This window comes from Nocardia sienata NBRC 100364 (assembly GCF_001613205.1).
Classification (GTDB): domain Bacteria; phylum Actinomycetota; class Actinomycetes; order Mycobacteriales; family Mycobacteriaceae; genus Nocardia; species Nocardia sienata.
In genome coordinates, this window is sequence record NZ_BDBX01000008.1 from 1 (window position 1) to 197,660 (window position 197,660).

Sequence of the window (197,660 nt, forward strand, 5' to 3'; positions counted from 1 at the left end):
CTTTCAAGGTAGGGGACCCATTCGTGGGTCCCCTACCTGCATTTCTGCCCACGGTGATATGGCCCGTAAGCTTGGTGTGAGCACATTTCCACCAGTGTCGGCGGTTCGACCGTATCGACCGTCGTACTCCATTGATAACCGAGAGAGGGACCCGCCGTGCCGGAACAGAGCGATGGCCGGAAGCCGTTCCGGCGCAATTCTTCCGGACCCGAAGCCGGCTTCCGCCGCGGTGAGGGCGCCGGTGGCGGTCGGCGCTCGGGTGGCGATTCCGGCGAGGCGGGAGACGCCGGTCGTTCGGGTGGCCGGGGCGGTTTCCGCAGAGACAACAATCGCGACGATGCGCGTCGCAGCAGCGAAACTGACTCCACGGGCGCGGGACGCGAGCGTCCGAGGTCCGGCGACAGCGGCTTCGGTGTTGACCGGCCCCGCGGCCCGCAGCGAGCCGATCGCACCGGCCGGGATGACCGAACCGGATCGCCGGGGCAGCGCGACCGCGGTGCCGACCGGGCAGGAGGCCGCTCGGGCTTCCGGACCGAAGGCGCACGCTCGAACTGGGAGGACAATCGTTCCCGGGGTCCACGGCCCCAGTCGCGTCCGGACGGTGACAAGCGCGAGTACGGAGTGCGTGAACGCGGGGACTTCCGGTCGCAGGGTCGCTCCTCCTCCGGTGACTCCGATCGAGGCCGGGACAATCGAGGCGCCGGGCGCGCAGACAACCGGGGCGGTGCGGATGACCGCCGGTTCGGTGGACGTGCCTCCGAGCGGTCCGCGCGCGGTGCCGGCGAGCGCCGCTTCGGCGGTGGTGCGGCCGACCGGGGTGTCGATGAGCGTCGTTTCGGTGGCCGGGGCGGGTCCGAACGGCCCGACCGTGGTGATGATGGGCGTAGTTTCGGCGGGCGCGGTGGATCCGACCGGCCGGATCGCGGGATCGACCGGCCGCGCCGGGATCGGGTGGGGCCGGTGGATAGCAGCGGCGGTTCGGGATTTCCCCGCGGTGGCGATGCCGGAGGACCGCGGCGTCGCGGCGGTGAGGGCGGGGGCCGTGGGGCCGATCGTCGCCCACCGCGGCCCGACGAGCCCGATCTGCCCGACGAGGTCCAGGCCGGTGATCTCGATTCTTCGATCCGCCGTGACCTGCTGAGCCTGGACAAGGGCAATGCGGAAACCGTTGCCCGCCATCTGGCGATGGCCGTGCAGGTTCTCGATGACGATCCGCAGCTCGCATTGGCCCACGCGCGAGCCGCACGGCAGCGGGCGGGACGGATCGCCGTCGTGCGGGAGACCGCCGGGGTCGTTGCCTATCACGCCGGAGAATGGGCCGAAGCTTTGTCCGAGTTGCGTGCGGCGCGGCGGATGGCGGGCGGGTCCGGCCTGCTCGCGGTCATGGCGGACTGTGAGCGCGGTCTGGGCCGGCCCGAACGCGCGATCGAAATCGGCCGCAGCGACGAGGGCCGGGCGCTGACCGGCGACGAGGCGATCGAACTTCGTATCGTGGTCGCGGGCGCGCGAATGGATCTCGGCCAATACGACCAGGCAGTGGTGACCCTCCAGACCTCCGACCTCGACCCGTCCCGCACCGGTTCGGGCCCCGCACGGCTGTTCTACGCCTACGCCGACGCACTGGTCGCGGCCGGTCGTACCGACGAGGGACAGACCTGGTTCTTCAACGCGGCCGCCGCCGACCTCGACGGTGAAACCGATGCCGAGGAGCGCGCGGCCGAACTGACCGGCGAGGCCTGACCCGCGGCTGTCAGAGCTGTGTGACCGGCCAGTTGAGCTCGGTGCGCAGATCGGCCGGGTCCATCCGGGGATTCGGTTCGGTGAGGTAGACCTCCCAGCGGTCGCCGTCCGGAACCAAACCGTGCTCGGTGATCCAGCTGTGCAGGCGCTCCCAGGTGGCACCCAGCGCGTCGAACGCGCCGTGGTGCACCACGCGGGCGATCCGGCCCGCCGGAAGCACACCGGGGACGACCTCACCGTCGGGGCTGATCCGCCGGTCGACGGGGAAGCCCACCTCCAGCTCCGTGGCTTCCGCGGAAGCGGTTCCCCAACGGGAGAGAGCCGGTCCGGTGATTTCGGCTCCCTGCGCGGCGATGGCGGGTGGGAGGATGCCGAACGAGGTGTCGAAGAACGAGATCATCCGGTCCGGTGCCACTCGGCCGCGCACAACGGCGGTATCTGTTTCGGCGATTTCGAGCAGTTCTGGTTCGGCTGTGCGGTCGGCTGGGTCGGCAGTCACGTTTCTCCTCGATGAAATCGTCGGTCGGCCGCTGGGATGTCGGCCGCTATCCGGTTCCGACGTGTCACGGCTCGGGAATTCATCGGCGTCCGCACACCAGGTCCGGCTCGGCCGGATGTGACGGCCGGGGCAGCTGCCGGGCGGTCTTGTGGGTGCAGAGCGGGCACCGCCGGTATCGGGCCTCGACCACAGCAGCTCCTCCCTCGGCCGCCGGCGTCGGAGCCGCCGGTGTCCGGCAGCCGGTGGGCGCCGGCGGCCGAGAACGCGCTGGGTGGGCCGGGGACGTCGGTGGGGCAGCGGCATGGAAATGTGGGGGCAGGACGTAGGGTCCGGGTGTGCGGGAAGCGAGTGAGACGCGGTTGCGGGACAGGTACGAGGCGCTGCTGCTGGATCTGGACGGGACTCTGTACCGGGGTGCCGATGTGATCGACGGTGCGCCGGAAGCGCTGGCCGGCGGGGCTCAGCGGTTGGTGTATGTCACCAACAACGCGAGCCGTGCGGCCGGAAGTGTGGCGGCCCATCTGGCCGAGCTGGGCTATCCGGCGACGGAGGCGGATGTGGTGACCAGTGCGCAGGCGGCGAGCCGGTTGCTTGCCGAGCGGCTGGCGCCCGGCGCGGAGGTGCTGGTCGTCGGTTCCGACGATCTGGCCGCGGAGGTCAAGACGGTCGGTCTGCAACCGGTGCGCCGGGCGACCGAAACCGTGGCAGCGGTCGTCCAGGGACATTCGCCGCAGACGGCCTGGCCGGATCTGGCGGAGGCCGCCTACGCGTTGCGGGCGGGGGCGGTGTGGGTGGCTGCCAATACCGACCGGACACTGCCGAACGAGCGCGGACTCGCCCCCGGTAACGGCGCGATGGTCGCGGCGCTGCGGGCCGCCACCGATCTGGAACCCGTGGTGGCCGGCAAGCCGTATCCGCCGCTGCTCGACGATGCGCTGATCCGCGCGGGTACCCGCGCGGCGCTGGTGGTGGGCGACCGGCTCGACACCGATATCTCCGGTGCGCAAGCCGTGGATCTGGATTCGCTGCTCGTACTGACCGGCGTCAGCACTGTCGATGAACTCGCCGGTCTGCCGGAGGAGCAATTGCCCACCTTTGTCGCCGAAGGGCTCGACGCTCTGCGGCAGCCGCCCGTGCCGGGCCTCGTCGCCCCGGAGGATGTGCGCGCGCAACTGCTGGCGCACCCGGGCCGGGCGCTGACGGTCCGCGCGCCCCGTTCGGAAATCCGATAGCGTTGAGCCCACGATGACTACCCCGAATCCCCGCCCGAACATTCCCGGCACCGCCCGCTCGGCGGTGCCGCTGCCCGGTCGGCATCTGCCCGGATCCACCGGGCACAGTGAACCCGCCGACCCGGATCGGATCCGCGCCGAAGTCCGCGACCTGCTCGCCGAACTCGGGCCCGTGCCGGATACCGGAGGGGCGACCGGGGACGATTCCGTCGGCGCCGATCTGGCCCGCCGTGCGCACATCCTGGACCAGGCACACGAAGTGCTGGTGCGGGCGCTGGCCACGGTGGACAAGATCTGAGGTGGCCAGGCGGGCGCGGGTGGACGCGGAACTGGTCCGCCGTGGTCTGGCGCGGTCACGGGAGCACGCGGTGGAGTTGATCGGCTCCGGGCGGGTGCTGATCAATGGCACCGTTGCGGTGAAACCGGCGACCGCGGTGGAGACCGGTACCCCACTGGTGGTCAAGGAACAGGTCGACGAGGTCGCCTGGGCGTCGCGTGGGGCGCATAAGCTGCTGGGCGCGCTGGCGGCGTTCGAACCGCGGGGGTTGCGGGTCGCGGGCCGGCGGTGCCTCGACGCCGGAGCGTCGACCGGCGGTTTCACCGATGTGCTGCTGAGCCGGGACGCACGCGTTGTGGTCGCGGTCGATGTGGGCTACGGCCAGCTGGTGTGGCGGTTGCGTACCGACGACCGGGTGCGGGTGCACGACCGGACCAATGTGCGCAGCCTGACCGCGGCCGATATCGGTGGGCCGGTGGAGCTGGTGGTGGCCGATCTCTCGTTCATCGCGCTGTCGCTGGTATTACCCGCTCTCGCGGCGTGCGTCGTGCCGGGCGCCGATCTGCTGCCGATGGTGAAACCGCAGTTCGAGGTCGGCAAGGACCGGGTGGGATCCGGCGGAGTGGTGCGGGATCCGTTACTGCGGGCCGACGCGGTGTGCTCGGTCGCCGCCGTCGCCGCGGACCTCGGACTGCACACCCGGGGCGTGGTGGCCAGCCCGTTGCCCGGCCCGTCCGGCAATGTCGAATATTTTCTGTGGCTGCGCCGGGAGGAGTCGGCGAGCTACACCGCCGACGAGGTGGGGGAACTGGTACGGCGGGCAGTCGAGGAGGGGCCACAGTGAACACGCAGGTGTCCCGGCCGCGGGAGATCCTGCTGGTCTCCCACCCCGGACGGGCCGAGATCAGCGAGACGGCGCATCGGGTCGCCAAGATCTGCGCGGAAGCCGGAATCGGGTTGCGGGTGCTGGCCGACGAGGCCTACAGCACCAGATTCGACGCCGATACCGAGCCGATCGCCGACCCCGGCGGCTATCCGGTGCAGGTGGTCGCCCATGAGCCGGACGCGGCACTGGGCTGTGAAATGGTGCTGGCGCTCGGCGGCGACGGCACCCTGCTGCGCGCCGCGGAACTGGCCCGGCAGGTGACGGTTCCGGTCCTGGGTATCAACCTGGGGCGGATCGGATTTCTCACCGAGGCCGAGGCGGAGAACTTGGACGAGGCGCTCGCACAGGTCGTCCGGCGCGACTATCGGGTCGAAGAGCGGATGACTCTGGACGTCAATGTCCGGCTCGACGACGAGATCATCGAACAGGGTTGGGCGCTGAACGAGGCCAGTATCGAGAACGCGGCCCGGATGGGTGTGCTCGAAGTGGTGCTCGAAGTCGACGGGCGACCGGTCTCGTCCTACGGTTGTGACGGAATCCTTGTCGCGACCCCTACCGGTTCCACGGCGTATGCTTTCTCCGCGGGCGGGCCGGTGGTGTGGCCGGAACTGGAAGCGCTGCTGGTGATTCCGAGCAATGCGCACGCACTGTTCGCCCGGCCCCTGGTCACCAGCCCGGATTCACGGATCGCGGTCGAATCCGTTGCCACCGGCCACGATGCGATAGTTTTCCTGGATGGCAGGCGCACCCTCGCACTGCCGCGGGGCGGCCGGGTCGAAGCGGTCCGGGGTGCCGAGCCGGTGCGGTGGGTGCGGCTGGATTCCGCGCCGTTCGCGGATCGGATGGTGCGCAAGTTCGAGCTGCCGGTCACGGGTTGGCGGGGCCGGCGGCGAACGGAGGGCACACGTGCTGACAGAGATAAGAATTGACGGACTGGGCGTCATCTCGACGGCCACCGCGCAATTCCACGAAGGGCTGACTGTGCTCACCGGGGAAACCGGAGCGGGCAAGACGATGGTGGTCACCAGTCTGCACCTGCTGAGCGGTGCGCGCGCCGACGCCGGGCGGGTCCGGCTCGGCGCGAATCGCGCGGTAGTGGAGGGCCGGTTCACTCTCGACGAGCTGAACGAGTCCGCGCGCGCCGAAGCCGAAGGGGTGTTGGAGTCGGCCGCGGCCGTGGCCGACGACGACGGCACGGTGATCGCGATCCGCACGGTCGGCAGCGACGGGCGGTCGCGGGCGCACCTGGGCGGTCGTGGGGTACCGGCCTCGGTGCTGGCCGATTTCACCGCGCCGATGCTCACCGTGCACGGCCAGAACGATCAGTTGCGATTACAGCGTCCCGAACAGCAGTTGCACGCGCTGGACCAGTTCGCCGACGCGACGGTGGGGCCGCTGCTGCGGGAATACATCGAATATCGCCGTGCCTGGCTGGATGCCCGGACGACGCTGCTGGAACGCACCGCGCGCGGCCGGGAGATGGCGGCCGAGGCCGAACGGCTCACCCAGTCGCTGGCCGAAATCGACGCCGTCGCACCGGAGCCGGGGGAGGACGAGCGCCTGGTCGCGGAGATCCGGCGGCTCAGCGATCTGGATTCGTTGCGGGAGGCAGCGGCGACCGCGCACGAGGCACTCGCCGGTCCGGCCGACAACCCCGGCGAAGGGGGCGGGGCGCTGGACGCGCTCGGTGTGGCCCGATCCCGGGTGGAGGGCGCCGAGGATCCGGCACTGGCGGCGCTGTCGCCGCGGCTGGCCGAGGCGATCGCGGTGGTGGTGGATCTGACCACCGAGCTGAGCGGTTATCTGTCGGATCTGCCGTCGGACCCCGGTGCGCTGGAATCCATGCTGTCGCGGCAGGCCGAGCTGAAATCGCTGACCCGTAAATACGCACCCGATATCGACGGGGTGATCGCGTGGGCGGACGAGGCACGGACCCGGCTGGATTCGCTGGATGTTTCGGAGGAGACGCTCGCGGCGCTGACCGCCGAGGTCGAGGCGGGTGCGCAACGGGTACGTGCCGCGGCGGTGAAACTGTCGCAGGCCCGTACCGCCGCCGCGGGTGATCTGGCGGCGGCGGTGACCGAGGAACTGAGTGGACTCGCCATGGGTAAGGCGCGGTTGGAGGTCGAGGTGCGGCCGCTGCCGGCCGGTGCTCAGGATTCCGCGCCGCTGCTGATCGACGGCATCGAACTGCACGCGGGCCCGGTCGGCGTGGACGAGGTGGAGTTCCGGCTGGCCGCGCATTCCGGTGCGCAGTCGCTGCCGTTGAGCAAGAGCGCGTCCGGTGGTGAGCTGTCGCGGGTGATGCTGGCCCTGGAGGTGGTGCTGGCCGGTGCCGAGCACGGGGCGACCATGGTTTTCGACGAGGTGGACGCGGGTGTCGGTGGCCGGGCGGCGGTGGAGATCGGGCGGCGGCTGGCCCGGTTGGCGCGCACCCATCAGGTCATCGTGGTGACGCATCTGGCGCAGGTGGCGGCATTCGCCGATACGCATCTGGTGGTCGACAAATCCGATGACGGCGAGGGCGCCGTGAATTCGGGGGTCCGGGCGCTTACCCAGGACGAGCGGATCGTGGAACTGGCCCGCATGCTGGCCGGGCTCGACGATACCGAGACCGGTCGCGCGCACGCCTGGGAGTTGCTGAACACCGCGCGCGCCGAACGGATGGCGGCGTACTGACCGGTGGTCCGCGTCTGTGTTCCGGTGCGCGGTGTCGAGCTGTGCGCACAACGCTCGGGTAGGACCCTTGGTTGCTGCCCGGCTCGCTCGTCCGGAAGCGGGCGTGTTCGAACAGCGGACCGAGTCACGGCGAGCCGCGAGGGTGGTCCGCTTCCCGGTTGCCGATCAGGTCCTGGTAGGGGGATGTTCATCTACCGTGTCCGTCGGTAGCCGGTGACGAAACCGCCCCCGCTGGGACGCTGGTCGGCACCGGCTGCCGTTCGGACGAGGCCGCCGAGTACCTCATCCGGTAGAGCGACTACGGCCGTGTGACTCGTCGCCGATCCCGTCCCACGACCGGCGCCACTCTCGACACCGCCGGCTCACCGGCCGGGGCCCGTCTGCTGTCACTGCGTTCGGTCCGGGATGCCGGCCGGGTCAGCCGACGGCTTTGCGGGCGGCGGAGATGAACTGGTTGATCAGGCCCCTGAGGCCGATCTCGAGCACCTTGGCCGGAACGGGAAGCGAGGGGTCCGAGGTCATCGTGTAGGTGACCCGGGTGCCGTTGTCGGCGTCGGCGAAGGTGATGACGCCGGTATGGCTCTTCACCGGGGCGCCTTTCACGATCTTGTACTCCATCCGCTCGTTCGGCACCAGCGCGGTGATCTCCTCGACCACCCCGACCGGTCCGATACCGATCTTGTGCCGGGCGCCGACACCTTCTCGTTCGGTGGTGCCCGGTGTGACGAGCGTGACGTTCACCGCAAGGAACGGGTCGATGCTCTCGCGGTCGGCGAACAGCCGGTACACGGTCGCGCGCGGGGCGGCGATCACGGTATCGACGGTGGTGCTGGCCATGGAGACTCCTCTTCGTATAGCTGTCCCGGGCAGCTTACGGCGCACAGCAGCGGATTTCCGTGCTGCGGTGACACCGCTCGGACGCACGGTAACCGAGTGATAGCAGTCGCGTATCGACTCGCGGCGTGTCTCCACCAATGGTTGAGGGTTTGCGACCATCATCGCTGCATGAGGATGCTGGCGCTGCTGTCGAAGAATTCCGAGACGCTGCCCGGCCGGACCGGCACCGCCCGGGTCGACCGCGATACCCGGCGGCTGCTCGACCGGGTGGAACCCGGTGATATCGCCGTCCTCGACGAACTGGACCTGGACCAGGTCACCGCCGACCGGCTGCTGGCGTCCGGGGTGGCAGCGGTGGTGAACACCTCGCCGTCGATCTCCGGGCGCTATCCCAATCCGGGGCCCGAGCTGCTGGTGGCCGGCGGCGTGCTACTGCTGGATGCGGTCACCTCCGACGCCTTCGACCGGATCAAGGACGGCGCGAAGGTGCGCATCGAAAACGGTGTCGTCTACGCCGATCGCCTCACCCGCCGCGAACCCGAGGTGCTGGCCGAATGCCTCGAACTCGACGAAACCGCGGTGGCCGACCGGCTGTCGGAGGCGCGCAACGGACTCACCGGCCATCTCGAATCCTTCGCCACCGGCACTCTCGATTTCATCCGGATCGAATCGTCGCTGCTGATGGATGGTATCGGGGTGCCCGACCCGGATCTGGACCTGAACGGCCGGCAGGTGGTGGTGGTCGGTGACGGACCCGGTCATGCCGAGGATCTGAAAAAGCTCAAGCCCTTCATAAAGGAGTACGCCCCGATCATGATCGGAGTGGGTTGTGGGGCGGAGGCGATCCGGCGCGCGGGCTACCGGCTGGATCTGATCGTCGCCAATCCCGAGCGACTCCCCGCCAAAATTCTCACCGGCGGTGCCGAGTTGATCGTGCCGGCGGAACTGGACGGTTACGCCGAGGGACTGGACCGGGTCAAGGAGCTGGGGATCGGTGCGATCACCTTCCCGTGCTCCGGGACGCCTGCGGACCTGGCGCTGCTGCTCGCGCATCACCGTGGCGCCGCGCTCATCGTCACCGCGGGCGCGCCCGCCTCCCTGGAGGAATTCTTCGACCGGTGCCGCCGGGACAGCAACCCCGCGACCTTCCTGACGCGCCTGAAGGTCGGGGGCGCGATCATGGACGCCACCGCGGTGGCGACGCTCTACCGGAGCCGGGTGTCCGGGACGCTCATGGCGCTGCTGGTCCTGGCGGCTCTCGTCGTGCTGATCGTGGCGGTGCTGGTCGCCGGTCACGGGAGCGAGGTGCTCGCGCCGGTGCAGGACCTGCTGCACCGCGCCGATCTCTGGGTCCGGGAGACGATGAGCCGGCCCGGGTAGAGCTGCCGCGTGTGGTGTCGGCTTCCGGGAGCGTGGCGGCGGTCGGCGCGGTCGGCGAGCGGCTCGCGCAATCCCGCAGCATTGCGCGCAACGGGTGGCGCTGCGCGACCGGCGCGCCGCACTGTGAACGAAGTGGCCGGTGGTGCGCCCGGGGCGGGGGTGGCCGGTTTCGGCGTCGTATTCCGATCGCGGTGCCGGGCGGGGACGGCGATCGGGTGGTTAACCGGGGGTGGCGGTCGTCCTCGCCCGGGTTTTCGTGTTACCGTGAAGACCCGTGGGTCATACACGGATTCAGGCGCGGGCAGCCACCAAGCATATTTTCGTCAGCGGTGGCGTCGCCTCCTCACTCGGTAAGGGTCTCACCGCCTCCAGCCTCGGTCAGTTGCTGACCGCGCGGGGTCTGCGGGTCACCATGCAGAAACTCGACCCCTACCTGAACGTCGATCCCGGCACGATGAATCCGTTTCAGCACGGTGAAGTGTTCGTGACCGAGGACGGGGCCGAAACCGATCTCGATGTGGGGCACTACGAACGTTTCCTCGACCGGGACCTCTCCCGGGATGCCAACGTCACCACCGGCCAGGTGTACTCGTCGGTGATCGCCAAAGAGCGGCGCGGCGAATACCTGGGCGATACCGTGCAGGTCATCCCGCATATCACCGACGAGATCAAGGCGCGCATCCTGGCCATGCGCGGGCCGGACCTGCAGGGGCAGGAACCGGATGTGGTGATCACCGAGATCGGCGGCACGGTGGGCGATATCGAATCGCAGCCGTTCCTCGAGGCGGCCCGGCAGATCCGCCACGATGTCGGCCGCGACAATGTCTTCTTCCTGCACGTTTCGCTGGTTCCGTACCTGGCGCCCTCGGGCGAACTCAAGACCAAACCCACCCAGCACTCGGTGGCCGCGCTGCGCAGTATCGGTATTCAGCCCGACGCGCTGATCCTGCGCTGTGACCGCGAGGTGCCGGCCGGCCTGAAGAACAAGATCGCGCTGATGTGCGACGTGGACGTCGATGCCTGTATCTCCACCCCCGACGCGCCGTCGATCTACGACATCCCCAAGGTGCTGCACCGGGAGGCCCTCGATGCCTACGTCGTGCGCAAACTCGGACTGCCGTTCCGCGACGTGGACTGGACCGTCTGGGGTGACCTCCTCGACCGTGTCCACGCGCCGCGGGAGACGGTGGAGATCGCGCTGGTCGGCAAGTACGTGGACCTGCCCGACGCCTACCTGTCGGTCACCGAGGCGCTGCGGGCCGGTGGTTTCGCGCACCGGGCCAAAGTGAAACTTCGCTGGGTACAGTCCGACGATTGCGAGACCCCGGCCGGCGCGCAGGCCGCCCTGCGCGATGTGGACGCGGTCCTCATCCCCGGCGGATTCGGCATCCGGGGAATCGAAGGCAAGGTCGGCGCCATCCACTACGCCCGCACCCGGGGGCTGCCGCTGCTCGGGCTGTGCCTGGGCCTGCAGTGCATGGTCATCGAGGCCGCGCGGTCGGTGGGCCTGACCGACGCCAACTCCGCCGAGTTCGAACCCGAGACCGAGCACCCGGTGATCTCCACCATGGCCGACCAGGAACAGGCCGTGGCCGGGGAAGCGGATCTGGGCGGCACCATGCGGCTCGGCGCCTATCCGGCGGTACTGGAGAAGGGTTCGGTGGTGGCCCGGGCCTACCACGCCACCGAGGTCTCCGAGCGGCACCGGCACCGTTACGAGGTGAACAACGCCTACCGCGACAAGATCGCCGCCAGCGGGTTGCGGTTCAGTGGCACCTCCCCGGACGGGCATCTGGTCGAGTTCGTCGAACTGCCCGCCGATATCCATCCATTCTTCGTCGGCACCCAGGCCCATCCGGAGCTGAAGAGCCGGCCGACCCGGCCGCATCCGCTGTTCGCCGAACTGATCGCCGCCGCGCTGCGGTACAAACTGGCCGAGCGGCTGCCGGTCGATATCCCCGGGGAAGAGGAACTGGCCGGTACCTCCGAGCGGGTGTCGTGACCCCCGCGAACCCGGCACCCGGCAGTCACGCCTTCGCCACGGTCGACAGCCGGGTCGAGTACTCGGGGGCGATCCTGGCGCTGCGGGTGGACCGGGTGGAGATGCCGGACGGGCGGGTCGTGGACCGCGAGGTGGTCGAACACCACGGTGCCGTCGCCGTGGTCGCGGTCGACGACGACGGCCGGGTTGTGCTGATCCGCCAGTACCGTCATCCTCTCGGCGAGCGGTTGCTCGAACTCCCGGCCGGCCTGATCGATATCCAGGGCGAGGATCCGCTGGATGCCGCGCGCCGCGAACTCGCCGAGGAAACCGGGCTGGCGGCCCGGGAGTGGTCGGTGCTGGTGGATGTTGCGCTGTCGCCGGGCTTCACCGACGAGGCGCTGCGGGTGTATCTGGCGCGTGGGCTCAGCGATACCGAGCGACCGGCGCCCGAACACGAGGAAGCCGACCTGGAACTGGTGCGTATGCCGGTCGCCGAGGCGGTCCGCGCGGCACTGGCCGGGACGATCGTGAACGCGACCGCCGTCGCCGGTTTGCTGGCGTTGAGCGCTGCCGACGCCGCAGGCCTGCCGCTGCGGCCGGCCGACGCGCCGTGGCCGGGCCAACCGGATGCATTGCTGCGCCGCCAGGCCGCGCAGCGGGACTCGGACTGATCCGGGGCCGGCGGTGCGGGAGATCGATATCTTCCTGGACCATCTGGCCGTGGAGCGGGGTGCCGCGCGCAGTACCCTCTCCGCCTACCGCCGGGATCTGTCTCGCTACCGGGAGTTCCTGAGCGAACGGGGGCGTACCGACCTGGCGTCGGTCGCGGAACGCGATATCACCGAGTTCGTGGTCGCACTGCGGGCCGGTGGCGGGCAGCATTCCCCGCTGGCACCGGGCTCGGTGGCGCGGGCACTGATCGCGGTGCGTGGGCTGCACCGGTTCGCGGCCGCCGAAGGACTGACCGGCTCCGATGTCGCGCACGCCGTCAAACCGCCGATGGTGGGGCAGCGATTGCCCAAAGCGCTACCGGTGGATCAGGTACTGCGACTGCTGGACGCGGCGGACGCCGGTGCCGGGACGGGAGGCGAAGCCGCGGCCCGCGGGCTGCGTGACCGGGCGCTGCTGGAATTGCTGTACTCGACCGGCGCGCGGATCTCCGAGACAGTCGGACTCGATATCGACGACCTCGACCTCGACGACCGGGCGGTCGTCCTGCGCGGTAAGGGCGGTAAACAGCGGATCGTCCCCGTCGGCCGCCCCGCGCTGGCCGCGGTGGACGCCTACCTGGTGCGTGGCCGGCCCGCCCTCGCGGCCCGCGCCCGCAGACATACACCCGGTGCGGCGGCCGCGCTGTTCCTCAACGTGCGCGGCGGCCGGTTGTCCCGGCAGAGCGCCTGGCAGGTGCTCCAGCGGGCCGCCGGACACGCCGGAATCACCGCCACGGTGTCGCCGCACACGCTGCGGCATTCGTTCGCCACCCACCTACTCGACGGCGGCGCCGATGTGCGGGTGGTGCAGGAACTACTGGGCCACGCGTCGGTGACCACCACTCAGATCTACACGTTGGTCACGGTAGGGACACTGCGCGAGGTCTGGGCGACGGCCCACCCGCGGGCGCGGTGAGTGGGTGTGTCGGCGGTGCGGCCCCGCGCGGACCGCACCGTGAACACCAACACGCCGCGGATACACGCGGCGCTCGAGTGGGGGCAACCGGTAGCGTCTAGGACTAGCCGGACCGTGGCGAAAGCGAGACCGTGCCTTGATCGGCCTCGTTACGCTCTACGAGGTGACGGACGGGTAGGAACGTATAAGGAGCAGCGGATCGTGACGACAGCCGGATCGGCGGACTCGCCCAAGGGCGCCGAGAGCGACGATCGCGCCGCGTCTGTGTGGGGCGCGGGCCCCGAACCCGTTCCTGCCGACGCTGCGCTCGGGCCGACGGGGCGGCCGTTGCGTGCGGTCCCGGATCCGCCCGAACCGTCACACGAGGGCAACGCGCTCATCGTGGCGATGTGCAATCAGAAAGGCGGGGTGGGTAAGACCACCTCGACCATCAATCTGGGTGCGGCGCTGGCCGAGTACGGCCGCCGGGTACTGCTGGTGGATCTCGATCCGCAGGGCGCGCTGTCGGCTGGGCTGGGTGTGGCACACCACGATCTGGATCTGACCGTGCACAATCTGCTCATCGGGGCGCCGGTGAGCGCCGACGACGTGCTCATGCAGACCAAGGTCGAGAATCTGGACCTGCTGCCCAGCAATATCGATCTGTCGGCGGCCGAGATCCAGCTGGTGAACGAGGTCGGTCGCGAGCAGTCGCTGGGGCGGGCGCTGGAGCCGATCCGGGACCGCTACGACTACATCCTCATCGATTGCCAGCCGTCGCTGGGCCTGCTCACCGTGAACGCGCTCGCCTGCTCGGACGGGGTGATCATCCCGATGGAGTGCGAGTACTTCTCGCTGCGTGGGCTGGCTCTGCTCAACGACACCGTGGAAAAGGTCCGGGACCGGCTGAATCCGCGACTGAGCCTGTACGGCATCGTGGTGACCATGTTCGACGCCCGGTTGTTGCACTCACGCCAGGTGATGGCGCGGGTGGTGGAGGTGTTCGGGGAGTTGGTCTACGACACCGCGATCGCGCGGACCGTCCGGTTCCCGGATGCCAGCGTCGCCGGTGAACCGATCACCACGTGGGCGCCGAAATCCAGTGGTGCCGAGGCGTATCGGGCGATGGCACGGGAAGTCATCCACCGGTCCGGGCGGTGAGCGGGCCGTCCCGCCCGGTATCGTCGACGAGCAGCGCACCCGCGGATCCGGCGGGCGCGGCAGCGGAGAAGTCCGGTTTCCATCTGCGGTTGAGCAATTTCGAAGGCCCGTTCGATCTGCTGCTCCAGCTGATCTCGCAACGCCGTCTCGATGTGACCGAGGTGGCGCTGCACAAAGTCACCGACGAGTTCATCGCCTACACCAAGGCGTTGACCGCCGCGTTGAACCAGCCGGGCAATTCGCTGCGCACGGACAAGATCCTGGATCAGACCACCGAGTTCCTGGTGGTGGCGGCGACCCTGTTGGATTTGAAGGCGGCGCGGCTGTTGCCGTCGGGTGAGGTGACCGACCCCGACGATCTGGAGTTGCTCGAGGCCCGGGATCTGCTGTTCGCCCGGCTGCTGCAGTATCGCGCGTTCAAGCAGGTCGCCGAGCTGCTCAGGGAACTGGAGGCGGCCGCGCTGCGCCGGTATCCGCGCAGTGTCGGGTTGGAGGAGCGGTTCGCGAGTCTGCTGCCGGAAGTCACTCTCGGGGTGGACGCGGCCGGTTTCGCCGAGATCGCGGCGGCGGCGTTCCGGCCGCGACCGGTGCCGACCGTGGGCCTGGACCACCTGCACGCGCATGCGATATCGGTGGCGGAGCAGGCGACGCTCGTGCTGGAACGGCTGCGCGCCCGGGGCGTGGGGGTGTGGACCACGTTCGCCGACCTGGTGGCCGATTGCGCGGCGCCGATCCAGATCGTGGCGCGGTTCCTGGCATTGCTCGAGCTGTATCGGGGTAAGACGATCGAGTTCGACCAGCCCGATCCGCTGGGCCCACTGGCGGTGCGCTGGATAGGTGACGACGTGGACGGCGGTGCCGCACCGGTGACCATAGAAGAGGACTACGGATGAGCGAGCCGGGCCCGGAGGCGGACGTGCAGCACGGCCGCGCGGAAGCCCGCACGCATCCGCGAAGGACACAGGAGCGGGCCGGAAGGTGGAGGCGGAGCGTGACCGTATCGGGCTCGCGCGTGTACGCGGAGGACAGAGCATGACCGAGGCTGTGACCGATATCGCGCCCGAGCCGTTGGACGACGACGAATTCCGGGCGGCACTCGAGGCGCTGCTGCTCGTGGTGGACACTCCGGCGCCGGTGGAGCAGCTGGCCACCGCGCTGGATGAGGCCCCGCAACGGGTGGAGCGCACCCTGCGGGAGATGTCGGCCGAACTGGCCGCCCGGCGCAGCGGAATCGATCTGCGTTTCGCCGGGGACGGGTGGCGCTTCTATACTCGCAGCGAGTACGCACCGTATGTGGAGCGTATGTTGCTCGATGGCGCCCGGTCGAAGTTGACCCGGGCGGCTCTGGAGACGCTGGCGGTGGTGGCATACCGTCAGCCGGTGACCCGGGCCCGCGTCAGCGCGGTGCGCGGTGTCAACGTCGACGGTGTGATGCGTACCCTGCTGGCCAGGGGACTGATCACCGAGGCGGGCACCGACCCGGAAACCAACGGCACGCTCTACGGCACCACCGAACTGTTCCTGGAACGGATCGGGTTGGCGTCACTGAGCGATCTGCCGCCACTGGCGCCCCTGTTGCCGGGGGTGGACCTGATCGATGAGATCAACGACAGTCTGGAGACGGACCCCCGCTACACCAGGCTGCGAAAACCCGCCGAGGAGGATCTGAACCTCGGCGCCGAGGATTGACAGGAAAACGTGAAGACACCCGCTCGCCGAGATGGCATACCGGATCGTAGGAAACATGGTGACCAGCCCACTCGGGCCGGTCGTGGGCGCGGCGCCCCTCGCGCGGGCGACCCGCGCCGGGGAAGTGACGACGGCCCCCGCGGCGGCCGGACCGGTGGACCGCGCAGTACCGAGCGCGGGGCCCGCAGCGATCAGGTGCCGCGTTCCGCGCGGACCGCTGGGGCGGAGAGCTCGGCAGGAGGCCGCGGCGCGCGCGCCGGCGGAGGTCGCGGTGGTTTCGCGACCCCGGGCCGGTCGGGTTCGGCCGGGGCCGGCCGCGGAGGTTCGGCGGGAGCGGGCCGGAGCGGTTCGGCCGGCGCGGGTCGCGGTGGCCCCGCGGGGACGGGCCGTGGCGGCTCGCCCGCGGCGGGCCGCAGTGGCGCCACCGGATCGCGGACCGGTGGCCGCCCAGGAGGCGGCGCAGCCCGCAAGAGCCAGAGTGCCCGTCCCGGAAGCGTGACCCCGCAGCTGAACAACGCGAAGCCGGCCCGGCATCAGCATGTGGAACCGGGTGAACCCGGTCACGAGAAACTGCCCTGGGGTGAGGGCGAGCGTCTGCAGAAGGTGCTGGCCAAGGCCGGAGTGGCCTCGCGCCGCGCCGCCGAGGAGATGATCGAGCAGGGCCGCGTCGAGGTCGACGGCATCATCGTGCGCGAACAGGGCCTGCGCATCGACCCGGAGAACGCCGTGGTGCGGGTGGACGGGACCCGGGTGGTGGTGCGCGAGGAACTTGTGCACCTGGCCCTGAACAAGCCCAAGGGCTGGCAGTCCACCATGTCCGACGATCTGGGCCGGCCCTGTGTCGGCGATATCGTCGCCGAGCGGGTCGCGGCCGGGCAGCGGCTCTTCCATGTCGGGCGGCTGGACGCCGATACCGAGGGGCTGCTGCTACTCACCAACGACGGTGATCTCGCGCACCGGCTGATGCACCCCTCCTACGAGGTCTCCAAAACCTACCTGGCGACCGTGCAGGGCGAAGTACACCGATCGATCGGCAAGATCCTGCGCGAGGGCGTGGAGCTCGACGACGGACCGGCCAAGGTGGACCGCTTCCAGGTACTCGAGGTGGATGCGGGACGTTCCCTGGTGAAAGTGGTGTTGCACGAGGGGCGCAAACATATCGTGCGGCGGCTGCTGGACGCGGTCGGCCATCCGGTGACCAGGCTCGTCCGCACCCATATCGGCCCGGTCGTCCTGAACGACCAACGTCCGGGCACGCTGCGTGTGCTGGGGCGCGATGAAATCGGCAAACTCTACGAGGCGGTGTCTTTGTGAACGGAGTGGAAGCTGCGGTGGGGGTCGTCATGGATCCGGCCCGCGACCGGTCCCTGGTCGTCGCGATGGACGGTCCTTCGGGGACCGGCAAGTCCAGTGTGTCGCGGCGGCTGGCGGTACGGCTTTCGGCCCGCTACCTCGATACCGGCGCCATGTACCGGGTCGCCACGCTGCAGGTACTGCGCGCGGGAGTCGACCCGGCGGATACCGCCGCGGTGGCCGCGACGGTCACCGATATGCCGTTGCGGATCGGTACCGATCCCGAACGGGAACTGATCGAACTCGACGGCGACGATGTGCGTACCGAAATCCGCGGCCCCGAGGTGACCGCGGCGGTCTCGGCGGTCTCGGCGGTGCCTCAGGTGCGGGAACAACTGGTGGCGCTGCAGCGTGAGATCGCGGTGAGCGCGGGCCGGATCGTGGTCGAGGGCCGCGATATCGGCACCACCGTCCTGCCCGACGCCGACGCCAAGATCTATCTGACCGCGTCCGCGCAGGCACGAGCGCATCGGCGCAATCAGCAGAACATCGCCGAGGGTCGCGGGGACGACTACGCCGGGGTACTCGCCGATGTGGAGCGCCGTGACCGCCTCGATTCCACGCGCGCGGTATCGCCGCTGCGGCGGGCCGAGGACGCGGTGCAGGTGGACACCAGCGAACTGACCATGGACGAGACCATCGAGGAGTTGTATCGCGAGGTCGGCCGGCAGTTGGACCGGCCGCGCGATCATGCCGCGGCGCGCAGCCGGGGGGTTGCCGGATGAGCGGGGACACCGTGAGCGACGTACTCGCCGGCGACGGCGTCTGGAGCGACGAATCGGACTGGGAGCTCACCGATCTCGCCGGTGACGCCGAGGCCGCCGATCATGTGCCGATGCCCACCCTGGCCGTGGTCGGCCGCCCGAACGTCGGTAAATCGACGCTGGTGAACCGCATCCTGGGCCGCCGCGAAGCCGTGGTCGAGGATGTGCCCGGCGTGACCCGGGACCGGGTCTCCTATGAGGCGAACTGGGCGGGCCGCCGTTTCTGGGTGCAGGACACCGGCGGCTGGGAACCCGACGCCAAGGGACTGCAGCAGTCGGTGGCGCGGCAGGCCGAACTCGCCATGAAGACCGCCGATGCCATTGTGCTGGTGGTCGACGCGGTGGTCGGCGCGACCGCCACCGACGAGGCCGCGGTGAAGGTGCTGCGGCGGGCGAAGACACCGGTCATCCTGGTCGCCAACAAGGTCGACGACCAGCGCCTGGAGGCCGACGCGGCCGCGCTGTGGTCGCTGGGGCTCGGGGAGCCGCGTATGGTCTCCGCCGCGCACGGCCGGGGGACCGGCGACCTGCTTGACGATGTGCTCGAAGTGCTGCCGGAGACACCGCGGGAGCTCGGCGGGCCCGGTGGCGGCCCGCGCCGGGTGGCGCTGGTCGGGAAACCGAATGTGGGTAAGTCGAGCCTGTTGAACAAGCTGAGCGGTGACGAGCGGTCGGTGGTGCACGATATCGCCGGTACCACCGTCGACCCGGTGGATTCGCTGGTCGAACTGGGCGGCAAGGTCTGGCGTTTCGTCGATACCGCCGGGCTGCGGCGTAAGGTCGCCAATGCCAGCGGTACCGAGTACTACGCCTCGTTGCGCACCAAATCGGCGCTGGAGGCCTCCGAGGTGGCGATCATGCTGATCGACGCCGCGCAGCCCATCACCGAGCAGGACCTGCGGGTGATCAGCCTGGTCGCCGACTCCGGGCGGGCCCTGGTGCTGGCGTTCAACAAATGGGATCTGGTGGACGAGGACCGTCGCCTGCAACTCGAGCGCGAGGTCGATCGCGATCTGGTGCGGGTGCCGTGGGCGCAGCGGGTCAATATCTCCGCGCAGACGGGCCGGGCGGTACAGAAGCTCGTCCCGGCCATGGAGACCGCGCTCGAATCCTGGGACAAGCGGATTTCGACCGGCCGTTTGAACACTTGGTTGAAAGAGGTGGTCGCCGCGACACCGCCGCCCATGCGCGGCGGGCGGCTGCCCCGGGTGCTGTTCGCCACCCAGGCCACCACCAGGCCACCGACTTTCGTCCTGTTCACCACCGGGTTCCTGGAGGCGGGCTATCGCCGGTTCCTGGAGCGGCGGCTGCGTGAGGAGTTCGGATTCGACGGGTCGCCGGTGCGGATCTCGGTCCGGATCCGGGAGAAGCGCGTCAAGAAGTGAACGCCGGTGCTCACCCGCTACGGCGGGTGGGCACCGAGGTTTCGCCTGCTGCCGTGGACCCTGCCAGGGTGTGCGCATCATAAGGTGATGTCGGGGCAGTTCTTCGGCGAGCGATAGCGCGTGCCGCTCGGCGGTCCCGGAGCCCGGCGCGGGTGTGCGGGCCGATCCTCGGCTTCCGGCCGCATCCGAACCTGTCGTATCGAAGACCTGCGCTCAGGGCCGCGGCGACCACCGGCCGGGCCGCGCGGTCGTTTCATCCGGGCGCGGCGAAGTCCGGTCCGGCGCAGTGTATTTCGATTCCACAACGGGGCAACCGTACCGGACCGCCGAATGCGGACCCGCTCCGGGCCGTCGACTCCCGCGCTTCTGCGATATCCGGCACGCCGGGCAGGCGTAGTGCGCCCGGTAACGGTATGACCTGTCGTCGCACATGCGGTGAAGGTAACGCGCCCGCGTCGGTGCACGTATCGGCATATGCTCCACGGAGCCGGGCCGGCCCGGCTCCGTCCACCGATGCGGATACGGAAGGAGAAGACGTTCGTGGTCAGCCGCCGCGCCCGGGCGCTGTCGGTGTTCCTGCGGGTCACCCGCAAACGCGGTATGGCGACTGCCGAGAAGGCCCGCGCCGCCATGGCCGAACCCGCCGGCGCCCACACCCCGCCGCGTCGGCTGCGGCGCCGGCACCGGGTCGAGGACCGCCTCGTCGACGGATTCCCGTGTTACCGCTTGATACCCCGGACGGCGCCCGAATCCGGGAAAGTCGTGATCTACCTGCACGGCGGTAGTTTCTTCCGGGAGATCAGCCGGTGGCACTGGCGCTTCATCGATCGGCTCGCCGCGGCCGGGCACCGGGTCGAGGTGCCGATCTATCCGCTGGCGCCGCGCTACACCTACCGGTCGGCCCGGCCGTATCTCCTGGCGCTGTACCGGGAGGTCATCGCTGCGGTGGATCCCGGACGGGTGGTGCTCGCCGGTGATTCGGCGGGCGGCACTCTGGCGCTGTTGCTCGCCCAGGCGCTGCCGGACGCCGGGTTGCCCGCCCCGGCGCGGCTGATCCTGTTCGCGCCGTGTCTCGACATGCGCCTGTGCGCGCCGGAGATCGACCGGGTGCAGGCGGACGATCCGTGGCTGGCGCGCCCCGGCCTGCTCGAGGCGGGACGCGTCTGGGCCGGCGGGGACGATCTCGGGCTGCCGGAGCTCAGCCCGATCAACGGCCCGGTGGACGGGCTACCGCAGACCGACATCTTCGTCGGCACGCACGACATCCTGTACCCCGACGCCCACGCCTTCGCCGCACGCGTCGGCGGGCGTATACGTCTCATCGCCGAACCCGGCCTGTTCCATGTATATCCACTTGTTCCGGTCCCCGAGGCGCGTCCCGTGGTGAAAGCGGTCCTGACCACCTTGGACAACCTGTGAGCGCCCGCGCCGCCCTTCGTCTCCGGGGCGTGCCGCGCCTGCGTGGACGCGGAAACGCCGGGCCGCAGGGGAACTCGTGAACAGCGTGTGAACGCCCACGGAATTCGGTTGATTCGACCGTGACGATGCATCGCGAAGCAAAGGCCGGTACCGTACCCGGGCGTGACTACTTGTCTGCCATCGAATCACCCGAGGCGGGAGCCGTAATGACTGTCGAACCGCCACTCGAGGACGATGTCACGCAACTGGCTCAGCGCGTCGAACACGCTCGGGGCCGGCTGGCCTACCAATTCGACCCCGCCCTCACCGAAGCACTGTCGGAATCGGAGCTACGCGCCGAACGTGAACTCGCCGAGCGCATCCGCGAACAGGAGCGCGGGCAGCGCTGGAAGGAGATCCAAGCGGTCGCCTCGGCCAACGACCGGGCCAGGCAGACCACCGAGCAGATCGAGAAGGCGGATATGCGCGACCTCTTGCTCGCCCGCAAAGCCATCGCCGCCCAGCGCCGGGAGTCCAGTCCGCACGCCAAACTCGCCTCGCTCTACCGGCACCGGTCCTGGTCATTGCGCGCACTGGCCGGTGTGGTCGGTGCGGGGATGCTCTGGTCGGCTGTCAACGTGCAGCAGAACATCGCCCCCACCGGTGCGTCCGATCCGCTGTTCTGGTTCAGCTACCTGCTGGAAGCGATGATCAGTGTCTGCCTGATCATCATCATGATCGGCACCAACAAGGTCGCGGAATGGGGGGTGATCAACAACCGGAAGCAGGTGGCGGCCGCCGAGATCGCGCTGCTCACCCTGACCGTCGGGCTGAACACCTATCCCTATCTGAGACTCGGTGAATGGTACGACGCGGCCGTGCACGCGGTCGCGCCGGTGATGATCGGCGTCGCGCTGCTCATCCACGACGCGGCGAGCAGCCGCTACGGTATGGCGATCCTGCGGGCCACCGAACAGGTCCGGGTGCTGCCCGACCCCGCCGATCAGATCCGTAACAACCTGCCCCGGGTGAGCCTGCGGCTCGATCACGCGAAGACGGCGGCGGCCCAACTCCCGGTCGGTGAGGCCGAGGCCGCGGTGAAACCGGCGGCATTGGAGCCGGGCGGTACGAAGTCGCCGGGTTCCGCGTCGAGTGGTTCGGCCTTCCGGTCGGACAGCTCGGGTGGTGATACGGGAAAACGCCGGTCGGGGGATCTGGCGGAGGTCACTTCCGGGCTGATCGGACGGACCAGCTCGCTGCTCGATGAGATGGCGACCAATTCGCCGCTGTTCGACGGGGAGTCGACCACGAGCAGGACCGCCGATACCACCGACAAACTCCCGGTGACCAAACCCAAGAAGCTCTCGGGGCTGGGCAAGAGTTCCTCCGACGGCGCCAAGAACGGTTCCGCGGAGAGCAAGGGCAAGATGTCCGGGGACAAGGAGACCGACGAGTTCCTCGACGTCGTACGCTCCTCCGACGGCTACGACACCGGCCAGTTCCGGGTCGCCGACATCCTCGAACAGGAGCTCGCCGAACTCCAGGCGGAGCGCCGCCGGGCCCGTTCCGGGCGCGCTCGCAGCACCTCCACCAACGGAGCCTGAGCCCGGTGGTGACCCGGTGAGTACACGGGTCACCACCGCTGCCGCTGCCGGGGAGCAGCGCTACCGTGGTGGGAGACGGTGAGGAGCCACGATGACCGAGCGCAAACCCGTGGGTGTCGACTTCGAGTCCTGGGTCGATCGCAAGATCCGAGAGGCCACCGAACGCGGCGACTTCGACAATCTCGTCGGCGCGGGTGAACCGCTACCGGGCGCCGGGAACCCCTACCACGACGAGAACGCCTGGTTGCGTGACTATCTGCGCCGCGAAGGAGTGAGCGGCGATGCCATGCTGCCGCCGTCGCTGCTGCTGCGCCGTGATGTGGAGCGGCTACCCGAGACGCTCCGCGACGCGGTGTCCGAACAGGAAGTACGCGAGACGGTCGCCGAACTGAACCGGCGCATCGTCGACTGGTTGCGGATCCCCACCGGGCCGCAGGTGCCGATCGCGCCGGTCGATGCGGACGCGGTCGTCCGGCAATGGCAGGAGCGGACTGCCCGGGAGGACGCCCCGGCCGCCGCGGCCCGGCGCCCGGAGATCGCCCCGCCCCGCTCCGCACCCGCGGCGCGCCGGTGGCGCCGGATCTTTCGCGGTCGCTGAGGCCGAACCCGCCCGGGATACCGCGGCGGTGGGGTTGTATGGAGGGATGGATTCAGCGACCCTCGCCGATCGGCTCGAGATCACCGATCTGCTCACCCGCTACGCCACCGCCGTCGACAGTAAGGACTGGGCGCTGTACCGGACGGTTTTCACCGCCGACGCGCAGATCGACTACAGCACGGCCGGCGGTCCGGTCGGCGATCTGGAGACCGTGGTGGCCCGGCTGACCGAACAGCTGGACCTGTTCGCCTGCACCCAGCATTTCATCTCCAATATCGCGGTCGATCTCGACGGCGACACGGCGAAGGTGCGGGCGATGTTCTTCAACCCGATGATCGTGTCCCCGGGCAAACAGTTCACCTGCGGCGGCTGGTACAACCACGACCTGATCCGCACTCCCGACGGCTGGCGCAGCACCCGGCTGCTCGAGGAAGCGGCCTGGTTCGACGGTATCGAGGCCGCTTTCGCGCAGTAGACGCCACGGTCATCCGGTCAACGCGGTGGCGCGGTGCTCGAGCACGCGCGTCTGACGCGGGTGCAGTTCGTACACGGCGAAGGCCGACCGGATGACCGGCTGGGCGACATTGCGGACACGGATACCGCCGGGTGTGGTGCCACGTTCGCATCCGGCGTGCGCGTGGCCGTGCAGCGCCAGATCCGCCCGGTGGGTGTCGATGGGTTCACCGAGCAGATAGGAACCCAGGAACGGGTAGATCTCCCGTGGTTCACCGTGCAGGGTGTCGCTGACGGGGGAGTAGTGGGTGAGCACCACCGTGACATCGGTATCCAGTTCGGCCAGCGCGGTATCGAGCCGGGTGGCCAACTCCACCGTGTGCCCGGCGAACTCGCGCATCAGGGGCTCGCCGAACACACTGGCGCATTTTCCGGCGAAACCGCCGCCGAATCCCTTCGTCCCCGCGACGCCCAGCGTGCGATCGCCGATCGTGACCGTGGTGGCGCTGCCCTCGAGGACCGTGATCCCGGCCGCGCCCAGCATCTCGGTGATCTCGTCGGCGTGATCGCTGTGATAGTCGTGGTTGCCGAGAACCGCGATGACCGGGACCCCGAGATCGGCGAATTCCGTGGCCACCACCTCCGCTTCGGCCGGCGTCCCGTGATTGGTCAGATCACCGGCCAGCAGTAGCACGTCGGCGTGGTCCGGTAGCCCACGCAGCGCGGGACGCAACCTTCCCCGTGAGTCGGTCCCCAGATGGATGTCCCCCACAGCGGCGATCCGCATCGGTGCACTCCCTTCCGCCCGGTGTCAGTCACCGAGGTCCTCGCATTCGCCCGGGCCGGGCGTCGCGGTCACGTGTACGTCGTTGTGGATCTGTGCGTCCGGCGCGATCTCGTGCACCACGTCTTCGAGCCGGCGCCGGCGCTCGGCGGTACCCACTTCGCCGTCGAGTACCACCACATCTCCCCGGATCCGCACCCGTACGCCCTGTTCGGCGCAGCGCGGGTCCTCGGTCAATGCCCGGTGCAGTTCGGCGGCCAGATACTCCGGCGGCCGGCCGGGCGGACGGTTCTGGGTTTCCGACATCTATCCGGCCTTTCCTTCAGGTTCGATCATCGGTCCGGGTGTCGGCGATACCGAGATCGTCGATCAGCCCGAGAAACGCCCGCGCGTAGGGCGAATGTTCGGTCTGGGCGCGCACCGACGGCCAATCCACCTGTTCGCGCAGATCGCGCGAGATACGCAACAGCGGGCTCAGGTCCAACCGGTGCGCGTCGAAGACCAGCAGTTTGTCGACCAGCAGATCGGTGCCGTGCACCACCGGCGCCATCGTGGGCCCGACCCGCATGACCTCGGCCCGGGCCAGCAGGGCGTCGTCGACCTCACGATTGTTGGGCCGGTGGATGATGTCGATGAGAGTGTCACCGTCGTAGGCCTTGGTCAGCCAGTCCTCGGCAGCGTCGGCGATACGCAGTCCCGCCCGGGCCAGTTCGCTGCGCGCCCGGCCGCTGTCGGCGGGTTTGACGAAGAGATCGACGTCGTGATCGGAGGGCGGTCCACCTCGGGCGTAGACCGCGCAGCCGCCCGCCACGGCGAAGGGGACGTCGTGGTGCGTCAGCGCGTTCGCGGCTCGCGTCAGCGCATGGAGCAATTGCTGATGGGTCGGAGCCATACCGGGCGGCTACCCGCAAACGGCCCCACCAATCAGCTGACGACCGCGATCACCAAGGCCACCGCGACCACCGCGAACGCCGCTACCAGGACGATCGTCAGCACCACCGCCAGGACGCCGGTCGCCGGGAAGTGGTGCCGCGTGGCCGGCTCGTCGGCCGACAGCCCGGAGGTCTGCGGAGTGTCGGGTGGTGTGGAACCCGGCGGCACGCCGCCGCCCGGTTCCAGATCAGGGGTTTCGGCGGGGTCGGGATCCATGGATGACATACCCTCTACCTCCCGTCTCGGTCATTTCCGGAGCGCCTGGCCCGGCGGCGATGGCTGGTATCGCACAGCGGGTAGCTCCCGGAACGTTTGCAGGTACACAGCGCGACCAGAAAGCGGTCGGCGAGTACGTGGTCACCGTCTGGGGTGACCACCTCCAGCGGGCCCTCGACAAGAGCGGGGCCCTCGGCGGTGAAGGTGATCCGGCGCACCGGGCCCGCCGCATCCGGCGGGACGGGGGCCGAGTCGGGCCGGGGACCGGAAGCGTCGTCCGGCACCGCTGTGCTGTCCGCGACAGCCGGGTCGGTATGGCGGATCGCGGCGAGTAACTCGTCGGGACCGGCCGGAAGTTCAGCGGGTTCGGTCGGCACGGATCACCACCAGTTCCTCGTGCTCTTGTTCGGGCTGTATCAGGCCGCGTTCGCGCAACCACTCCACGCGGCTACGCATCACCGGCCCGAACGGGATGACCGTGCGGGCCACCACGGTCGCCTTCAGCCCGCCGGTACGCAACCGGGTGAGGGTGGCGGCGATACCCGAGACCGCGGAGTGCACGATCAAGGCGGTACCGCCGACGCTGAGCAGTTGCGGCATCATCTCGCACAGGGGGTCCAGCAGATGGCGGCCGTGCCAACCGGCGTCCCAGGCGCGCGCGGGGCCGTCCTGGGGTGGATGCGTTTCGCTCGGTACGTAGGGCGGGTTGGCGACCACCACATCGAACGTGCGGCCTGCGACCACCCGGGTGACGTCTCCGTACAGCAGTTCCAGCCGCACCCCGTACAGCCGGCTGTTGAACCAGGCGGAGGCCAGCGCGGCGCGCGACAGATCCACCGCGGTGACCGCCGCCGCCCCTGATCGGGCGGCGTGGATCGCCAGCGCACCGGTGCCGGTGCACGCGTCGAGTACCTGCGCGTCGCGCGGCAGTGCCGCGTCGGTCATCGCCCGGGCCAGCAGCCGGGTATCCGGTTGCGGGCGGTAGACGCCGGGAACACGAACGAACACCGGACTCACCGCTCCGTCGTCCGCAGCGAGCTCTCGCCCGCCCGCCAGCGGTCGAGCAGCTGGGCCGAGCACCGGTCCTCGAGGAGATCGGTCGCCTGGATTCCGAAGACCACCGATTCGGCCAGTTCGGGTTCGTGGGCCAGCAGGTCGTCGAGCACCTCCCGGCGCACGACCTGTTCGTGGACGGCGTCGGCGGTCACGTGCTCGCTGTAGAACCGTACGCAGTCCGCGTGGGCGGAGAACCGGTGCAGCGCCTCGACCATCAGTTTCGAGGCCGGCGAAGAGGTGATCTCCACCGCCGCGAAATGCCCCACGATCGCTCCCCGCATCGAACGGTGCAGACCGAACAGCGACATCATGTCGACCAGGGCGAGCATGGGGGCCGGGACGATGTCCAGATAGTGCAGATAGCCGTCGGACAGGCCCGCGCCACGCAACAGGTCGGCGTAGAGCCGGGCATGGATCCGATCACCGTGACCGCCACCGAACTCGTCGAACTCGATCGCTACCAGCCCGGCCTTCGCCCGGCCTCGTAGCCGGGGTATCACCCAGGCCACCGGATCGGCCTCCTTGTGGTGGTAGATCGAGCGCTGTACGAAATACTCGCGCATCTGCCACCAGCAGCCCTCGTCGCGCAGCCGACGGGGGACACCGCCGGCCACGGGCACGGTGAGCAACCTATCCAGTTCCGCGGTGACATCGGCGCCGCCGGGCACCTCGGCTCGCAGGGCGGCGAGGAAGCGGCGCTCGAGCTCCGCGCGTATCCGCAGCAGGCCCGGATCCCACTCCCAGTCGGCGTCGACGCCGTCGAAACCGTGATAGTGCAGCTCGTAGCAGGTGTGCAGGGTCAGCTGGAGATCGTCACCGTAGGGATCGAGGTCGTCGGGGACGTCGGGTACCGGGCGTCCGGGTGTGTCCCGCAGTAGCGTCAGCACGGCCGCCGAAAGCGGTCCGCGGGCCATCGGGAGCGCGGGCGCACCGACGGCGGTCGCGCGCGGGGTGAGTGTTTCGACCATGGTTCGCCTTTCGCAGGCATCGAACGGATCCCTGGGAGGGCAGCGGGACGCGCTGCGCGTTATTCGGCCGGGTAAGGGGCGCCGCGGAGCGCTCGGGCGAGATGGGCGGCATTGCGGGCGGCGGTTGCGTTGGTGGAGGCGACAGCGCTGGGGACCTCGTCCAGTTGCAGATAGTCGACGCCGCTCATGGCCTCACCGTTCCAGTAGGTGCCGCCCTGCGCGGGCACGGTGAAACCGATGTCGTTCAGGCCCTGGAACAGGTCGGCGGTGATCTTGTGGGCGCCGTCCTCGTTCCCGACCACGGCCGTCAGGGCGACCTTGCCGAACATGGCGGGCCGTCCCGCGTCGTCGGTCTCCGACAGCTCGGCGTCCAGTCTTTCCAGCACGCGCTGCGCCACCGACGACATATGGCCCACCCAGGTCGGAGTCGCGAACAGCAGGATATCCGCCCCGGCGATGCGGGCCCGTACGGCGGGCCATTCGTCGCCGTCGCCCTCGTCGGCGCTGGTACCCGGGCGTATATCGTGATCGACGACCCGGATCACCTCGCCCGCCACATCGTGGCGTGCGAGTTCGCCGAGCACCTGCCGGGCCAGCAGATCGCTACTGGATTCGGCCGGTGAGCTCTTCAGCGAGCACACCAGTGCCACCGCGGTCAGTGAAGCCATCCGGAAACCTCCGCCCCTGTTGGTCGGCCGGTCCGACCCGGCCCTGTGCCTGTGCCTGTGCCTGTGCGCAATAGCCGGTCGCACGGGGGATAAACATCATTATCCGGCCGCGCGGCGGCGACCGCGACCGGATATGCCCGGGTCGGCGGCGGTGTACACCGTCGGCCGACCGTGCCAGAATGGTCGTCAGGTTGAAAACATGCAGCCGATCCCGGTGCCGCGTATCTCGGTGCCCGGGTTCGATGAGCGGGACCGGCTCCCGTTCCGAGATCCGCCCGTAACGCGTACGCCAACCGGAAATCCCCACCAGCAAGGGATGGGATTGATATGTCGGTTACCGCCGCCCGGTACCAGGTCGATCAGCAACGCAAGCGCGAACCGCGGCCGGTCATCACCGGCCGTATGTGGTCGCGACGCAGTACCGAACACCCCGAATGCGTGATCGCCCGCGTGGAAGGCGAGTTGGATGCCGTACTGCACGAGGAACTGCGCAGCCTACTCGAGCGGTGCCGCGCCGGTCTGTGCCGCGCCGTAGTGCTCGATCTGCGCGCGACAACGTTCATGAGTATCCGTGCCGCCGTACTCCTCGCAGAAGCCAAGGCCGCCGCGTGGCGGGCCGGGGTCGAGCTGCGTGTGGTCAGCGGCCGCAAGGAAGTGGAGCGGGCACTCGAGGTCGCCGGTGTGCGGCCACAGTTCCAGTACTTCCCGAGTATGAGCTGCGCGCTCACGAGCTGACCCACCACTGCCCGGATACCCTGCCCCGGCCGCGCGAGCGGCCGGGGCAGTGTCGCTTTCCGTACAGGAACAGTCGATACTCGAGCGGTGTCGCGAGAAGACGGCGTTGTCGCCGAGCAACTGTTGGACTCGATCGGAAGCGTCTCGCAATGTGCGGGCGCCTTCCGGTTCTGGTTCGCCGACCAACGCTGGGAGTGGTCGGAGGCCGTCGCCGAGATGCACGGTTACCCGCCCGCGCCGATGACCCCCAGCACCGAGCTGCTGCTCGGTCACAAGCACCCCGACGACCGCGCCCAGGTGGCGGGCGCCCTGGCGAAATCGGTGGCCGAGGGGACCCCGTTCTGCAGCAGGCACCGTATCGTCGACCTCGCCGGGCACACCAAGCACGTGATCGTGGTGGCCGATGTGATGGCCGACGAGCAGGGTGTCGTGATCGGTTCCACGGGCTACTACATCGACCTCACCGAGACGCTGGCCGAGGAGCGGGAGGAAGCGCTGCAGGACACGCTGCCGGGACTCTATGCGGCGCGAGCGGTGATCGAGCAGGCCAAGGGCGCGTTGATGGTCGTGTACGGCATCAGTGCCGACCAGGCGTTCCGGGTGCTGATCTGGCGTTCCCAGGAGACCAACACCAAACTCCGCGCGCTGGCCGCGCGGCTGGTCGCCGAGCTGCCCACGATCGAATATGCCGCGCCCGCCCTGCGCACCGAATTCGATCATCTGCTGCTGACAGTTCACGAGCGGATCGACTGCGCGTGAACAGCGCGGTGTTTCGGCGATTCCGGCCGGGGTATGTGCGCATGTGACAATCAGGCGACATCCGAAGGAAAGACGAACCGCGGCGTCATCGACGGTCACGGGCACCGACGGGGCCCGGCGGGCGCCCCCCGCCCGCCGGGGTGCGGGCGGTAGGAACGAGGTGGTGGTGCGCATGGGGGAGAGTGTCTCCGATTCCGTGTATACGACATCGGCGGATACGACAGTGGGCGTGCGGATCCCGGCCCGGCAGGAGCAGCTGGTGATGCTGCGTGCGCTGGCCGAGACCGTATCGCTGATCGCCGACTTCGGTCTGGACGAGGTGACCGATATCCGGCTCGCCCTCGATGAGGTGGCTACATCGTTGATTGCCGCAGCTGTTCCCGATTCGAGTCTGACCTGCGATTTCGATTACGACGAGCACCGCATGACAGTGCGCGTAACCTCGATCTCGGAGGTCGACTCGCTCCAGGACCAGGAGGGATTCGGCTGGCATATCGTCCGGACGCTGACCCGCTCGGTCAGCGTGGAACAGCACCCCTACGACGTGGCGAGTGGTGGTTACCCGACCGATGTCGAGTTCAGCTGGTTCCGAGGAGGCGCCGATGGCGCGTGAAGGATCGCGGGCCGATCCCGGACCTTCGCGCCGCCATCGCGGCCACGACAGTTACGACAATATCGAGCCGTTGTTCGGCAAATCGGCCGCCCTCCCCGAGGGCGATCCAGGTCGTGCCGAACTGCGTGGGGAGATCATGCGGCGGTGTCTGCCGCTGGCCGAGCACATCGCCAGGAAGTTCTCCGGACGCGGTGAGAACTACGACGATCTGCTCCAGGTGGCACGGCTGGGCCTGGTGAACGCGGTGGACCGCTTCGACGTCTCGCGTGGTTCGTCGTTCCTGTCCTTCGCTGTCCCCACCATCATGGGCGAGGTTCGCCGGCATTTCCGTGACAACACCTGGTCGGTGCGGGTGCCGCGCCGGGTCAAGGAGCTGCAGCTGAACCTGGGCCCCACGATCGAGATCCTGTCGCAGCGGCTGGGGCGGGTGCCGCGGGCCAAGGAGATCGCCGCCGAACTCGGTATCGATGTGGTGGAGGTGACCCAGGCCCTCATCGCCGGCAACGCCTACCAGGCGTCCTCCCTGGACGCGCCCGCCGCCGGGGAGGACGGCGACAGTTCGGCGTTGCCGCTGGTGGAATCGCTGGGCGCCGAGGAGCCGTCCTACGGGTGGTTGGAGGACTATCTGGCGATCGAACCGCTGCTCGACGAGCTGTCCGAGCGGGAGCGTCAGGTGCTGCGGATGCGGTTCTTCGAATCCCGCACCCAGTCGCAGATCGCCGATGAGTTGGGAGTTTCGCAGATGCACATCTCGCGCATACTCTCGCGCACACTCGGCTGGCTCCGCGAACAAGCGTTGCGCGACTGACCGGCCCGTCCGGCCGCGGCCGCCGGCCCGGCGGCCGCGGCGGGGATCAGCGGGTGGCCGCCGGATCCCTCCGGCCGGCGGGGGCGCGGGAGAGGATACCGCGGACGAAGGCGGCCTGGCCCGCGTGCTGGAGGTCGTCGGCGATCACACTGACCAGGCGCACACCCATGGTGACCGGCGGATCCCAGCTCGTGTCCACGACGGCGTCGAGGTCCCGGTCGTCCAGCGCGCCCACGAAGCGGACCGTCCGCGCGTGCACGGCGTCGTGATATCCCATGAGCAGTTCCGGTGGAGCGCTGATCAGGGCCACCTCGGCGGGGGTGTCGCCGTAACCGGTGGCGTCCCGGTCGATCGGCAGATCGAAACGCTCGAACCAGCCGCGGCCGGTCCACAGCGATTCGGCGGTCTGTAATTCCGCCAGATGTTCGTCCTGCACCCGCGTGAGGTGCCAGACCAGCCACGCGATGGAGTTGGACGCCGGATCGAGACGGTGGGTCAGGGCCTGTTCGTCGAGTCCGTCCACCGCTTCGTGGACCACCCCGCGGATTCGATCGAAGGCGTCGGTGAGTAGATCGGCACTGTTCATTGCTTTCTCCGTCGCTGCTGGATAGCGCGGCGACGCCGGCGCGACGGACCGGGTGCCGCGAGCTGTCGTCCGGTACCGGTGCAGTACCACGATCCGGACCGCGCAAACCGAGGCCGCCGTAGCGAGAAAATAGAACATGTTCTTGCCGCGCTCGTGGCACCGTGCCAAGGTGGCTCCATGGATCTGCAGGCACTCGAACTTCTCCGCGGCCTCAAGTACCGCTACTTCCGCACTCTGGATCTGAAACAGTGGGACGATTTCGCCGCCACGCTCGATCCGGAGATCGAAGCCCGCTACGGCACCCACGCCATGGGCAAGGAACTCACCCTCGACGGACGCGACGCGGTCGTCGGGTTCATGCGCGAGAACATGGGCCCCGGCATCGTCACCACCCACGTGGCCAATCATCCGGAGATCAGCGTCGACGGTGATTCCGCGACCGGTAGCTGGCTGTTCGAGGACACGGTCCTGGCCACCGAGTTCGGCGTCCTGATCCGCGGCGCCGGGTACTACACCGACCGCTACCGGCGCGGCGCCGACGGGATCTGGCGCATCCACGCCACCTCCTATGTGCGGATCTACGAGTCCTCGCAGTCGCTGGCCGATACTCCCAGCCATACCCTGCTCAGCAATATGTGGGCGACCGACTCGAAGTGAGTCCGCTCAGGGCACGAGGACCGCGCGGCCGCGGATCCTGCCCTGCTCGAGCAATTCGTAGGCGTGCGCGCCGTCCTCGAGGGGGAACTGCTGGGTACGCGCGGTGATCCGGCCCTCCCGGGCCAGCGCGATACTGTCGATGAGATCGCGTTTGGTGCCGCCGTAGGATTTGCGCACGGTGGCGCCCCACGGCAGTCCGGGGCCGCCCGCCGGTCCCGCGGTGATACCGGGATCTCCCTCACCCAAACCGATCATCCGATAGGCCCCGTTGGGTCCGACCGATTCGACCGACAGTTTCGCGGTCGTGTCCACGCCGACGAAGTCGAATACCGCTTCCGCGCCGCGGCCGCCGGTCATGGCGAGGATCCGGGCCGCGGTGTCCGCATCGGCCGAGAGCCCCTCGTGCGCGCCGCATTCCGCCGCCAGTTCGAGTTTGCCGGAATCGGTGTCCACCGCGATCACCCGTACCGGGGTGATCGCGCGCAGGATCTGGATTCCGACATGGCCGAGTCCGCCGGCGCCGATCACCACCGCCGTGGCCCCGGGGTAGAGCTGATCGCGGGCGCCGCGGATGGCGTGGTAACTGGTGAGCGCCGCGTCGGCCAGCGGTGCGGCGGCGACGAAATCCATATCGCCGATGGGGACGAAGGAAGTGGCCGGTACGGCCACGTACTCGGCCATACCGCCGTCCGGCCCGAGCCCGGGGCAGGGCGGCATGGCGACCCGGCCGGCCGCCCGGCACACATTCTCATTGCCGCTCGCGCATTCGGGGCACTGCCCGCACGACCAGCACAGATACACCACGCCGCGTTCCCCGGTCGCCCGCCCGGTGACCTGCTCGCCGACCGCGGCGATGGTGCCGGCGATCTCGTGGCCGAGGGTCAGCGGATCGTCGCGGACCTTGAAGGGGAGATGGAGAACATGCAGGTCCGAGTGGCAGATACCGGAGGCGCCGACCCGGATGAGCAGCTCGCCCGGGCCCGGTTCGGGGATCGGGACCTCACGTATTTCCAGGGTGCCGGGTTCGGTGAGTTGCAGTGCTCTCATGGGTGTCCTCCCGCTCCGGCCGACTATGGCGTGCCTCACAAACTAGGCCGGTTCGCGACGGGCTGACAAGAGTCGAATTTTATTGACACCTGTCAAATCCCTCCCTAGGGTCCCTTGTGACCGGTATCACCCGGCGCGTCGGCCGCTGCACCGGCGTAATGCTCGAGGAGGTCGCATGTCCGAACCCACCGTCGCTGTCATCGGGGCGGGTATCAGCGGTCTGACCACCGGAAAGATGCTGGGCGATTACGGTATTCGGTATACCTGCTTCGAGGCCTCCGACCGGATCGGCGGTAACTGGGCGTTCGGTAATCCGAACGGACACTCCAGCGCCTACCGCTCACTGCATATCGACACTTCGAAGTACCAGCTCTCCTTCCGGGACTATCCGATGCCGGAGTCCTATCCCGACTTCCCGCACCACACCCTCATCAAGGAGTATCTGGAGGGCTATGCGGCGGCCTTCGACCTGAAACGCGCCATCGAATTCGGCAATCCCGTAGAGCATGCCCGCCCGGCCGCGGGCGGCGGCTGGGATATCGAGACCGGGGTCGGCGACACCCGCCGATTCGATCTGCTCGTGGTCGCCAACGGGCATCACTGGGATCCACGTTTCCCGGACTTCCCCGGCGAGTTCACCGGAGAATCCATCCATTCCCATTCCTATATCGATCCGCGTACACCGCTGGATCTGTACGGTAAGCGCATCCTGATCGTCGGCATCGGGAACAGCGCCGCCGATATCACCGTCGAGTTGTCCGCACGCAGTATGGACAACGAGGTGTGGCTGTCGACCCGGTCGAGCGCCTGGGTGGTGCCCAAGTATTTCGCGGGCACCCCGGCCGACCGCTATTTCCGGACCGTGCCCTATGTGCCGCTGTCCTGGCAGCGCAAGATCACGCAGATCTTCACGCCCTTGGTCTCCGGTGATCCGGTGAAATACGGTCTGCCCGCGCCGAACCACAAGTTCTTCGAGGCCCATCCCACCCAATCGGTGGAACTGCCGCTGCGGCTCGGCTCCGGTGATGTGGTCGCCAAACCGAATGTGAGCCGGCTGGACGGCGCCACCGTGCATTTCGAGGACGGGACGGCGAAGGATTTCGACGTCATCATCTACTGCACCGGTTACAACATCACCTTCCCGTTCTTCGATCCGGAATTTCTCAGCGCTCCGGGCAATCGGATATCCCTGTACAAACGCATATTCAAACCCGGTATCGACGATCTCGCCTTCGTGGGGTTCGCGCAATCGTTTCCGACGCTGTTCCCCTTCGTCGAATGCCAGGCGCGCCTGGTGGCCGCGTATGCGGCCGGGCACTACCGGCCGCCGCCGGCGGAGACGATGCACCGGATCATCGAAGCCGATCAGCAGCGGTTCACCGGCCATGTGGTGGACCGTCCCCGGCACACCCAGCAGCTGGACTACTGGGTGTACGAACGGGACCTGCGGCTCGCCGAACTACCCGCCGGGCTGCGCCGGGCCCGGACACAGGGGCCGGTTCGGCTGGGGCGGGCCGGATGACCACGCGGGCGCGTACCGACCGCCGGGCCCCGCAGCGCGGCGATCAGCGGCGTAGCGCGCTGCTGGCGGCGCTGGACGAACTGTTACGCGACAACGGCGGCCGGCTCGAACCCATCAATATCGCCGAGATCTCCCGGCGCGCCGGGCTCACCAGATCCGCCTTCTATTTCTATTTCGAGAACAAGGCCGCGGCCGTGGCGGCCGCGCTGGAGGAAACCTACGAGGAAGTTTTCGCGCTCAACGATATTCTCGTCGGCGCGGGAGCACCTGCCGAGCGTATCGAGCGGGCCATCCGCGGACTCGTCGAGTTCTGGGATCGTAACCGCCACGTCTACGGTGCGGTGCTGACCGCGCGCGGCGCCCCGGGTGTGCGCGAGCTGTGGGAGTCCGACCGTCAGGCCTTCATCCCGTCCATCGCGGCGATGATCGAAGCCGAACGCGCCGCCGGTCGCGCCCCGGCCGGCGGTGACGCCGTCGCTGTCGCCGATGTCCTGCTCCTGCTCAACGAACGCCTGCTGGAACGGTTGACCTTCGACGTCGAACTGGACCGGGAGCGGTATATCGAATCGGTGGTCACCATCTGGCTGCGGTCGATCTACGGCACCGGCCCCGATCTCGCCGCACCCATCACCACGAGGAACGATCCATGACTCTGTGCCAGACCCCGGGCCCGGCCGATCCCGCCGCTGCAATCACCGTGACCTTCCCCTCCGGCGGCGAGGACTGTCACGCCTGGCACTTTCCCGCCGCGTCGGCCGAGTTCGATGGTCCGGCAGGTCGCCCGGTCGCGGTCATGGCACACGGCTTCGGTGGGACCAAGGATTCCGGACTCGAACCGTTCGCGCGGGCCTACGCCGCCGCCGGGATCGATGTCCTCGCCTTCGACTTCCGGTATTTCGGCGCGAGCGGGGGCAGGCCGCGGCAGCGGGTGCGGATGTCGGAGCAGCTGGCCGACTACCGGGCCGCTGTACTGGCCGCCGCCCGGCTACCGGGCGTGGACCCGCGCCGGGTGGTGCTGTGGGGCGTATCGCTGTCCGGCGGCCATGTATTCGCCGCCGGTGCCGCCGCGAGCGCCACGCCGGCCGACTCGACCGCCGCCCGGGCCGCTATCGCGGCGATCGTCTCGGTCACTCCGCTGGTCGACGGCCGGGCGGCGGGAGTCCTGGCGGTGCGGGAAAGCGGTGTCGCGGGGGTGCTGCGGGGCGCGATCGGTGGCGCCCGGGCCCGGCTGGCCGCGGCGTTCGGCGGTTCCGGGCTCATCCCACTCGTCGGCCGGCCCGGGGAGGTCGCCGCGCTGACATCGGAGGGCTACTACGACTCCTACACCGCACTCGCCGGACCCACCTGGCGCAACGAGATCGACGCGGGCGTGCTGCTGCAGCTTCCCGGTTACCGGCCCGCGCGGGCGGCCGCCGGGCTGAATCTTCCGGTCCTCGTGCAGATCGCCGATTTCGATCGCGGCGCGCCGCCGTACGCCGCGGCACGGGCGGCGTTCGCGGCGCGGGCCGAGGTGCGCCACTACCCCTGCGACCACTTCGGTATCTGGCCGGGTAATCCGTTCTTCGACTCCGCCGTGGCCCACCAGCTGCTGTTCCTGCGCCGACATCTGGCGGCGTAGAACGGAACGCGATCCCCGGCCGTGAATCCCTGATAGCGGCCTACCGGTGGTGGGTGAGTGCTCTCACCCCGGGTGCCACCGGCGACCCGGAATCGGCAGGGCCCGAACGCCGGGCGTCGACGTGGACCTATCGCCGGGCCGGGTACGGTCCGGGTCGTATCCGGTCATCGGCCCGCCGGGCCGGGTACCGGCCTGCGGTAGCGTCGGCGGCACCCCGGCGGTGTACGACAGCACAAATTGCAGGCAGATAACACCAGTTGCGAATGCCCCTACGTTCGCGGCGATTCGGCATATCGTCGGGCGGGTAATACCTGGGGTCGGCGGTGGTTGTCGCGGCTGCCGGCCACCGATCGATACACAGGAGCAGAATGAGTGCCAGAGCTGAACTGGTCCGCGAACTGAACGGACCCACTGCCGCGTCGGAAATGCTGTCCGACTCCGAGATCGAGGATCTGCTCGGATTGTTCCGCAGTGCCCAGCAACGGGAAAAGGACCTGCTCATCGAAGCAGTCAACGGAATGATCCGGTTCTTCCCCCCGCCGTTCCGGACGATCACCCGCCGGATCATGTTCGGGGACAAACTCGAAGGATGAGCGATCTGGTCACCCGTGCGCAGATGATCCTGCTCGCGCGCACGCTACATGTGCCTGTCGAACGTATCGCCTACCTCGAACGACTCGGCGCCGAGCATCTGCACGAACTCGAGCAGCGGATGTCGGGCCGAGTCAACGAGTTCCACGGCGAGATGTTCAAACGGATCGGGCGTCTGATCCCGATCATTCCCCTCACGGTGTCACTGCCCCTGGTCCAGCGGATCGTGCCGCCCATGATGACCGGCCGCGCGGCCGGAGCGGTCGGCGTCGAATACCCCGATGCGGCCGCCGAGACGCTCACCATGCTCAAAACGGAGTACGCCGCGGACTGCACGCCGTATGTGGATCCCAAGGCACTCGGCGAACTGGGCGACATCATGGCCTCCGAGCCGTTGATCGCCATCGTGAACGAGGTTCTGCGCCGCAAGGACCACATCACCGTCGGGCCGTTTCTCGAGTATGCCAAACCGAACTTCGTCGAGGCGGTCGAGCGAGGGACGCACGACGACGAGGGCATCATCTTCTCCGCCGCCTACGCGTACTCCGCGCCCGCGATCAGCAACATACTGCGCCAGTTGCTGGACGGCCGGTCGAAGCGGATCCCGCGGATGATGGAGACGGTGCTGGCCGGTTCGCCGGAATTGAAGGAAGCGGCGATCTCGGTGATGTCGCGGGCTTCCCGGGATGTGGTGTCCGAGATCGGGGATATTCTGCTCGCGATCGCCAGTCCGGAAGCGCTGGGCAAACTGGCCGCCCACGTCATCCAGAAGGGCGCGGCGCCGGAACTGATGACCTTCGTATCGAAGCTCGGCCACCCGTCGCTGCAGCGGATGGCGATGAACCCGATCTTCGCCAATACCGCCGCCCTCACCGCGATCGTCGAATCCCTGGTCATCTCGTTCTCCCCCGGGCCGTGGCGTGGTCTGCTGCTGCTGGCCGAGCGCAGCCACCCCGATGTGCAGCGCTATATCGTCGGCCTGATGGTGCGGATGCCGGTGGAGCGAATCGCCGAGCTGCCCGAGATCGCCAACGCCGACGACCTCTGGCCGGAACTTCTGAGGCTGATGGCCCTCGCCGACCACCCGTCGCAACGCCGGATCGGTGCGATCTGGGCGGAGTTGCCGGCGGAGCGGAGGGCCGGGCTGCGCCGGCGGATCACCGAGCTACGGCTGGACGCGAAACTGGCCGGGATCGTCGAGGAGGTGCCCAATATCTCGGTGGAGGAGGTTTTCTACCAACGACGGCGGCGCGGGCGGCGACGGGGCCCGACACCCGATAGCTGGAGTGTCGCCTGAGAAGCCGAGGTTGCTGAACAACTGCCGGACCGGGCCCCATTTCGGCGCGTCTACGGTGGTTGTATTCCCATAGCCAGGCATATTCGGTTACCTTCGTATAGGTCTCTGCTTTCGCTCGGAATTTGCTATCCCCTCGCCTGATGCGGCGGCAAATCGACGAAAAGAGGTCGGCACGAGATGAGCAACGGACAGTTCCTCCATCGGATATGCCGTACGGCTGTACTCGCCGGTATCGCGGCGGCCGCGCTGGCGCCCACAGCGCCCGCGTCGGCCGAACCGCTCTGGCCGAACGGGCCGGACGTGCCCGGTGCTCCGGCCGTTATTCCGACCCAGGCGCCCTGCTCGACGGCCGCCCGGGCCTGCCTGCGATTGTCCAGTAACGAGGTCTGGTTGATGGACAACGGCGAGGTCGTCTACGGGCCGACGCCGATGTCGCACGGTATGCAGGGCTACGAGACCCCACCCGGTGTCTTCCACGTCGCGTTCAAAAAGCTGTACCACTGGAGCACCATGCACAACGCCCCGATGCACTACGCGGTCTTCTTCAACGGCGACATCGCGTTCCACATCGGGCCGGTGGAACACAAATCACACGGGTGCATCCGGCTGACCGAACCCGGCGCCATCGCGGTCTACCACTACCTGAACCCGGGTGATGTGGTCGAGGTCGTGCCCTGACCTCCGGGTGAGCCGGTCCGGGCCGCGGAGCCCGGACCGGCGACCCGGTACCCGGGGCGCGCGTCCGGTTTCGTACGCTTGCCCCATGTGGATCATCGTGGCTGTCGCCGTCATCAGTTGTGTGCTCATCGCGATCGGCTTCGCGCTGGGTCTGCCGGACTGAGCTGCCGCCGGACCGCTCGATAGCCCGCCCGCGCCGCAGCGGACGGGCTCGCTGTATCGCCCGGCTTCCGGCGGATCAGTCGGCGTCGGCCGCGGTGCTGTCCCGCGCCGATTCCCGATCGGGCCGGTCGAGTGCCACCGGACGCAGTAGCGCCCAGGTCACGAAGGCCGCGGCGACCACCACCAGGGCCAGGCCCGCCCACAGGTTCACATTGATACCGCCGGTTTTCGCCTCCTCGTCGACGGTGTCGTGAACGAGTCCGGTGATCACCAGGATGATGCCGTAGAGGCCGAGCAGGCCGCCCACAATGGTGCGGATATCGAAGAGCACGATGGTTGTCCTATCCGGTGGCGATATTGAGGACGATCACGAGCACCAGCGCGATACCCGCCAGCAGGACCGGGCGCTGATACCAGGGCAGGGTGGCGGCCTCGGGATCCGTGCGCAGTTCGCGCGGCGTCTCCGAGTAGACGAGCCCGACCAGCTCGGCGGCCGGTTTCGGCGCGGTCACCATGGTCACGGCCACGCTGACCAGAATATCCACCACGAAGGCCGCGCCGGCGGCAACAAAGCTGACGCCCTGCCCCGAGAGCGAGAACACCTCCGTCTCGTTCAGGACGAAGATGGTCACCGCCACCGCGGTACCGGCCACCAGCCCGGTCCAACCGGCCGTGGGCGTCATGCGTTTCCAGAACATGCCCAGGATGAAGGTGGCGAACAGGGGCGCGTTGAAGAAACTGAACAGCGTCTGCAGGTAGTCCATGATGTTGCTGAACCCGCCGGCGATGAACGCGGTGAAGATGGCGGCGACGGTGGCGCCCACCGTGGCCAGCCGCCCGACCCGCAGGTAGTAGCCGTCGGATCTGTCCTTGACCACGTACTGCTGCCACAAGTCGATACTGAACACCGTGTTGAACGCCGAGACGTTGGCCGCCATACCGGCCATGAACGCGGCCAGCAGGCCGGCCAGGCCGACCCCGAGCAGACCGTTGGGCAGGACTTCCTTCATGAGATAGAGCAGCGCCTGGTTGTAGGTGACGTCGCTTTCCACGTCCGGATTCGCGGTGACCGCCGCTTTGTACTGGGCCATCTGCGGGACGAGTACCGCGCTGATCATGCCGGGAATGATGACGATCAGCGGAATGAGGATCTTCGGATACGCGCCGATGATCGGGGTGCGGCGCGCGGCGGCGATGGAATGGGTGGCCAGCGCACGCTGCACTTCGACGAAGTTGGTGGTCCAGTAACCGAACGAGAGCACGAATCCGAGACCGAAGACGATGCCGAGGATGGACAGGAAATCATTGGCGAAGCCCGACAGCGCGTTACCCGGCCAGGAGTCCAGCTGTTCGGGGCCGCCGGGGGAGGCGGCCACTTTGTCCTGTAATCCGTCCCAGCCGCCGACCCGGTGCAGGCCGATCAGGGTGAGCGGGAGCAGTGCGGCCACGATGACGAAGAACTGCAGGACCTCGTTGTAGATCGCCGCCGACAACCCGCCCAGGGTGATGTAGGAGAGCACGATGATCGCCGCCACGATCACCGCGACCCACAGCGGCCAGCCCAGCAGGACATTGAGGATGGTGCCGAGCAGATAGAGGTTGACCCCGGCGATGAGGACCTGGGCCACCGCGAAACTGAGCGCGTTCACCAGATGCGCGCCGGTGCCGAAGCGGCGGCGCATGAACTCCGGCACGCTGCGCACCTTGGAGCCGTAGTAGAACGGCATCATCACCACGCCGAGGAAGAGCATGGCCGGGACCGCGCCGATCCAGAAGTAGTGGAAGGCGGGGAAACCGTATTCGGCGCCGTTGGCCGACATACCCATGATCTCGACCGCGCCGAGATTTGCCGAGATGAAGGCGAGGCCGGTGACCCAGGCCGGTAGGGACCGTCCGGAGAGGAAGAAATCCATACTCGACGACACCCGTTGCCGGGCCAGTAGCCCGATGCCGAGGACGAAGACGAAATAGAGGGCGACGATCGCGTAGTCGACGGGCTGGGCGTCGAGCCGCAGTACCTCGCCTTCCGCGACCAGTGAAACGACCTCGTGGGATAGCTCGTGCTGCGACATGCGACGTTCTCCTCGAAGCGGTCCCGGACAACCGCGCGCGACTCGCGTCATCGCTTCTACCGATGGCTGGCCGCACTACCAGACCGGCTCTGGTGTATAAAACGTACCGCGCTGGACGGCCGTCCGGGTGCTGTCCGGCGGAATCGGGCGTGTCCGTGAATACGAGTCCCGGTGGCCGGTCTTCGTCCGGCCCCGAGCACAGTGGTGCGGGCGCAGGCTCTCGTGCGCCGTCCCGTGTGTTGCTACCATGGACGACGGCGCATCCAATCGCATTGTGCGCCAGGGAGTTTCATGGGTCCCTGGCGCCACTGTGGTGTGCGCGGGTTTCGTGGTCGCCGAAGTAGGGGTCGCCGTGATTGTACGCGTGCAGAGCACCGAATTGTCGGGCGTTCAACGTTTTGTCCGGCGACTCATATCCGATTGGGGTCCGGGCGCCGAGCGGATGGGCGGTGTGGCACTGCTCGGCTCGCCGCAGCCGCGTTCGCGCCGCCGGGCCGCGCCGGACACCGACCTGCTGGTCTGGACGCCGTACGCCTGCACCCTGGTGGTACTGGCCGATTTCGGTTCGGTCCAGCACGGGGTGCTCACCACCGGCCCCACCGGGCGCTGGCAGATCGGCGACGGTTTCGCGGATCTGCGCATCGGGAAGTCCGCGCCGAATCCGATACTGCGTGGGCGCAAAGTGCGCAACGAACTGGTCGCGCTCTTCCGGCGGCACGGCCTGTCCGAACATATCGATGTACTCGTGGTGCTGATCCCCAAGACCGGCTCACGAATCATCTGGACGCCGCCTCCGCCGGTGGACGGCATCGATACCGTCCTGGTCCGGATCGGGCGCTCCGAGGGTTTGGCGGAGTATTTCGAGCGTGCGGCCGTGGGGCCGGTGCGCTGGCGCGGTGAGGACATCGCGCGGGCCTTCGAGATCCTGGGAGCGCCACGGTATCTGCCCGATCCGGACGCGCTCGAGGAGGAGGGATTTTTCTTCGCGCCCGGAAGCACCGCCGGTATTCGTGCCGTGTCGGGCGCATCCTCGGGGCCGACGGTTCCGGGCGAACCGAGGCCTGTCGCGCCGATATCCGCGGCGTCCGCACTGTCCCGGGAACGGGGCGTCACCGGAGACTTCGCCTCTTCGCCGCAGAGTGTGTCCGCGGAACAGGATGCCCTCTCCTGTCCACCGATCCGGCATTCGGGCGCTTCGCCCGCACCGACGGCCACTCCGGACGAGTCTCCGGAGCGCGGCGATGCCACCCGTGAAACCGTCGCGGGCTCGGTCGATTCCGGGGAGTCGCCGATCGGAGACGAGCACCGGCCGGAGAGCGAGGCGGCGAGCTCGGCAGGTAGGCGGGCCACGGGTACCGCGGCTGGTACGCGGACCGAATCGGATCAATGGGTTTCCGGGCCGGATGCCGGGGTGGAGCGCGGTGCCGGGCGCCCGGCTGTGGGGGAACCGGGTGTCGGGGGCGAGGATACCGGCCGAGGGCGGGACGAAGGTGGTTCCGGTGGCGCGGCCGCGGGGCCACGGCAGCGGCTCGAGGTCTCGGATCGGGAGACCGGCCCGGAGCCGAGGGTGCAGACCGGCTCGCCGGCGGTCGCGGTCGAGAGCGGTGATCCCGCGGCTGCCACGGCCGAGTACGGGAGCGCGACGGCTGCGCCCGCTGCGCCGGAGGCGGGGCCGATACGTGAGACCGGGGAAGCGAGCGACTTCCGCGCGGAATCGGGCCCTACTCCGGTGCGCTCGGTGCTGCGCAGTCGGTTCGGTGCCGGGGGTAGTGGCCCGGGGCAGGAACCGGGCGAATCCGCCTCGCCCGCGGTCCGATACCGCGACGTCGCGGTGGATCCCGGCGAACAGGCTGCGCCGGGGCCGGCGGTGGCGCGCGGATTCGCCGGGTCGCAGACGGACCGCGATCCGGACGGTTCCGCCCGTATCGGGCCCCGCCCGCCCGGGCGCGGCGGCCGGGACTTCGCCGATACGGCCGCCCCCGATGCCGATCACGGCCACCGCAGTGGTGACCGTGTTGCGGCCCGGGTGCGGCGGGGTCTCGCCGGGCTGCGGGAGATCCCGGTGCGAGCACGCCGGACGGCGGCGGGTCCGCACCCGGTTGCCCGGCCACCGCGGGAGCCTTGGGCGGGTCGCGCCTACGGCAAACCGGCGCGCCGCGGGAAGGACCTGCGGTATCCGGTGGCGCTGGGGCTGGCCGGGGTGGCGATCGCGGCCGTGGCGGCAACGGTTTTCGCGGCCTCCGGGTTCGCCCGGTTCGATGTGACCGAATACGGTGCGCTGTGCGGCGGGGGCGAGGGGAATCCCGCCGCCGCACCCTATTCGGCGGCCGGACCCAGCCCGGTGTATCTCGGCGGGGAACTGCCCGACTACACCGCGTTCGGTCCCTCCGCGGTATGGCGTCCGATCGATTCCGGCGCGGTGCAGCTGGTGGCGTGTGTGGACCGGGAACGTCGTGGGGAACTCGTGTACACCTGCCAGTACCCGCCTGCGCCCGGGCAGCCCGTGGGCCGGACCCTCAACCTCTTCACGGCGGTCTATCGCCTCACGGTCTACGAGGCCCGTACCGGTAACCGGCTGGCCGCGATGGAGGTCACCGGCGACCGGTACGGTACCGACCCCGCTGTAGCGGAACCGGATCCGTGCCGCGCGGCCACCGGCGCGCCCGAGGACGGACTACCGGGACGCCGGTACAGCCGGCCCTCCCATCAGCAGATCGAGCAGGCCCTCACACCGTTCGTGGTACCGGCGTCCGAGCGGATCCGGGCCGCTCGCTGAGCGCGGCCGCTCCGGTGCCGAACTGCGGGCGGGCGCCCTCGTAGCCGTTAGGCTCGGGACACCCGCCGATCATCGCCGCACCGGTCCCGGTGGCGGCCCGACCCCAGGAGATTCAGCACAGTGGGCACTGGTTCGATCCTCATCACCGGCGCGAGTTCCGGCCTGGGCGCCGAAATGGCCCGGCAGTTCGCCGCTCTCGGCTACGATCTGGCCCTCTGCGCGCGCCGCACCGAGCGCCTCGACGAGCTCGCGGCGGAGATCGCGGCGGCCCATCCTCGGGTCGAGGTGCGGGTCGCGGCGCTGGATGTCACCGATTTCGATGCCGTACCGAAGGTGTTCGACCGGTTCGCCGCCGAGCTCGGCCGGATCGACCGGGTGATCGTCAATGCCGGCCTCGGCAAGGGGGTGCCGTTCGGGAAAGGTGGTGACCGCCCCAACCGGCAGACCGTCCAGACCAATTTCCTCGGCGCCATGGCCCAGATGGAGGCGGCCATGAAGATCTTCCGCGCGCAGGGCGGCGGTCACCTTGTGGTGATCTCCTCGATCTCCGCGGTACGCGGTATGCCCAAGACGATGACCGCCTATGCCGCGAGCAAGGCCGGCGTGGCCGCGCTGGCCGAGGGTATCGCCGCGGAACGGGTCCCGGGTGTGGACGTCTCGATCGTCTACCCGGGTTATATCGCTTCGGAGATGAACGACAAGGCCTCGCATCCGCCCACTTTCCTGGTCGATACCCGCACCGGCGTCCGCTCCATGGTGTCGGCGATCGAGAAGCGGAGGTTCAAGGCCTACTGCCCGGCGTGGCCGTGGGTGCCGCTGGCCTACGCGATGAAGGTGCTGCCGCTGTCCATCGTGCGCCGGCTCGCCGGGATTTGAGCGTTCCCGTGCGCGGGCCGGCTCATTCCAGTCGCTCGAGCACTGCCACGGCTGTGGAGAGGTCGGTGAGCGCGGCCACGATCTCGGTCAGGCGCTCGATACCGAGTTCGGCGGTGAGCCGGGTGGCGAACTCCGCGTGCCGCGGCGTGATGCGGGCCACGGCGGCATGCCCGGCGTCGGTGATCGCGACCAGTTTGGCGCGCCGGTGCGCCGGGTTCGGCCGGTATTCCGCGAGGCCGCGTTCCACCAGCAGGTCGGCGATCCGCTGCACCCCCTGCCGGGTGACGCCCATCGCCCGGGCGATGCCGGCCACCGGGAGTGGTTCGTGCAGTACGGCGCCCAGCACCTGCCACCAGGCGGCGGTGAGACCGGCCGGCCCGGCCAGGTTCTCGGCGATCGCGAGGAACTGGCCGTTGAGCCGGAACGAGGTGATGGCGGCCGTGCTGAACAGCTGCTGTTCGGGATTCTGCACGGTGCCCGGACCTCAGACCGCCGCCTGCCGCGCCTCGTATTCCGCCAGGACCGCGTAGCCCGCCGGGTCCCCCGCGCTGAACAGGCGGTACCAGCCGTCGAGTACCTCGGGTTCGTAGATTTCCAGGGCGCCCAGCACTTCGCGCGCGAACTCGAAGGGTGCGGTGGAATTGGCCGTGATCACCCCGCGATCGGTGACCGCGGGTTCGTTTACATAGTGTTCGCCGCCGGCGTAGCCACTGGCAGCCAGGAATTCGGCGATATTGCTGGTGTGCCGGCGGTCGTCGAGCAGGCCCGCCCGCGCGAGGCCGTAGGTCGCGCCGCAGATCGCGGCGACCGGGACGCCGGCCGCGGCGAATTCGCGGGCCTTCTGGGCGAAGGGATCCAGCTCGCCGAGTTCCCAGCCGGTGGCGCCCGGCAGGATGAGCATGGCGCTGTCGGCCGGGGCGAGCTCGGCCAGGGCGATATCGGGCACGATCCGCATGCCGCCCATCGTGGTGACGGGCTCGGTGCTCACTCCGACGGTACGGGTGCGGTAGGCGCCCGGTTCACGGTGCCAGGCGTCGTTGTTGATATGCGCGGTCGCGGCGCCCACCTCCCAGTCGGCGAGAGTGTCGAAGACGGCCACGTGCACGATTTGCGGGATCATGACAACATACTGTCAATACGACATCATATTGTCAAACCGGGTCAGAAGTGTGGGGTACCGCCCACCACCCCGGCGCGTTCGAGAGCAGCCACTTCCGTCGTGCTGTAGCCGAGTTCGGCCAGTACCGCGTGGTTGTCCTGGCCGAGTAGCGGGGCGTGGGCGCGGTGGTAGCGACGGGGGCCGGCGGAATAGCGAGCGGGGACCGTGCTGTGTCGCGCGGTCGGATTCACCGGATGGGCGACGGGTTCGAAGAACTCGCGGTGGCGCAACTGCGGGATCTCCGGCTGCCGGTGTGGCTGTAGTACTTGGGCCACCGGTATTCCGGCGTCCCAGAGGCGGGCGACGACCGCACCGGCTTCCTGCCCGGCGAACCACTCCGCGAGGTGGTCGTCGATCGCGTCGTGGTGGGTCCGGCGGCCCGCGACTGTGCGCAGTCCGGGGGCGGTTGCCCAGGCGGGCCGGCCCAGGACGTCGACGAGCGCGGCCCACTGCTCGTCGGTGGCGACGGCGAGGGCTATCCAGTTGTCGGGCCGGCCGAATTCGTCGAGTCCGGCCGCCCGGTAGAGGTTCTGCGGCGCGGCGTGCGGACCCCGGTTGCCGGCGCGTGCCAGCAGGGCGCCGTAGGCGGAGTATTCGATGACCTGCTCGGCGGTGATGTTCAGGGCGGCGTCGACCATGGCCGCCTCCACCAGCACTCCTTCACCCGTGCGGCGTCGGTGTTCCAGGGCCAGCAGCAGAGCGACGAGTGCGTGCACGCCGGCGTTCGGGTCGCCGAGACTGTAGGGCTCGACCGGATTCTGGTCCGGGTACCCGGTGCGCGCGGTGAGCCCGGAGGCATCTTCGATCACGTAGGCGAAGGCCGGATTATCGCGCCAGGGACCGTCGAGCCCGAACCCCGGCATCCGGACCATGACGGCATCGGGGCGCAACGCCCGCACGGCGTCCCAGTCGAGACCGATCTGTTCGATCACCCGCGGCGTGTAGTTCTCCACGAGCACATCACAGGAGGCGACCAGCCTGCGCAGGATCTCGCGCCCCGCCGGCTCCCGGAAATCGACGGTGATCCCGCGCTTTCCGGTGTTGAGGCCGGTGAAGATGCCCGACTTCTCCCACCACCGGTCTTCGTCGATCGGCACCCCGGCGATAAGCCTGGTCCCGTCGGGACGCTGGGCCGATTCGACATGGATCACCTCCGCCCCCTGCATCGCCAGAAAGTGAGTGCACGACGGGCCCGCCCAGAACGTGGTCATATCGAGTACCCGCAGGCCCTGGAACGGAAACGGTTTCGCGGTGGCGGTACCGGTCGGGACGGGGCGGGTGGGTGATTGGCCGCGGCGGTACCGCTCGGTGTGCTCACCCAGTCGCGGTGCCGCCGCCGGTTCGCGCAACAGCGGGGGGCGGGACCGGAACGGCGGTCCGGGCCGGACGAATCCACCGTCCGGGTGCACCGTGAAGAAATCGCGGGCGCGGTGCTGATCCAGCGCGGTGACAGTGGCGCCGTCGGCCACCGGACTGTTCGGGATCCGGAACGCCGTGGCCAGCTCCTGTATCTCGTCCACCTTGTGCGCCGCGAACCAGGCCGCGATTTCGGTGGCCTTCTCGTTGGTACGTTCGGTGATGGCCGGAGTCGGGTCCTCCTCGATCCACTCGGGATGCCCGACCATGACACACAGATCGAACCACTGCTGCGCGGTACCGCACCCGACCGCGATCAGGCCGTCGGCGGCCGTGGCCACGCCGGGCCGGCTCAGCCGGCGCTGGGTGCGGAACGGGCGGTTCAGCGTCTCGTAGAAGGACACCGGATAATAGGAGAGCCCGAGGATCTGGGTCTCCAGCATCGACAGGTCGACCAGCTCGCCGGTGCCCGTGGCGAGGGCGCGATGCCGTGCGGTGAGGAGCGCGGCCGCCGCGTGCGTGCCGGCGAACCATTCGCCGACATCGCCGCCGATGTGCAGCGGTGCCCGATCGGGCGCGCCGCGGCCGAGGCCGACGATACCGCCCGACCAGGCCTGCAGCGTGAACTCCGTGGCGGGCCGCCCGGCCCACGGGCCGTCAAGACCGAACGGTGTGATCGTGGTGACGACGAGGTGGGGATGGCGGTCACGCAGCGCGGCGGGCGCGTGCTCGGGCCGGTCGGCGGTGCCGGGCCCGGGGGTCCAGACGACTGCGTCGGCGCCCGCGAGCAGCCGGTCGAGCAGGTCGCGGTCCGCGGCGCTGTCCGGATCGGCCACCACGCTGTGGGAGTGGCCGGCGAGGAATCCGAAGAGCGCGCCGTCGGTGCCGTCGTCGAGGACCGCCCCGGAGACCGTCCGGCGGCGCAGCGGGTTGCCCGCCGGTGGTTCGACCGCGATCACCCGGGCCCCGGCGTCGGCGAGGAGTTTGGTGCAGTACGCGCCGGCGATCCCGCTCGACAGATCGACCACGACGTAACCCGCCAGTGGTGACATTTCCGGGGGGCAGTATCGGCCCGGTGCCCGATTCGCTGTCATAACTGCCTCGATTCCTGTGCCGGGATTGCGGTGTGGCGAACCCGTGGAGACCACGCTGCACCCGCACTGTGGTGCGGGTGCAGCACACCGGCACGCCCGGGCCGGTGCTGTCGATCCCCCGGGAATGCGGACGCGGTCCGCTACTCCTTCTTCCGCCGGCCCGATCTGCTCAGCCGGAATTCCGGCGGGAACCGGCTGTCGTTGTCCTTGACCGAATTGTTCAGGCCGCCGTCGAAGGCGTTGTCCAGCATCAGATCGTTGTCGTCGGCGTGGATATGGCCGCCCATCGATTCGAAGAAACCGCTGAGCAGGCTGCCCATGTACTCACCCTGCTGCTGTTTCATGATCTCGAAGAAGACCTTCTGCATGAACACCGTGTCCGTGGGCCGGTTGCGGGCGCAGGCCAGTGCGTACTTGTCGGTCTCGGACTCGAGATCGGCCCGGGGCACGACGCTGTTGAGGAAATTGCACTCGGCCATCTCGGCGGCGGTGAAGGGCCGCCCCGTGAACACCATCTCCTGGAATTTGCGCAGGCCCATGGTCTGCGCCCAAGTCCACATCCGTGGACCCCAGCCGTAGTAGCGGAACGACGGATGCCCGAACAGCGCATCGTCGGCGGAGATCACCAGATCGGCGTCGGCGGCCTGGTAGAAGTGCCAGCCGTAGCAGTAGCCCTTGACCTCGACAATGCTGATCTTCTTGAATTCCTGCAGACTCCGGCAGCCCGCCTGGGCATTGGCGTACCACTGGCCGATGGTCGCGCCGTGCCGGAACGACCCCTCGGGCGGATACCTGACCTCGTCGGGCCCGATCTTGTATTCGCGTAGCCGCGGTCCCTGATCCGGATCGTTCTGTACCGTCATGAACTCGCCGAGATCGGCGCCGGACCCGAAATCGTCACCCGCGCCCCGGATCACCAGCACCTTGACCTCGTCGTCGACGCTCGCCCGGTGGATCAGGTCGCCATAGCGCAGGCGGGCGTCCATGGTCGGGGCATTGAGCTGGTCGGGGCGGTCGAAGGTGATGGTCGCGATGCGGGTCGCCGGGTCCTTCGCGTACCGGATGATCTCCTCGGCGGTGGGCTGTAGGGGATCGGCGGCCCGGGTGTCCCCGTCGTCGTCGGCGTGGACTCCGTTGCCGGGGGTACGGGTGGTCATCGCGGCTCCCAGTGCGGGCTCGAGGTCAGGATCTGCGGGCCGTCCGCGCCGATGAGTACGGCGTCGCGGCCGAACACCGCACCCACTCCCTCCGCCCAGACATAACCGGTCACGGCGAGCACCATGCCGGGCTCGAGTATCTCGTCCTCCGCCGTGCGCCGGAGGGCGGGCGCGACGACCGGTGGGTCGAAACCCATACCGAGACCGCGGGCCACGGGCAAAGCCGGCAGCGGCTCGCCGGCGGAGAGATAGGCGTCGAGCAGACCGGCCGCGGGCGTGCCCGGCCGGCATGCCGCGAGGAGACTGTCCCACAACCGGTTCCAGCGGCCGTAGAGTTTCGCCGCCGCCGGGGTCACCGGACCGACCGGCCAGGTGCGCCCGACCTCCCCGATGTATCCGTCGGCGAGGACACCGGAAGAGAAGGCGACCAGATCACCCTCCTGGACCCGCCGGTCCGCGGTGGCCCGCCGCCAGGGATGGTCCCGGGCGGTCACCCACGCCGCGTCCTGCGTGGCGGGGGTGCTCACCCCGCCCGCCGCGCACGCTTCGAGCAGGACCCCGGCCAGCCCCTGTTCGGTGACCCCGGGCGCGAGTTCGGCCAGTCCGGCGGCGAGTCCCTGTTCGGCGACCCGCAGTCCGGCGCGCAGGGTAGCGATCTCGTCCGCGGTCTTGATCCGCCGGGCCGCGCGGAAGGCCAGTTCACCGTCGAGGATCTCGGCGTTCGGGAACGCGGTGGGCAGCAGCTCGGCGAAACCGGGGGAGAGCGCATCGGTCCCGACCCGCCGGGCGTCGGCCGCGCCCTCGATATCACGCAGCACCGCGACCAGATTGCGGGGATCCCACATGGTCTCGTAGAGGTTCTCGTGCGGGATGTCCTCGGGGATTCCCTCGTCCCAGGTGCTGTGCAGATGGACCGCGCCGGTACGCCGCACGAGCAGGGCCACCGGTCCGAACGGCCGAGTGCCCGCCACCCACAGCTGGGGCGCGCCGGAGAGGTAGCGGGCATTGGCCTGCCGTCCGGCGATGAGTACATCGAGGTCGTGGGCGTGCATCTGTGCCAGCACGCGCTCGCGGCGTCCCACCCGCAGCGCGCGATCGTCCGGCAGGATCTCAATCGCCATAGGGGGCATAGGTGTAGTCGGTGAGAGGCGCGAAGCCTCCGTCGGTAACCACCACGATCTCCTCACTGCGGTAGCCGCCGGTGCCGTCCTCCCACACCACGGGTTCGAGGACCAGCACCATGCCGGGTCGGAGCACGAAGTTCTCGTCGAATTCGGCGCCGAGATCGGTGCCGATCATCGGCACCTCGGCGGCGCTCACGCCGATTCCGTGCGAAATGTAGAAATGGGGGAGCCAGGGCCGGTGCCCGCCGGCCGCCGCGGTGGCCGCAGCACCGAGTTCGGCCGCGGTCGCGCCGGGCCGGATCTGCGCGAGTACCGCGTCCAGGATCTCCCGCCATTTCCGGTATTGCGCCCGCTGGCGCGGTGTCGGGTCCCGGCCGACGATCCAGGTGCGGCCGAAATCCGAGCAGTACCCGTTGTAGGTGATGCTGACATCGGTCCACAGCACGTCACCGGCCGCGAGTTCCCGCTCGGTGGTGAGCAGCGGCAACGCGAGATCACCGTGCTTGGTCCAGACACCGTCGGCTTTCGTTTCCGGCATGACCTGCCAGATGGCGTCGAGCATGGTGGCGGTGGCGCCGAGCTCGAACGCGCGCCGCACGAAACCCGCGGACAGGTCGATCTGGCGCTGCCCGGGGGCGAGACCGGTGTGGATGTCGACGATCGCTTCCTCGGTGATCCGGCAGGCCTTGCGGATACAGGACAGCTCGTCGGCCGTTTTGATCAGTTTCGCCGGGCCGATGACCGTGGCGGCATCCACCGGCTTCCCGCCCGGGAAGAGCCGGTCGCGCGCCCGCAGCATGGCGCCGGTGTATTCGTCCACCGCGAAGGTGGAACCGGCGGGCACCAGATCGGTGAGTTTTCGTGCGAAATCCGTGACGCCCTCGTCGAATTCGAGATACACCGGCGGATGCAGATGGTCGGCGGGCAGTTCGGTTTCGGCCGCGGCGCCTGCCCGGAAGGGCAGGAACAGATGCGGCCATTCGTCGTGCACCGTGACCACGGCGACCGGTCGCTCGACGTGGGCGAGGCCGGCGTCGCCGAGCGGCCAGTTGGCGCCGGTCGCGTAGACGACATTGTTGTTCAGCAGCAGGATCGCCGCGTCCACTCCGCGTTCGGCCATGGCTGAACGCAGGCGGGCCCCGGTCTCCCGGCGCATCCGGGTGCGGTCCGGGAGGTCGGGTATATCGATCGCCGCGGTGGTCGCGGCGGGAAAAGCGGTCATCGAAATCGGTCCTTCTCGCCCTCGGCGCTGCGGCTCTGCCTAGATACCCAGGAATTCCTTGATGTTGCCGCTCACGATGCGTGCGGCGTCCTCGGGACCGACTACCTCGACGACCGCGGCCAGTGACTGCTCGGAGTAGCCGAAGGTGCTCTCGTTGTGCGGATAGTCCGAGGACCACATCACCCGGTCGACACCGATCTGGTCGATGACGGCCAGGCCCAGCGGGTCCACCATGAAAGAAGCCCGCATATGGTTCTGCCAGTAGTGGCGCACCTCGTGTTCCACCGGACGGTTGTACATGTGCCGGTAGGACGCGTTCATGTGCTCGGCATCCTGGAGAGCCGCGGCGACCCAGTTGATCCCGCCCTCGAACCAGCCGATCTGCAGACCCGGGTGCCGGTCGATGATCCCGCTGAAGAGGTACTTGGAGAACAGCTCCCGGAAGGGAGCCACATTGTGCATCATGCCGACCACGACACTGTTCACCTCGCACGGCGCGGACAGCGGGGATTCACCGATATGGTGCGATACCGGTACCCCGGATTCCTCGATGGCGTCCCAGACGCCGATCATCGAGGTGCTGCCGTAGTCGATGACCTTGCCGTCGTCGTCCTTGCCGGCCGACAACGGCAGCAGAAATGTTCTGAGGCCGAGTGCTTTCAACTCGGTCAGGGTGCGGCGCGCTCCGTCGGCGTCCCACCAGTTGATCAGGCCGACACCGTACAGTGTGCCGCCGGAGCGCTCCTGTACCTCGGCGATGTACTCGTTGTAGATGCGGAAACAGCGCTCCCGGATGGCTTTGTCCGGATAGAACAGCAGCGCCAGCAGCGAGTTGGGGAAGGCCAGTTCCTTGTCGATCCCGTCGGCGCGCAGATCCGCCACCCGGGCTTCGAGGTTGGTGCTCCCGGAGCCGTCGAGGGGGTCGTACTGCATCAGCACCCGGCTGAAATCACCGGGCAGGAACGACTTTCCCTTGCGCCCGATCTGGTACGCCCCGTCCTCGTACCACACCCGGGGCGCCTTGTCCCGGAGTTCCTCGGGGAACCGCTCGTAGAAGATGTCGTCGGCGAGGGAGATGTGATTGTCGGCGGAGAAGACCTCGGTGCCGGCGGGGAGTCCGAGTGTGCCCTCGGCATGGCCCCGGCGATCCTTCGGCGGGCCGAAACCCTGCGGCGGGTAGAGCTGGGCACTGCTGGGCGAAGTCGGCATCGTGACCCTCCAATGGATCGTTTGATTCGCGAATCTGCCGTCGGCGGTCGTGGTCCCGGGCCGGCCGTTGCCGTCACGGTGTCATGCCGATTCCCTATGGCCGGTCGCCTCGGGAAGTCGGTGCGCGCGCGGCCGGATTCCGGTGGTTCATCCGCCAAGCTGAAAACGACATTATCACAATAGGAGAGTGACATTCTACGCATACGTGTGAATCTGCCTGTTCTTCTGCGGGTAGTGCAGGGAGAATGTTATTTTCATCCCGGGTCGATGTCAGTCCCTGCGGAGGCGGGCGCTCGGTGGATTCCGAGGCGTGGGCGACCGCGATTCGCCTGTGAAGACCCATTGCCGGGGCAACTTCCCTGTAACCCTTGTCACATCCTGGAAACCAACCTACTGTGTGTTCACTAGGTTTGTCAGATCGGGGTTCGGGCCATGACAGCTCCTCGTCCTTATGCCTCACTCCTCGCCAAGGGGGAAGACCGTAGGCAGCGCATCCTCGCCGTCGCGCAGCGGCTGCTCACCCGTAACGGCTGGCGCGGAACCACGCTCGCGCAGATCGCCGGAGAGGCCGGAGTGACCTCCGCGGGGTTGTTGCACCACTTCTCCTCGAAAGAGCAATTGCTGCACGCCGTTCTGGATGCCCGCGACGCCCAGGATTTCGAGGATGCCGATATCAGCGGCGATCTCGTGATCGAGATACGCAAGGTGGTCACCCGGATGGAACGTCATCCGGAGCTGGTCGGCACCTTCGTGGTGCTGCTCGTCGAGAACCTGATGCCCGAGGCGCCGCTACACGATCGGATGCTCGATCGCTGGCAAACGGCTGTCGAACTCGTCGTCCAGGCGATCCGGAGAGGCCAGGACAGCGGCCGGTACCGGCGCGATATCGATCCACGGGTGCGTGCCGTGGAAATCGTGGCCTTCTTGAACGGAATGGAGATCTCATGGCTGCTCGATCGTTCGATCCCGCTGGCCGACGTATTCAACGGTTACACCGAGTCGCTGGCCCGCGACTTGGCGGCGAAGGAGATGTTATGAGGTACCGACTCGATGTGGTGGCGGCGACCGTGGCCGACGCGGTCCAGTTCGCCGGCGGGTGGCTGTTCGATCGATCGGTGGCCGGCTGGGATGTGACCGTCCTGCTCGCACAGCCCTCCGATATCCGCCCGTTGAAGATTCTCGGCGCCGAGGTGCGTGAACTCGACGCCGTGCTGGCGACGGAGGTACCCGGTCGGCTGCCGCAGGCGCTGGCCGTCGATGCCGATGTCTGTAGCCGGGACGGCCGAGCCCGCAAGGGAGTGCTGCGGGCGCTGGAAGATCGCGGGATCGAGGTCGTCGTCTGGGGGGAGGGCTGGCCGGCCGGTCAAGACCACGGCGTGGACCCGGTGCTGCACCGGCTCAGCTACGCGGCGCGGGCGTTCAAGGCGCAGGCGATGGTGGCCGCCGGGTTGTCGCCCACCGCGGTGACGCCGAGTGAGATCTTCCGCAGCGGTGCCATGGAGTACGCGCCGTTCTGCGCGGATCTGGTGCCCGCGGTCTGAGGAATTGTCGGCGCATCCCGCCGTGGCTTCCGGTAGGGGTGCGGGAGTAGCGGGCCGGGTCGGTGCGGTATCGCGCCGACCCGGACAGTGGCTGCGGCGGCGGGTGACCGGCAGTGGGGCCGGGCATGCGAGAGAGGGGGTGGCGCCGCCGTTTTCCGCTCTTGGGTCGTTACCCGGGTCCGCGTGATCCATAAAGTCCTTCGTACGCATTCGTGCGAATTCAATCCGGGGCCGGAGTGCCGGGGGATTTTGAAACGTCGAATTTCACAAACCGGGAGTCGCCCGGGGGTTGACGCGCGGGTTTCGCCAACCGCGCTGTGGGGGAATCCTGCCTGTTCGAGGCGGTTTGGCTGCGGTCGAGGGGCTGTTTGCCCGGTCTGCCTGGATGTTCCAGGGAACTTGCCGGAAGGTATTGAATTCTCCCAATTCGGATGTCATCCTATTGAAAATCGAGAATGACATTTCCGTACCGAGATATGCGACAGCATGCCGGCTGAGACGGCCTGAGCCATCGGATCCTGATCCGTAGCCGTCCCGGATACCGCTCGTCGCACCGCGGCTCGCCATGGAGCCGCCCCGTCTCGGTGGGAGCGTGCCGTCCGGTACACCCACCGAGCCGTCGATCGTTCGACAGGAGCACTTCGATGCCGAATTCCTCGTTGCCCGGGTGGGTCCCGGGCCGGCCGGGGGACCGTCCGAACGTCCCGGCGGCTTCGACTCCCGATACCGCGAGGCTCGGATGACCGCTCGCACACCGGTCTGGATTCGCGCCAGAGATCGTGTCGCCGGTCCTCTTCAGACTGTGGGCGGACTGTTCGCCATGACCGCCGACGCGGTGAAATTCGCCTTCCGCCGCCCTTTCCAGACCCGGGAGTTCCTGGAGCAGGCGTGGTTCATCGTGCGGGTCTCGCTGGTTCCGACGCTGCTGGTGGCGATTCCGTTCACCGTGCTGGTCAGCTTCACGCTCAATATCCTGCTGCGCGAGCTGGGCGCCGCCGACCTCTCCGGGGCGGGCGCGGCCTTCGGCGCGGTGACCCAGGTGGGTCCGATGGTGACGGTGTTGATCGTGGCCGGTTCGGGAGCCACCGCCATGTGCGCCGACCTGGGCTCCCGGACCATCCGGGAGGAGATCGCGGCCATGGAGGTGCTCGGGATCGACCCGGTCCAGCGTCTGGTCACCCCGCGCATGCTGGCCTCCGGCCTGGTCGCGCTCCTGCTGAACAACCTGGTCTGCATCATCGGAGTGCTCGGCGGATACGTCTTCTCGGTGTACGTGCAGGACGTGAATCCGGGTGCCTTCGTCGCCGGTATCACCCTGCTCACCGGTATCAACGAGGTCGTCATCTCGTCGGTGAAGGCCTTGCTGTTCGGGCTGGTCGCCGGGATCGTCGCCTGTTACCGCGGACTGATCGTCACCGGCGGCGCCAAAGCGGTCGGCAACGCGGTCAACGAGACCGTCGTCTACGCGTTCATGTCGCTGTTCGTCATCAACGTGATGGTGACGGCGATCGGCATCCAGCTGACGACCGGATGAGAGGAGGTATCCGATGACAGCCTCCGAGGTCCTGACGGCTCGGTATCCGGTATTGATCCGCCGCCTGCGCAAACCGGTCGACGTCCTGGGCAGGGTCGGTGACCATGCCATCTTCTATGTGAAGGCCTTGGCGTTCGCCCCCCTGGCGGCCTGGCGGTACAAGCGCGAGACCATCCGGCTGATCGCCGAGATCAGTATGGGCGCGGGCACACTGGCCGCTTTCGGCGGCACGGTGGTGATCGTCAGCTTCCTGACCCTGGCCACCGGCGGCACTCTCGCGGTACAGGGCTACAGCTCGCTCGGCGATATCGGGATCGAGGCGCTCACCGGCTTCCTGTCCGCGTTCATCAATGTCCGGATCTCGGCGCCGGTGGTGGCCGGTATCGGGTTGGCGGCGACCTTCGGCGCCGGGGTGACGGCGCAGCTGGGCGCCATGCGGATCAACGAGGAGATCGATGCCCTGGAATCGATTGCGATCGAGCCGATCTCGTATCTGGTCGGCACCCGGATCATGGCCGGGATGATCGCCATCACCCCGCTGTACGCGATCGCGGTGATCGCCTCGTTCCTGGCCAGCCGGTTCACCACCGTGGTGATCCTCGGACAGTCCTCCGGCCTCTACGACCACTATTTCGCCACCTTCCTCAACCCGATCGACCTGGTCTGGTCGTTCCTGCAGGCGATCCTCATGGCGATCACGATCCTGCTGATCCACACCTATTTCGGTTTCTTCGCCGCCGGCGGTCCGTCCGGTGTCGGGACCGCGGTCGGTAACGCGGTGCGCACCTCGCTCATCGCGGTGGTGTCGGTGACGCTGCTGGTCTCGCTGGCCGTGTACGGGTCCAACGGAAACTTCGAGCTGTCGGGGTAGGGATGGCGCTGGTGGCAAACGAAACTCAGTCGTGGCCGGACCGGCCGCCGGTGGGGCCGCAACCGTCCGCGCCCGCCACCGGGCGAGGCCGGCGGGACCGGCTCCGGCCGCTGTGGGCCGCGGGCCGGCCCGCGGCGGGTCTGCTGGCGATCGCCGCGGGCACGGCCATCGTGGTCCTCGCCGTCACGCTGTTCCAGGGCGGGTTCGCCGATACCGTCGCGGTCACCGTGCATTCGCCGCGCGCCGGCCTGGTGATGTACCCGGATGCCGAAGTGAAACTGCGCGGGGTGACGGTGGGCGCGGTGCAGTCCATCGCCGAACGGCCCGACGGCACCGCCGAGATCGAGCTCGCCATCGACCGCGGCAAGCTGGATCGTATTCCGGCCGATGTCACCGTGGACATCGCCTCCACCACCGTGTTCGGCGCCAAGTACATCCAGCTGGTACCGCCCGAGCAGCCCTCGGACCGTCATCTCGAACCCGGGCAGCTGTTCGCCGCCGATAGTGTGACCGTCGAGATCAACACGGTCTTCCAGCAGCTCACCGAGGTACTCGGTGAGATCCAGCCGGAGAAACTCAACGAGACACTCGGCGCGCTGGCCAATGCGATGCGCGGACGCGGTGACCGGGTGGGCCAGATGATGGTCGATCTGGAGGCGTTCCTGGCGAAACTCGAACCCGGATTGACCGCGCTGCGCGCCGATCTCGCGATGGCGCCGCAGGTCACCGGGGTATACGCGGACTCGGCGCCCGCCCTCGTACAAACCGTCGGCAACGCCACCGCGCTCAGCGATACCGTGGTGGCCGAACAGCAGCAGCTCGACGTCCTGCTCATGAGCCTCATCGGTCTGGCCGATACCGGGAACCGGGTGATCGGCGACAACGGACCGGCGCTGGCGAGCACCCTCGACGTCCTGGTCCCGACCACCGACCTCACCAATCGCTACCGCCAGGCCCTGACCTGCGCGCTGGACGGCCTCGGCTATCTGGCGTCGGTGGATCCGGTGAAGGTGCCCGGTATCGGCCTGTCGGCGAACTTCCTGTGGGGCGTGGAGCCCTACCGCTATCCGGAGCATCTGCCGAAGGTCGCGGCCTCGGGCGGGCCGCAGTGTTCGATGCTGCCGGTCGGCTACGAGGACTTCCCGCCGTACGTGGTCACCGATATCGGCGCCAATCCGCACGCCGGGCCGTTCCGGTCCGGGCTGACCCTGAACACCGAATCGCTGGCGCGGGCGCTGTTCGGTCCGGCCGCCGCCGGGAAGGGAGCCCCGTGATGAGCAACCGGAACACGCCCCCGGTGAAATTCGGCATCTTCGCCGCGGTGATGGTGGTGCTGTCGGCCTGCCTGATCATCGTATTCGGCGAGTACCGCAGCGGATCCACCACCGAGTACTCGGCGATATTCGCCGATTCGTCGGGTCTGCGCGACGGCGACACCGTCCGGGTCTCGGGGGTGGTCGTGGGCTCGGTGCGCGGGGTCACGCTGGAGAAGGACCAGCGGGTGCGGGTGGATTTCGACGCCGACCGCGCGCTGCCGCTGACCACCGGCACGCAGGTGGCCGTGCGCTACCTCAACCTCGTCGGCGACCGCTATCTCGAACTCACCGACAAACCCGGCAACGCCCTGCCCGCGGGTGGGCAGCTGCCGGTGGAGAACACCGTCGGCGCCCTCGACTTGGACCTGCTGCTCGGCGGGCTGAAACCGGTGATCCAGGGACTCAACGCCCGGGATGTGAACGCGCTGACCTGGTCGCTGCTGGAAATCGTGCAGGGCAAGGAGGGCACCGTGAACTCCATCCTCGGCCGGACCGCGTCGTTCTCCGCGGCGCTCGCCGACAACAACGAGGTCATCGAGCAGTTGATCGACAATCTCAATACCGTGATGACGACCCTGTCCGCGGAGGGCGGCCGGTTCACGAATCTGGTGGACCGGCTCGAACAGCTCATCACCCAGCTCTCCAACGACCGCGACCCCATCGCCGCGGCCATCGACTCGCTGGAGGCCGGGACGGCCACGGTCGCCGATCTGCTCGCCCAGGGCCGGCCGCCGCTGGCCGGCGCGATCGCGCAGGTGAACCGGCTCGCCGCGAATATCGACGGCGACAGCCAGACCCTCGACACCGCACTACAGAAGGCGCCGGAGAACTTCCGCAAACTGGTGCGCACCGGGGCCTACGGCAATTTCATCCAGTACTACCTGTGCGATCTGACGCTACGGGTCAACGATCTGTCGGGCCAGGTCGTGGAGATCCCGGCCGCCGTACAGACCGACGGAAGGTGCGCTCCCTGAGATGTTTCGATATCGCGGAAGACATCTGCTGCGGCACGGCCTGGTCGGGATCGTGCTCATCGTCTGTGTCATCTCCCTGGGGCTGCAGTCACAGCAGGTGATCGCCTGGGGTACCACCGTGCGCTATCAGGCCGTTTTCCAGGAGGCCGGTGGGTTGGAGGCCGGGGACGAGGTGATCGTGTCGGGGGTGCGGGTCGGTTCGGTGACCGAGGTCGGACTCGACAACGGGAACGCGCGGGTGGTGTTCACCGTGCGCAGCTCGGTTCCGGTCGGTGCGGAAAGCTGGGTGCAGATCAAGACGGGTTCGCTACTGGGTAAGCGGATCATGACCCTGGTCTCGCGCGGCACCGAGCACCTGCGCCCGCTGGAGACCATCCCGGTCGAGCGGACCTCGTCGCCGTATTCGCTGACCGACGCGCTGGGCGACCTCACCACCACTGCCGGCGCCATGGACACCGATTCGCTGAACAGCTCGCTGAATATGCTGTCCTCCACGCTGGATCAGATCGCACCACAATTGGGCCCGGCGTTCGACGGGCTGTCGGAGCTGTCGAAATCCATCAACAGCCGCAATACCGCGTTGCGCGATCTGCTCACCGCGTCCCGGGATGTCACCGCGATCCTCGCCGACCGCAGCCGGCAGGTGAACACCATGCTGCTCAACGCCAATACGCTGATCGGGGTCCTCGACGACCGTCGGCAGGCGATCGCGACGCTGCTGGCCAATACCGCGGCGGTGGCAGATCAGCTCACCAAGCTGGTAGCCGACAACGAAGCCGAACTGGGGCCCGCCCTGGACCGGTTGAACTCGGTGGCCGCGCTACTGCAACGCAACCGGGACAATATCGCCGCGGCCATCCCCGGCCTGGCGAAAGCCTCCCTCACCCAGGGCGAGGCCGTATCGGGCGGACCGTTCTACAACGCCTATGTCGCCAATCTGATCCCGGCCCAGTGGATCCGGCCGTTCGTGGATGCCGCGTTCGGTGGCTCTGTCCCGCAGCCTCCGGCCCCGCAACCGGCCACCGCTCCGCAACCGGGGGCGCCGCGATGAACCGGGCACTGACCACGCGGATCGTGGCGGGCGTCCTGGCGGTCGCGGTGGTGGCCGCCGCGTTCGTCGTCGTGAACCGTACCCTGCTCGCGCCCGCGACCATCCGGGCCGTATTCGGGACCGCCACCGCCATCTACCCCGGTGACGACGTACGGGTGTCCGGGGTGAAGGTCGGCACGATCGCGGGTATCGAACCGCACGGCACCACCGTGGAAATGGAACTGAGCATCGACCGGGACGTGGACATCCCGGCCGAGGCGGGGGCGGTGATCGTCGCACAGAGCCTGGTGGACTCCCGCTACGTCCAGCTCACCCCCGCCTATCGCGGGGAGGGCGAGACCCTGCGCGACGGCGCGGTGATCCCGCTGGAACGTACCGCGGTGCCGGTGGAATGGGACGAGATCAAAACTCAGCTCACCCGGCTGGCCACCGAACTGGGACCCGACGGCGACAAGTCCTCCGGGCCCGCGGGCCGCTTCATCGACAGCGCCGCCGACGCGCTCGCCGGTAACGGCGACAAGTTACGCCAGGTGCTCGCGCAACTGTCCGGGGTCGGACGCATCCTGGCCAACGGCAGCGGTGATATCGCCGACACCATAAAGAACCTGCAGATCTTCGTCACCGCGCTGCGGGACAGCAATGTGCAGATCGTGCAGTTCCAGAACCGGCTGGCCACACTGACCAGCGTGCTGGACAGCAGCCGTTCCGATCTCGACGCGGCCCTGAACAATCTCACCGTCGCGGTGGGCGAGGTGCAGCGGTTCGTCTCGGAGAACCGGGACAGGGCGAGCGAACAGGTGGGCCGGCTGGCCGATGTCACCCAGAACCTGGTGGACAACCGCGGCGAACTCGAGGAACTGCTGCACATCTTCCCGACCAGCCTGGCCAACTTCTACAACATCTACAACCCCGATACCGGTACCGAGGCAGGGGTTTTCGTGCTGAACAACTTCTCCAATCCGATCGAGTTCGTCTGCGGCGGCATCGCCAGCGTGGAGAACATCGGCGCCGCGGAGGCCGCGCGCAAATGCCGCGACTACCTCGGGCCGGTGCTCGGCCTGATGAACTTCAACTATCTTCCGGTGCCGGTGAATCCCGCACTCGGGCCCTCGGCCGCACCGGGCAACATCATCTACAGCGAACCCGATCTGGTTCCGGCGGCCGCGGCCGTGGACCCCGCGGCGCCACCACCCCCGCCGGCGCCCACCCTCGCCGATATCCTCTTCCCCGGCGGGCGGTGATCCCGTGGTGAGACCGGAACGCGCGTACCGGGTACGCAGGGCTGTCGTGGGTTGCGCGTGTGTGATCGCCACCGCCTCCGGCTGCGCGTGGGACGGGGTGAACTCGCTGCCGCTGCCCGGCGCCACCGGCCGCGGCCCCGACGCCACCACGCTCTACGTGGAAATGGCCGATGTCGGCACCCTGACCCCGAATTCACCGGTGCTGATCGACGATGTGGTGGTCGGCAGTATCGGCGATATCCGGGTCGAGAACTGGCACGCGCTGGTGGAGGTGTCCGTCCAGCCGGGCGAGGTGGTCCCGGCGAACGCGCAGGCGCGGGTCGGGCAGACCAGTCTGCTCGGCTCGATGCATCTGGCCCTGGACCCACCGCCCGGGCAGCCGCCGCAGGGCCGGCTGGATTCCGGCGCCCGGATCACCCTCGACGACACCGCCACCTACCCGTCGACCGAACAGACCCTGGCCTCGCTGTCGGTGGTGGTCAACGGCGGCGGTCTGGGGCAGGTGGGCGATATCGTCAGCAGTCTCGGCGCGGCGTTCGAGGGGCGCGAGACGAATATCCGCGCGCTGCTGGACCGTCTGGATGTCTTCCTGGGCACGCTCGACGACCAGCGTGCCGATATCGTCGCCACCATCGACGGGCTCAACCGGCTGGGCAGTACCTTCGCCGCCCAGCGCGATGTCCTCACCGAGGCGCTGCGCCGGATCCCGCCGGCGCTGGATGTCCTGATCCGGGAGCGGCCGGACCTGGTGACCGCGCTGGACCGTCTACGCGCCTTCAGCGATACGACCAACGGTGTGCTGACCGCGGTGCACGACGATCTGCTCACCAACCTGCGCAATCTGGAACCCACCCTGCAGGCGCTGGCCGACGTGGGCACGGACATCAACAGTGCCGTCGCGTTCGCGACCGTGTTCCCCTACGGGCAGTACCTCGTCGACAACGGGGTGCGCGGCGACTTCATCAACCTGTTCGCCACGGTCGACCTGACCATCCCGCGACTGCGCCGGGAACTCCTGCTGGGTACGCCGTGGGGCGACCCCACCGCCGTCATCCAGGCGGCGGTGGGCGATCCGGGTTACGCGGCGCAGACAAAGGATCCGCTCGGTTTCGGAGTGACCGCGCCGGCGCCCGCCCCGGCCCCGGCACCCCCGCCGGATCAGCCGCCGGCGCCGGAACCCGCGCCGGTCGCCCCCGCGCCCGCGCTGCCGTTCCCGCTACCGCCGCTACCGCTACCGCAGATACCCCTGCCGCCCGGGATCGGAGGCCGCTGATGCTGCTGTCCCGCTTCGTCCGTGCCCAGCTGATCATCTTCAGTATCGTCTCGGTGATCGGCCTGGTCGTGATGTCGGTGTTCTATATGAAACTGCCGAATCTGGCCGGGGTCGGAACCATCGATGTGACGGTCGACCTGCCGGAGGCCGGTGGCCTCTACCGGTTCGGCAATGTGACCTACCGGGGAATCCAGGTGGGCAAGGTGACCCGGGTCGACCTGTCCGGTGACGGGGTGCGGGCCACGCTCGCGATCGACGGCTCACATCGCATCCCGGCCGATCTGACCGCCGAGGTGCGCAGCGTCTCCGCGGTGGGGGAGCAGTACGTGGATCTGCTGCCGCGCACCGATTCGCCGCCGTACCTGTACGACGGCGCCACCATCGAGCGTCGCGACACCGAGATCCCGCAACCCGTCGGCCCGATGCTGGACCGGCTCAGCGCGCTGGTCGGCACGATCCCCAAGGACGATCTGCGCCGGTTGCTCGACGAGATGTTCGCCGGTGTCAACGGCGCGAGCGAGGATCTCGATTCGCTGCTGGGCTCGGCCGAGAAATTGACCGCGACGATGAACGGCGTCGGCGACAACACCCGCGTCCTGGTGGAAGATGCCGTACCGCTGCTGGATTCGCAGGTGCGGTCGGCGGACGCCATCCGGATCTGGACCCGCGCCACCGCCGATGTCACCGGTCAATTGGTGGCGAACGATCCGCAGCTGCGCACCCTGCTGCACTCCGGGCCGGGCTTCGCCGACGAGGTGTCCGGACTGCTGGACTCGCTCCAGCTCACCCTGCCGGTGCTGCTGTCCAACCTGACCACGGTGGGGCAGCTGGCGGTCACCTACAACGCCGGTCTGGAACAGCTGCTGGTACTGCTCCCGCCGGCGGTGTCGCTGGTCCAGGCGGTGCAGCCGACCAAGAACGCGTCCGGGCTCGGCATCGGTGACTTCCGGATCAGCGGTGTGTCCGATCCGCCGGCGTGTACGGTCGGGTTCCTTCCCCCCTCGCAGTGGCGGTCGCCCCAGGACGTCACCACCATCGACACCCCCGACAACCTCTACTGCAAACTGCCGCAGGATCATCCGATCGCGGTCCGCGGCGCCCGCAATATCCCGTGTGCCGGCAACCCCGCGAAACGGGCCCCCACCGCGGCCATCTGCAACAGTGACCAGGATTTCGTCCCCGTCGCCCCGGAGCAGCCGGTGGTGGGGCCCTATCCGCGCGATCCGGAGCTGGAAGAGCAGGGCATCCCGCCGGATTCACGATTCTCCCCACCGCCGGGTAACGCCCCGGCCGCGGATACGACCGCGCCGGGCGCCGCCGCGCCGGCCGTAGCGTTCGCGCAGTACGACCCGAGTACGGGTGAATACCTGGGACCCGACGGGCAGCTCTACCGGCAGACCGATCTGGTGGCGGACAGCCACAGCAGCTGGGAGGAGATGCTTCCCCACTGAACACCCAGGGCGGGAGCGGCAATTCCGCTCCCGCCTGGGTGTTCCCGGACTTTCCGTCCTGTCAGCTCCGGGGGAGGCCGAGTACGCGCTGCGCGATGATATTGCGCTGGATCTCGGAGGTGCCGCCTGCGATGGTGCCGGAGAAGCTGCGGAGATAGCGTTCGAACCAACTCGGCGCGTGATCCTCGAGGTTCAGCAGATTGTGCCGGGAGGTGACCGAGGGATGGGTCAGGCCGTCGGCACCGGCCGCGTCGAGCGCGGCCTCCAGGCCGTGCTGCACGGCTTCTGAGCCCAGCAGTTTCAGTACCGACAGCGCCGCCACATCGGTTTCGCCGCGCGATTCCCGGGCCAGGGCCGCCGAGCCCAGCAGTTCCAGCGCTTGCAGATCCATCACCGAGGTCGCGAACCGGTCGGTGTCGAGTTCGGTGCGCGGCGTGAAATCCGCGACCAGCATCCGCAACCGCTGGGCGAAACTCATCCACAGCAGTGTGCGTTCGTGCCCGAGCGAGCCATTGGCCACGGTCCAGCCCATGTTCAGCTCACCCACCAGATTCTCCACCGGAACGTGGGCGTCCTCGAAGAAGACCTCGTTGAAATCGAGATCGTCGGCGGCGCACGCCGAGGCGAACGGCCGGCGCCGCACCCCCGGGGTATCGGTGGGGATCAGCAGCACCGAGATACCGCGATGTTTGGGGGCCGCCGGATCGGTGCGGACGAAGGTCAGGATCACATCGGAATCGTGCGCGCCGGAGGTCCACACCTTCTGGCCGTTGACGACGAAGTGGTCACCGTCGCGCACCGCCCGGGTACGTAATCCCGCCAGGTCCGAACCGGCTCCCGGTTCGCTCATACCGAGCGCGGCCGACATCTCGCCGCGCAGGATGGGTACGGCCCATTTCCGCTGCTGTTCGGGGGTGCCGAAGGTGATGAGAGAGGCGGCGATGATGCCCTGGCCCTGCGGATTGCAACTCTCGTAGATCTTGCGCGCGGCCAGTTCCTCGCGGTGCACGTACTGCTGCAGGACGGTGGCATTACGACCGCCGAACTCCGGCGGATAGCCCGGTACCAGCCAGCCGTGGTCGAATTGGACCGACTGCCATTCGCGGGCCCACTGCGGCACATGCGAGCTCGAGCGCGGTCGTTCGACCGCGGTGGCCTCGGGCGGCAGGTACTCGTCGAGGAACGCGATGAACTCGGCGCGGAATCGTTCCACGTCCTCGTCGAAACTCAGCTGCACTGTGGACCTCCTTTTGCGAATTATGAGAATAACATTCTCCGATAGAGATATTCTAGTTTCCGAAGGTAGGTCGACCGGCCGGGGCAACGGGTTCACTCCGGGTGAGTCGCCGCGGTGACGGGAGGTACGGCCATGCGGAGTGCCGGCAATGGGCTGACCCTGCAGCAGCGGATCGACGAGCGGTCGGTGCGTACCACCAAATTGTTCGGTAGCGCCGCGGTCCAGCGATTCCTGGACGCCGCCCGGGCGCTGATCACCGAACGCGGCAGTACCGATTTCACCATGCACGAGGTGGTGGACAACGCGGGCCAGTCGCTGCGCAGTTTCTACCTGCTCTTCGACGGCAAACACGAACTGCTGCTGGCTCTCTACGAAGAGGCGATCGCGAAAGTGGCCGGCCAGATCCGCGAGGCCACCGGTAACGACGACGATCCGCTGGACAAGTTGCGGCTCGCGGTGGAGCTACTGTTCGAGTTCTGCCGGCCGGACCCGGGTGCGCATCGCCCGCTGTTCACCGAGTACGCGCCGCAACTGCTGATGTCGGACCCCATCGAGATCCAGGTCGCGCATGCCTCGCTGTTCGAGTTGCTGGCCGATCTCATGCGCGACGCGGCCGCCGCGGGTCATCTCTGGCCCGGTACGCGACCGCGTCGGCTGGCCGCGATGACCCTGCAGACGGTGATGTTCGTGGCCCAGGGGGCCCGCACCGACGACGGGTCGAACGCGATCACCGCGGCCGAGGTGTGGAACCTCTGTGCCTTCGGTGTGCTCGGGGACGGGGAAGGCGCTGCGTGAACCCATCGGTGACGGCGGTCGAACAGACCGCGCGGTCGGCTAATCGGCGGCGGAGTGCAGCGGATATGATATTCTCAGTTTTCGAGAATATTGATATCGCCACGGGCTGGGCGCCCGGCGTTCAGGAAGTCGTCGTATGAGTATTTCGCTACTGCTGGATATGGCGGCCTCGACCGACCCGGATCGAGTGGCCGTCGTCTCCGGTGAATCGCGCTGGACCGGCGCGGAGCTGGACGCACTGGCACACGGCGGGGCGGGCGCGATCGCGGCCTCCGGCGCGCGCAGCGTCGCGTATGTGGGTACCGGTGGTGCGCTGCTGCCGCTGCTGATCTTCGCCTCGGCCCGGGCGGGGGTGCCGTTCACCCCGTTGAACTATCGGCTCAGCGGCGACAAACTCGCCGAACTCGTGCGGCGCCTCGACGCGCCTCTGGTCGTCCACGACGACGCCTACACGCACGCCGTCACCGGTACGGCCGACCGGCTGTGGACCTCGGCGGAATTCCTGGACAATGCCCGGACCGCGGACCCGGTCGGCGCCGACCCCGATCCCGACTCCGCGGCGGTCGTGCTGTTCACCTCCGGGACCACCTCGCAGCCGAAGGCCGTCGAGCTCTCGCACAACAATCTGGTCAGCTACATCACCGGCACGGTGGAATTCGCCGCCGCCGCGCCCGAGGACGTCTCGCTGATCTGCGTGCCTCCCTACCATGTGGCCGGGGTCGGGGCCGCGCTGTCGAATCTGTACGCGGGCCGGAAGATGGTGTACCTGCGGAATTTCGAACCGCAGGAATGGATCCGGCTGGTCGAGTCCGAACGGGTTACCACGGCGACCGTCGTCCCGACCATGCTGGACCGGATCATCAGTGGCCTGAAAGCGAGCGGTGCGCGCCTGCCCACCCTGCGGACCCTGGCCTACGGTGGATCCAAAGTCGGGCTGCCACTGGTACGGACCGCGCTCGAACTGCTGCCCGACGTCGGCTTCGTCAACGCCTACGGTCTCACCGAGACCAGTTCCACCATCGCGGTCCTCGGCCCGGAAGACCACCGGGCCGCCCTGGTTGCCACCGATGCGGCGGTCGCCGCCCGGCTCGGCTCGGTCGGGCAGCCGGTACCGGGCATCGAAGTGCAGATCCGGGACGAGAGCGGCGCGGTGGTGCCCGCTGGTACGGTCGGCGAGCTGTTCGTCCGCGGGCCGCAGGTCTCGGGCCGGTACACCGGGATCGGTTCGGTACTCGACGCCGAAGGATGGTTTCCCACCAGAGATCTGGCGGTCCTGGACGACGGCGGGTTTCTGTTCGTCCACGGCCGCAGCGACGACACCATCATCCGGGGCGGGGAGAACATCGCCCCGGCCGAGATCGAGGACTTCCTGGTCGAACATCCGGCCGTGCACGAGGTCGCGGTGGTCGGCGTCGAGGACGCCGAGTGGGGGCAGATCATCGTCGCGGTGGTGGTACCCACCGATCCGGGCAGCGTTCCCGATCCGGAGGAACTGCGCACCTACGTGCGGTCCGGATTGCGCGGCTCCCGGACCCCCGACCGCGTGGTGTTCCGGTCCGAACTCCCCGCCACTCCCACCGGGAAGATCCTGCGCCGCGAACTCGTCGCGGATCTGACCCGCGAGACCGCCGGCGCGTAGCGCAGCCGGAGAAAGGAACAACGTTCATGGTGAAAACCGGTACCCGGCTCCGGAGCCAGGTGTGCAGTACCGAGGTCATCATCGTCCGGGCCGCCGACAGTCTCGCCGACCTCCGGGCCGGTGGAGTGCCGATGGTGCCCATCGACGGCGCCGCGCCGGACTCCGGCGGTAGCCCGCAGGAGGGTTTCGCGGACGGCAACCTCATCGGCAAACGCTATGTCGACGCCGACGGCGCCGAAGTGCTCGTGACCAAGGCCGGCGCGGGCACGCTCAGCGTCGGCGACACGCCGCTGACCATCAAGGAAGCAAAGCCGCTGCCCGCAAGCGACTAGGCGCACCTACACATGCGCCCCGGCCATGCGCCGGCTGCGGGCGGACTGCGCCGCAGTGCCATTCGGACGAGTGATCGAGGTGGGACAGATGACCCAGGCCACCACCGACCCGCTGCTCCTGGCGGCGGAGGAAGCCGACGCCGAGGCGGCGGCCGCGGAGGCCGAGGCGGTCGCCGCGCAGGCGTCCGCCACGGCGGCCCGGGCCCGTGCCCGGGCCGCCCGGTTACGCCGGGAAGCGGGGAGTTCGGGCGAACCGCCCGGTTCCGACCCCGCCGGAGCGGAGAAACCGGGCGCCGCGGCGCCGGTGGCCGATACCTCGTCGTCGATGATCGCGGACGATACTGCACCCGCCGCCGACCCGGACGAGGGCACCGAGCCGGCGGAAGCGGCGGCCGATACCGATCCGGAACGGGCCGAGTCCGGCTCTGCCGCATCGGGCGCCGGCCCTGGCGTTACGCCCGTGCAACCCGGGAAAACGAAACGGGCGTGGTTCGCCCGAGTGGTCCGGCAGTTGCCGGTGCGGGCGGCTCACCGTCTGCGGGGTCGCACTCTGGGCCGAGTCGTGGCCGGGGTGGTCGTCGTCGCAGCGCTGGCGGTCAGCGGGTTCTCGATCTGGAACCACCACGAGATCGGTGTCCAGCAAGCCCGGGAGGACGAGTACCTCGACGCGGCGCGGCAGGGCGTCCTGGCCCTCACCAGTATGGATTCGAGGCGAGCCGCCGATGATGTGCGGCGGGTACTCGATCGGTCCACCGGCGCCTTCCGCACCGACTTCCAGACCCGCTCCGAGGATTTCACCAAGGTCGTCGAACAATCCCAGGTCGCGACTCAGGGCGAGATCACCGCTTCGGCGGTCGAATCCATGACCGACGAGTCGGCGGTGGTACTGGTCTCCGCGGTATCGCGGATCACCAATTCCGCGGGAGCCCGGCAGGAGCCGCGGGTATGGCGGTTGAGTGTCACCGTCACCCGCGCCGGCCCGGATCTTTTGATGTCGAAAGTGGAGTTCGTGCCATGAGCATCCCCGGTCTTCTCCGTACCGTCCGCCGATCCCCGGAACCCCTGCTGCTCACCCTGGTGGCCGTGGTCGCGATGGCCGTGGCCGGGTCCTTGCTGGTCTTCCAGTACCGCCCGGACAGCCACGGCGACGCGGTCCGCAACGAGGTGCTCAGCGCCGCGACCGAGGGCACCGTCGCGCTGCTTTCGTATTCCCCGGAGTCGCTGGACACCGATTTCGCGGCGGCGAGATCAAGGATGACCGGCGATTTCCTGACCTACTACAACCAGTTCACCGAAAAGGTCATCGCACCCGCCGCCAAAGAGAAGTCGGTGAAGACCACGGCGACCATCGTGCGATCGGCGGTGGCCGAACTCCACACCGATTCGGCGGTCGCACTGCTGTTCATCAATCAGACGACCACCAGTGCCGAAAAACCCGATCCCGCGCTGGCGGCCAGCAGCGTCCGCGTGACCCTGTCGAAGGTAGCAGGCTCATGGCTGATCTCGTCGTTCGATCCGGTCTGATCGCCCCGTTCGCGAGCGCGGGCCCACGCCTCGCCGGCGTCGACGGGCCGGTCGGGCATGGACGACCGGGGATGACCCGAAGGCGCTGACCGCGGGTGCGGTGCGCCGGCCGCGCGAAAGCAATGCGCTGCTTCCAGGTGTCACGACGCACGGGATTACCGGCAAGACCTCGTCACTGATTTGGTGCCCGAGGCCGAACGCCGGTCCGAACACGAGAAGCTGGGCCGCGCCCCTGGGGCACCCGCAATGCGGGCAAGCTCGCACGAGCAATAAGGTTGCTTTCGGAGATGAACAAAGCCAACCCGGGCCTGTCGCTCGAGCTGGTGTGGGACCTGATCGAGAGCACCGTGTCCAAAGCTGAACTGCGCACCGCCCTGGGTGCGATCGACGAGCCGGTGCCACAGACGGACGCGGAGTTCGACCCCCAGCGCCTCGCGGAGCCGGCCGGGCGGTTCGCGACCGTCCGATCGTTCCCGCCGGCGATGATCCGCGGCATCGACTTCGACGCCACCGGCGACGCCAACGCCGGCGGTGGCGCCGAAGTCGATGCCGCGCCACCGGCGACGCAAACGTCGGCGAGGACACGCACACCCTCGCCGACTTCGTCTCCCCACCGCGTGGGCGCCGCGGGATGCCCGCGCGCCGGCCGGATACCTGCCGCGTCGATCCCGACCTGTTCGGGCGGCGTGGACGAGGAGGGAAATCCGCCCGGTTGGACCGATCTACCGACCGCGGCGACGATTCCGCAGGTAAGGCCTGCCGGAGCTGGTCCGCGAGGTGATGGCGGGGTATCCCGGGTTCGCCGAAGTCTTCACTCATGTTGCCGGCACGAGCGTCCGCGTCGGGCCGAAAACGGCGCGCTACCTGGTTGAATACGCTCAACGACCGAGCCGCCGGTCTGAACGTGAGGCTCGAGCCGATCCCCAGGAGGGGCGACACGAGTTGGGCCGTCTTCTATGGCCACATGGGTGAAGTCACCCGCGCCTATCACCGGCCGCTACGGGATCCCGACGCCCCGGGCGAGGGCGACTGAATCTCCCTATGTCTTCGCCGTACAACGAGATCGCCCACAAGTGCACCAATATCGCGTCCAGGCTGGTCGATACCTTCAGCAAGGCCATCGATGACCTGGCCAGGCGCACCAGAATCGGTCCGCAGGTGCATGAGGGGGTCAACGAGCTGGTCGATGGCGAGCTCCGAGGCTACGGCCAGGTCGAACGAGTCTCATCGCAACTGCCCAATCCCTCGGCGGGGCGCATGCCTGCCGATATATGGCGAGAGAACCCCATCGCCGAACGGGCCGAGAACCTCAGCACCCACGAGACCGAGCAGAACACGCGTCGTGAGGTAGAGAACTCCTTGATTGCAAATCTGGAGCAGCCGAGGGCACCCGGGCCGGGAAGTGGCCACCGATTCGAAATATCTGCGGAAGAGGCGCGGGCGAAGCTCGAGCAGGTCCGGGATAGGGAACCGGATTTCTTTGGAACCGGCAACAAGATACATCTGGTTGACGACACGAGCGCAGGTCCGGCAGTGGTCAGAGCGAAAAAAGAACAAGTGGCCGAGACTTTCTGGAATAAATGGATGCCCGAAAACATGGCCATTGCCTACGCACGTGAGTGCGATGGTGTGAGGACACCTGAGATCCTCTACGCTGGAGTGGACTCCGCTACGGGCAGGGAGTTCGCGATAATGCAGTACATTCCCGGTAGAACGCCGGAGTTCGATGATGCCGAGCTGCTGAATTGGTTACCCGATCTTCTGGATCAGGTGCAGTCGATGTCCTCGCACGCTCTACCGGCAGGAATGAGACTCGACGTCCCGGGGTGGCAGCATCAGATGATCCGGCATGCCGACGACGCATATCACAATCTGCCACCAGATCAGCTGGCGAGGCTCGAAAGGCTCGGGATCGGGCCGCTGTCGGACTATGTCCGGCCGGACCTCGGTCGTGCGGGCGAAGAGGTCGTCTTTGCCCACAACGACCTCTATCCGCCCAACCTTCGGCTCGATGACCGAGGGGAATTGTGGATTTTGGATTGGGAATATGCCGGACCCAGCGATCCACTTTACAACGCCTCTCAATTTCTCGAGCGTTTGTGGGGGGTGGATGAGGCGACTCGTGCTCGGGCCACTGCGATGTGGACCGAGCGGATAGCGCCTGCGAATCCTGCCGTCGATACCGAAGCTGTTCTCGACATGTACCGCACTGTGGCCCACTGGAGAGGGACAGTGCTGGGCGCTGCCGAAATGCCGCCCCGTGTTGCCGCGGACCCGAGCTGCTTCGATGGCTGGGTCGACCTGTATCACGAGCGATTCTCTCATAATCCCGCTTTTCCTGACCTTTCACGGGATGAATTACATACGATTCTTCGCGGATGGGTTGAATGAGCCCGAATGAGCAGACACCACCGGCGTCGTTTCGAGGACGTCCCGTCGGCGATGATCCCGTCGGGGCGGAAATACTTCGCCCGCGCGGCCTCCGGGAGCCCCACATCGGAATCGGCGCCGAAATCGCGCACGAGTTGCTCGAGCGCGAAACCTTCACCACCTGCGGTATGCCCTGTGGGTAGGACTCGGTGAGATAACCGGGGTTCGTCGCCTGGGCCGGTTCGCTCGCCGCACGGCCGGTTCGAGCGCCGTGTTATTCAGGTCACAAACACCTATACTCTGTCACACGGTGCCGACGGTGCACCTCTTCGGTCGCGAACACAATGGAACGACTGAGGAGGTCCACCATGGCGACTGCACCGCAGCCTGTCGTCGGCGATGCGCTCACGGATCGCTTTCTCGGCTACCGCGAGCTGCTGTTCTCGATGGTCTACACCATGCTCGGCAGTGTTGCCGACACCGAGGATGTGCTGCAGGAGGTATGGCTGGCGTGGGCGGCTCGGCATCGCAGCCCCGATGCCGAGCCGGTCGAGAATCCCCGCGCCTACCTCGTGCGGGTCGCGGCGAACACAGCACTCGCCCGGCGGGCCGAACTGAACCGCAGGCGCGAGACCTACGTAGGCCAGTGGTTACCGGAGCCCTTGGTGGCCGGCGCCGACGACGCGAGTTCGGGTCTCGAGCGCACGGAGTCGTTGTCGATGGCGTTGCTGGTGGTACTGGAGACGCTGTCGCCCTTGGAACGCGCCGTCTTCGTCCTGCACGATGTGTTCGGATTCGGACATCCGGAGATCGCGGGGATCCTGGACCGCTCCCCGGCCGCCGTCCGGCAGCTGGCCAGCCGCGCCCGCCGCCACGTCCATGCCCGCCGGCCGCGCCAGAAGGCCGCGCCGGAGGTGCATGCCCAGGTCACCGAGCGGTTTGCTGCCGCGGCCCTCGGCGGTGACTTACCGGCGCTGCTGGAGGTGCTGGCACCGGAGGTGACCCTGTGGACCGACGGCGGAGGTAAGGGTCCGGCGACCAGCCTGCGGCCGGTCCACGGGCGCGACGCGGTCGCCGCGCTGTTCGTCTCGGTCGCCGCGACTGTGACCGCGCGGCTGGACATCCGCTACCGCCGGGCCGGGGACGATCCGTGTGCGCTGGTGTTCACCGGGGACAGTCCACTCGCGGTGGTCGTGGTGGACCTCGCGCCCGAGGACGACCGGATCACCGCTATCTACTCGATCACCAACCCCGACAAGCTGAGCGGCATCCGGTGACCGCCGTATCGTCGCCGGCGTCCGCGCAACGCATCCCTGCGAGGTGGCCGGTCCATTTGTTGCGCGCCGCGACAACCGGTGTGTCGGTCCTGGTCCTGATGCAGGCCGCGTTGGCGGGCAGCTTCCTGTCCGGCGGATTCGAAGCATTGGCCGCGCACGCCCGTAACGGCGGACTTACGGGGCTGCTGCTGATCGTGCAGACGGTCGCGGCGTTCACCTGCGCCCGGAAGGGGCTGGCGACCCGGCAACCGGTGCTGGCGAGTGTGGTGCAGCTGGTAATCGTGGGTGTGTTGTTTCCGCTGGGTGAACAGCGGATCCTGGTCGCTCACGTGCCGCTGGCGGTACTGCTCACCGTGGGCGTGCTGCAGACCACGCACACCGCTTGGCGGCGGACCCCGCTGGAACCGGAGCACTCGCGATGACCCGGCGGATGACGCGGCGCGGGTTCCTCGGTACGGCGGCGACGGTTGCCGGGGTGGCCGCCGCCGGCTGGGCCGGCGGCGCCCACCTGCTGGCGCCCGGGCGGCCGGAACTGATCCTGCCCAGTGAACTACCGCTACCGGCCCGATTCCGGACGCCGTTACCGATACCCCGGGTCCTCGACCCGGTCCGGCGGACGGCCGAAGCCGATCACTACGAGATCACCCAGCGAATCGCCGACCTCGAGATCGTCCCCGGCTACCGGACCCCGGCCTGGACCTACGACGGAAGTTTCCCCGGACCGACCATCGTGTCCCGCTCGGGCCGCCGTACGGTGGTGCGCCATCGCAACGAACTACCCCGGCCCACAGTCGTACATCTGCACGGCGGGCACACCCCGGCCGACAGCGACGGATACCCGATGGATGTGACGGTACCGGTGGGACACGAGCGATCCGCAGCGCATGCCGGGCATACCGGCCTGCGGCCGGTCGCCCACGGCCACCGTGACTACAGCTATCCGAATTCCCAGCGCGCGGCGACGCTCTGGTACCACGATCACGGTCACGGGGTCACCGGTTACATGGTGTGGCAGGGGCTGGCGGGCTTCCATCTGGTCCGCGACGACGAGGAGGAGGCGCTCGGCCTGCCCGATGGTGAGCACGATATCCCGCTCATGATCACCGACCGAGCCTTCGCCGCCGACGGATCGTTCCGCTACCCGCTCGCCGATCCACAGCTGCACTCCCACGGTGTGACCGAGGCCTATATGAACGGTGTGCTCGGCGATGTCATCCTGGTCAACGGCGCACCCTGGCCCGTATCACCCGTGGAAGCGACCCGGTACCGCTTCCGGTTGCTGAACGCCTCCAACGCCCGGCGCTACCGCCTGGAGCTGGACCCGCCGCCACCCGGTGGGGCCGCCCTGGTGCAGATCGGCAGCGATGGTGGGTTGCTCTCGCGCCCGCTTGCGCTCGACAGCATCGACGCCGCCCCGGCCGAACGATTCGATATCGTCGTCGACTTCGCCCGGTACCGTCCCGGTACCCGGGTGCGGCTGGTGAACCGGCTCGGTAGCGGTCCGATCGGCGAGGTCATGTGTTTCGAGGTCACCGGCCCGGTCCGCGATTCACCGCCGCTGCCCGACCGTTTGAGCAGCGAACCATATCTCGACCCGGGCCGGGCGGTGACCACCCGCAACTTCCATTTCCAGCTCCGGCCCGACCACGGCTGGACCATCAACGGGCGGCCGTACGAACCCGGCCGGGTCCTGGCACGTCCTCGCCTCGGCACCACCGAGATATGGCGTCTGGTCAGCGATTTCCGTCATCCGGTGCACATACACCTGGATCCGTTCGTGGTTCTGGCCCGCAACAACCGCGCACCCGGGCCGTTCGACTCCGGGTGGAAGGACACCATCGATATGAATCCCGCCGAAGCGGTCGAGATCGCCGTCCGATTCACCGAGCATCCCGGTACCTACATGCTGCACTGCCACAACCTCGAGCACGAGGACATGTCCATGATGGCCGATTTCGTCACCGAGGAATAATCGATGTCGCAGGACAACGCAATACTTCTGTCCGCCACCGGACTCCGCACCGACCGCCGGTCGGCGCCGCTGGGTATCGACAACCCGGTGCCCGAATTCTCCTGGCTCATTACCGCTGCCGAGGACGATCGAGCGGCGCAGGTCGCCTATCTGATCGAGGTATCGTCTTCCCCGGATTTCGGCGCGGATACGGTGTGGCACAGCGGGCGGGTCGAGTCGGCGCTGCCCTACGGTGCGCAGTACCAGGGTCCACCGCTGCGGTCACGGTGCCGTTATCACTGGCGGGTTCGCCTGGTGGACGCGCGCGGCCGGTGCGGGGCCTGGAGCGAGCCGGCCTGGTTCGAAACCGCTGTGCTGGATCCGGGACTGTGGTCCGCACAATGGATTTCGGCGGCGCCCGCGACACTACCCGACCCGGATGCGGCCGTTTATCTACGCGGTACCGTCGAACTGACCGAAGAGGTCGTGCGTGGCCGAGCCTACGTGAGCGGGCTGGGCTGGTATCGATTCTTCGTCAACGGTCGCGATCTGACCGGCCCCGCGCTCGTGCCGCGATGGACACCGTTCGACTCGATCGTGGAGTATCGAACCTACGATGTCTCGCACGACTTCCGGCGCGGACGCAATGTGGTCGCGCTGGCGCTCGGCGACGGCCGCTACCGGGGACGTATCGGGATGAGTGCCCGGCGCGCGGTCTACGGGGATCGCCTGGCCGGATTCGCGCAGCTCGAACTGGAACTGGCCGACGGTCGCACTGTCGGCGTCGTGACAGATCAGAGCTGGTACGGCGGTCCGGGAGCCATCCGCGCTGCGGATCCGATGCTCGGCGAGCGCCGTGACCTGCGCATCGGCGACGACGACTGGCTCCGCGACGACGACCCGCCCGCGCGCATGGCGCCGGTCGAGGCGCTGCCGCAGGCCTCTCGTTCCCTGGTGGCAGAGGAGCTCCCACCGGTACGCGCGATCGAAACGATGGCCCCGCGGACGATCACCCGGCTCGCGTCGGGTGCGCAGATCGTCGACTTCGGCCAGAATTTCGCCGGGGTGGTGCGCATCAAGCCGGCCGGCCGTCGCGGAACACGAATACGGCTCACCCACAGCGAGCTGCTCACGCCCGCCGGGGAACTCGATCTGACCTATCTCGACGCGCCGCCCATGATGAAGGTCGCTCCGGAACGCGACGAGGTGATCCTCGGGGGCCACGACGAGTGGTTCCAGCCCTGGTTCACCATCCACGGGTTCCGCTATCTCGAGGTCGACGGACTCGAACCGGACCTCGAGGTGGACGACGTGCAGGGGGTGGTGTTGTCTTCCGACCTACCGGTGACCGGCACCTTCGAATGCTCCGATGAGCGGCTGAACCGCCTGCAACGCAATGTGTTGTGGAGCCTACGGTCGAACTTCACCGACACCCCGACCGATTGCCCCACTCGTGAGCGATCCGGTTGGACCGGTGACCTCCAGGTTTTCGCGCCCACCGCCGCCCTGTTGGTCGACGCGCCCGGTTACCTGAACCGGTACCTGCGCAATCTGGCGATCGAACAGTTCCCCGACGGTACCGTCCCGCCGTTCGTGCCCAGCGAAGCGTCCACGTTCAGCGGTGGTCCGGGCCGCCTCGCACGGATCACGGCGACCGCGGTCGGTTGGGGGGATGTCGCGGTCGTGCTGCCGTGGACGATCTACCGATACTACGGCGACACAGCGGTATTGAGACGCCGTTACTCCAGTATGCGGCGGTGGGTCGGCTACCTGGAGCGCGCCGCGGCGACGAAACGTTCCCCGACGCGGTGGCTGCGCAAACGGGTCGGCGCGAAGGAGCGCTACATTCTCGACGCCGGCTTCCACTGGGGTGAGTGGATGCGTCCGGGTGAGTCGTTCACGGCCCTGGCACGTGACCTGCTGTGGCACCGGCCGGTGGTCGCGACGGCCTACTTCGCGCATTCCGCGATGGTGCTGTCGCGCATCGCCGAGGTGATCGGAGCGGCCGACGACGCCGAGTACTACGCCGAGCTGTCCGGATGTATCAAGGATGCGTGGCGATCCGCGTTCGTCCGGCCGGACGGCCGGATCGGGGCGGACAGACAGGACGACTACGTCCGTGCGCTGGCATTCGATCTGCTCGCCCCGCGGCAGCGTCCGGCCGCGGTCCAACGATTGGCGTGGCTGATCGAACAGGCGGACTGTCATATCGGTACCGGTTTCCTGAGCACGCCCATGATCCTGTCGGTGCTCGCCGCCGAAGGCCGCGCCGATCTGGTCTTCGGGCTGCTGTTGCAGACGAGCGCGCCCTCGTGGTTACACCAGGTGGAACAGGGTGCGACCACGACCTGGGAGACCTGGGACGCCTATCGCCGCGACGGCAGCGGCAAGGGCTCGCACAACCACTACGCATTCGGAACTGTCGTTCAATGGCTGATCGAAGGGCTTGCCGGTATCACCCCCGGCGAGCCGGGCTATCGCGTCGTCCGGGTGCAGCCCACTGTCGGCGGCGGCCTCTCGCACGCGTCGGCATCGGTCACCACTCCGTTCGGGGTCGCCCGCAGCAGCTGGCGATCGGATGGCGACCGGGTGCACCTGGAGGTGACGATTCCGCCCGGCGCGACCGGTGATATCCGGCTCGGCGACGGCCGGGTCGAACACGTGGGCTCCGGGTCCCACGAATTCGAATGGTTCTCCTCATGAACGCGACAGTTCGGTGGCCTTCATGTCACATCCGGCCGACTCGAGATCTCTATGCCATTACCCGGAACGGTTCCGGGATGAACATCAGGAGCGATGATGACCAGTTCCGATATCGGTGCCTCCACTACCGGTGACAAGGCCCTGCTCGTCCGGCACGAGGACGCCGAGACACTGGACACCATGGGTGTGCGGCTCTACGCCGACCACGATATGACCGGCGGAAAACTGAGCGCGAACCGGGCGTTCCTGCCCGCCGGCGCGCAGGGCCCACCACCGCATTATCACTCGACCTCCGCCGAACTGTTCTACATGCTCGACGGGCGGTTGCGCGTATTGGCCGGCGAGGAGATCCACGAGATCGGCGCCGGCGATTTCCTGCTGATCCCGCCGAATACGACGCACGCATGGGCCGCCCCCGCGCATTCCTCGGCCGACGTCCTGGTCGTCTTCACCCCGGGTATCGAACGGTTCGACTATTTCCGGTTGGGTGACCGGATCCGCAAGGGCTTGGCAGACCCGGCCGAGATACTCGAGACCCAGGAACGGTTCGACAACCATTTCGTCGACAGCCCGATCTGGCGGCAGGCGTCCCACGCCGACAGCCGCGGCCGGCTGGACGAGGAGGCGCACCGCAGTGATTTCCTCGCCAGCGAGGTTCTCCGGGTTCAGCCGGGCGGGGCCTCCGGGCCCGGTACCGGCCAGGGCTGATCGGCCTCGGCGGCACCGGCGGGGCCGGTGTCCCGGCACCTGCCACACCGGACCGAGGCGAAGCTCGGTTCCGAGCGGAATCGGGCACCCGTCGGCATCGGTACCCACCGATGCCGGCGGGGCGCCGTGGTGGTGAGTCCGCGCGAGATGTCTGTGCGGACCTCGGGGAAAACGTGGCTGTTACGCCGGCGCACCTCCGCCGGCGGCGTATTTGTTCATGTAGACACCGATGAAATGGGCTCGCAAGAGATCCCCGTACGTCTGCCCGGTGCCGCCGGCGATTTCGTCCATATTGTGCATCCGGCCGATCAGCGCTATGGCCTGCTCCCTGGTCATGGCGCCGTCGACGACCTCCTCGTAGATGAGTTCGTATTCGGAGAAATGGCGGCCACCGACTTGGATGCGGGGTCCGCCGTTGCGTTCGATCTCCAGAAGTACCTCCGCACCGAACAGCTTGGCCTCGCCTTCGTCCTTCAGAGCCTCGTCGGTGTTACGCTCCGCCCAATCGCTCTCATTCTCCCCGTGATAGGGCAATTCACGAGGCGGATTCGGATTGGTCGCATGGCCGATTTCCTCGGCCAGGATCGAGATTGCTTTCTTGGGCTGGTTGCGCACCTCGGAGTCGACGACGATCTGCTGAGTATCTCGGTCCGCGCAGCTTCCTTCACCTGCCGGTCCGTATTCGATCGTCCAGCCGTCACGACGGGCCTGGGCCAGACGTGCGGTGAAGGTCGGTGACAGCTTCACCAGCTCGCTGACCTCCTCCCCGAGTTCGGGCACGAGCCGCCCGCGGCCCACCAGCGCCTCCGGCCGGGTGTTGAGATCGTCTGCAGCCGGTGTCGTTTCCTTCCACATCACCGTTTCCGGCCGCTCCGAGCCGGTGTTTCCGGCGCCGGATCGACCGATCCGGTCTTCGCCGATCAGGTCGACGTCGATGCTGTCATTCATACCGCCGCGCTAGGTATGAGTGGTGGGCCGGTAATACCGGTCGGCTATGCCATCGGTAGCGATGAAGAGCGAATGCTGGGTTCGTCTGAGTGCCAGGCCGAATGCTCGGGCAACTGCGTCGCTTATCATGATCGAGACTTTCGTGTGCCGATCGAATCCTGCTTTCGTGCGGGAATTCGCGGTGCCCGGACACGATACCGTGTGGTGGGTGCCCCGGCTACGGCAACGACTTCCGCTCACCGGATCCAGCAGCAGACGATGATCCGGCCCGTGTGGCGGCCGGATCGCCGGCCGGACCGGTGCGATCGGGCAGGGTGGTGATCGCGTGCACAGGGCAGTCCAGCAGGGCACGGGTCACCGCGGGTTCGTCCGTGGGCGCGATGGCCGGGCTCCCGGCCAGTGAGGCATAACCCCAGTCGTCGAGGGAGAAGAGCTCGGGTGCGTATTTCGCGCAGATCCCGAATCCGTCGCAGAGTGTGCGGTCCAGCTTGATCTTCACAGCAGCGCTTCCATTTCCACCCGGTAGGGGGCGTGGTCGGTCGCGGGCCCGGCCGCGCAGTCCGGGCACCGATTGTCGAGGTGGGCGGCTACCTCGTCCGGGAACCGGTCCAGCAGGCCGGCCGCGGTATTGCAGGCTGCGTCCAGGGTGCCGCAGGCTCCGCGCCCCCGCAGCACTGTCGACCAGCGGCGCAACCGTCGCACATCATCGTCGCCGGCCCGGCCATCGGCCAGCGCGGCGGCGACCGCTGCCATGGCCGCGGTCCCGTTGAAACAGGATCCGCACTGTCCGGCGTTCTCCCGATCGAAATAGTTCAGAATTCCCGCGGCCACCGCCACCGGGCATTCCGTGGTGAGGAGGGCGATCGCCCCACACCCCAGGCCCGCGCCCGCGCGACGCAGGGTTTCGTGGTCCAGGGTGAGCTCCAGCACGCTCCGGTCCAGCAGGCCGGTGAAGTAACCACCGATCAGAGCTCCACGCACCGCGGACGCCGCGATACCGTGCAGGGCGAGCAGATCCGCGAACGCGATACCGTGCGGCAACTCATAGAGCGTGGGCGGGTGACCGGCAGCGGTGACCGTGGCCAGGAAGGTGCCGGGGGAGAGCGCGGTGCCGGCGGCCCGGTACGCGTCGGCTCCCCAACGGTCCAGGAACGGCAGATTGGCCAGCGTCTCCACATTGCTCACCAGCGTCGGCAGCCCCGCGACACCGGCTTCGAAGGGACGCGGGGGTTTGTCGGTCGGCTTGGCCGGTCCACCGTTGATCGCCTGGACCGCGGCGGTCTCCTCGCCCGCCACGTACCCGGGATCGACCCGCACCACGGCGACCTCCGGGCCGTCGGGCAGTCCGCCACCGAGTTCCTCCAGCGCCACGGTGACACACCGCGCGGCTTCGGGATCGGAGACATAGACGTATCCGCGCCGCGCACCCACCAGTGCGGCGGCCAGCCGCAAACCGTCCAGAACCAGGTGCGGGCGGCGACGCAGGAGCCACCGATCCTTGAACGACGCGGGTTCGCCCTCCTCGCCGTTGGCCACGACCACCGTTTCGGTCCACCCCGGGGGCGCGCCCGCGCCCATCCGGCTGCCGCCACGTACACCGGCAACCTTCACCGCGAACGGGAATCCCGCGCCACCCCGGCCGCGCAACCCGCTGCGTTCGACCTCATCGGCCAGCGCCGCGACCGAGCCGACCGGGCGGTAGCCGCCCCGGCCCCGGTATTCGTAGGCGCTCTCCGTCCCGCCGCCGGTGAGTAACAGGCGTGGATCGCTACCGGGGTAGGGGACCACGGTGAGGCCCCTGGCCGACGAGAAGATGTGCTGCATCGTCCCTCCTGAGTGGGCGCGGCGGTCCGGCCGCGGGTATGGGTCGCAGCGCCGCGGTCGCCGCGTATGGGCCGAACCCACTTGCGCCCATTAGGCTGAACCGCATGCGAACTGCGGTGCTGCGGGTGAACGTGGACCCGGCCGGTGAACTGGCCGCCGACTCGCTGGTCCGGGGTATGGCCGAGCTGGCCGCGGGTCTCGCCGAATCCGGCGCCCGGCTCCTGGACCGGGACCTGACCGCCGCCCCGCGCGCTCGCCGGGAACTGCAGGTGCTGCTGGATACCGACGACGCCGCGGCCGATACCGAACGGGTGGTCGCGGAGTGCGCGCGGGTGTTCGGTACGGCGGCGGTGCCGGGCGTGATCACGTACGTGAGTCGCGGTACCGATGCCGACGCCCACGGGGTCCTCGCGGGATTCGGGCTCACCGGGGAGATCGTCCGGATGCCGGGTACCGAAGGTTACGACATCCTCCAGGTGCTGCTGCGCGAATCCGATCTGGAGCGAGTTCCGGAGAGCCGGATCCACACCGCGCTGGAGGCTTCCACCAATTGCGAGGTCCGGATCCGGACGGTCTGAGGGCGCGGGCGGTCCGCTCATCGCTCGTCCAGGAATTTCAGGATCTGCGGCGCCGCCAGCACCCAGGTGTCGAACATGTTGTACTGCTGCACCCGGCCCTGGGCCCGATCTTCCATCGCCCGCTCCCAGGCGTCCTCGGGCCACGGCGGATCGATGAGGGTGGAGCCCTCGATCAGGCAGCTCACCTCGAGCGAGGTCCGTTTGGGATGATCCAGATCGTTCGCCCCGCCCCGGATGATGAGTGTGGGCACCCGAATCCGTTCGAACATCTCGTCGTCCACGCCCGGTATCGTCTGTCCCGGTTTCGGTACATAAGCGTTGAGCCAGCGCAGCGAGAGCTTCACGAACTCTCCCGGGTCCAGCGCCCGCAGCCGTTGCTCGTTGTCCGGGTTCTCGGCGATCCGTTCCCGCCACTCCCGCATCCGCAGCAGTCCCTCGACGCCCAGCCCCCGTACCGCCTGCAGGCCGGGCAGCACGTAATAGGCACCGAGATTGAAGGTGCCGTAGACCCCGCCGACGATATTCCACAGCACGAGATCGGTGACCAGCTCCGGATACAACATGGTGGTGAGCATCGAATCGCGGGCGCCACCGGAACCGCCGGCCAGGATCACCGGACCGGTACCGAGTTCGGCGAGCATTCCGGCCAGGGTCTCGGCACGCATATGCGATTCGGTCTGCCCGAAGAACTGGATATCGGAGGCGCCGCAATTGGGCCGGTCCCACAGCAGTACCCGGTACCCGCCGCCGGCCAGTGCCTCGGCCAGCGGCCGGAGCCCGGGAGTGTTCTTGCTGTAGCGGCCGCCGGGGGTGAGCACGATGAGATCACCGGTCGCGCCGAGTATCTCGTAGACGACCTTGCCGCCGTTCACCGTTACCGCGGGCATTGCACACTCCTGGAAGGTTCGGGGAGTGGACCGGCATGGGCACTCCCGCGGCCGGCGAAAACGGGCCGGCCGGGTCGTCGTAGGTATCCGGCGGTGCCGGATCAGGCGGTGACCAGCACGTCGCCGCCGACCACCCGCACCGGGTAGGTGCGGATACTCCATTCGGGTTTCACCGCGGTGGTACCGGTGGCCAGTTCGAAACCCCATTGGTGCCACGGGCAGTAGATGAATTCGTTGTCGCGCACCATGACCGAATCACCGGGGACCGATTCGTCGACCACCGTGCGTCCGCGCGCCCGGCCCGCGCACAGCGGGCCGCCCTCGTGCGGGCAATAGTTCGCGATGGCGTAGAAGGTGCCGTTGACGTTGTAGACACCGACCCCGTGCCGGCCGATCGGTACCACCTTGGAGGATCCGGGCGGGATCTCGTCCACGGTCGCCACCACGTGTTCGCGGCCCTGGGCGAGCCGGATCCGTTCGCCTGCGGCTGCCCCGGGATGTCCGGTGCTCGCCGACTGTGCGTCCTCGTCTTCGCCACTCACCGCGGCCCGCTCGACCGGGCCGGGTGTCTCGATTCCCTCCGCCATCAGTGGACCCGCATCTGTCCGGGCAGCGCCGGCACGGTTTCCGGCAGATGGTAGGTCTCGATACCGTTGCGGAACATGACGTTCTCCCGGGCCGCGGGCGGCAGATGTTTCACCAGCCAGCGCGGGTCGTCGAAGGTCCAGTGCGGATAGTCCGAGGAGTACAGCAGGATCTTGTCCGCTTCCATCCATTCGAACGCCCGGGTGAGCTCGGTCTTGTCCTCCGGGTAGTCCAGCGGCTGGGTGGTGAACCTGATGTGTTCCTTCACATATTCGGAGGGCTTCCGCTCGAGCGACATGAACGACCCGCGGGCCGCGTAGATCGCGTCCATCCGCCACATGAGCGGCAGGATCCAGGTGAACGCGTGCTCCACGAAGACGATGCGCAGCGCCGGGAACCGGTCGAACACCCCGTCGAAGATCAGGCTCATGATCTGATTCGCCGCCAGCAGCGAGTAGGTGACCATGAAATCGTGGTTGTAGCTGGGAAAACCGACCGGCGGCATGGGCATGGTCTCGTAGGCGCCACGACTGAGATGGCAGCTCACCGGCAGATCGTGTGCCACCGCGGCGGCCCAGATCGGGTCGTAGCGGGTATCTCCCCACGACGGGCGGGGTTCGGCCTTGATGAGGATCTGCGCCATGTATTCGTGCCCGGCCCAGTGCTCGATCTCGGTGACCGCGGCCCGCGGATCGTCGATGGCCACACAGATCGAACCGCGCCACCGCCGATGCCAGTTGTTGTGCGTGTCCAGCCATTGCGCGTCCAGCCAGCGGTTCACGGCGGTGGCCATCGCGGCCGTCGCCTCGGGCAGCCGGGTCGCCTTCACTGTTGGTTCGAGGATGACGATATCCGAGCCGGCCTCCATGATGAGCTGGCGGAACGCCATATCCGGGTCGCTTCCGGGGAACTCACCGTTCGCGGGGAAGGTGTCCACCCGCATGGCCTTGGAATGGGCGTAGTCCGGCGCGTCGTAGATGATGGTGTCGCCGACGCGATGGCTGAGGAAGAACGATGTACGCCACGGTTCCGGAATATGGTCCACCAGATCGCCCCGGCGGGGGACCGGATGGACATCGGAATCGACGACGCGTACCGGAACCAGTTCGGTGGAGGGGACCCGCGTCAGGTCCTGTGCGGTGGTCATTGCGCCTCCTCGAGCACTATCGCGGATTCGGCCGCCCGCAGCAGCATCAGCCGACCGCGGTGACCGCGTCGATATCGATGCTGTACAGGGCGGCGGCATTACGCCAGTAGAGCTTTTCGCGCTGCTGCGGGGTCAGCGCGGCGGGCAGGGTATCGGTATCGCCGCTGTGCCAGTGCGGATAACTGGACCCGAACATCACCATGTCGTCCTTACCGGTGAAGTCCAGCCATTCGGCGGCGTAGGGGGCATCGCCGGGGCCGTCGATCGTGGCGTGCACGAAGTACACGTGGCCGGGCAGATAGTCGCTGGGCATCCGCGGTGCCCAGGGGGTCTGTTCGAGGTGGGGCCGGCCGAAGGTGTCCATTCGCCAGGTGAACGGGGTCAGCAGATCGGCGCCGCCGTCGGCCCAGACGAATTTCAGTCCCGGGTACCGCTCGAATACGCCCTCCGCGATCATGTTCATGAGGTGGTAGAGGTAGTTCAGCCCCGTGAACCCGTAGTACTGCTCGTAGGTCCGGGTGTGCCCCGACGGGGTGGGCGGCAGACCGATGCTCTCACCGGTCTCGAGATGCGCGGCGACCGGCAGGTTCGCCGCCGCGGCAGCCTCCCATAGGGGCCAGAACTGCGGTTTTCCGTATACTTCGCGCGATTGCAGTGGGATCCCGAGCTGCACGATCTGCGGATGGTCGCCGAGTCGATCGATCTCGCGCAGCGCTCCACCGATATCCTCGGGATTCACCCGCAGCGTGCCGCGGAAACGATCGCGGTAGGTACCGCTGTCGAGCCACCGCGACACCATCATGTCGTTGTGGGCGGACAGGACCGCGGTGGTCAGATGCCGGTCGGGCAGGATACCGCGGGTCATCGGATGCAGGATCGCGACATCCACGCCGCGCTCTTCGAAGAGCTGCTGCCCGACGAATTCCGGATCCGATCCCGGATAGCCACGATGCGGTCCGCGCGCGCCCTTCACGTACTCGCCACCGGGCGCGCCGTACCAGTCCATTTCCGCGTCCGGGATACCGCGGCTCTTGAAGGGTTCGTTCAGGTAGGAGCGCATATCGTCGTTGGAGCGGAAGAAGATGTGCACGCTGGTATCGATCACCGGAGTGCGGGTGCCGTCGGGCAGGTCCTGCATCGCGATCACCTCGTCGGAAAAGAGTTACCGGCCGAACCCCGCGGTCCCGGCCGGTACCGTGCGGTCAGTAGTCGATCACTGCGGCGCCGGGCCGCTCGGTCACCGGGGCGGCCAGGCCCTGTTCGTCGCAGATCCGCTGCAGGTGATCGAGGGTTTCGTCCAGGCCGGGACCGAGCCGCTTACCGGGGGTGAAGGTGGCCGGCAGGTTCCGCATGCCCTGGATGACGCCGATGGTGTCGTAGTGCACCGTGCCCGCCGGATCACAGGTGTAGTCCGGCATCCGGTCCAGTACCGCCAGCAGCATGGACTTGAACACCGTGCGCGCGACATTCGAACCGATGCACCGGTGTACGCCGAGACCGAAGCTGAAGTGCCGGTTGCCCTTTCGATCGAGCACGATATCGTCGGGGTCCGGGAAGATGGATTCGTCGCGGTTGGCCATCGCCCAGGACAACCAGAGCCGTTCGCCCTCGTGGAACTCGGTGTTCTGGTAGGTGCAGTCCTCGGCGATGGTACGGCCGTCACCGGGGGCGGGGGTGAAATAGCGGAGGAATTCCTCGGTGGCCGAGTCGAGCAGTTCGTCGCGATCGCGGCTCAATTCCGCGCGCTCCTCGGGATTCTCCGACAGCCACTCCAGCGAATGCGCGGTAAGCGCGGTGGTGGTGTCGAAACCGCCGCCGATCAGCAGGCCGATCATCCCGAGCAGTTCCATATCGGGGGCGGGCTCACCGTCGATGCGCAGTTCGGTGAGCGCTTTGATCAGGCCCGGCCGCGGGTCGGTCTTGGCCTCGTGCAGGCTGGTGAGGATATCGATACCCATGGTCCGGTGCATTTCGGCGACCCGCGCGGCATCGGGGGAATCCTCGGGGGTGTACACCGAGGCGTGCACCGGATCGCTGTACACCGACCACTTCTTCAGGGGGATACCCAGCATGGCCAGGGTCAGCACCGCGGGCACGATATTGGCCAGATCGTCCACGAAATCGATCCTGCCGGTTTCGATCTTCTCGTCCAGGCAGGCCCGCACGATCTCGTCGATGAAGGGCTGCCAGCGCTTGACCGCGGCCGGTGACAGGTACGGGTTGAGCACGGACCGGTAGGTGCGGTGTTCGGGCTCGTCCATCTCCAGCATGCCGCCGCGGACCATGGCGGCGCGGCGCGGTTTGGGAATGGAGATGCCCTGGTAGCCGCGACGCTCGTTGTGCACGTCGTGATCGACCGAGACCTCCGGGCAGCGGGCCAGTTCGAAGACGGCGTTACCGCTGGCGGCGACCCAGTGCCCGTCGTAGGTGTCGGTCCACGCCACCGGGCATTTCGCGTGCATCTCGTGGGTGATCTCGGTGAACTGCTCGCGGTATTCGGGGGTGTGCCGATCGAAGTGGTACCGGTTCTGCTTGCGCTGGTCGTTATCGGTTGATGTCACGGTCTCTAGTCCCTCTGCTGGTCACTGGGGGCGGCGAACCTTCGCCGGGGCCCGGAACTCTGCGCCGCTCCGGGAGTCGGGTGCCGACTCGCCACCGGTGTGGCGGCGCGCGCGACGATCGCCCGCGTGCGCGCGCCGCCGGCACCGGCGTGGCCGGGCGGGGTCAGAGTTTGTGGTCGTACCACTTCAGGTAGCCGCCGGCGTCGACGCGCAGCTGCATACCGGTGACGAAGCGGGCTTCGTCGGAGACGAGGAACAGGATGGCGTTGGAGATGTCGACCGGCTCGATCCACGGCGTCTTCATGGCCTGCTGGACATAGAAGGCCGGTTCCGCGTCGGCGCGGGTCGGGTTCTCCAGATCCGGCCGGAACGAGCGGTACATCGGCTCGCTCTGCAGCATGTCGGTGTTGCAGTTGGTGGGGTGGACCACATTGGCGCGGATACCGCGGGTGGACAGGTGCCGGGCGATATCGAAGACGTAGTACGACAGGGCGCGCTTGGAATGCACGTAGGCCATACCGCCGAGGTCCGAGCCGGGGTTGTCGACCTTGCTGGTGTCCACCATCGCCGCGGTGGAGCCGGTGGCCACGATGGAGGCGCCCTCGCCGAGATGGGGGAGTGCGACCTGGATGGCATTGATGGTGCCGACCAGGTTCGTGTCGATGACATCGGTCCACGCCTGGATATCCGGTTTGCCCTTCATACCCGCGACGCCGGCCTGGGCGATCACGACATCGAGCTTGCCGAACTCCGCGACGCCCGCATCCAGCGCCGCTTTCAGGGCGACGGCGTCACGGACATCGGTCCGGGACGCGATGATGCGGCGACCGGTCTTCTCGACCAGGCGCACGGTTTCCTCGAGATCCTCGGGCGAGGCCAGCGGGTAACCGATGGTCGACAGGTTCTGGCAGAGGTCGACCGCGATGATGTCGGCGCCTTCTTCGGCCAGTCGTACGGCGTGGCTTCGGCCCTGACCACGTGCGGCGCCCGTGATGAATGCGACTTTGCCTTCGACACGTCCCACAGCATTCCCTTTCGATCTGTTTTCGGGAGCCACCTGCCCGGTGCGCCGGACCGCCGGGAGCGGCCGCGGGCGCGGGGCAGGGTGCGCGGCGAGCGCCGCGCGTCGATCCGGCCGCGGCCCCGATTCGGTGTCGACCCGGCACCGCCGGGTACCGGCTGCGGACATACGGCTGTTCTCGTATGCGAAAAGAACTGCGTTTTCGCACACGAGAACGGTACTCTACCTTTGGGCTCGGCGGCAAGGCTTAGCAAGAAGCCTGGTCGATGGACCGATTCCGGCCGGTGTGGCAATTCGACTGCTGGGAAGCGGTTATAGGTGCTGCGCGCTGGATGCCTGAGGCGATTTTATCGCTCGCCTCCTTGGAGAATTACATTTTCACCAGTCGGCGGATACGACTCCGACGCGCTCGCGTGGGTGCCTCGTACGGGGTGCCGAGCATCCCGCCGGCGCGGAAGGGGTGAACCGTTATGTCCGATCGGCATATTCGAGGTGGGGTCCGGTGACCCGGGTGGTGGCCGACGAACTGCGTGCCCGGTATATCGCCGAGGGTTGGTGGACCGGTGACACCATGGGCGATCTGCTGAGCCGCGGCCTGGCCGCCGCGCCGGCGACCGAATTCCGGGTGCATTCCGAGGTGCGGCCCTGGCGGGGAACGTTCGCCGAGGTCGAACGGGTGGCCCGGCGGCTGGCCGCGGGTCTGCGGGCCCGTGGTGTCGGCCCCGGTGATGTAGTGGCGTTCCAGCTGCCGAACTGGATGGAAGCCGCGGCGACCTTCTGGGCGGCGTCGTTCCTGGGCGCCGCGGTGGTGCCGATCGTGCATTTCTACGGGCGCCGCGAGCTGGGCCATATCCTGCGGGTCGCCCGGCCGAAGGTTTACATCACCATGGCCGAGTTCGGCCGTACCGTGCACGATCCGGAGGTCTGTGCCGAGGTGCCCATCATCGGGGTGGTGGGGCGCGATTTCGACGATCTGCTCGCCGGCGAGCCCATGCCGGGCGTGCTGCCCGCCGACCCGGCGGGCCCCGCGCTCATCGCCTTCACCTCCGGGACGACGAGCGCGCCCAAGGGTGTCGTGCACAGCCATCAGACCCTCGGCTGTGAAACGTTGCAGCTCGCCGAACGCAACAGGGAGGACCGTGGAGATCAGCTGACCGCCACCCCGGTGGGTCACTTCATCGGAATGGTGGGCGCCTGCCTGCTCCCGGTGCTGCACGGCAGGCCGGTGAACCTGCTCGACGTCTGGGAGCCGGGCCGGGCGCTGGCGCTCATGCGGTCCGACGGGCTCGTGGTGGGCGGCGGCCCACCGTATTTCGTCACGAGTATGGTCGAGCACCCCGACTACACCCCGGAACATCTCGCGCATATGCGCTATGTGGGGCTGGGCGGTTCGGCTGTGCCCGCCGCCGTGACGCGGATGCTGACCGATCTGGGTGTGATCGCCTTCCGTGCCTACGGTAGTACCGAGCATCCGTCCATCACGGCCTCCGCGCTCGACGCCCCCGCGCGCGAGCGGCTCGCCACCGACGGCCGGCCCATGCCGGGTGTGGAGATAAGGATCGCCGCGGACGGCGAGATCCTCAGTCGCGGACCGGATCTGTGCCTCGGCTACACCGATCCCGAACTGACCGCGCGGGCGTTCGACGCCGACGGGTGGTATCACACCGGCGATATCGGGGTGCTGGATGCCGACGGCTGCCTGACCATCACCGATCGCAAAGCCGATGTGGTGATCCGCGGCGGCGAGAACGTGGGCGCACGGGAGGTCGAGGATGTGCTCGACGCCATGCCGCAGGTGGCGGAGTCGGTGGTGATCGCCCTACCCGATGAACGGTTCGGGGAGGTGGTGGGTGCGGTGCTGCGGCTGCAGCCGGGATGTGAGCTCCCGTCCCGGGCGCAGGTGCGGGCCTTCTTCGAGCGCGCCGGGGTGGCGCGGCAGAAGTTTCCGGAGCGGTTGTTCGAGGCCACGGACTTCCCACGGACCCCCAGCGGCAAGATTCAGAAACATTTGATCCGAGAGGGTATTGCGGCATCCATCCTGCGAGAATAGTATTCTCGAAAAGGGAGATTAGCGTTTTACTCGCGCCGGTTCCGGCCCGTGCTCCGCACGGCAGCCCGCCGGGTCCGGCGCCTCTCCGCCTGCTCGCCGAAAGGACAGCGCAGTGCCATCGCATCAGCCATCGGCTGCCGAATCCGATCAGTCGAACACCTGGGACGAGGAGGCCGACGTAGTCGTGCTGGGCAGCGGAGCCGCCGGGCTCACCGCGGCGCTCGCCGCGGCCGTCGAAGGAGCGTCGGTGGCACTGTTCGAGAAGGCGGCCACGGTCGGCGGAACGAGCGCGGTGTCCGGTGGACTGGCCTGGATCCCCGCGCACGCCCGGGCGGACCGCGAGCTCACCGTCGCCGACGCACTGGCCTACCTGAACGCGCAATCCCTGGATTCCATGGATGACGAACTGGTCGAGGTGTTCGTCCGCACGGGTGCGCGCATGCTCGATTTCGTCGAAGAGCACAGTGCCGTGAAATTCGAGGTGGCCGAAGGTTTTCCGGATTACAAGCCGGAGCTGCCCGGCGGTCGGCCCGCGGGCGGCCGGTCACTGGGCCCCGCGGCCTACGATTTGGCCCGCCTCGGTGAGTGGCGGGACCGGATCACCACATTCCCACTCGACTGGAGCAATGTCGGCTTCGACGCCGAGACCCGGGCCCGGCTGCGAGCGGTACTCGGTGACGCCTCGGCCGATATCTGCGTGGCGGGTCAGGCGCTGGTCGCCGGGCTGCTCGAGGGCGTACTCGCCGCCGGGATCACCCCGCGCACCGGAGCCCGGGCTGTGGAACTGCTCGCCGTGGACGGCACGGTCGCCGGGGTCCGGGTCGAGATCGAGGGCACCCGGCATACGGTGCGGGCCCGCCGCGGCGTGGTCCTGGCCACCGGCGGATTCGAATGGGATCCCCGCCTGGTCAAAGCCTTTCTGCGCGGGCCGATGACCGGCCCGGTGTCACCGCCGAACAACACCGGCGACGGGTTGCGGATGGCCATGGCACACGGCGCCGACCTCGGGAACATGGGCGAGGCCTGGTGGGTACCGGTGGTGCAGCTGCCCGGTGACACCATCGACGGCCGGCAACGCAGCCGCAGTGTGCGGCTGGAACGCACCCGGCCGCGCAGCATCATCGTGAACCGGGCCGGTGCGCGATTCGTCAACGAAGCGGCCGACTACAACTCCATGGCGGGCGCTTTCCACTATCTGGACCCGCGCGGCGGCTATGTGAACAACCCGGGCTGGATGGTGTTCGACGCCGAACATCTGCGCCGCTACGGATTCCTGGGTGTCGAACCCGGTGGTACGGCACCCGACTGGTTCTGCGAATCCGCCGACCTCGCCGAACTCGGCGCCCGGACCGGTATCGATCCCGAGGGGCTGCGGCGCACCGTCGCCGCCTGGAACCGGGCCGTCGCGGACGGATCGGATCCCGATTTCGGTCGCGGTGCCAGCGAATACGACGGTTACTGGGGCGACCCGGACGCGGATACCGTCGCCGGGCGCACGCTCGGGCCGATCGATACCGGCCCCTACTACGCGGTGCCGGTGACCGTGGGTGCCATGGGCACCAAGGGCGGGCCGCGGACCGATCGCGACGCCCGGGTCCGGCACGTCGGCGGTGCGGTGATCCCCGGGCTGTACGCGGTCGGCAATGCGATGGCCGGAGTGACCGGGCGCGCCTACGGCGGTGCCGGCGGGACCCTCGGGCCCGGGATGGTCTGGGGGCTACGCGCGGGCCATCACGCGGCCACCGGCGAATCGGTGAAGTACTGAGCGAATACGGGTGACCGTACGGCGTGATCGCCGCGGGCCGGGGCAGTGGACAGAGCGGAAGGTAGCAGTGTCGGAATACGAGAGTGTGTGGTGCGACCTGCAGGGTGTCGCGTTCGATCAGGGATACCTGGATGTGGCGGGGGTGCGCACGCGTTATCTGCACGCCGGCGACCGGAACAGACCGGCGCTGGTGTTCCTGCACGGGTCGGGCGGGCACGCCGAGGCCTACGTCCGGAATCTGGCGGCGCATGCCGAGCACTTCTCCACCTGGTCGATCGATATGCTCGGCCACGGGTACACCGATAAACCCGGGCATCCCCTGGAAATCGAACACTATGTGCGGCATCTGATCTCGTTCCTCGATGCCATCGGTGCCGGGCGCGCCCATATCAGCGGCGAATCGCTCGGCGGCTGGGTCGCCGCGCGGGCCGCCTACGACCATCCCGGGCGGGTCGACAAACTGGTGCTCAATACCGCGGGTGGTTCACAGGCCGATCCGGAGGTCATGCAGCGGATCATCACCCTGTCCATGGCGGCGGCCACCGACCCCACCTGGGAGACGGTGCAGGCCCGGATCAAATGGCTGATGGCGGACAAATCCAAGGATTACGCCGATATCGTCGCCAGCCGGCAGCGCGTCTACCGGCAGCCCGGTTTCGCCGACGCCATGCGCGACATCATGGCGCTCCAGGATCCGGTGATCCGGGCCCGCAATCTGCTCGGACCCCGCGAGTACGGCGGTATCACCGCGCCGACACTCGTGGTGTGGACCAGCGACGACCCCACCGCCGACGTCGCCGAGGGTAAGCGGATCGCGTCCATGATCCCGGGCTCCCGCTTCGAGGTGCTCCCGGGATGCGGGCACTGGCCGCAGTACGAGGCGCCCGCAGCCTTCGACGCACTGCATCTCGGATTCCTGCTGGGTGGTTGATATGAGTACCGGGAATGGCAGCGGACCAGAGCTCTTCGACGTGCTGATCGTCGGTGCGGGGCCGGTCGGGCTGACCATCGCCAATACCCTCGGCCGCTACGGCGTGCACACCCTGCTGGTGGAGGAACGCCCCGACCTCATCGACTATCCGCGCGGTGTCGGCATCGACGACGAATCGTTGCGCACCCTGCAATCCACCGGCCTGGTGGAGCGGATCCTGCCGCACACCAACCCGAACCAGATCATGCGGTTCGTCGACGGGCAGCGGCGGCTGCTGGCCGAGATCGCTCCCACCGACCAGCAATTCGGCTGGCCCAAGCGCAGCGGATTCATCCAGCCGCTGGTGGACGCCGAACTGCTGGCCGGGCTCGACCGCTTCGACTGTGTGCAGATCCGCTGGGCCACCGCGCTGCGCGAATGCGAGGACACCGGCGACGAGGCGCGGGCCCTGCTCGATACCGCCGACGGCCCGCAGCAGGTCCGGGCCCGCTACGTGGTGGGCTGCGACGGCGGGCGCAGTACCACCCGGCATGCGATGGGCGTGAGCTTCGAGGGCACCACCTCGCCGACCCGCTGGCTGGTGGTCGATATCGACGGTGACCCGCTCGGGCATCCGAATGTGGAGGTCGGGGCGGATCCGGCGCGGCCGAATGTGTCGATCTCGCTGGCCCACGGTATCCGGCGTTTCGAATTCCTCCTGCACGCCGACGAATCCGACGCCGAAGCCGAGACGCCGGACTTCCTGGCGCGGTTGCTCGCGCCCTTCGTACCGCATCCCGATCGGCTCGCGGTGATCCGGCGCCGGGTCTACACCCACCATTCCCGCATCGCCGGGGAATTCCGGAAAGGCCGCCTGCTACTGGCCGGTGACGCCGCGCATCTCATGCCGGTCTGGCAGGGCCAGGGCTACAACAGCGGTATCCGGGACGCGGCGAATCTCGGCTGGAAGCTGGCGGCGGTGGCGTCCGGGGTGGCCGGCGACGGGCTGCTCGACACCTACGACCAGGAGCGGCGCAAACACGCCCGGGCCATGATCGATCTGTCCACCATGGTCGGGCGGGTCATCTCACCGACGAATCACCGGGTCGCCGCGGTGCGGGATGTACTGGTGCGGGGGTTGACCCTGGTACCGCCGCTGAAACGGTATGTGCTCGGGATGCGGTTCAAGCCCATGCCGCGCTACGACCGTGGTGCCGTGGTACACGGCTGGTCGCGTTCGCCGCAGTCCGCCGTCGGCACCCTGTTCATCCAGCCGCGGGTCGTGACCCGCGCACAGCCCGCGGTACTGCTCGACGAGACACTGGGCCCGTGGTTCGCGGTGCTGTGCTGGAACAACCACCCGCGAAAAGTACTGGGTGACGAATTCGAACTCTGGAAAGCGCTCGGCGCGCGTTTCGTCGAGGCGCGGCCCGCCACCCAGCTGCACTGGACCGGCCACGACGACCCGGATGTGGTGGTCGTCGGGGACAGCACCGGCGCCTTGAAGAAATGGTTCGACGCCCAACTCGATTCGGTGCTCTTCCTACGCCCGGACCGCTGTATCGCGGGCGCCTCCATCGCCCAGCACGCCCCCGAACTCGGGGCGGCGCTGCGCAGAACCCTCGAACTCACTCCGGGAGGTACCGATGCCGCTGGCCGTGTGCTGCGTCTCGCACAGCCCGCTCCTTGAGCTCCCGGGGCCGGGTCCCGACCTGCGCGCAGAGGTCGGGGCGGCCTTGGACCGGGCCCGGGATTTCGTGCGCGACTTCGACCCGGAGCTGGTGGTCCTGTTCGCCCCGGACCACTACAACGGGTTCTTCTACAAGCTCATGCCGCCCTTCTGCGTCGGCACGGCAGCGACCGCGGTAGGGGACTACGGGACCCACGCCGGACCGCTGCACGTCCCGGAGGACCGCGCGCTACGACTGGCCGAAGCGCTACTCGACGCCGGAATCGATATCGCGACGTCGGCGCAGATGTCGGTCGATCACGGCACCGTGCAGCCGCTACAGCGATTGTTCGGCGACGCCACCGCGCGGCCGGTGATCCCGATCTTCGTGAATTCCGTGGCGACGCCGCTCGGCCCGCTGCGCCGGGTGCGGGCGCTGGGTACCGCGGTCGGCCGCCATCTCGCGACCGTGGGCAAGCGGGTTCTGGTCATCGGCTCGGGCGGTCTGTCCCACGACCCACCGGTGCCGCAGCGGGCGACCGCTCCCGGCCCGGTGCTGGAGCGGATAGTGCACGGCCGTCCGATGACCGGCGAACAGCGGGCCGCCCGGCAGACCGCGGTGATCGCGGCCGCCCGTGATTTCGCCGCCGGTGACAGTCCGCTGCAAGCGCTCAACCCGGAATGGGATCGGGCGTTCCTGGATCTGGTGGATACCGGCCGCCTGGCGGCGGTCGACGACTGGGACAACGACGAGATCACCCGGGTGGCGGGCAATTCGGCGCACGAGGTCCGCACCTGGGTGGCGGCGTTCGCGGCCTTGGCCGCGCAGGGCTCGTACCGGACCGGGTTGCGCTACTACCGGCCCGCGCCCGAGCTCATCGCCGGTTTCGCCGTGCGCACGGCCCGGCCGGCCGATGAGCCGACCGACGACAGGAGGCGATGAGTGAGCACCGACGAGACGGATTTCGACGAAACCATCGATCTGCTGGTGATCGGGTCCGGCGGCGGCGGTATGAGTGCCGCGCTGCGCGCCGACGCGCTGGGCCTGGACACCCTGGTGGTGGAGAAGGCCGACTACTACGGGGGCTCCACTGCCCTCTCCGGCGGCGGGATCTGGGTGCCCAACGCGCCGGCGCAGCAGCGGGACGGTTTCGCGCTCGACCCCGACGCGGTGGTCGGATATCTGCGGACCATCACCGGTGGACTGGTCACCGACCAACGGTTGCGCGCCTACGTCGAGAAATCGCCGGAGATGATGGCGTTTCTCGAAGAGCGCAGCCGGTGGTTGGAATTCGTGTGGAAGCCCGGCTACGCCGACTACTACCCCGAACTCGAGGGCGGCTCGCCGCAGGGCAGCACCATCAATGTGCCGCCGATCGATCTGCGTGAGCTCGGTGACGAGGAAGAGAAGCTGCTCAAACCGCTCGCCCTCGCGCCGAAGGGGATCTGGCTCGGGCCCAAGGATCTGCGGCTGTTCTATCAGGTCCGGCAGAACTGGCGCGGTAAGGCGGTGATGCTGAAGCTGATCTGGCGGATGTTCCGGGCCCATGTGTTCGGCGACCGGATCGCCGCCATCGGGCAGTCCCTCATCGCCCGGCTGCGCCTGGCCATGAAGGAACGCGAGATCCCGCTGTGGCTCGGTTCCCCGATGACCTCGCTGATCACCGGGGCGGATGGGCAGGTGACCGGCGCGGTCGTGACCCGGGACGGGAAGCCGGTACGCATCCGGGCGCGCCGCGGCGTGATCCTGGCTACCGGCGGATTCGACCACGATATGGCCTGGCGCAAAGCGGAACTGCCGGAGGTCGAGCAGGACTGGAGTTTCGGTAACCCGGCGGCCCTGGGCGACGGTATCCGGGCCGGGCAGCAGGCCGGCGCGGCCACCGACCTGATGGACGAGGCCTGGTGGTTCCCGGCCATCCACTGGCCGGACGGCCGGATGCAGTTCATGCTCAACGAGCGGATGATGCCCGCGCAGTTCATCGTCAACGGCGCGGGTCAGCGGTTCATCAACGAGGCCGCGCCCTATATGGATTTCGGGCACGCGATGATCGCGGGCCAGCGCAGCGGAGTGACCCATATTCCGTGCTGGCTGATCACCGATCACCGGTCCTGGCACAAATACGTGATCGGCGGGCATCTGCCGATTCCGAAGGTGCCGTTCGCCCCGGTGCCGACCGGATTCGCGATGGTGGCGGCCTGGCTGGAATCCGGTGTGGTGAAAGCCGCGGACAGCTTCGCCGAGCTCGCCGGGAAGATCGGCGTACCCGCCGCCGAACTCGAGGCCACCGCGACCCGGTTCAACGAACTCGCCCTCGCCGGTCACGACGACGATTTCCGGCGCGGCGACAGCGTCTACGACAACTACTACGGCGACCCCACGCTGCCCAACCCGAATCTTTTCCCGCTCGGGAAACCGCCCTACTACGCGTTCCGCATCGTCCTCGGCGACCTCGGCACGTCGGGCGGTCTGCGCACCGACGAGAACGCCCGGGTGTTGCGTGCGGACGGATCGGCGATCGACGGGTTGTACGCGGTCGGCAACACCTCGGCCGCGGTGATGGGCCGCAGCTACGCGGGCGCCGGCGCCACCATCGGCCCGGCCATGACCTTCGGATACATCGCCGCCGAGCACTGCGCGGGGCGGGCACCGTCCGGAGCGGGGGAGACCGGCGCAGGGGTGGTCCGGCCGGCCGAAGGAAATGACGTGACCATCGAATCCACTGGAGGCAATCGATGAAAATATCCCTCTTCTACGAGTTCGCCCTGCCGCGGCCCTGGAGCGACGACGACGAATTCGAGATGTTCTCCGACGGGTTGACCGAGGTAGAAGCTGCGGATAAGGCCGGTTTCTCCACCGTATGGCTCACCGAACACCATTTCCTCGAGGAGTACTGCCACTCCACCGCCCCGGAGATGTTCCTCGCGGCCGCCAGCCAGCGGACGAAGAACATCCGCCTCGGTTTCGGTGTCATGCACTTGCCGCCCGGCATCAACCATCCCGCGCGCGTCGCCGAACGGGTTTCGACGCTCGACCACCTCTCCGGTGGCCGGGTCGAATTCGGCACCGGCGAATCGTCGTCGGTCGGTGAACTCGGCGGCTTCAATATCGACCCCGCCGATAAACGCGGCCAGTGGGAAGAAGCACTCGACGTCACTCTCCGCTGTATGACCGAGACCCCGTTCACCGGGTTCAAGGGCCAGCACATCGAGATGCCGCCGCGCAATGTGATCCCCAAACCCCGCCAGACCCCGCATCCGCCGCTGTGGGTGGCCTGCACCCGGCCCTCCTCGGTGCAGATGGCGGCGCAGAAGGGGATCGGCGCGCTCAGCTTCGCCTACACCGGCCCGGGCCCGCTCGGGGAACGCGTGCGCGGCTACTACCAGGAGTTCGAGGAGAAGGCGGCACCTACTGTTCCGCAGATCAATCCGAATATCCTCGCGATCGGCGGCGACCTGTCGATGATGGTGGCGCGTACCGACGACGAGGCCGTGAAACGGCTCGGTGTGGGCGGCGGCTTCTTCTCGTTCGGGATCATGCACTACTACATGACCGGAATGCACACCCCCGGCCGGACCGGGGTGTGGGAGCGCTACCTGGATGCGGTGAAAGAGGACGAAACCCTCGCCTACGGTCCCGGCCGCGGCGCGATCGGGTCGCCGGAGACGGTGCGCGAGTTCCTGCGCGGTTACGAGGAGAGCGGGGTCGACGAGATCATTCTGCTGCTCAATCCGCGCAGCCACGAGGGCACCATGGAGTCCATCGAGATCATGGGCAAGGAGATCCTGCCCGAATTCATCGAACGCGACGAGAAAGCCGTGGCCGCGAAGGCCAAACGGCTCGAACCGGTCATCGAGAAGGTCGAGCGGCGGCGGCGTCCGCTCGCCTCGCCGGACTTCGACGAGGAGTACTCGTTCGGCGGCCTGCCCACCGGACGCGGCGGCAAATTCACCGCCAGCGAGATCCCCGAGGCGATGGCCGAGATCAACGAGGGCCGGGTACAGGCCGCCCAGCGCCTCAAGGACGAACAGCAGCAGGGCTGACCCGCCGCACGCGGCCATAGGACAGGAGAGAGCGGTGCCGGAGGCGGAGACGATGGACGGGCGATGGCGTTTCGACGGGAAACGCGTGGTGGTGACCGGTTGCGCCTCCGGTATCGGCGCCTGCGTAGTGCATCAGCTGCGCCATCTGGGCGCCGAGATCGTCGGGCTGGATCTGCTCCGCCCCGGGACCGAACTCGATGAGTTCTACGAAATGGACCAGGCCGACCCCGAATCCATCGACCGGGCCGCCCGCAAGGTCGGTACAGGTGTCGACGCGCTGTTCAATATTGCCGGCGTCTCGTCGGGAATCGGTGACCCGCTGCGCGTGGCCACCATCAATTTCCTCGGGCTCCGGCATTTCACCGAAGCCCTGGTGCCGCATATGGCCCCCGGTTCGGCGGTGGTCAGTGTCTCCTCGTTGGCCGCCGCCGGTTATCTGGACAACCGGTGGGCGGTCAACGGACTCCTGGACACCGACTCGATGGCCGCGGGGATCGCCTGGTGCGAGAACCATCCGGAGGCGCTCGCCGACGGCGGGTACCGGCTGTCCAAAGAGGCGATCATCCTCTACACCGTCCGGCGGTCGGTGGAATTGGCCGCCCGCGGGATCCGGATGAACTGCACCGGACCCGGCGTCACCGAAACACCCATCCTGGACCAGCTGCGCAACGCCTACGGCCAGGACTACCTCGACGGAATTCCCAAACCCCTGGGCCGCGCGGCCGACCCCGTCGAACAGGCGGCGGCACTGCTGTTCCTGAACAGCCGGGCCGCCGGCTACATCACCGGCCAGGTGCTGTGGGTCGACGGCGGCAATATCGCCGCACGGCTGGCGAACGAATTGGCCGGATCCGCACCCACGGACGCGCCGTGAGACCGGCGCCGAACGAATGAGAACTGTGGAAGGAGGAGCACCGTGGCGACTTTGACCGATTTCCGGAAGGTCGGCGACAGTGTTCGCAACTGGGGGCGCTGGGGCGCGGCCGACGAACTCGGCACCCTGAATTTCATCACCCCCGCCAAAGTCGCCGCCGCCGCGCGACTCGTGCGGCATGGGAAGGTGTTCCCACTGGGTATCGATTTCGGCTCCTCCGGGCCGCAGGGCGCGTTCCAGTTCCGGCAGAATCCGACACACCTCATGACGGTCGACGGTGGCGACGCCGAAACCCTCGTCCAGTACGGCCCGAAATGGCTGCGCAATTCGGTGGCCGGTCAGTTGAGCGGATTCTTCGAGGACAATCCGTTCCGTTTCAACGACGATATGGTCGTTATGCCGCTACAGGCGGCGACGCAGTGGGACGCGTTCTCCCACGTCTACTACGACGACAAGCTCTACAACGGTTTCCCGGCGAATTCGGTGACCAGTCTCGGTGCGTTCCACTGCGGTATCGACAAGGTCGACAGCAAGGGGATCACCAGCCGCGGTGTATTGCTGGATCTGGTGAAACACCGTGGTGTGGAAACCTTTCTGACCCCGGGTGAACCGATCACCCCGGACGAACTCGACGAGGTGGCGTCACGTCAGGGCGTGACCATCGAATCCGGCGATATCGTGCTGGTCCGCACCGGCTGGTGGAACCGTTTCCTCGAAGCCGGCGACGGTACCGAACCCTATTCCGGCCTGGACTGGCGCTGCGCGCAGTGGCTGCACGAACACGAGATCGCCGCGGTGGCGGCGGACAATCTGATGGTCGAGGACCCGGTCTCCGGCGTCGAGGGCACCTTCCTGCCGATGCATATGCTCTGCCTCCGCGATATGGGACTCATGCTGGGCGAGTACTGGGATTTCACCGCCCTGGCCGCCGATTGCGCCGCCGACGGCGTCTACGAATTCCAGTTGATCGCACCGCCGTTGCGTGTCGTCGGGGCCGTGGGTTCGCCGATCAACCCGATCGCCATCAAATAGGAGGCCGGTCATGTCCGTGGGAAGCACAATGGTGGATCGCACAGAACTCGGCGCGGCGACACGGCCGTTCGTGGTGGGCCTCGGCGGCACGCTGCGGGCGAACTCGTCGACCGAGCGGGCTCTCCGGCACTGCCTGGACGAGGTCGAGCGGCGCGGCGGGCGCACGGCGCTGTTCAGCGGCGCGAATATCAATCTGCCCATGTACAACCCGCACGACCCCGCCCGCACCCCGCAGGCGATCGCACTGGTCGAGGCACTGCGCGCCGCCGACGCGGTGATCGTCGGATCACCCGGCTACCACGGCGCCATCTCCGGTCTGGTGAAGAACGCGCTGGACTACGTCGAGGATATGCGGACCGATCCCACGGTCTACCTGGACAACAAACCCTGGGGCTGTATCACCTGCGCCTACGGCTGGCAGGCCGCGGTCGGCACCCTCGGCCAGCTGCGCGGCATCGGTCACGCCCTGCGCGCCTGGCCCACGCCGATCGGGGTGGCGATCAATTCGGCGGACAAGATCTGGGACAACACCGGGGCCCTGGCCGACCCGGGGGTGTGCGGTCAGCTCGAGTTGCTGGCCGCGCAGGTACTCACCAGCGCCAGGGCGATCGGCGGGACCGTATGAGCGACTCGGACCGGGAGACGGCCGGGGAGCGTGACCACGGCGGGTCCCGGGTCGTGCTCGAGGGTCGCGGCACGGGCGAGTTCGGTCCGGATGCGGTGACGGGGCGGGACCCCGGGGAGTCCTCGGCCGGCCTCGGTGGACACAGGACAAGCGAATCGGGCCAGGGGTCGGTAGCGGAACGTGGCCGTGCAGGATCCTCGGACGCCCCGGATCGGCACAGCACGGGCGGTTACCTGCACCGCACACTTGTGGTGGATGGTCTACACACACATTTCCTGGAGGCGGGCGCGGGCGAACCGGTCGTCCTGCTGCACGGTGGGGAATTCGGAGCGAGCGCCGAGATCGGCTGGGAGAAAACCATCGCCGCGCTCGCCGAGCAGTACCACGTCTTCGCGCCCGATATGCTCGGCTTCGGCGAATCGGCCAAGGTCGTCGATTTCACCGACGGCCGGGGACTGCGTATCCGGCATATCGCCCGGTTCTGCGCGCTGCTCGGCATCGAATCCGCCTATTTCGTGGGTAATTCCATGGGCGCGGTGAACCTGCTGGCCGATACCACCGCCGATCATCCGGTGCTGCCGGTGCGCGCAATGGTGGCCATATGCGGTGGCGGGCAGATCCGGGCCGGTGAGCATATGCAGGCCCTCTACGATTTCGACGCCACCCTGCCCGCCATGCGCCGGATCGTCACCGCGCTGTTCGCCTCGCCCGATTATCCGGCCGACGAGGACTATGTGCGCCGGCGATTCGACTCGGCGACCGCCCCCGGCGCCTGGGAGGCGATCGCGGCCGCACGGTTCCGGCGTCCCGATGCGCCGCCACCGCCCGGCCCGGGTGACCGCCCGTTCCAGCGGATCCGGGTCCCGACCCTGGTGGTCGAAGGCGGCGCCGACAAGCTCCTGTCCCCGGGCTGGGCCGCCGAGCTCGCGGCCCGTATCCCCGACGCCCGTTCGGCCGTGGTCGAGGAGTCCGGGCACTGCCCGCAGCTGGAACAACCCGGAGCGGTCAACGCGCTGCTCCTGGACTTCCTGGACCGGCAGTCCCCGGCTCCCGGCTATGCGGGCAGTGGATGAACCGCCGGGGTCGCACGGGGCTACGGAAAGTCGTGAGGAGAGGAATTCAGGGCATGGGCAACGAGTTGGCGGGCAAGGTCGCGGTGGTGACCGGCGGTGCGACCGGGCTGGGCAGCGCCATGGTCGAGCGGTTCGTGGCCGAAGGAGCCCGGGTGGTGGTGGGTGATCTCGACGCCGAGCGCGGCGCCGCCGTGGCCCGGCGTTGCGGCGCCGGCGCGCTGTTCCGGACCACCGATGTCGCCGATCCCGAGCAGATCGCCGCACTCGTCGAGTGCGCGGTGGAACGCTTCGGCGGCTTGGACATCATGTGCAACAACGCCGGGATCTCCGGGACGATGCACCGCAGCATCCTGCACGACGATTTCGCCGATTTCCACCGGGTGATGTCGGTCAATCTGCTCGGCGTGATGGCCGGGACCCGGCTGGCCGCCCGGCATATGTCCGAGCACGGCGGCGGCTCGATCATCAACCTCTCCTCGGTGGGCGGAGTACAGGCCGGCGGCGGGGTGATGACCTACCGCGCTTCCAAAGCGGCGGTTGTCCATTTCACGAAATCCGCGGCGATCGAACTCGCGCAACACAACATCCGGGTCAACTGCCTCGCCCCCGGCAATATCCCCACCGATCTGCTCGCCAAGGCCTCCACCACCATGTCGCCGGAAAAGGCGGAGCGGATGACGCGGGCCATGCGGGAGATGATGAACCAGGACCGCCCACTGCCGCGTGAGGGCACGCCCGAGGACGTCGCCGAAGCGGCCGTCTACTTCGCCGGCGACCGGTCCCGCTACCTGACCGGGACGGTCCTGACCGTCGACGGCGGTACCACCGCGGGTAAACCGCTGCGCGCCCGCAGACCCGACCCGGCGGCCAACGGCTCGGTCTCGGCTCCGGCGGGATCGTCGTGAGCCGGCCGAGTCGCGATCATCACCACCAGAAAGAGAACGTCATGAAAGTGACTGTCGAGCAAGGTAAATGCATTGCCGCCGGGCATTGCGTGATGGCGGCGGACGCGGTGTTCGATCAGCGCGAGGACGACGGCATCGTCGTCCTGCTGGACGAGAACCCGCCGGACGAGCTCGCCGACGAGGTGCGCGAGGCCGCCGCCGTGTGCCCCGCCATGGCCATTCACGTCCACGAGGAGTAGCAGTGTCGAATTCTTCCGGAGCCGAGACACCCACCCAGACCGCGCCGGACGCCGCCGAGATCCTGGCCTATCCACAGGACCGCGCGCCCGGCTGCCCGTTCGCGCCGCCGCCCGAGGTGCTCGGGCTGATCAGCGAACGTCCGCTGAGCCGCGTGCGCATCTGGGACGGCAGTACCCCGTGGCTGGTGACCGGATACGCCGAGCTCAAATCGCTCATGTCCGATCCCCGCATCAGCGTCGATGATTCGCAGCCGGGATTTCCGCACTGGAACGAGGGCATGCTCGACCTGGTCAACCACCGCGCCAAATCGGTGTTCAACACCGACGGCGAAGAGCACAGCCGATTCCGCCGGATGATGACCAAACCGTTCACCGTCAAACGCGTCGACGCGCTGCGCCCGGCCATCCAGCAGATCACCGACGACCATATCGACGCCATCCTGGCCGGGCCGCAGCCCGCCGACCTGGTGGAAGCGCTGGCGCTGCCGGTGCCGTCGCTGGTGATCAGCGAAATGCTCGGCGTGCCCTACGAAGATCACGAGTTCTTCCAGCAGCACGCGACCACCGGTGTCTCCCGCTACGCCACCAAGGAGGAGTCGGCCAAAGGCCGGGTCGGCCTGGCCCGGTATCTGATCGACCTGATCAAGGCCAAAATGGAGAACCCGGCCGAGGATATGGTCACCGAACTCGCCGAACGTGTCACCGCGGGCGAGATCTCCATGAAGGAGGCCGCCCAGATCGGCACCGGGGTACTCATCGCCGGGCACGAGACCAGCGCGAACATGATCGCGCTCGGCACCCTCGCCCTGCTCGAGAACCCCGAGCAGCTCGCCCTGCTGCGCGATACCGACGATCCCAAGGTCGTCGGCGGCGCGGTCGAGGAACTGCTGCGCTATCTGAGCATCATCCAGAACGGTCAGCGCCGGGTCGCGCTCGACGATATCGAGATCGGCGGGCAGACGATCAGGGCCGGTGAGGGTGTGATCATCGACCTCGCCCCGGCCAACTGGGACCCCGCCCAGTTCCCGGAGCCCGACAAACTCGACCTGACCCGCCCGGCCCGCCTGCATGTCGGCTTCGGGTTCGGCCCGCACCAGTGCGTCGGTCAGCAGCTGGCTCGGGTGGAACTGCAGATCGTCTTCAAAACCCTGCTGCGGCGGATCCCCACGATGCGCCTGGCGATTCCGATCGAAGACGTCGAATTCAAACACGACAAGCTCGCCTTCGGCGTGTACCGCCTACCCGTGACGTGGTGACCACGCCGTACAACTCCCGGAGAGGAGACGACCTGTGACGACCAGCGCGCCCAGCGACGTCTACTACGACCCCTACGATGTCGAGCTGAATGCCGACCCGTATCCCATGTTCAAACGGCTCCGCGAGGAGCGACCGCTCTACTACAACGAAACCCACGATTTCTACGCACTGAGCCGATTCGCCGACGTCAACGCCGCGCTGATCGACAAGGACACCTTCAGTTCGGCGCGCGGCGCGATCATCGAACTCATCAAGGCGAATATCGAGATCCCGCCGGGTGTGCTGATCTTCGAGGATCCGCCCGTCCACACCATGCACCGCAAACTGCTGTCGCGGATGTTCACTCCGCGCAAGATCTCCGCGCTGGAGGAGAAGGTGCGCGAGTTCTGCCGGCGCAGCCTCGACCCGCTCGTCGGCACCGGGCGTATCGATTTCATCGCCGACCTGGGCGCGCAGATGCCGATGCGGACCATCGGCATGCTGCTCGGTATCCCGGAGGAGGACCAGGAAGCCGTCCGGGATTTCGCGAACGACCAGATGCGTACCGAACAGGGCAAGCCGATGCGGGTGTCGGCGGAGAGCCTGGGCAGCGGTGAGCTCTTCGAGAAGTATGTCGACTGGCGGGCCGAGAACCCATCCGACGACATCATCTCCGAACTGCTGAATGTCGAGTTCGAGGACGAGACCGGCACCCTGCGGCACCTGACTCGCGCCGAGGTCCTCACCTACATCAATGTGGTGTCCGGCGCCGGTAACGAGACCACCACCCGGTTGATCGGCTGGGCGGGAAAGGTCCTCTCCGAACATCCCGATCAGCGGCGCGAACTCGTGGAGAATCCGTCGCTCATCCCGGCTGCCATCGAGGAACTGTTGCGCTACGAACCCCCCGCGCCGCACGTGGCACGCTATGTGACCCGGGATATCGAATTCCACGGCACGACGGTGCCCCAGGGCAGCGCCATGATGATGCTCATCGGCGCCGCCAACCGCGACCACCGGCAGTTCGCGCCGGACGGGGACGTTTTCGATATCCATCGGGAGGCCAAACCGCACCTTGCCTTCAGCGTGGGAACCCATTTCTGCATGGGCTCTGCGCTGGCGCGGCTGGAGGGCCGGATCGCGCTGGAGGAGATCCTGAAACGCTTCCCGGAGTGGGAGACCGACGCGTCGAATGCCAAACTGTCGCCGACCTCCACGGTGCGGGGCTGGGAGAGTATGCCGGCCACGTTCTGATCCCCACCGAACAGTTGTATCGGCAGCACGGATGGGTCGCGCGAGCAGTGGATGCGTGGCCCGGCCGTTCGGAGTCTTCGGCCCGACGCGCGGATCAATGCGGTTCGGAACTTCCGGGTGCCGGATTTCCACGTACCGATTAGTCTGCTTCCCGTAGCGCGGGTGCTGCGGATGGAGTAGGTGATGGGCGAGAAGAATCGTCAGTGGGTCCTGGTCCGGCGACCGGTGGGCAACAACTATGCGGACGCGGTCGAACTGCGCGACAGCGAAACCCCGGAACTCGTCGCCGGGGATGTGCTGATCCGCAATATCTACTTCTCGCTCGACGCGGGCACCCGCATGTGGATGGGTCCTCGTGAGGATTCCTATTCACCGCCGACGCCGCTGGGGTCGCCGGTCATCAGCACAGTTCTGGGGTCGGTGGTCGACTCGCGCCATCCCGACCACCGGCCCGGCGACCTGGTGCGCGCCTATGGGCAGTGGGCGGATTTCTCCGTCTCGCGCCCGGACGAAGTGTATGTGGAACGCGTGAGCCGGACGCTCGACGACCCACGCCAGCACCTCGGTGTTTTCGGCGCCAACGGCTGGACGGCCTACCTGGGTGTGCTGGAATACGGGCAGGCGCAGCCGGGTGAAACCTTCGTCGTCTCGGCAGCCTCCGGGGTGACCGGCGCGCTGGCCGGGCAGATCGCCGCCGCGCACGGCTGCCGCGTCGTCGGAATCACCGGTTCACCGCAGAAGTGCGCCTGGCTCACCGGCGAACTCGGATTCGACGCGGCTGTCGACCGCCACACCGCGGACCTGGGTGTCGCGCTCCGCGAGGTGTGCCCGGCAGGAGTCGACGTCTACTTCGACAATGTGGGTGGCGAGGTACTCGACGAGGTATTGGGCGCCATGGCGCTGTTCGGCCGTGTCGCGGTGTGCGGGCTGCTGACCCACTACGACCGGGATGAATCCGGCCCCGGCCCGCGCCGTTTCGACCAGATCCTGATGAAACGGCTGACCATGCGCGGCTTTTTCTCGCCGGATTTCTACCATCGCGGTCCGGACCTCAACCGCCGCATGCGGCCCTGGTACGAGCAGGGCCTGCTCCGGATGGCCTTCGATGTCACCCCCGGATTGGAGAACACCCTCGACGCCTACGCGCGGCTGTTCACCGGGGAGAAGCTCGGCAAGGCGCTGGTGCAGGTGGGCGAACTGGATACCTGAGCGTCCGGGGAGCCCACGTGAAGTCCACAGTGTCGTAGCGGCGCGATCGGCGGTCCATCGGACGCGTCCCGGTCGGCACGCGTCCGATCGCCTCGCCTCGGCGCGCCTCGGCGCGGGCCGGGCCGTCCGGACCCGGCGGTCGGGTCGGCGTGGTCGAACCGTTCCATGTCGATACTTCACAGGGTCGCTACGTGGCGTTCCAGCACGGCGAGAATCGTTGCGCGATCGATGGATCCGTGCGGCGTGACCGCGTCCAGCGACAGACCGGAGACCAGTGCCGCCAGATGCGCGGCGGCACCGGCGGGGTCGGCGGTTCCGGTCGCGGCCGCCGCCTCGGTGAGTACCTGTCGCAGGTCCGCGGCCATTCGCCGGACCACCGGTTCGAACGCCGGGTCGAGCCGGGAGGCGGCGATGACCTCCAGGAGGATGACTGCCTCGTGGTGACGTTCCTCGTCCAGCGGCAGCAGTTCCGCGAGCACGGCGAGCAGGTGCCGGCGGGCTGCCCGCCGGTCCCCGCCCGCGGGCGCGGGATGCCGGGTGAGGCGCTGCCCCATCCGGTCGCCGACCTCGGTCGCCACGGCTACGACCAGTGACTCGTGATCGGCGAAGTAGTGGCGTACCGACCCGATGTTCAGGCCGGCCTCCGCCGCGACCTTCCGGAAGGTCGCGGCCGCGATACCGCCGCGCACGATCAGGCGCAACGCGGCATCGACGATATGGCGGCGGCGCGCCTCGGCATCTACTCGGACCGGCACCGGCCCAGTCTAGAAAATCGGTTCAGGTTTGTATCACGTGTGTGATAGAAAACGGTCGCTCGTGATACCGACTTTGTGGAAGGGGCCGATCATGGACGAGGCCGCGGCGATCGCCGCCAACCGCGCGAACTGGGACGACCGCGCCGAGGTCCACCGCCGCTCGCGGATGTACGACGTCGATGCCTTCGTGGCCGACACCGGCCGTATCTCCCCGGTGGTGCGCAACGATTCGGCGGTTCTGGCCGCGCACCTGCCGGACTCCGGGGTGCGGGGTCGGTCCCTGCTGCATCTGCAGTGTCATATCGGCATCGACACGCTGTCCTGGGCACGCCTGGGCGCGGTCGATGTGCACGGGCTCGACTTCTCGCCCAACTCGTTGCGCCATGCCGCGCGGATCGCGCATACCGCCGGCCATGAGATCACCTTCGTGGAAGGCGACGCACGATTCGCCTCGTCCGTGCTGGACCGGCGGTTCGACCTCGTCGTCACCAGCGCCGGAACCATTGTTTGGCTACCCGAACTGGACGAGTGGGCGCGCTCGATCCATGACCTCCTCGAACCCGGCGGCGTGTTCCTGATCCGCGACGACCATCCGATTCTCGGATCCATGGAATTCGAGCCCTGGCAGATCACCGACGACTATCTGGGCGGCGGCGGTCACCGCACCTACATGGAATCGGGTAGCTATACCGAGGATTCGGCCGGGCAGATCGCGCACGACACCGTGTCCGAGTGGAGGCACGGCCTGGGCGAGGTGGTCGGCGCGCTACTACGGGCGGGGCTACGGATCGCCGCGGTCGAAGAACTACCGATCATGGACTGGCCCGCCTTCCCCGACCTCGTGCCATGCCCGCGGGGGTGGACGCTGCCGCCCGCGGCGCCGCGGATCCCGCTGAACTTCGCCGTCGTGGCGTCCCGGCCGGACTGAACACACCGTCCGGCCGGGTCTGGGCCTACCCGGCCGTCACGGCCGGAAAGTAGGCGCATCGACCAGAGATGTGCGCATCCGCTTGTCCGGGCTGCTGCCGCCGATTTCAGCTGGTCGGCGGCCCGGCGATGGCATCCCGGACGGTTGCCGTCGCTTCCGGGGTCTTTCCGGGCGGGCCAACGGCGGTGAACTCGCAGGCTCCACGCGGGGTGAACGGTTCGGTGAGCTGGGCCAGGTAGTCGACGGGGTAGTCGGGCTTTGCGGCCATGCCCAGATCGGCACTGCCGAACCTGCGTTCGGGGTCGTAACTATAGGTGCCCAGCAGGTGATCCCAGATCAATGTGAACAGCCCGAAGTTGACATCGCCGATCCCCGCCCACTTCAGGTGGTGGAAGCGATGGCCCGCGTTGAGCGCGAGCACGTGGGTGAACGGGCCGACGCGATAGTCCGCGTTGGAGTGTTGCAGAAGTAGTTGCACCGCCACGGACAGCGACAGTGCCGCCGCGACCGGCATCGGGATTCCGGCCAGCAACAGCGGGGTGACGCCGGCGGCCGTTTCGATCGTCTGGTGCAGCGGGTGTTTCATCAGGCCGTTGAGTCCGTAGAAGCGGGTGACGCTGTGGTGTACGGCGTGGAACCGCCACAGCACCCCGACCTTGTGGCTGGCGTAGTGGGTAAGGGTGATCCCGAGGTCGGCGACCAGGATCGCGATCAGTACCTGAACGACGAACGGCAGGTCCGTGGGCCAGAACCCGTCGCCGGGGACGAGTGCGGCCAGTGCGGGGACGGCGAGAACACCGGCCAGGACCAGTGTTTCGTTGACGAAGGTGTGGGCGGTATCGCGCCGGGTGTCACCGCGAGGGGAGTTCCAGGTGTTCTCGTACGGCAGCAGATGTTCGGCAGCGAAGGAGAGTGCGACGGCGACGGCCAGTAGGGCGAGCAGCCATGCCTTGTGCGCGCTGCCGGCCGCCAGGGCGATCCCGGCGCCGTTCACACCGAGCAGCATGACGGGGACGTAGCCGTAGCGAACAATGGTTCGGACAGAGGTGGACATGAACCCAGCGTGGTCCGGCCGCGGGCCGTGAGCTTGTAGAAATCAGCTGAGCCGCGAGCCGCCCCGCGAAAGCCAGCCGCCCGCGGCCAGTGCTTCGGTGGGCGTGATCCCGAACAGATCCCGGCAGGTCTTCGTCAGATGCGCGCTGTCGGTGAACCCCGCGGCGTGGGCCGCCTCTGTCAGTGTTCCGCCCGCGCGGACCGTGCGCGACGCCAGCTGTAACCGGGTCCAGCGCCGCCACGCCGCATACGGCAGGCCTACGTGCTCGGTGAACAGATGGGACAGCCGGCTCGGGGAAATGGCCACGGCCGTGGCCAGTTCTCCCAGCGTGGGTGGAGGACCAGTCGCGGCGGCCACCCGCAGGGCCTCGGTCACCAGGGGGTGCGCGGAACGGCTCGTGGTCCGCGGCGCGGGATCCGGCGACGGAGACGTGGCGGTGTCGCGCGGCACAGCGGCGGTTGTCCAACTGGTGGCGGCCTCGAAAGGCAGGCCGTGCAATCGGCCGAGCGCGGCGCGCCCTGCGATATCGGCGGAGTCGAGGTAGGCGATGAACCCGGTGGCGGCAGGGGACGCGCGCACTTCATGGCGTACTCCGGGCGGGATGATGGCCGATCCGGCGACTGCGGTACGCCCTCTCGCGTCGGTGAGCCGGACTTCGCCGCCGGTCACGAGCAGAACCTGGACGGCGGCATGGGAATGGGCCGCGGTATCGCCGATCTTGCCCGTGAAGGCCATCAACCCGGGAGTGAACACCACTCCACCGAGCCAGCGCGGGCCGGGTCCGGTCACCGCGATGCGCCCAATTGCGGCGGATGTGCCGAGCGAGACGTCGCGGCATCGGTCACCGGACTCGCACTCGACAACCGGAACATCGGCTCAGTGTAGGTATTCTCGCGGCCACGGGGTGCCTGCCCTCCCGGAGAGGGGGCGGCAGAGGCCCGACCTCCAGTCCCTGCGCGGGGCAGCCGCACCGACGGCCGGAGTATCCCCGACCTCCACTGTCCGCGGCTGGGAGAGTCGTACCGCCCGCACATCCTTGCGGTCCGCGACGGGCCTCCATTCCGGTACACACGCCCCGCCCGGACCGCGGCTTGACAACGGGCGATGGGGCGACGCACCGGCTGATAACCGGCGATAGTCATCGGCCAGCCCTCTACGCTGGGCTGATGTTCTTCATCTTCGGTTTCGGGACCAAGCGGCGGAACCTCGGCCTCGGCGGGACCCGGACCTGTCCACGCTGTCACAACACGACGCAGTGGATGCGCGTGCGGGAATTCAAGCAGTTCACGGTGTTCTTCGTTCCGGTCGCGCGCTGGAAGCGCCGCACACTCGAGGTGTGCGGTATCTGCGGCACCGCGGTCGAAGCCTGAGCCGAGGCGCCGACTTCGTTCGCCGGCGCGACGCAATCCGGCGAACTCCGGTCGTCCATCGACGGCTCAGTCGAGGAACATGTCCGGGATCGGATTCGTGCAGCCGCCGTAGTCCGACAGGTCGGTCCGGCCGGATTCGATGAGTGCGCCGGCGTCGATATAGCAATTGCCGGTGTTGTACCGCGCCTCGCGGGACAGGATTTCCGCGGCGGCGTCGCCCATGATCCGTGGATCTCGCGACCGTTCCAGCAGGCCCGAACCGTCGGGCAGGTTCGCCACTGCCGAGGTCGCGATATAGGTCTGCGGCCACAGACAGTTCGCCGCGATCCCGGCGTCGGCGTACTCCGCCGCCCAGCCGAGGGTCAGCAGGGTCATACCGTATTTCGAGAGGGTGTAGGAGGGGTGGGCGCCGAGCCAGCGCGGGCTGGTGTTCAGCGGCGGCGCGACGGTCAGGATGTGCGGGTTGGGTGCCTGGCGCAGGTGGGGTAGGCAGGCGCGGGTCAGCAGGAAGGTGCCGCGCAGGTTGATCTGCTGCATCAGTTCGAACTTCTTGGTCGAGAGCCGCTCGGTGGGTTCGGTGGCGATGGCGCTGGCGTTGTTCACGCAGTAGTCGATCCGGCCGAACCGTTCCAGCGCGGTGTCGACGATCCGCTGGACATCGTCTTCGGCCCGCACATCGCCGGCCACCGCGGCCGCTTTGCCGCCGGCCGCTTCGATCTCCGCGACCGCGGTGTGCACGGTGCCCGGCAGTTTCGGATGCGGCTCGGTCGTTTTGGCCAACAGAACCACGTTCGCGCCGCGTCGGGCGGCCGAGGTGGCGATGGCGAGCCCGATACCGCGGCTGGCTCCGGATATCACCAGGGTCCGGTCGGTGAAGATCTGCTGTTCGGTCGGCATGTCACTCCTGGTCGATTACGCGTTCGCATGAAGCGGTATTGGCATTCTCATTTTCTGCAAGTATCGTATTCAACGATGAACGACGCAGTCCATACCTCCTCCGGTATCCCGCTCGATCCGGTCTACGGGCCGGCCGACCGGCGTGCCGAACCGCCCGCGCCCGGCGCGTTCCCGTTCACCCGGGGCAACTACGCCACCGGATACCGGGGACGGCTGTGGACCTTCCGGCAGTACTCGGGATTCGGCACGGCCGAAGAGTCCAACCGGCGCTATCGCTATCTGCTGGACCAGGGCGGCACCGGTCTGTCGGTCGCGCTCGACCTGCCGACCCAGTGCGGTTACGACTCCGACGATCCCGAAGTGGGGGAGGAGGTCGGCCGGGTCGGTGTCGCGGTGGACACCCTCGCCGACGCCGAGCTCCTGTTCGACGGCATCCCGCTGGACAAGATCAGCACCAGCTTCACCATCAACGGCACGGCCGCGATCCTGCTCGCCTTCTACGTCGCCGCGGCGGAGAAGAAAGGCGTGCCCCGGGAGAAGCTCACCGGCACCATCCAGAACGACATCCTGAAGGAATACGCCTCACGCGGCACCTGGATCTGGCCCCCGCAACCCTCGCTGCGGCTCATCGCCGACACCATCGAGTTCTGCGCCGCCGAGGTCCCGCGTTTCAATGCCATCTCGGTGGCCGGCGCGCATTTCCGCGACGCCGGCGCGACCGCGGTGCAGGAGATGGCGTTCACCCTCGCCGACGGTGTCACCTACTGCGATACCGTGGTCGAACGCGGTCGGATGAGTATCGAGAAGTTCGCCCCGCAGATCTCGTTCTTCTTCTACACCCACGGCGATTTCTTCGAGGAGATCGCCAAATACCGGGCCGGGCGCCGCCGCTGGGCGACCATCGTGCGCGAACGCTACGGCGCCACCACGGACAAAGCGTCGATGTTCCGTTTCGGCTGTGTGGCCGGCGGCGCCTCCCTCTACGCCCCGCAGGCGCAGAACAACCTCGTCCGCGTCGCCTACGAGGCGATGGCCGCGGTCCTCGGCGGCGTGCAGTCCATGTTCACCGCCGCCTGGGACGAACCGTTCGCCCTGCCCAGCGAGGAATCGGCGACCATGGCGCTGCGTACCCAGCAGATCCTCGCCTACGAGACCGGGGTGACCCGGGTGGCCGATCCGCTGGGCGGCTCCTATTTCGTGGAAGCGCTCACCGACAAGACCGAGGCGGCCATCGAGGAGATCATGACCGATCTGGAGAACCGGGGTGGCATGGTCCGGGCGATCGAGGACGGCCACCTGCAGGGCCTGATCGCCGACGAGGCCTACAAACTGCACCAGGACATCGAATCCGGCGCGAAACCGGTGGTCGGGGTGAACAAATTCGTCTCCGCCGAGCCGGCGCCCGAGATCACCACCTACGAACTGGATTCCGACGGCCGCGAAACCCAGTTGAAACGGCTGGCCAAGGTGAAGGCCGAACGTGACACCGCCGCCGTCCGCGAGACCCTGGCGGCGCTGTCACGCGGCGCCGAAGGAGACGACAACCTCATGCACCGCTTGATCGACTGCGCGAACGCCTACTGCACGGTGGGCGAGATGACCGCCGCCCTGAAATCGGTCTGGGGCGAATTCCAGCAGCCGGTGGTGTTCTGATGACCGCGCGGGTACTGGTCGCCAAACCCGGTCTCGACGGCCACGATCGCGGTGCCAAGATCGTCGCCCGTACCCTGCGCGACGCCGGATTCGAGGTGGTCTACACCGGGATCCGGCAGCGTATCGAGGACATCGTGTCCATCGCCGTCCAGGAGGACGTGGCGGTGGTGGGCCTGAGCATCCTCTCCGGCGCGCACGTCGCCCTGACCCAGCGCGTGGTCGACGCCTTGCGCGCGGCCGACGCCGCCGATATCGCGGTGGTGGTCGGCGGCACCATCCCGCAGGGCGATATCGAGAAACTGCGGGCCGCCGGCGCCGCCGCCGTCTTCCCGACCGGCACCCCGCTGGACGTACTCGTCACCGAGATGCGGGCGCTCACCGGAACCCCGGCGCCGCCCGCACCCTGACCCCCGGACGCCGCGTCGTCCGGGCCCGGAGCCGCCGCCGTGACGGTGGGCGGCGGCTCCACCCGAATCATGAGAGTGGAGGAATCGTGCGGATCGGCGTGATGATCGGACCCGAGCGCGGCGACACCGCGCGCAAGGCCGCCCGGATGATCGACGACATCGAATGGGCCGAAGCGGCCGGTATGGACACCGCCTGGATCCCCCAGATCCCCACGGATTTCGACGCACTGGTCACCGTGGCGCTGCTCGGCGCGGTGACCGAACGGATCGAACTCGGCACCGCGGTGGTCCCGCTCCAGGCCCAGCACCCCATCGCCCTGGCCCGCCAAGCCCTGTCCGCGCACGCGGTCGCCGGCGGCCGGCTCGCCCTCGGGGTGGGGCCGTCACACCACTGGATCGTGCAGGACATGCTCGGCCTGCCGTACGAGAAACCGGCCGCCTACACCCGCGACTACCTCGAGGTCCTGAACCCCGCCCTGAACGGTCCCGGCACCATCGAGGTGTCCAACGGGAGCTTCACCGTGCACAACCCACTCGATCTCGGCCCGGTGGCACCCCTGCCGGTCCTGGTCGCCGCGCTGGGCCCGGTCATGCTGCGCATCGCCGGCGAGCACACCGACGGCACCATCCTGTGGATGGCCGACGAACGCGCCATCGCCGACCATATCGCCCCCCGCATCACCAAAGCGGCCGCCGACGCCGGTCGCGGGGCCCCGAGAATCGTTGCCGGACTGCCCATCTGCCTGTGCGCGTCCGGCGAGATCGACACCGCCCGCGAACGCGCCAACCGCATCCTGGGCGAAGCCGAGGTCTCCCCGAACTATCAGCGCCTGCTGGAACAGGGCGACGCCCGCGATATCGGCGATATCTGCATCGCCGGCGACGAAGACGCCATCGCCGCCGGCCTACGCCGCTACGCCGAGGCCGGCGCCACCGACCTGTCCGTCCGCCTGCTGCCCATCGGCGACACCCGCGACGAACTGATCGCCTCCAAACGGCGCACCCGGGAGATGCTCGCGGAGATCGCGAAGGACCTGCGATGATGCGATACCTTCGCCTCCGCTCCGGCCTCCACGGACCGCATGAACCCGCTCCGGAGGAGCTGTCATGACGCGCCGCTGCCTTCGCTCCGCGCTCCGCGGCCCGCATGAACACGCGCCGGAGGAGCTGTCATGACGCGATACCTTCGCCTTCGCTCCGGCCTTCGCGACCCGTATCAATCTGCGCCGAAGGAGCTGCCATGATCACCGGGCCGCTGTCCGGTATCCGGGTGCTGGAGGTCGGCACGATGCTGGCCGGCCCCTACGCCACCATGATGCTCGCCGACCTGGGTGCCGAGGTGGTGAAACTCGAACCGCCGGGCGGCGATATCTCGCGCAAGGTCGGTGATTCCTATTTCGCCAGCCTCAACCGCGGCAAACGCAGTATCTGCCTGGATCTGACCGCGGAATCCGGACAGCGCCGCCTCGGTGAACTGGTCACGGATGCCCACGCGCTGCTGGTCAACCTGAAACCCTCGGCCATCCGCAAACTCGGACTCACCTACGAGGCGCTGCGCCGATACAACGACCGGATCGTCTGCGTCGCGCTCACCGGCTTCGGTCTGGACAATGGGGACGATCCCGCCTTCGACTACGTCGTCCAGGCGTCCACCGGTGTCGCCGCGCTCACCGGCGATCCCGCCGGACCGCCCACGCTGCCCGGGTATTCCTCCGCCGATAATTCCACCGGCCTGACCGCCGCGCTGGGGTTACTCGCCCAGATAGTGTCGGGGCGGGGTGGGCAGATCGATGTCTCGCTGCGCGATGTGATGTTGTCCCAGCTGAACTATCACGCGGCCGCCTACCTCGACAACGGGGTGGAACCCCAGCGCCGCCCTTTCGGCGCCCATTCGTATTACGTCCCGGCTCAGCTTTTCCCAACCGCCCAGGGGTATCTCGCACTGTTCATCACCCACGACGGGTTCTGGAAACTCTTTGCGGATGAGGCCGGGTTGGCCGGGTTCGAGACCATGGCCGAACGGGCGAGCAGCCGCGAATCGGTCCTCGGCATGGTGACCGCCGTCCTGGCCACCGATACCGCGGCGTCCTGGGAGGCGCGGTTGCGGCCGCGCGGCGTCCCCGCTGCGGCGGTGCGTACGCTGCCGGAGGCGCTGGAGGCGACCCCGGAGATGGTCATACAGGCGGGGGAACACCGGCTCGTCGGCTCGTCGATACATGCGGCCGGGTGGATCCCGGATTACCGCCCGCCACCCGGCCTGGGCGAATACGACGCTGCCGCGGACGACTGAACAGCGGCGACGCAGAAGCCGATAAGGGCACAACGAGTTGATGGCCGGGGCGGTTCAGCGGTCACTGTCGAGACCATCGACCAGCTATCGACCAGCTGCGGAGACTGGTATCGTCCGACGAATCAGCTCGGCAGGAACGGAAGGGGGGCCGGGTGACGAGTCCACTTCGGGTCGATATCGATGTGTTGACCAAAACGGTAACAGCGCTGAGGAATTCACAGCAGATTCTCGAGGACGCGTTGAAGGCGATGGCTGATGTGGGCGCCGCGAGCATCGGCACACAGACGCTCGATGACGCCGCGGATAGTTTTCAGCGTCGGTGGCGTTTCGGGGTCCAGCGCATCGGTGAACTGTCCCGCACCACCGCCGACGGCGTGGATCAATGCCTTGCCGCCTATCAAGCAGTCGACAACGCCACGGCCACCGCCCTCGGTCAGGTCAACCAGACCCCGGTCGGCACCGGTGACCAGGGCCGGCCGTGACCGACAACCCGTTTCCGAATCTCGGTTACAACCCTGTTCCCGGCGTCCCCGACGATGTTGCCGGCCTGAGTAATCGGATCAAGACCGCCGCCGACGCGGTCCGTGAAACCAACGATCTACTGGCCCGGCTGCGCAATAGCAACGACGAGGTGTGGCGAGGCGAGGCCGGTGATGCGTTCCGGAGCCATTTCGACGCCACCCTGGCCCAAGACCTGGGCTATGCCCAGAGTTCGCTGGAACGTGCTGTGACGGTCCTCGGGGAATGGAACACCGCCCTCGCCGGATTCCGTGACCAGGCCAAGGCGCTGGATCAGGAAGCCGGGGTCGCCGCCGCGGAGGTGAACAAGGCCTTCGCCGAGGTCCAGGCCGCGAACGCCAATCCCGACCTCGGCCTGGCGAATCAGCAGTTCGACGATCCCGCCGCGCTGCAGGCGGCGCAGACCCGGCTCAATGCTGCCACCGCACGGGTGAACGCGGCCAACACCGCGCTGCTCAACTGGCTGGGCACCCAGGACTCGATCGCCGCTCGCGTCCGCGACCTGGCCACCGAGCACGAGAACGTCGCCAAACGGATTGCCTCCGAACTCGACGCCGCAGCCAAGGATTTCGCGCCGAGTGAACCGGACAAGAGCATCTGGGACAAGATCCAGGACGCGATCGGATCGATCGGCGACTGGATCGATGAGCACCGGGAGGGTATCCATACCGCACTCTCCACCACCGCATCGGTCGCGGGCCTGCTCGCATTGGTCACACCACCCCCGTTTTCCGCAATCGCGCTCGGGGTGTCCCTGGTTGCGGGGGCCGGCGCGCTCACCCTCGATTTCACCGATCCGCAGATGCGCGAGGACCTCATGTCCGGCGACTCGAAGGCGTGGCTGACAGTGGGCGGCGATGCCTTCAGCGTGCTTCCCGGTGCCAGCGGCCTGGCCAAGACGGCATGGGCGGGGTTGCGGGGCGTGGACGATCTCGGCCGGATGGAGGGCATGCTGAGCACCTGGAGCGCGAGCGCGCACGATCCCGGCCTGATTGCGAATATGGTTGCCAAGGGAGCCGATCCGGCGCTGGCCGGCGTCGCGCTGAACAGTACACCGGAAATCGCCGGTACTACCTATCGATTACTGCAGGTGGCCGATATGGCCAACACCCCCGGTATTCCCAGCACCGCGCCGGTCATCGCAATCCTGACCAGGGCTGGAGGGACTGCGCAGAAGCTGGCCGGCCTGGGTGGGCAGGAGTAGCGCCGCGATGCCGAAGGATAAGCTCCGTCCCGCCCCGGCCATCGGTATCGAGATCCCGTCCGGATACAACGAAATTCCGCTCGGCGACCTCGAAACTCTCATACAGACCGCCGCTCCGGTGATCACCGCATCCGTTCCCGACCGGATGCGCGACGACGTACCGAATGTGCTCGGAACACTGCATTTCCTGCTGGCCACACTGACCGCGAACAATGCCCTGTACAGCGGTATCGGTTTGCACCGCACCGGGGAAGGGGAATCCGAGCGGGCGGCCGTCTCCTGGCTGACCGTTTCCTCGTTCGACTACGGCGAAGAACGCAACCCGAGACTTGTGCTCAGTGAACTGATCAACGCCAAAGCCGAGAAGAATTCACGGGGGAAACTCGCGATTGTCGAAGGTCCGGCCGCCCCGATCCTCTATTTCGAGTGGACCGAGAAACATCCGGCACCGACGGTCGCGAGCTATCCGGCGACAGCCGATCCACCGGAAGTGTTCCAGATCGAAGCGACAGTACCTTCCGGAGACGGCACGTCGATCGCCGTGCTGGAACTGTCGACCGCCGACCCCGAAACCGGGCCACAGTACCGCCGAATGATCCTCGACATGGCAGCGTCGGTAACCTTCCCCCAGCCGTCACCCGACATCGAGAGTTCCAGTCTTGCGCTCTGAGGAAACATCACATCGACACAGCGCGGCACTTCACCGCGACAACGCCGGGGCGGACACGACAGTGGACCTGGACAAGCGTTCGGCACAGCGCGCGGGACGGAGACGACCCGCTGCCCCCGTAAAGAAAACCACGGATTTCGATTTCCTGAGGGCCGGCTGGGCACGACCACCCCACCTTCCGGACGGGTTCAGGCGCACCTTGGTCGCTATCGCGTATCTACTGGACATGCTGTTGCATATCGCGGTGGGCCTGGCGGTGTGGAACGACTTCGCGCAGTCCCCGCAACCACCGTGGCATCCGATCATGTCGGGTGTTCTCGCCGGTGTCGCTGCCTCGTTCGTCCACCGCATATTCGTCCAGCGACTGATCCGGACCACTCTCGGTAAGGCTCTGTTCGGCCTCCGGCTACGGCAGGAGGACGGCTCCTATCCGACGCTGTGGCGGCTGATCAAACAGTGGTTCGTGGGGGCCTTCCTCACGGTGGCAACACCGCTGCAGATACTCGGCTGATGTCCAACTCGACCACGTGGCCCGCGGACACGCGCCGCTTGCCCACCCGCTCCCGGATGGCTCGCAGCGTTACAGCGGTCAGGCTTACCGAGATCCCACTACTCGTCACCGGGAGAGAATTCGGTATCCACCGAGTCGATATGGAATTCGAAATGCTGAATATGGACCGAGGTGCAGTGTGCCGGGACAGCTGCTCGATACCCCGCCCACGCACTCTCGAGTGCGCCTGTCGGCGTAGTGAGGATGTCCGGGCCGGACTTCTATGGCGAAGGCGGAGAGCTACTCTCCGGTGCGGGGTCATTCGCGGCGGACCGTTCCCGGGAAACATTATTACCGCCGGCAACCGTCGAGCAGGAGGCGAACGGTGAGACGCGCGTCGTAGTTCGGGTCCACCATCTCCGCGCCCGCGCAGATATCGCCGATAGCGCGCATGAGCTGGTAGGCGGTGACCTCGTCGGTGACCTCGCCCGCGTTCCGGGCGGCCGCGAGCAGGTCGTCGAGCACCGGCACGAGTCGATCGATGAACAATCCGTGCAGGGCGGTGAAGCCTTCGGGATCGGCGCGCATTGCGGCGCCGAGCCCGTGCTTGGTCACCAGGAAGTCCGCGAAGAGATCCACCCACCCACGCAGTGCGGCCAACGGTGAGGTCGATGTCGCGAGCAGCGTGGGCCCGGCCTCGGCGCAGGCGTCGACCTGGTGCCGGTAGACGGCCGTGACGAGGTCCGCCCGCGTGGGGAAGTGCCGGTAGATCGTGCCCATCCCGACGCCCGCGGCAGCGGCGATCCGGCGTACCGGGGCGTCCACCCCGTGCGTGACGAACACCGAGGCCGCGGCATCGAGCAGCGCCTGCTCATTGCGTCGCGCGTCGGCACGCTTGGCCGAGCTCTCGGCGGCCGGTTTCTCCTTGTCGCCCGTACCCAAGCGACACCCCTTTCTCGGATCGCACTTGTCAACCGGAGCGCCGCTCCGTATATTCGGAGCAGCGCTCCACTTGTGAGTGTATCCGCCGCCTACGCGACCCGAAGCCATGCTGCCGCGGAAAAGAGCGCGCACCGCAATCGAAGGGAACTTCCATGCCCGCACCCGATATGGCCGCCCCGAGCGCCATACCCGCCCTCACCATGCCGATCATCAGCGTGAAACCGGTCGTGCTGCCCGCTCGGGAACGTGGCGACGACCTGCAGGTGCGCGTCACCGCACCCACCGCCGGCACCGGCCTCCCGGTCATCGTGTTCGCCCACGGTTTCGGCGAGTCGATGTCCTCCTACGATCCGCTGGTCGACTTCTGGGCGAGCAACGGTTTCGTCGTCGTCCAGCCGACCTTCCTCGATTCACGAACCCTCGGCCTCACTCCTGCCGATCCCCGCCACCCGGACATCTGGCGAATCCGGGTTCGGGATGTCACACACGTGCTCGACGAGCTGGATCACGTCGCCGCCGCGATCGTAGGACTCGGTGATCGCATCGACCGCGACCGCATTGCTGTCGCGGGACACTCCTGGGGCGGGCAGACCGCGGGCATGCTGCTCGGCGCACGTGTGCTCGACGCCGACGGACAACCGGGGCCCGATATGACCGACCCTCGTGTGAAGGCCGGCGTACTCCTCGCCACGACGGGCATCGCCGGCGAGGACCTGACTCCATTCGCCGCGGCGAATTTCCCCTTCATGCGCCCCGACTTCGACGGCCTGACCACGCCGGCCCTCGTAGTAGCGGGCGATCACGACCAGTCCCACCTCTCGACGCGCGGCCCCGACTGGTTCACCGACGTCTACACCTACGGCCCCGGTGCCCACAGCCTGCTCACCGTGTTCGGGGGCGAGCATTCGCTCGGCGGAATCCACGCCTACCGCGCCGCGGACACCACCGACGAGAGCCCCGAGCGCGTGGCGCTCATCCGGGAGGCTGCCTGGGCCTATCTGCGCAGCGCACTCGGGATCGACGACACAGCATGGAAGCAGACGCAGAGCGACCTCGCCCAGGCTGCCGACCCGGCCGGGCGCATCGACAGCAAGTGAAAGCACGGGCTGACAGGCACACCGGAGCTGCGTCGTCCAGGCGGCCGGTCCCGGCTCGTAGCCGCCCTTCGAGCCGAATTCTCCGGTTGGGAAGGCGGTATCCGGAGGTCCGCCGCCGGGCGGTACGACGCGGCAGTGTACTTCGGACCGACTTGGCTGGACGGGTTCCAGCAGGGAATGGCGCTTGTCTGGGCGCGTCTGCCGGTCGGTCCCGGTGGTGGCGCGGCGGGTGGCCATATCTGTGCGGAGGGAAAGCGAGTGGCCGGGGAGTTGAGTCCCTACCTGCCCGCATGACGATATACAACTCCGCTCGTCCTGCTCGGTGTCGGATCGTTCCGGCGGGTGCGACGCCGGTCGCGGGAGGTCGCCCACCTGCGCAGCGGATTGGTGGGTGTGCGGGATTCCAAGAACCCCACCGGCCCGGCCCTGGTTTTCGGACCGGGGGAGTGGGATGCCTTCACCGCCGAGGTACGCACCGGCGAATTCGAATAGCAACGCCCGTGCGCCGGACAGTGACCGCGGCATCGGAAATGTCGCGGCTACTGTCCGAGTGGGGTGCAGGAAATCGGCCGCTACCGGGCTGCGGCTGAGTGCTTGGTGTTCCGATATAGCGGGTCCGAGGACTGGGTGACCTCCCCGGCCGGGTCGACCGGCGGAAGTGGAAAGCACCCATTTCCAGCACTGGCGGGTGCGCGTGGACCCCGGTACCGTGCCCATGTTCCAGATCGGCCGTGCGCGCCTCGAACGGCGAACCGGGATTACTTCGACGAGGTGAGAAGAGATGGATGGACTTCGGACCGTTGTACTGATCGCGGCCACTGCGGCCACCGGTCTGATGGCAGGGGTGTTCGGTATCTACGCGGTAGCGATCATGCCCGGCCTGCGGGCCACCGACGACCGCACCTTCATCGGCGCGTACCAGGCAATCGACCGCGCGATCATCAATCCGCTCTTCCTGGCCACCTTTCTGGGTGCGCTGATCCTGTCGATCGCGGCGGCGCTGCTGAATCTCGGCGGCGACAGCCGGTCGGTGTTGTACTGGGCGGGGACCGCGGCCCTGCTGTACCTGGTGGCGGTGGTGATCACCTTCACCGTGCATCTGCCACTGAACGATGCGTTGAAGGCCGCGGGCGCGCCTGCCGAGCTGGCAGATCCGGCAGCGGTACGAGAAGCGTTCGCCGAGGCGCGGTGGGCGGCCTGGAACATCGTGCGCGCAGTGACGAGCACGGCGGCGTTCGTCTGCCTGGGCTGGGCACTGGTGATGTGGGGGAAGGCTCAGGCCGTGAGCTGACCGCCGCGGACCGAAAGGCCGTTTCGGCCGGCCGAGGTGGACGGGGCACGGAGGCTCGGGCACTGTCTCGGCCGGAGGGCATTCGTTCCCCTCAGCGGGTGGCTGCCCGCCGGACGGATTCGCGTACCACGGCCGTCGTTGCGGTGGTGACGATATCGTCGACCCATTCCGGAATCGGGGCTGCTCGCGCGATGAAGTCGCGGACCATGCCGTACGGGATGGCCTTGACCGTAGCGCTCGCGATGTCCATAGCGTGTTCATCGGCGGTGCCGAATTGTGTGGTGACGGCAGCGCGCAGCGCGGCGTTCATATCGTCGTTCACCGTGGCGATCGCGGCGCGCAGGTCGTCGGGTCCGGTCTCGAGCAGTTCCTCGCGATGGAACATTTTCATCGCGCGTGCTTCGGTCGGGTGGTCGCGGCAATAACGCGGCAGGTACGCCGCGGCGGCGAGCAACGGGTCGGGACCGTTCAGCGCATGGATGAGGCCGGTCTGGAATCGACGGATCGAACGCAGCCAGAGTCGGGCGAGTAGTTCGTCGCGAGAGGCGAAACGCAGGTAGATCGACCCGGTGGGTATTCCGGACGCGGTGCTGATCGCCGCTATCGTCGGCCGGCCGATCGCCGGATCGGCCAGTAGATCGCGGGCCGCGTCCAGGATCTGATCGTCGGTGAAACGCCGGGGTCTTGCCACGGTGACAGCCTAGGGCATAGTTTTAGAATATGAATTCAATAACTGGGTTCCCGGTAGTCGGCAGCATGCTCACATTCATCGGTGCCGCTCACACCGCGCTGGGCGTCGTCATGTGGATGACTCGAGATCAGGACATGGCGCTGTCGTTCTGGTTCACCGCGTTCGGTGTCGCGGGAGCCGGTCTCGGAGTCGCGGTGATCGAGGTGGAACGGGCCCGCGGCTACGTCACCGCGCCGATTCTTGCCGCTACAGCGGTACTGGTGGTTTTCGGGCTCGCCTTCGAGCCCGTATCGGGATTCCTCACTGTGCTCATACCGCTCGCTGTCGGTGTCCGCCGCTGGATCGGCAGGCGGAAGACCGCCCCCGCCCTGGCGTAAGGGCGTTTGCGCTCGAAGCGCAGGCTGTCGGTCTGCTCGAGCGTGGAGATCCGAAGTTCATCCGGCGGTCGGTGCGCGACTCCGAGCGAATCCTACGGACTCTGGATGAATTGGGGGCACACCGAAGAGAACCTGCCGCGACTGAAGAGAATCCCGGCCCCCTTTCAACATATATCGCACAGGGGGACTTGCGGCAAGACCCCGGGCATGGCGCAAAATCTCCGGTCGAAGGCCAGGACCTGCGAAAACGCGGGACTCGAGCGGTGTGTGGACCGTGTGAGCGTCTGGTGTAACTCCGAGCTCTCGGTGGATGGGGTGGCTTGTGTTCGATGTGATCATTGCCGGCGGTGGCCCGACCGGTTCGATGCTGGCCGGGGAGCTGCGCCTGCACGGTGTCCGTGTGCTCGTACTGGAGAAGGAGGTGCGACCACCCGCGTTCGTCCGTTCGCTGGGCCTGCATGTGCGCAGTATCGAGGTGATGGATCAGCGCGGTCTGCTCGACCGGTTTCTCGCGCGCGGCCGCAAGCACCCGCTCGGGGGCTTCTTCGCCGGTATCGCCAAGCCCTCACCGGAAGGGCTGGACAGCGCACATGCCTACGTGCTCGGTATCCCGCAGACCGTCACCGAGCCACTGCTGGCCGAGCGCGCCGCCGAACTCGGGGCGGAGATCCGGCGGGGCAGCGAGGTGGCCGGGCTGAGTCAGGACGAGCGCGGGGTGGATGTCGAACTGGCCGACGGTACGCGCTTGCGCGCGCGGTACCTCGTGGGTTGCGATGGCGGCCGCAGTACGGTGCGCAAACTGCTCGGTGTCGATTTCCCGGGTGAACCGTCCTACAACGACACGCTGGTGGGCGAAATGGAGGTGACCGCGGACCCGGCCACGATCGCCACCACCGTCGCCGAGATTCGTAAGACGCAACTGCGTTTCGGCTTGGGTCCGCTCGGCGACAGGGTGTATCGCGTCGTCGTACCCGCGGCCGAGGTAGCCGAGGATCGTTCGGCTGCGCCGACACTCGAAGAGTTCTCGCGGCAACTGCGGGTGTTCGCCGGCACCGACTTCGGTGTGCATTCGCCGCGGTGGCTGTCTCGTTTCGGCGATGCCACCCGGTTGGCCGAGCGGTACCGGGTCGGGCGGGTGCTGCTGGCCGGCGACGCGGCCCACATCCATCCGCCGATGGGCGGCCAGGGGCTCAATCTCGGCATCCAGGACGCGTTCAACCTCGGCTGGAAACTGGCCGCCGAGATCAACTGCTGGGCGCCGGCGGGGTTGCTGGACAGCTATGAGAGCGAACGGCGGCCCGTGGCCGCCGACGTGCTCGACAACACTCGTGCCCAGGCGGAGTTGATGTCCACCGAACCCGGTCCGCAGGCGGTGCGCCGGCTGCTGTCGGAATTGATGGACTTCGAGGAGGTGAACCGCTACCTGATCGAGAAGATCGTCGCGATCGGCATCCGGTACGACTTCGGGGAGGGGCACGATCTGCTCGGCCGACGCCTGCGTGACGTGCGATTGGGGCGCGGCCGCCTCTACGAGTTGATGCACGCGGGTCGCGGCCTGCTGCTCGACCGGACCGGTCGGCTCTCGGTCACCGGGTGGACGGATCGGATCGACCACGTCGTCGATGGCGGTGCGGAACTCGACGTACCCGCTGTGCTGCTCCGCCCTGACGGCCACGTCGCATGGGTCGGCGAGGAGCAGCGGGATCTGCTCGAACAATTGCCGCGCTGGTTCGGCGCGGCCGGCGCGTATCGGGCAGAGCAGTCACCTCTTCCGGCAAGTTCCGGCCGGTCGGGGTAGGCCGTACTGTGCGTCCGGATCCGCCACTGTGGGGTGGTCCGGTGTCGGAATGCGGCGTAAACGTGCGGATGACGTGGTCGTAGGCCGACGGCGGTCGACGATTGTCGCCATGGGACACGACATCAACGGATTTCACCACGTCGGGATCGTCAATCGCGATCTGGACACCATGGAGGCGACGTATCGGTCGTTCGGGTTCACCCTGAGCCCACGGTCGCGGCATATGTTGTCCGAGCGTCCGGGAGCCCCACTGACGGCGGGATGTACAGCCAATATGTGTGCGCTGTTCGGTGATTCGTATATCGAGCTGCTCGGCATCGTGGACGACTCCGCCCCCGACCCGTGGCATACCAAGCAGATGGTGGAGCAGCACGAAGGGCTGCGGATTCTCAGCTTCGAGACCGCGGATGCGGAGGGTACCGACGCGCGACTGGGCGCGGCCGGGCTGCGGACTTCCGGGGTGCTGGATCTCGAGCGGCCGGTCGACACCGAGGACGGCCCGGCGGTGTTGCGGGCCCGGTCGGTCCATCTGGATCCGCGCTCGACGGCCGAGGGTTATATCGGTGTCGCCCAGCACCTCACCCGTGAATACGTTCTGCAACCGCGTTATCTGACCCACCCGAACGGTGCCCTCGGGTTGAACGCTTTGCTGATCGTCGTCGCCGACGCCGAACTCGACGCCGTCGTAGGGCGCTATCAGCATGTTCTCGGCGTCACGCCGGAGACCGCCGGTCCAGCGACCGTCCTGAGCCGCGGCAATGCGCGCATCGAGATCGTATCCGCGTCGGCTGCACCGGAGGTGCTGCCGGGTGAGACCGCGCCGGCGCCGTCGTATCTGGCGGCGCTGACCGTTGTGGTCGACGATATCGGCCGGGCCCGGAAATGCGTCGAGGAAGCGGGCACCGAGACGCGGACCACTGGCACCGGATTCTTCGTTTCCGGCCGGGACGCGTGCGGTTGCGGGCTGTTCTTCGGCGCGGCGCGATGATCGTCGACACCACCGGTGGCAAGGTCCGGGGAACCACGTCCGGCCCGGTTACCGCATTTCGGGGGATCCCCTATGCCCGCGCCGCCCGGTTCGCGCCACCGGCGGCCGTATCGCCTCGGGCGGGGGTCCTCGATGCCGTGCGACCCGGCCCGGCGGCGCCTCAATTGCCCTCACGGCTGGCCGCGGTGATGGGTGATGTCGAGGTCGCGCAAGCCGAGGATTGTCTGACACTGAATGTCTGGACGCCGCCGGGTGGAGGCTCCCGGGCGGTGCTCGTCTTCCTGCACGGTGGCGGATTCGTCAGCGGGTCCGGGGGACTGCCCTGGTACGACGGTGCCGAATTGGCGGCCCGCGCAGACATTGTGGTGGTGACCGTCAATTATCGGTTGGGTGTCCTGGGATTCCTGTACCTGCCGGGGGTGAGCCCCGGCAATCTCGGGCTGCTCGACCAACTGGCCGCACTGCGTTGGGTCCACGACAATATCGAGGGGTTCGGCGGGGATCCCGGCGCGGTGACGGTCGCCGGTCAGTCCGCGGGGGCGCTGTCGATCCTGACCTTGCTCGCGGGCGAGCGCGCGAACGGTCTGTTCCGGCGAGCCGTACTGCAGAGCACCCCGGCGGGAATGAACGCACTGACAACGGACGAGGCCGAAAGTATCGGTGCGCTGGTACTGGAGGAGCTCGCCATCGCACCGCGTGACGCCGGTCGGCTCGCCGACGTGCCGGTCACCGCGCTCCTCACTGCGCAGTCGACGGTCATGCGACGAACCGCCGACCCTGCCGAACCCGTTCCTCCATTCCGCTTGGTCGCCGACGGCGACCTGGTTTCCGCCGATCCGATTACCGCAGTGGGAATGAACGGCGGTGAGGTCGAATTGATGATCGGCACCACACGCGACGAGGCGGCCGCTTTCACTCCCGGCGAGCCGGCGCGGGTGCGGGCGGTGACCGAGCGGCTGTTCGCGGGGCCCACACGCCGACTCGCGCTGCTGCTCGCGCGACGCAATGCACCGTGGGTCTATCGATTCGACTGGTCGCCTCCGGAGAGCCGGTTCGGTGCGTGCCATTGCCTCGAACTGCCTTTCGTTTTCGGCAATTCCGCTGCCTGGCAGCACGCGCCGATGCTGAGTGGACGACACCCGGCCCGCCTCACCGACCGGGTCATGGGTGCGTGGGCCGATTTCGTTCGGGAGGGCGCCCCGGGCTGGGCGCGTGGCACCACCCACCTGTTCGGCGCCGAGTTGGCACCACCGGACCTCGGCTGAAAACCGGCTGTCGGCCGGGCACGACTGCGTCTATTCGCCGATATCGCACCGGTATGGTGCCTAGGATTCGTCCGGTGACGCATTCCGACCAGCTATCGCCCCGGGCCACGCGCAGCTCACCGACCGGTACCGACGGCCCACGGATCCCGCTGTATGTACCGGAGTTCGCGGTCGATCCGCACAGCACCTATCGCGCGATGCGGGAACAGTACGGCTCGCTGGTTCCGGTGGAGGTAGCTCCGGGCGTGCCCGCGACACTGGTGATCGGCTATTACACCGCGCTGCGTATCTTCGGTGATCCGGACCATTTCCCGGCCGATCCGCGTATGTGGCAGCGCGATATTCCCGCGGATTGCCCGGTACTGCCGCTCATGCAGTGGCGGCCGAACGCGCGGCGCAACGACGGCCGCGAACACGCGCGTTACCGGCAGGCCATCGTCGCGGGGCTGGCCGAGGTCGACCCGTTCGGCCTGCACGCGACCGTGGAGCAGATAGCTGTTCCGCTGATCAACTCCTTCTGCGGCGACGGATCCGCGGACCTGATCCGGCAGTACGCGTTTCCGCTCACCTTCGCGGTGCTGAACGCGATGTTGGGCTGCCCCACCGAGATCGCGCAGCGGGCCGCGACCGGTATGGCGGCGATGTTCGAGGGCGTCGGCGCGGAGGAGGGCGCCCAGATGCTGATGAAATCGCTGGCGGATCTGGTCGAACTCAAACGTGCCGAACCCGGTGATGATGTGACGACACGGATGATGCGGCATTCGAGCGCATTGACCGAGCCCGAGCTCATGAACCAGGTGGGCACGCTCTACGGGGCCGGTATCGAACCGCTGCAGAATCTGATCGTCAACGCGCTGCGACTGATGCTCACCGACGAGCAGTTCGGTGAGCGGGCGCTCGACGGAAGCCTGTCCACTCGGGACGCTCTGGACGAGGTGCTGTTCAACGATCCGCCGATGGCGAATTTCTGCTTCACGTTCCCGAAACAGCCGATTCTCATCGACGGTGTTTGGCTGCCGGCCCATCAGCCCGTAATCATCAGTATGGCCGCTTGTAACACCGATCCGGTGATCGGGACGAACCAGCATGCGGGCAACCGCGCGCATCTGGCCTTCGGTGGGGGGCCGCACGTCTGTCCGGCGAGTTCGCTGGCCTACCTGATCGCGCAGGATGCCATCGACCAGCTACTCGACGGCCTACCCGAGATCCGGCTGGCGGTGCCGGCCGATGAGCTGACCTGGCGTACAGGTGCGTTCCATCGCGCGTTGACCGCGCTACCCGTCGTCTTTCCGCCGTCACCCCCGCTGTGGCCGGTATAGCCGTCAGATGTCGCGCATCCGCTCCACGCTGCGCAGCCAGTCGTCGACGATCCGATCGGCCACGGTCGGATCGGCACGCATGAGGCGGGTCAGTTCGAGTCCGCGCACGAGTGCCATGAGCGATTCGAAGGCCGTGCGGGCCGCTGCGGGATCGGCGATGCCCGCATGCTGCTGGAAGATCACGCGGAGTGCGGACCCAAGCCGCTTCTCCGCCGGTAGTAGCGCCGTACGCAATTGCGTGTCGGTGCGGGAGGCGGCCCACAGCTCGAGGGCGGCTTGAAAGGGCGGCCCGGTCATTGCCGACCGGATCGCGTGGACCAGCTGTGCCAGAGCCTCGGGGCCATCGCCGAGATCTGCGACCACTTCACCGAGGTGCCGCAGGCGTATGTCGGCGATGTGGTGGATAGCGGCCACCAGTAATTCCGATTTCGAAGGGAAATGATGGAGGAGCGCGCCCCGCGATACTCCGGCCGCCTCCTGGATCCGCTGGGTAGTCGTCCCGGCGTAGCCGTGCTCCACCAGACACCGGATCGTGGCGTCGAGCAGCGCCTCATGCGTTCTCGCATGCTGCTCCTTACGGGTCGGAATCGCCGCGCGCGCTGCCGGTGACGCGGAAGGCGGCCGCTCCGAACCTTCCCCGCCTTCGGCGCGCACCGGCTTCCGGTTCACAATGCTTCCAGCCGGCCGTCGGCGATCTGGTCGCGAAGCCGGAATTTCTGAAGTTTGCCCATCGCGTTGACAGGAAAGCTCTCGGCGACATACCAGGATTTGGGAGTCTTGTGCGGAGCGAGCCGTTCCCGCAGGTAAACGTGCAGTTCCTCACGCGTGGGAGTCGGCACTGCCGGGTCCGGCCGGACCACGGCGGCCACGCTTTCGCCCCAGGTTTCGTCGGGCATGCCGAACACCGCCGCATCGGCGATCGCGGGGTGCGCGGCCAAGGTTTGTTCGATCTCGCGTGGATAGATGTTCTCCCCACCGCGGATGATCATGTCCTTGAGCCGCCCGGTGACCCGGAGGTATCCGCGGGCGTCCATCGTCCCGAGATCGCCGGTGTGCAACCGGCCCTCGGCATCGATCGTCTGTGCGGTCTCGGCGGGCATATCGAGGTATCCGATCATCTGCTGGTATCCACGGGCGCAGATCTCGCCCTCGACCCCGATGGGCTGCACCGCGCCGGTGCCGGGGTCGATGATGGACACTTCGACTCCGGGCAGAGGCCGGCCCGCCGTGAACCGGTTGTCCTCGCGGCTGTCGGATGGACTCGTCTGGCATACGACCGGCCCGAGTTCGGTCTGACCGTAGACCGCGCTGGTCGCGGCGCCGCAGACCTTCGCCCAGCTGTCGACCAGGGCCGGCGGGACGGCATCGCCCCCGGACATGACGACCCGCAGCGCACCGAGGTCGAAATCGGCCAGCCCGGGATGTGCGAGCAAGGCGTGCAGCATGGTGGGCACGCCACCGTAGATCTCGGCGCGATGATCCTGGATCGCCGTCAGCATCGTTGTGGGATCGAAGACCTCGGCGAGCACGAGTGTGGCCCGCTGGTACACCGATCCCAGTGCGGCCAGACCGCAGCCGGCGGTATGGAACAGCGGCAGCGCGGTGGCGAATGTCGCTCCCGGAGATGCGCCGCAGCGGTCACGGACAAAGGCCGCGTTGGTCACCATCGACCGGTGCGCGAGTACCGCCGGCTTCGCCCGGCCGGTGAGGTGAATTGGATCTGAGTGGCCGACCGCGGATCGACAACCGGTAACCGCGACCGCTTGGCGGTGCGGCGCACTTGCTCGAGCCAGCCCTCGAAGACAACGGATTCCCGCACCGCGGGTACTGCCGGCAGCACGGCGCCGATCAGCGCGGCCATATCGGTGCCCCGGAAGCTGTCGGTGTAGAAGACACCGGCCGCGTGTGACCTGTCGAGCGCGTATTCGAGTTCGGGCCCGCGCAGCGCGGGATTGGTCGTGACGAGCACCAGACCGCCGAGGGCGGCGCCGTACTGGAGTACGAGCCATTCGGGGACATTCGGCGCCCATACCGCAATATGCTCGCCCGGCCGGAAACGGTCGAGCAACCAGGCCGCCGCACGTTCGGCATCGTCGAGCAACTGTGCGTAGGTCCAGGTACGGGCACTGCGGTCGGGCGCGACCGAGACGAGCGCGGTCCGGTCCGCTGCCTCGGCGGCCGCCTGCTGGAGCAGCTCACCTACGGTGAGTTCGAGCACGGGGCTGCTGGTGTCGATCGGCCATACAGATCGGGTGAGCGCGGTCATCGGCCGTGCTCCGCCGTGGCGGCCGCTCGCTCGTCGAGTTCGCGTTTCATGCGGGCGATTTCGTCGTCGGATGGGATGTCGCCACCGCCGTCGGGAATGAAACGACCGGTATCACGCCACTGGACCGCGGCGTCGAAGCCGTGTTGCTGGGCGAAGTCGACGAACCAGCGGCCCTCCGGGGAGTGACGGGTGATGCCGTCGAAGAGGACGGCGAGGTTCTGGGTGGTCTGCAGGCCCATGTTGTCGTAAGCCTGGTTGATCATCATTTTCTGCATGACCAGCTGATTGGTCGGGACCCCGGCCATCCGGTCGACGAGGTCTTCGACCGCGGTGTCGAGTTCGGCCGCCGGTACCGCATCGATGACCAGCCCCCACTCCCGGGCCCGGATCCCGTCGATGGTGTCACCGGTGAGCAGCATCCGTTTGGCCCGTTCGGCGCCGAGGCGATACACCCACATCGCAGTCGTGGGGCAGCCCCATACCCGGGCCGGCATATACCCGATCCGGGCATCCTCGGCCATCACGACCAGGTCGCAGGACAGGGCGATATCGCTACCGCCCGCCACCGCGTAACCGTGCACCTTGGCGACGGTCGGCTTGGCCGAACGCCAGAGCGAGAAGAAGTGGTCGGTATTGGCCTTCATCATCCGGAAGTCCTTGATCGGATCCCAGACCGCGCCCTGATGTTCTTCGCCGCCCTCGGCGTAGAGCTTCAGATCGTAGCCCGCGCAGAAGGCGCGCCCGGCTCCCTGGATCACGATGACCCGCACGGAATCGTCGGCATTCGCCGCGGCGACGGCCTCACCGATCTCGCGGGCCATCTCGCCGGTGATCGCGTTCAGCCGCTCCGGGCGGTTCAGGGTGAGGTAGGCGCGATGGTCTCGTACTGCGTAGTCGACCGTATTACCGGCGAAAGTCATCTCGGCATTCCAATCTCGGCGGCGTCGGTGCCGAGAACGCTTTCACAGTCCGATTGGACTGTCAATGGAGTGGCCTGTCCGTCGCTGCCCTACGGACCAACCGCGCACCGTCTGCCACGACCCGTACATCGCCGGGCTGCGGTGCCACGGGCTGTGACCGGAAGGGTCGGAACGCCGGCGCTGCAGGAGTGGATTCCGGGTGTCGGTGCGGTGCCCTACCATCGCCGAATGTCGTTCACCCTGCGCCAGTGGCAAACCGATACCGGCGAACCAGAGCCGGAACCCGCGGTGAGGAGTACACCGATAGCACACCGAGAGCATTTGGGCGCATGGACATTCGAGATCCGCAGCGACATCCCACTGGCCCGTGTCGACTGTGAACGGATCATCGCCTCTATCGTTTCACCGGACGGTGCCGGACAGGACCGCGAAAGTATTACGGCCGATGCGGCCGCGCGGGCGTGTGCCGAACTCACCGAAGCGCTCGGGACGGGGCGCAACCTGGACGACTACCTCGAAGACGATGTGTCGCTGCTGATCCGGACCGACTTCGGCGACGACGAGGCGTGGCGGGTCGTGGCCGCATTGGCGATGGCGCCCGGCGTGGGTGAGGACGCCGAATTCGTTGCCACGCTGACCTGTATCGATAATCCGGAGAACGAAGGCTTGTCCATCGACGCACTGCTCGGCAAAATTGGCGATCAGCCGACCTACCATGTCTTCCTCGCCGACACCGTCACCCTCACCGACCCCGAACATCCGATCCTCGCGGTCGACACCGGCCCGGAGGAGACCGGCCACGTTCGCGGCCGGACGGTCCGCATCCTCCCGTCGGAGATGTGGGGCATCGAAAACAATCTGTCCATCGCCAATATGGACTTTCAGGACTTCGCCGACGCCGCCGACCCGGACGGTGTGTTCCGCGGTTTTGCCTGAGGGCCTCCAGCGGCCGCGATCGAACTTACAGCCGCTGCAACTCGCTGCGGCGGAACCCCAATTCGCGTTCGACTTTTCGGACCGGTGAGCCGGTGAAAGGGAGCCGGCCATAGTCGATAGCATCCGCAGCGCGCAGTGCGACGGCGCGTGCGGAAGCTGCGCCACGGTCGGGTAGGCCGATCTCGGCGGCGAAGCCGATCCAGTCGCGTGCTTTCAGTTCGCGGGTTCGGCCGCCTATCGGCAGGGCCATCGAATCATCGTCATAGATCAGTGTGCCTCCTGCGACAGTTTCAGGATGAACCGACCGAAACCGGCCGCGAGGGGCGTGCTGATCATGGACGTACTGGCCTTCTGCTGCACACCCGGCAGCGCATGAGGGGTCGACCTTCTCCACCAAGGCCGTGAAGTCCAGATCGGCAGGGGACTCGCCGCTGACGAGTGCCGGAACCTCGACCAGAGGTTCTCCATGAGGTATCACCTGCACGTCCCCGGGTGCGTCGGTGCCGACCGCCAGTAGCAGGGTGAGTTCGTCGTCGAGGCCGGTTTTCACCGCCCGTCGCAGTACCGACAGCCGGTGTCCTTCGGGGAGCAACCCCGCGAAGTAGGCCGGCAGACTTCCTCCGAAAGTGCGGATCGGCGCGTCGGTCAGCGGCAGCGTGGTGGCGATCGGTCGATCGGATGCAGTCAATATTCGGGAAGTTAGCGGAACTCGAGTGTTCCGTCGGTGCTCTTCGTCATCGCCGCCGCTCGTCGGCCGGACTTGTAGATGTCTGCGGCGCGAACAGCGCGGAGGCGGGTCAGGTCCGTCATCCGTGGAGTTCCAGTGTGAGACCGAGGACATCTGCGACCTCGGCGACCGTTCCGATCCCTGTTGTCCCGGTCCCGTGCTCGATATCGCGGACCGTGCGGGTCGATGTTCCGGCGAGATCGGCGAGCTGCTCCTGAGTGAGTCGGTACCGGCGGCGGGCAGCGCGGATATCGGCGCCGATACGCTGCACCCGATTCACCGGTTCTTCCTGCCTCCGCTGCAAGGCTTGCGTGGCCACCGCCGGACCGGATCTGAGCTTGGCCGACCGGTCGGGGCGCGATGAATTGTCGGCCCGGATGGCGTCGTCACCGGTATGTCGACGCATACTCTCGAAACCGCCGGTGCCGATATCGTCTACGACGTGCACGGCCCGCTGCCCACCGCTGGGGGACGGCCGCCGCTGTTCATGATCGGCCAGCCCATGGAAGCGGCCGGGTTCCGGGCGCTCGCCTCGTATTTTCCCGACCGCACCGTCGTCACCTACGACCCGCGGGGCATCGGCCGTAGTGTCCGCAAGGACGGCCGCGTCGATCACGAGCCGCAGGTCCAGGCGGAGGACGTGCATGCCGTTGTCGAGGCGCTCGGCGCCGGTCCCGTCGAGATGTTCGCGAGCAGCGGCGGTGCGGTGACCGCGCTCGCGCTCGTGGCGGTCCACCCCGGCGACGTGATCACGCTGGTGGCGCACGAACCGCCGCTGATCCCGGTGCTGCCCGATGCCGCGGCGGCCGAACGTGCCCGGGTGGCCGTTCGTGACGCGTACGAGGCAAAGGGCTTCGGTGCCGGGATGGCGGCCTTTCTCGCGATGACCTCATGGCAGGGCGAATTCACCGACGAGTACTTCGCGCAACCGGCCGCCGACCCCGCCCTGTTCGGGATGCCGGCCGAGGACGACGGGTCGCGGGAGGACCCGCTGCTGTCGGACCGCTCACGCGCGGTCACCAGCTATCGGCCCGACCCCACCGCAGCGGCCGCCGCGCCGACCCGCATCGTCATCGCGGTGGGAGCGGAAACCGGGAACACGCTCACCGGTCGCACCGCGGTGGCCACCGCCGAATTGTTCGGTCAGCGCGCGACCGTGTTCCCGAGTCATCACGGCGGCTTCCTCGACGAAGAATTCGGTTACGCCGGGCAGCCCGAGGAATTCGCACGCAGGCTGCGGGAGGTTCTGGACGATCAGGAGTGAGCCCGTAGCGGCAGCACATCGGCGCCGGGCCGACGCCGACGTGCTGCCGGCGGGGAAGCGGGGGTCGCTGCCGAGCGGAGCGGGAATTGCCGCGCGACCGGTACTCCGAGCGGACGATTGCCCGGTGCGGCTCGGCGCGTGTGGGCAACCGGCTGTGGCGTTAAGATGTCCGGTGATCTGTACGTTACCGACCGGCACCAACCGTGAGCGGCCCTGTTCGGCCCCGGCCCCCGTCCTCGAACGCCACCAGAACGCTTCGGTGCTTTCGACACCCGGCGGGCGGTGACGTGCTGCCCTACGTCTACCGGGTCACCAAGTACGACCCCGCCGACCGCGATCAACACGGCCATTACACCGGCGCCGAGCCCGCAACCAGCGACCACGGACCGGTCGAAGCCGCGTACCTGCAGGCCGTCGCCGCCTTCGCCGAGGACACCGATGTCGACCGGGTGGCCATTCGCGAGCCGGAGATCGGAGGCTTCGCCCATTTCGGGCTGGAGCCGCCGGTCGACGGCTACGGCCTGGCCGACCTGTTCCCCGCCGGCCTCACCGGTTTCCACGACGGTGCGCTGGTGCCGATCGCCACCGGCCTGGAACTCGTCCGAGCCATGCTCCGCGACAACGGCGCCCGGTGCCGCCTCGAGACAGAGGGAGCGTTCGCGGTGCACGTCGGCCGGGACCAGTACCTCTACATCGGCAGCGACCGCCCGTGTGAGGCGGCACTGGCCCGCACCCGCGCGCTCGGGCTGTACCCGGAGCCCCTGGACGCATCGCCGTACGACTTCGTCCCCGACGACCCCGGGTACGAGCAGCGCCCGGCCGACGCCGACTTCTGGGCTCGCCTGCACTGGACAGTCGGCTCCCACCGCGCCACATTCCTGGAGGAGACATACGCCACGAACGCTTCCCGATGGCACCGTCTCACCGCCGACAACCTCGAGGCAGTGCGCGCCGCGCTGACCCCTCGCGCCCGGTTGGCGGTCTGGCCGGATCTGCTCACCGACGTCGGGACCGCCATAGCCGCGCTGCCCGAAGAGGGCCTGGTGGAGATCCTCTGGGAGGACGAGTCCGGGCGGATCACCAGCATGGTCGCCGACGATACCCAGTTCGAGGCAGTGATCTCCCGGATCGCCGGCGCGGGTGCTGCCGGTGTCCTATCCCTGGTCACCGATGAGCGGCACCCGCTGTTCACCGCTGTCCTGCCCGACAGCGACGGTGTTCTCCGGGCGCGCTGGCAGACCGAACCGACACCCAGCGACCAAGACTGGGCCTTCCTGAAGACACTGCGGCGCGGCCAGGTCGTCACCGGCACGGTGACGTTGATCGCCGACTTCGGCGGCACGTTCGTGGACATCGGCGGCTGCACCGCGATGATCAACCTTCCGGAACTTTCCTGGCGGCCGGTCCACCACCCGGCCGATGTCGTCGGCCTCGGCCGGCAGATCACGGCCGAGGTGCTGGATGTCGATATGGTCCGGGAACGAGTTGCGCTGTCGCTCCGCGCAATGCAGGAAGACCCGTGACCCCGGGTAGCGCCGCGGGTCGGGCAGGTGATCACCGGAGCGGTCACCAAGATCGTGTCGTTCGGCGTCTTCGTGCGCATAGAAGACCGCGCGGACGGCTTCGAAGGACTCGTGCACACCAGCGAGCTCGATGAATCGACCGGAGACGTCGTCGAGGTCGGTGACGTCATAGCCGTGAAGATCATCGATGTCGATCTCGCCCGGCGCCGCATCACGCTGTCCCGGAGACAGGCCCGTACACCCCGCCACGAGAGGTGATCGACGATGTCGCCCAGCCCGCGCGGAACGCCGCCGCTATGGGCCCCGGCGGCACCGGCTCATTCATAGCGGACCGTCACCGACCGGGTATCAGGGACAGCTTGGCAGGTGAGGATGTAGCCCTCCTCGAGGTCGTCGTCGGTGAGGGCGTCGTTGACCCGCATGGTCGCCTTGCCTTCGGTGAGTTTGGCCATGCAGGTGGCGCAGTTACCGGACTCGCAGGAGAACGGAGGAGTGAGCCCGGCTCGGCGGGCGCTCTCCAGCAGGGTTTCGCCCTCGCGGCGCGGGACGGACTTCCTCTTCCGATTGAGGAAAATCGTCACCGTGCCCTCCCCGGTGGCGCCGGATTGCGCGGGGGTGGCTGCCGAAGTGCCGGTGCTCGTCGCTTGCGCCACGGGGGCGGCGCCGAACGCCGGGGTGGTGGGAACACTCGACACGGCTGCGGCCGCGGTGGAACCGGCCGACGCCGCAGGAGGACTCGGGGTTGCCTCTGTAGGCGTATTCGTGGTGGAGACGGTCGGTGCCGCAGGCGGATTCGGTGCGCCGGCCGCGGGCTTGGCCGGGGCGCCGCCGAACCGCTCGGAGAAGATCCGCCCCGGACCCGGTAGTGCGTTCTCGATGAGTTCCATGAAGGGTTCCGGGCCGCAGATGTAGGCGTCGCCGGAGGTGTGGGGGCCGACGAATTCGCGGACCTTCGCGGCATCCACGTAACCGTGTTCGTCGTCGCGGTGCCGTACGACCGTCAGCCTGCCGGGGTAGCGGGCGGCCAGTTCGTCCAGGGCGGCTTCGAAGATGGCGGAGGTGCGATCGCGGTCGGCGCACAGCAGCCGGACGTCGCGGTCGGTGGTCGCCAGGGTGCTCTTGGCCAGCGAGATGATCGGGGTGATCCCGCTGCCGCCGGCGAACCCGAGCACCGGGACATCGCCTTCACGCAGGCAGAATCGGCCGGTCGGCACCGTCAGTTCGACCTCGTCGCCTTCGCCGAGGTTGTCGTGCATCCAGTTCGACACCGTGCCGCCGGGTACGCGTTTGACCGTGGTCATGAACTCGGTATCGGTCACCGGGCAGCTCGACATCGAGTACGAGCGGAAGTACGGCTTGCCGTCGACCATGACCTTGAACGTGCAGAACTGGCCGGCCTGGTAAGAGAAGGGGCCGTCGTGCGGTTCCAGCACGAAGGTGCGGGTGTCCGGTGTCTCCTTCACGATGCGCGTCACCTTCGCGCGCCGGAACAACGGTGGTCTCGCCATGGTCGCCTCCCTCTGGTATTAAGATTCTATCCAAGCGAGAATGATATTCTCAAATTCGGATAGGAATTGCCATGAAGTGCTACCGGATCGGGGGACGCAGATGACGGGTCCCACAGTGCTCGCCTTCGAGGACCGCGAGTACACCCGCGCCGAACTGGATACGGCGGCCGACGGTCTGGCCGAGTCGCTCGCCCGGCGCGGGGTCGGATCCGGGCAGCGAGTGGCGTTGATGTCGTCGAACCGCCCGGAATTCGTGACCGCGGTGCTGGCGGTCTGGCGGCTGGGGGCCGCGGTCGTGCTGCTCAGTCCGGCCTGGAAACGCGCCGAGGTCGCGCACGCGCTCGAGATCACCGGTGCGCAGCACGCGCTCGGCGATCATCCGGTGCTGGCCGAGCTGACGGACATGATCTCCCTGGACGAGCCCTCGCCACTCCCTACCCGCACGTTCGCCGAGCCCGAGCCCGGCAGCGACGCGGTACTCGTGTTCAGTTCCGGCACCACCGGTATGCCGAAAGCCGTCCGCCACACCCACGCGTCGTTCGCGGCGGCGGTGCGGCACTGGCGTGACGCGCTGCGACTGGGCTCGGGCGATCGGATCCAGGTGGCCACACCGCCCTCGCATATCCTCGGCATCCTCAATATCGTCACCGCGCTGGAATGCGGCGCCTGGGTGCGGTTGCACCGGCGGTTCGAACTGGAACGGGTGCTGCGGCACATCGAGTCGGACAAGATCACCATCGAGATGGCGGTCGCGCCGATCGCGCTGGCGATGGCGCAGCACCCCGGACTGGAGTCCTACGACCTGTCCTCGCTGCGCTACATCATGTGGGGCGCGACCCCGGTGACGGCGAGTGTCGCCGAAACCGTCACCCGGCGCACCGGCGTCACCTGGCTGCCCGCCTACGGGGCGAGCGAACTCCCGGTGATCGCCTGCAACCCGATCGACTCCCCGCGACTCGATTCCGTCGGCAAGGCCGTGCCCGGGGTGAGCGTGCGGGTGGTGTCGCTGGAAGACGGACGACCCGTCGCGCCGGGGGAGGACGGCGAGATCCAGTTGCGCGCCGAATCGGTGATGGCGGGCTACCTGCCCGATTCGGCCACCGCGGGGGCGTTCGACGACGGCTGGTATCGCACCGGCGATGTCGGGAATCTGGACGCGGACGGCTGGTTGCGACTCACCGACCGCTCCAAGGAAATGATCAAGGTCCGCGGTTTCCAGGTGGCGCCGGCCGAGATCGAAACCGTGCTGCACGGCCACGACGCGGTCACCGACTGCGCGGTGTTCGGGGTGCCCGACGGGGCGAACGGCGAAGCGATCGTGGCGGCTGTGGCGACCTCGGCGCCGGTGACAGCCGAGGAACTGATGACGACCGTGCAGGAACGGCTGGCCGGATACAAGCGGTTGCGGCAGGTGCTGTTCGTGGACGAGATCCCCCGCCTGCCGTCCGGCAAGGTGCTGCGGCGAGTGCTGAAGGAGCGTTATGGACGTCCGGCTGACGAGTGAACAGCGGCAACTGCGCGACGCGGCCGCGAAACTGGCCGACGAACTCGGTCCGGGTTCGGTGCTGGACCTGGCGGATGCCCGCCGCCGCACCCGGTTGGAAGACGCGGTCGCGGGCACCGGTTTCCGGGAACTGCGCTCCGACGGCGCCTCCGGGGTGGAGGTGGCGATCGTGGCCGAGGAGTTCGCGCGCGGACTGGTCGACGTCCCGTTCCTGGGTCCGGTCCTCGCCGATGATCTACCGGGTCGGCTCGACGGTGACACCGCGCGGTGGACGGTGGCGCACCGGGGCGTCGCGATCGACGCCTCCGGCTGCGACCGGGTGCTGAAGTTGGAGGGCAGCGGTGTATTCGCCGGGCCGGTCGGCGACGAGGTCGCCGGCGCGGATCTCACCCGGGCCGCCGGTGCGGCCGCGGGCCCCTGGGAACCCCGGGCGGATATTTCCGCGGGTCACCGGGATCGCTGGCTGGCCCTGGCCCTCACCACCACCTGCGCCGATCTGGTCGGTGCCGCGCGCGGCGCCCAGCGGCTCGCGGTGGAGTACGCGAAAGTTCGTAGCCAGTACGGGAACACCATCGGCTCCTACCAGGCGATCGGGCATCTGCTGGCGGAGAGCGAGGCCCTGATCGAGGGATCGATCAGTGTGCTCTGGCATGCCGCCTGGGCAGTCGACGAACTCGAACCGGAACAGGCGCTGCGGGCGGCGCGGATTGCCAAGATCTACGCCGCCCGCGCCGCCCGGACCGTCTGCGAAACCGCGATCCAGGTGCACGGCGGGATCGGCAACACCTGGGAATGCCTGGCCCACGTGTATCTGCGGCGGGCACTGGTATCCACCGAACTGTTCCCCGTACGCCTGGAGGAGGCCGGTCTTGGACTTTCGTGATTCCCCGGAGGAGGCGGCGTTCCGGGAACGCCTGCGCGACTGGCTCGCGGGAGTGGCGGGCACCTACCCGACCTCCGGCGACGAGTACTGGGCCCGGCAGGGTGAATGGCATTCCGAGCTGTACCGGGCCGGGTTCTTCGGACTGTCCTGGCCCAAGGAGTACGGCGGACAGGAACTGCCGCCGGTCTACGACGTGATCCTGGACGAGGAACTGGCGATCGCCGGGGCGCCGCCGCGGCCGAGTCTCGGCTATCTGATCCAGGGACTCGGCCGTCATGCGAGCCCGGAACTGTGCCGCCGGTTCCTGCCCGGCATGATCGACGGAAGTCAGCGCTGGTGTCAGGGCTTCAGTGAGCCGGGCGCCGGATCGGATCTGGCCTCCCTCACCACCACGGCCACCCGCGACGGCGACGACTACGTCATCCACGGGCACAAGATCTGGACCAGCTACTCCGATGTGGCCGACTGGTGCCTACTGCTGGCCCGCACCGATCCCGCCGCGCCACGGCACAAAGGGATCTCGGCGTTCGTGCTCTCCATGAAACAGCCCGGAGTGGAGCAGCGGCCGCTGGAGATGATGAGCGGGGTGACCACCGAATTCGGGCAGGTGCTCTTCGACGGCGCCCGGGTGCCCGCGGACCAGATGGTGGGCGCGCCCGGTGAGGGCTGGAAACTGGCCATGACCGTGGTCGGGCACGAACGCGAACCGTCCACCCTCGGCTATGCCGCGCGCTACGGGAAGCTGGTGCGCCAGCTGGCCGCGCGCACCGACGGCGCGGTCCCCGACGAACTCGCCTGGGCCGCCGTCCAGGCGGAGATGCTGCGATTGCACGTCCGCCGGCGGCTGTCCGAACAACTGGACGGGGTGACCCACGGGCCGCAGGGGTCGCTCGACAAATTGCTCATGACCTGGGTCGACCAGTCGGTCGGGCATGCCGCGCTCGCCGTGGCGGGCACCGGCGACCAGGAAATGTTCGGCTCCTACCTCTACAGCCGCGCACAGAGCGTGATGGGCGGGACATCGCAGATCCAGAAGAACATCATCGCCGCGCGCATCCTCGGATTGGGAGCCTGAAATGTACGATATGCCACCGGAAATCGATGTCCGCGCCGACGGTCCGCTGCGAATCATCACCCTCAACCGCCCGGACGCGCTCAATGCCGTGGACGACGCGCTGCACACCGGGCTGGCCCGGCTGTGGCCGCGCCTGGCCGAGGATCACGAGGCCCGGGCGGCGGTGCTCACCGGCGCCGGTAAAGCCTTCTCGGCGGGCGGTGATTTCGCCTACCTCGCGGAGTTGGGCCGCGATACTGTGCTGCGCGAGAAAACCATCGCGCACGGTCGCGATATCGTGCTCGGCATGGCGCGCTGCCGGGTTCCGGTGGTCGCCGCCGTCAACGGTCCCGCCGTCGGTCTCGGCTGCAGCCTGGTCTCCCTGAGCGATATCGTCTACATCGCCGAAACCGCCTATCTTGCCGACCCGCACGTCCAGGTCGGGCTGGTGGCGGCCGACGGCGGTCCGCTGACCTGGCCGCTGCACACCAGTCTGCTGCTGGCCAAGGAGTACGCGCTCACCGGCGCGCGTATCCCGGCGGAACGCGCGCGGGAGATGGGCCTGGCCAATCATGTGGTGGCCGACCCGCTGGCCGAGGCGCTGGCCTGTGCGAAGCGGATCGCGGGAATGCCCCGCCAAGCGGTGGAAGCGACCAAACGGGTGCTGAACATCCAGCTCGAGAAATCGGTGGCGGCCACCCTGGACTACGCCACCACCGCCGAGTACCAGTCGTTCCAGACCGACGATTTCCACGCGACCATCGCCCGGCTCAACTCCGGAAAGAAGTAGCTTCCGGCAGCCGAATACCGAAGTGGCCGTTGGTGTTACGGTCTCTATGCTGAGCGGATGGACGCATCAGCTTGTGAGGCCCACCCGTGGCCGGAATTCCGGCCGGTCACCGAATCGACCTGGGAAGGAGTTCTGGCGGAGAACTGCGCGACCGGTGCTCCGGAACTGACGTGGAGCATCTACTTCGACGGTTACCCGGACGGGGGATCCGGGGTGCAGTTCCACATCGAGGGCATCCCGTTCGCTGTCTCGTCGTGGCGTGAACTCGAAGGCGCGCAGGCCGAATGCGAAGAGTTCGGCGAACCGATCGAGGCCTACCTCTTCGACGGCGAACACAGCAGTTTCGACTACGTGCGCATCGAGGCGCTGCGTCAGACCGGAACGACAGTGCGATTCGTGATCCATTTGGGCTGGTGCGAGGTGGACCGGGTCAAAGTGAACGACGAGGACGACTGGGCGGATATCGACCGGCTGCGGGTGGTGGTGGATGCCGAGTTCAAGGGCGTAACGGTCCAGGCGCCGGAGCACCGCTTGGCCGATTTCATCGATACCACCGGTTTGGTGTTCGACGCTGCCGACGACACCTACCGGCCGGCCGGCGATTGATTTCTTCGGCCTCGGGAGAACTCGGCCGGGCCCGAGGACCAAGTGGCGCACACTCGACGACACCGGAGCAGTGACAGCCGACCTGCGTTCCTTCACCGTCGAGATCGATACCGGCCGCCGGCGCGACACCGTCGTTGCGAATGTATTTCCGAGGCGCCCGAGGTCGGCCGTGGACATGCTCGGCGCCGTCGGCCTGCTCCGTTCATGACCTCGTTGCCTCGGCCATTGTGGCCTGATGAGACGCCTTCCCGACCCGAGGTCCGGCGGGCGCCTCACCACAGGTGCAGGAAGTACCGGACGTCGTCGTACCCGTCGAGGGCCCGGCCGTCCACGTCCGACGGGTCGGCCTCGGCGCGCGCGGCCAGTGATTTTGCCAGCGCGACGGCGTCATCGCCGAGACGTCCGAAACGCCGCGCGGTGTGTCCCAGGCACAGGCCGGCCAGACCGAGCAACTGGTTCCCCGGCGCCGCCCGCGTCCCGACCTGCGTGCACCAGTGTTCGACGAACTCCATGTCATCGTCGTGCAACGCGGTTCCGACCAGGACACGCGCGGCGTCCCACTCGGCCGCAGGGTCACGCAGAGCTCGCTCCAACGTCTCGACCACGACCTCATGGGCCAGCGCAGGAGGGTTTTCGAAAGTCCGATGGGTGTGCACTGCGTGAGAGTACGCGGGGTTCACGCTGTGGCGAGCAGGGTTTCCGAGCGTTGGACCGTCCCGGTGATGCCGGTCGCGGCCTGAGCGGCGAGCAGTGCCGCGGCCCGGCCCATCGTCTCCGGCGGTTCCACCATCTCGGCCGGGATCTCACCGCCACCCGCGGCCTGCCAGCCCTCGGTGAGGACCACCCGGGACGGGCTCAGGCAGTTCACCGCGATATTGTCCGGCCGCAGGTCGGCGGCCAGGCCCAGGTAGAGGCGTTCGACCGCGGCCTTGGACACCCAGTAGGCGTTGGAGCCGCGGTCCGTCATGTTCACGCCGGTGGTGGTGACCGCGATGAGTGAACCCCCACCGCGGGCCCGGATATACGGGATCGCCTCACGGGTCACCAGGAAGACGCCGGTGAGGTTCACATCCAGGCACAGCTGCCAGCGTTTCAGCGGGGTGTTCTCGACGGGCCCCAGCCATAGCACCCCGGCATTCGCGACCAGGATGTCGATGCCGCCGAATTCGGTGACAGTGGTAGCCAGTGCCGTCCGCACCGATTCCTCGTTCGTGACATCGCAGGGCACGGGCAGTGCCCGTCCGCCCGCGGCGGCAATCCGCCCGGCCACGTCGTGGATGGTGCCGGGCACCCGGCCTGCCTCCTCGGAGCGGGCCGCCACCGCGACCGACGCGCCCTGTGCGGCCAGCGTCGCCGCTATCGCGGCGCCGATGCCGCGACTGGCTCCGGCCACGAAGGCGACCTTCCCCGTCAGCGGTCTCCCGTCGCGGAGGGTATCGCCACCGGCGCGCACCGCCGGTCCGGCGTCCACGGCCCGGTCGTCCTTCGCCGGGGATCGCGCGGACCACGCGGACGGTCCCGCGCCGGTCGACTCCGACGCCGCACGACCCGGTTCGGTCGGCTCGCTCACTTCGGTGGGAACCGCAGGGCGCCGTCGAGGCGGATGACCTCGCCGTTGAGATAGTCGTTCTCCACGATCGACTGCACGAGCTGCCCGTACTCCGGCGAGCGGCCCATCCGTTTCGGGAAGGGGATCTGTGGCGACCAGTACTGTTCGAGCTGGTCCGCGGCTTTGCCGTAGGCGGGGGTGTTGAACGTGCCCGGGGCGATGGTCACCACCCGGATACCGAGCGGGGACAGATCGCGGGCCGCGACCAGGGTCATCCCGATCACGCCGCCCTTGGCCGCGGAATAGGGCAGCTGGCCGATCTGTCCCTCGTAGCCGGCGACCGAGGCGGTATTGACGATGACGCCGCGCGAGCCCTCCGCGGTGGGTTCGGACCGGGCGATCGCGGCGGCGGACAGCCGCATGACGTTGAAGACCGCGATCAGATAGAACTCGATGGTGGTACGGAACCCGTCGAGGGCCAGCGGGGTGCCGTCCTTGCCCACCAGCCGGCCGCCGGCGGCCGGCCCGCCGTGGGTGTCGACCGAAATCCGCAGCGGCCCCAGGGATTGCGCCTCCTCGACGGCGGCCCGCACCGAATCCTCGCTGGTGGCGTCGGTGTGCACATAGCGGATACCGAGCTCGTCGGACAGTTCCTTGCCCTTGTCGTCGGCGACGTCGGCCACCACGACCTTGGCTCCGGCAGCGTGCAGCCGTCGGACCGTCGCCTCGCCCAGTCCGCCCGTGCCACCGACGACAATCGCCGAACTTCCCTCGATCTGCATGACGCTACCCTCTCTTGCGATTATCGCTCTCAGATTGAGAGAATACTATTCTCATGTATATCGGCAAGATCGTCGACGTGGGGGAAACTGGAGAGAACTGATGCCTGAAGCCGTGATCGCATCCGCGCTGCGCACCCCGATCGGGACCGCCGTCAAGGGCACGCTACGCGAAACCACCGCCTTCGACCTGGCCCATCACGTGGTCGAGGCGACGACCAAACAGCTCGAGACCGACGCACCCATCGACGATCTGATCCTCGGCGAGGGCCGCTACGGCGGTGGGGTGATCGCTCGGCACGCCGCGATCACCGCCGGGCTGACCGGGGTGCCCGGTCTGGCGCACAACCGCCACTGCGCGGCGGGTATGGCGGCGGTGCAGACGGCGGCGGCCGGTATCCGGGCCGGAATGGACCGGTTGGTGCTGGCCGGTGGGGTCAACGCCGATTCCACCGCACCGAAGGCGCGGTTCCGGGTCGGGCCCGACGAATGGGCCGAACCGTGGACCTCGCCGTCGCACCCGGATCGGGCGGACGCGCCGAACCTGGACATGTCGATCACCGTGGGCTGGAACACCGCGGTGAAATCCGGCATCGCCCGGGAAGACCTGGACGCCTGGGCGCTGCGCTCGCACCGCAATGCGATCGCGGCCATCGACGAGGGGCGTTTCGACGCCGAGGTGGTGCCGATCGATACGCCGTTCGGGCAGTTCGCGGTCGACGAACATCCGCGGCGGACGACCACCCTGGAAAAGCTCGCCTCGCTGAAGGTGCTGCACCCCGAGATCGAGGGGTTCTCGATCACCGCGGGCAATGCGGCGGGCGCCAACGACGGGGCCGCGCTGCTCACCGTCGCCAGTGACGAACTGGGCCTGCCGGCGCTGGCCACCATCCGGTCCTGGGCGTCGGTGGGGGTGGATCCGGCCGACACCGGCCTGGCACCGATCGAGGCGATCACGAAAGCCGCGCGCAGAGCCGGTATCTCGCTCGCCGACGTGAAACTGTTCGAGATCAACGAGGCGTTCGCGTCCGTCCCGATCGCGGCCGTACGTGCGCTGGACCTGGACCCGGACCTGGTCAACGTCAACGGAAGCGGCTGCTCGCTCGGGCATCCGGTGGCTGCCACCGGGGCGCGCATGATCGTGACCACGGTCCACGAACTGCGCCGCCGCGGCGGCGGTCTGGCGATCGTGGCCATGTGCGCCGGTGGGGGAATGGGTTCGGCGACCGTGCTCGAGGTCGCCGCGCCGTGACCGGCAACGGTGCCGCCGCGGGCAGGTCCCCGGCGGAACTGATCGCCGCCGCGCGTGCCGGATCGGTGCGCGCGGCGGGCCGGTTGCTCACCCTGATCGAAGGGCCGGCCCGCGACGAGGTGCTGCGGTTGCTGGAACCGGCGGATATCCGGGTGATGGGTTTCACCGGCCCGCCGGGCGCCGGGAAGTCGACCACCATCGCGGCGGTCGTGAGTACCTACCGCGCCCAGGGCCTCCGGGTGGCCGTGCTGGCCGTCGACCCGTCCTCGCCGTACAGCGGCGGGGCGCTGCTCGGTGACCGGATCCGGATGGCCGCCCATATCGACGATCCGCAGGTGCTGATCCGGTCGATGGCGACCCGCGGGCATCTGGGCGGCCTGTCGGCGGCGGTGCCCGCGGCGATCCGGCTGCTGGCCGCGCTGTCCTACGACCTGGTCGTCATCGAATCGGTCGGGGTGGGTCAGTCCGAGATCGAAATCGCCGCCGTGGCCGACCCGACCGTCGTGGTCCTCACCCCGGGTGCCGGGGATGCCGTGCAGGCCGCGAAGGCGGGACTGCTCGAGGTGGCCGACATCCTGGTGGTGAACAAGGCCGACCGGGACGGGGCCGAGCAGACGGTACGTGAGCTGCGCGCCGAATCCGCTGTCCCGATTCTCACGGCTGTCGCGGCGAACGGTAGCGGCATCCCCGAACTGGTCGCCGCCGTCGACGCCCACCATCGCGCCGATACCGCGCAGCGGCGGGCCGCCCGGGCCCGGGCCCAGATCCTGTCACACGCCTACAGTCGACTACGTGTCCATCCCGCGCTCGACGCCCTCGCCGACGCGGTCGGGGCGGGCGAATACGACTCCTATACCGCCGTCGACCACCTGCTGCTGCCGGTCGATACAGGGGACCGGCCCACCACCGGCGTCGCCACCGAGTGATCTCCGCAGAAGCTCTGGGGGACAGGTCGCACAGTTCGGTGGCCGGTCCCAGCGGTCGGCCGTCCGCACCGTGGCGGCGATGCCACGAATGTGCCAGATGCTCGGTGTACCGGTCTTCCTCGATGGGCGAAATCTGTCGTAGTGCTCCGGCACCATAGGTCTGTGTCGGAGCCGACAGCCGGTCGATGATCGACACGCGACCTCGCCGGACAACCGACGCCGGCGACCACAGCGATGGGGGTGTTCACTGTGCTACTGGAAAATCGGGGCGATACGGCCGAACTCGAAACCCGTGCCCGCCGGGCGGCCGAGGCGGGTGTCGCCGAGGCGATGAACCATCTCGCGATATTGCTGGAGAGGAGAGGGGAGGCCGCCGCGGCCGAGAGATGGTATCGCCGCGCTGTCGCCGCCGACCACGGCACGGCGATGTACAACCTCGCGGTCAGGCTGGAGGCAAGGGGCGCGCTCGATGAGGCCGAAGCCTGGTTCCGGCGGTCGGCGAGCGGTGGAAACCCTCACGCGCTGTATGCCGTAGCCCGCCTCTTGCACAAGCAAGGGAAAGCGGAGGAGGCGGAGATCTGGTTACGTCGTGCCGTGGCCGGTGTGTGCCCCGGCTATCCACGGAGCGCGAATCCGACCAGCGGTGGCCCCGCTCGGGGACCCCGATCTCGCCTCCGGACCAGGGATTCGGCCTGCTGTCCGCGGTTCTAGGCGCCCGTGGGCCGGTAGTCGGTGTGCGCAGCCGCTGGGGCCGGATTCGCCCTACTGGAGCGATGAGCAGGAAGGCCGTCTTCCAGAGATAGTGCGCAGCTCACGAGCGGTATTCCGCCTCCCGTGCTCCCGTGTCGTCCACGAGTACGGCGAATCCGTCGAGGAGACGTTCCAGGCCGAACTCGAACGCCTCCCGCCCGCCCTGCACGCCCCCGCGAGCGGCTTGTGCGGCGACGCCGACGCGAGCGGCGACCGGGAACCTCGTCGGGTCGGCGACACTCTCGGCGATGGACATCACGACCCGCATCCACTGCTCATCGCTCAGCCCGCTCGTCCTCCGCTCCTGCCGCAGCGCATTGTCGATCCGAGTCGTCTCCGACACGTGCATCAACAGCTGCGTCAGGATGCGATCCTTGTCGATATCGCTCAGGGTGGTGGCTTCCAGCGGTCGCAGCTCGAGGTCCCGCTTGAGCATCTCGCAGGGGCCCATCAGTGACCGCGGAGACGCGAGCTCGGGCAACCAGGGATGGGTGAGTTGGAGCTCACGATTGGCGTGTGCGATCTCGGTCAGGCCGGTGCGCCAATGGGCGGTGGCAGGCTCTGGACGCGCAGAGTAGGTCTCGCGGTATGTCCGGTCGACCGCCAGGGCCAAGAGGTCTTCCTTCTTGCCGAAGCTGTAGGCCGCCATCGTCCGGACGCCGAGGCGCTCTGCCACGCCCCGCATCGAGAACCCGGTAGCTCCGCCGGCGTCGAGGACCTCAACCGCGGCAGTCACGTAGTCCGCAACAGTCAGGCCCGACCGGCCTACCGCGCGAGAGTCGTCCTCCCACAGCAGCGCCACAGTGTGTCCGAAACGCATCTCCACCGCCGATCTGCTCCGAATCTTGACCTGTCCAATACTCGCACATACTCTGTGACGTACCGATACGCTGTATCGATACGTTGTATCGACGATTGAGGAGTAGTCCAATGACCGCATTTGCCCATGACTCGCACCAGTTGGCCATGCGCGGGCTCACCGATGAGTCCGCGCCCGCGCGTGCCCAGGGCACCATTGATATCGACGCACCACCGGACCGCGTATTCGACGCGCTGGCCGACGTCACGAACTGGCCGAGCTTCCGCGGCGACGTCACCGACGCCGCGTCAGAGGGGCCGGCCGCGCCCGGGCAAGCCTTCACCTGGCGCGCCAACGGGACGCCCGTCAACTCCCGTTTCGCACTTGTCGAACGGCCCACCCGCCTCAGTTGGTCCAACGGCGCGCCCGGAATGGTCGCCTCCTGCGTCTACCAATTCAGCGCTACGCCCGCCGGCGGGACCCGCATCCGGTGCGAGGAGTCGATGGATGCGTCGGTGGCGGCCCCACACATCGACGACGCCGTCCTCCGCGCAGGCATCGCCTCATGGCTCGCGGGCATCAAAGGCTATGTCGAGGCTGGAGCGGCACCGAGCCTTGACCTCGAGTCTTAGAGGTCCCGGCAGTAACCGCCGCATGTACCTCGCGCCGGGCTGGGTGGCCGGGCTCTACACCGCTGCGGTCCTGTCCGACGCGCGCTTGTTGCTGTTCCTCCGCGCCGTGAACCCACCGGCCGTGCATCACAGCGATACCGCGGGTCAGCGACAACTCCTCCGGTGAGTCTTCACTCGGTCCGGGCTCCGAGATCGAAGCGTGGCTCGGCGAGGCACCGGCGTTCTACTTCGATCGCAGCACCCATCTGATCGCGAATCTCGACATCGCCGGATCTTCGTGGTCGCCAATTCCGGCGTGGCTCACGGCCTCTGCGGTGACCGATTGGGTGGCTACCGGACATCAGTCGGGCCGGGGACGTTCGGTGCGTCCCCGGCTGTCCCCGTCGGCCCTGAATCATTACGTTGACACCGGCCGGCGGTGTTGTTCTCCTTCAGGAGTAAGGAGGTCCCGATGGATCGATCACTGCTAGCGAGAGCAGCTCGCTCGAGTCTGCTCGGCCTGTTGGTGCCTCCCCCTTGGCCCGGACGACGCCGACGGTGCGTCGACCAACTGTGGAAGGTCGGCCGGGTACCGCTGGGGCGGGGCACCCACATTGCCTCGGGTGGTGTCGAGGTTCGCGATCACTCGCACCCCGGGGGTTGTGTCAGAATTCGCGACCAGGTGGTGTCGGAATCCACGATCAAAGCCAGCAGGCACATCTTCGGCGGCCAACGGGAGAGATGACCAGATCCCGGACTTGCCGTCCAGGCGCATCGGCCCATCGTCCTCGGCGAGCACCGTCACCGGTTCACCGACCGCGGTGTGCAGCTCCTCGACGACCGCCGCCAGGGCGATACCGGGGGCGGCCGCGCGCTCGACCAGACGACAGAACTCACTACGCTGCGGTTCCCACTGCTCGCCGGTGAGCAGGTAGGCGGCCGGGTCCGCGTACCGGCGTCAGCCCGGCACAAACACGTCCCCGCTACGCAGCCTGTCACACAATCCGGGTAACACACAGCTCCCAGTAATGCCGGTAGGCGGTGGCACTGCCGGGCCTTCGCGCCTGATCCAAGCAGCCGTTCACCGGTACGAATCCGATCGGGGTCTCGTCGAAGACCTTCCGCCGCCCGGTGGCGGTGAGCTCCACCTTGACCTTGACCCGAGGTCATGGTGGAGGCTGACCGCATGACTCGTTCAATGACCTCACCATGGACCGGCATGGTGAGTGTCGACGACACGGCTCTAGCGGTTACCGATACCCGCGGCCCCGGTCGTCCTGTTGTGTATCTCAACGGCTCCTACGCCAGTCAGCGGTCTTGGCGGCGGGTGATCGCCGAGCTCGGCCCTGAGTGGCGGCATGTCACCTATGACGAGAGGGCTCGCGGCGGGTCGAAGCGGTCGGCGGACTATTCCTTCGAGGGCTGTCTTCGTGACCTCGACGCGGTTGTCGAGGCCACCGGGGTGGACCGGCCGCTGCTGGTCGGCTGGTCCTACGGTGCGGCGCTGGCGGTGCACTGGGCCGACCGCAACCCGCACCGGGTTGCCGGCGTGGTCTCTGTCGACGGCGGAGTTCCGTGGGGATACACCGGTGAGGAAGGGCGAGAAGCAATTCAGCGTGTGTGGCGCCGGATGCGGTTGTTCCTGCCGCTCGTGCGTCCGTTCGGCATGTCCGCTTCGATGAGTGCCGCTCAGCATGCCGAGGTCAACATCGAGATCAACGAGGTCTGCGCCGCGCTCGAACCGGTCCTGGACCGATTGGCCTGTCCGGTGCGCTACATCCTTGCCACAGGTGCGAACCTCGGTGGCGGCGCGCAGGAGATGGAAGAGATGCGCGCCTCTCTCGATCCGGTGCTCCGCCGGAATCCGAATCTGCGGGTCAGCACGAAGGTGGCGAGCAACCACACCCAGATCCTGCGGAAGGATTTCCGGGCCGTCGCCGCCGCCGTTCGGGAGACCGCGACAGTACCCGATGAACAGGACCGCTGAGTCGATGACCGACGGGGTGACCATCGGCCAGGCGGCCGCGTTCGCCGGCATCACGATCAAAACGGTGCGGCACTACCACAAGCTCGGCCTGCTCGACGAGCCGGCGCGCGACAGCTCGGGCTACCGGCGATACGGCTCACCCGGACTGTTGAGGTTGGTACAGGTCAGGACACTGGCCGCCGCCGGGGTGCCGCTGGCCGACATCGGCCCGCTGATCGACTCCGACCCCGCGCAGTTCGCCGATGCACTCGCCGATGCCGAACAACGTCTCACCGCACGAATCACCGAGTTGACCGCGCAGCGAGATATGCTCCACCGGCTCACCTCCGGTGACCGCACCTTGTTGCCCGACCGCGCCGTGGCGTTGCTGGAGGGAATGCCGACCCTCGGCTTCACGCCACACGATGTGCAGACTGCCCGAGAATCCTTCGTGCTGGCCAAAGCGCTGGTCCCCGAAGGCTTCGGCGACTACCTCACCGATATCGAGCACGCGCTGCACGACCCCCGCTTCGTCGAACTGGCCAAGCGAAGCGCCGAAGTCATCGGCTGGGAACCCGACGACCCCCGTGTCGCCGAACTCGCCACCGACATGGCCGAGCACTACCTCACCAACCCCGCCCAGCTCAGGATCGTCACCGGCCTGCAAGCCCACACCGAGACCGCGACCCGGTACCGGCTGATCGCCCACCACGGCGAAAAACAGAACTCCGCCGCAGCCCGCTTGGCGTCGCTCGTCGAAACGAAACTCGCCGCCGCCGGCATCGACATCCCCCGACCGGAATAACCTCGACGCACACCCCCGCCGGTTAGCCATCCGGCGGCGATCCTGCTAGGGCTCAGTCCTTCGTCAGCACAAAAACTACATGCTCACCGGGTCTGCCAATCGAGTGTACCGGTCCATGAACCCAATCAACGGGCTCGTAGTCCCGCCCACAGCCTTCACAACGAGCCAGGTGCACCTGGATCGAACGAGCGAATCTCGGCATGACGAGAATGCAGAGGACCTATCATTACGACCAATTATATGAGACGGGGAAAAATAGCCGAGTGGCTGCTGAGTAACCGCCATTGCGTGCCGCTGTCGATTGTGCTGCACCTTGCCCCAGGTGCCCTGATTGTCGCCATCTACCTACTCATCGGCGAACCATTCATCAAAGCGATCGGATATCCGCCCCTCCTGGGCTGGGCAATCGCTCTGTGCCTGGTGCTTATACCGATCTTGCTGGGTCTGCTGTGGCTGGGTTGCAGGCACAACAGCCGCTTCTCGTTACATGGCGTGCTGCACTACACCGATAGACCACTTCCACGCGGCAAGCTTATGGCACTGGTCCTCCCACTTATCGTGTGGATGACGGTGGTGGGGTTCGCGCTGGCACCGGTGAACAACTTCTTCGAAAACTTCCTCACATGGCTTCCATACGCGAACACAGGCGGCCCCGCCGCATACCTTCAGGGGTACTCATATTCGGTGATGCTGACCACGATGGCGATATCTCTGCCGTTGACCGGAATCTCCCTCCCGCTCATCGAGGAACTATATTTCCGCGGTTTTCTTCTGCCCCGCATAGCCCATCTGAATAGATGGGCGCCGGTGATCAACACAGTCTTGTTCTCGCTCTATCACTTCTGGTCGCCGTCGGTGTTCGTAGCGCGGGTAATTTTCACGTTCCCCGGATGCTGGCTCACCTGGCGGAGGAGGGACATCCGATTGGCGATCGGTATGCACGTCGGCGTGGATTCGATCCTGGCAGCTTTCGGCACTCTCGCTGTGGCGCTGCACCTTGTTTGAGGCCGAAGAGGCTGTGGATCCAAGAGATCAGTTCAGAATGGGCTTCCGGAGGCCACGCCGGCAAGCTACCGACCGGACGCGAATCGCAATGGCTCCGACCTGCACCGATCAGGAAGTTGGTTCAGACAACTCGTGGTAGTGCCCGAAACCGTGCACGCGCGTACCGTCCGGCCAGGACAGCCGGTCCTCCAGCGCCCAGATGCCCTGTGCCGTGGTCTCACTCAGCACATCGATCTCGGGTGAGTGCCCGTGATGGATCGTCAGCGCGTCGCCGATCCGGCCGGTGCGGAAGGTGAGGAACTCGTCGGCTCCGGTGATCACCTCCCCGCCCGACTCGGACAGATCTATCACGACGTCATCGCAGAACAGTGCGCGGAACCCGGCCCAGTCCTTGGTATCCATCATGCGGAAGTAGCGGGCTTTCAGCGCGCGCAGTGCCTCGTAATCGTTCATGACCGTTCCAGGTTCGCGGTGATCGCCGGTAGGTCCAGGACCGTGCGGATGCCCGGCGGCGCCGCGCAGACGGGCGCGACGGCGTTGACCGCACGGTTGGCGGTATAGGAGGGGGAGTGTTCGGCCATCTCCACGAGCGGGAAGGGGAACACCATATCGATCTCGAGCGGAGCGTCCCCGCGCACCGACAGATGCCAGCCGGTGGGGCGGATATCCCAGCCGGTTTCGGCCTCGGCGCCGCAATGCCAGACAGCGCGGAACGATACGACGGGCTGTCCGTCGCGCCGTCCGGCGATCGTGATGCGCTGCGCCGCCACCGTGCCCTTCTCGATGGTGCCGGCGGCTATCTCGAACGTATGCCCGGCGGTAGCGACCTCGCCCGCCGCGGTGACCTCGTCAAGGGGCAGACCGATCCCGTCGGCGAGCAACCGCAGCGACGGCCCGAAGCTGTCGCGGAGATGGTCGAGCCGGGCGGTGGCGAAATCGGCCGGGGGACTACCGAATCCCATGACGTCGAACAGGATGCCCGGTGAGTTCCGCTGGGAGAGGTCGGCGTATTCCTCGATGGTCAGCGAGTCGAGCCGCCGCTGGATCGAGGCGAGCGCCAGCGGTACCGCCTCGGTGATGAATCCCGGGCTGCTGCCGGTGCTGTGGATGGAGGTGGCGCCCGCGGCGCAGGCCGCCTCCACCCGGGCCCGGATCCCGGGATCCATACTGGGCGGGTGATGGAAGAGGCCGGCCGTGGTGACGACATTCGTGCCCGCGGCCAGTATCGCGCACACCTCGTCGACCTCGCAGGTCTGCGGCATGTACAGCACGCAGTCGGGGCGCCGCGCCAGGACCTGCTCGATATCGGCGGTCGCCCGGACCCCGGTCGGTGTGTCCAGACCGCAGAGCTCGGCGGCGTCGCGCCCGTATTTGTCCGGTGACCGCGAATACAACGCGGCCAGTTCGAGATCTGGATGCGCGACGACGGCGCGCAGGGCCCGCCGCCCGATGGTGCCGGTGGCCCATTGGGCGACCCGGTACGGGCCGCCGGAGTCACGACCGGCGGCGGAGGTCGGAGTGTCTGGTTGCATCGGATGCTCCGTCCGTGGAATGTGGCACCTGCCGGTCAGGGACGGAAACGCAGCAGGGCCTCCTGCGCGAACGAGGCGACCAGGGTGCCGTCGGTGGTGAGCACGTCACCGCGCCCGTAGGCGCGACCGTGGGCGAGGACCGTGCCGTGATGGCGTAGCAGCAACCAGTCGTCGCTGCGGAACGGCCGGTGGAACCAGAGGGTGTGCGAGGTGGTGGCCGAGGTGAATTCGGTGCCGTTGCCGCTGTGTTCGAAACCGTCGACCTGGCGCAGCACCGTTCCGATCACATTCAGGTCGGTCGCGTAGGCCACCAGCCCGGGGGCGAGTTCGGGCCCGACCTCGGGAGTGCGCATCCACAGGTCGTATTCGGCCGGGCCCACCGATTTATCGCTCAGATCGGTCAGCGCGCGGGTCTCCCACGGGATGAGCCCGATCTCGATCCGGTGCTCGGGCCCCGGTAGCGGGGACGGTGCCGCGATCTCCTGGCTCTGCCTCCCGTCCTCCATCGCGGTCATGGAAACCAGCGCGGTGGCGATCACATCGCCCTTCTGACGCGCGACGATGGTGAGGGTCGCGAAGGAGCGGCCGCGGTGCTGCGGTTGGACCACGTAGTACACCGGGGCATCGCTCTTACCCTCGCGCGCGAAGATCACGTGCACGGATTTGACGGTCTTGTCCGGGCAGGCGAAAACCGCCGCACGCAGGAACTGCGCCAGCAGCTGGCCGCCGAACAAGCGGTGGTACTCGAGTTGTTGATTGGGACCCTCGAACACCGAGAGGGTGGCCTGCGGGTCGGCGGCAGGTGCGTCGTCGTCGCCGGTCTGCGGCGCGGTCGGCCGCAGGCGGAGATCCATACAGGCGAGAAGGTCGGTCCAGAGATCGGGCATACAGCGAGTGTAAGCCTGTTTCTCAAATTTGGAGAACGTTATTCTCGCTCAGTCGGCGTGCGCGAAACCCCGGGCGCAGAATTCCCAGATCTCCTCGGGGGAGATGGGATGCGCGGTCTCGTCGTCGATACCGCCGTTGGACTGCGCGGTGAACATGACCGTCTGCATCACCATGGCCGCCATCCGGCGCGGATTGACCTCGCTGCGCAGCAGCCCCGCCTTGTCGGCGTCGATCATGAGTTCGGTGAACAGCGCCAGCAGTGGAGTGTGCGCGACCTTGACCTGGGCCGGGTGGCTGACCAGCAGCTGCGGTGCGAAATCGGTGAACAGTGGACGCTGCGCGGTCGGATCCGGGCGGCACAGTTCGTAGAGGAGTTCCACGGCCAGCTGCAGCCGTTCCAGGGCGTTGTCCTTACCCGCCGCGGCCGCGCGGATCTGTTCGGCGGTCCGGCTCAGGGCGTCCTCGAACAGGGCCAGCAGCAGTTCGTGCTTACCGTCGAACTGCAGGTAGAAGCTGCGCAGGGACTGTTTCGACCGATCCACGACCTCCTGGACGGTGAAATCGGTGGTGCCCTTCTCGGTGATGATCGCCTGGGCGGCATCGAGGAAGCGCTGGACCCGCTGTTCCGCGCGTAGTTTCGCGGTACGGATCGAGCGCTCGACGGCGCGCTGCTTCCAGGCCGGTTCTTCGCTCGGGCTGGTCACCGGATGGCCCGTCCGATCCCATCGATCCCATCTGTGGAGAACATGAGTGCACTGTACCGGAGAACGTCCCATGTCTGGGCAGGCACGTCCCGTGTTCGCACCAGTGAGGAGACTATTAATTTCATCTCAAGAGAATGCTATTCTCCTGAACGTAACGCAACCCGTCACAGGAGGCAGCCCGGATGCTCTTCGAGTTCGACGCCGATCAACGGCTGCTGCGCGATACGGTCCGCGAAGTCACCGCCAAGGAATGCCCGCCCGCGGTGATCCGGGAGATCGTGGACGCCGGTGCGGATCCGGGCCGGCTGTGGAAGACCTACGTCGAGCTCGGCTGGACCGAACTCGTGGAACCGGAAGCGACCGTAGAACTCGGTATCGTGCTCGAGGGCCTGGGCCGGGCGACCGATCCCACACCCTATCTCGCCACCATGACCCAGTTCGCGCCGCTGGCAGGGGATTCGGCCGCCGCCGACGGCACCGGCGCCGCGGTGTTCGAGGGAGTCACCGCGACCCGCGACGGTGACGGCTGGCTGCTGAACGGTAGCGCCGCTCCGGTCCTGGACGGCGACCGCTGCGATCGTCTCGCGGTCGTCACCGAAGCCGGTGTGTTCGTGGTTCCCGCCCATGTCGTCACCGCCCGGCGGACCGCCGCCTTCGATCCGGTGCTGCATCTGGCCGAGGTCACCTTCGACGCGGTAAGGGTCACCGACGGCGACCGAACCGCCGCCGATCCCGAACGCGCCCGCCAGCTCGCGCTGACCGGTCTGGCGCTGACCACGGTGGGCGCCTGCCAGCGCGTCCTGGACATGGTGCTCGAGCATGTCCGCACCCGGCAGCAGTTCGATACCGCCATCGGCGCGTTCCAGGCGGTCCAGCACAAGGCGGCCGATATGCATCTGGCCATCGAGCGGGCCAGGGCGCTCGCGTATTTCGCGGCGCTGTGCCTGGCCGAGGACGATCCGCGGCGCAAGCTGGCGGCCGCGATGGCCAAAGCGGCGGCGGGTGAATGCCAGGCGACGGTATTCCGCCACGGGGTGCAGTTGTTCGGGGCCATGGGCTTCACCTGGGAAAACGATCTGCAATTCGCGATCAAGCGGGCCAAGGCCGGCGAACTGCTGTTCGGCGGGGCGGCGCGGCATCGCGCGGTGGTCGCCGCGGAATACCTCGCCGCCGCACGGTGATCGGCGACACCATGGGATCGCGTCTCCGCGGCGGCCGGGCGATCCGACGGCCGCGGGCGGCGCAGTAAACGGAAGACCCGCGCCGGGCCCGGGCCCGGCGCACCCGGAACCGAGGAGTACTGCTTTGTCGTATATCGACTACCAGGTCGCCGACAAGATCGCGACGATAACCCTGAACCGGCCCGAGGCCGCCAATGCCCAGAACTCGGCGCTGCTGGACGAACTCGATGCCGCCTGGACCCGGGCGGCCACCGACGACGAGGTCGTGGTCATCGTCCTGAATGCCGCCGGTAAGCATTTCTCGGCCGGCCACGATCTCAAGGACGACAGCTGGCCCGCCCCGGAGAAGATCACCCTCGACTGGATCTATCAGGCCGAGAGCCGACGGTACCTGGAATACACACTGCGGTGGCGCAATGTGCCCAAACCGTCGATCGCGGCAGTCCAGGGCCGGTGTATCGCGGGCGGGCTCATGCTGTGCTGGCCGTGTGACCTCATCATCGCCGCCGACAACGCGCTGTTCTCCGATCCGGTGGCGATGATGGGGATCGGCGGAGTCGAGTACCACGGGCACACCTGGGAACTCGGACCGCGCAAGGCCAAGGAGATCCTGTTCACCGGCCGGGCGGTGACCGCCGAGGAGGCCGCGCAGACCGGCATGGTGAACACGGTGGTCCCGCTGGCCGAGCTGCCGGCCAAGACCGCGGAACTGGCGGCCCAGATCGCGAAAATGCCGCCGTTCGGATTGCGCCAGGCGAAACGGGCGGTGAATCAAACGCTCGACGTCCAGGGCTTCTACGCGGCGGTGCAATCGGTTTTCGATATCCATTCCACCGGGCACGGAAACGCGCTGAGTGTGAGCGGCTATCCGATTCTGGTCGACCTCGAACAGATGAAATCGAATATCAAGTAGATCTGCCGCTCGGGGGATCGATCCGTTCGCCGCGGTATCGATCCCCCGGTATCGGAAAACGATCACCGAAAAGGAAACCGGCGGTCAGGGATTCTTCGACACGGGTAGCGTAACCCATTACGACAGCCCGGAACCCTGTTTCCGAATTTCCCTGATGGACAACGAATCGACGTGTTCATCGGAAAGGTTTCCGCCATGCGTTCCAGTAGCACCCGGCGTAGCGCCGCGCTCATCGGCCTGATGGCTCTGACGGCCACCGCCGTCCTCGGCTGCGGTGATTCCACCGACGATGCCGCCGCCACCTCGGCCCCGGCCGCCACGAGTTCGGCCGCGCCGGCCGCGGCCTCCCCGGAGGTCCAGAAGGAGATCACCGACGCTTTCGTCACCTTCTTCGACGGGAAGTCGCCGGCCGCCACGCGGGCGGGGCTCGTCGAGAAGGGGGACGCGTTCGCGCCGATGCTCGAGGGTATGGCCGCCGACCCCCGGGCCTCCGGAACGAGTGTGACCGTCGCCGCGGTCCAACTCGTCGACGACAAGACCGCGGAGGTCACCTACACCCTGCTGCTGGGCGGGAATCCGGTGCTGCCGGACCAGTCCGGGCAGGCGATCAAGGAGGGTGACACCTGGAAGGTCGCGGCGATGACGTTCTGTTCGCTGCTGGCCGTTCAGGGCAGCGGGGAGCCGAATCCGGCGTGTAGCTGATCGTCGCCCACCGGAAGGTTTCGGTCCGTCGTCGCGACATCCATCCGGTGATACCGCGCGATGGACTCTCCACCGGGCCCGGGTGCCGCGTATCGATTGCGCAGGATCGTACGCGGCCCGGGCCCGCGGTGGTCACGGCGGTGCCGGGGGCGCGGTCGAGGGGCGGCGGCTGCGGATCGTGGGGGCCGAAGAGAGGTCACCTCGGGTGCCGAGGGCCGACGGCCATCGGATGTGCGGTACGCGACCGAGGCGCGGCTGTTTACCGGATTTCTATCCGTTCAAGTGCTTCTAATTCGCCCTTGTTCCAGAGTGTCCCGGGCTAAGCTCGCCGCGGCATCTGCGGCGAACCAAGTTTTCCGTAGCTGCGCTTCATCACTCTGCAGAAAGACGAATCGATGTCACGAAGACACCGGATAGCGCGTATTGCTGCCGCGGGCGGGGTCGCGCTCGCCCTGACCGCGGCCACCGGTTGCGGTAAGTTCTTCGGCCCCGACAACTGCTATGTGTTACCCGCCGCGGAAACTCCTGGAGCCGAGAAATCGGCCACGGCAGCGGGATCCGATACCGGAGTCGCGGTCACCGAATCACCGGCCGCCGCCAGTGCCGCCATCGTGGGCGCTTATACGACATTCTTCGCCCCGGCCACCTCGACCGCGGACCGTATCGCTCTGGTGGAGCACGGTGCGGATTTCGAAACCGAGATCTCGGGAATGGCGAATCATATCCGCACGGCGCTCACCACGGTGGAGGTCACCAATGTGGTACTGGCACAACCCGGAAAAGCCGATTTACGTTTCACCTTGAGTATTTCCGGCAGTCCGGTGGTGGACGGACAGACCGGTCACGCGGTCCGCGAGGCGGACGGCTGGAAGATAGCGGCCTCCACCATGTGCGGCCTGGTCGCGATCTCCGGGGGAGTATCGCAGGCCTGCGCCTGAACCCGCGGCGACCCGGTAGCCGGAACGCCTCGTGCGGGCGTCGTTGAACCGGGCCACCGAGCCACCGCCCTGGTGCGCCGACCAGGGCGAGACGGCGATTCACAAATGCGCGAGCCGCGGCGCGTACCCCAGATCGCGGAGCATCGCGCCGGCCTCCTGGGTGAGTTCCCGGGCGCTGCCGAACAATCCGTCGAGGACCAGAGCGCGCTTGTAGTGGCGATGGAACTCGTGCTCCGCGGTGAAACCGATACCACCCAGCACCTGCTGGCAATGCCGGGCCGTCACCAACGCCGCCCGGCCCGCGGCGGCCTTCGCCAGCAGGGCGGCGAGCGCCTCGGACTCCTCGGGGCGCGGACGGTGCAGGTCCGGATGCGCCGGGTGGTGGGCATCGCCGGGCGATACCGCGAGCGCGGCCTCCGCGCCCTCGACGGCCACCAGGGATTCGGCCAGACGATGCCGGACGGCCTGGAACCCCGCCACCGGCCTGCCGAACTGATGCCGTTCGAGCGCGTGCCGCCGGGCCAGCTCGAGCATGGCCCGCGCCGACCCCACCAGCCACCAGCCCAGCGCCCGGCGGGCCGCGTTCGTCGCCGCGTCCGGCAGTGCCGCGGCTGCCTCGGTGGTGTCGTTCGTACGCGCCAACGGCAGTTCGGGATCGACGAGCTCCGGTACGCCCGCGGGTCGTTCGTCGGCCCAGCGCACCCAGGCCCCGCCCGCGAACGGGAGCGGTGTCCGCGCGCCGAGCGGCCGGTCCGCCGCGTGCGCGATCACATCGTCGAGCAGCGGAGCGTGGGCGCCGGTTTCACCGAGCAGCCGGAAGACCAGGGGCACGGCGATCTCGGCGGTATCGGCGGGACCGGTGAGCAGGTCGTGCCAGCCCAGATCGCACAGCGCCGGATACAGGCCGGCGGCGGTGGTCGCGCTCATGGTCTTGCGGAGCGTATCGGTGAGCAGAAGCTGTTCGGCGGCGTCCACCGCTCACTCCTTTCCCAGGTCGAGCAGACGGCGAGCGATGATATTGCGCTGGATCTCGGCGGTGCCGCCGTAGATGGTCGCCGCCCGCGAATACAGGAATTCCGAGCGCCATTCGGTCTCGTCGAGTTCGACGACACCCGGGAGCAGATCGCGCGCGGTATCGAACAACTGCTGTTCGGCGGTCGCCAGCAGCACCTTGTCGACGGAGGTGTCGGGTCCCAGCGCGGCGCCGCCGGCCAGGCGCCGCTGGGTGGCCCGGGACCGGCAGCGCACGGTGTGCAACGCCAGATAGGCGGCGCCGAGATCGGCGTCGTCCCCGGCCGCGGTCTGATCCAGGACCCGGTCGAGCCGGGTGAACAGGTGGGCGATGCGATGCCAGAAGCAGGTGGAGCGCTCGTACGGCAGCAGATCCATGGCGACCCGCCAGCCGTCGCCGGGCCGGCCGAGCATCCGTTCGGCGCCCACCACCACATCGTCGAAGTACACCTCGGCGAATTCGTCCACGCCGTGCATGGTGCGCAGCGGTCGTACGGTGATCCCCGGAGTGTCCATATCGACGAAGAACGCGGTGATCCCGTCGTGGCCCGGTCCGGTGCGGGTGAGCAGAACACAGCGGGCGGCGAACTGCGCCAGGCTGGTCCACACCTTCTGGCCGTTGACCACCCAGTCCGATCCGCGCTGTTCGGCACGGGTGCGCAAGGAGGCCAGATCCGAGCCGGAGCCCGGTTCGGAGAACCCCTGGCACCACTGTTCGCTGCCGTCGAGCAACCGGGGCACCATCTCGGCGGCCAGTTCGGGCCGGGCGTAGGAGATCATGGTGGGCGCGAGCACCTCGACCATGGAGTAGATACCCGGTTCGGCCAGACCGCGGGTGGCGACCTCCTCACCGAGCACCGCCCGCAACAGCGGTTCGCCGCCGAGCCCGCCGACGGTCTCCGGCCATCCGTAGCGCATCCAGCCGGCGTCGTAGAGCGCCCGCCGGACCCGGGCCAGCTGCGCGACCTGGGCGTCGAAACCGGGCTCGGGACCGGGGGTGAGGTCGTGCTCGTCCAGCCAGGCGCGCAAGCCGGACCGGAACGACTCGACTTCCGCTTCCGCCTCCGGGCCTGACCCGCTCATGTTGTGTCGATGGGGTCTGAGCGGGGGCCCTGCGTGGTTACGCTCCGCTTCCGCCTCCGGGCCTGACCCGCTCATACCGTGGGCCGCTCGAAGGCGTGTGGGATACCGGAATCGTGGATGCCGCTGCGCCGGATGAAGGTCATGGCGCGGGTCCGCAACCGCCACCCCTGCTCGGTGCGCAGGTAGGTATCGCTGTAGTAGCCGATCCGCATATCGTGGCTGGAATGCTCCACGAAGCACAGCGGCTGGGTGCCGGTGCCGGTATCGCCGTCCAGTTCGATCAGTGGGGTGCCGGTGAGGAACAGGCCCTTGGGTGCGGCGTCCACGAGTTCGGGGAACACGTCGAGGGTGTAGGTGTCGCCGAACGCGCTGTAGGTGCCGTCGGGGGTGAACACGCCGATCAGACCGTCGATATCACCCTTGGTGATGGTCACCGCGTAGCGGGCGAGCAGTTGCTGGATCTCGATCAGGTCATCGGTTGCCGCCATAGACCTTCCCGCCTTTCATCACGAACCGCACCTGCTGGGTGACGGTGATATCGGCCAGCGGATCGCCGGGGACACCGATCACATCCGCCAGCAGCCCCTCGGCCAACCGGCCGCGATCGTCGACCTGGATCAGTTCGGCCGCGGTGACCGTGGCCGCGCGCAGTACCGACAGCGGATCCAGCCCGCGCTCGACCAGTGCCACCAATTCGTCGGCGTTGCGGCCGTGCGGGATGGCCGGCGCGTCGGTGCCGACCGCGATCTTCACTCCGGCATCGAAGGCCGCCTTCACCGAAGTGCGGGCCCTGGGGAACATTTCGGCGGCCTTCGCCTGGAGTTCCGGTGCCGCCTTGGATACATCCATGGCGTCGGCGAGCCGGGTGGTCGGCACCAGGTAGGTGCCTTCGCGGACCATGAGGTCGATGGCCTCGTCGTCCACCAGGAACCCGTGCTCGATACAGTCGATCCCGGCCCCGACGGCCTCTTTCACCGCGTCCGCGCCATGGGTGTGGGCGGCCACCCGGAGGCCGCGCCGGTGCGCCTCGTCCACGATCGCCCGCAGTTCCTCGGTCGAATAGTGCTGGGCGCCGGGCGCGCCCGTCAGCGACATGACCCCGCCGGACACACAGACCTTGATCAGCTGGGCGCCGTGTTTGATCTGGTACCGGACCGCCTTGCGTACCTCGTCCACACCGTTGGCGATCCCTTCCTCCAGCGTCAGCTTCAGCACATCCGGCGCGAAGGCGGAGAACATGGTCGGGTCCAGATGCCCGCCGGTCGGGGTGATGGCGTGTCCGGCGGGCACGATGCGCGGGCCGTCGATCCAGCCCGCGTCGATGGCCTTGCCGAGCGCCACGTCCAGCAGATAACCGCCCGTTTTGACGAAGAGACCGAGATTGCGCACCGTGGTGAACCCGGCACGCAGCGTGCGCCGGGCATTGCCCACCGCGCGCAACATGCGCAGCGGTGGATCGTCCTGCACCGAGGAGGTCAGGCCGGTTTCGCCCCGTCCGCCCATCAGCAGGTTGACCTCCATATCCATCAACCCCGGCAGCAGGACCAGATCGCCCAGTTCGACAATCTCGCCCTCGGGTTCGCCCCCGACCCCGACGATCCGGTCACCCTCGACGCGCAGTATGCCGGGCCGGACGATCTCGCCGGTGTCCACATCGAGCAGCCCGGCGGCTCGCAGCGTCAGCACCTCACACCACCGGCTCCCGCACGATGTCGAGGTAGGCGGCGCCACTGTCGGGCACCCGCGGCTGCTTCCACACCTCCACCGGGAACGAGGCCATCACCAGCGACTGCAGCAGATGGAACAGATTGCGGGCGTCATCGGGCAGATCGTCGAGGTCGAACCGGTCGCAGTAGGCGATGGCGTCCTCGAGCCGCGCCATTCCCGCGTCATAGAACTCCTGCATCTCCGGCATCGTGGAGGCCAGCCGTTTGGCGTAGCGCTCGGGTTCGGTGGGCAGGATCCAGTCCTCGAACCGCGCCAGATCGGCGAATTCGGCGGGCAGTTTCGACTCAGTTGCCATTGCGGTACTCCTCGACTTTCTTCTGGGCGGTCTTGTGCAGGTGGCGCAGCAGGATCTCCTGGTCGTTGAGCGGGAAGTCGGTGACGGTGCGGGTCGCGATCATGGTCTGGGTGGCCTCGAGGGTGTTGGCGTCCTGCAACGCGTATTCTTTGAAGGTCACCCCGGCCAGTTCCTGGGCCAGGCGTTCCCGGGCGGTCTTCGCGGGCACGAAGTACAGGTTGGCCTCGAAGACGTGCTTGTTCACCGCGGTCGGCCAGTAGTGGTAGGTGAGGTACCAGCCCGGCGCCCAGAACAGCAGCGAGAAATTGGGCCAGATCTCGAATTCGTCCACGCCCCAGGCCTTGTGCCCGCTGGGGTTGATGCCCACGGGCAGCGGGTCCAAGCCCTCGATATCGGGCCGGTCCCACGGGCCGAACAGACCACTGCGCAGCACACGTTCGATCGGTTTGACCATGTTCAGGTCCTTGGGCGGCGCCATCCCGCCCCAGGAGGAGATCATGGAATGCGGAGCCTGCAATTCGTAGTGCAGCGCCTCGTAGCCGTAGCCGGCGAGTTTGTCGGCCTCGTCCTTGACCGCCTGCTTCATATGCAGGATCGGCGCGTGATAGAACTCGGCGAACGCGTCGATGAACAGCTTCCAGTTGCTGCCGACCTCGGCCCGGTAGCTGAACACCTCGGTCATCTCGTGGAACGGATAGCCTTCGAGGCCCTTGATCATCGGGCCGAGGAAGGTGGTCAGCGGTTCGGCGTCGTGGTCGAGGTTGACGAAGATGAACCCCTCCCACACCTCGCAGCGCACATCCTTGAGGCCGTAGTCGGCGCGGTCGAGGCCGAAAAATTCCTTCTCCTGCTGGACGAAGGTCAACTCGCCCTCGAGGCTGTAGCGCCAGGCGTGGTATTTGCAGGTGAATTGTTTGCAGAAGCCCGAGGTCTCCTCGTTGGGGAAATCGTCCCAGACGAGTTTGTTGCCGCGGTGGCGGCAGACGTTGTGGTAGGCGTGAACCTGATCGTCGTTGCCGCGGACGATGATCAGCGAGGTACCCGCGGCGGAGAGCTCCTTGGTGAAATAGCTGCCCTTGCGCGGCAGCCGTTCCACCCGGCCGACATTGAGCCAGGTCCGCTTGAAGATGGCATTGCGCTCGTCCTCGTAGAACTGCGGGTCGATGGAATCGCTGTAGTCGACCGGTTCGGTGCCCAGGTCCGGGTAATGCTCGGTCCAGCTACCCGCTGCCGGTTTGTTGAAGTGTGCCAAGGGATTACCTCTCGTACTCGGAACGGACGCCGAAGGTGTTGAAAGCCGCGGCGAGCGTGTTGTAGGTGCCGATGGTGAAGATCAGGTCCATGCGCTGCTGTTCGTCGAGGTGGGCGCACAGCGCGTCCCAGGTGCCATCGGCCAGATTCGACTTCTCGTCGAGCTCGTCGACCGCGCGCAGGATCAGCTGGTCGAGCGCCGCGGTGGCCTCACCCCGCCGGACGGCGTCGATCTCGGCTTCGGTGATCCCCTCCGCCAGCGCGGCTTCCCGGTGATGGTTCCACTCGTAGACACAGTCCCGGCGGTGCGCGACCCGCAGGATCGCGAGCTCGCGCAGGCGAGCCGGCAGCGACGACCGGAACAGCAGATGGACGTTCAGGGTCAGGAACGCCTTGGTGAGCGCCGGATGCCGGACCAGCGTCGATAGAGCGTTGCTCGCGGATTCCGGATTGCGCAGCCGGCGGGGGAGCATCACCCGGAGCGCGGCGTCGACTTCGTCGTCCCACTCTTCGGCGGGTAGCGGCGGTACACGCATCGCGCCTCCTCTCGATGAGAATGGTATTCTCGCTTTCGGATAACAGGTTTCCATGCGGTGGCCCGTTAGTCAACGCGAGGGCCTACGGACAGGTCGCGGCCACTGCGAAGCCCCGGATGCGGTCGATGTCCGGGACACCGCGTGCCATGACGTCGGACCTTTGGGTAACCGAAAAACAGGATATTGATTCTCGATTAGTGAGAAGCTAGTTTTCATTCACCGAGAGCTATGGACGCGGCCCGGCCGACCGGGAAGTCTCGCCGCGGAACTCGGTGCGCGGGCGGATGCTGTACCGCCCGATCACGATCGGCCGGCCGATGGGGCCGGCGCAGAAAGGACCGTCGTGAGACCGAAGCGCATAGCCGCCGGCCTGATCGCCGTGGCATTGCTCGCCACCGCCGGTTGCGGAGGCCGTACCGGGACCGAAACCGAGAACACGTCGTCCGGTGACTCGGTGGTCGCCGATTTCGGGGACCTGACCGGTGTATGCCAGGACGGTGACGCCTCCGGGGCAACGACCCAGGGCGTCACCGACACCGAGATCACCGTCGGCGTCTTCTCCGATGTCGGCTATTCGAAGAACCCGGAGTTCGTCGACGCGGCGAAGGTGTTCACTTCGTGGTGCAATGCCGCGGGCGGGATCAACGGCCGCACAATCACCACCCAAACCCGCGATGCCAAGCTGATGGCGGTACGCCAGAAGATGGTGGAGGCCTGCCGGACCGATTTCGCGTTGGTGGGCGGGGGTGCCGGGCTCGACGGTCTGGGCGTGAAGGAACGCCTGGAGTGCACCCTGCCCGATATCCCGGCGCAGGTCTCCCAGCAGCCCAATCTCGGCACCGATCTGCAGGTGATCCCCTCACCCAGCACCTATGCCCACTACGACCCCTACAACGCCTTCCGGCGGTGGCTGACCACGGAGGCCTACCCGCAGTCGGCCGGCGCGGTCGGGATCATCAACGGCGACTCCCCGGTCACCAAGGTCCTCGGTGACAAGGCCGTCGAATCGCTGAAGGCGATGGGCGCGAATGTCATCTACAACGAGCTGTACCCGGTCGGCGGGGTGACCGACTGGACACCCTACGCGCAGGCCATCAAGAGCAGCGGGGTCCGCGGGCTGATCTGGTACGGCGAGGACGCGCCGCTGGCCAAACTCGAGGAGAAGCTGACCTCGATGGACTACAAGCTCGACTGGATCGACCCGAACAACAACGCTTTCCGGCCCGACTACGTCGACCTGCTCGGGCGCTCGGCGAGTTACCAGAACAACCTGGTGGATCTGGGCGGGGTGGTACCGCCGCAGCTGGCCGGCGAATCCGAGGCCATGCAGCAATTGCAGGATCTGTACCAGAAGTACGCGCCGGACGCGGTGATCACCCTGCCGGCCGTCCGTGCCTTCTCGGCCTGGTTGCTGTTCGCGAAAGCGGCGAGCAGCTGCGGTGCCGAGCTGACCCGGACCTGCCTGATCGAGGCGGCGCAGAAAGAGAACGCCTGGAGCGGGGGCGGGCTGCACAGTCCGAACGACCTCACCAACAAAGACGCTCCGCCCACCTGCTTCAACGTCATGCAAGCGACTCCCGACGGCTGGAAGCCCGCCGAATTCGGTGCCGACAACGGGCTGTTCCGCTGCAACACCCCGCCCTATCGCTACACCGGTAACTACGGCGAGCCGATGACGCTCGCCGATGTCGGCAAGACCATGGCCGACGTCGAGTAATCGATCATGGATCAATTCCTCGCCTTCGGGATCGTCGGGCTGAGCACCGCCGCTGTCTACGCCGTCATCGGCAGCGGTCTGGTGCTCACCCATACGACCACCGGCATCTTCAACTTCGCACACGGCGCCGCCGGCATGATGGCGGCGTTCTCGTACTGGCAGCTCACCGCCGGCTGGGATGTCCCGGTCCCGATCGCCCTGGCGATCGTGCTGCTGGTACTGGCGCCGCTGTCCGGTCTGCTGGTGGAGCGGGCGTTGCGGGCGGTCCAGGGTCTCGGTGACGCGGAGAAACTCGTGATGACGGTCGCGCTGCTGAGTGGGCTCATCGCCACCGCGCGCTGGATCTGGGATCCGATGCAGGCCCGCACCCTGCCCAACTTCTTCGCCGAGACCGAACCCCTCCGGATCGGATCGGCCACCGTCACCTGGCATCAGGCGCTCACCATGCTGGTGGCGGTCGCCGTCGCGGTGGGTCTGCGGGTGCTGCTGTTCAACACCCGCACCGGGGCGGAGATGCGGGCCACCGTCGACGATCGGGCGCTGGCCGGGCTCACCGGCGCGGACCCGATCCGGGCCAACCGGGTCGCGTGGATCCTGGGCATCGAATTGGCCGCCGTGGGCGGCATTCTCATCGCTCCGACGGTCTCGCTGGACGCCGCCACGCTGTCGCTGCTCATCGTCAGCGCCTACACCGCGGCCATCTTCGGCCGCCTGCGCAGCCTGCCGATGACCTTCGTCGGCGCGATCGTGGTCGGGCTCATGGAAAGCTACCTGACCGGGTATCTGCCGCAGAACGAATACCTGCCCGGACTTCGGCTCGCCGCGCCGGCGCTGTTGCTGCTGATCGCGCTGCTGCTCTTCCCGCACGGCCGGTTGCGCGGCCGCGACCGCAAACTCAGCCCGGTACCCACCCCCTCGCGCGGCGGTGCGCTGTTCTTCGCCGGCGTGATCGCGCTGCTCGGCCTGATGGTCGCCACCACGCTCGGCGAGAGCGATCTGATCGCCTACGGTCCGATGTTCGCCTTCGGTGTCATCGCGCTGTCGTTCGTCCCGCTGTCCGGTTACGCGGGACAAATCTCGCTGGCCCAGCTCAGCATGGCCGGTATCGGCGCGGTCGCCTACGCCCATCTGGCCCCGGACGGGCAGTGGTGGGGGTTGCTCGGGGCGGTACTGATCGCGGCCGTCGCGGGCGCGGTGGTCGCGGTGCCGGCGCTGCGCTTGTCCGGGGTGTATCTCGCCCTGGGCACCGCGGCCTTCGCGGTGATCCTGGACCGGTGGATCTTCACCCTGCCCGCCTTCGAGATCGGCGGCGTGCGGATCGCGTTCTTCGACCAGGGCTCGGTGGAAGTGGCCGGAGTGAACCTCTTCGGGCTGAAACTGGACGAGACCGCGCAGATCACCGTTTTCGCGGCGGTCTGCCTGGCATTGGCCACCCTCGGTGTCGCGGTGCTGCGCCGCGGGCGCTTCGGTCGCCGGCTGATCGCGTTGCGCGACAGCGAGGCCGCCTACGCCACCCTCGGCGGCAACCTGCTGCTGGCCAAGGTCGCGGTCTTCGCGCTCAGTGCGGGCCTGGCCGGATTGGGCGGCGCGCTCTACGGCATGCAGATCGGGTCGGTGACACCGGAACAGTTCAATTTCGTGGCCGGTATGCCGATCTTCCTGGTGGCCGTATTCGCCGGACTCGGCGCCCTGGGCAACGGGCTGTTCGTCGGTGTCGCGCTCTACGGGCCGCTGCTGGCGGTCCCGGTGCTCTTCCCGTCCACCGAGAACCTGATCCATGTGATCCCGGCGCTGGCCGGTATCGCCTTCGGTGGCGGTGTGGTGAGCCACGGTGCCGTGGCGCGGATGCGGGAGGGTTTCGAGGCGGCCATCCGCAACCGGGTGGCCTTGGCCGCCATGATCGGTATCCCGGTGGTGCTGTGGCTGCTGCGGCTGGCCGGTGCCGTCGACGGCTGGATCCTGTTCTGGGGCTCGGTGATCGGTGTTCTCGCGGTGCGGATATGGGCGAACAACCGGGAGCAGCGCGTCGCCGCGAGCGAACCGGATGTACCGGTCGAATGGTGGGGTGTGAAACGCCCGTGGCGAGCCACGGACAAGGAGGTGCTCGACCATGCCGTCACTGCTGCACGTTAGCGATGTCACCGTGACCTTCGGCGGCCGGCGGGCCCTCGACGGTGCCGGGCTGCGCGCCGAGGCCGGGCAGGTCACCGGCCTGATCGGCCCCAACGGAGCGGGGAAGAGCACCCTGTTCGATGTGATCTGCGGATTGCGGCGTCCCGCGGCGGGCCGGGTCCGGCTGAGTGAGAAGGACATCACCCGACTGGCTCCGGCGCGCCGGGCCCGGCACGGGATGGCACGCACCTTCCAGCGGCTCGAACTGTTCGGCCGGCTCTCGGTCCGCGACAACCTGCTCGTGGCCGCCGAACTCGGCCCGCACCGGCGGCGCGCCGCGCAGCTCACCGACGAGATCATCGACCGTCTCGAACTGGGCGCCCGCGCCGGCGATCTCGCCGACGCCCTGCCCACCGGCCTGGCCCGGCTCGTCGAAGTGGGCCGGGCGCTGGCCGTGCGGCCCACACTGCTGCTGCTCGACGAACCCGCCGCCGGGCAGGACAGTACGGAAACGGACCGGTTCGCCGGGCTGCTGCGTTCGGTCGCCGCCGACGGCACCGCCGTGGTGCTGGTCGAACACGATATGGGCCTGGTGATGAACGTCTGCGATCACGTGTACGTCCTGGACCTCGGCACGGTGATCGCCGACGGGACCCCGGAGCGGATACGCGCCGACGAACACGTCCTTGCCGCATACCTGGGGGCCGCATGAGCACCTTGCTGGAACTACGCGGTATCCGCGCCGCCTACGGGGCGATCACCGTATTGCACGGTGTCGATCTGAGTGTGCGCGCGGGCGAGGTGGTCGCGCTGCTCGGCCCCAACGGCGCCGGTAAGACCACCACGCTCTCGGTCGCGGCCGGGGTGCATCCGATCGCGGAGGGGGAACTCCGCCTCGGCGGCCGCGTGGTGAACGGCGTCGACCCCCGGGATCTGGCCCGCGCGGGGGTCTGCCTGATTCCCGAGGGCCGGGGCATCTTCCCGAACCTCACCGTGCGCGACAACCTGCTCATGATGACCTTCACCGGCCGACCCCGCGAACAGATCGAGGAGATCGCCTTCGCCCGTTTCCCGATCCTGGCCCAGCGGGCCGGACAGACCGCGGGCACGCTCTCCGGCGGTGAACAGCAGATGCTGGCACTGGCGCGTGGCCTGGCCACCGATCCGGCGGTGCTGATGCTGGACGAATTGTCCATGGGTCTCGCGCCGCTGGTGGTGGGCCGGCTCTACGAACAGGTCGCCGAGATCGCCCGGCAGGGCGTCGCGGTGCTCGTCGTCGAACAGTTCGCCGCCGCCGTACTGGATATCGCCGACTCCGCCGCCGTCCTGGTGCGCGGCCGCGTCGAATATCAGGGCCCGCCCGACCAAGGGCTCCGCAACGAATTGGCCACTCTCTACCTAGGAAGTTCCGCATGACCGACTCGACCCGGGCCGACCGTTTCGTCGCCGAGCTCGCCGAACTGAAGATCCCCGACCCCGCCGCCGGCCGCGGCGCGCTGTGGTTGCGCGCGGGCGTGGCACTGCTGATTCTCGGGCCGGTGGTGACGGTGCCGGCATACCTGATGTCGCACAACACCTCCGACGCGCTGGTCCAGCGGGACGCGCTCGTCATCGCGCTGGCCGGGGTGGCGCTGAGCATCGTGGGGGCGGCGCTGTTCCTGCGCTACTCCTTGACCGGGGTGCTGCGGTACTGGATGGCCCGGCAGTCCTACGACCTGGCCCTGCTGGCCGAGCGGCTGCCCGGGGTGGCCGAGAAGGAACCCGGTGAGGTCGCGGTGCCACAGCGGTGAGAGTCCGCGGCCTACCGCGGTGAACCGCACCGGGACAGCGGCGGTCGGCCGCGCCGGGCCACCGCGGTGGGGCCGGGTGCGCGGCGGCGGTGCGCGGCCGCGCACCCGGCGACGACGAGAGGGAGTTGATGTGTCCGACGGTATGAGTTTCGAACTGAGCGAGGATCAGCGGCTGATCCGCGACTCCGTGGCCGAACTGGCCCGGAAATTCGACGATCAGTACTGGATGGAGAAGGACCGGGAACACGAATTCCCCACCGAGTTCTATCGCGCCATCGCCGACGGCGGCTGGCTGGGCCTGTGTATCCCGGAGGAATACGGCGGACACGGTCTGGGGATCACCGAGGCCTCGATCCTCGCCGAACAGGTGTCGCGATCCGGCGGCGGAATGAACGCCGCCACCTCGATCCATATGTCGATTTTCGGTATGCAACCGGTGATCGTGCACGGTTCCGAAGAGCTGAAGCAGCGCACGCTGCCGCGGGTCGCCCGCGGTGACCTGCACGTCTGTTTCGGGGTCACCGAACCGGGCGCGGGCCTGGACACCAGCCGGATCACCACCTTCGCCCGCCGCGACGGCGACCACTACGTGGTCAACGGCCGCAAGGTCTGGATCTCCAAGGCGCTGGAGTCGGAGAAGATCCTGCTGCTGACCCGCACGGGGAAATACGACGATGTCGAGAAGAAGACCGACGGCATGACGCTGTTTCTCACCGATATCGACCGCGCCCATATCGATATCCGGCCCATCCCGAAGATGGGCCGCAATGCGGTGTCCTCCAACGAGTTGTTCATCGACGATCTGCGCATACCGGTCGAGGACCGGGTGGGGGAAGAGGGCCGCGGGTTCGAGTATCTGCTCGACGGCCTGAATCCCGAGCGGATGCTCATCGCCGCCGAAGCGCTCGGGCTGGGCCGGGTCGCGCTGGATCGGGCGGTCCGGTACGCGAACGAGCGGGAGGTCTTCGGGCGGCCGATCGGCAAGAACCAGGGCATCCAGTTCCCGCTCGCCGATTCGCTGGCCCGGCTGGACGCGGCCGAGCTCGTGCTGCGCAAGGCGACCTGGTTGTACGACCAGGGCAAACCATGTGGCCGAGAGGCCAATACCGCGAAATACCTGTGCGCGGAAGCGGGTTTCGCGGCCGCCGACCGGGCAATGCAGACGCACGGTGGTATGGGCTATTCGGAGGAGTACCACATCTCCCGGTATTTCCGGGAGTCGCGGGTCATGCGAATCGCACCGATCAGTCAGGAAATGATCCTCAACTATCTGGGGTCGCACGTATTGGGAATGCCGAGGAGTTACTGATGGCAGCGAACAACGGTTTGTTCGATCTGACCGGCCGCACGGCCCTGGTCACCGGGGCGGCGGGCGGTATCGGCTCGGCGGTGGCCCGGGCGCTGGCCGCCCAGGGGGCCGCGGTGCTGGTCACCGACCTCGACGGCGGCGCCGCGGGGGCGGTCGCCGAGAAGATCACCGCCGACGGCGGTACGGCGCAGGCGTGCGCCCTGAATGTGGCCGACCCCGATTCCGCGGTGGCCGCCGCCCGGCAGGCCGCCGAATTGGGCGGCGGGACGGTCACTATCGTGGTGAACAATGCCGGGATCACGGCGCCGGCCATGTTCCCGAAGACCACGCCGGACTCCATGCGCAAGATATTCGATGTGCACGTGCTGGGTACGTTCAACTGCAGTCAGGCGGCCCTGCCGTACCTGCCCACCGATGGCACCGGCCGCATCATCAACGTGACCTCCTCCGCGGGCCTCACCGGAACCCTCGGCCAGGTCAACTATTCCGCCGCCAAGGCCGGGATCATCGGCATCACCAAATCGCTGGCCCGCGAACTGGCCCGGAAGAACATCCTGGTGAACGCGCTCGCGCCGCTGGCCGCGACGCCCATGACCGAAACCATCCGCACCGACGACAAATTCGCGGAGCAGATGCTCAACCGGATACCGCTGCGCCGCTGGGCCGAACCCGACGAGGTCGCGGGCGCGTTCGTCTTCCTGGCCTCCGATGCCGCGTCGTTCGTGACCGGCCAGGTGTTGCCGGTCGACGGCGGCATGGTCATGTGATGGCCGCCGCCGGACCGTTGGCCGGAGTGCTGGTGGTGGCGTTGGAACAGGCGGTATCGGCGCCCATGTGCACCCGCACCCTCGCCGATTTCGGCGCCCGGGTGATCAAGGTGGAGAACCCGGCCGGCGGTGATTTCGCCCGGCATTACGACGATGTGGTGGCGGGCCAGGCGGCACATTTCGTCTGGGTCAACCGGGGCAAGGAGTCGGTCACCCTCGACCTGAAATCCGACCGGGGTCTGGCGGTGCTGCACGAATTGCTGGCCCGCGCGGATGTGCTGGTGTCGAATCTGGCGCCGGGCGCCACCGCGCGGCTCGGCCTGGCCCCCGCCGACCTGGCCGAGCGGCATCCATATCTGATCGCGCTGGAGATAGACGGTTTCGGGGCGGGCGGCCCGCTGTCGCACAAACGCGCCTACGATCTGCTCGTCCAGGCGGAGTCCGGGGTGTGCTCGGTGACCGGGCGCCCGGGCGAACCGGCCAAGCCCGGCCCGGCGGTGGCGGATGTGACCACGGGACTGTATGCGGCACTGTCGATCATGGCCCAGCTGTGCGGACGGTATCGCGAGACCGGTACAGCCGGCGGGTCCATCGGTATCAGTCTCTTCGACACCATGGCCGAGATGATGGGTTACCACCTGAACTACACCCGGCATTCCGGGGTGGAGCAGCAGCCGCTCGGCATGAGCTCGCCCGCGGTGGCGCCCTACGGCGCCTACGCCACCGGGGACGGGCAGACCGTGGTGCTCGGCACCACCAACGACCGGGAGTGGCAGCGGCTGGCCCGGGAGATCCTGGGCCGCCCGGACCTCGCAGGCGACGACCGTTTCCGGTCCAATTCCGACCGGGTACGCAACCGTGCGCCGCTGGACGAGGCCATCGGCGACTGGTGTGCCCGGCACACCCTGGCCGAGGTGCAGAAGGCCGCCGACGAGGCCGGTATCGGCAACGCGCGGTACAACACCGCGGCCGAGATGATCGACCATCCGCAGCTCGCGGCCCGCGATCGCTGGCGTGCGGTGGACAGCCCCGGCGGTCCGGTGCCCGCCCTGCTGCCGCCGGCCGTGATCCGCGGTTTCGATCCACCGATGGGCGCGGTTCCGGGACTGGGCGAGCACACCGACGCCGTGCTGCGGGAACTGGGCCGGTCGGCGGCGGAGATCGACGAGCTGCGCGCCGACGCGGTGATCGGGCCCGGATACCGGGCTGCGGGCGCGGGGGAGCGGTAATGACGAACAGCGAGTCGCCCGCCGGCGAACCCGAGCTACTGGTGGCCGACCGGGCCGGAGTGCGGACGGTGACCCTGAACCGGCCGCACCGCAAGAACGCCATGACCTGGGCGATGTGGCGGGAACTGGCGGATGTCCTGCGCGATACCGGCGGCGACCGGTCGGTGCGTGCGCTGGTGCTCACCGGGGCCGGGGGCGCTTTCTGTTCGGGGGCCGATATCTCGGTACCCGATGCCCGGCACCCCATGGACAAACTGCGGATCTTCACCGATCTGGCCCTGCAACTGCACGAACTGCCGATCCCCACCGTCGCGAAGGTGACCGGAGTGGCGGTCGGCGCCGGGTGGAATCTTGCCCTGGGCTGCGATCTGGTGGTCGCCACCCCGGGGGCGACATTCGCGCAGATCTTCGCGCGGCGCGGACTGTCGGTGGATCTCGGCGGTTCGTGGTTGCTGCCGAAACTGGTCGGGCTCCAGCAGGCCAAACGCCTGGCTCTGCTGGCCGAGACCGTCGACGCCGCCCGGGCCGAAGCGCTGGGACTGGTCACCTGGGTGATCGCGGACGCCGAGATAGACGCGTTCACCGCGGATCTCGCGGACCGGCTCGCGGCCGGACCGCCGGTCGCGCTGGCACAGACCAAAGCCTTACTGAACGAGGGTGCAGACTCGACCTTACGAGAGGCTCTGGCCGGCGAGGCCCGGGCCCAGGGAGTCAATTTCGCTACCGCCGACGCGCCGGAGGCGTACGCGGCCTTCGCCGGGAAACGCGCCCCGCGTTTCACCGGCGCCTGGTCGCTGCCCCCGGCCGGCGGCGAGAAGGAGAGCGGGTAGATGCGGGAAGCAGTGATCGCCGGCGCGGTACGCACACCGGTCGGCAAACGGAAGGGCGGCCTCTCGAGTGTGCACGCCGCCGACCTGTCCGCGGTGGTGCTGCGGGCCCTGGCCGAACGCACCGGCGTCGATCCGGCGCTGATCGACGATGTGATGTGGGGGTGCGTGTCCCAGGTCGGCGATCAGTCGAGCAATATCGGCCGCTACGCGGTACTGGCCGCCGGCTGGCCCGAATCCATCCCCGGCACCACGGTGAACCGGGCCTGCGGATCGAGTCAGCAGGCCTTGGATTTCGCGGCGCAGGCGGTGCTGTCGGGTCAGCAGGATCTGGTAGTGGCCGGCGGGGTCGAGGTGATGAGCCGGGTGCCGCTGGGCGCCGCCCGCGCGACCGGGCAGCCGTACGGCCCGGCGGTGCTGGCACGCTACGACGATTTCTCCTTCAACCAGGGGATCTCGGCCGAACTCATCGCCCGGAAATGGGGTTTCGGCCGGACGGTGCTCGACGAATACTCCGCACGCTCGCACGAGCTTGCGGCCGCCGCCCAGGACCGGGGCGCGTTCGACGAGCAGATCGTCGCGGTCGACGCACCCGCCGGGGAGACCACCGAGGGTGGAAAGGTCACCGTCGACGAGGGGATCCGCCGCGGTACCACCGCCGAGAAGCTGGCGAATCTGAAACCGGCGTTCCAGGACGACGGCGTGATCCACGCGGGTAACTCCTCCCAAATCTCCGACGGCGCCGCGGCTCTGCTGGTCACCACTCCCGAGAAGGCCGCCGAACTCGGCCTGACCCCGCTCGTGCGCTACCGCGCGGGCGCGGTGGCGGGGGCCGACCCGGTGCTCATGCTCACCGGTCCCATCCCGGCGACCGAGAAAGTACTGCGCAGAACCGGGCTCACGGTGGCCGATATCGGAGTCTTCGAGGTGAACGAGGCGTTCGCGCCGGTCCCGCTGGCCTGGCAGGCCGAAACCGGTGCCGACCCGGAGCGGCTCAATCCGCTGGGTGGCGCCATCGCACTCGGGCATCCACTCGGCGGTTCGGGCGCGGTCCTCATGACCAGGATGATTCATCACATGCGGGACCACGGGATCCGTTTCGGCCTGCAAACCATGTGCGAGGGCGGCGGCACCGCCAATGCCACCGTCGTCGAACTCGTCTCCTAGGAAGAACATGCGTCGCGATCTGTTCACCGCCGACCACGAAGCGTTCCGGGATCTGGTGCGCGAGTTCATCGAGAAGGAGGTGGTGCCCAGATACCCGGACTGGGAGAAGCAGGGGCAGATGCCCCGTGAGGTATTCCGGCGGCTCGGTGAACTCGGTCTGCTCGGTACCGCGATCCCGGAGGAGTACGGCGGGATGGGGGACCGGGACTACCGGTACAACGTGGTGTTGCAGGAGGAGGCGCAGCGGGCGCTGGTGACGCTCGGTACCGTGCGCACCCAGCTCGACGTGATCCTGCCGTACTTCCTCGAGTACGCCGACGCGGCGCAGCGGCAGCGGTGGTTCCCCGGGCTCGCCGATGGGAGCCTGCTCACCGCGATCGCCATGACCGAGCCGGGCACCGGGTCCGATCTCGCGGGTATCCGCACCACCGCGGTCCGCGACGGCGACGACTATGTGCTCAACGGGGCGAAAACCTTCATCACCGGCGGTCTGCTCGCCGATCTGGTGATCGTGGTGGCCCGCACCGCGACCGATCCGGACAACCGGCGGGCGGGTCTGACCCTGCTGGTGGTGGAGGACGGGATGCCCGGCTTCGAGCGCGGCCGGGTGCTGGACAAGATGGGGTGCAAGGTGCAGGACACGGTGGAGTTGTCGTTCACCGATGTGCGGGTACCGGCGGCCAACCGGCTGGGGGAGGAAGGGGCCGCCTTCGGCTACCTCGGCCACAACCTGCCCCAGGAGCGGATGACGGTGGCGGTGGGGTCGGTGGCGCAGGCGCGGGCGGCGCTGCACGCCACGATCGAATACGTCAAGGAACGCAAGGCATTCGGTACGCCGGTGGCGTCGTTCCAGAACACGAAATTCGAACTCGCCGCGATCTCCGCCGAGATCGAGGCCGGGCAGACGATGGTGGATCGCGCGGTGCGGGAGCTGGTGGACGGGCAGCTCTCCGGTGCCGACGCCGCCCGGGTGAAACTGTTCGCCACCGAGACCCAGGCCCGGGTCGTCGACCGGTGCCTGCAGTTGTTCGGCGGTTACGGCTACATGATGGAGTATCCGATCGCCCGGCTCTACACCGATGCCCGGGTCGCGCGGATCTACGCCGGGACCAGCGAGGTCATGAAAATTATCATTGCCAAAGACCTCGGATTGTGATGCATAGCACACTTAATAATTCGATGAGACGTGCATCACATTCCGCCGTTCGATCCTACTGTTTCAGCAGTTGGTTTATCGAACGGAGTACCCGGTGATCGGTTCACGGGATGAACACAGTGCGGCTGATTGCCACCTGGACGCCGAAACCGTGGCCGGCGCGGGGCTACGTCCGGTCGACTTCATGCGCGCGCACGCCCGCCGCCACCCGCTGCGTCACCGGCTGGCGATCGTCGCGCCCAACACCGTGGACGCGGTGCGGTACGCGGGCGGGTACATCTTCGACCGCATGATGGGCGGCTGGGAGGTGGTCGCCGTACTCACCGAACACGACGATGTGCGCCCGCTCGAGATCCTCGGCGCGACCGTCCTGGACCTCACCACCGCCATGTCCTCGCCCGTACACGACACCTGGCCGGAGAGCGTGCTGCTGGCGCCGGACATCTTCGTCTCGAACGAATGGGTGCGCAGAGGCGCCATCGACTGTCTGGACAAGGGGCTGGCCGAACTCGCGGTCTGGGGCGACGAACTGCCCGCCGAACTGGCGTGCCGGGTCCTGTCCGCCCATCACCCCCTCAGCTCCGCCGCCCGGGCATTCAAACGATGTGCCCTCGGGGCGGCCGGGATACCGGAACAGGCCCGCGAGGATATCGAGGTCTTCCACAGCGGTGAGGTCCTGCTGGCCGATCTGCGCGGCCGCCAGGCCCTGGTCCGCGCGGTCTGAACCGTGCGGACCGGGTCGAGCGCCGCGATTCAGGAACGACCGCCGAGGAAGCGTTCGGCGAATTCGGAGAGCTCGTCGCGTTGTTCGGCCGGGTCGGTGGCCGTAGCGCTCACCACGACCCGGGTCACCCCCTGAGCGGTGAAGGCCGCCAATCGCTCGTCGGTCATATCCAGCCCGCTCCACCGGGTGTACTCGAGTGCATCGGGATCGCGTCCCGCCTCCGCCGCGGTCGCCCGGGCCAGTTCCCACTGCGCCGCGCGCTCGTCGGGGAGCAGCGCCCCACCCGCGAAATACCCGTCGCCGCGCAGCCCGGCCCGGCGCGCGGCGGCCGCGCTCGAACCGCCGATGTGCACGGGCAAGGTGCGGGATCCGTGCGGCTTGGGGAACTGGACCAGGTTCTCGAAGTCGAAGAATTCGCCGTGGTAGCTCACCCCCTCCTCGCCACCGGACCACAGCAACCGCAGCACGTCGATCGCCTCGTCGGCCCGTCGCCCACGGGTGCGGAAATCGACACCGGCGGCGGCCGCCTCGGCCGGCAGTGTGCCCAGCCCGACGGACAACAGCCGCATCCGCCCCTTCGACAGCACATCGATCGTCGCCAGCTGCTTGGCCAGCACGACCGGATGCCGGTAGGGCAGCAGCAGGACTCCGGTCCCGAGCAGTAGCCGGTCGGTGACCGCGGCGACGAAGGCGAGCGTGTCCAGCGGGTCGGTGAAGGGCAGACCGGGCGGTACCTCGAAATTGTGCAGTGTCGCTCCGGGATACAGAACCAGATGTTCGGGTAGGTACAGCCCTTCGAACCCACAGGCCTCGGCGTGCCGCGCGTAGGCGGCGAGGCGATCCGGATCCGCGCCGAAATGTGCGGTGCTGTAACTGACTGCGAACTTCATCGTGTTCCTTCCGATGCCCGTGTCGTGGGCCGACGCCCCACGCGCGGTTCCCGCGACGTCGCCTGGCCGACGACCTCAGCGGATGAACTGTCCGGTTGCCGCCAAAATTCCTGCCCCGCTTCCTGTTGGGACGGAAATCCCGCGGTGCCGTCGTGGCCGTGGACCCGGTGACTCGACCGGCCGTAGGTTGTCCACGTGATCGGCGAGTGTGTTGCCGACAGAGTCCGCCGGCCCGGGCTGCCTCGCCCGCGGCCTCGACCATCGCCTCCGCGGGATCCGCGGATACCCCGGTGCGCGAGGGGCACCGACGAGAGGAAACGGGGCCGACCGGCCCTGGCTTTCGGGGCGACGGCCAGCCTGCCGGCGTCGGGAACGGACGCGACCGCGGCGGTCGCCGAGGAATTTCTCGAGCACGAACGCCGCCGCGACGTCTGGGAGACGAACCGTGACGATGATCGACGACGAACGGCCCCGCACGACCCGGCCGCGAAGCCGTTGCCTGCCGATGCCGGAAACGAACCTCCGACGACCGAGGGCGTCACCTTCGTCGATGCCATCGAACTCCCCGCCGAGCGGATCGACGAATTCGTCCGCCAGTGGCGTGACCGTGCCGCGCACATGCGCACAGCGCCGGGCTTCCGTGACGTCCGCCTGCACCGGGCGATACTTCCCGACGCGCGCTTCCAACTCGTCAATATCGCGCATTGGGACAATGCCGAAGCATGCGAGGCAGCCGGTCCGAATCCCGCCGTCGTCGCCTCGGTCGACGAAGCGCGAGCCATCGCAACCGCCCACCCGGCACTCTATCGAGTAGTCGCCGAATACCATTGACGGGCAACATAATGCGGAGAGGCGTAATCGCGCTCACCGAACCGGAAAGCGTCAGTGCCTATTCAGGCGAAGCGTTCCCACGCTGATTGCCGACGCATGCCCAATGCGTCTCCGACCCGCTCCCACGACATTCCGCGTCGGCGAGCCTCCGCCACCCACGCGCGCAGATCGTCGTCGACCTGATGGCGGATCGCCTCGATCCGTGGCAGATGGGCCAGCAATGCCTCGTCGTCGACTCCTTCCCAGACCGGAGTAGTTCGCTTCGGCCCGGCGGGCTTGTTCTCGATGATCGAGGCGCTCAACGCCACGCAGTCGTTGCAGATGTAGACACCGGCTCCGGCGACCAGGGTCTCGACATCGTCGGCGGACCGGTTGCAGAAAGAACAGCGGTTCATGACACCTCCTCTGTCAGGGCAGTCCTGACATCGTATCCTCGTCAGGAGAATCCTGACAAGGCGTGTCCGTCACCGGGATCGAGCTGCCTTGCCGAGTCGGGCGGCTGTGTCGGGGTTCCCCCGGTGGATTCCGGCGACCCCATCGCCACCGGGAGTCAGGAGCCGAGTCGAGAAACGCGCGACGCTATTCAGGGCGTCGGCACACGGCTTCGACGTTGTTGCCGTCGGGGTCTCGCACGAACGCGCCGTAGTACGCGGGGTGGTACTCCGGCCAGAGCCGGGGCCGGTGCAGAACTTCCGCGCCGGTGTCCACCGCCGCGTGGAAGAAGGCGCGTACCGCCGCTCGGCTCGGTGCGGTGAAAGCGATATGCGATTCACGGAACCCGGCTCCGGCAGGCAGCGGTCCCAGCCAGAAGGAGGGTTGGGGTGGGTTCGTACTCCCGTAGCCGATGACTTCGTCGAAGTCGATCACCCGGGTCCCTCCCAAGGGGGCGAGTATTCGATCGTAGAAGGCGGCACTGGCCGCGATATCAGCACATTGCACCGCGAGATGATCGAGCATCCCGGCACCTCCATCGTAGAAAACTGTTTCGGATGTCCGTGATCCGTCCCGTTGGACAGAACTTCAATCGACGAATATCGCGTGCGTAGCGGAGTTCGGCCGGGCGCCGCGTCCCTACCGGGTCTCCCGCGTCCGAATCGGGCTCGTCGTCATGCTTCCGACCGTAACCGTGGATAGGTCGGATGCTGTCCGCAATCGAGGTGGTGCCCGCCCTCGCCAACCGATCCCGCGGCCCGTTCTCCCCGGCCTCGCGCTGGGACTTCTCCGAACCATCCGTCGGCCGCGGCTACTGGGCGCCGACGCCGTCTGTGATCGCCGTCCACCTCGACCCCGGTGGATCCTTCGTGACTGCGGCGGGCGGTCTCACGGGGAATGTGAGCCGTGGTCCCGCCGCTGTGCCGACCGCGCTCGACCGGTGCGGTCGGTTGCCGTGGTGGTACCCATGGCGGCGATTGCCGGCAGAATCGCGGCCTGGCCTTCGGCGACAGCGATGTCGTAGATCGATGCCCCACCCCACACCCGGCCGAGGTCGCCGGCGTCGACGATCGCGAACCCGATCGCCTCGCCACGCATTCGAGCTGCTGCTTCTTCTCCTGCTGACCAGCTCAGCTGGTGTTGTTCGGTGAAAGGCTCGCTCGATCCCCAGGAGAACCGCTGGCACAGGGGGTCGGAGAAGCCGGCGAATCTCTGCGCGTGGTCGCTCGGGCGCCAGGCGCGCAGGGTCACGACTCCGTCGGTGAGTTCAGGATCGGGAAACAGCAACTCGGGCATGGACGAAAACTACGAGACGATCCGCGAGGGCGTCGCTTCGATTTCTGGCCTGGTAGGCCGGGAATTAGCCACATGATGTGATGTGCACCACTCGACTGGACGTCAAAAGCTAATTATATTAGCTTTTTAGCTATCAGTGATAGCTAAGGAGATCGGCATGACCACTCAGCAACTCTCGCTTCCCGACGGCACCATCGCCTACGAGCTCACCGGCCCCTCCGATGGACCTCTGGTGGTGTGCGTTCCCGGCGTCGGCGTCAACCGTGCCGATTTCCGATTCGTGGCCCCGGCGCTGGCCGAAGCCGGAAACCGGGTGGCGGTCATGGATATCCGGGGTCACGGCGACTCCAGCGCCGGCTGGCCGCGGTACGATCCCACCGCCGTCGGCCACGACATCGCCGCCGTGATCCGTCACCTCGGCGGGCCGGCCGTGATCGTTGGCCACTCGTTCGCGGCGAAGTCTGCCGGGCAGGTCGCCGTCCGCGAACCCGAGTTGGTGCGCGGCCTGGTGCTCGTGGGTGCCGCGGTGCGGCACGAGAAGCCCGGCTTCCTCATGGGGCTGGCCGCCAAACTCGTCACCGGTAATGCTTCGCTGTGGACGATGTTCCTCAAGACGCTGTACCCGGGCACCAAGCCCGCCGACTTCGCCGAATATCTCGCCGCGAACAAGGCGATGCTGCGCCGCAAGGGACACCTCGCAGCCTTGAGCGCCCTGACCGATTCGCTGCCCGCCGACCCTGCCCTGGACCTGTCGGACATCACCGCCCCGACCTTGATCGTCATGGGCACCAAGGACGGCGACCTCGCCGACCCGGTCGCCGAGGCGCAACGGATCGCGAACGAGGTCTCCGGACCGTCGCGGGTCGCGATGGCGGACGGCTCGGGGCACTACCCGCACGCCGACAACCCGGAGTTCACCGCGCACGCCGTCGCGACGTTCCTGAAGGAATTGTGATGCCACGTGCCGGACTCTCTCCCACCGCGGTGGTGGACGTCGCCGTCGCCGTCGTCGACGAAGGCGGACCCCGCGCCCTGACCCTCGCCGCGGTGGCCACCCGCGCCGAGGTGGCCACCCCCTCGCTGTACAAGCACGTCAAGAACCTGGACGAACTGGTGGACCTCGTCGGCGTGCGCGTCCTCGATGAACTCACCGAACAGGTGACCCGCTCGGTGATCGGGCTCGGCGGCTCCGAAGCGGTGGGTGCTCTGTTGCGCGCCTACCGCGACTACGCGGTGGAACACCCCCACCGGTACGCGATGCTGCCCCAGAACCCGCGCGAGACACCAGGCTGGGACACCGCCAGCCACCGCCTGATGGACACCATCTTCGCTGTCCTGACCGGCTGCGGCGTCACCGGCGCAGACGCGGTACACATCACCCGCTGCATCCGCGCCGCCGGGCACGGCTTCGCCACCCTGGAATCCCAAGGAGGCTTCCAGCTCGCCGAAGACATCGAGACATCCTTCGCCACCCTGACCCACATGGTGCTCAGCGCCCTGCCGTCACGGTGAATCCGAAACTGCGGCGATCGCCACCGGGGTAGCCCACCCTCAATGTTCAGAAATCAATACGTTCTTGGACAGTGGTGAGTTACATCGTCACTGATGAGTGATGTCTTCAGGCTCCCACCACCGATTCGGTCGGCTACCGCCGGCACACCCTGTGGCTGTCACCCGAGGAGGTCACCTCACTCATCGGCGACCTCCGGGCCGCGATACTCCCTCATCTGCACAACATCCCAACCGCCGAACGTGCCCAATACCCGCTGAGTCCCGTCCTCTTCCCGATCGGCCGACACGACACCGAAACCACCGACACCACACATCCCGAACAAGGCGAAACCCGAGCACGCAGGATCCCCTCGCCCCCGAACCCTGCCCGCCGATCATGACTACAGCAGGCCCCAACGGGCGTGCGCGCCAACCTATCGGCCGGGCGAGACCATTTTCCGTTTCCGACCGGCTGCCCCAAGGATGCGCTCGGTTTCACCCCGCATAGTCTCGGAAGCCGAGCAGGCCTTGTTCGGTTCGTACAGCGCTCGGTGGTTTTCGTCGATGTCACCGAGTTCGGCCATGGTGGTGAAACCGGTGCCTCCGATACCTGGTCGTCAAGCCGAGGGTGGGGGAACAAACCCTTCCGGCCACCTCGTGTTGCTGTCGTAGATGATTCCGGTCAGGTCCGCACCGGACAGGTCCGCACCGGACAGGTCCGCTTTGGTGAGGTTCGCGCTGTGTAGGTCCGCTCGGGTGAGGTTCGCACCTGTGAGAAAGGCGCTTTCCAGGTCCGCGTAGAAGAGGTCTGCCTCGGTGAGGTTCGCTCGGATGAGGATCGCGGCGACGAGCTCCGCGCCGACGAGGTCGGCACGGGTAAGGTCCGCCGAGCCGAGGATCGCGACGGTGAGGTCCGCGTTGGAGAGGTCCGCTTCGGCGAGGTGCGCGTAGTCGAGGTGGGCGCCGACGAGGACCGCATTCGTCAGATTGACGCCGCCAAGCTGTGGCGCGGCACTATCGGGCCCCGACTTCCTGGAGTCCCACACCTCGGGCAGGCAGGCCCGGCCGAGATCCAGTGTGTTTACCGGGTCATCGTGTGTGATGTCGCGCCGCGAGATAACTGTCAGGGCCGTTTCGACATCGGTAGGTAGGGCCTTTCGGGTGGCGGCGGGATCGAAGCCCGGGGGCTCGACCCCCGGGACATCGGTGAAGTAGGCGTTACACACCTCGTTGTGTGCGTGGGTTCGAAGAAACGAGGTGAGCAGACCAAAGACGGTGGGGTGATCGGCCGGCGATTCCTTCGCGATGCGTTCGAGTAGGTAGATGCCCGAGACGCGGACGTTGACCTGGTCGTTGGCCAGTTGTTCCGCGGCGAGCTGGAAGCGGGCGGTGGTCGCCGTTTCCTCGGCCAAGGATTGCCCATCGGTGGACACCTTCAGCGACTGACCCGAAAACCACAGCGCGGCGACTGCAGTCACCGACGCACCGAGCGTTGCGAAGGTGGCTGCGATCGCCCTCAGCTTCGCCCAGCCCGACCAGTGCAAAAACCTGCTCGACCGAGAGGGCACAACCACTGGCTCGGGCGGGGGCGATGGTCTCAACGATCGACCCCGGCCAGCGACGACAGGACGGTTACGAGCGGGTCGGCGATCCCTCATGGCCATCACAATCCTTCCGAAACAGTTCTCCCCCAACGTATCCGAACCGGGCCCGAGAACTACGTCGTCGCGCAGAGTCGTGCATATCCCCGGGCGAGAGAACTGATTGTCCGGTGGAACCGTCTCGAGAAGTGGGCCTATTGGGGAGCGTCCCGGAGGCCCGGGTCGATGCTTTGGCACTCGGTGCAGCGCGTAAGAACTGTCCAACAACTGATGCGTTCTTGAACACCGCCGGGTTCTACGGCGCTGTCACGCGCAGCGTGTAACGGGCCGAAAATTACGCCAGGTGCGACCAGATCGGTCTCGGGACCACTCCTGGGATGACGCGCAGGCATAGCATGTTCATCAATCGATGTTTTCTTGAACACTTGTCGCCGGAATCATCGCTGCTCAACGATGTTCATCCGGCGATTTCGTCCAAGAATCTGCCATTGATGAACACCTTGCCTACGCCCGCTTGTGATGACCGTTTTGATGCGGTCGGCGATGCTGGGTCGGCTGGAGTCGGCGCTCGAGAAGGGCAACGCCGTGCGCGTACCCGTCGGTTGCGCGCGTCGGCCGATATGAACCTCGCTCCGGTTCCGGATCCATGAGCGGCTTGTCTTGACGCGGTGACGTGGTCCGGCTGCGGGGTTCATGGGCAGCCGGGTGCTGCTGTTCGTTTCTCGTCGCGGGCGTGGGGTAGGTGGGTGCCGAAGAAGGTGCTGAGGGTGTGGTGTTGAACGGCGAGGCTGCGTGCGGGATCGACTGTGCCGACGAACGCTGCTGCTGCTGCGGTGTGTCCCAGTTGGGGGAGCAGGATTTGGTAGTCGGTGTAGCTGAAGTGTTCGCCGTCGGGCAGGTGGACTCGGCACAGCGGCCCGCGGTGGTGGCCGAGGAACTGTTGCCAGGAGGCGTCGGTGTCGAGACTGTGGTCGCCAGCGCTCATCAGCAGGAACGGCCGGTCCAGGCCTTCGTCGGCGGCTCGGCCGAAGTCGCGGGCGGATTGAGAGTAGGCCATACTGCCGTCGAGGTTGGCGCCCGCGCTGATGCGCTGGTCGACGAGCATGGTCTCGGCGGTGGTGAATCCGCCACCGGAGTGACCGAACATGCCGATCCTGGAGAGATCGAGAGCTGTGTTCAGCCCGTCCGGTAGGGCCCGGCCGTCGGCGTCGCGGTGTGCGCCGGCCGCCAGCAGTTCCAGCTGGTCCAGGACGAACCGGGTGTCCGCGATGCGGGTGGTGATCAGGCCTTTCAAGACGTCGATGCTGGGCTCTGGCAGGGCTTTGCGTGCGAGGCGGCCGCCGGGGAATTCGACGGCTTCGGCTTCGTGGGTGTGGTCGATCGCCACGACGATGTAGCCGGCGCCGGCCAGTTGTTCCATTTGCGTGGTGCCGTGTGAGCGCGACAGGGTTCCCCCCGGCGAGTACAGCAGGACCGGCCATCGGCCGTCGGCCACGGGCGCGCCGAGTCCGGAGTGGGTGGGGAAGCGGTAGTCGAGCAGGTTCGGCTCGATGCCGATTTTGCCGGCATCGCCGGCGGCTACGGCAGCGGCGACCCCGGCGGCCATGTACGGCGCTTTCGGCGCGGTGTTGGGCCGCGCCGGATAGCGCACGGTGATCATCAACTCCCGCACACTGCCGGGTACCCACGGATCTTTCCGACTCGGGTCGATCAGGCGCAGATCGGCGCTACCGACCGGATACGGGCCGGTCGGTGCGGGCAGGCCGAAACGAGCCGGCCCTGCGGACGCGGCAGCGGGTACACCGGCCAGCACCAGGGCGATCACGAGCGCGCTGACCCGGCGCAGCAAGGAAGTAGCGGTCACACACGAGAACATAGAACCGCAAGTGCTGCGCACACATCGGGGCGATCACCTGTACCGACCCCGAGATCCGGAGTCCGACCCCGGGGCGCCGACGGGGTGGTTCCCCGCATCGGTCACCGAAAAGCGGCTGGCTGGGTCGGCTTCACCCAGGTCGGGTGATGCCCGCGCCTCGCGTGGCGGCTTATGGTCGGGGCCGGACTGCGACGGAAGGGTTGTCATCCCCAGTGCCGGTGCGGCCCGGTTGCCCGGAGACGAGGCCCATCACCAGCCGCGGCCCGAGTAGCGGGCGTAACCCGTTGACCGGTAGCAAAGCGAGGTCGACCGGTGCTGTTCCGGCGCGGTATCGCTGTAAAGGCGCAGGCTCGGCGGCCTCACCACCGAAGAGGACCCGAGTGCCCCCGATGTCGAACATGTAGGCGTTGTTCGGCCAGAGCAGGGTTCGACCCGAGGGTGCTACCAGAATCGACAGATCGGGAACCGGCGTGCGGGTTTGCCCCTACCTCACACGCTCAGCGTGTATGAACCCGTGAGCTTTGGCACGGCGGGCCATCCCTCGCGTCGGTACATACAGCGGTGTGGTGTCCTTGGCAGGCAGGTCGCGAAGACCGCGCAGGTCCCAATGATTGGTCGCCGGATCGGTGACCACGATGGCCGTGAGCGGTGGTAGGTCGTCGATATCCATGCCCAGGGTTCACCTCGGCACAACCACCACCGCTCGGTGAACCATGGGTCGGTGAGGACAGCGTGACCATTGAGCTCCAGCAGGACAGAGGAATCGACGATGCGGGTGACCGCTATTGATGGCTTGTCCATACGGGCAGCGTGGTGGTTGATGTATGCATGAAAGTCAAGTGAGTCACTGACCATCGGCGAGCTGGTGCGGCGGTTCGGCCTGGGCCACGCATGTGCTGCGGTACTGGGAGAGCATGGCTCTGCTCGAACCCGCTCGCCGCGATGGCGGTCAACGGTCCTACGGGCAGGCCGAGCTCGAGCGTGTCGTATTGATCCTGATGGGCAGGGAGGCCGGTTTCACGCTGAGAGAGCTGGCGACGATCCTGTCCACCGCAGACCCGATGGACCATCGCACCGTGCTGCGCAACCACCTCGACGAACTCGAGCGCCGCATCTCACGGGCGCAAGAGGCGAAGAAGCTCATCGAGCACGCACTCGCCTGCCCACACAGCTTCGCCGAATGTGAACATGCACGAGAACAGATCGCTGCCCGGATCCCGCCCTCGAGCACTTGCCAATCGCCAGAAGGCATTAGGTCGACAGCCCGTTGAGCATCGCAGTGTCCATAGGCAACCGAACGCTACGACGGACGACTGTCTGTAAAACGATGCATTATTGAAAAGCGATGAGTCGTGTCATCGCTGTTCATCGATGTCCGGGGAGCGGATCCGCCTACTATGTGCCCTTTTATGAACATAGAGGCGGGGGCCCATGCCCGCCGTCGCTAACCGTCGCCGCAGCTGACCTTGATCGACAGAACCTGCACGTAACCGGCTTTCATCTCTGTGATCTGCGCGCCCGACAGACCGTCTTCCCCATATGAATCATCGGTCACATCGCGCACCGAGACGTGACAGTTGTCCGGCGCGTCGCCATAGGCGAGCCAATGTGGGTCGGAGCCAGGTTCTCCTGCGGGATTCTGTGCTGACGCGGACGCAGTGCGGGGCAGGCGAAGTCTCAGACCGGGAGCGGTGACGATCGCGAACACATCGTCGGCGGCGGGACCGACGAAGAGGGCCTGGGCCCATGGCCCTACCGGCGATACATCGCCGGTCGTTCCCAACTCCGCGTAGCCCGCGACCTCGATCTTGTTCAGATACCGCATCGCTGGATTCCGGAATGTCAGCCATACCGCCAGTACCGCGACGAGAACCACCGGCGTCGCGACCGCAACCACGACCCGCCCAATCGGCCACCGAGTCCTGACCCAACGACGGCGGGTCATCTGCCCTCCGGCACGCTGGTCACCGGCATGCCCACGCCGATAGCGGTTCCCAGGAGATAGCCATTTCGTGGCAGAGGTGGATTGGTCACGCCGATTCCCGGTCTCACCGTTGCCGGATCTCGGCGGGTATCGGCCCTGCCCCAACCGCGGTGTGCGGGAAGCAGGGCGAGGTCACATAGATCGCGCGGCGACCCTCGGCTTCCTGCTGGGTGACAAGGGTGTAGTGGTCCGGTGTCTGTGCCTGTACGACATCGCTGGGTTCCCGGACCACCTCCCAGCCGATCTTGTAGCCGGTGTTCCAGCCCAGCTGCTCCCACTTCGCCTTGATCAGCGCCAGGTACTCGGCCTTGCTGCCGGTGGTGCCGTGAAGGAGGTAATCGACCATGAGTTTGCGGGGCGCGTCGAGCACCTTCTTGTCGAGCAGACAACTCCCGTCCTTCGCCGGATCGGTGGGTATCGACTTCCCGCCGTCCCAAAAAGTGTCTTCCGGTGTCAGCCAGACCGCACCGGGCAGCACATCGATCGTGGCGGCCAGATACTCCAAGGTCCGTGCCTGCGCGTGTGCCTCGGTCAGATCGGGCTGGACCGGGAAGTCGCTGGTGTAGGTGATCTCTTCTGCTTCCGTCCACCCACCGGCCGCCGGGTCGGCGGCACTCGGGGACTCAATGGCGCCATCGCAGCCCGCGCAGGCCATCAGGAGACACGCCACCGCGATCGACCGCCCGGTACGGGATCTTCGCGACTTCCCACCGCGCACAGCCTCGACCTCTCCGCCCCGCCCCGTCCGCGCTACCATCCGCGACCCCCGGGAAAGTGGCTACCTCACACTAGAACCGAAGTCTCCGCCGACATACGCCTGGGCGGGAAGGTGTGAAACATTATGTCTCGAGGACGCCTCGCGTCCCGGCGGGAGATCGAACCCGCCCGCGACGACCGGGACGTGAGTCTGTCCAACAATTGATGCATTCTTGAACGCTCATGCCGACGTTGATCGCTGGTCGGCGATGACTTGGGACGGTAGTTTGTTCAATAAGACTCCCTTTATGGACGCCCTCGCTACTGGCCGTCGGAGGAGTCGATGAGGGTTTGGACTCCGTCGAAGATGCGGTCGAGACCGAAGGTGAGTGAGTCGATCTGGCGGTCGGTGCCGGTGAGCGTTCGCGCCAGTGCGGGGAAGCGTTCGGCGTGGCGGTCGACGAGTTCGCTGGTGAGCTGCTGCCATTCGCGGGCGTGGTCGGCGTCGAAATCGGCGCGCTGCTGAGCGAGGTTGCGGACGTGTCCGGCGATGAGCAGGAATACCTGATGGCGTTCGGGGGCCTGCATGCCCGTCGATTCCAGCACCTCCAGGGCCGCGTCCATCCACCGGAGTTGGTTCGGGCCCAGGAGCTGGCGGCGCATGGTGGTTGCGGTGAGCAGCCACGGATGCGTGGAGTAGATGGTCAACAGCTGACGTGCCCAGTCCAGTAGTCGCGTACGCCAATCGGTATCGGGGTCGGGCAGCCTGGGGCCGGGGGTGAGGACGGCTTCGACCATCAATTCGACGAGTTCTGTCTTGCCGGGGATGTGGCGGTAGAGGGCCATACCGGAAACGCCGAACGCGGCAGCCACCTTGTTCATCGACACCGCATCCAGGCCGTCGGCATCGGCGCAGGCGACTGCGGCGGTGGTGATGCCGGCGATGGTGAGGCCGGGCTTGGGTCCGCGCGCGGGCCCGTCGGGTTCGCCCCACAGTAGTGCGGCAGCAGTGCGCAGGTCGCGGGGCTTGTTCTCGGCACGGCGGGGCATGGCCAGAGGTCCTCTTTCCTGGGATCGAGTTGACAGAAGACCCGTCCGTTTATACCTTAAACAGTCTGGTTTGTTGCATAAACAGTTTAAGGGGTAATCATGCGGATTCCGGGCACGAAGCACTCCCAGCGCCTGCGCATCACCGCGGCGGAAGGCATCGACGAAGCCGGATTCGTGCAGATCGGCGGCATCGGCCAGTGGATCTCGATTCGCGGGGAGTACCGCGGCAATCCAGTCCTACTCGAACTCCACGGCGGGCCCGGCGCTTCCAACCTCATCTACGCCACTCGCACCCGGGGCTGGGAACATCACTTCACCGTGGTGCGCTGGGATATGCGAGGCGCCGGAAAAACCTTCGGCCATACCGGCCCGGACGGCCAGGGTGAGATGAGTCTGCGGCAGCTCGAACACGATGCCCTGGAGGTCGCGGCTTATGTGCAGGCCCGGCTCGGCGTCGACAAGGTCGTGCTGGTCGGGTGTTCTTTCGGCTCGTTCGTCGCGCTGCGCCTCGCCCGCCGTCACCCGCAGCTGTTCTCCGCCTATGTCGGCACCGACCAGAACATCAACGCCGGCGGCCGCGACCACACCGCCTACCTGGGCTTGCTCGAACGCCTCGAAAAGTCCGGCAAGCACAAGGACCTCGCCGCTGTCACCGCCATGGGAGCGGACCGATCGACATGGACCACCAAGGACTGGTCGCAGTACAACAAGTACACAGTCGGCTCCGATCCGCTCACCTTCGACACCGTCAAGAAAGTCGTGATGGGCTCGCTGTTGACCTCGCCGCTGCACTCTCTCGGTGAGGTCGGCACCTACCTGAAGGCCATGAGCTTCTCCGAATGCCTCGCACCTCAATCGGTCGCGATCGACGAATGGGCTGAGGGCACCACCCTCGCGATCCCGTTCTTCCTCTTCCAAGGCGAGCGCGACGTCATCACCCCTGCGGAATCGGCCAAGTCGTTCTTCGACGACGTCACTGCCCCGGTCAAGAAGCTCGCACTCATCGAGAACGCGAGCCATTTTGCCGCCTTCCGCCGACCCGACCGCTTCCTCGACCTGCTACTCGCTCACGTCCGCCCGATCCTCACCCTCGACCCGAACGACCCCCAACGCTCATAGGCCGGCCAACATCTCGCGATCGCGTCTCGCGCAGTGTGACGGGACGAAAACAACCGCTCTGGTGGCTGCGGCCGGCGACCGGTCATTCACCGCGATCGCGGTGGCGATGATGGCAGCAGCGGTCGCCACCATGCTGCTGCCCGCCCACGGCAATATCGCGAGAGGCTCTCCATAAATTGATGCATTTTTGGACACTACAGTCCGGCATTATCGCCGCTCATCGATGCTTGTAGTCGAAAACCTGTCCATTAATTGCGGCTGCGGTTGCGGCGGGCGCCGCGGCAGGGGCCGTGCGCCATCTGATCGAGATAGCGCACCCGGCCCGCGCGATCACCATCGCCGACCCTCTCCTGGACTACTGCGAACAGATTCTGGGCACTGACCACCCCGACACCCTGCTCCTGCGCCACAACCTCGCGGTCGCCTACTACGACGCCGGCCAAATCGACGAGGCGATCCTGCTGCGTGCACAAACTCTCGCCGACCGCGAACGAGTCCTCGACACCCACCACCGCCACACGCTGCTCTCGCGCGGCAATCTCGCCATCGCCTACCAAGAGACGGGGCAAGCGAGCAGGGCCATCTCGATATACGAGCAGGCCCTGACCGACGGCCGACCGGTGCTCGGGGCCGACAATCCCCTCATCAAGATCTGGCACGACGCCCTCGCCCGACTGCGCGCACAGTCCGATCCAGCGAGCGGCGGGTCGGTAGGTGTGTCGTTAATCGATGCATTCTTGGACAGTTACGCTCAGGAACATCGCTGTTCAGCGATGGATTGACCTGATAATTCGTCCAATAACCCCCTTTCGTGAACACCGCCTGTTGGGTGCATAAGGGGAGGGCGGGCATCGCGCGGGACACGACGGGGAGGGTGCGAGAATCGTCCGATGGATGACTACACCGCTCACAAGCAGCGCGCCGAGGCGTTACTCGATGGCCTCACCGCCGGGGAAGCTGTCGGCGAAGCGGAGCGGCGCAATGTGATCGCGCAGGCGCAGGCACATGCTGCCCTCGCGCAGGCAGAAGCCCAGCGTGAGACCGCGGAAGCTATACGTGCGCTCGAGGCGTTGCCGCGACGAAGCGCAGTCTGAACCAAGCGGACCGGCCCGCAACGCCGATCGCGACCCAGCAGATCCTGTGGATCAGGACTGCGGCGTCACAGGACCAGCGGTTCTCACCCTGTCCTCATACACCTGGCAGACAGACCGTCGGTGTCTGTTCGGACGCGGAGATCAGGTTGTCGACCAGGCGGCTTCGTCGATGGCCAGCCATGGCGCCCTCGCGACGAGGGTGGGGGTCATATCCGTGATCGCCTTGGTTCGACGGTGAAGATGGGATTGGTCGACGTAGCCGGCCTCGGCGGCGGCATCCGCAGGCGAGCGCCCCGCGGCCAGGAGATGGGCGGCGCGGTCGAAGCGGACCAGTTCGGAGGCATGTTTGGGTGAAACCCCGAGATGGGTACGAAAGCGGGACCAGAGCCGCTGCCGGGTCCAGCCGGTCTCTGCGGCAAGGGTTTCGACTCGGAGCAGTCCTTTGGTGCTGACGGTCCGGTCCCAGGCGTACGCGATCTCGGGTGCTACACCGAATCCGCGAGGTAGCCGGCTTCGAAGGAACGCGGCTGCGAGTGCGAACCTCTCGTCCCACGACGGCGTCGAACGCAGTCGCTCGGTCAAGACGCCGACGCAGCTACCCCACAGCTCCGCCAGCGATATCACGGTGCCGCCGATGATGTCGGTGTCTCGGAGAATCGCCGCGGCGACCACAGGGGACACTCGAATCTGCAGGACCTCACCGGCTGCCGCACCGGTGATCCGTAAGGCGCCGGCTCGGAGGCCGACGATCACGTTCCCCGTGACCAGGCGCCCGGGAACGTCGAAGACTACGCCGGCCTCGCTGAGATCGAGCAGTAGCGTGACTGACGGATGTGGGATCATCGTGATATCGGCAGACGCGACGTCGCGGTAACGGAAACCCGCCATCCGAACCCCCGGAGCCGGTAACCGGACCGGGACGGTCACATCCACCCGGTTCCACTCCCATCTGCCCGTTGTGGTCATACGTCCCAAGCTAACCGGAACGCCGATAGCGTGACATTCGTCCAATACGGCGTGCGGAGCCAGTGACGAAGCTGTCGGCATGAGCGAATCGAGTACCGCCCGGACAGACGGCAACATGACAGTCCACGGATTGCACGTCGTGATCGACGGGGATCCGGCGGCACCGCCCTTGCTGCTCATCCACGGCTCGGGCGCGACTGGTTCGACGTGGGAGCCGGTGGTGCCGGCGCTCGTCACCGAGTATCGGGTGATCACGATCGACCTTCCGGGCTGCGGCCGGTCCGAACCGGTGTCGACGTACGCCGTACCGCAGCAGGCGGAGCGGGTGGCGACGGTATTGGATGAGCTGGGCGCCCGAAATCTGACGGTGGTCGGTCACTCCAGCGGAGGGTACGTCGCTACCGCTCTCGTAGAACACCGTCCCGACCTGGTCGGCCAGCTCGTCCTGGTCAGCACGGGGCCGAGCCACGCGGCGCTTCTTCCTGAGCCGGCGATCATCCGGATGCTCGCCTCGCCGCCCTTCGGTCCGCTCGTGTGGGCTATCCGTACCGACTCGCTGATCCGCCGCGGCCTGGTGGCAACTGCGGCGGCCCCGATCGCGGTGCCGGACGGGGCCCTGGCCGACTTGCGAAGAACGTCCTATCGAGCGTTCCGCGCGATTCTAGCGGCCAACGTCGACTACATCACCACGCGGACCGTGCCCCAGCGCCTCGTCGATTCCGGAAAGCCCCTCCTTGTGATCTTCGGAGATTCCGACCCGCGTTGGGACCCGGCATCAGCGCACCAGTACGAGGCGGTGCCGGGTGCCGAGCTGGAATACCTTCGCGGAGTCGGGCATCTCGCGATGCTTGAGGACGGCGACGCCCTCACCCGCTCGATCCTCCGCCGCGCACCAGGTCGTCCCGGACGGTGAGCGCAGCAGCCGGAGCAGAGCGCCAATTAATGCGGCGAACTCGACCAGTCGGACGACACCACGAAATGTTCATAAAATGATCGTTTCTTGAACAGTCGGGCCGAAACGGGCCGCGGCGGACGAAAGCCCAGTTCGACCGAAAACGGCGACTGTTCAAAAAACGCGTCGTAAAGTCTGGATGTTCAAGAACACTGGATTACCCTTTTGTGTACGATTCGGAGGTGACGGATACCGATGCGCTCGAACCGCTCTCGCTCGATGGCGATGCTCTGGATCCGATCGGCGGGGGAGGAGCACTGATCGGGTACGCCCGCGTCTCGACCCGCGACCAGAACCTGGATCGGCAGACCCGCGCCCTGAAGGCGGCCGGCTGCAAGAAGACCTTCGCCGACAAGAAGTCCGGGAAGGATGCAGAGCGCGAACAGTTGTCGGCGTGCCTGGACTACATGCGCGCCGGCGACACCCTCGTGGTCGCCTCGCTCGACAGGCTCGGCCGTTCCCTGCAGGACCTGATCTCGATCGTGGCCGACCTACGCCGCCGCGGTATCGGGTTCCGTTCCCTGCACGAAGCACTCGACACCACCACCCCCGGTGGGCGGCTGGTATTCCACGTCTTCGCCGCCCTGGCCGAATTCATCCGCGAACTCATCGTCGACGGCACCCACGAAGGCCTTGCCGCGGCCCGGGCCCGCGGGCAGCGCCTCGGCCGGCCACCGGCCATGAGCGAGGAACAGGTTCGGCAGGCCCGGGCCCTGATGACCCGGCCGGATGAGTCGGTGTCCTCGATCGCGCGGCTGCTGGGGGTCTCGCGAACCACGCTGTACAAGTACGTTCCGGAGTTGACCAGCAGGCAGTAGTGGTCGATATGCCCTCTTCCGCACGAGCACAACGGCTTTGCATCGAACGCAACGGTCTCATCACTTACGGTCGGTTCGTGGACCCAGCATGGATCGCCGTCATCGGTACCGTGTCCGGCGTTGCCGTAACGGCGACGAGCAGCCTGCTCACCAGCATGCTGACCGGCCGGCATCAGCGCACGATCACGGAGCGGCAGCTCGCCGAAGCGGACTCCGAGCGCACACGTGCGGAGGTGCGTGAATCCTTCATCGAGTACCTGGGTGCCTACAGCGCACTTCGGGACCAGATCCTGGTCCTTCACCACCAGCAGAACATCGGGGCGTCGGATACGCCGACAGGGCCGGACCGGATCTCGCTGATCGAAGCCTTCGCGCCGGAGGAATCGACCCGATTCAACCGGGCACACCACACCATCCAGATCACAGCAAGTGAGGCCACCTGCGCGGTTGCCAACACCACATCGTCCCAGCTTTGGGATCTCGCCCAGGCTGCAGAGGAACGCGACCAGGAGCTGTACAGCCGGGAACTGGCCGCTGGCGTGGCGTTGCGCCGGAGACTGCACGAAGCGATGCGGGCGGAGCTCCAACGAGGTCGGTAAGGCCAGGTCGCTGTCGGCAGTTGGAGCCGCCTGTCTATCTGGGGTCTACCCCAAATAGACGCACAGCTTCGGAAAGAGTCATAGGGGAGAAGCATTGGTTTCCCGGGATCGTGGAACCAGGGGCCCGGCCGGTGCGTCTGGATCTTTGAGGGTCCGGTATGAGTGGTCGGAGTGTGATCGAGAGGATTGGGATGGCAGAGGGGAAGCAGCCGATCACTGTGGATCCGGCCGCGATGGCTGATGCTGCGACGTTTTTGGCGTCGATAGCGACGACGTTGATCAATGCCGTCAAGGACGTAGACGCCAACATGGAGTACCTGCAGGGCACGTGGCAGTCCGCGGCGGCAACCGCCTACACCGGCGGCTGGAAAGAGGCTCGGACCGGTGCGTTGGAGGTGTTGGAGTCGCTGGGGGACATGGCCGAGCTGATGGGGGTGCAGGGGATGGACTTCCAGGGCACCGACTCGGATCTGTCCGGCGATCTGG

General features: G+C 67.8%; 201 protein-coding genes and 3 pseudogenes. 134 read left to right on the forward strand and 70 right to left on the reverse strand.

The genetic code is table 11. The annotated features are described in order from the left end of the window. Positions 1-927 precede the first annotated feature (927 nt). Positions 928-1,740 carry a tetratricopeptide repeat protein gene (locus NS4_RS31335; protein WP_439955767.1) on the forward strand — a complete coding sequence of 271 codons (813 nt, stop codon included), beginning with the start codon at positions 928-930 and terminating at the stop codon, positions 1,738-1,740. Positions 1,741-1,750: 10 nt separating this feature from the next. On the opposite strand, the gene NS4_RS32915 is transcribed toward NS4_RS31335, so the two are convergent. Continuing rightward, positions 1,751-2,239, reverse strand: a complete 489-nt coding sequence (locus tag NS4_RS32915) for a GyrI-like domain-containing protein (RefSeq protein ID WP_063058780.1) — start codon at positions 2,237-2,239, stop codon at positions 1,751-1,753. Between the two features lie 335 nt (positions 2,240-2,574). On the opposite strand from NS4_RS32915, the gene NS4_RS07505 reads away from it, so the two are divergent. Genes NS4_RS07505 through recN form a run of 5 tightly spaced genes read left to right on the forward strand, consistent with a single transcriptional unit; the run spans position 2,575 to position 7,313 of the window. Next, on the forward strand, positions 2,575-3,471 hold the full coding sequence (locus NS4_RS07505; RefSeq protein WP_063058781.1) for an HAD-IIA family hydrolase: 897 nt from the start codon (positions 2,575-2,577) through the stop codon (positions 3,469-3,471). A gap of 13 nt (positions 3,472-3,484) precedes the next feature. Continuing rightward, on the forward strand, positions 3,485-3,769 hold the full coding sequence (locus NS4_RS07510; RefSeq protein WP_063058782.1) for a hypothetical protein: 285 nt from the start codon (positions 3,485-3,487) through the stop codon (positions 3,767-3,769). 1 nt (position 3,770) lies between these two features. Further along, positions 3,771-4,592 (forward strand): TlyA family RNA methyltransferase, encoded by an 822-nt coding sequence (locus tag NS4_RS07515; protein ID WP_063058783.1) that lies wholly within the window; start codon positions 3,771-3,773, stop codon positions 4,590-4,592. Next, positions 4,589-5,563, forward strand: coding sequence for an NAD kinase (locus NS4_RS07520; protein WP_063058784.1), 975 nt, complete (start codon positions 4,589-4,591; stop codon positions 5,561-5,563). Before NS4_RS07515 ends, NS4_RS07520 begins: the two co-directional genes overlap by 4 nt. Beyond that, on the forward strand, positions 5,541-7,313 hold the full coding sequence (gene recN / locus NS4_RS07525; protein WP_063058944.1) for a DNA repair protein RecN: 1,773 nt from the start codon (positions 5,541-5,543) through the stop codon (positions 7,311-7,313). The genes NS4_RS07520 and recN overlap by 23 nt, the downstream gene beginning before the upstream one ends. 417 nt (positions 7,314-7,730) lie before the next feature. Here the strand turns inward: recN and NS4_RS07530 are convergent, their stop codons facing one another. Further along, positions 7,731-8,150 (reverse strand): SRPBCC family protein, encoded by a 420-nt coding sequence (locus tag NS4_RS07530; protein ID WP_063058785.1) that lies wholly within the window; start codon positions 8,148-8,150, stop codon positions 7,731-7,733. 168 nt (positions 8,151-8,318) lie between these two features. Between NS4_RS07530 and steA the strand changes: the two genes are divergently transcribed. From steA to NS4_RS07600, 14 genes are all read left to right on the forward strand, one after another. After that, complete coding sequence (steA, locus tag NS4_RS07535; protein WP_063058786.1) at positions 8,319-9,530, forward strand: putative cytokinetic ring protein SteA; 1,212 nt, start codon at positions 8,319-8,321, stop codon at positions 9,528-9,530. Between the two features lie 274 nt (positions 9,531-9,804). Continuing rightward, entirely contained in the window at positions 9,805-11,532 is a 1,728-nt protein-coding gene (gene pyrG, locus NS4_RS07540; protein WP_063058787.1) for a CTP synthase, read from the forward strand. Beyond that, a complete protein-coding gene (locus NS4_RS07545; RefSeq protein WP_063058788.1) occupies positions 11,529-12,185 on the forward strand; it encodes an NUDIX domain-containing protein in 657 nt (218 codons plus the stop codon). The genes pyrG and NS4_RS07545 overlap by 4 nt, the downstream gene beginning before the upstream one ends. Further along, positions 12,142-13,140: a site-specific tyrosine recombinase XerD gene (gene xerD, locus NS4_RS07550; protein ID WP_063058789.1), complete on the forward strand. Its 999-nt coding sequence runs from the start codon at positions 12,142-12,144 to the stop codon at positions 13,138-13,140. Before NS4_RS07545 ends, xerD begins: the two co-directional genes overlap by 44 nt. Positions 13,141-13,404: 264 nt before the next feature. Next, positions 13,405-14,280 carry a ParA family protein gene (locus NS4_RS07555; RefSeq protein ID WP_051714501.1) on the forward strand — a complete coding sequence of 292 codons (876 nt, stop codon included), beginning with the start codon at positions 13,405-13,407 and terminating at the stop codon, positions 14,278-14,280. Continuing rightward, positions 14,277-15,173 carry a segregation and condensation protein A gene (locus NS4_RS07560; protein WP_063058791.1) on the forward strand — a complete coding sequence of 299 codons (897 nt, stop codon included), beginning with the start codon at positions 14,277-14,279 and terminating at the stop codon, positions 15,171-15,173. The genes NS4_RS07555 and NS4_RS07560 overlap by 4 nt, the downstream gene beginning before the upstream one ends. A gap of 139 nt (positions 15,174-15,312) precedes the next feature. After that, the gene (gene scpB / locus NS4_RS07565; protein ID WP_063058792.1) at positions 15,313-15,969 is read left to right on the forward strand and encodes an SMC-Scp complex subunit ScpB; all 657 of its coding nucleotides are present in this window, start codon (positions 15,313-15,315) and stop codon (positions 15,967-15,969) included. 9 nt (positions 15,970-15,978) lie between these two features. Further along, entirely contained in the window at positions 15,979-17,283 is a 1,305-nt protein-coding gene (locus tag NS4_RS31345; protein ID WP_084487002.1) for a pseudouridine synthase, read from the forward strand. 29 nt (positions 17,284-17,312) lie between these two features. Continuing rightward, positions 17,313-18,047, forward strand: coding sequence for a (d)CMP kinase (gene cmk, locus NS4_RS07575; protein WP_063058946.1), 735 nt, complete (start codon positions 17,313-17,315; stop codon positions 18,045-18,047). Next, on the forward strand, positions 18,044-19,471 hold the full coding sequence (gene der / locus NS4_RS07580; RefSeq protein WP_063058793.1) for a ribosome biogenesis GTPase Der: 1,428 nt from the start codon (positions 18,044-18,046) through the stop codon (positions 19,469-19,471). The genes cmk and der overlap by 4 nt, the downstream gene beginning before the upstream one ends. Before the next feature lie 513 nt (positions 19,472-19,984). Then, on the forward strand, positions 19,985-20,890 hold the full coding sequence (locus tag NS4_RS07585) for an alpha/beta hydrolase fold domain-containing protein (protein ID WP_157105933.1): 906 nt from the start codon (positions 19,985-19,987) through the stop codon (positions 20,888-20,890). Between the two features lie 206 nt (positions 20,891-21,096). After that, the gene (locus NS4_RS07590; RefSeq protein WP_063058794.1) at positions 21,097-22,473 is read left to right on the forward strand and encodes a hypothetical protein; all 1,377 of its coding nucleotides are present in this window, start codon (positions 21,097-21,099) and stop codon (positions 22,471-22,473) included. A gap of 91 nt (positions 22,474-22,564) precedes the next feature. Next, positions 22,565-23,071, forward strand: a complete 507-nt coding sequence (locus NS4_RS07595; RefSeq protein WP_063058795.1) for a DnaJ family domain-containing protein — start codon at positions 22,565-22,567, stop codon at positions 23,069-23,071. Positions 23,072-23,117: 46 nt separating this feature from the next. Further along, on the forward strand, positions 23,118-23,546 hold the full coding sequence (locus tag NS4_RS07600) for a nuclear transport factor 2 family protein (RefSeq protein WP_063058796.1): 429 nt from the start codon (positions 23,118-23,120) through the stop codon (positions 23,544-23,546). 9 nt (positions 23,547-23,555) lie between these two features. Here NS4_RS07600 and NS4_RS07605 read toward each other — a convergent pair whose 3' ends face one another. From NS4_RS07605 to NS4_RS07640, 8 genes are read right to left on the reverse strand one after another with little or no spacing between them, the layout of a single operon-like run. Next, a complete protein-coding gene (locus NS4_RS07605) occupies positions 23,556-24,311 on the reverse strand; it encodes a metallophosphoesterase family protein (RefSeq protein WP_063058797.1) in 756 nt (251 codons plus the stop codon). A gap of 24 nt (positions 24,312-24,335) precedes the next feature. After that, the gene (locus NS4_RS33280) at positions 24,336-24,614 is read right to left on the reverse strand and encodes a BON domain-containing protein (RefSeq protein WP_030521240.1); all 279 of its coding nucleotides are present in this window, start codon (positions 24,612-24,614) and stop codon (positions 24,336-24,338) included. 16 nt (positions 24,615-24,630) lie between these two features. Further along, positions 24,631-25,200, reverse strand: a complete 570-nt coding sequence (locus NS4_RS07615) for a nucleotidyltransferase family protein (RefSeq protein WP_063058798.1) — start codon at positions 25,198-25,200, stop codon at positions 24,631-24,633. A 32-nt stretch (positions 25,201-25,232) separates the two neighbouring features. Beyond that, positions 25,233-25,466 carry a DUF6480 family protein gene (locus NS4_RS07620; protein ID WP_063058799.1) on the reverse strand — a complete coding sequence of 78 codons (234 nt, stop codon included), beginning with the start codon at positions 25,464-25,466 and terminating at the stop codon, positions 25,233-25,235. Between the two features lie 5 nt (positions 25,467-25,471). After that, complete coding sequence (locus NS4_RS33835; RefSeq protein WP_369690202.1) at positions 25,472-25,834, reverse strand: CDGSH iron-sulfur domain-containing protein; 363 nt, start codon at positions 25,832-25,834, stop codon at positions 25,472-25,474. After that, on the reverse strand, positions 25,815-26,465 hold the full coding sequence (locus NS4_RS07630) for a HemK2/MTQ2 family protein methyltransferase (protein WP_084487022.1): 651 nt from the start codon (positions 26,463-26,465) through the stop codon (positions 25,815-25,817). The genes NS4_RS33835 and NS4_RS07630 overlap by 20 nt, the downstream gene beginning before the upstream one ends. A gap of 5 nt (positions 26,466-26,470) precedes the next feature. Continuing rightward, positions 26,471-27,481 carry an iron-containing redox enzyme family protein gene (locus tag NS4_RS07635; protein ID WP_063058800.1) on the reverse strand — a complete coding sequence of 337 codons (1,011 nt, stop codon included), beginning with the start codon at positions 27,479-27,481 and terminating at the stop codon, positions 26,471-26,473. A 59-nt stretch (positions 27,482-27,540) separates the two neighbouring features. Then, a complete protein-coding gene (locus NS4_RS07640; protein WP_063058801.1) occupies positions 27,541-28,149 on the reverse strand; it encodes a flavodoxin family protein in 609 nt (202 codons plus the stop codon). Positions 28,150-28,476: 327 nt separating this feature from the next. Here NS4_RS07640 and NS4_RS07645 point away from each other — a divergent pair, with 327 nt between their 5' ends. The 4 genes from NS4_RS07645 (at position 28,477) to NS4_RS07660 (ending at position 31,064) form a co-directional block, all read left to right on the forward strand. Further along, positions 28,477-28,884, forward strand: a complete 408-nt coding sequence (locus NS4_RS07645; RefSeq protein WP_063058802.1) for an STAS domain-containing protein — start codon at positions 28,477-28,479, stop codon at positions 28,882-28,884. Between the two features lie 87 nt (positions 28,885-28,971). Continuing rightward, a complete protein-coding gene (locus tag NS4_RS07650) occupies positions 28,972-29,643 on the forward strand; it encodes a PAS and ANTAR domain-containing protein (protein WP_063058803.1) in 672 nt (223 codons plus the stop codon). Positions 29,644-29,815: 172 nt separating this feature from the next. Further along, positions 29,816-30,256 carry an ATP-binding protein gene (locus NS4_RS07655; protein ID WP_063058950.1) on the forward strand — a complete coding sequence of 147 codons (441 nt, stop codon included), beginning with the start codon at positions 29,816-29,818 and terminating at the stop codon, positions 30,254-30,256. Further along, a complete protein-coding gene (locus tag NS4_RS07660) occupies positions 30,246-31,064 on the forward strand; it encodes an RNA polymerase sigma factor SigF (protein WP_063058804.1) in 819 nt (272 codons plus the stop codon). Before NS4_RS07655 ends, NS4_RS07660 begins: the two co-directional genes overlap by 11 nt. A 46-nt stretch (positions 31,065-31,110) precedes the next feature. On the opposite strand, the gene NS4_RS07665 is transcribed toward NS4_RS07660, so the two are convergent. Next, on the reverse strand, positions 31,111-31,650 hold the full coding sequence (locus tag NS4_RS07665) for a mycothiol transferase (protein ID WP_063058805.1): 540 nt from the start codon (positions 31,648-31,650) through the stop codon (positions 31,111-31,113). 177 nt (positions 31,651-31,827) lie between these two features. Between NS4_RS07665 and NS4_RS07670 the strand changes: the two genes are divergently transcribed. Further along, positions 31,828-32,307: a nuclear transport factor 2 family protein gene (locus NS4_RS07670; protein ID WP_063058806.1), complete on the forward strand. Its 480-nt coding sequence runs from the start codon at positions 31,828-31,830 to the stop codon at positions 32,305-32,307. Between the two features lie 6 nt (positions 32,308-32,313). On the opposite strand, the gene NS4_RS07675 is transcribed toward NS4_RS07670, so the two are convergent. After that, complete coding sequence (locus tag NS4_RS07675; protein ID WP_063058807.1) at positions 32,314-33,354, reverse strand: NAD(P)-dependent alcohol dehydrogenase; 1,041 nt, start codon at positions 33,352-33,354, stop codon at positions 32,314-32,316. A 175-nt stretch (positions 33,355-33,529) separates the two neighbouring features. Between NS4_RS07675 and NS4_RS07680 the strand changes: the two genes are divergently transcribed. The 6 genes from NS4_RS07680 to NS4_RS07705 all read left to right on the forward strand — a co-directional run bounded on the left by NS4_RS07680 (position 33,530) and on the right by NS4_RS07705 (position 39,060). Then, the gene (locus NS4_RS07680; protein WP_063058808.1) at positions 33,530-34,876 is read left to right on the forward strand and encodes a flavin-containing monooxygenase; all 1,347 of its coding nucleotides are present in this window, start codon (positions 33,530-33,532) and stop codon (positions 34,874-34,876) included. After that, the gene (locus NS4_RS07685) at positions 34,873-35,526 is read left to right on the forward strand and encodes a TetR/AcrR family transcriptional regulator (protein WP_063058809.1); all 654 of its coding nucleotides are present in this window, start codon (positions 34,873-34,875) and stop codon (positions 35,524-35,526) included. Before NS4_RS07680 ends, NS4_RS07685 begins: the two co-directional genes overlap by 4 nt. Then, positions 35,523-36,494 carry an alpha/beta hydrolase gene (locus tag NS4_RS07690; protein WP_063058810.1) on the forward strand — a complete coding sequence of 324 codons (972 nt, stop codon included), beginning with the start codon at positions 35,523-35,525 and terminating at the stop codon, positions 36,492-36,494. Before NS4_RS07685 ends, NS4_RS07690 begins: the two co-directional genes overlap by 4 nt. Before the next feature lie 368 nt (positions 36,495-36,862). Next, positions 36,863-37,087 (forward strand): hypothetical protein, encoded by a 225-nt coding sequence (locus NS4_RS07695; RefSeq protein WP_063058811.1) that lies wholly within the window; start codon positions 36,863-36,865, stop codon positions 37,085-37,087. Further along, complete coding sequence (locus NS4_RS07700) at positions 37,084-38,382, forward strand: hypothetical protein (RefSeq protein WP_063058812.1); 1,299 nt, start codon at positions 37,084-37,086, stop codon at positions 38,380-38,382. The genes NS4_RS07695 and NS4_RS07700 overlap by 4 nt, the downstream gene beginning before the upstream one ends. Positions 38,383-38,559: 177 nt before the next feature. Continuing rightward, entirely contained in the window at positions 38,560-39,060 is a 501-nt protein-coding gene (locus NS4_RS07705) for a L,D-transpeptidase (protein WP_063058813.1), read from the forward strand. Between the two features lie 238 nt (positions 39,061-39,298). Here NS4_RS07705 and NS4_RS07710 read toward each other — a convergent pair whose 3' ends face one another. Then, positions 39,299-39,553 (reverse strand): hypothetical protein, encoded by a 255-nt coding sequence (locus tag NS4_RS07710; RefSeq protein WP_063058814.1) that lies wholly within the window; start codon positions 39,551-39,553, stop codon positions 39,299-39,301. 10 nt (positions 39,554-39,563) lie between these two features. After that, on the reverse strand, positions 39,564-41,294 hold the full coding sequence (locus NS4_RS07715; RefSeq protein WP_063058815.1) for a sodium:solute symporter family protein: 1,731 nt from the start codon (positions 41,292-41,294) through the stop codon (positions 39,564-39,566). 451 nt (positions 41,295-41,745) lie between these two features. Here NS4_RS07715 and NS4_RS07720 point away from each other — a divergent pair, with 451 nt between their 5' ends. Both NS4_RS07720 and NS4_RS07725 read left to right on the forward strand, forming a co-directional pair. Beyond that, the gene (locus NS4_RS07720) at positions 41,746-44,070 is read left to right on the forward strand and encodes a hypothetical protein (RefSeq protein WP_157105934.1); all 2,325 of its coding nucleotides are present in this window, start codon (positions 41,746-41,748) and stop codon (positions 44,068-44,070) included. Between the two features lie 120 nt (positions 44,071-44,190). After that, positions 44,191-44,946, forward strand: a complete 756-nt coding sequence (locus NS4_RS07725; RefSeq protein ID WP_084487003.1) for an SDR family oxidoreductase — start codon at positions 44,191-44,193, stop codon at positions 44,944-44,946. Between the two features lie 22 nt (positions 44,947-44,968). Here the strand turns inward: NS4_RS07725 and NS4_RS32065 are convergent, their stop codons facing one another. The 7 genes from NS4_RS32065 to NS4_RS07760 all read right to left on the reverse strand — a co-directional run bounded on the left by NS4_RS32065 (position 44,969) and on the right by NS4_RS07760 (position 53,267). Then, positions 44,969-45,418 carry a MarR family winged helix-turn-helix transcriptional regulator gene (locus NS4_RS32065; RefSeq protein ID WP_063058817.1) on the reverse strand — a complete coding sequence of 150 codons (450 nt, stop codon included), beginning with the start codon at positions 45,416-45,418 and terminating at the stop codon, positions 44,969-44,971. Between the two features lie 12 nt (positions 45,419-45,430). Further along, positions 45,431-46,066, reverse strand: a complete 636-nt coding sequence (locus NS4_RS32070; protein WP_174552077.1) for a type 1 glutamine amidotransferase family protein — start codon at positions 46,064-46,066, stop codon at positions 45,431-45,433. Between the two features lie 41 nt (positions 46,067-46,107). Beyond that, the gene (locus NS4_RS07740; RefSeq protein WP_063058818.1) at positions 46,108-48,513 is read right to left on the reverse strand and encodes a CaiB/BaiF CoA-transferase family protein; all 2,406 of its coding nucleotides are present in this window, start codon (positions 48,511-48,513) and stop codon (positions 46,108-46,110) included. 182 nt (positions 48,514-48,695) lie between these two features. Continuing rightward, entirely contained in the window at positions 48,696-49,712 is a 1,017-nt protein-coding gene (locus tag NS4_RS07745; RefSeq protein WP_084487004.1) for an enoyl-CoA hydratase/isomerase family protein, read from the reverse strand. Beyond that, on the reverse strand, positions 49,709-50,833 hold the full coding sequence (locus NS4_RS07750) for a M24 family metallopeptidase (protein ID WP_063058819.1): 1,125 nt from the start codon (positions 50,831-50,833) through the stop codon (positions 49,709-49,711). Before NS4_RS07750 ends, NS4_RS07745 begins: the two co-directional genes overlap by 4 nt. Next, positions 50,823-52,058, reverse strand: coding sequence for a M24 family metallopeptidase (locus tag NS4_RS07755; RefSeq protein ID WP_063058820.1), 1,236 nt, complete (start codon positions 52,056-52,058; stop codon positions 50,823-50,825). The genes NS4_RS07750 and NS4_RS07755 overlap by 11 nt, the downstream gene beginning before the upstream one ends. Before the next feature lie 39 nt (positions 52,059-52,097). Next, complete coding sequence (locus NS4_RS07760) at positions 52,098-53,267, reverse strand: amidohydrolase family protein (protein WP_063058821.1); 1,170 nt, start codon at positions 53,265-53,267, stop codon at positions 52,098-52,100. A 432-nt stretch (positions 53,268-53,699) separates the two neighbouring features. On the opposite strand from NS4_RS07760, the gene NS4_RS07765 reads away from it, so the two are divergent. From NS4_RS07765 to NS4_RS07810, 10 genes are all read left to right on the forward strand, one after another. Further along, entirely contained in the window at positions 53,700-54,305 is a 606-nt protein-coding gene (locus NS4_RS07765; RefSeq protein ID WP_063058822.1) for a TetR/AcrR family transcriptional regulator, read from the forward strand. Continuing rightward, positions 54,302-54,808, forward strand: coding sequence for a hypothetical protein (locus tag NS4_RS07770; RefSeq protein WP_063058823.1), 507 nt, complete (start codon positions 54,302-54,304; stop codon positions 54,806-54,808). Before NS4_RS07765 ends, NS4_RS07770 begins: the two co-directional genes overlap by 4 nt. A 739-nt stretch (positions 54,809-55,547) precedes the next feature. Further along, the gene (locus NS4_RS07775) at positions 55,548-56,342 is read left to right on the forward strand and encodes an MlaE family ABC transporter permease (RefSeq protein ID WP_063058954.1); all 795 of its coding nucleotides are present in this window, start codon (positions 55,548-55,550) and stop codon (positions 56,340-56,342) included. A 13-nt stretch (positions 56,343-56,355) separates the two neighbouring features. Next, entirely contained in the window at positions 56,356-57,213 is an 858-nt protein-coding gene (locus tag NS4_RS07780) for an MlaE family ABC transporter permease (RefSeq protein ID WP_063058824.1), read from the forward strand. An 11-nt stretch (positions 57,214-57,224) separates the two neighbouring features. Beyond that, positions 57,225-58,487: an MCE family protein gene (locus tag NS4_RS07785; RefSeq protein ID WP_369690203.1), complete on the forward strand. Its 1,263-nt coding sequence runs from the start codon at positions 57,225-57,227 to the stop codon at positions 58,485-58,487. Next, positions 58,487-59,503 carry an MCE family protein gene (locus NS4_RS07790; protein WP_063058825.1) on the forward strand — a complete coding sequence of 339 codons (1,017 nt, stop codon included), beginning with the start codon at positions 58,487-58,489 and terminating at the stop codon, positions 59,501-59,503. The genes NS4_RS07785 and NS4_RS07790 overlap by 1 nt, the downstream gene beginning before the upstream one ends. 1 nt (position 59,504) lies before the next feature. Then, positions 59,505-60,554, forward strand: coding sequence for an MCE family protein (locus NS4_RS07795; protein ID WP_063058826.1), 1,050 nt, complete (start codon positions 59,505-59,507; stop codon positions 60,552-60,554). Next, complete coding sequence (locus NS4_RS07800; protein ID WP_063058827.1) at positions 60,551-61,795, forward strand: MCE family protein; 1,245 nt, start codon at positions 60,551-60,553, stop codon at positions 61,793-61,795. Before NS4_RS07795 ends, NS4_RS07800 begins: the two co-directional genes overlap by 4 nt. A gap of 7 nt (positions 61,796-61,802) precedes the next feature. Then, a complete protein-coding gene (locus NS4_RS07805; RefSeq protein WP_157105948.1) occupies positions 61,803-63,068 on the forward strand; it encodes an MCE family protein in 1,266 nt (421 codons plus the stop codon). Positions 63,069-63,070: 2 nt separating this feature from the next. Further along, on the forward strand, positions 63,071-64,519 hold the full coding sequence (locus tag NS4_RS07810) for an MCE family protein (RefSeq protein ID WP_063058956.1): 1,449 nt from the start codon (positions 63,071-63,073) through the stop codon (positions 64,517-64,519). A 61-nt stretch (positions 64,520-64,580) separates the two neighbouring features. Here the strand turns inward: NS4_RS07810 and NS4_RS07815 are convergent, their stop codons facing one another. Continuing rightward, on the reverse strand, positions 64,581-65,756 hold the full coding sequence (locus NS4_RS07815) for an acyl-CoA dehydrogenase family protein (RefSeq protein WP_063058828.1): 1,176 nt from the start codon (positions 65,754-65,756) through the stop codon (positions 64,581-64,583). 132 nt (positions 65,757-65,888) lie between these two features. Between NS4_RS07815 and NS4_RS07820 the strand changes: the two genes are divergently transcribed. The 11 genes from NS4_RS07820 to NS4_RS07875 all read left to right on the forward strand — a co-directional run bounded on the left by NS4_RS07820 (position 65,889) and on the right by NS4_RS07875 (position 79,055). Next, positions 65,889-66,551 carry a TetR/AcrR family transcriptional regulator gene (locus NS4_RS07820; protein WP_063058829.1) on the forward strand — a complete coding sequence of 221 codons (663 nt, stop codon included), beginning with the start codon at positions 65,889-65,891 and terminating at the stop codon, positions 66,549-66,551. Between the two features lie 136 nt (positions 66,552-66,687). Then, positions 66,688-68,190 carry a class I adenylate-forming enzyme family protein gene (locus NS4_RS07825; protein WP_063058830.1) on the forward strand — a complete coding sequence of 501 codons (1,503 nt, stop codon included), beginning with the start codon at positions 66,688-66,690 and terminating at the stop codon, positions 68,188-68,190. A gap of 26 nt (positions 68,191-68,216) precedes the next feature. Continuing rightward, positions 68,217-68,522 (forward strand): hypothetical protein, encoded by a 306-nt coding sequence (locus NS4_RS07830; protein WP_063058831.1) that lies wholly within the window; start codon positions 68,217-68,219, stop codon positions 68,520-68,522. Positions 68,523-68,610: 88 nt separating this feature from the next. Then, positions 68,611-69,540 carry an Rv1363c family protein gene (locus NS4_RS07835; RefSeq protein ID WP_084487024.1) on the forward strand — a complete coding sequence of 310 codons (930 nt, stop codon included), beginning with the start codon at positions 68,611-68,613 and terminating at the stop codon, positions 69,538-69,540. Then, positions 69,537-70,046 (forward strand): hypothetical protein, encoded by a 510-nt coding sequence (locus tag NS4_RS07840; RefSeq protein ID WP_063058833.1) that lies wholly within the window; start codon positions 69,537-69,539, stop codon positions 70,044-70,046. Before NS4_RS07835 ends, NS4_RS07840 begins: the two co-directional genes overlap by 4 nt. Positions 70,047-71,087: 1,041 nt before the next feature. After that, positions 71,088-72,437 carry a phosphotransferase gene (locus tag NS4_RS07850; RefSeq protein ID WP_063058835.1) on the forward strand — a complete coding sequence of 450 codons (1,350 nt, stop codon included), beginning with the start codon at positions 71,088-71,090 and terminating at the stop codon, positions 72,435-72,437. 347 nt (positions 72,438-72,784) lie between these two features. Next, positions 72,785-73,693: an RNA polymerase sigma factor SigJ gene (gene sigJ, locus NS4_RS07855; RefSeq protein WP_063058836.1), complete on the forward strand. Its 909-nt coding sequence runs from the start codon at positions 72,785-72,787 to the stop codon at positions 73,691-73,693. A gap of 59 nt (positions 73,694-73,752) precedes the next feature. Beyond that, complete coding sequence (locus tag NS4_RS07860) at positions 73,753-74,115, forward strand: hypothetical protein (RefSeq protein WP_157105935.1); 363 nt, start codon at positions 73,753-73,755, stop codon at positions 74,113-74,115. After that, positions 74,112-75,665: a multicopper oxidase family protein gene (locus tag NS4_RS07865; protein WP_063058838.1), complete on the forward strand. Its 1,554-nt coding sequence runs from the start codon at positions 74,112-74,114 to the stop codon at positions 75,663-75,665. Before NS4_RS07860 ends, NS4_RS07865 begins: the two co-directional genes overlap by 4 nt. A 3-nt stretch (positions 75,666-75,668) precedes the next feature. Further along, the gene (locus tag NS4_RS07870; protein ID WP_063058839.1) at positions 75,669-78,347 is read left to right on the forward strand and encodes an alpha-L-rhamnosidase; all 2,679 of its coding nucleotides are present in this window, start codon (positions 75,669-75,671) and stop codon (positions 78,345-78,347) included. A 96-nt stretch (positions 78,348-78,443) separates the two neighbouring features. Further along, positions 78,444-79,055 carry a cupin domain-containing protein gene (locus NS4_RS07875; protein ID WP_084487026.1) on the forward strand — a complete coding sequence of 204 codons (612 nt, stop codon included), beginning with the start codon at positions 78,444-78,446 and terminating at the stop codon, positions 79,053-79,055. Positions 79,056-79,235: 180 nt separating this feature from the next. Here NS4_RS07875 and NS4_RS07885 read toward each other — a convergent pair whose 3' ends face one another. From NS4_RS07885 to NS4_RS07895, 3 genes are all read right to left on the reverse strand, one after another. Then, positions 79,236-80,003 carry a hypothetical protein gene (locus NS4_RS07885; RefSeq protein ID WP_063058841.1) on the reverse strand — a complete coding sequence of 256 codons (768 nt, stop codon included), beginning with the start codon at positions 80,001-80,003 and terminating at the stop codon, positions 79,236-79,238. Between the two features lie 217 nt (positions 80,004-80,220). Further along, positions 80,221-80,502 carry a ferredoxin gene (locus tag NS4_RS31355; protein WP_084487006.1) on the reverse strand — a complete coding sequence of 94 codons (282 nt, stop codon included), beginning with the start codon at positions 80,500-80,502 and terminating at the stop codon, positions 80,221-80,223. Then, complete coding sequence (locus NS4_RS07895; protein WP_063058842.1) at positions 80,499-81,827, reverse strand: NADH-ubiquinone oxidoreductase-F iron-sulfur binding region domain-containing protein; 1,329 nt, start codon at positions 81,825-81,827, stop codon at positions 80,499-80,501. Before NS4_RS07895 ends, NS4_RS31355 begins: the two co-directional genes overlap by 4 nt. A gap of 104 nt (positions 81,828-81,931) precedes the next feature. On the opposite strand from NS4_RS07895, the gene NS4_RS07900 reads away from it, so the two are divergent. Further along, complete coding sequence (locus NS4_RS07900) at positions 81,932-82,405, forward strand: hypothetical protein (protein ID WP_063058843.1); 474 nt, start codon at positions 81,932-81,934, stop codon at positions 82,403-82,405. 17 nt (positions 82,406-82,422) lie between these two features. Here NS4_RS07900 and NS4_RS07905 read toward each other — a convergent pair whose 3' ends face one another. The 6 genes from NS4_RS07905 to NS4_RS07930 form a co-directional block, all read right to left on the reverse strand. After that, positions 82,423-83,292 carry an alpha/beta fold hydrolase gene (locus NS4_RS07905; protein ID WP_063058844.1) on the reverse strand — a complete coding sequence of 290 codons (870 nt, stop codon included), beginning with the start codon at positions 83,290-83,292 and terminating at the stop codon, positions 82,423-82,425. 101 nt (positions 83,293-83,393) lie between these two features. Beyond that, the gene (locus NS4_RS07910) at positions 83,394-83,879 is read right to left on the reverse strand and encodes a Rieske (2Fe-2S) protein (protein WP_245665165.1); all 486 of its coding nucleotides are present in this window, start codon (positions 83,877-83,879) and stop codon (positions 83,394-83,396) included. Continuing rightward, on the reverse strand, positions 83,879-85,024 hold the full coding sequence (locus tag NS4_RS07915) for an amidohydrolase family protein (RefSeq protein ID WP_063058845.1): 1,146 nt from the start codon (positions 85,022-85,024) through the stop codon (positions 83,879-83,881). Before NS4_RS07915 ends, NS4_RS07910 begins: the two co-directional genes overlap by 1 nt. Positions 85,025-85,070: 46 nt before the next feature. Further along, complete coding sequence (locus NS4_RS07920; protein ID WP_063058958.1) at positions 85,071-86,162, reverse strand: amidohydrolase family protein; 1,092 nt, start codon at positions 86,160-86,162, stop codon at positions 85,071-85,073. A 64-nt stretch (positions 86,163-86,226) separates the two neighbouring features. Beyond that, entirely contained in the window at positions 86,227-87,585 is a 1,359-nt protein-coding gene (locus NS4_RS07925) for a cytochrome P450 (protein WP_063058846.1), read from the reverse strand. 163 nt (positions 87,586-87,748) lie between these two features. Then, the gene (locus NS4_RS07930) at positions 87,749-88,609 is read right to left on the reverse strand and encodes a mycofactocin-coupled SDR family oxidoreductase (RefSeq protein WP_063058959.1); all 861 of its coding nucleotides are present in this window, start codon (positions 88,607-88,609) and stop codon (positions 87,749-87,751) included. Between the two features lie 499 nt (positions 88,610-89,108). Between NS4_RS07930 and NS4_RS07935 the strand changes: the two genes are divergently transcribed. The 16 genes from NS4_RS07935 (at position 89,109) to NS4_RS08010 (ending at position 107,491) form a co-directional block, all read left to right on the forward strand. Then, positions 89,109-90,656 carry an AMP-binding protein gene (locus NS4_RS07935; protein WP_063058847.1) on the forward strand — a complete coding sequence of 516 codons (1,548 nt, stop codon included), beginning with the start codon at positions 89,109-89,111 and terminating at the stop codon, positions 90,654-90,656. Between the two features lie 112 nt (positions 90,657-90,768). Further along, on the forward strand, positions 90,769-92,421 hold the full coding sequence (locus NS4_RS07940) for an FAD-dependent oxidoreductase (protein ID WP_063058848.1): 1,653 nt from the start codon (positions 90,769-90,771) through the stop codon (positions 92,419-92,421). A 67-nt stretch (positions 92,422-92,488) separates the two neighbouring features. After that, positions 92,489-93,352 carry an alpha/beta fold hydrolase gene (locus NS4_RS07945; protein ID WP_063058849.1) on the forward strand — a complete coding sequence of 288 codons (864 nt, stop codon included), beginning with the start codon at positions 92,489-92,491 and terminating at the stop codon, positions 93,350-93,352. A gap of 1 nt (position 93,353) precedes the next feature. Beyond that, entirely contained in the window at positions 93,354-95,021 is a 1,668-nt protein-coding gene (locus tag NS4_RS07950) for a bifunctional 3-(3-hydroxy-phenyl)propionate/3-hydroxycinnamic acid hydroxylase (RefSeq protein WP_063058850.1), read from the forward strand. Then, positions 94,978-95,943 (forward strand): 3-carboxyethylcatechol 2,3-dioxygenase, encoded by a 966-nt coding sequence (locus NS4_RS07955; RefSeq protein ID WP_063058851.1) that lies wholly within the window; start codon positions 94,978-94,980, stop codon positions 95,941-95,943. The genes NS4_RS07950 and NS4_RS07955 overlap by 44 nt, the downstream gene beginning before the upstream one ends. Beyond that, entirely contained in the window at positions 95,944-97,740 is a 1,797-nt protein-coding gene (locus NS4_RS07960; RefSeq protein WP_084487007.1) for an FAD-binding protein, read from the forward strand. Then, complete coding sequence (locus tag NS4_RS07965; protein WP_063058852.1) at positions 97,737-99,044, forward strand: LLM class flavin-dependent oxidoreductase; 1,308 nt, start codon at positions 97,737-97,739, stop codon at positions 99,042-99,044. Before NS4_RS07960 ends, NS4_RS07965 begins: the two co-directional genes overlap by 4 nt. 52 nt (positions 99,045-99,096) lie before the next feature. Continuing rightward, the gene (locus tag NS4_RS07970; protein ID WP_063058960.1) at positions 99,097-99,918 is read left to right on the forward strand and encodes a coniferyl-alcohol dehydrogenase; all 822 of its coding nucleotides are present in this window, start codon (positions 99,097-99,099) and stop codon (positions 99,916-99,918) included. Positions 99,919-99,960: 42 nt separating this feature from the next. After that, positions 99,961-100,950 carry a cyclase family protein gene (locus NS4_RS07975; protein WP_063058853.1) on the forward strand — a complete coding sequence of 330 codons (990 nt, stop codon included), beginning with the start codon at positions 99,961-99,963 and terminating at the stop codon, positions 100,948-100,950. Positions 100,951-100,960: 10 nt separating this feature from the next. Next, positions 100,961-101,575 (forward strand): NADPH-dependent FMN reductase, encoded by a 615-nt coding sequence (locus NS4_RS07980; RefSeq protein ID WP_245665167.1) that lies wholly within the window; start codon positions 100,961-100,963, stop codon positions 101,573-101,575. A gap of 233 nt (positions 101,576-101,808) precedes the next feature. Then, positions 101,809-102,648, forward strand: a complete 840-nt coding sequence (locus tag NS4_RS07985) for an alpha/beta fold hydrolase (RefSeq protein WP_063058961.1) — start codon at positions 101,809-101,811, stop codon at positions 102,646-102,648. 53 nt (positions 102,649-102,701) lie between these two features. After that, entirely contained in the window at positions 102,702-103,553 is an 852-nt protein-coding gene (locus NS4_RS07990; RefSeq protein ID WP_063058855.1) for an SDR family NAD(P)-dependent oxidoreductase, read from the forward strand. 41 nt (positions 103,554-103,594) lie between these two features. Next, on the forward strand, positions 103,595-103,792 hold the full coding sequence (locus NS4_RS07995) for a ferredoxin (protein ID WP_030521171.1): 198 nt from the start codon (positions 103,595-103,597) through the stop codon (positions 103,790-103,792). 2 nt (positions 103,793-103,794) lie between these two features. Beyond that, positions 103,795-105,048: a cytochrome P450 gene (locus NS4_RS08000; protein ID WP_063058856.1), complete on the forward strand. Its 1,254-nt coding sequence runs from the start codon at positions 103,795-103,797 to the stop codon at positions 105,046-105,048. A gap of 34 nt (positions 105,049-105,082) precedes the next feature. Beyond that, on the forward strand, positions 105,083-106,282 hold the full coding sequence (locus NS4_RS08005) for a cytochrome P450 (protein WP_063058857.1): 1,200 nt from the start codon (positions 105,083-105,085) through the stop codon (positions 106,280-106,282). A 183-nt stretch (positions 106,283-106,465) separates the two neighbouring features. After that, a complete protein-coding gene (locus NS4_RS08010; RefSeq protein ID WP_063058858.1) occupies positions 106,466-107,491 on the forward strand; it encodes an NADP-dependent oxidoreductase in 1,026 nt (341 codons plus the stop codon). A gap of 176 nt (positions 107,492-107,667) precedes the next feature. Here NS4_RS08010 and NS4_RS08015 read toward each other — a convergent pair whose 3' ends face one another. Next, a complete protein-coding gene (locus tag NS4_RS08015) occupies positions 107,668-108,246 on the reverse strand; it encodes a TetR/AcrR family transcriptional regulator (protein ID WP_063058859.1) in 579 nt (192 codons plus the stop codon). Positions 108,247-108,337: 91 nt separating this feature from the next. Here NS4_RS08015 and NS4_RS08020 point away from each other — a divergent pair, with 91 nt between their 5' ends. Continuing rightward, positions 108,338-109,174, forward strand: a complete 837-nt coding sequence (locus NS4_RS08020; protein ID WP_063058860.1) for a class I SAM-dependent methyltransferase — start codon at positions 108,338-108,340, stop codon at positions 109,172-109,174. Positions 109,175-109,280: 106 nt separating this feature from the next. Here NS4_RS08020 and NS4_RS08025 read toward each other — a convergent pair whose 3' ends face one another. Together NS4_RS08025 and NS4_RS08030 are read right to left on the reverse strand one after the other, a co-directional pair. Then, positions 109,281-110,228: a sterol desaturase family protein gene (locus tag NS4_RS08025; RefSeq protein WP_084487009.1), complete on the reverse strand. Its 948-nt coding sequence runs from the start codon at positions 110,226-110,228 to the stop codon at positions 109,281-109,283. A gap of 42 nt (positions 110,229-110,270) precedes the next feature. Further along, the gene (locus NS4_RS08030; RefSeq protein WP_063058861.1) at positions 110,271-111,017 is read right to left on the reverse strand and encodes a helix-turn-helix transcriptional regulator; all 747 of its coding nucleotides are present in this window, start codon (positions 111,015-111,017) and stop codon (positions 110,271-110,273) included. Positions 111,018-111,394: 377 nt separating this feature from the next. On the opposite strand from NS4_RS08030, the gene NS4_RS08035 reads away from it, so the two are divergent. Then, complete coding sequence (locus tag NS4_RS08035) at positions 111,395-111,598, forward strand: zinc-ribbon domain-containing protein (protein ID WP_063058862.1); 204 nt, start codon at positions 111,395-111,397, stop codon at positions 111,596-111,598. A gap of 66 nt (positions 111,599-111,664) precedes the next feature. Here NS4_RS08035 and NS4_RS08040 read toward each other — a convergent pair whose 3' ends face one another. Beyond that, a complete protein-coding gene (locus tag NS4_RS08040) occupies positions 111,665-112,495 on the reverse strand; it encodes an SDR family oxidoreductase (RefSeq protein WP_063058863.1) in 831 nt (276 codons plus the stop codon). Positions 112,496-112,570: 75 nt separating this feature from the next. Here NS4_RS08040 and NS4_RS08045 point away from each other — a divergent pair, with 75 nt between their 5' ends. The 8 genes from NS4_RS08045 (at position 112,571) to NS4_RS08080 (ending at position 119,749) form a co-directional block, all read left to right on the forward strand. Further along, entirely contained in the window at positions 112,571-114,148 is a 1,578-nt protein-coding gene (locus NS4_RS08045; protein WP_063058864.1) for a methylmalonyl-CoA mutase family protein, read from the forward strand. Beyond that, on the forward strand, positions 114,148-114,555 hold the full coding sequence (locus NS4_RS08050) for a cobalamin-dependent protein (RefSeq protein ID WP_063058865.1): 408 nt from the start codon (positions 114,148-114,150) through the stop codon (positions 114,553-114,555). The genes NS4_RS08045 and NS4_RS08050 overlap by 1 nt, the downstream gene beginning before the upstream one ends. A gap of 86 nt (positions 114,556-114,641) precedes the next feature. Then, complete coding sequence (locus tag NS4_RS08055) at positions 114,642-115,598, forward strand: LLM class F420-dependent oxidoreductase (RefSeq protein ID WP_063058866.1); 957 nt, start codon at positions 114,642-114,644, stop codon at positions 115,596-115,598. Between the two features lie 197 nt (positions 115,599-115,795). Further along, the gene (locus tag NS4_RS08060) at positions 115,796-116,845 is read left to right on the forward strand and encodes a CaiB/BaiF CoA transferase family protein (RefSeq protein ID WP_063058867.1); all 1,050 of its coding nucleotides are present in this window, start codon (positions 115,796-115,798) and stop codon (positions 116,843-116,845) included. A 152-nt stretch (positions 116,846-116,997) separates the two neighbouring features. Further along, a complete protein-coding gene (locus NS4_RS08065; RefSeq protein ID WP_063058868.1) occupies positions 116,998-117,327 on the forward strand; it encodes a hypothetical protein in 330 nt (109 codons plus the stop codon). Beyond that, a complete protein-coding gene (locus NS4_RS08070; protein WP_063058869.1) occupies positions 117,324-118,568 on the forward strand; it encodes a hypothetical protein in 1,245 nt (414 codons plus the stop codon). The genes NS4_RS08065 and NS4_RS08070 overlap by 4 nt, the downstream gene beginning before the upstream one ends. 7 nt (positions 118,569-118,575) lie before the next feature. After that, the gene (locus NS4_RS08075) at positions 118,576-119,238 is read left to right on the forward strand and encodes a hypothetical protein (protein ID WP_063058870.1); all 663 of its coding nucleotides are present in this window, start codon (positions 118,576-118,578) and stop codon (positions 119,236-119,238) included. Between the two features lie 199 nt (positions 119,239-119,437). Continuing rightward, a complete protein-coding gene (locus tag NS4_RS08080) occupies positions 119,438-119,749 on the forward strand; it encodes an RDD family protein (protein ID WP_063058871.1) in 312 nt (103 codons plus the stop codon). Between the two features lie 330 nt (positions 119,750-120,079). On the opposite strand, the gene NS4_RS08085 is transcribed toward NS4_RS08080, so the two are convergent. Next, complete coding sequence (locus tag NS4_RS08085; protein ID WP_063058872.1) at positions 120,080-120,670, reverse strand: TetR/AcrR family transcriptional regulator; 591 nt, start codon at positions 120,668-120,670, stop codon at positions 120,080-120,082. Positions 120,671-120,822: 152 nt separating this feature from the next. Between NS4_RS08085 and NS4_RS08090 the strand changes: the two genes are divergently transcribed. From NS4_RS08090 to NS4_RS08095, 3 genes are all read left to right on the forward strand, one after another. Continuing rightward, entirely contained in the window at positions 120,823-121,767 is a 945-nt protein-coding gene (locus tag NS4_RS08090) for an alpha/beta hydrolase family protein (RefSeq protein ID WP_063058873.1), read from the forward strand. A 342-nt stretch (positions 121,768-122,109) separates the two neighbouring features. Further along, positions 122,110-122,259 (forward strand): DUF397 domain-containing protein, encoded by a 150-nt coding sequence (locus tag NS4_RS31360; protein WP_439955766.1) that lies wholly within the window; start codon positions 122,110-122,112, stop codon positions 122,257-122,259. A 289-nt stretch (positions 122,260-122,548) separates the two neighbouring features. Continuing rightward, entirely contained in the window at positions 122,549-123,058 is a 510-nt protein-coding gene (locus tag NS4_RS08095; RefSeq protein ID WP_063058874.1) for an anthrone oxygenase family protein, read from the forward strand. Positions 123,059-123,149: 91 nt separating this feature from the next. Here NS4_RS08095 and NS4_RS08100 read toward each other — a convergent pair whose 3' ends face one another. Further along, the gene (locus NS4_RS08100) at positions 123,150-123,749 is read right to left on the reverse strand and encodes a TetR/AcrR family transcriptional regulator (protein ID WP_063058875.1); all 600 of its coding nucleotides are present in this window, start codon (positions 123,747-123,749) and stop codon (positions 123,150-123,152) included. Between the two features lie 29 nt (positions 123,750-123,778). Between NS4_RS08100 and NS4_RS08105 the strand changes: the two genes are divergently transcribed. The 5 genes from NS4_RS08105 to NS4_RS08125 all read left to right on the forward strand — a co-directional run bounded on the left by NS4_RS08105 (position 123,779) and on the right by NS4_RS08125 (position 129,496). Next, entirely contained in the window at positions 123,779-124,126 is a 348-nt protein-coding gene (locus NS4_RS08105) for a DUF6463 family protein (protein ID WP_063058876.1), read from the forward strand. Positions 124,127-124,448: 322 nt separating this feature from the next. After that, complete coding sequence (gene rox, locus NS4_RS08110) at positions 124,449-125,924, forward strand: rifampin monooxygenase (protein WP_063058877.1); 1,476 nt, start codon at positions 124,449-124,451, stop codon at positions 125,922-125,924. Positions 125,925-126,033: 109 nt separating this feature from the next. Continuing rightward, positions 126,034-126,912, forward strand: coding sequence for a VOC family protein (locus NS4_RS08115; RefSeq protein ID WP_218020320.1), 879 nt, complete (start codon positions 126,034-126,036; stop codon positions 126,910-126,912). Next, entirely contained in the window at positions 126,909-128,177 is a 1,269-nt protein-coding gene (locus NS4_RS08120; protein WP_063058879.1) for a carboxylesterase family protein, read from the forward strand. The genes NS4_RS08115 and NS4_RS08120 overlap by 4 nt, the downstream gene beginning before the upstream one ends. Positions 128,178-128,251: 74 nt before the next feature. Beyond that, entirely contained in the window at positions 128,252-129,496 is a 1,245-nt protein-coding gene (locus NS4_RS08125; protein ID WP_063058880.1) for a cytochrome P450 family protein, read from the forward strand. Positions 129,497-129,499: 3 nt separating this feature from the next. Here NS4_RS08125 and NS4_RS08130 read toward each other — a convergent pair whose 3' ends face one another. From NS4_RS08130 to NS4_RS08140, 4 genes and pseudogenes are all read right to left on the reverse strand, one after another. After that, positions 129,500-130,165 carry a TetR/AcrR family transcriptional regulator gene (locus NS4_RS08130; protein WP_245665171.1) on the reverse strand — a complete coding sequence of 222 codons (666 nt, stop codon included), beginning with the start codon at positions 130,163-130,165 and terminating at the stop codon, positions 129,500-129,502. Then, positions 130,162-130,614 carry a class I adenylate-forming enzyme family protein gene (locus tag NS4_RS33840; protein ID WP_369690205.1) on the reverse strand — a complete coding sequence of 151 codons (453 nt, stop codon included), beginning with the start codon at positions 130,612-130,614 and terminating at the stop codon, positions 130,162-130,164. The genes NS4_RS08130 and NS4_RS33840 overlap by 4 nt, the downstream gene beginning before the upstream one ends. A gap of 45 nt (positions 130,615-130,659) precedes the next feature. After that, positions 130,660-131,762, reverse strand: a pseudogene (locus tag NS4_RS08135) (class I adenylate-forming enzyme family protein); the annotation flags it as partial. After that, positions 131,759-132,682 (reverse strand): crotonase/enoyl-CoA hydratase family protein, encoded by a 924-nt coding sequence (locus tag NS4_RS08140; protein ID WP_063058881.1) that lies wholly within the window; start codon positions 132,680-132,682, stop codon positions 131,759-131,761. The gene NS4_RS08140 and the pseudogene NS4_RS08135, both read right to left, overlap by 4 nt. Before the next feature lie 228 nt (positions 132,683-132,910). Between NS4_RS08140 and NS4_RS08145 the strand changes: the two genes are divergently transcribed. After that, positions 132,911-133,618 carry a DUF6924 domain-containing protein gene (locus NS4_RS08145; protein WP_157105938.1) on the forward strand — a complete coding sequence of 236 codons (708 nt, stop codon included), beginning with the start codon at positions 132,911-132,913 and terminating at the stop codon, positions 133,616-133,618. A gap of 25 nt (positions 133,619-133,643) precedes the next feature. On the opposite strand, the gene NS4_RS08150 is transcribed toward NS4_RS08145, so the two are convergent. Together NS4_RS08150 and NS4_RS33290 are read right to left on the reverse strand one after the other, a co-directional pair. Beyond that, positions 133,644-134,306 (reverse strand): HipA N-terminal domain-containing protein, encoded by a 663-nt coding sequence (locus NS4_RS08150; RefSeq protein WP_063058883.1) that lies wholly within the window; start codon positions 134,304-134,306, stop codon positions 133,644-133,646. Between the two features lie 118 nt (positions 134,307-134,424). Then, a complete protein-coding gene (locus NS4_RS33290) occupies positions 134,425-134,625 on the reverse strand; it encodes a helix-turn-helix domain-containing protein (protein ID WP_063058963.1) in 201 nt (66 codons plus the stop codon). Positions 134,626-134,739: 114 nt separating this feature from the next. Between NS4_RS33290 and NS4_RS08160 the strand changes: the two genes are divergently transcribed. The 3 genes and pseudogenes from NS4_RS08160 to NS4_RS32920 all read left to right on the forward strand — a co-directional run. After that, positions 134,740-135,609 carry an alpha/beta fold hydrolase gene (locus tag NS4_RS08160; RefSeq protein ID WP_063058884.1) on the forward strand — a complete coding sequence of 290 codons (870 nt, stop codon included), beginning with the start codon at positions 134,740-134,742 and terminating at the stop codon, positions 135,607-135,609. A gap of 287 nt (positions 135,610-135,896) precedes the next feature. After that, positions 135,897-137,132, forward strand: coding sequence for a S1 RNA-binding domain-containing protein (locus tag NS4_RS08165; RefSeq protein WP_063058885.1), 1,236 nt, complete (start codon positions 135,897-135,899; stop codon positions 137,130-137,132). Positions 137,133-137,156: 24 nt separating this feature from the next. Then, positions 137,157-137,390, forward strand: a pseudogene (locus tag NS4_RS32920) (S1 RNA-binding domain-containing protein); the annotation flags it as partial. Between the two features lie 59 nt (positions 137,391-137,449). Here NS4_RS32920 and NS4_RS08175 read toward each other — a convergent pair. Next, positions 137,450-138,640, reverse strand: a complete 1,191-nt coding sequence (locus tag NS4_RS08175; RefSeq protein WP_063058887.1) for a ferredoxin--NADP reductase — start codon at positions 138,638-138,640, stop codon at positions 137,450-137,452. A 100-nt stretch (positions 138,641-138,740) separates the two neighbouring features. Here NS4_RS08175 and NS4_RS08180 point away from each other — a divergent pair, with 100 nt between their 5' ends. The 5 genes from NS4_RS08180 to NS4_RS08200 are packed head-to-tail and all read left to right on the forward strand — an operon-like array spanning position 138,741 to position 143,477. Then, on the forward strand, positions 138,741-140,144 hold the full coding sequence (locus tag NS4_RS08180; protein WP_063058888.1) for a class I adenylate-forming enzyme family protein: 1,404 nt from the start codon (positions 138,741-138,743) through the stop codon (positions 140,142-140,144). Further along, a complete protein-coding gene (locus NS4_RS08185; protein ID WP_063058964.1) occupies positions 140,122-141,027 on the forward strand; it encodes an acyl-CoA dehydrogenase family protein in 906 nt (301 codons plus the stop codon). Before NS4_RS08180 ends, NS4_RS08185 begins: the two co-directional genes overlap by 23 nt. Further along, a complete protein-coding gene (locus tag NS4_RS08190; protein ID WP_063058889.1) occupies positions 141,014-142,102 on the forward strand; it encodes an acyl-CoA dehydrogenase family protein in 1,089 nt (362 codons plus the stop codon). The genes NS4_RS08185 and NS4_RS08190 overlap by 14 nt, the downstream gene beginning before the upstream one ends. 1 nt (position 142,103) lies before the next feature. After that, the gene (locus NS4_RS08195; RefSeq protein ID WP_063058890.1) at positions 142,104-142,871 is read left to right on the forward strand and encodes an enoyl-CoA hydratase/isomerase family protein; all 768 of its coding nucleotides are present in this window, start codon (positions 142,104-142,106) and stop codon (positions 142,869-142,871) included. A 57-nt stretch (positions 142,872-142,928) separates the two neighbouring features. Then, positions 142,929-143,477: a hypothetical protein gene (locus tag NS4_RS08200; RefSeq protein ID WP_063058891.1), complete on the forward strand. Its 549-nt coding sequence runs from the start codon at positions 142,929-142,931 to the stop codon at positions 143,475-143,477. A 272-nt stretch (positions 143,478-143,749) separates the two neighbouring features. On the opposite strand, the gene NS4_RS08205 is transcribed toward NS4_RS08200, so the two are convergent. The 3 genes from NS4_RS08205 to NS4_RS08215 all read right to left on the reverse strand — a co-directional run bounded on the left by NS4_RS08205 (position 143,750) and on the right by NS4_RS08215 (position 145,808). After that, positions 143,750-144,133: a hypothetical protein gene (locus NS4_RS08205; RefSeq protein ID WP_218020321.1), complete on the reverse strand. Its 384-nt coding sequence runs from the start codon at positions 144,131-144,133 to the stop codon at positions 143,750-143,752. A 20-nt stretch (positions 144,134-144,153) separates the two neighbouring features. Then, positions 144,154-144,948 carry an SDR family oxidoreductase gene (locus NS4_RS08210; protein WP_245665173.1) on the reverse strand — a complete coding sequence of 265 codons (795 nt, stop codon included), beginning with the start codon at positions 144,946-144,948 and terminating at the stop codon, positions 144,154-144,156. Between the two features lie 95 nt (positions 144,949-145,043). Continuing rightward, entirely contained in the window at positions 145,044-145,808 is a 765-nt protein-coding gene (locus NS4_RS08215) for an SDR family NAD(P)-dependent oxidoreductase (RefSeq protein WP_063058893.1), read from the reverse strand. A gap of 100 nt (positions 145,809-145,908) precedes the next feature. On the opposite strand from NS4_RS08215, the gene NS4_RS08220 reads away from it, so the two are divergent. From NS4_RS08220 to NS4_RS33845, 3 genes are all read left to right on the forward strand, one after another. Further along, positions 145,909-147,057, forward strand: coding sequence for a thiolase family protein (locus NS4_RS08220; RefSeq protein WP_063058894.1), 1,149 nt, complete (start codon positions 145,909-145,911; stop codon positions 147,055-147,057). Then, the gene (locus NS4_RS08225; protein WP_063058895.1) at positions 147,054-147,983 is read left to right on the forward strand and encodes an ArgK/MeaB family GTPase; all 930 of its coding nucleotides are present in this window, start codon (positions 147,054-147,056) and stop codon (positions 147,981-147,983) included. The genes NS4_RS08220 and NS4_RS08225 overlap by 4 nt, the downstream gene beginning before the upstream one ends. A gap of 330 nt (positions 147,984-148,313) precedes the next feature. Further along, complete coding sequence (locus tag NS4_RS33845; protein ID WP_369690206.1) at positions 148,314-148,694, forward strand: tetratricopeptide repeat protein; 381 nt, start codon at positions 148,314-148,316, stop codon at positions 148,692-148,694. A 100-nt stretch (positions 148,695-148,794) separates the two neighbouring features. Here NS4_RS33845 and NS4_RS08235 read toward each other — a convergent pair whose 3' ends face one another. Then, complete coding sequence (locus tag NS4_RS08235; RefSeq protein ID WP_169811739.1) at positions 148,795-149,535, reverse strand: TetR/AcrR family transcriptional regulator; 741 nt, start codon at positions 149,533-149,535, stop codon at positions 148,795-148,797. A 128-nt stretch (positions 149,536-149,663) separates the two neighbouring features. Between NS4_RS08235 and NS4_RS08240 the strand changes: the two genes are divergently transcribed. Continuing rightward, entirely contained in the window at positions 149,664-150,164 is a 501-nt protein-coding gene (locus NS4_RS08240) for an SRPBCC family protein (protein WP_063058898.1), read from the forward strand. Positions 150,165-150,186: 22 nt separating this feature from the next. Beyond that, positions 150,187-150,330, forward strand: coding sequence for a hypothetical protein (locus NS4_RS32080; RefSeq protein ID WP_157105939.1), 144 nt, complete (start codon positions 150,187-150,189; stop codon positions 150,328-150,330). A 522-nt stretch (positions 150,331-150,852) separates the two neighbouring features. On the opposite strand, the pseudogene NS4_RS33850 reads toward NS4_RS32080, so the two are convergent. Further along, positions 150,853-151,288 (reverse strand): annotated as a pseudogene (locus NS4_RS33850) (Tn3 family transposase); the annotation flags it as partial. A gap of 41 nt (positions 151,289-151,329) precedes the next feature. Between NS4_RS33850 and NS4_RS08245 the strand changes: the two are divergent. The 3 genes from NS4_RS08245 to NS4_RS08255 all read left to right on the forward strand — a co-directional run bounded on the left by NS4_RS08245 (position 151,330) and on the right by NS4_RS08255 (position 153,919). Then, positions 151,330-152,130 (forward strand): alpha/beta fold hydrolase, encoded by an 801-nt coding sequence (locus tag NS4_RS08245; RefSeq protein WP_063058899.1) that lies wholly within the window; start codon positions 151,330-151,332, stop codon positions 152,128-152,130. Then, on the forward strand, positions 152,114-152,914 hold the full coding sequence (locus NS4_RS08250; RefSeq protein ID WP_063058900.1) for a MerR family transcriptional regulator: 801 nt from the start codon (positions 152,114-152,116) through the stop codon (positions 152,912-152,914). Before NS4_RS08245 ends, NS4_RS08250 begins: the two co-directional genes overlap by 17 nt. Before the next feature lie 240 nt (positions 152,915-153,154). After that, complete coding sequence (locus NS4_RS08255) at positions 153,155-153,919, forward strand: CPBP family intramembrane glutamic endopeptidase (RefSeq protein ID WP_063058901.1); 765 nt, start codon at positions 153,155-153,157, stop codon at positions 153,917-153,919. 108 nt (positions 153,920-154,027) lie between these two features. On the opposite strand, the gene NS4_RS08260 is transcribed toward NS4_RS08255, so the two are convergent. From NS4_RS08260 to NS4_RS08275, 4 genes are read right to left on the reverse strand one after another with little or no spacing between them, the layout of a single operon-like run. After that, positions 154,028-154,372 (reverse strand): nuclear transport factor 2 family protein, encoded by a 345-nt coding sequence (locus NS4_RS08260; protein ID WP_063058902.1) that lies wholly within the window; start codon positions 154,370-154,372, stop codon positions 154,028-154,030. Next, on the reverse strand, positions 154,369-155,451 hold the full coding sequence (locus tag NS4_RS08265) for an NAD(P)H-dependent amine dehydrogenase family protein (protein ID WP_063058903.1): 1,083 nt from the start codon (positions 155,449-155,451) through the stop codon (positions 154,369-154,371). The genes NS4_RS08260 and NS4_RS08265 overlap by 4 nt, the downstream gene beginning before the upstream one ends. A gap of 35 nt (positions 155,452-155,486) precedes the next feature. Beyond that, the gene (locus NS4_RS08270) at positions 155,487-156,338 is read right to left on the reverse strand and encodes an acyl-CoA thioesterase (protein ID WP_063058904.1); all 852 of its coding nucleotides are present in this window, start codon (positions 156,336-156,338) and stop codon (positions 155,487-155,489) included. 48 nt (positions 156,339-156,386) lie between these two features. After that, positions 156,387-157,043: a TetR/AcrR family transcriptional regulator gene (locus tag NS4_RS08275; protein WP_063058905.1), complete on the reverse strand. Its 657-nt coding sequence runs from the start codon at positions 157,041-157,043 to the stop codon at positions 156,387-156,389. Positions 157,044-157,225: 182 nt separating this feature from the next. Here NS4_RS08275 and NS4_RS08280 point away from each other — a divergent pair, with 182 nt between their 5' ends. From NS4_RS08280 to NS4_RS08295, 4 genes are all read left to right on the forward strand, one after another. Next, positions 157,226-158,224, forward strand: a complete 999-nt coding sequence (locus tag NS4_RS08280; RefSeq protein WP_063058906.1) for an acyl-CoA dehydrogenase family protein — start codon at positions 157,226-157,228, stop codon at positions 158,222-158,224. A 124-nt stretch (positions 158,225-158,348) separates the two neighbouring features. Further along, entirely contained in the window at positions 158,349-159,137 is a 789-nt protein-coding gene (locus NS4_RS08285; RefSeq protein WP_063058907.1) for an enoyl-CoA hydratase, read from the forward strand. Between the two features lie 195 nt (positions 159,138-159,332). Then, positions 159,333-159,839 carry an MTB12 C-terminal domain-containing protein gene (locus tag NS4_RS08290; RefSeq protein WP_063058966.1) on the forward strand — a complete coding sequence of 169 codons (507 nt, stop codon included), beginning with the start codon at positions 159,333-159,335 and terminating at the stop codon, positions 159,837-159,839. A gap of 395 nt (positions 159,840-160,234) precedes the next feature. Further along, on the forward strand, positions 160,235-160,777 hold the full coding sequence (locus tag NS4_RS08295; RefSeq protein WP_157105940.1) for an MTB12 C-terminal domain-containing protein: 543 nt from the start codon (positions 160,235-160,237) through the stop codon (positions 160,775-160,777). A gap of 99 nt (positions 160,778-160,876) precedes the next feature. Here the strand turns inward: NS4_RS08295 and NS4_RS08300 are convergent, their stop codons facing one another. The 7 genes from NS4_RS08300 to NS4_RS08330 all read right to left on the reverse strand — a co-directional run bounded on the left by NS4_RS08300 (position 160,877) and on the right by NS4_RS08330 (position 166,681). After that, positions 160,877-161,704 carry an acyl-CoA dehydrogenase family protein gene (locus tag NS4_RS08300; RefSeq protein WP_063058967.1) on the reverse strand — a complete coding sequence of 276 codons (828 nt, stop codon included), beginning with the start codon at positions 161,702-161,704 and terminating at the stop codon, positions 160,877-160,879. A 51-nt stretch (positions 161,705-161,755) separates the two neighbouring features. Then, entirely contained in the window at positions 161,756-162,871 is a 1,116-nt protein-coding gene (locus tag NS4_RS08305) for an acyl-CoA dehydrogenase family protein (RefSeq protein WP_063058909.1), read from the reverse strand. A 71-nt stretch (positions 162,872-162,942) separates the two neighbouring features. Further along, positions 162,943-163,359 (reverse strand): nuclear transport factor 2 family protein, encoded by a 417-nt coding sequence (locus NS4_RS08310; RefSeq protein WP_039822991.1) that lies wholly within the window; start codon positions 163,357-163,359, stop codon positions 162,943-162,945. After that, entirely contained in the window at positions 163,343-164,557 is a 1,215-nt protein-coding gene (locus tag NS4_RS08315) for a metal-dependent hydrolase family protein (protein ID WP_063058910.1), read from the reverse strand. The genes NS4_RS08310 and NS4_RS08315 overlap by 17 nt, the downstream gene beginning before the upstream one ends. A gap of 1 nt (position 164,558) precedes the next feature. Then, positions 164,559-164,894 (reverse strand): hypothetical protein, encoded by a 336-nt coding sequence (locus NS4_RS08320; protein ID WP_030521075.1) that lies wholly within the window; start codon positions 164,892-164,894, stop codon positions 164,559-164,561. Then, positions 164,884-166,146, reverse strand: a complete 1,263-nt coding sequence (locus tag NS4_RS08325) for an aromatic ring-hydroxylating oxygenase subunit alpha (RefSeq protein WP_063058911.1) — start codon at positions 166,144-166,146, stop codon at positions 164,884-164,886. Before NS4_RS08325 ends, NS4_RS08320 begins: the two co-directional genes overlap by 11 nt. A 4-nt stretch (positions 166,147-166,150) precedes the next feature. Next, entirely contained in the window at positions 166,151-166,681 is a 531-nt protein-coding gene (locus NS4_RS08330) for a carboxymuconolactone decarboxylase family protein (protein ID WP_063058912.1), read from the reverse strand. A 343-nt stretch (positions 166,682-167,024) separates the two neighbouring features. On the opposite strand from NS4_RS08330, the gene NS4_RS08335 reads away from it, so the two are divergent. The 12 genes from NS4_RS08335 (at position 167,025) to NS4_RS08390 (ending at position 179,479) form a co-directional block, all read left to right on the forward strand. Beyond that, on the forward strand, positions 167,025-168,398 hold the full coding sequence (locus NS4_RS08335; protein WP_063058913.1) for an ABC transporter substrate-binding protein: 1,374 nt from the start codon (positions 167,025-167,027) through the stop codon (positions 168,396-168,398). 6 nt (positions 168,399-168,404) lie between these two features. Next, positions 168,405-170,531: a branched-chain amino acid ABC transporter permease gene (locus NS4_RS08340; RefSeq protein WP_063058914.1), complete on the forward strand. Its 2,127-nt coding sequence runs from the start codon at positions 168,405-168,407 to the stop codon at positions 170,529-170,531. Further along, positions 170,509-171,222: an ABC transporter ATP-binding protein gene (locus NS4_RS08345; RefSeq protein ID WP_063058915.1), complete on the forward strand. Its 714-nt coding sequence runs from the start codon at positions 170,509-170,511 to the stop codon at positions 171,220-171,222. The genes NS4_RS08340 and NS4_RS08345 overlap by 23 nt, the downstream gene beginning before the upstream one ends. Next, positions 171,219-171,926 (forward strand): ABC transporter ATP-binding protein, encoded by a 708-nt coding sequence (locus tag NS4_RS08350; protein ID WP_063058916.1) that lies wholly within the window; start codon positions 171,219-171,221, stop codon positions 171,924-171,926. The genes NS4_RS08345 and NS4_RS08350 overlap by 4 nt, the downstream gene beginning before the upstream one ends. Continuing rightward, complete coding sequence (locus NS4_RS08355; protein WP_063058917.1) at positions 171,923-172,300, forward strand: hypothetical protein; 378 nt, start codon at positions 171,923-171,925, stop codon at positions 172,298-172,300. The genes NS4_RS08350 and NS4_RS08355 overlap by 4 nt, the downstream gene beginning before the upstream one ends. Before the next feature lie 142 nt (positions 172,301-172,442). After that, positions 172,443-173,609, forward strand: coding sequence for an acyl-CoA dehydrogenase family protein (locus tag NS4_RS08360; protein WP_063058918.1), 1,167 nt, complete (start codon positions 172,443-172,445; stop codon positions 173,607-173,609). Next, on the forward strand, positions 173,609-174,376 hold the full coding sequence (locus NS4_RS08365) for an SDR family NAD(P)-dependent oxidoreductase (RefSeq protein WP_063058919.1): 768 nt from the start codon (positions 173,609-173,611) through the stop codon (positions 174,374-174,376). The genes NS4_RS08360 and NS4_RS08365 overlap by 1 nt, the downstream gene beginning before the upstream one ends. Further along, positions 174,376-175,605 (forward strand): CaiB/BaiF CoA transferase family protein, encoded by a 1,230-nt coding sequence (locus tag NS4_RS08370; RefSeq protein ID WP_063058920.1) that lies wholly within the window; start codon positions 174,376-174,378, stop codon positions 175,603-175,605. Before NS4_RS08365 ends, NS4_RS08370 begins: the two co-directional genes overlap by 1 nt. After that, entirely contained in the window at positions 175,605-176,435 is an 831-nt protein-coding gene (locus tag NS4_RS08375; protein WP_063058921.1) for an enoyl-CoA hydratase/isomerase family protein, read from the forward strand. The genes NS4_RS08370 and NS4_RS08375 overlap by 1 nt, the downstream gene beginning before the upstream one ends. Continuing rightward, complete coding sequence (locus NS4_RS08380) at positions 176,436-177,599, forward strand: thiolase family protein (RefSeq protein WP_063058922.1); 1,164 nt, start codon at positions 176,436-176,438, stop codon at positions 177,597-177,599. 7 nt (positions 177,600-177,606) lie between these two features. Continuing rightward, complete coding sequence (locus tag NS4_RS08385; RefSeq protein ID WP_063058923.1) at positions 177,607-178,755, forward strand: acyl-CoA dehydrogenase family protein; 1,149 nt, start codon at positions 177,607-177,609, stop codon at positions 178,753-178,755. Positions 178,756-178,849: 94 nt separating this feature from the next. Further along, positions 178,850-179,479 (forward strand): hypothetical protein, encoded by a 630-nt coding sequence (locus tag NS4_RS08390; protein ID WP_063058924.1) that lies wholly within the window; start codon positions 178,850-178,852, stop codon positions 179,477-179,479. Positions 179,480-179,508: 29 nt separating this feature from the next. Here NS4_RS08390 and NS4_RS08395 read toward each other — a convergent pair whose 3' ends face one another. After that, positions 179,509-180,369: a TIGR03619 family F420-dependent LLM class oxidoreductase gene (locus NS4_RS08395; RefSeq protein WP_063058925.1), complete on the reverse strand. Its 861-nt coding sequence runs from the start codon at positions 180,367-180,369 to the stop codon at positions 179,509-179,511. Positions 180,370-180,864: 495 nt separating this feature from the next. Between NS4_RS08395 and NS4_RS08400 the strand changes: the two genes are divergently transcribed. Next, the gene (locus NS4_RS08400; RefSeq protein ID WP_063058926.1) at positions 180,865-181,200 is read left to right on the forward strand and encodes an antibiotic biosynthesis monooxygenase family protein; all 336 of its coding nucleotides are present in this window, start codon (positions 180,865-180,867) and stop codon (positions 181,198-181,200) included. Between the two features lie 62 nt (positions 181,201-181,262). Here the strand turns inward: NS4_RS08400 and NS4_RS08405 are convergent, their stop codons facing one another. The 3 genes from NS4_RS08405 to NS4_RS08415 form a co-directional block, all read right to left on the reverse strand. Continuing rightward, positions 181,263-181,595 (reverse strand): ClpX C4-type zinc finger protein, encoded by a 333-nt coding sequence (locus NS4_RS08405; protein ID WP_063058927.1) that lies wholly within the window; start codon positions 181,593-181,595, stop codon positions 181,263-181,265. Between the two features lie 184 nt (positions 181,596-181,779). Then, positions 181,780-182,157, reverse strand: a complete 378-nt coding sequence (locus NS4_RS08410) for a VOC family protein (RefSeq protein WP_063058928.1) — start codon at positions 182,155-182,157, stop codon at positions 181,780-181,782. Positions 182,158-182,520: 363 nt separating this feature from the next. Then, a complete protein-coding gene (locus NS4_RS08415) occupies positions 182,521-182,928 on the reverse strand; it encodes a GNAT family N-acetyltransferase (RefSeq protein WP_063058929.1) in 408 nt (135 codons plus the stop codon). 157 nt (positions 182,929-183,085) lie between these two features. On the opposite strand from NS4_RS08415, the gene NS4_RS08420 reads away from it, so the two are divergent. Next, entirely contained in the window at positions 183,086-183,883 is a 798-nt protein-coding gene (locus NS4_RS08420) for an alpha/beta fold hydrolase (protein WP_063058930.1), read from the forward strand. Beyond that, the gene (locus tag NS4_RS08425; protein WP_063058931.1) at positions 183,883-184,440 is read left to right on the forward strand and encodes a TetR/AcrR family transcriptional regulator; all 558 of its coding nucleotides are present in this window, start codon (positions 183,883-183,885) and stop codon (positions 184,438-184,440) included. The genes NS4_RS08420 and NS4_RS08425 overlap by 1 nt, the downstream gene beginning before the upstream one ends. Before the next feature lie 596 nt (positions 184,441-185,036). Here the strand turns inward: NS4_RS08425 and NS4_RS08430 are convergent. Continuing rightward, positions 185,037-185,963 carry a pentapeptide repeat-containing protein gene (locus tag NS4_RS08430; protein ID WP_063058932.1) on the reverse strand — a complete coding sequence of 309 codons (927 nt, stop codon included), beginning with the start codon at positions 185,961-185,963 and terminating at the stop codon, positions 185,037-185,039. 452 nt (positions 185,964-186,415) lie between these two features. Here NS4_RS08430 and NS4_RS32085 point away from each other — a divergent pair, with 452 nt between their 5' ends. After that, the gene (locus NS4_RS32085; protein WP_157105942.1) at positions 186,416-186,670 is read left to right on the forward strand and encodes a hypothetical protein; all 255 of its coding nucleotides are present in this window, start codon (positions 186,416-186,418) and stop codon (positions 186,668-186,670) included. Between the two features lie 41 nt (positions 186,671-186,711). Here the strand turns inward: NS4_RS32085 and NS4_RS08435 are convergent, their stop codons facing one another. After that, entirely contained in the window at positions 186,712-187,884 is a 1,173-nt protein-coding gene (locus NS4_RS08435) for an alpha/beta hydrolase family protein (RefSeq protein ID WP_218020322.1), read from the reverse strand. A gap of 905 nt (positions 187,885-188,789) precedes the next feature. Here NS4_RS08435 and NS4_RS08445 point away from each other — a divergent pair. Beyond that, the gene (locus tag NS4_RS08445) at positions 188,790-189,167 is read left to right on the forward strand and encodes a MerR family transcriptional regulator (protein ID WP_063058934.1); all 378 of its coding nucleotides are present in this window, start codon (positions 188,790-188,792) and stop codon (positions 189,165-189,167) included. A gap of 173 nt (positions 189,168-189,340) precedes the next feature. On the opposite strand, the gene NS4_RS08450 is transcribed toward NS4_RS08445, so the two are convergent. The 3 genes from NS4_RS08450 to NS4_RS08460 form a co-directional block, all read right to left on the reverse strand. Further along, a complete protein-coding gene (locus tag NS4_RS08450) occupies positions 189,341-189,793 on the reverse strand; it encodes a hypothetical protein (RefSeq protein ID WP_063058935.1) in 453 nt (150 codons plus the stop codon). Positions 189,794-189,944: 151 nt separating this feature from the next. Next, on the reverse strand, positions 189,945-190,550 hold the full coding sequence (locus tag NS4_RS08455) for a hypothetical protein (RefSeq protein WP_157105944.1): 606 nt from the start codon (positions 190,548-190,550) through the stop codon (positions 189,945-189,947). Positions 190,551-190,897: 347 nt separating this feature from the next. Further along, positions 190,898-191,626, reverse strand: coding sequence for a TetR/AcrR family transcriptional regulator (locus tag NS4_RS08460; protein ID WP_063058937.1), 729 nt, complete (start codon positions 191,624-191,626; stop codon positions 190,898-190,900). Positions 191,627-191,725: 99 nt separating this feature from the next. Between NS4_RS08460 and NS4_RS08465 the strand changes: the two genes are divergently transcribed. The 3 genes from NS4_RS08465 (at position 191,726) to NS4_RS08475 (ending at position 193,839) form a co-directional block, all read left to right on the forward strand. Next, the gene (locus NS4_RS08465; protein ID WP_084487016.1) at positions 191,726-192,745 is read left to right on the forward strand and encodes an alpha/beta fold hydrolase; all 1,020 of its coding nucleotides are present in this window, start codon (positions 191,726-191,728) and stop codon (positions 192,743-192,745) included. Positions 192,746-193,035: 290 nt separating this feature from the next. Beyond that, a complete protein-coding gene (locus tag NS4_RS08470; RefSeq protein WP_063058938.1) occupies positions 193,036-193,527 on the forward strand; it encodes a tetratricopeptide repeat protein in 492 nt (163 codons plus the stop codon). A 108-nt stretch (positions 193,528-193,635) separates the two neighbouring features. Continuing rightward, positions 193,636-193,839 (forward strand): hypothetical protein, encoded by a 204-nt coding sequence (locus tag NS4_RS08475; protein ID WP_063058939.1) that lies wholly within the window; start codon positions 193,636-193,638, stop codon positions 193,837-193,839. A gap of 141 nt (positions 193,840-193,980) precedes the next feature. Here the strand turns inward: NS4_RS08475 and NS4_RS08480 are convergent, their stop codons facing one another. Then, the gene (locus tag NS4_RS08480; protein WP_245665175.1) at positions 193,981-194,805 is read right to left on the reverse strand and encodes a helix-turn-helix domain-containing protein; all 825 of its coding nucleotides are present in this window, start codon (positions 194,803-194,805) and stop codon (positions 193,981-193,983) included. A gap of 79 nt (positions 194,806-194,884) precedes the next feature. Between NS4_RS08480 and NS4_RS08485 the strand changes: the two genes are divergently transcribed. The 4 genes from NS4_RS08485 to NS4_RS08500 form a co-directional block, all read left to right on the forward strand. Then, positions 194,885-195,718: an alpha/beta fold hydrolase gene (locus tag NS4_RS08485; protein ID WP_063058941.1), complete on the forward strand. Its 834-nt coding sequence runs from the start codon at positions 194,885-194,887 to the stop codon at positions 195,716-195,718. Positions 195,719-195,939: 221 nt separating this feature from the next. Next, the gene (locus tag NS4_RS08490) at positions 195,940-196,575 is read left to right on the forward strand and encodes a recombinase family protein (RefSeq protein ID WP_369690204.1); all 636 of its coding nucleotides are present in this window, start codon (positions 195,940-195,942) and stop codon (positions 196,573-196,575) included. Beyond that, complete coding sequence (locus tag NS4_RS08495) at positions 196,575-197,174, forward strand: hypothetical protein (RefSeq protein ID WP_063058942.1); 600 nt, start codon at positions 196,575-196,577, stop codon at positions 197,172-197,174. The genes NS4_RS08490 and NS4_RS08495 overlap by 1 nt, the downstream gene beginning before the upstream one ends. A gap of 191 nt (positions 197,175-197,365) precedes the next feature. Then, positions 197,366-197,660, forward strand: a 295-nt coding sequence (locus NS4_RS08500) for a WXG100 family type VII secretion target (protein ID WP_169811740.1), incomplete at its 3' end; no start/stop codon positions are given.

Coding starts and splice junctions, on each gene's coding strand:
- NS4_RS07595 (WP_063058795.1), top strand. CDS start 22,565: ATGACCGAGCGCAAACCCGTGGGTGTCGACTTCGAGTCCTGGGTCGAT.
- NS4_RS08045 (WP_063058864.1), top strand. CDS start 112,571: ATGAACGACGCAGTCCATACCTCCTCCGGTATCCCGCTCGATCCGGTC.
- NS4_RS07775 (WP_063058954.1), top strand. CDS start 55,548: ATGACCGCTCGCACACCGGTCTGGATTCGCGCCAGAGATCGTGTCGCC.
- NS4_RS08120 (WP_063058879.1), top strand. CDS start 126,909: ATGATCGTCGACACCACCGGTGGCAAGGTCCGGGGAACCACGTCCGGC.
- NS4_RS08355 (WP_063058917.1), top strand. CDS start 171,923: ATGACCGACTCGACCCGGGCCGACCGTTTCGTCGCCGAGCTCGCCGAA.
- NS4_RS07615 (WP_063058798.1), bottom strand. CDS start 25,200: ATGGCTCCGACCCATCAGCAATTGCTCCATGCGCTGACGCGAGCCGCG.
- NS4_RS08185 (WP_063058964.1), top strand. CDS start 140,122: ATGGACGTCCGGCTGACGAGTGAACAGCGGCAACTGCGCGACGCGGCC.
- NS4_RS07740 (WP_063058818.1), bottom strand. CDS start 48,513: ATGTCACCACTGGCGGGTTACGTCGTGGTCGATCTGTCGAGCGGGATC.
- scpB (WP_063058792.1), top strand. CDS start 15,313: ATGACCGAGGCTGTGACCGATATCGCGCCCGAGCCGTTGGACGACGAC.
- NS4_RS08330 (WP_063058912.1), bottom strand. CDS start 166,681: ATGCGTGTACCGCCGCTACCCGCCGAAGAGTGGGACGACGAAGTCGAC.
- NS4_RS08115 (WP_218020320.1), top strand. CDS start 126,034: ATGGGACACGACATCAACGGATTTCACCACGTCGGGATCGTCAATCGC.
- der (WP_063058793.1), top strand. CDS start 18,044: ATGAGCGGGGACACCGTGAGCGACGTACTCGCCGGCGACGGCGTCTGG.
- NS4_RS33840 (WP_369690205.1), bottom strand. CDS start 130,614: ATGATCGGATACCTCGATATGCCCGCCGAGACCGCACAGACGATCGAT.
- NS4_RS07910 (WP_245665165.1), bottom strand. CDS start 83,879: ATGGCGGAGGGAATCGAGACACCCGGCCCGGTCGAGCGGGCCGCGGTG.
- cmk (WP_063058946.1), top strand. CDS start 17,313: ATGGATCCGGCCCGCGACCGGTCCCTGGTCGTCGCGATGGACGGTCCT.
- NS4_RS08215 (WP_063058893.1), bottom strand. CDS start 145,808: ATGCAGATCGAGGGAAGTTCGGCGATTGTCGTCGGTGGCACGGGCGGA.
- NS4_RS07695 (WP_063058811.1), top strand. CDS start 36,863: ATGAGTGCCAGAGCTGAACTGGTCCGCGAACTGAACGGACCCACTGCC.
- NS4_RS07645 (WP_063058802.1), top strand. CDS start 28,477: ATGTCGGTTACCGCCGCCCGGTACCAGGTCGATCAGCAACGCAAGCGC.
- NS4_RS07900 (WP_063058843.1), top strand. CDS start 81,932: ATGCGAACTGCGGTGCTGCGGGTGAACGTGGACCCGGCCGGTGAACTG.
- NS4_RS07665 (WP_063058805.1), bottom strand. CDS start 31,650: ATGAACAGTGCCGATCTACTCACCGACGCCTTCGATCGAATCCGCGGG.
- NS4_RS07800 (WP_063058827.1), top strand. CDS start 60,551: ATGAACCGGGCACTGACCACGCGGATCGTGGCGGGCGTCCTGGCGGTC.
- NS4_RS07660 (WP_063058804.1), top strand. CDS start 30,246: ATGGCGCGTGAAGGATCGCGGGCCGATCCCGGACCTTCGCGCCGCCAT.
- NS4_RS07865 (WP_063058838.1), top strand. CDS start 74,112: ATGACCCGGCGGATGACGCGGCGCGGGTTCCTCGGTACGGCGGCGACG.
- NS4_RS08260 (WP_063058902.1), bottom strand. CDS start 154,372: ATGAACGATTACGAGGCACTGCGCGCGCTGAAAGCCCGCTACTTCCGC.
- NS4_RS07700 (WP_063058812.1), top strand. CDS start 37,084: ATGAGCGATCTGGTCACCCGTGCGCAGATGATCCTGCTCGCGCGCACG.
- NS4_RS08105 (WP_063058876.1), top strand. CDS start 123,779: ATGAATTCAATAACTGGGTTCCCGGTAGTCGGCAGCATGCTCACATTC.
- NS4_RS08280 (WP_063058906.1), top strand. CDS start 157,226: ATGCTCTTCGAGTTCGACGCCGATCAACGGCTGCTGCGCGATACGGTC.
- NS4_RS07990 (WP_063058855.1), top strand. CDS start 102,702: ATGGGCAACGAGTTGGCGGGCAAGGTCGCGGTGGTGACCGGCGGTGCG.
- NS4_RS07905 (WP_063058844.1), bottom strand. CDS start 83,292: ATGCCCGCGGTAACGGTGAACGGCGGCAAGGTCGTCTACGAGATACTC.
- NS4_RS07870 (WP_063058839.1), top strand. CDS start 75,669: ATGTCGCAGGACAACGCAATACTTCTGTCCGCCACCGGACTCCGCACC.
- NS4_RS08295 (WP_157105940.1), top strand. CDS start 160,235: ATGTCACGAAGACACCGGATAGCGCGTATTGCTGCCGCGGGCGGGGTC.
- NS4_RS08095 (WP_063058874.1), top strand. CDS start 122,549: ATGGATGGACTTCGGACCGTTGTACTGATCGCGGCCACTGCGGCCACC.
- NS4_RS07770 (WP_063058823.1), top strand. CDS start 54,302: ATGAGGTACCGACTCGATGTGGTGGCGGCGACCGTGGCCGACGCGGTC.
- steA (WP_063058786.1), top strand. CDS start 8,319: ATGAGGATGCTGGCGCTGCTGTCGAAGAATTCCGAGACGCTGCCCGGC.
- NS4_RS07780 (WP_063058824.1), top strand. CDS start 56,356: ATGACAGCCTCCGAGGTCCTGACGGCTCGGTATCCGGTATTGATCCGC.
- NS4_RS08415 (WP_063058929.1), bottom strand. CDS start 182,928: ATGCCCGAGTTGCTGTTTCCCGATCCTGAACTCACCGACGGAGTCGTG.
- NS4_RS33280 (WP_030521240.1), bottom strand. CDS start 24,614: ATGTCGGAAACCCAGAACCGTCCGCCCGGCCGGCCGCCGGAGTATCTG.
- NS4_RS32080 (WP_157105939.1), top strand. CDS start 150,187: ATGTACCTCGCGCCGGGCTGGGTGGCCGGGCTCTACACCGCTGCGGTC.
- NS4_RS07715 (WP_063058815.1), bottom strand. CDS start 41,294: ATGTCGCAGCACGAGCTATCCCACGAGGTCGTTTCACTGGTCGCGGAA.
- NS4_RS07875 (WP_084487026.1), top strand. CDS start 78,444: ATGACCAGTTCCGATATCGGTGCCTCCACTACCGGTGACAAGGCCCTG.
- NS4_RS08195 (WP_063058890.1), top strand. CDS start 142,104: ATGTACGATATGCCACCGGAAATCGATGTCCGCGCCGACGGTCCGCTG.
- NS4_RS08425 (WP_063058931.1), top strand. CDS start 183,883: ATGCCACGTGCCGGACTCTCTCCCACCGCGGTGGTGGACGTCGCCGTC.
- NS4_RS07510 (WP_063058782.1), top strand. CDS start 3,485: ATGACTACCCCGAATCCCCGCCCGAACATTCCCGGCACCGCCCGCTCG.
- NS4_RS08290 (WP_063058966.1), top strand. CDS start 159,333: ATGCGTTCCAGTAGCACCCGGCGTAGCGCCGCGCTCATCGGCCTGATG.
- NS4_RS07670 (WP_063058806.1), top strand. CDS start 31,828: ATGGATCTGCAGGCACTCGAACTTCTCCGCGGCCTCAAGTACCGCTAC.
- NS4_RS08345 (WP_063058915.1), top strand. CDS start 170,509: ATGCCGTCACTGCTGCACGTTAGCGATGTCACCGTGACCTTCGGCGGC.
- NS4_RS07585 (WP_157105933.1), top strand. CDS start 19,985: ATGCGGATACGGAAGGAGAAGACGTTCGTGGTCAGCCGCCGCGCCCGG.
- NS4_RS08385 (WP_063058923.1), top strand. CDS start 177,607: ATGCGTCGCGATCTGTTCACCGCCGACCACGAAGCGTTCCGGGATCTG.
- NS4_RS07790 (WP_063058825.1), top strand. CDS start 58,487: ATGAGCAACCGGAACACGCCCCCGGTGAAATTCGGCATCTTCGCCGCG.
- NS4_RS08040 (WP_063058863.1), bottom strand. CDS start 112,495: ATGCCGACCGAACAGCAGATCTTCACCGACCGGACCCTGGTGATATCC.
- NS4_RS08020 (WP_063058860.1), top strand. CDS start 108,338: ATGGACGAGGCCGCGGCGATCGCCGCCAACCGCGCGAACTGGGACGAC.
- NS4_RS08175 (WP_063058887.1), bottom strand. CDS start 138,640: ATGGCGAGACCACCGTTGTTCCGGCGCGCGAAGGTGACGCGCATCGTG.
- NS4_RS08180 (WP_063058888.1), top strand. CDS start 138,741: ATGACGGGTCCCACAGTGCTCGCCTTCGAGGACCGCGAGTACACCCGC.
- NS4_RS08310 (WP_039822991.1), bottom strand. CDS start 163,359: ATGGCGGCAACCGATGACCTGATCGAGATCCAGCAACTGCTCGCCCGC.
- NS4_RS08380 (WP_063058922.1), top strand. CDS start 176,436: ATGCGGGAAGCAGTGATCGCCGGCGCGGTACGCACACCGGTCGGCAAA.
- NS4_RS08160 (WP_063058884.1), top strand. CDS start 134,740: ATGTCGACGCATACTCTCGAAACCGCCGGTGCCGATATCGTCTACGAC.
- NS4_RS07605 (WP_063058797.1), bottom strand. CDS start 24,311: ATGCGGATCGCCGCTGTGGGGGACATCCATCTGGGGACCGACTCACGG.
- NS4_RS07915 (WP_063058845.1), bottom strand. CDS start 85,024: ATGACCACCGCACAGGACCTGACGCGGGTCCCCTCCACCGAACTGGTT.
- NS4_RS08305 (WP_063058909.1), bottom strand. CDS start 162,871: ATGAGCGGGTCAGGCCCGGAGGCGGAAGCGGAAGTCGAGTCGTTCCGG.
- NS4_RS07750 (WP_063058819.1), bottom strand. CDS start 50,833: ATGGCGATTGAGATCCTGCCGGACGATCGCGCGCTGCGGGTGGGACGC.
- NS4_RS08485 (WP_063058941.1), top strand. CDS start 194,885: ATGAGCGAATCGAGTACCGCCCGGACAGACGGCAACATGACAGTCCAC.
- NS4_RS08460 (WP_063058937.1), bottom strand. CDS start 191,626: ATGCCCCGCCGTGCCGAGAACAAGCCCCGCGACCTGCGCACTGCTGCC.
- NS4_RS08370 (WP_063058920.1), top strand. CDS start 174,376: ATGGCCGCCGCCGGACCGTTGGCCGGAGTGCTGGTGGTGGCGTTGGAA.
- NS4_RS07640 (WP_063058801.1), bottom strand. CDS start 28,149: ATGGCTTCACTGACCGCGGTGGCACTGGTGTGCTCGCTGAAGAGCTCA.
- NS4_RS08245 (WP_063058899.1), top strand. CDS start 151,330: ATGACTCGTTCAATGACCTCACCATGGACCGGCATGGTGAGTGTCGAC.
- NS4_RS08360 (WP_063058918.1), top strand. CDS start 172,443: ATGAGTTTCGAACTGAGCGAGGATCAGCGGCTGATCCGCGACTCCGTG.
- NS4_RS07530 (WP_063058785.1), bottom strand. CDS start 8,150: ATGGCCAGCACCACCGTCGATACCGTGATCGCCGCCCCGCGCGCGACC.
- NS4_RS07830 (WP_063058831.1), top strand. CDS start 68,217: ATGGTGAAAACCGGTACCCGGCTCCGGAGCCAGGTGTGCAGTACCGAG.
- NS4_RS07675 (WP_063058807.1), bottom strand. CDS start 33,354: ATGAGAGCACTGCAACTCACCGAACCCGGCACCCTGGAAATACGTGAG.
- NS4_RS32070 (WP_174552077.1), bottom strand. CDS start 46,066: ATGATCCCGCAAATCGTGCACGTGGCCGTCTTCGACACTCTCGCCGAC.
- NS4_RS07760 (WP_063058821.1), bottom strand. CDS start 53,267: ATGCCGACTTCGCCCAGCAGTGCCCAGCTCTACCCGCCGCAGGGTTTC.
- NS4_RS07980 (WP_245665167.1), top strand. CDS start 100,961: ATGTCCGTGGGAAGCACAATGGTGGATCGCACAGAACTCGGCGCGGCG.
- NS4_RS08075 (WP_063058870.1), top strand. CDS start 118,576: ATGCCGAAGGATAAGCTCCGTCCCGCCCCGGCCATCGGTATCGAGATC.
- NS4_RS08035 (WP_063058862.1), top strand. CDS start 111,395: ATGTTCTTCATCTTCGGTTTCGGGACCAAGCGGCGGAACCTCGGCCTC.
- NS4_RS07835 (WP_084487024.1), top strand. CDS start 68,611: ATGACCCAGGCCACCACCGACCCGCTGCTCCTGGCGGCGGAGGAAGCC.
- NS4_RS08145 (WP_157105938.1), top strand. CDS start 132,911: ATGTCGTTCACCCTGCGCCAGTGGCAAACCGATACCGGCGAACCAGAG.
- NS4_RS08265 (WP_063058903.1), bottom strand. CDS start 155,451: ATGCAACCAGACACTCCGACCTCCGCCGCCGGTCGTGACTCCGGCGGC.
- NS4_RS07955 (WP_063058851.1), top strand. CDS start 94,978: ATGCCGCTGGCCGTGTGCTGCGTCTCGCACAGCCCGCTCCTTGAGCTC.
- NS4_RS08475 (WP_063058939.1), top strand. CDS start 193,636: ATGGATGACTACACCGCTCACAAGCAGCGCGCCGAGGCGTTACTCGAT.
- NS4_RS08465 (WP_084487016.1), top strand. CDS start 191,726: ATGCGGATTCCGGGCACGAAGCACTCCCAGCGCCTGCGCATCACCGCG.
- NS4_RS08060 (WP_063058867.1), top strand. CDS start 115,796: ATGATCACCGGGCCGCTGTCCGGTATCCGGGTGCTGGAGGTCGGCACG.
- NS4_RS07680 (WP_063058808.1), top strand. CDS start 33,530: ATGTCCGAACCCACCGTCGCTGTCATCGGGGCGGGTATCAGCGGTCTG.
- NS4_RS08140 (WP_063058881.1), bottom strand. CDS start 132,682: ATGACTTTCGCCGGTAATACGGTCGACTACGCAGTACGAGACCATCGC.
- NS4_RS07995 (WP_030521171.1), top strand. CDS start 103,595: ATGAAAGTGACTGTCGAGCAAGGTAAATGCATTGCCGCCGGGCATTGC.
- NS4_RS08340 (WP_063058914.1), top strand. CDS start 168,405: ATGGATCAATTCCTCGCCTTCGGGATCGTCGGGCTGAGCACCGCCGCT.
- NS4_RS07590 (WP_063058794.1), top strand. CDS start 21,097: ATGACTGTCGAACCGCCACTCGAGGACGATGTCACGCAACTGGCTCAG.
- NS4_RS07820 (WP_063058829.1), top strand. CDS start 65,889: ATGCGGAGTGCCGGCAATGGGCTGACCCTGCAGCAGCGGATCGACGAG.
- NS4_RS07635 (WP_063058800.1), bottom strand. CDS start 27,481: ATGGTCGAAACACTCACCCCGCGCGCGACCGCCGTCGGTGCGCCCGCG.
- NS4_RS08405 (WP_063058927.1), bottom strand. CDS start 181,595: ATGAACCGCTGTTCTTTCTGCAACCGGTCCGCCGACGATGTCGAGACC.
- NS4_RS07885 (WP_063058841.1), bottom strand. CDS start 80,003: ATGAATGACAGCATCGACGTCGACCTGATCGGCGAAGACCGGATCGGT.
- NS4_RS07850 (WP_063058835.1), top strand. CDS start 71,088: ATGTCTTCGCCGTACAACGAGATCGCCCACAAGTGCACCAATATCGCG.
- NS4_RS07825 (WP_063058830.1), top strand. CDS start 66,688: ATGAGTATTTCGCTACTGCTGGATATGGCGGCCTCGACCGACCCGGAT.
- NS4_RS08395 (WP_063058925.1), bottom strand. CDS start 180,369: ATGAAGTTCGCAGTCAGTTACAGCACCGCACATTTCGGCGCGGATCCG.
- NS4_RS08300 (WP_063058967.1), bottom strand. CDS start 161,704: ATGAGCGCGACCACCGCCGCCGGCCTGTATCCGGCGCTGTGCGATCTG.
- NS4_RS08250 (WP_063058900.1), top strand. CDS start 152,114: ATGAACAGGACCGCTGAGTCGATGACCGACGGGGTGACCATCGGCCAG.
- sigJ (WP_063058836.1), top strand. CDS start 72,785: ATGGCGACTGCACCGCAGCCTGTCGTCGGCGATGCGCTCACGGATCGC.
- NS4_RS08480 (WP_245665175.1), bottom strand. CDS start 194,805: ATGACCACAACGGGCAGATGGGAGTGGAACCGGGTGGATGTGACCGTC.
- NS4_RS08010 (WP_063058858.1), top strand. CDS start 106,466: ATGGGCGAGAAGAATCGTCAGTGGGTCCTGGTCCGGCGACCGGTGGGC.
- NS4_RS07620 (WP_063058799.1), bottom strand. CDS start 25,466: ATGTCATCCATGGATCCCGACCCCGCCGAAACCCCTGATCTGGAACCG.
- NS4_RS07765 (WP_063058822.1), top strand. CDS start 53,700: ATGACAGCTCCTCGTCCTTATGCCTCACTCCTCGCCAAGGGGGAAGAC.
- NS4_RS08420 (WP_063058930.1), top strand. CDS start 183,086: ATGACCACTCAGCAACTCTCGCTTCCCGACGGCACCATCGCCTACGAG.
- NS4_RS33845 (WP_369690206.1), top strand. CDS start 148,314: ATGAACCATCTCGCGATATTGCTGGAGAGGAGAGGGGAGGCCGCCGCG.
- NS4_RS07895 (WP_063058842.1), bottom strand. CDS start 81,827: ATGCAGCACATCTTCTCGTCGGCCAGGGGCCTCACCGTGGTCCCCTAC.
- NS4_RS07920 (WP_063058958.1), bottom strand. CDS start 86,162: ATGCAGGACCTGCCCGACGGCACCCGCACTCCGGTGATCGATACCAGC.
- NS4_RS08255 (WP_063058901.1), top strand. CDS start 153,155: ATGAGACGGGGAAAAATAGCCGAGTGGCTGCTGAGTAACCGCCATTGC.
- NS4_RS08050 (WP_063058865.1), top strand. CDS start 114,148: ATGACCGCGCGGGTACTGGTCGCCAAACCCGGTCTCGACGGCCACGAT.
- NS4_RS07705 (WP_063058813.1), top strand. CDS start 38,560: ATGAGCAACGGACAGTTCCTCCATCGGATATGCCGTACGGCTGTACTC.
- NS4_RS07655 (WP_063058950.1), top strand. CDS start 29,816: ATGGGGGAGAGTGTCTCCGATTCCGTGTATACGACATCGGCGGATACG.
- NS4_RS08410 (WP_063058928.1), bottom strand. CDS start 182,157: ATGCTCGATCATCTCGCGGTGCAATGTGCTGATATCGCGGCCAGTGCC.
- NS4_RS32085 (WP_157105942.1), top strand. CDS start 186,416: ATGTTCATCAATCGATGTTTTCTTGAACACTTGTCGCCGGAATCATCG.
- NS4_RS08220 (WP_063058894.1), top strand. CDS start 145,909: ATGCCTGAAGCCGTGATCGCATCCGCGCTGCGCACCCCGATCGGGACC.
- NS4_RS07755 (WP_063058820.1), bottom strand. CDS start 52,058: ATGACCGCTTTTCCCGCCGCGACCACCGCGGCGATCGATATACCCGAC.
- xerD (WP_063058789.1), top strand. CDS start 12,142: ATGCATTGCTGCGCCGCCAGGCCGCGCAGCGGGACTCGGACTGATCCG.
- NS4_RS08090 (WP_063058873.1), top strand. CDS start 120,823: ATGCCCGCACCCGATATGGCCGCCCCGAGCGCCATACCCGCCCTCACC.
- NS4_RS07685 (WP_063058809.1), top strand. CDS start 34,873: ATGACCACGCGGGCGCGTACCGACCGCCGGGCCCCGCAGCGCGGCGAT.
- NS4_RS08270 (WP_063058904.1), bottom strand. CDS start 156,338: ATGCCCGATCTCTGGACCGACCTTCTCGCCTGTATGGATCTCCGCCTG.
- NS4_RS07600 (WP_063058796.1), top strand. CDS start 23,118: ATGGATTCAGCGACCCTCGCCGATCGGCTCGAGATCACCGATCTGCTC.
- NS4_RS07970 (WP_063058960.1), top strand. CDS start 99,097: ATGGACGGGCGATGGCGTTTCGACGGGAAACGCGTGGTGGTGACCGGT.
- NS4_RS08350 (WP_063058916.1), top strand. CDS start 171,219: ATGAGCACCTTGCTGGAACTACGCGGTATCCGCGCCGCCTACGGGGCG.
- NS4_RS07965 (WP_063058852.1), top strand. CDS start 97,737: ATGAAAATATCCCTCTTCTACGAGTTCGCCCTGCCGCGGCCCTGGAGC.
- NS4_RS07795 (WP_063058826.1), top strand. CDS start 59,505: ATGTTTCGATATCGCGGAAGACATCTGCTGCGGCACGGCCTGGTCGGG.
- NS4_RS08240 (WP_063058898.1), top strand. CDS start 149,664: ATGACCGCATTTGCCCATGACTCGCACCAGTTGGCCATGCGCGGGCTC.
- NS4_RS07690 (WP_063058810.1), top strand. CDS start 35,523: ATGACTCTGTGCCAGACCCCGGGCCCGGCCGATCCCGCCGCTGCAATC.
- NS4_RS08025 (WP_084487009.1), bottom strand. CDS start 110,228: ATGTCCACCTCTGTCCGAACCATTGTTCGCTACGGCTACGTCCCCGTC.
- NS4_RS08365 (WP_063058919.1), top strand. CDS start 173,609: ATGGCAGCGAACAACGGTTTGTTCGATCTGACCGGCCGCACGGCCCTG.
- NS4_RS08200 (WP_063058891.1), top strand. CDS start 142,929: ATGGACGCATCAGCTTGTGAGGCCCACCCGTGGCCGGAATTCCGGCCG.
- NS4_RS07840 (WP_063058833.1), top strand. CDS start 69,537: ATGAGCATCCCCGGTCTTCTCCGTACCGTCCGCCGATCCCCGGAACCC.
- NS4_RS08375 (WP_063058921.1), top strand. CDS start 175,605: ATGACGAACAGCGAGTCGCCCGCCGGCGAACCCGAGCTACTGGTGGCC.
- NS4_RS07950 (WP_063058850.1), top strand. CDS start 93,354: ATGAGTACCGGGAATGGCAGCGGACCAGAGCTCTTCGACGTGCTGATC.
- NS4_RS07745 (WP_084487004.1), bottom strand. CDS start 49,712: ATGACCACCCGTACCCCCGGCAACGGAGTCCACGCCGACGACGACGGG.
- NS4_RS08320 (WP_030521075.1), bottom strand. CDS start 164,894: ATGGCAACTGAGTCGAAACTGCCCGCCGAATTCGCCGATCTGGCGCGG.